Source organism: Lelliottia sp. WB101, from assembly GCF_003051885.1.
GTDB lineage: Bacteria > Pseudomonadota > Gammaproteobacteria > Enterobacterales > Enterobacteriaceae > Enterobacter > Enterobacter nimipressuralis.
Genome location: NZ_CP028520.1, coordinates 805609 through 1036294, shown reverse-complemented (window position 1 = coordinate 1036294; position 230686 = coordinate 805609). Strand labels below are relative to the sequence as shown.

Sequence of the window (230686 nt, the reverse complement as noted above, 5' to 3'; positions counted from 1 at the left end):
GCCGCTGAACACCAGCCAAAATGCAGATGAGGCAAAGCCGCCGAATATGACGTCCGGTGGCGCGATTTTGGCGGTCATCGCCGCCGTGAAGAACAGCAGCGCGGTGATAAATTCCGGCAGGAGCGAGGTGGCCCACAGCACGATGGTGACGCCAACGATAGCCGAGGGCAGAAACAAAGGGTGAGCAAACCAGAGCGACATACCTGTCTCCTGTAGATTTTTTCAGCAAGTCTACGGCGACAGGCAGCGCGAGTAAACGCTATTTATGGTGGGGTCACTGGAGGATATGACATTGATGATCCTGCAATTCCTCAGCGGAAGCGCGGTTAAGCGTCAGCAGATTGCGCTCCGTTGCCAGCAGCACAAATGACCCGTCGGACTGCTGGGCCATCGCCAGCGCAAAGCGGCCCATGTGCTCGCGCGCTTGCGGCAATTCGTCGGCCAGCATCATAAACGGGCTGCGTTGCACCAGCTCATTTTCTGTCACCCGTCGCGCCAGATATTCATGCCCTTCCAGCCCACCCGGGAAAGGCAGCCATTGAGTGCTGATTTCCCCCTGATGCGCATTGAGCTTTTCGCGCACATCGGGACGCAGGCAGGAGATATGGATGTGGAAATGATTTTGCGTGCGCCCGGTCGGGGAGTTGATGGTCAGGGAGACGGCGCTGTCAGGCACATCCGCGCCGCGCTTCATGCTCATAAAATTGCGCGACTGCCACGCCAGCCAGAAGAAATTCGGCGTTTTCGCCTCAGTGAGCAGCGGGCTTTCGGTGCCGTTGATGCGGTAGGTGGGCATCAGGAGATACTGTAGCGGCCCGTTGCGGTCTTTGAAGACCACATAACCGGCGTCCGGTTTCACCTGCGCACAGGGCGCTGGCTGGCGGTTATTCAGCTGATTTGGCAGGCACTGGTCGAGAACGATATGGCGTAACGCGTCCGGATTGCCGGATTTTACCCAGAGCCAGCCGCCTGCGGCGAGGAGAATGGCGACCGCCATCAAGACCATCAGTTTTTTCATTACGCGTTCCCTGTTGTCGTCAGAGGCGAAAGAGTAACGCAAAAACATGACCAAATAAAAAAGCCCGGCGGATTTCTCGCGCCGGGCCACCGTGTCATGCGTTGATTAGCGTTTGCTGATCTGGTCGAAAGTGCCGCCGTTAGAGAAGTGTTCTTTCTGCGCTTTCGCCCAGCCGCCAAACTCCTCGTCGATGGTGAACAGCTTCAGTTTCGGGAACGCGCTGTCATATTTCTTCGCCACAGCCTCATCGCGTGGACGATAGAAGTTCTTCGCGGCGATCTCCTGGCCTTCCGGGGAGTAGAGATACTTCAGGTAAGCTTCTGCCACCGCTTTGGTATCTTTTTTCTCGACCACTTTGTCGACGATGGAAACCGTCGGTTCAGCCAGAATCGATTCGCTCGGGGTTACGATTTCAAACTTGTCTTTGCCCAGCTCGTTAGTCGCCAGCAGCGCTTCGTTTTCCCACGCAATCAGCACGTCGCCAATGCCGCGCTCAACGAAGGTATTGGTCGAACCGCGCGCTCCGGAGTCCAGCACTTCGACGTTTTTAAACAGGGATTTGACGAAATCCTGCGCTTTAGCCTGATCGCCGTTGTTGTGATGCAGAGCGTAGCCCCACGCTGCCAGGTAGTTCCAGCGTGCGCCGCCTGAGCTTTTCGGGTTCGGGGTGATGACCGACACGCCCGGTTTGATCAAATCATTCCAGTCATGAATCTGTTTCGGGTTGCCTTTACGCACCAGGAACACGATGGTGGAGGTATACGGCGCAGAGTTGTCCGGCAGGCGTTTGATCCAGTTTTTATCAATACGACCACGTTCAGCAATGGCATCGACGTCATAGGCCAGCGCCAGAGTGACCACGTCCGCTTCAATGCCGTTGATGACAGAAGTCGCCTGTTTGCCTGAGCCGCCGTGAGACTGGCGAATCACCACGTTATCGCCGGTTTCTTGTTTGTAGTGTGCCGCAAAGGCTTTGTTGTATTGATCGTAAAGCTCACGCGTCGGATCGTACGACACGTTCAGTAACTGGATATCCTTTGCCAGAACGCTGGACGATGCCAGCAATAAAGTTAACCCCACGCCCCATTTATTCATCTTCCAACTCTCATTATGTTGTGTTTGATGAATGCAGCGTGCCAGAAAGCGAACCAATGATTAAAGAATAAAAAAAGATTGGCTATAACTGAGTGGAATAAAAAACGTTCAGCAGTCGGGAAAAGCAAAACGGTAATCCGAAGATTACCGTTTTTCGTTCTTTCACCTTCTCCCTGTTTAGGAGAGGGCTGGCGTGAGGATATCAGGCCGAATCAGTACAGTTTTTTCGCGCAGTCCAGCCAGTCACCTTTGAACGGACGCTTCATGTTTTCAATCGCGTCGATGATGTCATGGTGAACCAGTTTCTCGTTCTGAATACCGACGCAACGGCCGCCGTGGCCCTGCAGCAGCAGATCGATCGCATATGCGCCCATACGGGAAGCCAGGATACGGTCGTATGGACCTGGGGAGCCACCGCGCTGGATGTGGCCCAGAACCGTAGCGCGGGTTTCGCGTTTGGTTTCGGTTTCGATGTATTTCGCCAGCTCGTCAACGTCACAGATGTGCTCGGTGATAGCAACGATCGCGTGTTTCTTCCCTTTCGCGATGCCTGCTTTGATTTCGTTAACCAGGTCTTCGCGGCTGAATTCTACTTCCGGCACCACGATGAACTCGCAGCCGCCCGCAATCGCTGCCGCCAGTGTCAGGTCGCCACAGTAGCGGCCCATCACTTCCACGATAGAGATACGCTGGTGAGATGAAGAGGTGTCACGCAGACGGTCAATTGCTTCAACGACAGTACCCAGGGCAGTAAAGAAGCCGATGGTGTAGTCGGTGCCTTTGATGTCGTTGTCGATGGTGCCCGGCAGACCGATGCAAGGGAAGCCCATTTCAGTCAGACGTTTTGCACCCATATACGAGCCGTCACCGCCGATAACAACCAGCGCGTCCAGGCCGCGTTTTTTCATGTTCTCGATAGCCACTTCACGGATGTGCTCTTCACGGAACTCCGGGAAACGCGCAGAACCGAGGAAAGTACCGCCACGGTTAATCATGTCGGATACGCTATAGCGATCCAGCTGAACCATGCGGTCTTCGTACAGACCCAGGTAACCGTCATATACGCCAAAAATTTCCAGACCTTCCGTCAACGCCGCGCGAACAACCCCACGAATGGCTGCGTTCATGCCAGGCGCATCACCGCCGCTTGTCAACACACCGATTTTCTTAATCATGACTACCTCTGAACTTAGGAATGCAAAAATGAAATCTGTTGCCGGAAGACGTCTATTCGACCAACCAATACTGCAAATAGTATATCAATCACTTCCAGCTGAATTGATTCAGGTCAGACCCAATGGCGGTAATTTATCCACAAAATGCTGGCCTGGCTCACTTTTTTACAACGAATTACGAAAGCTCAAAATGTCCTTTGCCTTCCCTGGGGACGACTGAGCAGGGGTCCTGGTGAATAATCACGTCCGAACCCGGGAAACGCTGCAAAATCGCCTGCTCTACCTGCTCAGCCACTAAATGCGCTTGAACGAGCGGTAAATTGTCTTCCATTTCTAAATGAATCTGAATAAAGCGGGTCGGCCCTGACTGCCGCGTACGAAGATCGTGAGCACCACTGACGCCGGGCCAGGAGGTCACGATTTCAAAGATCTCTGCGCGTTCGGCATCGGGCAGCGCGCGGTCCAGAAGCGATTGCACTGCTTCATAACCCATGCGTAAGGCGCTGTATAAAATATAAACCCCAATTCCTAACGCGAACAATGCGTCGGCACGATGCCATCCGTACCACGCCAGTCCGAGCGCAATAAGAATCGCGCCATTCATCATAACATCAGACTGATAATGAAGCATATCTGCCCGTACTGCCTGACTTTGCGTTCGGCGAACCACCCAGCGCTGGAAAGTTACCAGAACAATTGTGCTAATAAGTGCGATAACGGTAACGATCACCCCAACGCCCGGATCGTTCATCGGCGTCGGTGACGCCAGATGCTGGATACCGGTCAAAAACAGGAACAGCGCCGAGCCGGAAATAAACATACTTTGCGCCAGCGCCGCCAGCGATTCCGCTTTTCCATGGCCAAACGTGTGCTCTTCATCCGCCGGTTGCAGGGAATAGCGCACCACCAGCAGATTGGTAAGGGATGCCGCGATATCCACCAGCGAATCCACGAGCGCGGCCAGAATACTGACCGAGCCGGTATACCACCACGCAAAGATTTTGATGATCAGCAAACACGACGCCATAACCGTCGCGGCGATTGCGGCGCGGCTCACCAGCCGGCCATAGGATTGATTCATAAACACTCCTGTCATGCCATGCCGCTAGTATAACGGATGGAAAAGGAGTCAAAGGATGAATAAACGGTTAACAAACTTGAATGAAGGGCAAAAAAAACCCCCTCATCATGAGGGGGAAGACAGGGATGGTGTCTATGGCAAGGAAAACAGGGTCTACTGGTTACTACGGGTATTGCTACTAAAAAGCTTTATCTCAGAGCTTTGTTGCATCCGGGCAACCTCACGCAACTGATCCATACGTTGCTGATGTTTGTCGTTCAAAACCGCTTGCTGCTCGGGCGATAGCAGGTGGAACATCTGGTTGCGGACCCTGGCCATTTCGACCTGGCGGGCAACTTGTTCCTGCGCCATCTTTTCTGCCTGAGCGCGCACAGCGCTTTCGTCAAAATTTTCTGCGGTGACAAGGCGATGCATTGTCTCCATTTCGCTAACATTAACAGGGAGTCGATCGTGTCGTGCCCTGTGCATCAGATCTCGCATCTGTTGACGCTGATGTTCGGTTAAACTTATGCCGTCAAACATATTGCTTTGGCCACTGTGCTGCGTAATACCCTCTGCCGAGGGACCGTTATCGCCGGTGATGACTCCAGCAGCCTGGCTAAGAGCACTAAACGCCAGTGTTGAGGCCATGACGGCAGCGGTAACTTTGCGCATCACTTGCTCCCAAAATCTTTCGTGTCGCGATTCAACGAGAGCTAGTTTACGATTCGGGCTGCAAACATGCGTCAGGGGGTGTAAAACAACGTAAAGTCATGGATTAGATAGCCTTGATGTCGTAATTTCTGCCTCGGAGGTATTTAAACAATGAATAAAATCCTGTTAGTTGATGATGACCGAGAGCTCACATCCCTGTTAAAAGAGTTGCTCGACATGGAAGGCTTTAACGTGCTGGTTGCCCACGATGGGGAACAGGCGCTGAGCCTGCTTGATGACAGCATCGACTTGCTTTTGCTTGACGTGATGATGCCGAAGAAAAACGGTATTGATACGCTGAAAGAATTACGCCAGACACACCAGACACCTGTAATCATGCTGACCGCGCGCGGCAGCGAACTGGATCGCGTTCTCGGCCTTGAGCTGGGCGCGGATGACTATTTACCCAAGCCGTTTAACGACCGCGAGCTGGTTGCTCGTATTCGCGCAATCCTGCGCCGTTCCCACTGGAGCGAACAGCAGCAGAATACTGACAACAGTTCTCCAACGTTAGAAGTGGACTCTCTGAGCCTGAACCCGGGCCGCCAGGAAGCGAGCTTTGACGGCCAGACGCTGGAACTGACCGGCACCGAGTTCACCCTGCTGTACCTGCTGGCCCAGCATCTCGGCCAGGTGGTCTCGCGTGAACATCTAAGCCAGGAAGTGCTCGGCAAGCGCCTCACGCCGTTTGACCGCGCCATCGACATGCACATCTCTAACCTGCGCCGTAAGCTGCCGGAGCGCAAAGACGGTCACCCATGGTTTAAAACCCTGCGTGGTCGCGGTTATCTGATGGTTTCCGCTTCATGATAGGCAGTTTAACCGCCCGCATCTTCGCCATTTTCTGGCTGACGCTGGCACTGGTTTTAATGCTGGTTTTGATGTTGCCAAAACTCGACTCACGCCAGATGACGGAGCTTCTCGACAGCGAGCAACGTCAGGGCGTGATGATCGAGCAACACGTAGAAGCCGAGCTGGCAAACGACCCGCCTAACGATTTGATGTGGTGGCGCAGGCTGTTTCGCGCTATCGACAAGTGGGCGCCGCCCGGACAACGCCTGCTGCTGGTTACCAGCGAAGGCCGCGTGATTGGCGCGGAACGCAATGAAATGCAGATCATCCGTAACTTCATTGGCCAGGCGGATAACGCCGATCACCCGCAGAAAAAGAAATACGGTCGGGTAGAAATGGTAGGGCCATTTTCCATCAAGGATGGGGAGGATAATTACCAACTCTATCTGATTCGACCGGCGAGCAGCTCCCAGACCGACTTTATCAACCTGCTGTTTGACCGACCGCTGCTGCTGCTGATTGTGACCATGCTGCTGAGTTCACCGCTGCTGTTATGGCTGGCGTGGAGCCTGGCAAAACCCGCGCGTAAGCTGAAAAATGCCGCTGATGAAGTGGCGCAGGGCAACCTGCGACAGCACCCGGAACTGGAAGCCGGGCCGCAAGAATTCCTCGCCGCGGGAGCCAGTTTTAACCAGATGGTGACAGCACTTGAACGGATGATGACCAGCCAGCAACGCCTGCTGTCGGACATCTCCCACGAGCTGCGCACGCCGCTGACGCGCTTACAGCTGGGCACCGCCCTGCTGCGTCGTCGCAGCGGTGAGAGCAAGGAGCTGGAGCGTATTGAGATGGAAGCGCATCGTCTGGACAGCATGATCAACGATCTGCTGGTGATGTCGCGCAATCAGCAGAAAAACGCGCTGGTCAGCGAAACAGTGAAAGCCAATCACCTGTGGCACGAGGTGCTGGATAACGCAGCGTTCGAAGCCGAGCAGATGGGCAAATCGTTCACCGTCAACTTCCCGCCAGGCCCGTGGCCGCTGTACGGTAACCCCAACACGCTTGAGAGCGCACTGGAGAATATCGTGCGTAACGCCCTGCGCTATTCGCATACGAAGATTGAGGTGGCGTTCTCGGTCGATAAAGACGGCATCACCATCAACGTGGATGATGACGGTCCAGGCGTCAGCCCGGAAGACCGCGAGCAGATTTTCCGTCCGTTCTATCGCACCGATGAAGCGCGCGATCGCGAATCCGGTGGGACAGGGCTTGGGCTGGCGATTGTTGAGACCGCCATTCAACAGCATCGCGGCTGGGTGAAAGCCGACGATAGCCCGCTGGGTGGATTACGTTTGACGCTATGGTTGCCGCTGTATAAGCGTTCCTAGTGACTGTGGTGCCGGGCGGCGGCGACGCCTCACCCGGCCTACGGTTTTCCTCCCCTCGCCCTGTGGGAAGAGGATCGGCGTGGGGATTATTTGCCCCACAATCTCCGCGAATTATCTTCGATCTGCCCATTGATGCGGCGCTTCTGCATCGTTCTCGTCCAACTTGTCGACAAACCTGCTGCTGACAACAAACGCCGATACTGCTCATCATCAAAGGGCATATGCCAGGCGATCGCACAGGCGTCATAAACCGACACCTCGCTGAGGCGTGACGCGAGTTCCAGCGGCGCATCCGCCGATACCTGCCCGCCCTGAATCACCCGATACAGCCAGCCAGTTTTGCCTGCCGTTTGCAGCTGTGCAGACATATCGCTGATACCAAAATGGTAGTTGAGCTTAAAACACGGCGAGCGCGGCTGTGTGACCTGAATCAGCGCTTCGCCCCAACGGAAAATATCGCCAATAAAGACGTTCTGTTCGGTCAGCCCGTCCGTCGACAGATTCTCGCCAAATGCCGGGGCAACGAACAGATCCGCCTGTTCAGGAAACTCCCGCGCCCAGTGCAGATAGTGTTCGCGCGGATAGTGGCACAGCGCGCGCTCCGGCCCGCCGTGGATTTTTTTCTCGGCCTGCTCATCCCCCGCCAGCCCGAGTTCGGTCAGCGTCAGTTCACCGTCGACCTGCACTTTGGCAATCGCGCTCGGACGGCTGCCGTCGTACTCCCTGATCTTGCCTGTAAACACATTCACCGGATGTTGCATGTATCATGGCTCCTTTCTGCAGATACAAAAAAAGCGAGTCATCAGACTCGCTTCTCACAGGCTATCGTGCAACCTTATTTTTTAGCTGCGAAACGTGCCGCTGCTTCGTCCCAGTTCACCACGTCCCAGAACGCTTTGATGTAGTCCGGGCGACGGTTCTGGAATTTCAGGTAGTAAGCGTGTTCCCACACATCCAGGCCCACGATTGGGAAACCAGACGCGCCAGAAATCGCTTCACCCATCAGCGGGGAATCCTGGTTCGCGGTAGAAACCACAGCCAGTTTGTCACCTTTCAGTACCAGCCATGCCCAGCCAGAACCGAAACGGGTCGCTGCTGCTTTTTCAAACTCAGCTTTGAAGTTGTCCACGGAACCGAAATCGCGCTCGATAGCGGCTTTCAGATCGCCCTGCAGGGTGGTGCCGGTTTTCAGGCCTTTCCAGAACAGGCTGTGGTTTGCGTGACCGCCAGCGTTGTTACGCAGAACGGTTTTCTTGTCTGCTGGCAGTTGATCCAGTTTGGTGATCAGCTCTTCAGCAGACAGGTTGGCGAATTCTGGCAGGCTTTCCAGCGCCGCATTCGCGTTGTTCACGTAAGTCTGGTGGTGTTTAGTGTGATGGATTTCCATCGTCTGCTTGTCAAAATGCGGTTCCAGTGCGTCATAGGCATACGGCAGGGATGGCAGTGTATAACTCATAATCCTCTCCATTATTGTCGGGCGGCACAGCTGTTAATGCCGCGTAAGCAGTTGGTTCATTATAGTTAATTAAATGATATTGAAAATGATTATCAATGCCGTACTTTTTATAAGGTTATCCATTTTTGTGCCAATGCCGAATTTGTGAGTCTGCTCACGTGGTTAACGCGCTGATTGCCATGGACAAGAAAAGTGCGGCAACCTTCTGAAGGTTCGCTCGCCGCTTAATTTTTACACTCATCGGGTCGGAGGGAAGCCACCGGCCTATAAAAACGATGAGGACGTAAAAATGAATCATGCGATTACGATGGGTATTTTCTGGCATTTGATAGGCGCAGCCAGTGCAGCCTGTTTCTATGCCCCGTTTAAAAAGGTCAAACATTGGTCATGGGAAACCATGTGGTCCGTGGGCGGTACGGTTTCCTGGCTGATCCTGCCATGGACCATCAGCGCCATGCTGTTGCCAGATTTCTGGGGGTACTTCTCCTCCTTTAGCGCCTCCACGCTGCTGCCGGTCTTTCTGTTCGGCGCGATGTGGGGCATCGGCAATATCAACTACGGCCTGACTATGCGTTATCTCGGGATGTCGATGGGCATCGGGATCGCCATTGGTATCACCTTGATTGTCGGCACGCTGATGACGCCAATCCTGAACGGTAATTTCGACGTGCTGATCAACACCAAAGGCGGCCAGATGACGCTGCTGGGTGTGCTGGTAGCGGTGATTGGCGTGGGGATAGTCACCCGCGCAGGACAACTGAAAGAGCGTAAAATGGGCATCCGCGCCGAAGAGTTCAACCTGAAGAAAGGGCTGATTCTGGCGCTGATGTGCGGCATTTTCTCCGCCGGGATGTCTTTCGCCATGAACGCCGCCAAGCCGATGCACGAAGCCGCAGCAGCGCTGGGCGTGGACCCGCTCTATGTCGCGTTGCCAAGCTACGTGGTGATTATGGGCGGCGGTGCGCTGGTGAACCTCGGCTTCTGCTTCATTCGTCTGGCAAAAGTGAAGAACCTGTCGGTAAAAGCCGACTTCTCACTGGCAAAACACCTGATCATCACCAATGTGCTGCTGTCGGCACTGGGCGGCCTGATGTGGTATCTGCAGTTCTTCTTCTACGCCTGGGGCCACGCCAGCATTCCACCGCAGTATGACTACATGAGCTGGATGCTGCACATGAGCTTCTACGTGCTGTGCGGCGGGATTGTGGGGCTGGTGCTGAAAGAGTGGAACAACGCCGGACGGCGTCCGGTGAGTGTGCTGAGCCTGGGCTGCGTGGTGATTATTATTGCCGCCAACATTGTTGGCCTCGGCATGGCGAACTGATCACGCCGCTTTTCGACTGTGATGACGCCACTGAACCGGCGTCATCCCCACCTCGCGGTTAAACACCACGGAAAAGTAGTTACTGTCCTCAAAGCCACAGCGCGTCGAGACTTCACTCACCATCAGTTCCGTATGTTGCAGCAGATACTGCGCGTGGCAGATGCGCAGCTGGCGCAGATAGTGGTTCACCGTCATCCCCGTCTGGGTGCGGAACTGCTGGCGCAAGGTGCGCTCACTGCACTGCTCCTGCTCGCAAAATTTCTCTAGCACAAAGCTGCGATTCAGGCTGCCCGCAAGCGTGGTAATCAGCTTATCAAGCAGCGCTTCCTGCGCCGTGGCAGAAGGGTTATCCGTTGCGTAACGATAGCGTTTGAGGGTCATCACCAGCTGGGCAAACAGCAGCTCGGCCATCTCGTTCGCGCCCGGCTCGGCCTTCAGGCTCTCCTGTTCAAGCTGGGTGATGACGTGGCGTACCTGAGTCATGCCGTTGCTGCTCAATCGCCAGTGCGGCGCGGTGTGCGCCTCGTTAAACCCGGGAATATGCCCCGCCCAGTCGACGTTGAGCTTTAGCCTGTCCGGGCAGTAAATCACGTTCTGCAAAACCAGGTCGTTGACCGAAGCGTAGGAGTGTTTATCTTCCGCGCGGATATAAAACAGATCGCCGCGGGTGATGCGGTAGGGGCGGTCATTGAGGACGTGCAAACCGTTGCCGCGCCACACCAGCACCAGCTCGCAAAACTCGTGCGTGTGCTCAGCGAAGACGTTTTGCGGATAGCGATCGGCCACCGCGACAGCCTGCCCGGCACTGGCAAAAAAATCGGATTTGCGAAGGATTAACGGAGCGCCCACAACTCACCTCAACGGCTAATAACCTGACATTATTAGCTGTTTTACGGCAAAAAAACGGTGATTCTCCTCGCGTTACTGAAGTGACGCATCCCGGCCCTGACGAATTTCGCGTGGCGACCAGCTGAATTCACGACGGAACAGCGTCGAAAAGTGGTTACTGTCGCCAAATCCGCAGCGATAAGCGATATCCGTCACGCTATCGTCCGTATGACGCAGCAGGTGCCGCGCTTTGATCAGGCGCAGCCGGTTGAGATAGCGCTGCGGCGTCAGGCCCGTGTGCTGCTTGAGCTGGCGATGCAGCGTGCGCAGGGAAAGGGAAAAATTATCGGCCACTGTCTCCCAGCACACCTCTTCCGCGAAGTGTTCTTCGAGCCAGGCCATCATCAGATTAAGGCGCGCATCATTGTTTTCGGCCCCTTCCACCAGGCTGCTGCGACGCAGCAGAACCAGCAGTTGCATGAACAACAGTTCACGGCTGGCGCGCGTATGCGTTTCCGCATTTTCCTCTACCGTTTCCATCTGCCCCACCAGCTGGCGCACCTGCTGCAGGGTGGACTGATTCACCCGCCAGTGCGACGGATAGTGCCCATCCTGCTCCTGCGGCAAAAGCTGATTCAGCCCGGAGAGAAACTGGAACGCATCCGGTGAACGGTAGAGCACGTTGGTCAGACACAGGTTATCCGTATGTTCATACAAGTGCCGATCGTGGTCGCGCACAAAGCACACGGTTCCACCGCTGATGGTGTAGGGTTGGCCGTTAAACACGTGAATGCCCGTACCGTGCTCAACAATCACAATCTCATGAAAATCATGATGATGTTCAGGAAAAGCCGCCTGAGGAAGCCGTGGTTCGATCGCCACTGGCGAACTTCCGTGAGGGAAAAAATCCACGCTGTGCAGTACGGTCATATCGGCCACCACCAATGAGAAATGTTCTCAAAATAGTAATTAAGGGCCGGGTTTCTCACCTTCAATTTTCGACACCAAAGCGTGCAAAGCCTGTCAGTTTTTCAAGAAACAGCGGGAAAGATCCGGAAATGCGGCAACGGTCACATGGGCTGCAATCCCCGCCATAACAGGAAACTGTGAACTTCCTCACGTTCATCTTTGCTTTCTTGCCAGCGCGCGATTTTGCCTGTCAGTGGCAAGAAGGTGCGTTTTTCTTCCCTTTCTTAGACTGTTTCGCAATGACTCCAAGAAGGACCGAATTATGACCTCTCGCCATTGTGTGGCTGTCGATTTAGGTGCATCCAGCGGGCGCGTGATGCTTGCCAGCTATACGCCTGCACAGCGCGCACTTTCGCTTCGTGAAATCCATCGCTTCGGTAACTGCCTGCAAAAGCAGGACGGCGTCGAGACCTGGGACATTGACAGCCTGGAGGCGGAAATCCGCACTGGCCTGAACAAAGTCTGCGACGACGGCATTCTGATCGACAGCATCGGGATTGATACCTGGGGCGTCGATTTTGTGCTGCTCGACCGCCACGGCGAGCGCATCGGCCTGCCCGTCTCCTATCGCGACAGCCGGACCGATGGCGTGATGGCTCGCGCCATTGATCAGCTCGGTAAAGCCGATATTTACGGGCGCAGCGGCATCCAGTTCTTACCCTTTAACACCCTCTACCAGCTGCGCGCTCTGGTGGAACAACAGCCCGAACTGGTAGCAAACGTCGCCCACGCGCTGCTGATCCCGGATTACTTCAGCTATCGCCTGACGGGCAAGATGAACTGGGAATACACCAACGCCACCACCACCCAGTTGGTGAATATCAACTCCGATAACTGGGATGAAAACCTGCTCAACTGGACAGGCGCTTCCGCCAGCTGGTTTGGCACCCCGACTCACCCCGGCAATGTGATCGGTCACTGGATTTGCCCGCAGAAGAATGAAATCCCGGTCGTCGCCGTCGCCAGTCACGATACCGCCAGCGCGGTGATTGCCTCTCCGCTGGCAGACCACGACGCGGCCTATCTTTCATCCGGCACCTGGTCGCTGATGGGCTTTGAGAGCAAAACGCCGTACACCTGCGAAAAGTCGCTGGCGGCAAACATCACCAACGAAGGCGGCGCGGAAGGCCGCTACCGGGTGCTAAAAAATATCATGGGGCTGTGGCTGCTCCAGCGCGTGCTGAAAGAGCAGAACGTTACCGACCTGGCGCGCCTTATCGCCGAGACAGAAAAACTGCCGGCCTGCCGCTTCGTGATCAATCCGAACGACGACCGCTTTATCAATCCGCACAACATGAGCGATGAAATCCAGGCCGCCTGCCGTGAGAGCGCACAGCCCATGCCGCACAGCCCGGCGGAACTGGCGCGCTGCATTTTTGACAGCCTCGCCCTGCTCTACGCCGACGTGCTGAACGAGCTGGCGGCTCTGCGCGGTAAACCGTTCAGCCAGCTGCACATTGTCGGCGGCGGTTGCCAGAACCAGCTGCTGAACCAGCTTTGCGCCGACGCCTGCGGCATCACCGTGGTCGCCGGCCCTGTTGAGGCCTCGACGCTCGGCAATATCGGCATCCAGCTGATGACCCTGGACGAGCTTTCGAACGTTGACGATTTCCGAACGCTGGTGACGAACAACTACCCGCTCACCACGTTTACCCCTAATCCCTGCCATGAAATTGCCCGCTATCAGGCGCAGTTTCAGCAAAAACGACTGACAAAGGAGCTTTGCGCATGACCACTCAACTTGAACAAGCCTGGGAACTGGCTAAACAGCGTTTCGCCGCCGTGGGCGTGGATGTCGAAGAGGCGCTGCGTCAGCTCGACCGTCTGCCGGTCTCCATGCACTGCTGGCAAGGCGACGACGTCGCGGGTTTTGAAAATACCGGCGGCGCACTGACGGGCGGCATCCAGGCGACAGGCAACTATCCGGGCAAAGCGCGTAATGCCACCGAACTGCGTGCCGATCTGGAACTGGCGCTCAGTTTAATTCCGGGACCAAAACGCCTGAACCTGCACGCGATTTATCTCGAATCCAGCGAGCCGGTCGCGCGTAACGAAATCAAACCGGAACACTTTAAGAACTGGGTGGAGTGGGCAAAAGCCAACAAACTGGGTCTGGATTTTAACCCGTCCTGCTTCTCGCACCCGCTGAGCGCCGACGGTTTTACCCTCTCCCATTCCGACGACGAGATTCGCCAGTTCTGGATCGACCACGTCAAAGCCAGCCGTCGCGTTTCAGCATATTTCGGTGAACAGCTCGGCACGCCGTCGGTGATGAACATCTGGATCCCGGACGGCATGAAAGATATCACCGTTGACCGCCTGGCTCCGCGCCAGCGCCTGCTGGAGGCTCTCGACGAGGTGATCAGCGAAAAACTGAACCCGGCGCATCACATTGATGCGGTGGAGAGCAAGCTGTTCGGCATCGGCGCCGAGAGCTACACCGTTGGCTCCAACGAGTTCTACATGGGTTACGCCACCAGCCGCCAGACGGCGCTGTGTCTGGATGCGGGCCACTTCCATCCGACTGAGGTGATCTCCGACAAAATCTCCGCCGCCATTCTGTACATCCCGCGCCTGCTGCTGCACGTGAGCCGCCCGGTGCGCTGGGACAGCGACCACGTGGTCCTGCTGGATGACGAGACTCAGGCCATCGCCAGCGAAATTATTCGTCACGATCTGTTCGACCGCGTGCATATCGGTCTCGACTTCTTCGACGCCTCGATCAACCGCATTGCGGCGTGGGTGATCGGTACCCGCAACATGAAGAAAGCCCTGCTGCGCGCGCTGCTGGAGCCGACGGCGGCCCTGCGCGCGCTGGAAGAGCAAGGCGACTACACGGCGCGTCTGGCGCTGCTGGAAGAGCAGAAATCCCTGCCGTGGCAGGCCGTGTGGGAAATGTACTGTCAGCGCAACGATGCGCCAGCGGGCAGCCAATGGCTGGACAACGTGCGGGCGTATGAGAAAGAGGTGTTAGCGACTCGCAGCTAAAACAGCGCCCGGCGGCGCTTCGCCTGCCGGGCTTACGAACACTTGTCAGCGGGGATCGCTACGCGTCGCCCGACATTTTCAAAGGAATCACAAGACTATGCACACCATCACCAACGCCTGGTTCGTCCAGGGCATGATCAAAGCCACCACCGACGCCTGGCTAAAAGGCTGGGACGAGCGCAACGGCGGCAACCTGACCTTGCGCCTGGACGACGCCGACATTGCGCCGTTCGAAGCGGATTTCCACCCGAAACCGCGCTATATCGCCCTGAGCCAGCCGATGCCGCTGCTCGCCAATACGCCGTTTATCGTCACCGGTTCCGGCAAGTTCTTCCGCAATGTGCAGCTCGATCCGGCGGCGAATTTAGGCGTGGTAAAAGTGGACAGCGACGGCGCGGGCTACCACATTCTTTGGGGGCTGACGAACGAAGCGGTGCCGACCTCTGAACTCCCGGCGCACTTCCTTTCCCACTGCGAGCGTATCAAAGCGACGGACGGCAAAGACCGCGTGATCATGCACTGCCACGCGACCAACCTGATCGCCCTGACCTACGTGCTGGAAAACACCACGGATTTCATCACCCGCAAACTGTGGGAAGGAAGCACCGAATGTCTGGTGGTCTTCCCGGACGGCGTGGGCATTCTGCCGTGGATGGTGCCAGGCACCGATGAAATCGGCGAAGCCACCGCGCAAGAGATGCAAAAACATTCCCTGGTACTGTGGCCATTCCACGGTGTCTTCGGCAGTGGCCCGACGCTTGATGAAGCCTTTGGCCTGATCGACACCGCTGAGAAGTCGGCTGAAGTGCTGGTTAAGGTCTATTCCATGGGCGGAATGAAACAGACCATCACTCAGGAAGAGCTGATTGCGCTGGGTAAACGCTTTGGCGTCACCCCGCTGAAATCGGCGCTAGAGCTGTACAAATAAAAACATCGCGCCCCGCTCATTGAGACGGGGCGAAAAAACACCTGCAAACCCTACACAACACTCAATTCAGTGGAGTAAAAGCAATGAAAATAAAGACAAGCTTAATCCTCACCGTTGCCGCTCTGGCGTTGTCCGGTTCCGCTTTAGCAGAAGTAAAAATCGCCCTGGTGGCGAAATCTCTCGGAAATGGATTCTTCGAGGCAGCGAACGTGGGCGCGCAGGAGGCCGCCAAAGAATTGGGTGATGTGAAAGTCATTTATACCGGCCCGACCACCACCACCGCCGAAGCGCAGATCGAAGTGCTGAACGGTTTGATCGCGCAGGGGGTGGATGCGATCGCCATCTCCGCCAACGATCCCGATGCGCTGGTGCCGGTGCTGAAAAAGGCGATGCAGCGTGGGATCAAAGTGGTTTCATGGGATTCCGGCGTGGCAAAAGCCGGGCGTCAGATCCACCTGAATCCGTCTAATAACGCCCTGATCGGTGAAACCAACGTTAAGCTGGCCGCCGATGCGCTGAAAGCCCTGAACGTCGAAAAAGGCGACGTGGCGGTGTTGAGCGCCACCCCAACCTCCACAAACCAGAACACCTGGATTGCCGAGATGAAAAAGGTTCTGCCGCAGTATCCGTCCGTCAATCTGGTGACCGTAGCCTATGGCGACGATCTGTCGGATAAGAGCTACCGCGAAGCGGTTGGCCTGCTGAAAACCTATCCCGATCTGAAAGTGATCGTCTCCCCGTCATCGGTCGGGATCGTGGCTGCCGCGCAGGCGGTGAAAGACCAGGGCAAAATCGGCAAAGTGTATGTGACGGGGTTAGGCCTGCCGTCTGAAATGGCCGGCGCGGTGAAATCCGGGGCGAGCAAAAGCTTCGCGATCTGGAACCCGATCGATCTGGGTTACGCCGCCACCTATTTAGCCGACGACCTGGTGAAAGGCACCGCCACCAAAGATGAAGCCAGCATGGGCAAACTGGGCAAAGTGAAGCTCGATGCCGACGGTAGCGGCGCGATGGCTGAGCCGTTCGTCTACGATGCGAGCAATATTGATAAGTTCTCAAAAATCTTCTGATGCGTTTTGTAGGCCGGAGAAGCGTCGCGCCATCCGGCCAACAAGATCCCCTTTGATGGAGAACTCTCATGAACGCATCCACACCGCTGCTGGAGCTTAAGGGCATCACCAAGGTTTTCCCTGGTGTGCGCGCCCTTGAGAACGTACAGCTTGAGCTTTGGCCCGGTAAAGTCACCGCTCTTATCGGTGAAAACGGCGCGGGCAAATCGACGCTGGTCAAAGTGATGACCGGGATTTATCAGCCCGAAGAGGGCGAAATCCTCTATAAAGCCATCCCCATTCATCTCCCGACGCCGGAATCGGCACACAAAGTCGGGATTACCGCTATTCATCAGGAAACCGTGCTTTTTGATGAGCTGTCGGTGACCGAAAATATTTTTGTCGGCCAGTATCTGCATAAAGGCTTTTTCAGAAAGCTCGACTGGCCGGAGATGCACCGCCGGGCTCAGGAGATCCTCACCCGCCTGGAGGTGCAAATCGACCCGCGCGCAACGCTTAAAACGCTGAGTATCGCCCAGCGCCATATGGTGGCCATCGCCCGCGCCCTGTCGTTTGAGGCGCAGGTGGTGATCCTCGACGAACCCACCGCCGCCCTGTCGCAGCACGAAATCCTAGAGTTTTATCAGATCGTTGAGCGCCTGAAACAGGAAGGCAAAGCGATCCTGTTTATCTCGCACAAGTTCGACGAAATTTTTGAGCTGGCGGATCACTACACCATTTTGCGCGACGGCGTGTTCGTCGGCGCAGGGGCGATCAACGACATCACCGAAGAGCGGATGGTGGCGATGATGGTAGGCCGCGCTATCACCCAGACCTTCCCGAAAGTGGCGTGCGAAAAAGGGGCGACGGTGCTGGAGGTCAAAGACCTCTGCCATCCGACCGAATTCGCGCACATCTCATTCTCCCTGCGCAAAGGCGAAATCCTTGGCTTTTACGGGCTGGTCGGCGCCGGGCGTACCGAGCTGATGCAGGCGCTCTCCGGCGTCACGCGTCCCTCCTCCGGCGAGATCGTGCTGAACGGTCAGGCGCAGAATTTCCGCCAGCCAGCCGATGCCATCCGCGCGGGGATTGTCTGCGTGCCGGAAGAGCGGCAGAAGCAGGGAGCGATTATCGAACTGTCGATTGCGCAGAACATCAGCCTGCCGCAGCTCAGCAGGCTCAATCCCGGTGGGGTGTTAAATCAGGACCGCGAATGGGCGCTGGCCGATGAATACGCCAGACGGCTGCAGGTGAAGGCGTTTAGCTGGAAACAGCCGGTCGAAACCCTCTCCGGCGGCAATCAGCAAAAAGTGGTGATCGGCAAATGGCTGGCGACGCATCCTGAGGTGATCATCCTCGATGAGCCGACAAAAGGTATCGATATTGGCTCGAAAGCGGCCGTTCATCAGTTTATGTCCGAGCTGGTTGGACAGGGGCTGGCGGTGATTATGGTGTCGTCGGAACTGCCGGAAGTGATGGGCATGGCCGACCGTATCATCGTGATGCACGAAGGGCTGATGGTGGCAGAATACCCGGCGGGCGGGGCAACGGCGGAAACCATCGTCAGCGCGGCCAGCGGTGCAAAACAGGAGGCCGCGTAATGGTGAAGCAACTCCTGAAACACCGCGAAGCCCTGCTGGGGGCGGTGATTGTACTGATGATCATTGCCATCGGCAGCCGCGTGCCGTCGTTTATCGCACCGGGAAACCTGGTGGAGATGTTTAACGACACCTCGATTCTCATCATTCTCGCCCTCGGCCAGATGATGGTCCTGCTGACCAAAGGCATCGACCTGTCGATGGCGGCCAATCTGGCGCTGACGGGGATGATTGTCGCCCTGATCAACTTCCATTATCCCGCCGTGCCCGTCTGGGCGCTGCTGATTCTGGCAACGGCGCTCGGCCTGTTGATGGGCGTCATCAACGGCCTGCTGGTGTGGAAACTGGGTATTCCGGCGATTGTGGTAACGCTCGGCACCATGAGCATCTATCGCGGGATTATCTTCCTGCTCACCGGCGGTGGCTGGGTGAACTCCAACCAGATGGGCGCGGATTTCCTCGCCCTGCCGCGCGCGTCACTGCTCGGTCTGCCCGTTTTGAGCTGGTGCGCGATTGCGGCCCTGCTGCTGGTCGGCTATTTCCTGCGCTACAGCCGCACCGGGCGCGCCCTTTACACCGCAGGCGGCAACGCCACGGCGGCGTATTACACGGGGATCAACGCAGGCAAAATGCAGTTCGTCAGCTTCTGCCTGTCAGGCGCGCTGGCCGGATTCTGCGGCTATCTGTGGATTTCACGTTTCGCTGTCGCCTACGTTGATGTCGCCAACGGTTTTGAGCTGCAGGTGGTCGCCGCGTGCGTCATCGGCGGCATCAGCACCATGGGCGGCACGGGCCGGGTGTTGGGCTGTCTGTTTGGCGCGCTGTTCCTTGGCGTGATCAATAACGCGCTGCCGGTGATTGGTGTCTCTCCGTTCTGGCAGATGGCGATTTCCGGGACGGTGATCGTGATTGCGGTGCTGCTCAATGAACGCGGCAACAAACGCAAAGGACGGCTGATCCTGCGCGATGCGGCGCTGGCGCGTCAGAAACAGGCGGTGAACTCATGAGCAAAATGATGACTACGGAAGAGATCAAAAATCGTCCGGCCGCGACGGGGATTTTCCAGCGTCTGCTGTGCTGGGAGGGCTTCCTGCTGGCGGTAACGCTGGCGGTGTTTATCGTCAACGCCCTCGCCTCGCCCTATTTTCTCGATATCTGGAATCTTTCTGACGCTACGTTCAACTTCACCGAAAAAGCGATCATTGTGCTGCCGATGGCGATGCTGATCATCGCCCGTGAAATCGACCTGTCGGTGGCATCGACCATCGCGCTCAGCTCGACAGCGATGGGCTTTTGCGCGGCGGCGGGTGTAGATACGCCGCTGCTGGTCTGCGTGGGATTAGGCGTCGGGTTGCTGTGCGGGCTGTTCAACGGCTTTCTGGTCACGCGCTTTAACCTGTCGTCCATCGTGATCACCATCGGCACCATGAGTCTGTATCGCGGCATTACCTACATTTTGCTCGGCGATCAGGCGCTGAACACCTGGCCCGAGAGCTTCGCCTGGTTCGGGCAGGGCTACGTGTGGGGCGCGCTGTCGTTTGAATTCGCGCTGTTTATCCTGCTGGCGGCGGTGTTTGCCTTCGTGCTGCATCGCACCAATTTTGGTCGCCGGACGTACGCCATCGGCAATAACCCGACCGGGGCGTGGTTTTCAGGCATCAACGTGAAGCGCCACAACCTGCTGCTGTTCGCGCTGGTCGGGCTGATGGCGGGGCTGGCCTCGGTGCTGCTCACCTCGCGCCTTGGCAGTACGCGCCCGACGATTGCGATGGGTTGGGAGCTGGCGGTGGTGACGATGGCGGTGCTCGGCGGCGTCAATATTCTCGGCGGCTCCGGCAGCATGGTGGGCGTGATTATCGCCGCCTTCCTCATGGGCCTGGTGACCTTTGGCCTGAGCCTGCTCAACGTGCCCGGCATTGTGATGTCGGTGATTATCGGCGCGATGCTGATAGTGGTGATTTCGCTGCCAATTATCACCCGCCGGATTATGCAGCGAAGACGGATCTAATGCCGGGTGGCGCTTCGCTTATCTGGCCTGCCTGACCGCAGGCCCCGCAAGCGTCGTGCCGCCGGGCATAAAAATCACAGTAATTAAGGAGAATTATCATGAGTTTTATGTTGGCACTTCCCAAAATCAGCCTGCACGGCGCGGGCGCGATCGGTGACATGGTCAATCTGGTGGCGAGCAAACAGTGGGGCAAGGCGCTGATCGTCACTGACGGACAGCTGGTGAAAATGGGGCTGCTCGACAGTCTGTTTACCGCCCTGGACGCCCATCAGATGTCGTATCACCTCTTTGACGAGGTGTTCCCGAATCCGACGGAAGCGCTGGTACAGAAAGGGTTTGCGGCCTATCAGAGCGCCAGTTGCGATTACGTTATCGCCTTCGGCGGCGGCAGCCCGATTGATACGGCGAAAGCGATTAAAATCCTCACCGCCAACCCTGGCCCGTCGACCGCCTATTCCGGCGTCGGCAAAGTCAAAAACGCCGGTGTGCCGCTGGTGGCCATTAACACTACAGCAGGCACCGCGGCGGAGATGACCAGCAATGCGGTGATCATCGACAGCGAGCGCCAGGTGAAAGAGGTGATTATCGACCCCAATATTATCCCGGATATCGCCGTGGATGATGCCAGCGTGATGCTCGACATCCCCGCCTCCGTCACCGCCGCAACGGGGATGGACGCCCTGACGCACGCCATCGAAGCCTATGTTTCCGTCGGCGCTCACCCGCTCACCGATGCCAACGCCCTCGAAGCGATTCGCCTGATCAGCCTCTGGCTGCCGAAAGCCGTCGACGACGGGCACAACCTCGAAGCTCGCGAACAGATGGCATTCGGCCAGTATCTGGCAGGCATGGCGTTTAACAGCGCCGGGTTAGGGCTGGTTCACGCACTGGCACATCAGCCGGGGGCGACGCACAATCTGCCGCACGGCGTCTGCAACGCCATCCTGCTGCCGATCATCGAAAACTTTAACCGCCCGAACGCGGTGGCGCGTTTCGCCCGTGTGGCGCAGGCGATGGGCGTGGAGACGCGCGGGATGAGCGATGAAGCGGCCAGCATGGAGGCGATCAACGCCATTCGCGCCCTGAGTACGCGCGTCGGTATTCCTTCTGGCTTCAGCCAGCTTGGCGTGACCAAAGCGGATATCGAAGGCTGGCTGGATAAAGCCCTCGCCGATCCGTGTGCGCCCTGTAACCCACGCACTGCCAGCCGCGACGATGTGCGCGAGCTGTATCTGGAGGCCCTATGATCCGCAAAGCCTTTGTGATGCAGGTGAATCCTGACGCTCACGAGGAGTATCAGCGCCGCCACACCCCGATCTGGCCGGAGCTGGAATCGGTGCTGAAAGACCACGGTGCGCACCATTACGCCATTTATCTCGACAAGGAGCGCAACCTGCTGTTTGCCAGCGTTGAGATTGAATCGGAAGAGCGCTGGAACGCAGTGGCGAATACCGACGTGTGCCAGCGCTGGTGGAAACACATGCGCGATGTGATGCTCGCAAACCCGGACAACAGCCCGGTGAGCGCGGAGCTGAAAGAGGTGTTTTTCCTTGAGTAACCATTCACGCTGCCGCACTCGCGGCAGCGTTTTCCTTTATTTAGCTATTTAGCCTGCCTCCAGCGTGCCGCGTCCTGCCGCGATTTGCTGCCTGCTGCTCAGCGTAAACGCCGAGATCATCGTCACCGCCAGCACAAAGCATCCGAGCATCAGATAGGTGTCCTGGAAGCCGATCCGGTCATACATATTCCCCGCAAACGCCGACAGGAAAATGGCCGCCGACTGTTTGGCAAAGTTAAAGCCAATCAGATAGATGGTCGCTGACAGGCGGGTATCAAACACGCCAGTGATGTATTTAAACGCCCCCACCAGCAGGAAGGGCACTTCCAGCGCGTGAAGCATTTTCAGGGCGATGACTTCCGTCACGGTAGTGGCGAAGGACGAGCCGATAATGCGCGTGGCCATAATCAGCCCGGCAATCAGCAGGGTGTTTTTCGCGCCGATGCGGTTAATGATCCACGGCGAGCAGAACATAATGATCGCGTTACAAATTTCTCCGGCCGTGGTCGCAAAACCAAAGGCGCGCGTCCCCTGTTCCGGCGTCGCAAAGAACGATTTAAAGAAGGTGGCAAACTGCTGATCAAACACGTCATACACGCAGGCCACGCCAACCACATACAGAATAAACATCCACATTTTGCGCTGGCGGAACAGGGTGAAGACGGTTTTGGCGGTGATTTGCGGCTGATTGGCGCCCAGCGCGTTCATCACTTCGGCGGTCTGGTTTGGCTTCGGTTTGGCGACCACCAGCAGGAGCATCAGCAATAGCGCCGCGCCTGAGCCCATCCAGAAAACAAACGACGGATCGATACTGAACAGCACGCCGCCCGTGGAGGCGCACAGCCCCCAGCCCAGGCAGCCGAACATCCGCGCTTTACCGTATTCGAAGAAGCTGTTGCGACTCACTCGCTCGATATAGGCCTCAATCGCCCCGGAGCCCGCCGAGAAGACAAAGCCGATATACAGCCCGCCGCTCAGCGCCCCGAGCCAGATATTTATTTTCAGCAGCGGCGCGAAGACGTAAAGGAAGAAGGGGGCGAACAAGAACAGCAAAATGGCGATGATCCATAACAGGTGCTTTTTCAGCCCCAGCTTGTCAGAGATCACCCCCAGCACCGGCTGGAACGCAATCGCCGAGAGCGAAATGCAGGAGAAAACAATCCCCGTATGGGTTTTATTCAGGCCGATGATATCCGACAGCCATATCGGCAGGAACGGAAAGCAGGTGGCCATAATGAAGAAGTAGAGAAAGAAGAACGCCCCGAAAATCCAGAAATTGGGGTTGTCTTTGTGGGTACAGGCAGTCGTGTTCATTATTTTTATCCTCAACTCAGGGCCGGTCGCCCGGCCCATCACCCTTACACGCGTTCAACGCCAATCAGAATGGCGGTTTCCGGGTCCAGAATCGGCAGTACCAGTCCCGCCTGCATCAGCCATTCTCCACTCACCGTTTGTGGCGCTTCCATCCATGCCGGGAGTTTGCGCATGGTGTGGCCCCCTTCGCCGGTGAGGCGGATATTTGGATGATCGAGCAGGGTGATGCGGTACTGCGCGTTCGCTGCAAGCCCCGGCATGCGCAGCGGCATCATCAGGGTGTAATCCGGCATCGCCAGTTGGCTGACAATAAACAGCCCCTGCCGTTGGTCTTCGCTCACTATACCCTGCACCTGGGTGGTGGCGTCCGGCATATCCACACGCCACTGGGTACCGTGGTGAATCACGTCGCGCCATTGCTTATGCAGCGCGGCGTAACGGCGGTAGCCTTCACGCTCGTGCTCATCGACGGTGAGCGGGTCCAGCTCAAGCCCCATGTGCCCAAACAGCGCGGTCAGCCCGCGAAACTCGATGCTGTGCTGGCGGAACGTGGCGTGGCATTTATGATGACCGATATGTGCGCCCATCACCTCCGGCGGGAAGAAGTAGCTCATGCCTCGCTGGATGGTGTTGCGCTCCAGCGCATCGTTGTTATCAGATGCCCAGAAGCGGTGGCAACGGGTCAGGACTTCGTAATCAATGCGTCCGCCGCCGGACGAGCAGGATTCAAATTCCACGTGCGGGAAGCGCTGGCCGAGTGTCTCAAGCAGGCGATAATACTGGCGCGTTTGCGCGTCGGCAGCGGCTTTACCGAGATGGCCAGGCTGCACCAGCTCGCGGTTCATGTCCCACTTCACGTAGTCCACCGGATGTTCGCCCAGCAGCCAGCTCATGCGTTCCAGCAAATACTCAAAGGCTTCAGGAATATTCAGATTCAGCACCAGCTGGTGTCGCCCCGTCGCCTGCGGGTAGCCCGGCAGCGCCAGCACCCAATCGGGATGCGCGCGGTAGAGATCGGAATCCGGGTTAATCATTTCCGGCTCCACCCAAATGCCAAATTCCATGCCGCGATTTTTGACGTGATTGATCACCGGCATCAGGCCGTCAGGGTATTTTTTCTCGTCGAGAGTCCAGTCACCCAGGGCGGCGTGGTCGTCGTTGCGCCCCTTAAACCAGCCGTCATCGATGATGAAGCGTTCCACGCCCAGCGCCGCCGCTTCGTCGGCCATCCGCATGATGTAGTCCGGGTCGTGGTTGAAATAGATCCCTTCCCAGGTATTGAGGTGCACCGGGCGCGGCTTGTTTTCCGGGAAGCGAATGATGTTCTCGCGCAGATAGCGGTGGAACTGCTGACTCATCCCGTTCAACCCCTGCGCGGAGTAGCTGGCGTACAATTTCGGCGTCCAGAGGGTTTCGCCTTCGGCAATCGCCATTTCGCCCGGCAGATAGAGCGCTTCGGCCTGCACGTAGCGGCGGCCATCGGTTTTCACTTCAGCACGCAGGCGGTGGTTGCCGCTCCAGCCGAGGTGCATGCCCCACACATCGCCCTGCATTTCACTGAACGCAGGTGTGCCGGTCATCAGCGCCGGGAAGTGTTCGTGGGAGGTGCGCCCGCGCCGGTTTTCAATCACAAAACTGTCGTGCTCAAGGGTCAGGCGATGCGGCTGGAATTCGCGTATCCAGCGACCATGGAAAGCCATCACCTCTTTCGCGCGCTCCGAAACCGGCAGCGTCACGGCCAGCCGATCCACCTGCCACGGCTGCGCCCGCAGATTGGTCAGACCGTGTCGTACCACCAGCACGCCGCTCTCATCGAGGACGAGTTCACTGGTCAGCCGCAGCCCGGCGTGCGCATCTTCTGCGGTAATCGTCAGGCTGTGACGCTGCTGTTCGACGGCAACAGTCCTGAACACCGGAGACCCATCCAGCCCCTGGCGGTGGCCTTCAATGCCCGGCGCACCAAACAGACCGTGGCCCAGCTCGGCCATCAGCGTCACCGGGATATCCACGTCCAGCCTGCCGTTAGCCACCGGGCGAACCAGACTTTGCGCATCCTGCGGCGAAAAGTGGTGAAGGTGTGGCCCCCAGTAGACAATTTCGGCGAACGGGTGCGTTTTGATCACCACGTCTGCCGTCGTGCTTTCGAGTCGTAAAATGGAATCTTGCATCGGACATCTCCTGTCATCGGATGTCCTGAGTGTTGATCCGAAACGTTTCGGATACCAACCAAAACGTTTCGGATCTGTGATCAACTTTAGAGTTTTGCGGTGATTTAGGCCGTCTGGCCTGGTGAAAATTCAGGCTGCCAGAGCACCTGAAGATGGGAGAGATCATCGCCATTGATGAGCTGGCGCACCATGTCAGCGATCTGCTTGCCCACGCCCTCGCGGGTGGACTGAATCACCGCCGCTACGTCGGCGTCGACAATGCTGTCCTGCGGCAGGCCGTCATACACCACCAGCGAAACCGGGTCGCTGCCGGTCAGCCGCCCCTGCTGCGCCAGCGCCATAGCCGCGCCGTCGCCGTGGGTGTTGCAGTCAGTCACAATCGCCGTCGGCGGATTCGGCAGTGCAAGAAGCTCAAGCGTCGTGGTATAGCCCGCGCGGCGTGACGGCGGCATCGCGCGCAGCCATTCGCTGGATAACCCAGCTTCGCGGAGGGCGTCGAGATACCCGAGACGGCGCTGGGTGATAAACGCCTGATTATTACTTTCGCCCAGCAGGGCGATGCGCTGATGGCCCTTGTCGATCAGCCAGCGCGTGGCACGATAGGTCCCGGCATAGTTATCAAAATCAAACCATGCGTAAGGTTTTGGCAACTGGCTGCGGCCCAGGGCGAGGAACGGAAAACCGGCGTCCTGAAGCTGCGCAAGGCGCGGGTCCTGATCGAGGGTATGCGCGACAATCAGGGCATCCACACGGCGGCTTTGCACCATGCGCATGTAGCTGTGTTTATCGGCAAGGTCATCGTCGGCGATCAGCAGTAAATCAATCTCATGTCGCGCCAGTTCGTGGCTAATTTCGCCGACCATGTCCATAAAAACGCTGTTATTGAGCGGAACCGGATGCACGGGAAAAACCAGCCCGACGGCGTCGATTTTGCCCATCTTCAGGCGGCGGGCAAAGGTGTTTGGCCGATAGCCACGGCGCTGCGCTTCGGCTTCCACCCGCGCCCGGGTTTCGCGAGAAACGTCGTCATATCCGTTGAGGGCGCGGCTGACCGTCGTAACAGACAGCCCCAGTTCTTTGGCAATGGCTTTGAGCGACATGATTTTCCGTGTCCGAGAGGTTAGTTTTGTTCCGCCACTAAAAGCGCGTGGGTATCCGGTTCCAGCGCCTTGAAGATATGCGGTTGATCGGCGGGATAGCAAATGTAATCGCCCTCGCCCAGATCTTCCGGAGCGTCAGTCAGGCCGATCAGCGCCCGTCCCTGGGTGACGATAATGTGCTCTACGGAACCCGGCGGATGCGGCTGCGAAATGCGGTCTGCACCCGGCTGGGTCATCAGCAGATAGACATCGCGGCGTGCGCCCGGCGGACAGGCGGCTAGTAAAATCGCCTGATAGTTCGCCTGCTCGGCAATCACTTTGGTCCCTTCACCCCGGCGGATCACCTGAGTGGTGGGCTGCTGCGGCTCTAACAGGCGCGCAAACGGGATCCCCAGCGCCACGCACAGCGACCAGAGCGTTTCCAGACTGGGATTGCCATTCCCGGATTCCAGCTGCGAAAGGGTGGATTTAGCAATCCCGGCGCGGCGTGCGATTTCTGCCAGCGACAGCCCGGTTCGCAGGCGCTCCCGCACCAGGCTTTTCGCGATCACGCTGATTGGCTGCGTCATAAAACGGCCTCTTGTTCTATAAATCGAACGAATCGTTCATCTTGAAAAACGATATTGATGCGTTCATTATAATGGATACTCGTTCGATATGGCTAAAAATGTATGAAGAACTCTCTCTCCTGTCTGAAAGGCGACACGGTCAAAGCGATCGTTCTGGTGTGTCTCGCCGTGGGCGTCGTCGGCATGTCCTACGGCTCGCTGGCGATGGCTTACGGCTTCCCGGTGTGGGTGCCGTTTGTGCTCTCCATTACCGTGCTCGCGGGCGCGTCGGAATTCATGTTTATCGGCATCGTGGCCAGCGGCGGTAATCCGCTTGCGGCGGCGGCGGCGGGTTTGCTGGTGAATGCCCGCCACGTTCCGTTTGGCGTTACGGTGCGCGAACTGGTGGGTAAGCGCGGCCTGAGCTTCCTCGGCTGCCACATTATGAACGACGAAAGCGTGGTGTTTGGTTTGTCGCAAAAAACCCCCGAGCAGCGCAAAGCCGCCTACTGGCTATGCGGGCTAGGCGTGGCAATCATCTGGCCGCTGGGGACACTGCTGGGGGCGATGGTCGGCAAGCTGCTGCCTGCGCCTGAAACCATCGGTCTCGACGCCGTATTCCCGGCGATTTTGCTGGCGTTAGTCGTCCCGGCCTTTAAAAACCGCACCACGCTGATCCGCGCCTGCAGCGGCGCAGCGCTGTCGCTGGCCGCAGTGCCATTCGCGCCGGTCGGTTTGCCGGTGCTGCTGTCGTTACTGGGTCTGGCGGCGAGGAAAAAATAATGGAACACATGACCTTCTTTATTCTCGGCATTGCGATTTTATCGGCGGGAACCTATCTGATGCGCCTTGGTGGTGCAAAGCTTGGCAATCGCCTGGCGCTGTCCGAGCGCTCGCAAGCGCTGCTGTCGGATGCGGCAACGGTGCTGCTCTTTTCCGTGGCGCTGGCAACCACCTTCTACGAAGGCGAACATTTTGCCGGCATGGCGCGAGTCTTAGGCGTGGCCTTCGCCGTGTTCCTGGCGTGGCGTAAAGTGCCGCTGATCGTCGTGATTATCTCTGCTGCAGTCGTGACGGCGCTGTTGCGCGTGGCCGGTTTGCATTGATGAAAGAGATTCGCTCTCATGGCGCGCGAGTCGACAAGACCGCGTCATTTTTAGCGTTCTGTTGAGCGGAAAGATGGGCTACGAGGGGGGATGGCGTTACTGCGGAGAGGGGAAAACCTGTCCCTGCCCGAATGAGCAGGGGACAGTGGCTATGGTCTTATTTGTTCAGTTCAGCGGTCATGTGAACACGGTTACCTGAGAAAGCCTGGGTGATGGTGTAAGAAGCAGCACCGGCCTGTTCTGCCTGAGCGGCAATTTTCGCTTCTGCGCCGTCAATGGTCGAGGCGGTTGCGGTTACGGTCTGAGCAGCGAAAGAACCGAAAGAAGCGGCAAGAGCGATAACTGCAACAAAAGTTTTGATGTTTTTCATGATGTAAATCCTTCAGTAAGTTGTTTGGATAAGGCGTTTTGCCTTGATGTGATAATAATAGGCCTCATCATCAACAACTAAAAGCGGAAGGATTTGCTAAAGTCTTTCAAATTTACTGATCAATAATTAAACGCTTCGGATGCGTATAAATGGTGACGCGACCCGGTTTGCAGAACCCCACCAGCGTCAGGTTGCAGCGCTGTGCCACCTCCACCGCCAGGGTGGTCGCCGCCGAGACGGCAAACAGAATTTCGACGCCACACATGGCCGCCTTTTGCACCATCTCATAGCTCGCCCGGCTCGAAACCAGCGCCGCACCCTGCAGCCAGGTTTCGCTTTCTCCGGCACGACGTCCCAGCAGTTTATCCAGCGCGACGTGACGCCCAACATCCTCATGACCGCCTGCAATATTCCCCGACGGAAGAACCCATGCGGCCGCGTGCGTACAGCCGCTCAGTTGCCCTATCGGCTGGACGTCGTTGAGATGCTCCAGGGCGTGATCGAGATGTTTAAGATTGAAGGTCTGGGTAAACGGCAGCGGGACAATCGGCTTACCGATATCGTTCAGTTGCTCGACGCCGCATACGCCGCAGCCTGTGCGCCCGGCCAGCGCGCGTCGGCGCTCTTTCAGCCCCATAAAACGACGGCTGGAGAGTTCGATTTGCACTTCCAGGCCGTTACAGACCTGAACGACATCCATGCCGAAGATCTCCTGCGGGTGTTCGATAATGCCTTCCGAAAGCGAAAAACCAATCGCGAACAGCTCAAGATCTTTGGGCGAGGCCATCATCACGACGTGGGAGATACCGTTGTAGACCAGGGCAACAGGCACTTCTTCCGCCAGAAAATCGGGGATTCCGTGGGTAATGTGAGGGGGTCTGTGTACCACTTGCTCCACCACGCCCGCAGGCAAGGGAGACGAATGGGTATCACGATTCTGTTTTGACACAACGGTATTCCTGAGCAACCACAAAGGTGAGCCTGCTATTGCATCATAAACCGCAGGCCGTGCGCATAGTATGGATCAACTTTTCGGCAGCCATACCCCACAAGTTTACCTACTCATTTGGGAGTGGCACAACAGACGCGCTGATACACGCCTTTAACAAGCCAGGGTCACAATGTGATCAATGTCACACTTTATAATCATCAGAGTGATAATACGTTCACTTTGTATTAACCGCACCGGAACAGGCTTACCGACATTGTGGTATTCTGAAATCATATCCCTCGTGGAATTGAGGGAATACATCAAATTTTAAGCGTTATGGTTGTTTTGCAATCATGCGCAAAAACAATAACCTCCCTAAATAGTTCGTGTTGCTGGAAGGCGGCAATTGAGCGAATCCCCAGACGCTTACCTACGTAAGCGGCTGAGTAAGAGAACGCAGCCAACGCACCTGCAGCGCGAAATATGAAGAGGGAGCAATGTCGTAAACAAGGAGTGACCCATGCAGGTCAGCAGAAGGCAGTTCTTTAAGATCTGCGCTGGCGGTATGGCAGGCACGACGGCAGCGGCGCTGGGCTTTGCCCCTGGTGTAGCGCTGGCGGAAACGCGGCAGTACAAACTGCTGCGCACCCGTGAAACCCGTAATACCTGTACGTACTGCTCTGTCGGTTGTGGGCTGTTAATGTATAGCCTCGGCGACGGCGCGAAAAACGCTAAAGCATCCATCTTCCATATCGAAGGTGACCCGGATCATCCGGTCAACCGTGGTGCGCTGTGCCCGAAAGGTGCCGGTCTGGTGGACTTTATCCACTCCGAAAGCCGCCTCAAATTCCCGGAATATCGCGCCCCTGGCTCCGATAAATGGCAGCAAATCAGCTGGGAAACGGCATTTGACCGTATCGCCAAACTGATGAAAGAAGACCGTGATGCGAACTTTATCGCGCAGAATGCCGATGGCGTCACCGTTAACCGCTGGCTCTCCACGGGCATGCTTTGTGCCTCCGCATCCAGCAATGAAACCGGGTATTTAACCCAGAAATTTACGCGCGCACTCGGTATGCTCGCGGTCGACAACCAGGCGCGTGTCTGACACGGACCAACGGTAGCAAGTCTTGCTCCAACATTTGGTCGCGGTGCGATGACCAACCACTGGGTCGACATCAAAAACGCTAACCTCATCATTGTGATGGGTGGAAACGCGGCAGAAGCGCATCCGGTGGGATTCCGCTGGGCGATGGAAGCCAAAATCCACAATGGCGCGAAACTGATTGTGATCGATCCCCGCTTTACGCGTACAGCGTCAGTGGCGGATTTCTACACCCCTATTCGCTCAGGTACTGACATTACTTTCCTGTCAGGCGTATTGCTGTACCTGATGACTAACGAAAAATATAACCGTGAATATACCGAGGCTTACACCAACGCCAGCCTGATCGTGCGTGAGGACTATAGCTTTGAAGACGGTCTGTTCAGCGGTTACGACGCCGAAAAACGCAAATACGACAAAACCAGCTGGAACTACGAGCTGGACGAAAACGGCTTTGCGAAACGCGATACCACCCTTACCCACCCGCGCTGCGTGTGGAACCTGCTGAAAACGCACGTTTCCCGCTATACGCCGGACGTGGTCGAAAACATCTGCGGCACGCCGAAAGCCGACTTCCTGAAAGTCTGCGAGTACATCGCCGAAACCAGTGCTCACGATAAAACCGCGTCGTTCCTTTACGCGCTGGGCTGGACGCAGCACTCCATCGGGGCGCAGAACATCCGCACCATGGCGATGGTTCAGCTGCTGCTCGGCAATATGGGGATGGCAGGCGGCGGCGTGAACGCCCTGCGCGGTCACTCCAACATTCAGGGGCTGACGGACCTGGGCCTGCTGTCGCAGAGCCTGCCGGGCTACATGACGCTGCCAAGCGAAAAACAGACCGACCTCCAGACCTATCTGACCGCCAACACGCCGAAACCGCTGCTGGAAGGCCAGGTGAACTACTGGGGCAACTACCCGAAATTCTTCGTCTCGATGATGAAAGCCTTCTACGGCGATAAAGCGACAGCAGAAAACAGCTGGGGCTTTGACTGGCTGCCGAAGTGGGACAAGGGTTACGACGTTCTGCAGTATTTCGACATGATGCACCAGGGCAAAGTGAACGGCTATCTGTGCCAGGGCTTTAACCCGGTCGCCTCGTTCCCGAACAAGAACAAGGTGGTAGAGTCGCTATCGAAACTGAAATTCCTGGTAACGATTGATCCGCTCAATACCGAAACCTCGACCTTCTGGCAGAACCACGGTGAATCGAACGACGTCGATCCAGCGAAAATTCAGACGGAAGTGTTCCGCCTGCCATCCACCTGCTTCGCCGAAGAGAACGGTTCTATCGTTAACTCTGGTCGCTGGCTGCAGTGGCACTGGAAAGGTGCGGACGCCCCGGGCATCGCCATGAACGACGGCGAGATTCTGGCCGGTATCTTCCTGCGCATGCGCAAGATGTACGAAGCCGAAGGCGGCGCGACTCCAGAGCAGGTTCTGAACATGACCTGGAACTATTCAACGCCTGAAAACCCTGCCCCTGAAGAGGTGGCGATGGAGAGTAACGGTAAAGCGCTGGCGGATGTGGTTGATCCGGCCACTGGCACCGTCCTGGCGAAGAAAGGCGATCAGCTGAGCACCTTTGCGCATCTGCGCGACGACGGCTCAACCGCCAGTGGCTGCTGGATCTTCGCCGGAAGCTGGACGCCGAAGGGCAACCAGATGGCGAACCGCGACAACGCCGATCCGTCGGGCCTCGGCAATACGCTGGGCTGGGCGTGGGCGTGGCCGCTGAACCGCCGCATTCTGTATAACCGTGCTTCCGCAGACCCGCAGGGTAAACCGTGGGATCCGAAACGCCAGCTCCTGAAGTGGGACGGCGTGAAATGGGGCGGCGTGGATATTCCGGACTACAGCGCCGCCGCACCGGGCAGTGATGTCGGGCCGTTTATCATGCAGCCAGAAGGCATGGGCCGCCTGTTTGCCATCGATAAAATGGCTGAAGGTCCCTTCCCGGAACACTACGAGCCGTTTGAAACGCCGCTGGGAACCAACCCGCTGCACCCGAACGTGATCTCAAACCCGGCCGCCCGTATCTTCAAAGGCGATTTTGAAGCGCTGGGTAAAAAAGATAAGTTCCCGTACGTCGGCACCACGTACCGTCTGACCGAGCACTTCCACTACTGGACCAAACACGCGCTGCTTAACGCCATCGCGCAGCCGGAACAGTTCGTGGAGATCGGTGAGAAGCTGGCGAATAAGCTCGGCATCGCGCACGGCGATACGGTGAAAGTCTCCTCTAACCGTGGCTACATCAAAGCCAAGGCGGTGGTGACCAAACGTATTCGCACGCTGAATGTTCATGGGCAACAGGTGGATACCATCGGCATCCCGATTCACTGGGGTTACGAGGGCGTGGCGAAGAAAGGCTTTATTGCCAACACCCTGACACCGTTCGTCGGTGATGCGAACACGCAGACGCCGGAGTTCAAAGCCTTCCTGGTAAACGTGGAAAAGGTGTAACGGAGACGACTTATGGCTTATCAATCGCAAGACATCATTCGTCGTTCCGCGACTAACGGCTTCACGCCCGCGCCTCAGGCGCGGGACCACCAGCAGGAAGTGGCGAAGCTCATTGACGTCACCACCTGTATCGGCTGCAAAGCCTGTCAGGTGGCGTGTTCCGAGTGGAACGATATCCGTGACGAAGTGGGTCATAACGTCGGGGTGTACGACAACCCCGCCGATTTGACCGCCAAGTCCTGGACGGTGATGCGTTTCTCAGAAGTGGAACAGGACGACAAACTGGAGTGGCTAATCCGCAAGGATGGCTGTATGCACTGCGCCGATCCGGGCTGCCTGAAGGCGTGTCCGTCCGAAGGGGCTATCATTCAGTATGCCAATGGCATCGTCGACTTCCAGTCTGAACAGTGTATCGGCTGCGGCTACTGCATTGCGGGCTGCCCGTTCAACGTGCCGCGACTGAACCCGGAAGACAACCGCGTCTATAAATGTACGCTGTGCGTCGACCGCGTGAATGTCGGCCAGGAGCCGGCCTGCGTGAAAACCTGTCCGACGGGGGCCATTCACTTTGGCTCCAAAGAGGATATGAAAACCCTGGCGGGCGAGCGCGTCGCCGAGCTGAAAACCCGTGGTTACGACAACGCCGGTCTGTACGATCCGGCGGGCGTTGGCGGTACGCACGTCATGTATGTGCTGCACCATGCCGACAAGCCGAATCTGTATCACGGCCTGCCGGAGAACCCGGAAATCAGCGCGACCGTTAAATTCTGGAAAGGCATCTGGAAACCGCTGGCCGCCGTTGGCTTCGCTGCAACCTTTGCCGCCAGCATCTTCCACTATGTCGGTGTCGGCCCGAACCGCGCGGAAGAGGAAGACGACAATCTGCATGAAGAGAAAGACGAGGTGCGCAAATGAAAAGACGTGACACCATCGTGCGCTACACAGCGCCGGAACGTATCAACCACTGGGTCACCGCCTTCTGCTTCATGCTGGCGGCGATAAGCGGGCTGGGATTTTTCTTCCCGTCCTTTAACTGGCTGATGCAAATCATGGGCACACCGCAGCTGGCGCGTATTCTGCACCCGTTTGTCGGCGTGATTATGTTTGCCTCGTTTATCATCATGTTTTTCCGCTACTGGCACCATAACCTAATCAATCGGGATGATATCTTTTGGGCGAAGAATATTCGTAAGATCGTCGTCAACGAGGAAGTGGGTGATACCGGGCGTTATAACTTCGGCCAGAAATGCGTATTCTGGGCGGCGATTATCTTCCTGGTCCTGTTGCTGGTGAGCGGCGTGATTATCTGGCGTCCGTATTTTGCGCCCGCTTTCTCAATCCCGGTGATCCGATTTGCGCTGATGCTGCATTCATTTGCCGCAGTCGCGTTAATTGTGGTTATCATGGTGCATATCTACGCCGCCCTATGGGTGAAAGGCACTATTACCGCGATGGTGGAAGGATGGGTTACCAGTACGTGGGCGAAGAAACATCACCCGCGCTGGTACCGTGAGGTCCGCAAGACAACGGAAAAGAAAACTGAATGAGTATTCGCATAATCCCGCAAGATGAGCTGGGTTCGAGCGAGAAACGCACGGCGGAGTACATTCCGCCGTTGTTATTCCCCAGACTCAAGAACCTCTACAACCGCCGCGCAGAGCGTCTGCGCGAGCTGGCAGAGAACAATCCGCTCGGTGAATTTCTGCGCTTTGCCGCGCTGATCGCCCACGCGCAGGAAGTGGTGCTGTACGACCACCCGCTGCAAATGGACCTCACCGCGCGCATCAAAGAAGCCAACGAGCAGGGCAAACCGCCGCTGGATATTCACGTTCTGCCGCGCGACAAGCACTGGCAAAAGCTGCTGCACTCGCTGATTGCCGAGCTGAAGCCTGAGATGAGCGGCCCTGCGCTGGCGGTGATCGAGAATCTGGAAAAAGCCTCCGATCTGGAGCTGGAAGAGATGGCGAGCGCGCTGTTTGCCTCCGATTTTTCCCTGGTCAGTAGCGATAAAGCGCCCTTTATCTGGGCCGCCCTGTCGCTCTACTGGGCGCAAATGGCGAGCCTGATTCCGGGTAAAGCGCGTGCAGAATACGGTGAAGCCCGTCAGTTCTGCCCGGTGTGTGGCTCGATGCCCGTGACCAGCATGGTGCAAATCGGCACCACGCAAGGCTTGCGTTATCTGCACTGCAACCTGTGTGAAACCGAGTGGCACGTGGTGCGCATCAAATGCAGCAACTGCGAACAGACCCGCGATCTGAACTACTGGTCGCTGGAAAACGAGAATGCGGCCGTTAAAGCCGAAAGCTGCGGTGACTGCGGGACCTACCTGAAAATTCTCTATCAGGAAAAAGACCCGAAAGTGGAAGCTGTCGCAGACGACCTCGCCACGCTGGTACTCGACGCGCGGATGGAGCAAGAGGGCTTCGCCCGCAGCTCAATCAACCCGTTCTTGTTCCCGGGTGAAGGGGAGTAGTTTTCTGTAACAGTGCCGGGCGACGCAAGGTTGCCCGGCCTGCATCTGCCTTCATGCTCCATTTTGCGAGCCGCGTTCGAGATTCCAACCCCCACCAAAATCCCCGTTTTCTTTTGCAACAAACCAGGCTATAACGCTGTATATCCATACAGATAACCGGAAAGAATTATGGCACTGGAAAAAGGGATTGCTGAACTGGTTCAGGGGTTTATCGCGGCCGGGCGCCCCTCTGCACGAGAGCAGAATATTGATGACCGGCGCGCAGGGTATGTCGCGAGCACGGTGCTGGCAGGCGAAACGGAAACGCGCGTTCACGTCGAGTCTGTCGAACTTGAAGGGATGCGGTTTAGGGTTTATTCGCCGCTCAATGCCCCTGAGATTTTACCGACGGTTGTCTATTATCACGGCGGGTGCTTTATCAGCGGCGGCTTTGAGACTCATGATGGCCAGTTACGTCAGCTGGCTTACTACAGCCGCTGTCGGATCGTTGCCGTGCAGTATCGTCTGGCACCGGAATACACCTTCCCCGCCGCCCATAACGATGCTGAAAAAGCCGCGTGTCTGGTCTGGCACTATGCCGATCGGTTTGGCATCGATAAAAATCAAATTACCCTCGCCGGTGATAGCGCGGGGGGCATCTGGCGCTGGTGACTGCGCTGCGACTCAAGGCGGCAAGGGAATGGCAGCCGGCACAGTTAATTCTGATCTATCCCATGCTCGACTCGACGGCGTATTTTGAAAGCTATATCCGCAACGGTGCGGACTATGTCATTACTCGCGATACGCTTCTCAGCGGTTACGAGTTATATCTTTCAGGAACCGACCGTCTTCATCCTGAAGCCAGTCCGCTATGGCGTGACGACCTTAACGGGCTGCCCCAGACGCATATCATCACCGCCGAGTTTGATCCGCTTTGTGATGAAGGCGAAGCACTCTTTCAGCGAATGACGGAACAGGGCGTCACCTGTACGTGTCAGCGCTGGTCGGGTGTCATACATGGTTTCTTTCAGTTAGGCGGAGTTAGCCAGTCAGCGCGAGACGTGATGCGGGATGTGGCCTGGCGAGTCAGCTCACCAGGCCGGGAGAGGTCGCAAGAATGAGGGTTATTCCTCCTCGTTCCCGCCCTCTTCGTAAGGGCCAAACGGCTTCGCTGGCAGCACGAGATAGGTGCCTTCGAAAATGGCGCCTGGCGCTTCATCGCCAAACAGCTCGACCTGCATCTGCACGCGGGCTTTACGCCCACGCGCCAGACGGTCCAGGTCACCGCTGAGGGAGCCTAAGTCCGCGACTGCGCTCGGTTTACCGCTGATAGGGCTGCTGTAGCGGATATGCGCATCGGCGAGAATAATGGTGCCGCCAAGGTGTCTTTCGCGCAGCATCAGCCAGATCAGCCCCCAGCCGGTCAAGGTGGCCAGCGAGAACAGGCTGCCTGCGAACAGGGTATGGTGCGGGTTCTGATTGCCGATTTCCGGCATGGTGGTAATGAATTTTTGCCCGGTGTATTGCTGGATGCGCACGCCCATCTTTTCGCTCAGCGGAATATGCTGATACCAGGCCTGCTGCAGCTGCCCGCACCAGTCGGCGCGGTGGAGAATGTCATCAAGGGTGGCGATGGGTTTGATCATCAAAAAATGACGAATCGGGGTGGTTTGCGGCGCGGTAATTTCGCCTTCATTGACGAAACCCAGCTTGGAGAAAAACTCCACGGCGTCTTCGCGGGCGCTACAGGTGACGCGTTTAACGCCCTCCTGACGGGCAACGGACTCAAGAGTCATCGCCATCAGGGTGCCAAGCCCTTTGTCCTGTACGGACGGATGCACAGCCATAAAACGGATTGAGGCTTCATTGTCGGCATTGATATATAAACGCCCGACGGCAACAAGGTTGCCCTCTTCGTCGACCACCATCTGATGATGCGCCATCGCATCCCAGGCATCGCGCTCGGAGCCTTTCGGCTGATGTAACGGCTTACGCAGCATTTCCCAGCGAAAATGGTAGTAAACCTCTAATTCTTCTTCTGTTTGCGGTACTCGAAGGTGATACATAGCTGTACTCTCTCTTGTTACCCGCGGCCATGCCGCCAGCTGGCTCATACCTGGAGCCAGAATGTGACGGGGCCATCGTTCACCAGCGACACCTGCATATCTGCAGCAAATCGTCCGGTTTGCGTATTCATTTCCTGTTGACGACACCGTTCAACAAAGTATTCGTAAAGTGCTTCAGCACGGTCGGGCGCGGCACCTTTGGAGAAGCCCGGACGCATGCCGCGTTCCGTGTCGGCGGCCAGGGTAAACTGAGACACCACCAGCACGCTACCCCCCGCCTGCTGAACGTTCAGGTTCATCTTCCCGTCGGCATCGCCAAAAATGCGATACCCAAGCACGCGCTCACACAGACGATTCGCTTTTTGTTCGTCGTCATCCTTTTCGACACCTAACAACACCAAAAGTCCTGGGCCAATTTCACCCGTCACCTCATCCTCCACGGTGACGCTGGCACGGGTTACGCGCTGAATCAATGCAATCATGGTTGGTCTGCTTCTTCTTGTTCTGCGGCTTGTTTGAGTTTGCGGTATTCACCGAGAGTGACAGTTATTTCGGCACCTAGCAAGACGATACACCAGGTCCAGTATACCCAGACAAACAAAATCGGGATCACCGCCAGCACGCCATAAATCAGCTGATACGACGGGAACATGGTGATGTAGAGTGCAAACCCTTTTTTGCCCAGCTCGAACAGGATTGCCGCCACCAGCGCCCCAACAATAGCGTCCCGGTTAGGCACCTGTGTGGTCGGCACCACGCTGTAAAGCAGCCAGAATGAGAGCCAGGAGAGGATCAGCGGGAAGATGCGTAACACGTTGTCGATGACGCTGTTTAAATCGCTCGCCCAGCGTAATGACAGAAGATAAGAGCTGATCGCCAGACTGGCCCCGGCCAGCAGCGGCCCCAGCGTCAGAATCATCCAGTAAACGGCAAACGAGTAAACTTTTGGCCGCACGCGCTTGCTGTGCCAGATGGTATTCAGCGCACTATCGATGGCATACATCAGCAGCAGAGCGGTCACGATCAGCCCGCAGGCGCCCACGGCGGTCATCTTGCTGGAGTTGGCAACGAACTGCTCGATATACCCCTGAATTACGTCCCCAGTGGCGGGAATAAAGTTAGCAAACACAAAGTGGCGCAGCTGCAGACTCACATCGGCAAACATCGGAAACGCAGAGAACAACGCGAAAATCACCGCCACCAGCGGAACCAATGAGAGCAACGACACGTAAGCGAGATTGCCCGCCAGCGTGGTCATGTTGTCCTCATCAATCCTCTGCCAGAGCAGTTTGATCCACGCCCGAAACGGACGCGTATGGTGTGTGGCTTTTTGATGAACGGTTTTTAACATAACTGCTTCGCAAAGTAGTTCGGTATCGTCTCTTTCCCTGTGACCAGGATCGACGTGATACCCAACTGGTTAGCTCCCTCTATATTATCGGCGTTATCGTCAAAAAAGACCGTATCGGCGGCAGAGAATCCTTCTGCCTGCAAGACGGCCTGATAAATTCGCGCCTCAGGTTTGCGCATGCCCATCTCCTGAGACAGGTAAATTTTATCTGCAGCGTGCTGGATTTGTGGATACTCACCAGGCCAGAACGTGGTGTGCAGACGATTGGTATTGGACAGCACGACCACGCGATGCCCCTGTTCGCGAAGCTTGTTCATGGTGTCGATGACCTCCGGGCGAAGTGCCACAAATACCGCCTGCCAGCCGTGAGCAAACTGCTCGTAGCTCAAGGGCAGATCCATCTCGTGACACATGGCTTCAGCGAAGGCTTCATCGCTGATTTCCCCCCGCTCATGCTGGTGAAATGCCTCTCCCATGGTGAAATTCTGTTTCAGGGTCGCCAGCGGCACACGGCTAAAATCGCTCCATGCACCCAGCACTCGATTAAAATCGATATCGACGATGACATTTCCTAAGTCAAAGATATAAAGCATGTTTATCTCCTTCGCGCCGTGGAGAAATAACTGTAGCGGGAAAGATAGGCTTTGGCTATGCGTCAGATTCAGCTTAGCGCATGAGAGCGTTAGGGAATTCACTCCAATAAAAAAGCCGCTGATATTCAGCGGCTTTTCGCACGACATACCTCAGAGAGGAGTCGTATTAGTCTTTGCTGCCACGGCCCGCACGTTTACGGTCGTTCTCAGTCAGGTGACGTTTACGGATACGTACGGAGGTAGGAGTAACTTCTACCAGTTCGTCGTCATCGATAAATTCCAGAGCCTGCTCAAGAGACATTTTCTGTGCTGGAACCAGCGTGGTGGCTTCGTCAGTACCGGAAGCACGCATGTTGGTCAGTTTCTTACCGGTCAGGCAGTTTACAGTCAGGTCGTTAGAACGACTGTGAATACCGATGATCTGGCCTTCGTAAACTTCTGCACCGTGACCCAGGAACAGCTTACCGCGGTCCTGCAGGCTGAACAGTGCGAACGCAACTGCTTTACCCTGGCCGTTAGAGATCAGCACGCCGTTCTGGCGCTGGCCGATTTCACCCGGTTTAACGTCATCGTAGTGGCTGAAGGTGGAGTACAGCAGACCGGTACCGGAGGTCATGGTCATGAACTCGGTACGGAAGCCGATCAGGCCACGTGCCGGGATCAGGTAATCCAGACGAATACGGCCTTTGCCGTCAGGGATCATGTCTTTGACATCGCCCTTACGCTCACCCATTGCCTGCATCACAGAACCCTGGTGCTGTTCTTCGATATCCAGCGTCACGTTCTCGAACGGCTCTTGCATACGGCCATCGATCATACGGTTGATAACTTTCGGACGGGACACAGCCAGTTCGAAGCCTTCACGACGCATGTTTTCGATAAGAACGGACAGGTGCAGCTCACCACGACCGGATACACGGAACGCGTCCGCATCTTCGGTTTCTTCAACGCGCAGCGCAACGTTGTGCACCAGCTCTTTGTTCAGGCGGTCAAGGATCTGACGAGAGGTAACGTATTTACCTTCTTTGCCACAGAACGGAGAGGTGTTGACGTTGAAGAACATGGTTACAGTCGGTTCATCAACAGACAGCGCTGGCAGTGCTTCAACATTTTGCGGATCGCAAAGGGTGTCGGAGATGTTCAGCTCGCCCAGACCGGTGATCGCGATGATGTCGCCTGCTTCGGCTTCGGTGGATTCAATACGCTCCAGACCGAGGTGAGTCAGAACTTTGCCGACTTTACCGTTGCGGGTTTTACCTTCGCTGTCGATGACAGTGACTTGCTGGTTAGGCTTCACTTTACCGCGCTTGATGCGACCGATACCGATTACGCCAACGTAGTTGTTGTAATCCAGCTGGGAGATCTGCATCTGGAACGGACCATCGAGGTCAACGCTTGGTGCTTTAACGTGGTCAACAATCGCCTGGTACAGCGGGGTCATGTCTTCCGCCATATCAGTGTGGTCGTTGCCCGCGATACCCATCAGTGCTGATGCATAGATGATTGGGAAATCGAGTTGCTCGTCGCTTGCGTCGAGGTTAACGAACAGGTCAAACACCTGATCCACAACCCAGTCAGGACGCGCGCCAGGACGGTCAACTTTGTTGATAACCACGATTGGCTTCAAACCATGGGCGAATGCCTTTTTGGTTACGAAGCGCGTCTGCGGCATTGGGCCATCCATTGCGTCAACGACCAGCAGAACGGAGTCTACCATGGACATTACACGTTCAACTTCACCACCGAAGTCGGCGTGGCCTGGGGTATCAACGATGTTGATACGGTAGTCATTCCATTTGATAGCGGTGTTTTTAGCGAGGATGGTAATCCCACGCTCTTTCTCCAAATCGTTGGAGTCCATCACGCGTTCGGTGGCTTCAGCACGTTCATTACTGAAGGTACCGGATTGCTGCAGCAGCTTGTCAACCAGGGTAGTTTTACCATGGTCAACGTGCGCGATGATGGCGATATTACGCAGATTTTCGATCACAACTTTGCCTCAGGCATTTAGAAATAGCGCGTTATTGTACACGGATTAATCGCAGGACTAAACAGGATCACAAACATCCTCCGCAAACAAGTATCGCAGAGTTGCTTTGTGATCGCTTTCACGCAGCGTAAAAAGTGCACTTTAACGGAAATTGCACCAATATGGTGCTCAATGTTCACACTGAAGCACTATACTGGTGCAAGATGACTATCGTGGTGCAGCTCATTTGCACTATGACGTGCATGATAACGCCTTTTTGGGGTGATTTAAAAGTTGGCACAGATTTCGCTTTATAAAAATACGGCAAAAACATGGCGACCACGCCAGCCTTACACAGAATTGAAGACCTCGTTACCACGACGACAATGACCAATCCGGGAGAGTTACGTATGTCCGCTGAACACGTTTTGACGATGCTGAACGAACACGAAGTGAAGTTTGTTGATCTGCGCTTCACTGATACCAAAGGTAAAGAACAGCACGTCACAATTCCTGCTCATCAGGTAAATGCCGAATTCTTTGAAGAAGGCAAAATGTTTGACGGCTCCTCAATCGGCGGCTGGAAAGGTATCAACGAATCCGACATGGTTCTGATGCCAGACGCAACCACTGCGCTCATTGACCCGTTCTACGAAGAGTCTACCCTGATTATTCGTTGCGACATCCTCGAGCCAGGCACGCTGCAGGGCTACGACCGCGACCCACGCTCCATCGCTAAACGCGCTGAAGAGTACCTGCGTTCTACCGGTATCGCGGACACCGTGCTGTTCGGGCCAGAACCAGAATTCTTCCTGTTTGACGATATTCGCTTTGGTGCGTCTATCTCCGGTTCCCACGTTGCTATCGACGATATCGAAGGCGCATGGAACTCCTCCACCAAATATGAAGGTGGTAACAAAGGTCACCGTCCAGGCGTGAAAGGCGGTTACTTCCCGGTTCCTCCGGTCGACTCTTCTCAGGACATCCGTTCTACCATGTGTCTGATCATGGAAGAGATGGGCCTGGTTGTTGAAGCGCATCACCACGAAGTGGCGACTGCGGGTCAGAACGAAATCGCAACCCGCTTTAACACCATGACCAAAAAAGCGGATGAGATTCAGATCTACAAATATGTGGTTCACAACGTTGCACACCGCTTCGGTAAAACTGCGACCTTTATGCCAAAACCTATGTTCGGCGATAACGGTTCCGGTATGCACTGCCACATGTCTCTCTCCAAGAACGGGACTAATCTGTTCTCTGGTGACAAATATGCGGGTCTGTCCGAGCAGGCGCTGTTCTACATCGGTGGCGTCATCAAGCACGCTAAAGCGATCAACGCCCTGGCGAACCCAACCACCAACTCCTATAAGCGTCTGGTCCCAGGCTACGAAGCGCCAGTAATGCTGGCTTACTCTGCCCGTAACCGTTCTGCTTCTATCCGTATTCCAGTGGTTGCGTCTCCAAAAGCGCGTCGTATCGAAGTGCGCTTCCCGGACCCAGCGGCTAACCCATACCTGTGCTTCGCAGCGCTGCTGATGGCTGGTCTTGATGGTATCAAGAACAAGATCCACCCAGGCGAAGCGATGGACAAAAACCTGTACGACCTGCCTCCAGAAGAAGCGAAAGAGATCCCACAGGTTGCCGGTTCTCTGGAAGAAGCACTGAACGCGCTGGACGCTGACCGTGAGTTCCTGACTGCTGGCGGCGTGTTCACTGACGACGCTATCGATGCTTACATCGCACTGCGTATTGAAGAGAACGACCGCGTTCGCATGACGCCACACCCGGTTGAGTTCGAACTGTACTACAGCGTTTAATTTTCATCTGATTCACCGTCTTTCTTGTCGCTGCGGTGACAGGAAAGACGCAGAAGATTTTTTTGTTGCCGTGGAAACTTTTAGCCCATCTTCGGATGGGCTTTTTTCTCCACCAACAACCTGATCTCACGCGCTTTTTACCACTAAAACGCTATACTGCACTAAATTAGTGCACCCAACTCCAGGAGACTGCTTAATGGCAACTGGCACGCTGCCCGATGCTGGGCAGATCCTCAATTCTTTAATCAACAGTATCTTACTGGTCGACGACGAGCTGGCGGTCCATTACGCCAACCCTGCGGCGCAGCAGCTGCTCGCCCAAAGCTCGCGTAAATTATTCGGTACCCCACTCCCGGAACTGTTGAGCTATTTTTCGCTGAATATTGCGTTGATGCAGGAAAGTTTATCGGCAGGCCAGGGCTTTACCGATAACGAAGTGACCCTGGTGATCGACGGGCGCTCGCACATTCTCTCCCTCACGGCGCAACGTCTGCCGGAAGGATTAATTCTGCTGGAAATGGCGCCGATGGATAATCTGCGCCGTTTGAGCCAGGAGCAGCTCCAGCACGCACAGCAAATCGCCGCGCGCGATCTGGTGCGGGGGCTTGCCCATGAGATTAAAAACCCGCTGGGAGGCCTCCGAGGCGCTGCACAGCTGTTAACCAAAGCACTGCCGGACCCGGCGCTGGCGGAATACACCAACGTCATCATTGAACAGGCCGATCGTCTGCGCAATCTGGTGGACCGTCTGCTTGGGCCGCAGCAGCCAGGCATGCACGTTACCGAGAGCATCCACAAAGTGGCTGAGCGGGTGGTGAAGCTGGTGTCGATGGAGTTGCCTGCCAACGTCACGCTGGTGCGCGATTACGATCCGAGTCTGCCGGAGTTGCCGCACGATCCCGACCAGATTGAACAGGTTCTGCTGAATGTGGTGCGTAACGCGCTGCAAGCCTTAGGCGCGGATGGCGGGCAAATCATTCTGCGTACGCGTACCGCGTTCCAGCTGACGCTGCATGGCGTGCGCTATCGCCTCGCCGCCCGAATCGACGTAGAAGACAACGGGCCAGGAATTCCGTCGCATCTGCAGGACACGCTGTTCTACCCGATGGTGAGCGGCCGCGAGGGCGGAACCGGGCTGGGATTGTCCATCGCCCGTAATTTGATTGACCAACACTCCGGCAAAATTGAATTTACCAGTTGGCCGGGTCATACCGAGTTTTCGGTTTACCTGCCAATAAAAAAATAAAGGTGACGACGATGCAACGAGGGATAGTCTGGGTAGTCGATGATGATAGCTCCATCCGCTGGGTGCTTGAACGCGCGCTTACCGGAGCAGGATTAAACTGCACCACCTTTGAAAGCGGTAGCGAAGTGCTTGATGCGCTCATCACTAAAACCCCGGACGTGCTGCTTTCGGATATCCGGATGCCGGGGATGGATGGGCTTGCGCTGTTAAAGCAGATTAAGCAACGTCATCCGATGCTTCCGGTCATCATAATGACTGCTCACTCCGATCTGGATGCCGCCGTTAGCGCCTATCAGCAGGGCGCATTTGATTACCTGCCAAAACCCTTTGATATCGATGAAGCCGTCGCCCTGGTGGAACGCGCCATCAGCCACTATCAGGAGCAACAGCAGCCGCGAAACGCGCCTGTCTTTGGCCCGACGACCGATATCATTGGCGAAGCGCCCGCGATGCAGGATGTGTTTCGCATCATTGGCCGCCTGTCGCGTTCATCCATCAGTGTGCTGATTAACGGCGAATCCGGGACCGGTAAAGAGCTGGTTGCGCACGCCCTGCATCGCCACAGCCCGCGCGCGAAGGCCCCGTTTATCGCCCTGAATATGGCCGCCATTCCGAAGGATTTGATCGAGTCGGAACTGTTTGGCCATGAGAAAGGCGCATTTACCGGCGCAAATACCATTCGTCAGGGCCGCTTTGAACAGGCGGACGGCGGGACGCTTTTCCTCGATGAAATCGGCGATATGCCGCTGGACGTGCAAACACGTCTGCTGCGCGTGCTGGCCGATGGGCAGTTTTATCGCGTCGGCGGCTACGCCCCCGTTAAAGTCGACGTGCGCATTATCGCCGCCACGCACCAGAACCTTGAACAGCGCGTGCAGGAAGGCAAATTCCGTGAAGACTTGTTCCACCGTCTGAACGTGATTCGCGTCCATCTCCCGCCGCTACGCGAACGCCGGGAAGATATTCCGCGTCTGGCGCGCCATTTCCTGCAGGTGGCGGCTCGCGAACTGGGCGTGGAAGCCAAACTGCTGCACCCGGAAACCGATGCCGCGTTGACGCGACTGGCGTGGCCGGGCAACGTGCGTCAACTGGAAAACACCTGCCGCTGGCTCACCGTTATGGCTGCCGGGCAGGAAGTGCTGATTCAGGATTTACCGGGTGAACTGTTTGAATCTACCGCGCCCGAAAGCAGCACCGGACAGTCGTTACCTGACAGCTGGGCGACGCTGCTGGCGCAGTGGGCGGATCGCGCGCTGCGTTCCGGTCATCAAAACCTGCTTTCCGAAGCGCAGCCTGAAATGGAGCGTACGTTACTGACAACCGCGCTTCGCCATACTCAGGGGCATAAACAGGAAGCGGCACGTCTGCTGGGTTGGGGGCGAAATACCCTGACGCGGAAGCTAAAAGAGCTGGGAATGGAATAGCACTTCTACGCCTGTTGGCGCAGTGCTGATGAGAACTACGCCTGGTAGTCCCGGTCAGCGCTGCACCACAGGGGCTTTTAGATTACGCGTGAAAATTGCTGCAAGCGGGCTTTCTGGCGCAGGTAGGCGTCAAAGCACATGCAGATATTACGGATCAACAAGCGTCCTTTTGGCGTCACCTGAATCGCTTTATCGCTTACATCCACCAGCCCATCCTTCGCCAGCGGCGCGAGCAGCTTCAGATCTTCAGCAAAGTAGTCGGCAAAGTCGAGTTCCCACTGGGATTCGATGTCGGCAAAATCGAGGCGGAAGTTGCAGATTAACGCCTTAATCACATCCCGACGGATGCAGTCATCGCGCGTAAGCGCAATGCCGCGCCACAGAGCGTTTCCGCTTTCATCCACCTGCTGATAATACTGTTTCAATTCTTTCTGATTCTGCGCATAGCAGTCGCCAATCATGCTGATCGCCGAGACTCCCATCCCCAGTAAATCGGTGTCGCCCTGGGTGGTGTAGCCCTGGAAATTGCGGTGCAGCACACCTTCGCGCTGGGCAATGGCCAGCTCGTCATCAGGACGGGCGAAGTGATCCATGCCGATAAACTGGTAGCCGGTTTCCGTCAGAGACGTAATGGTTTCCTGCAGGATATCCAGCTTCTGCTGAGCAGAGGGCAAATCGGCATCTTTTATTTTGCGCTGAGCGGCAAAAAGCGTCGGCAGGTGCGCATAGTTAAAGACGCTCAGACGATCGGGATTCAGCTCTGCCACGCGTTTCAGCGTGAAGGCGAAGCTTTCCGGCGTCTGTTTCGGCAGGCCGTAGATCAGGTCGATGTTGGTCGAGGTAAAACCGATTTCGCGTGCGTGATTCAGCAGCGCAAAAATAAATTCCTCATCCTGCTCGCGATTGACCAGGCGCTGAACCTCTTTGTTAAAGTCCTGCACGCCCATGCTCAGGCGATTAAAGCCCTCGGCTCGCAGGTGATCGAGTACATCCAGCTCGATTTCACGCGGATCGACTTCAATAGAAATTTCAGCATCGGCCTCAAAACGGAAGTTGGCCCGCAGAAGATCCATCAGACGGCTGATTTGCGCTTTATTGAGATAGGTTGGCGTACCGCCGCCCCAGTGGAGCTGGCTTACGTTTCGCCCGGCAAACAGCGGCGCACGGTGCAGGATTTCCTGCTCGAGGGCGTCCAGATACTGATCGGCTTTGTGCTGCTGGCGGGTGACGATTTTATTGCACCCGCAGAAATAGCAGAGCTTGTGGCAGAAAGGAATGTGAACATAGAGCGACAGCGGGCGTTCAGGATATCGCGCAACTGCCTGCAAAAAATCGGCCTCGCCGAAAGTTTCAGCAAACTCCAGCGCGGTCGGGTATGAGGTATAACGCGGCCCGGAATAGTTATATTTCTGGATCAGGGCCAGATCCCAGTCGATGTTTGGTACAGACATGCTCACTCCTTCCGTTGGTGTCGCGTTCGTATACGGCGGCCCGTTTTGACCCCATTGCGGGTCAATATTCGGGTGCGCAGCCACCTCTGTCGCCGCGACAACCGCCGTAGTTTAACGAATAACCACACCAGATAACATATAACCGGAAGGGTTATAAGAAGGACTATAGAGCCCGCTGGGTGCAAATGTTAGTTTCCACCTTTCAGCAGACGCATCATGTCGTCCTGCTTTTCTTCTTCTTCGTCTTCTTCATCGTCGTAAGAGAGACCGAGCTGCTGCATCAGTTCATCGATACGATCCAGTTTGGCATCGACCCATTTCTGCTCTTCAGCGTTCAGGGCTTCACCGCCCTCAAGACGTTCCAGCAGCGCGTCCAGGCGCTCATCGTTCTCCAGCATATCCAGCTCAGCCTGCGGTGAAAGCATAGGTTTCTCGCTCTTTTTAGGTTTTTGCTGCTTGATAACCGGGGCGTCCGTCACGCCCAGGGGAATTGGCGTTTTGCTCCCGATGCGCGGATCTTTCTGTTTGGATTGTTGCGCGGCGGAACCTGAAGCACTGCTGCCGTTCGCACGGCTACCCGAAGCATGACCACTATGCTTTTTCGCACGTTTGCGATCGCGAGCTTCCTGATTCAGTTCTTCACGGGTTTTGCGGTGCGCTTTTGCCGGGCGTTTAGCGCCCGCTGTGGATGTCGGTTTTTTCATGATGCCTTGTCTTTAAGCCATTTTCTTCAGTATAGAATTGCGGCGAAATCTAGCAGAAAGCAAGCAAAGAAAAAAGGCGACAGAGCAATCTGTCGCCTTTTTTCCTGACTCTCAACCCTTAACGGGTTATTCAATCCCTGTTTGCTAACAACTCACCCTGTTTATCCCTTAGCGAATATCATCCTTAATAGGGTCCATTTCCTTTTTTGAACGCCTCCTGGCGCTAACCATCCTGGTCGTCTTCCTGAGTCTTCGCCTCCTGGCGCTCCTGACCCTTATCCCTAAGTCATTATCCTGTTGGCATCCTCGCCTTGGGTGCTACTTTACCTTTTTCAGTGCTTCTGACAAGCCATCAAACTGGCCAAAATGGTATTTTCAGATAATTCCAAATCCTCAACATTATGATTTTAAATGATATGTTATTTTTACCGCATGAGGATTCTCTTAAATGTCCCATAGAGATTATGGGCAATGTCTCACAAACCCAATGGGTTTAATCTACATCCCGGAAGCGAAGTGAAAAGCCTTTTGCCTGCATTCAGGTATACTCCCCTTCAGATTAAGATTTTTGGAGACGACCACGTGACTACCTGGAACTACCAACAGACGCATTTTGTCACCAGTGCGCCTGATATTCGCCACTTACCGCCTGATACAGGTATCGAAGTGGCATTTGCTGGCCGCTCCAACGCGGGCAAATCCAGCGCCCTGAATACACTGACGAACCAGAAAAGCCTGGCGCGTACCTCTAAAACACCAGGTCGTACCCAGCTGATTAACCTGTTTGAAGTCGCTGATGGTAAGCGCCTGGTGGATTTACCCGGTTACGGCTACGCAGAAGTGCCAGAAGAGATCAAAATCAAATGGCAGCGCGCGCTGGGTGAATACTTGGAAAAACGCCAGTGCCTGAAAGGGCTGGTTGTGCTGATGGATATCCGCCATCCGCTTAAAGATCTCGATCAGCAGATGATCCACTGGGGTGTCGCCAGCGAAATTCCTGTTCTGGTGCTGCTGACCAAAGCCGATAAACTGGCGAGCGGTGCGCGTAAAGCACAGTTAAAACTGGTGCGCGAAGCCGCGGTAGAATTTGGCGGTGACGTGCAAATTGAGACGTTTTCATCGCTGAAAAAGCAGGGTGTGGACGTTTTACGTCATAAGCTTGATAGCTGGTTTAACGATCTGGAACCCGCGACAGAAGCGGAAGAGTGATAAAAAAGCGCGGCGATGTCCGCGTTTTTTTTGGTCCAATTATTTTCTTTGCCGCAATAAAAAACGCCCCAGTCATTACTGACTGGGGCGGCTAAAATATTCAGCCAAATCCGATTACGTGAAGTAAAAGGTCTGAAAGATAGAACATCTTACCTCTGTACCCTACGTCGTTAACTCTACTCTTTTTTTATCGCTGGACAAAGCACTTTTTGTAGTTTTTTTTCACTCTTTACATAGGTAAATCTAATGATCGTCACAAAAAGCACGCTGTTATGTTGCTTACTTACATAAACAGCGTCTTAGTCATTGGACCCTTAGTGAGCCTGATCCCAGTTGTCTCCGCTTCCTACTTCCACCAGCAGTGGCACATCTAATTTCATGCTGCTTTCCATCAGTTCGTGGATCTTTTTCGAGACTGCTTCCAGATCATCCTTGTGCACTTCGAACACCAGTTCATCGTGTACCTGCATGATCATTTTCACGCGTGGTTTGTCCTTTTCCAGCCAGGCATCAACCGCAATCATCGCGCGTTTGATGATGTCAGCTGCAGTCCCCTGCATCGGTGCGTTGATTGCCGCACGTTCAGCGCCGGCGCGGCGCGCAGCGTTACTGGAGGTGATATCCGGCAGATAGAGACGACGGCCATCGAGAGTTTCCACATAGCCTTTTTCCTTCGCCTGAGCGCGAGTTCGCTCCATGTATTCCAGCACGCCCGGATAGCGCTCAAAGTAGAGATCCATGTACTTCTGCGACTCTTTGCGTGGAATATTGAGCTGGCGAGAGAGGCCAAAAGCGCTCATACCGTAGATCAGGCCGAAGTTAATCGCCTTCGCGCTGCGGCGCTGCTCGCCGGTCACGCTGTCCAGTGGCAGACCGAACACTTCTGCCGCCGTGGCGCGGTGGATATCTTTGCCTTCCGCAAACGCCGTCAGCAAACCTTTATCACGCGACAGGTGCGCCATGATGCGCAGTTCAATTTGCGAGTAGTCGGCAGAGACGATCAGATAATCTTCCGGGGCAATAAATGCCTGACGGATGCGTCGCCCTTCTTCGTTACGAACTGGAATGTTTTGCAGGTTAGGATCGGTCGATGATAAACGCCCGGTCGCCGCAACCGCCTGGTGGTAGGAAGTATGAACGCGACCGGTTTTTGGATTGATCATCAGCGGGAGCTTATCGGTGTAAGTCGATTTAAGCTTCGCGAGGCCGCGGTATTCCAGAATCACTTTCGGCAGTGGGTAATCCAGCGCCAGCTCTTCCAGCACCTCTTCCGAGGTGGACGGCGCGCCGCCAGGTGTTTTCTTCAGCGGTTTAATGCCCTGTTTTTCAAACAGAATAGTCTGTAGCTGTTTGGTGGACGCGAGGTTAAAAGGCTCGCCGGCAATGTCATGCGCTTTCAGTTCAAGTTCATTCAGACGCAGGCTGATCTCTTCCGAATGTTTGTGCAGTACCGCAGGATCAATTTTAACACCGTTACGCTCAATACGAGACAACACCGGCACCAGCGGCATTTCGACATTTTCGAAAATATTCAGCGGCCCTTCCTGCTTTTGCAATTTCGGGTACATCTTCAGGTGCAGTTGCAGAGTTACATCCGCATCTTCCGCGGCATAGCGGCCCGCCTCTTCCAGGGCGATCTGGTTGAAGGTCAGCTGGTTTTTGCCCTTTCCGGCAATCTCTTCAAAGGTGACGGTTTTATGCTTGAGCCAGCGATCGGAGAGAGAATCCATATCGTGGCGGCCCGCCACGCTGTTCAGGATGTAAGACTCCAGCATGGTGTCGAAGGCAATACCGCGCAGCTCGATGCCGTAGTTCTGCAAAATACCGCGGTCATACTTCAGGTTTTGCCCGACCTTAAGCGCTTTGTCATCTTCCAGCAGCGGTTTGAGTAGCTCAAGCACGCGCTCACGGGAGATTTGATCCGGAGCATCCAGATAATCATGCGCGACCGGGACATAGGCGGCGATGCCTGGCTCGGTGGCAAAGGAGAGGCCGACCATATTGGCGGAGATGTTATCCAGACTGTCGGTTTCGGTGTCAAAGGCAAAGACCGGCGCTTTTTTCAGTTTCTCGATCCAGGCGATAAGCTGCGCTTCTTCCAGCACCGTTTCGTAGTTTTCGAAGGAGAGCGTACTGGCGGCCTCTTTGACGTCCTCATCGGCATCAACAACGATTGTCTCTTTTGGCTTCGCGGCAGGTTTTGCGCCCTTCGCCTGCATCCATTTACCGGCTTCGAGGTCTGTTATCCAGCGTTTGAACTCATAATGCTTAAACAGGCCGAGAAGCTCTTCCGCCACCGGCTGCTGAACTTCGAGCTGCTCACAGGTAAGCTCCAGCTCGACGTCGGTTTTAATGGTGGCCAGCTTATAGGAGAGGTAAGCCACCTCTTTGTTCTGCTCCAGCTTCGCCGCCATGGTTTTTGCACCACGGAATGTCAGGCCGGCGATTTTGTCTGATTCGGCATACAGCGTATCCAGCCCACCCAGGCCTTGCAGCAGCGCCTGCGCGGTTTTTTCGCCGACACCTGGCACACCAGGAATGTTATCCGAGGAGTCGCCCATTAAGGCGAGAAAATCAATGATGAGCTCTGGCGGCACGCCATATTTGGTGACGACTTCTTCCGGCCCAAGAATGGTATTGGTCATGGTATTGATGAGGGTGATCCCAGGCGTAACCAGCTGCGCCATGTCTTTATCACCCGTACTGATCAGCACCGGACGGCCCATTTTCTCTGCTTCACGAGCCAGCGTACCGATGACGTCGTCCGCTTCTACCCCAGAAACTGCCAGCAGCGGCAGCCCCATCGCTTTTACCATCGTGTGCAACGGCTCGATTTGCGCGCGCAGATCATCCGGCATCGGCGGGCGATGGGATTTGTAATCCTCAAAAAGCTCGTCGCGGAAGGTTTTACCCTTCGCATCGAACACCACCGCCGCATGTGACGGCTGGTATTGCAGGATCAGACTGCGCAGCATATTCAGCACGCCATACATCGCGCCGGTTGGCTCCCCTGCGCTATTGGTCAGAGGAGGAAACGCATGATACGCCCGATACAGGTATGAAGAGCCGTCGACGAGAATAAGAGGGTTTTCTGGAATCTGAACCATAATGTCCGTGCCTTTAATCAATTTATGGCTAAAGGATGCCACAGAAGGATGAAAACATCAGTTTTTAGCACCGAATACAGGAAAAGATTTTGCGATCGTCGGGATCGCTCGCAAAATCAAACTGTGGATAAGTTTGTGCATACTTTTAATTCATATGAAGAATATTGTCATTTCCAGATCGCGTATGATTTTTTTATAGAATATTATCAGTTAGTTATAAATAGATCCGATCGGTATATTTCCATTTGATGACTATTTGCTCTATGTGGATATAAGAAGAGCCTAATAAGGTATGACAGACAAATAATCTGTTAAGGTGCAGATCCTGCGGTATCATGGAGTGAAAGCCCCTGCTTTTATTTGTTTTCTGGTAAAATCAGCGCCCTGCGGCACCGGTTTGGCTGCCAGATTACAGCTAACTACCTGAAAAAGCTCATCATGTCGAGATTACTCGCTGCAGTAACATTACTGTTAAGCATCTTTTTAACGATCCTGGTTACCATCGCCTGTTCTGTGCCGATCATCGTCGCCGGAATCATTAAACTATTACTGCCTGTCCCTGCTGTCTGGCGTGCGGTATCAGCCTTCTGCAATTTTATGATGTACTGCTGGTGTGAAGGGCTGGCATGGCTGCTACGCCTGAACCCGCATCTGCAATGGGATATCGAAGGGCTGGAAGGCCTGAACAAGAAAAACTGGTATTTACTGCTCTGTAATCACCACAGTTGGGCAGATATCGTGGTGTTATGCGTGCTGTTTCGCAAACATATTCCGATGAACAAATACTTTCTCAAGCAGCAACTGGCTTGGGTGCCGTTTATCGGGCTGGCCTGCTGGGCGCTGGATATGCCGTTTATGAAACGTTATTCACGCAGCTATCTTATTCGTCATCCCGAACGCCGAGGGCGTGATGTTGAAACGACACGTCGCTCCTGTGAGAAATTTCGGGCTCACCCGACGACAATCGTTAACTTCGTTGAAGGCTCACGTTTTACGGAACTGAAACGTCAGCAAACTCGATCCCCTTATAAGAATCTACTGCCGCCAAAAGCGGCGGGAATTGCGATGGCCCTTAATGTACTGGGATCGCAGTTCGATAAATTGCTGAATGTGACGCTGTGCTATCCAGAAAATGACGAGACACCTTTTTACGATATGTTAAGCGGTAAACTGACGCGTATTGTGGTGAGGATAAACCTGGTGCCGGTGAATGAAGAGCTGCACGGCGATTACATCAATGATAAGAATTTCAAACGTCGTTTCCAGCTGTGGCTGAACACGCTGTGGAATGATAAAGATGTGCTGATAAACGATCTTAAGTATGCAAACAAAAACGCCGGTCTGTGACCGGCGTTTTCACTTTTATTTCTTCTCAACCAGATATTTCACGGTGTCAGCGTACTGCTGCACGAAGATATCCATATTGCTGGTATCCATACCCTGCGGATTCACCTGGTATTTACCATTGACGAACATTGCCGGAACGCCCTGCAACTGAAGGTCAGCCGCCGCTTTTTCCTGCTGCGCGACCAGAGATTTCACCACAAAGCTGTTCCATGCTGCGTCGTAATCTTCGCCTTTCACGCCCGCATCAACAAAGACTTTACGGATATCAGCAACGGTCTGAACAATTTGAGTTTTCTGTACAGCTTCAAACATAGGTGCTGTGACTTGATCTTCCACGCCCAGCGCCAGCGCAACAGCCCAGGCTTGCGTCAGATCTTTACCCAAAGGACCCAGGAATTCGACATGATACTTGGTCATTTTGGTGCCTTCAGGCAGCTTTTTCTTCACGTTATCAGAAACGTGCAGAACTTCTTCAAACTGGTAGCAGTGCGGGCAGTAGAATGAGAAGAACTCAAGCACCTGCGGCTCACCGGCAACCGGCTTTTCGAGGGTAGTGAACTGCTTGCCATCGCTGAATTGAGCAGCAGATGCGCTAAATGCCAGAATCATACCTGCCAGCGCCAGCCATATTTTTTTCATGATCAACTTTCTCCTGATGTGTCCGATTAATACATTGGCGTTAATTGAAGTGGCGGTTCCTGCAGAACCTTAACTTGCTGAATAAAGGTGGTTGTCTGGCTGCGCCAGTAATCTTCCCCGGTAAGCCACGGGAAGTTTTTAGGAAACGCGGGATCGTCCCAACGCCTGATTAACCATGCGAGATAATATACAAAACGCATGGCACGTAAAGGTTCAATCAGGGCAATTTCGTCTGAATTAAAGGGACTAAATTCTTCGTAGGCTTCGATGATGGTTTCAAGCTGCATCCGCTGTTCGGCTTTATCACCATTCAGCAGCATCCACAGATCCTGAATCGCTGGCCCCATACGGGCATCATCGAGATCAACAAATAGCGGGCCGTCGCGCCAGAGAATATTCCCCGCGTGGCAGTCGCCATGTAAACGCAGAATATCGGTTTGATCATCCCAGCACTCAGTTACGGCAGCAATAAGGGCATCGGTGGCTTTCAGGAAATTCGCTTTCAACGCTTTCGGAATCAGAGTAGACGTTTCGAACACCTGACGCGGCTCCGTTAAATATTCCTCAAGCCCAATAACAGGCCGTGCACTGAATGCTTTTTTGCGCCCCGTCTGATGCATGCGTCCCAGGTAACGAGCGACCCACTCCATTTGATCGATATTATCAGACTCAAACTGGCGGCCACCCAGGCTCGGGAAAACAGCAAAGAAATATCCCTGATGCGTGAGCAGCGACTGGTGATTAAACTGAATGGGTGCGGCGACCGGAACGTCGTCATTCACCAGATCGAGAGCGAACTGGTGCTCTTCCTGAATTTGCTCCGCCGACCAGCGTTGGGGACGGTAGAATTTGACGACAAAGCGCTGGCGATCCTCGTCCTGGAATTGATAGACGCGGTTTTCATAGCTGTTTAAAGGGTTAGCCCGGAATCCACTCGAATGCCCTGTTCAAACAGAGCATCCATAATGGTATCCGGGTTTAATGTCTGGAAAGTAAAAGCCTTGTCGTTCATCCGATCATCCGGAAATTATACGAATGATTCAGGATATCATTTCACAGCGATTTCGGTGGCGCCGCTTACAAGGTTTTACTCTTTAATTACGCCACGGGCGCGCAGCAGCGCGGTTTTGAAATCTTCCTCATAATCTTTCTTAATCCCTGGAATCGCGGCATCTTTATCAGAATCACGCATTTTAAGATGGTAGATCAGGATGTCATCAGAAAGGTCGGCCAGTTCGCCGTCATAACCTGACTCTTTCGCCAGTTTCTGTAAAAATTGCATCAGGTTAAGCTCTGGCTCTTTTTGCCAGGCAGGCTGGAGAAGTTCGATAACTTCGTTCAGACGTTTACATTTCATCGTAGTGCTCCTTTCATTGATAGGAACACGTTAGCAGGGTCAATCCCACAATAAAAGAGGCGACATTCGTGAATCAGTGCCGGGGAGTGCTCGGCGTCGTGCTTGCAGGGGGAAGAGCGACGCGGATGGGCGGAAAAGATAAGGGCTTACAGGAGCTTAATGGAAAGCCATTATGGCAGCACGTCGCCGATGCGCTGAGAGTCCAGGTGGGAGCAATCGCCGTTAGCGCTAATCGTCACATTGATATCTATCATCAACGCGGATATCCCGTCTATCAGGATGCGTTAGCTAACTATCCTGGGCCTCTGGCTGGCATGCTGAGCGTGATGCAGCAGGCAGATGATGAATGGTTTCTTTTCTGCCCGTGTGATACGCCGTTTATCCCCTCTGTGCTTGCTGAGCGCATGATAGAACATCGTAAAGACGCTCCCGTCGTCTGGGTACATGACGGAGAGCGCGATCACCCTGCGATTACGTTGATTAGCAGGAAACTTTGTCCAGATTTACGCGCTTACCTGGCCTCAGGGGAAAGACGCGTTATGGTATTTATGCGCCAGTCAGGCGGCCATTCCGTTGATTTTAGCGATCTGAAAGAGGCTTTTGTTAACGTGAATACCACGGAAGATTTGCAAACACTGCAGGGGAAAGTATGAAGCCTGTTTTAGCGATTGCTGCCTGGAGTGGGACGGGGAAAACATCACTTCTGAAAAAGCTGATCCCGGCCCTGCGCGCGCAGGGTATTCGTCCAGGATTGATTAAGCATACTCACCACAATATGGATATTGATAAGCCCGGCAAAGACAGCTACGAGCTGCGAAAAGCGGGTGCGGCTCAAACCATGGTAGCCAGCGCGCAACGATGGGCATTGATGACGGAGACGCCGGGAGAAGAGGCGTTGGATTTGGATTATCTGGTGAGCCGAATGGATCATTCGACGCTGGATCTGGTGCTGGTTGAGGGATTTAAGCATGAATCGGTAGCGAAGATTTTGCTTTTCAGAAGCGATGCAGGGCATGAAATCGCTGAATTGACCGTAGATCAGCATGTGATTGCTGTCGCCAGTGATATTCCGCTTTCACTTCCGGTGCCGATTCTGGATTTAAATGATGTTGCTGGTGTTGTTGCGTTTATTCAGGACTGGATGGCAGAGCAATAACCGGGCTGTTTTGCCGGTCTGGGACTATTCTGAATAATGACAAAAACGCAAAAAGGCCATCCTTCCGGATGGCCTCTTCACTTAATTGATGCCTGGCAGTTCCCTACTCTCACATGGGGAGACCCCACACTACCATCGGCGCTACGGCGTTTCACTTCTGAGTTCGGCATGGGGTCAGGTGGGACCACCGCGCTAAAGCCGCCAGGCAAATTCTGTATCAACACGCATCTCTGCGCATTAATTAATCTGTATCAGCTGAAAATCGTCTGTCTCTGCTTCGCCAAAACATCTTCGGCGTTGTAAGGTTAAGCCTCACGGTTCATTAGTACTGGTTAGCTCAATACATCGCTGCACTTACACACCCAGCCTATCAACGTCGTAGTCTTCAACGTTCCTTCAGGACTCTCAAGGAGTCAGGGAGAACTCATCTCGGGGCAAGTTTCGTGCTTAGATGCTTTCAGCACTTATCTTTTCCGCATTTAGCTACCGGGCAATGCCATTGGCATGACAACCCGAACACCAGTGATGCGTCCACTCCGGTCCTCTCGTACTAGGAGCAGCCCCCCTCAATTCTCCAGCGCCCACGGCAGATAGGGACCGAACTGTCTCACGACGTTCTAAACCCAGCTCGCGTACCACTTTAAACGGCGAACAGCCGTACCCTTGGGACCTACTTCAGCCCCAGGATGTGATGAGCCGACATCGAGGTGCCAAACACCGCCGTCGATATGAACTCTTGGGCGGTATCAGCCTGTTATCCCCGGAGTACCTTTTATCCGTTGAGCGATGGCCCTTCCATTCAGAACCACCGGATCACTATGACCTGCTTTCGCACCTGCTCGAGCCGTCACTCTCGCAGTCAAGCTAGCTTATGCCATTGCACTAACCTCCTGATGTCCGACCAGGATTAGCTAACCTTCGTGCTCCTCCGTTACTCTTTAGGAGGAGACCGCCCCAGTCAAACTACCCACCAGACACTGTCCGCAACCCGGATCACGGGTCTACGTTAGAACACCAGCCATTAAAGGGTGGTATTTCAAGGTTGGCTCCACGCAGACTGGCGTCCACGCTTCAAAGCCTCCCACCTATCCTACACATCAAGGACCAGTGTTCAGTGTCAAGCTATAGTAAAGGTTCACGGGGTCTTTCCGTCTTGCCGCGGGTACACTGCATCTTCACAGCGAGTTCAATTTCACTGAGTCTCGGGTGGAGACAGCCTGGCCATCATTACGCCATTCGTGCAGGTCGGAACTTACCCGACAAGGAATTTCGCTACCTTAGGACCGTTATAGTTACGGCCGCCGTTTACCGGGGCTTCGATCAAGAGCTTCGCGTTGCCGCTAACCCCATCAATTAACCTTCCGGCACCGGGCAGGCGTCACACCGTATACGTCCACTTTCGTGTTTGCACAGTGCTGTGTTTTTAATAAACAGTTGCAGCCAGCTGGTATCTTCGACTGGTTTCAGCTCCATCCGCAGGGACTTCACCTACACACCAGCGTGCCTTCTCCCGAAGTTACGGCACCATTTTGCCTAGTTCCTTCACCCGAGTTCTCTCAAGCGCCTTGGTATTCTCTACCTGACCACCTGTGTCGGTTTGGGGTACGATTTGATGTTACCTGATGCTTAGAGGCTTTTCCTGGAAGCAGGGCATTTGTTACTTCAGCACCGTAGTGCCTCGTCATCACACCTCAGCGTTAAAAAGGTACCGGATTTACCTGGAACCTCCGCCTACATGCTTAAACCGGGACAACCGTCGCCCGGCTAACATAGCCTTCTCCGTCCCCCCTTCGCAGTAACACCAAGTACAGGAATATTAACCTGTTTCCCATCGACTACGCCTTTCGGCCTCGCCTTAGGGGTCGACTCACCCTGCCCCGATTAACGTTGGACAGGAACCCTTGGTCTTCCGGCGAGCGGGCTTTTCACCCGCTTTATCGTTACTTATGTCAGCATTCGCACTTCTGATACCTCCAGCATGCCTCACAGCACACCTTCAACGGCTTACAGAACGCTCCCCTACCCAACAACGCATAAGCGTTGCTGCCGCAGCTTCGGTGCATGGTTTAGCCCCGTTACATCTTCCGCGCAGGCCGACTCGACCAGTGAGCTATTACGCTTTCTTTAAATGATGGCTGCTTCTAAGCCAACATCCTGGCTGTCTGTGCCTTCCCACATCGTTTCCCACTTAACCATGACTTTGGGACCTTAGCTGGCGGTCTGGGTTGTTTCCCTCTTCACGACGGACGTTAGCACCCGCCGTGTGTCTCCCGTGATAACATTCTTCGGTATTCGTAGTTTGCATCGGGTTGGTAAGCCGGGATGGCCCCCTAGCCGAAACAGTGCTCTACCCCCGAAGATGAGTTCACGAGGCGCTACCTAAATAGCTTTCGGGGAGAACCAGCTATCTCCCGGTTTGATTGGCCTTTCACCCCCAGCCACAAGTCATCCGCTAATTTTTCAACATTAGTCGGTTCGGTCCTCCAGTTAGTGTTACCCAACCTTCAACCTGCCCATGGCTAGATCACCGGGTTTCGGGTCTATACCCTGCAACTTAACGCCCAGTTAAGACTCGGTTTCCCTTCGGCTCCCCTATACGGTTAACCTTGCTACAGAATATAAGTCGCTGACCCATTATACAAAAGGTACGCAGTCACCCCATAAAGAGGCTCCCACTGCTTGTACGTACACGGTTTCAGGTTCTTTTTCACTCCCCTCGCCGGGGTTCTTTTCGCCTTTCCCTCACGGTACTGGTTCACTATCGGTCAGTCAGGAGTATTTAGCCTTGGAGGATGGTCCCCCCATATTCAGACAGGATACCACGTGTCCCGCCCTACTCTTCGAGTTCACAACGTGTGCATTTTTGTGTACGGGACTTTCACCCTGTATCGTGCGACTTTCCAGACGCTTCCACTAACACACGCGCTGATTCAGACTCTGGGCTCCTCCCCGTTCGCTCGCCGCTACTGGGGGAATCTCGGTTGATTTCTTTTCCTCGGGGTACTTAGATGTTTCAGTTCCCCCGGTTCGCCTCATGCCACTATGTATTCATGACATGATAGTGTGTCGGAACACACTGGGTTTCCCCATTCGGGTATCGCCGGGTCAAAGGTTCATATCACCTCGCCGACGCTTATCGCAGATTAGCACGCCCTTCATCGCCTCTGACTGCCAGGGCATCCACCGTGTACGCTTAGTCGCTTAACCTCACAACCCGAAGATGTTTCGTAAAACATCGTCGTGTCGCGAAAATTTGAGAGACTCGAACACACCGTCATCCTGTTCTTATTACGGAGAACAGACGCAGCGTGTCGTTTCAATTTTCAGCTTGATCCAGATTTTTAAAGAGCAAATATCTCAAACATGATTCCTGAGAATCAGTTTTGAGATATTAAGGCAGGTGACTTTCACTCACAAACCAGCAAGTGGCGTCCCCTAGGGGATTCGAACCCCTGTTACCGCCGTGAAAGGGCGGTGTCCTGGGCCTCTAGACGAAGGGGACACTGAAGTCTCAATCGCAAGACGCCTTGCTATTTACTTTTCATCAGACAATCTGTGTGGACACTACAAAGGCAGGTTCTTTCAGGTAAGGAGGTGATCCAACCGCAGGTTCCCCTACGGTTACCTTGTTACGACTTCACCCCAGTCATGAATCACAAAGTGGTAAGCGCCCTCCCGAAGGTTAAGCTACCTACTTCTTTTGCAACCCACTCCCATGGTGTGACGGGCGGTGTGTACAAGGCCCGGGAACGTATTCACCGTAGCATTCTGATCTACGATTACTAGCGATTCCGACTTCATGGAGTCGAGTTGCAGACTCCAATCCGGACTACGACGTACTTTATGAGGTCCGCTTGCTCTCGCGAGGTCGCTTCTCTTTGTATACGCCATTGTAGCACGTGTGTAGCCCTACTCGTAAGGGCCATGATGACTTGACGTCATCCCCACCTTCCTCCAGTTTATCACTGGCAGTCTCCTTTGAGTTCCCGGCCGGACCGCTGGCAACAAAGGATAAGGGTTGCGCTCGTTGCGGGACTTAACCCAACATTTCACAACACGAGCTGACGACAGCCATGCAGCACCTGTCTCACGGTTCCCGAAGGCACTAAAGCATCTCTGCTAAATTCCGTGGATGTCAAGAGTAGGTAAGGTTCTTCGCGTTGCATCGAATTAAACCACATGCTCCACCGCTTGTGCGGGCCCCCGTCAATTCATTTGAGTTTTAACCTTGCGGCCGTACTCCCCAGGCGGTCGACTTAACGCGTTAGCTCCGGAAGCCACTCCTCAAGGGAACAACCTCCAAGTCGACATCGTTTACGGCGTGGACTACCAGGGTATCTAATCCTGTTTGCTCCCCACGCTTTCGCACCTGAGCGTCAGTCTTTGTCCAGGGGGCCGCCTTCGCCACCGGTATTCCTCCAGATCTCTACGCATTTCACCGCTACACCTGGAATTCTACCCCCTCTACAAGACTCTAGCCTGCCAGTTTCGAATGCAGTTCCCAGGTTGAGCCCGGGGATTTCACATCCGACTTGACAGACCGCCTGCGTGCGCTTTACGCCCAGTAATTCCGATTAACGCTTGCACCCTCCGTATTACCGCGGCTGCTGGCACGGAGTTAGCCGGTGCTTCTTCTGCGAGTAACGTCAATCACTGTGGTTATTAACCACAATGCCTTCCTCCTCGCTGAAAGTACTTTACAACCCGAAGGCCTTCTTCATACACGCGGCATGGCTGCATCAGGCTTGCGCCCATTGTGCAATATTCCCCACTGCTGCCTCCCGTAGGAGTCTGGACCGTGTCTCAGTTCCAGTGTGGCTGGTCATCCTCTCAGACCAGCTAGGGATCGTCGCCTAGGTGAGCCGTTACCCCACCTACTAGCTAATCCCATCTGGGCACATCTGATGGCAAGAGGCCCGAAGGTCCCCCTCTTTGGTCTTGCGACGTTATGCGGTATTAGCTACCGTTTCCAGTAGTTATCCCCCTCCATCAGGCAGTTTCCCAGACATTACTCACCCGTCCGCCGCTCGTCACCCGAGAGCAAGCTCTCTGTGCTACCGCTCGACTTGCATGTGTTAGGCCTGCCGCCAGCGTTCAATCTGAGCCATGATCAAACTCTTCAATTTAAGTTTGATGCTCGTGAATTAAACTTCGTAATGAATTACGTATGTTCACTCAGAGACTTTGGTATTCATTTAGCGTCTTTCGACGTTTAGAATCCATGTCACTTTGAGTGCCCACACAGATTGTCTGATAAATTGTTAAAGAGCAGTGCCGCTTCGTTTTTCTCAACGGCGCGGGGTGTGCATATTACGCTTTCCCGCTTTAGAGTCAAGCTTTATTTTCGCTTTTCTCTGTTGGTGTTCATCTCTGAACCCCGCTAACCCGGCGGCGTGTATGCCGTTGTTCCGTGTCAGTGGAGGCGCATTATAGGGAGTTATTCTGAGGTGACAAGAGGAAATGTAAAAAAACTTTCTGACCGTATCTTTTTTCGCCAAAACGCTGGTTAACAAGCCACAAACTGTCCTATTTGCTGTTTTTGCAGTCACAAACACACGCCTGATGGCATACTTAACAGCATGTACTATTAAGGAATAAGAGCGATGCCCTTAAGCGCGCAACAGCTGGCCGCCCAAAAAAACCTCTCTTACGTGCTGGCAGAGAAACTGGCCCAACGCATTCTGGCAGGAAAATATATGCCCGGAAGCATTCTTCCCGGTGAAATGGAGCTGGGTGAACAGTTTGGCGTGAGCCGTACCGCCGTGCGTGAAGCGGTAAAAACCTTAACCGCGAAAGGCATGGTGCTTCCGCGCCCACGCATCGGAACTCGCGTGATGCCTCAGAGCAACTGGAACTTCCTCGACCAGGAGCTACTCTCGTGGTGGATGACCGAAGAGAACTTCCATCAGGTTGTGGAGCATTTCCTGGTTATGCGTGGCAGCCTCGAACCTCAGGCATGTCTGCTCGCCGCCGTGCAAGGCAGCGCCGAGCAAAAAGCACAGCTTAATACGTTGATGGACGAAATGACCTTCCTGAAGCAGCATTTCAACCGCCAGCGCTGGATTGAAGTGGATATGTCCTGGCACGAGCAAATTTACGCGATGAGCGGAAACCCTTTCCTGACCTCCTTTGCCTCCCTGTTCCATTCGGTGTATCACACCTACTTTGCTTCTATTACTCAGAATGACGTAGTGAAGCTGGACCAGCACCAGGCCATTGTCGATGCCATTCAGGAGAGCGACGGACAGCGCGCTTTACTCGCCTGCCAGGTTTTATTAGCAACACCACACCAACAACCGGACAATCAATGACTGAGAAAAAAGCACGCAGCATGGCGGGATTGCCATGGATTGCGGCAATGGCTTTCTTTATGCAGGCGCTGGATGCCACCATTCTTAACACGGCCCTCCCGGCCATTGCCGAAAGTCTCAACCGCTCCCCGTTGGCGATGCAATCCGCCATCATCAGCTATACGCTGACCGTCGCGATGCTGATCCCGGTCAGCGGCTGGCTGGCGGACCGCTTCGGTACACGTCGAATCTTTATGCTCGCCGTCACTCTGTTTACGCTCGGTTCGCTGGCCTGCGCACTTTCGACATCCCTGGCGGAGCTGGTTGTCTTCCGTATCCTGCAGGGCATCGGCGGCGCAATGATGATGCCGGTCGCACGCCTGGCGCTGTTACGTGCTTACCCGCGCAGCGAGCTTTTACCGGTACTGAACTTTGTGACCATGCCCGGTCTGGTCGGCCCCATTCTCGGGCCGGTTCTTGGCGGCGTGCTGGTCACCTGGGCGAGCTGGCACTGGATATTCCTGATCAATATTCCGATTGGCGTGGCTGGTCTTTGCTACGCCCGCAAATATATGCCGAACTTCACCACGCCAAAACGCAGCTTTGATATGGTCGGCTTTTTCCTGTTCGGCCTGAGCCTGGTGTTGTTCTCCACCGGCATGGAGTTATTTGGCGAGAAAATCGTCGCCACCTGGATCGCCCTTTCTATCATTCTGAGCGGCATCCTGCTTTTCCTTCTCTATATACGTCACGCGCGTCGTCACCCGACGCCGCTGATTTCATTGCTGCTGTTCAAAACCCGAACTTTCTCGGTGGGGATTGCCGGAAACATCGCCTCGCGTCTGGGAACCGGCTGCGTGCCCTTCCTGATGCCGCTGATGCTGCAGGTAGGGTTTGGCTATCCGGCGCTGATAGCCGGGTGCATGATGGCCCCGACCGCCGTCGGATCAATTCTGGCGAAATCGATGGTGACGCAGATTCTGCGTCGGCTGGGCTATCGTAAAACGCTGGTGGGCGTCACGGTCTTTATCGGTCTGATGATTGCGCAGTTTTCGCTTCAGTCCGCCGCCTTCCCGGCGTGGATGCTGCTGCTCCCCCTCTTTATCCTGGGCATGGCGATGTCTATCCAGTTTACGTCGATGAATACCATCAGCCTCGCGGATCTCACCGACGAAAATGCCAGTGGCGGCAACAGCGTGCTGGCTGTGACGCAGCAGCTGTCGATCAGTTTAGGTGTGGCAGTGAGCGCAGCGGTGCTGCGCGTCTATGAAGGGATGGAAGGGACGAACACGGTTGAGCAGTTCCATTACACCTTTATCACGATGGGCGCACTGACGGTGGTCTCGGCGCTGGTGTTCATGCTGCTCAAACCCAAAGATGGCCGCAATCTGATTAAAGATCGCCACCAGCCGAAACAGAACCGCGTTCCATCAGAACAGGAGTAAGCTGCAAACGTTGCTGCTGAAGTGCGGGCTGAGCCATACGATGAATCAACACATCGATCGCCAGCTCGCCCAGCTCATCTTTCGGCTGATGAATGGTGGTCAGCGGCGGCGTCATAAACTGAGCCAGCTCGATATCATCGTAACCAATCACCGCCATATCCTGGGGAACGCGTAATCCCGCCTGATACAACGCCTGATACGCACCAAAAGCCATCGCATCGTTACCGATAAATACCGCCTGCGGACGCACGTCTTGCGCCAGCAGTTTTTGCATCGCCTCAAAACCACCGTTAAATTCAAAATCGCCGGTGATGCGATATCCGTCCGGAACGGGCAGCCCCGCGCGTTCCATGGCAGCGAGAAATCCCTCGAGGCGTAAACGCGCCGGAGTTTTATCCAGCGGCCCGGTAATGCAGGCGATGCGGCTGTAGCCTTTATCAATCAAATGCTGCGTCGCCATATCCCCGCCCAGCAGCGAGTTATCCTGAATCAGATCGCTGGTCCCGTCGAAGGGCGCCCAGTCCATCATCACCGTTGGAACCGAAGGATAGCGCTGCATGATCTCTTTGGAGGGCTGGTGCGTTTCGGTGCACAGCAGCAATAATCCATCGACGCGTTTTTGCATCAGCGTTTCCAGATTACGGTTCATACGCTGTTCGTCGCCCTCGGTGTTACACAGCACCAGGCTGTAACCCCGCTCAAAGCAGCTACGCTCAACGCCGCGCACCAGCTCAGAATAAAACGGGTTTGTACTGGCGGTGATCAGCATGCCGATGGTGTGCGTCTGATTAAGCTTAAGACTGCGCGCGAGCGCCGAAGGAGCGTAGTTGAGGTCTTTAATGGCTGCGTCGACTTTTTCCCGTATCGCCTCGCTGACAAAGCGATCGTTATTGATGACGTGGGAAACCGTCGAAGTAGAAACGCCCGCCATGCGGGCGACATCTTTCATTGTGGCCAAGCGTTACCTCTGCTGACTCAAAAATTCATCAATCTCTTTGCGCCATGGAACGGAAGGCTGTGCCCCTTTGCGTGTCACCGCAATCGCGGCAGCGGCATGAGCGAAGCGGATGGCATTGTCCAGCGAGCCACCTTCCAGCAGCGCCGTAACCAGCGCACCGTTAAAAGTATCTCCCGCCGCGATCGTATCAATCGCTTTGACCTTAAAGCCGGGAACGCGACGACCTTCGCCGTTGACGCTCGCCCATACGCCACGGCTTCCGAGCGTAATGATGACCGTACCGATACCTTTATCGTGCAGCGCCTGAGCGGCACGCGCCGCGTCGTCATCATTTTCCACGCGAATGCCCGTCAGCTTTTCGGCTTCCGTTTCGTTCGGGGTGATGATGTCCACCAGCGCCAGCAACTCGTCTGATAATAGACGCGCTGGAGCAGGGTTAAGTACGACAGTGGTATGATTTTCATGTGCAATTTTCGCGGCCGTCAGCACGCTTTCGACCGGCGATTCGAGCTGCATCAGCAGCGCTTCGGCGCTGGAGATCAATCCTCGCTGCGCTTCCACGCGTTCGATGGTCAGCGCCGCATTGGCACCCGCATGAATACCGATGACATTCTCACCTTCTGCGTTGACAAAAATCAGCGCCACGCCCGTCGATTCCCCGCCCACCACACTTACGGGTGAGATATCGATATGGTCGCTCTCCAGCTGTTTACGCACGCGCTCGCCCGTATCGTCATCGCCGGTACAGGCGATAAATGCAATATTAGCGCCGCTGCGACCGGCGGCCACCGCCTGGTTTGCGCCTTTACCGCCGAAAGCCACCTGATACTGATTACCGGTGACGGTTTCGCCAGGTGTGGGAAAAGCATCAAGGTTAAGAATGTGATCGGCATTAATACTGCCAAGGACGACGAGATTAACTGCGGTTTTCATGTTTGAGCTGTCCAGTAAAGATCGCCACCGGTTTTACCCGGTGGCGTATGCCACACTTTTCTTTATTTGTAGTCCCTCAGGCCGTCAGACGACCGCCTGAATCGCCTATTACTGCTTGACGACCAGCTTCAGGTCAACCGGATATTTCGCCTGGACTTTCTCGCCCTTCAGCACTTTATCCGCAGTCTGAACGCCCGTAGCACCAATCTGCTCAGGCAGCTGCGCGATGGTTGCCGCCAGTTTGCCATCATTTACGGCTTTCTCACCGTCTGGCGTGCCGTCAAAGCCAACCACCATCACATCAGATTTACCGGCAGTCTGCAGCGCACGCAGCGCGCCGAGTGCCATTTCATCGTTCTGTGCGAAGACAGCCTGCACTTCAGGGTGCGCCGTCAGCAGGTTCTGCATAACGTTCAGGCCTTTAGTACGGTCGAAGTCAGCAGGCTGGCTGGCCAGTACGTTAAATTTGTGGGCTGCCACGGCTTGCTGGAAACCTTCGCCACGCTCACGCGCTGCGGATGTCCCTGCGATACCCTGCAGTTCGATAACTTTGGCGCCTTCGCCTGCTTTCTTCGCGATGTAATCACCCGCGATTTTACCGCCCAGCACGTTATCAGACGCGATATGGCTAACGACGTCACCTTTTGTCGCCACACGGTCAAGAGTGATCACCGGGATTTTCGCCTGGTTGGCCATCTTCACGGCGTTACCGACCGCATCAGAGTCGGTTGGGTTGATCAGCAGGATTTTGGTGCCACGAACAGTTAAGTCCTGAACGTTAGCCAGCTCTTTCGCCGGGTTGTTCTGAGAGTCGAGAACCACCAGGTTATAACCCAGTTTGTCGGCTTCTTTCTGCGCACCATCCTTCAGGGAAACGAAGAACGGGTTATTCAGGGTCGAGATGACCAGCGCGATGGTGTCTTTCGCCATTGCGTTCGCACTAACGGTAGCGCTCAGTGCCACAGCAGAAACCAGGGTAGCCAGTTTTTTCATGTTCATATCAGAGATGTCCTGTAGTGTCGTCAGTTACTGTTTTTTGTTGTCTACCAGAACCGCCAGCAAAATCACCACTGCTTTAACGATCATCTGGTAATAGGAGGAAACACCTAACAAATTCAAACCATTATTCAGGAAGCCAAGAATCAGTGCGCCGATCAATGTCCCAACAATGCGACCTTTACCCCCCGCCAGGCTCGTACCACCCAGTACCACGGCGGCAATCGCATCCAGCTCATATCCCGTTCCCGCTGTCGGCTGCGCAGAAGAGAGGCGCGCCACTTCGATAATACCCGCCAGCGATGCCAGCAAGCCGCACAGGGAATAGACGATAATTTTGACTTTATTGACGCTAATACCGGAGAGACGCGTCGCCGCTTCGTTACCGCCCAGCGCATAGATATAGCGACCGAGGCGCGTGTGGTGCAGCATGTACCAGGCCGCCAGGAAGACGATACCCATAATCCACACCGGCGTCGGGATACCCAGCGGACGACCGATACCGAACCAGCCAAACAGATCGGCGTTATCGGTAAAGCCGGTATTCACGGGGCTGCCATTGGTGTATACCATCGTGACACCGCGAAGCAGCAGCATCATCACCAGCGTGGCGATAAACGCCTGCACGCGGCCTTTAGCCACAATCATCCCGGTGACTGCTCCCACTGCGGCGCCTAACGCCAGGGCAGCGGCGATAGCCACCAGCGCGTTAACCTCAAACCCTACGATTGAAGCCGCTACCGCGCCGGTGAGCGCCAGAAGGGAACCGACGGACAGGTCGATCCCCGACGTCAGAATAACCAGCGTCATGCCGACCGCCATAATGGCGTTCACGGACGTCTGCTGGAGAATATTGAACAGGTTATTGACGGTAAAAAAGTTCGGGCTCATGGTCGACACAATCGCGATCAGCACCAGCAGCGCAATCAGTGATTTTTGTTCCAACAGCCATGCCTTGGTGAAATAGCGGCGACCAGAAACAGCCTGGGTAGTCATCTTCTTACTCCTGATTCACGCGATTAAGCTTGCCCACAGCGGCAGCCATCAGAACTTCCTGGGTGGCCTGCTCGCGAGTGAATTCACCGCCGAGATGCCCTTCATGCATGACGATAATGCGATCGCTCATGCCTAATACTTCTGGCATCTCGGAAGAGACCAGAATGATGCTCAAACCGTCAGCCTTGAACTGGTTGATCAGCTGATAAATCTCTTTCTTGGCACCCACGTCAACGCCACGGGTTGGTTCGTCGAGGATCAACACTTTTGGACGCGTCATCAGACCGCGGGCAATCGCCACTTTCTGCTGATTACCACCCGAGAGCAGGCCAATTGCCTGTTCCATCGACGGCGTTTTCACGTTAAACAGGCGAATGAAATCACTGACCGCCTGCTGTTCGTCTTTGTGCTTCAAGCTGCCGCCGCTGCGGCTGAAGTAGCCCAGCGCCGTCAGGGACATATTCTCTTTCACCGACATCCCGAGCACTAAGCCATCGCGCTTACGGTCTTCGGAGATATAGACGATGCCGTTCGCCAGCCCATCTTGTGGAGAGCGGGTGACAACTTCATGGCCGTCGAGGGTGACGTAACCACTGGTGCGCGGCAGCGCGCCGTACAGCACTTTCATCAGCTCGGTACGCCCGGCCCCCATCAGCCCGGCCACGCCAAGGATTTCGCCCTGACGCAGCGTGAAGGAGACATCGTTTACGCCCGGCCCACACAGATTGTCGACTTTCAGGCGGACAGCGCCCGGCGTTTTGTCGAGACGCGGATACTGTTCTTCGAGCTTGCGCCCCACCATCATCTCAATCAGCGTATCTTCGGTCAGCGAGGAGACCTCGCGCTCGGCAATAAATTGCCCGTCGCGGAATACCGTCACGTCATCGCAAATTTCGAAGATCTCTTTCATACGGTGGGATATATAGACGATCCCGCGCCCCTGAGATTTCAGCTCGCGGATCACGCGGAACAGGGATTCGGTTTCTGTATCGGTCAGGGCGTCGGTCGGTTCATCCATAACGATGACTTTCGACTCGAAGCTCAGCACTTTGGCGATTTCCACCATCTGCTGATCGCCAATAGACAAGTCGCCTACCAGACGGTCGCTTTTAAAGCGCAGATTCAGCTTCGCCAGTAGAATGTCGGCTTCGGCGTACATCTTTTTCCAGTCGATTTTGCCAAAGCGATTAACGAATTCACGGCCCAGAAAGATGTTTTCCGCAATGGTGAGCTGCGGGATCAGGTTCAGCTCCTGGTGGATAATACCAATCCCGGCTTCCTGAGAGGATTTAGGTCCGGTGAAGGTCGTCTCTTTCCCCAGCCACAGCAGCGTTCCGGCGTCGCGGGCATAAATGCCGGTGAGCACTTTCATCATTGTGGATTTGCCAGCGCCGTTTTCACCCACCAGCGCCATGACGCGCCCGGAGTAAACGTTTAACGCGGCGCCAGAGAGGGCTTTTACGCCCGGGAACGATTTATCGATCCCTTTGAGTTGCAATAATGCGTCCATGATGGCCTCAGAACGTGACGCCAGCACAGAGAATGATATTCGCATACGGGGAACACTCCCCGCTGCGAATCACCGCCTGACTGTCTGCGGTTTGTTGTTTGAATTGCTCGTGCGTTGTGTAACGAATTTCTATGGTGTTTCCCTGGTGTTGTTGCAGTTGCTCAATATGGCTGAGCAACGTTTCGTGGAGTTGCGGATTATGTTGTTTGATCTCCGTCGCGAGAATGGCTGCCTCAACCTGCATCTCCGACGTCACCACGCCCAGTACCTGCATAAACGAGGGCACGCCCTGCGTTAACGCCATATCAATACGGGTTGTGCTGCGCGGAACCGGTAAGCCTGCATCGCAAACCACCAGCGTATCGGTATGTCCAAGACGGGAAATAACCGATGAGATTTCAGAATTGAGTACCGTGCCTTTCTTCATTTTCTTGCTCCACTAGCGAAACGTTTCGCTAAAAGAAGTGTAGCCGCAAGAGTGTTCAGAAAACCATCATGACGTAACAGAATTGTGATCAACGTCGAAACGTTTCGCTAAGTGAAATGTGGGGGCATTTTAAGGAGTGTTTTACCTGGTGACGCCTCGCTTATCCGGCCTACGGTTTCGTAGGGCCGTGCAAGCGAAGCGTCACCGGGAGAAGGTGTTGCGGAGGTTAAATCTCGACCTGCGTCCCTAACTCAATCACGCGGTTAGGCGGGATTTCAAACTGGTCAGGTGCGCGCAGGGCGTTACGCTGCAGGATGAGGTACAGCTTGCCGCGCAGACGCAAATACCACGGACGTTTGCCGACAATCAGCGACTCGTGCGACATAAAGAACGAGGTTTCCATCATTCGACAGCTCAGCCCTTCCAGTCCGCAGCGGTGGAACACCTCTTCCACGTTCGGCGTTTCGCGCCAGCCGTAACTCGCCACCACGCGCCAGAAGGTCGGAGAAAGCTGTTCGATCTGCACACGGCGCACGTTGTGGACGTATGGCGCATCTTCGGTTCTCAGCGTCAGCAGGATCACGCGCTCGTGCAGCACTTTGTTGTGCTTGAGGTTGTGCATCAGGGCAAACGGAATCACGTTCAGCGCGCGTGACATATAAACTGCGGTGCCAGGCACGCGTACCGGCGGTGATTTCTCCAGAGAGGCAATCATCGCTTCCAGAGAGTTACCATGCTCGTGCATACGGCGCAGCAGGCGGAAGCGCTCGCTCTTCCAGGTGGTCATCACCAGGAACATCACCAGCCCCAGGGTCAACGGCAGCCAGCCGCCGGAGACGATTTTGTCGAGGTTTGCTGAGAACAGCGGTACATCGATGCAGAGGAAGCCCACCAGAATCAGCGCAACCAGGAATTTATTCCAGTGCCAGTTCCGGTACGCCACGGTGGTCGAGAGAATCGAAGTCAGCACCATCGTACCCGTCACCGCAATACCGTACGCCGCAGCCAGGTTGCTGGAGTGCTCGAAGCTGACAATCACGATCACCACGGCAAAGTAGAGCAGCCAGTTGATGAACGGAATGTAGATCTGGCCGGACTCCATTTCCGAGGTATGAATGATGCGCATCGGCGACAAATAGCCCAGACGAACCGCCTGGCGCGTCAGGGAGAAGACGCCGGAAATTACCGCCTGAGAGGCAATGACCGTCGCCAGAGTGGCAAGGATAAGCATCGGCACCAGCGCCCAGTCAGGCGCCAGCAGGAAGAACGGGTTCTTGATCGCTTCCGGATGTTTGAGCAGCAGCGCGCCCTGACCGAAATAGTTCAGCACCAGAGACGGCAGAACCACGGTGAACCAGGCCAGGCGAATCGGCAGCTTACCGAAGTGACCCATATCCGCATACAGCGCTTCCACACCGGTGATCGACAGCACCACGGCGCCCAGCGCGACGAACGAAACCGTTTTGTACTCCAGGAAGAAGTGGACCGCCCACATTGGGTTCAGCGCCTGCAGCACTTCTGGGTTGGCGATAATACTGCGCAGACCGAGTGCCGCCAGAATCAGGAACCATGCCAGCATAATGGGTGCAAAGAGTTTACCCACCAGCCCCGTACCGTGCTTCTGAATAGCGAACAACAGCGTCAGCACAATGATGGCGAGCGGAACGACCCACGTATCCAGCTGCGGCGCAATAATCTCCAGCCCCTCAATTGCTGAGAGCACCGAAATCGCCGGGGTAATCACCACTTCTCCATAGAAGAAGCTGCCACCGATCAGGCCGATAATCACCAGGAACGAGGTCATTTTTGCCGATGTATTACGCCCGGCAAGAGACATGAGGGTCAGGATCCCGCCTTCACCGGCGTTATCCGCGCGCATGACAAAGGAGAGATACTTAACAGAAACCACCAGGATCAGCAGCCAAAAGATGAGTGACAAAAAGCCAAAAACGGCGTCACGTTCAACACCAAAACCAAACTGACCGGACAGACATTCGCGAAGCGTATAGAGCGGGCTGGTACCGATATCACCGTACACAACCCCAATGGCCGCAAGCGTTATAGCGCTTAATGATTGCTTATTATCAGTGCTCATAGACTAGTCTTTTCGTTGTATAACAAATGTGTGCTTAGTCCCTTGGCCCACAAAAAGGCGCACAGTATGCACGATTAATCGCAAGATCGTACCCCTAAATGCAACCCTATTAATGTAGCGCAAAGAAAATAACGCCGCACTTCAGTCTATTACCAGCCCATGCTGAAACGTCTATACTCGCATCAATTAGCTGCGACGACGCCGAAAGGACGCAACACAATTATGGCTCACTCACATTTATTAGCAGAAAGAATTTCCCGTCTCAGCGGTGCGCTGGAGAAAGGCCTTTTCGAACGCAGCCATGCGATCAGGCTCTGTTTGCTGGCAGCGCTCAGTGGCGAAAGTGTGTTCCTGCTCGGCCCGCCCGGCATCGCCAAAAGCCTGATTGCGCGTCGACTGAAATTTGCCTTCCAGAATGCGCGCGCCTTTGAATATCTGATGACCCGATTCTCCACCCCGGAAGAGGTTTTTGGTCCGCTTTCCATTCAGGCCCTGAAAGATGAAGGTCGCTATCAACGATTAACGGCAGGGTATCTGCCCGAGGCTGAAATTGTCTTTCTGGATGAGATCTGGAAAGCCGGCCCGGCGATCCTGAACACCCTGCTTACCGCCATCAACGAACGTCGCTTTCGTAACGGCGCTTATGAAGAAAAAATCCCGATGCGCCTGCTGGTGGCAGCGTCCAACGAACTGCCTGAAGCCGACAGCAGCCTTGAAGCGCTGTATGACCGCATGCTGATTCGCCTGTGGCTGGATAAAGTGCAGGACAAGTCGAATTTCCGCTCGATGCTGGTGAGCCAGCAGGACGAAAATGAAAACCCGGTGGCGCCATCATTGCAGGTGACTGACGACGAGTACCAGCAGTGGCAGCAGGATATCGGCAAAATCAAACTGCCGGACGCCGTTTTTGAACTGATCTTTATGCTGCGCCAGCAGCTGGATTTATTACCGGCCGCGCCGTATGTCTCGGATCGGCGCTGGAAAAAGGCGATCCGCCTGTTGCAGTCCAGTGCTTTGTTCAGCGGCCGGGACTCCGTCGCCCCCATCGATCTGATCCTGCTGAAAGATTGCCTGTGGCACGATGCGGAAGGGATGCACCTGATGGAACAGCAGCTGGATGTTTTGATGACCGGACACGCGTGGGGGCAGCAGGCGATGCTCACCCAGCTGGGCGCCATCACCCAGCGACGCATCCAGCTTCAGCAGAAGCAAAGCGACAAAACGGCACTGAAGGTGAGCCGTCTCGGCGGGATGTTCTCACGTAAACCGCACTACGAGTTGCCCACAGAGCTGACGGACACGACCCTGACGCTCTTACTCCAGCAGCCGTTAAAACTGCACGATATGCAGGTGGTTCACATCACCATTGAGCGCGAAGCGCTGTCGCAGTGGCTGGATAAAAATGGCGAAATCCGTGGAAAACTCAACGGCATCGGCTTTGCCCAGGTGCTGAACCTGGAAGTGGATACCAGCATGCATCTGGTGATCCGCGATGTGAGCCTGCAGGGTTCACGCCTCGCCCTGCCGGGAAATGCCTCGGATAACGTGCCGGAAGAGATCAAACAGCAGCTTGACGCGCTGGATACGGAGTGGCATCAGCAGCACACGCGCTTCAGCGAACAGCAAAAGTGTCTCTTTATACATAGCGACTGGTTGGGTCGCATCGAAGCCAGCCTGCAGGATGTCAGCGCGCAGATCAAACAGGCGCGTCAATGCTAACGCTGGATACGCTCAATGTGATGCTGGCGGTTGGTGAAGAGGGGCTGATTGAAGAGGTCGTCCTGACCTTACTCGCCTCTCCCCAGCTGGCTGCATTCTTTGAAAAGTTTCCGCGCATTAAAAAAGCCGTCACCGACGATATTCCGCGCTGGCGAGATAGCCTGCGCCAGCGGCTAAAAGAGACCGAAGTCCCGCCTGAGCTAACGGAAGAAGTGGCCTGCTACCAGCAATGCCAGCGGTTATCCACACCGCAGTTTATCGTTCAGCTCCCCCAGATCCTGACGCTGCTCGATAAAGTGCATTCCCCGTACGCCGCACAGGCCCGCAAGCTGGTCTCCGACAACGCCACCTTTACTCCGGCGCTGCATACGCTTTTCCTGCAGCGATGGCGGCTCAGCCTGGTGGTGCAGACCACGTCGCTCAACCAGCAGTTGCTGGAGGAGGAGCGGGATCAGCTGCTCAGTGAAGTTCAGGAGCGGATGACGCTGAGCGGGCAGCTGGAGCAAGTGCTGGTGGAGAACGAAAACGCCGCCGGAAGACTTTGGGATATGAGCGCCGGGCAGATCCGGCGCGGCGACTATCAGCTGATCGTTAAATACGGCGATTTTCTGGCGCAACAGCCCGAACTGATGCAGCTCGTGGAGCAGCTTGGCCGTTCGCGGGAGGCAAAGTCGGTGCCGAAAAAAGACGCGCCAATGGAAACCTTCCGCACGCTGGTTCGCGAACCGGCAACCGTGCCGGAACAGGTCGACGGCTTACAGCAGAGCGATGACATCCTGCGCCTGCTGCCGACAGAGCTGGCGACGCTTGGGATCACCGAGCTGGAGTATGAGTTCTACCGGCGGCTGGTGGAGAAACAGCTGCTTACCTATCGCCTGCACGGCGAATCCTGGCGCGAAAAAATCAGCCAGCGTCCGGTCGTTCATCAGGATTTTGACGAACAGCCGCGCGGCCCCTTCATTGTCTGCGTAGATACTTCCGGTTCGATGGGCGGCTTTAACGAACAGTGTGCCAAAGCGTTTTGCCTGGCACTGATGCGCGTCGCCCTCGCCGACCGGCGTCGCTGTTATATCATGCTGTTTTCCAGCGAAGTGGTGGGATACGAACTGACGAGTGAGCAGGGCATCGAACAGGCGATCCGCTTTTTGAGCCAGCGTTTTCGCGGCGGAACCGATATTGCCAGCTGTTTTCGCGCTATCGCAGAACGCATGCAGGGCGGGGACTGGTATGACGCGGATGCGGTGGTCATTTCCGATTTTATTGCGCAGCGACTGCCGGACGACGTGGTCACAAAGGTGAAATCATTACAGCGGGATCACCAGCACCGCTTTCATGCGGTGGCGATGTCGCAACATGGAAAGCCCGGCATCATGCGCATTTTCGATCATATCTGGCGCTTTGATACCGGGTTACGCAGCCGCCTGGTCAGGCGCTGGCGGCGTTAATTAAAGCAGAGAGCCGATGCTTTCACGCACCTGATGCGGCCACACCCCACACTGAACCTGCCCGATATGGGACAACTGCAGCAACAGCATTGTCAGGCGTGACTGGCCGATACCGCCGCCGATAGTTTGCGGCATTTCGCCACGCAGCAGGGCCTGGTGCCACTCAAGTTTCAGGCGATCTTCATCTCCCGTCACCGCCAGCTGGCGCTTCAGAGCATCGGCATCCACGCGGATCCCCATGGAAGAAAGCTCAAACGCATCTTCCAGAATCGGGTTCCACACCAGAATATCGCCGTTCAGACCGGCTAATTCTCGCTCGTCGCGGGTGCTCCAGTCATCGTAATCCGGGGCACGCACGTCATGGCGCTGTCCGTCAGAAAGTTTGCCACCGATACCGATCAGGAATACCGCGCCCAGCTCTTTAGCGATCGCGCGCTCACGGCCTTTGGCATCGAGATCCGGGAAACGGCTCAGCAGATCCTGGCTGTGAACAAAGTGGATCGAGTCTGGCAGGAACGGTGCCAGTCCGAACTCTTTGCTCACCGCCGCTTCGGTTGCTTTGATCCCCGCGTAGATGGCCTCTACGGTGGATTTCAACGTTCCTAAGTGACGTTCACCATCACCCATTACACGTTCCCAGTCCCACTGGTCAACGTAAACGGAGTGGATGGCCGTCAGGCGGTCTTCATCGGGGCGAAGGGCTTTCATGTGCGTGTAAAGCCCTTCGCCCGCGCTGAAGTCGTGTTGTCCCAGTGTCTGACGCTTCCATTTCGCGAGTGAATGAACCACTTCGAACTGGGCGTCTGGCAAGGTTTTCACTTTTACCTGTACCGCTTTTTCGCAACCAGACAGGTTGTCCTGCGTCCCATCACCGACGCGGCTCAGAATCGGAGCCTGGACTTCAATGAGGCCAAGTTTCTCTTCAAGCTGACGTGAAAAATGGGATTTAACGAAACTGATCTGGCGTTGTTTTGCGATGTAAGCGGTTTTCATTTTTATACTCCTGCGTCCTGTTGATATTGATTAAGCAACAAAAACGGCACCCAATACAATAATCCAACAACAAAAAGCCTACTTCACTTTTGAATCGTTAAAATATGGCGTTAGAATAGAGTGATTACTCAATCTTCATAAGAAAATACTATGGAAAATTATCAGATCGATAATCTGGACCGCGGCATCCTCGAGGCGTTAATGGCCAATGCGCGCACGGCGTATGCCGAACTGGCTAAACAATTTGGCGTCAGCCCAGGGACGATTCACGTTCGCGTGGAGAAGATGAAGCAGGCGGGGATTATCACCGGGGCGCGGATTGACGTCAGTCCAAAACAGCTGGGGTATGACGTCTGCTGCTTTATTGGCATCATTCTGAAAAGCGCAAAAGATTACCCGTCTGCGCTGGCCCGGCTCGAAAGTCTGGAAGAGGTGACCGAAGCCTATTACACCACCGGCCACTACAGCATCTTTATTAAGGTCATGTGTAAATCGATCGATGCCCTGCAGCAGGTACTTATCAACAAGATCCAAACAATTGATGAAATTCAGTCCACCGAGACGCTGATCTCCCTGCAGAACCCGATTATGCGCACCATCCGGCCCTAGCGGCGCCATTTAATTACCACATTTTCCACAGGTAGATCCCAGCTCGCTCACAGCGTACAATGCTCCCCTCTTTATATGAGCGAGCGATCATGGCAGATATTACTCTTATCAGTGGCAGTACTCTTGGCGGCGCGGAATATGTTGCAGAACATCTCGCGGAAAAGCTGGAAGACGCAGGTTTCTCGACCGAAACCCTGCATGGACCGTTACTGGAAGATCTCCCTGCTGATGGGATCTGGCTGCTGATCACCTCCACGCATGGTGCGGGCGATATCCCTGATAACCTGCAACCTTTCTATGATGAGCTTCTCGAGCAACGTCCCGATCTGTCAGCCGTGCGTTTTGGCGCGATTGGGATAGGTAGCCGCGAATACGACACCTTTTGTGGTGCAGTAGAGAAAGTAGAAGCGGCGATCGCGTCGTGTGGAGCAAAACAGATCGGCGAAACGCTGAAGATCAACATCCTCGATCACGATATTCCGGAGGATCCAGCCGAAGAATGGCTGGGTGAATGGAAAAATTTACTCAATAACGCTTAAAGATCGTGCGATCAGATGTGGATAAGTCTGGTTAAAACCTTGGATCAACCGGTAGTTATCCAAGGTATAACCGTTGGCTGGTTTTTGACCTGTGCATAAGTACCGGATCTAACCCCAGCTTATACGGTCCAGGATCACCGATCATTCACAGCAAACGATCCTTTCTATCCTTATGATCTTTATGACCGGATCCGACTTATCCACACGAGAAGGCGATCCTAATAAGAGATCATAGTAAAACAGATCTCTAAATAAGAAGATCTTCTTTTTAATAGCCAAGATCCCAATGCTTTCTCGAAAGACTAAACTTGAGTAGAATCCACGGCCCGGGCTTAAATCCATTTTCAAACCGCTTTACGCAAGGCAGGAAAGCATGTTTTATCAGGATCCTTTTGACGTCATCATCATTGGCGGGGGTCATGCAGGCACTGAGGCCGCAATGGCCGCAGCGCGTATGGGTCAACAGACCCTGCTTTTGACACACAATATCGACACGCTCGGACAAATGTCCTGTAATCCGGCGATTGGCGGCATTGGGAAAGGACACCTGGTAAAAGAATTGGATGCTCTGGGCGGCTTGATGGCGAAAGCGATCGATCAGGCAGGCATCCAGTTTAGGATACTAAACGCGAGCAAAGGACCTGCCGTTCGCGCCACACGTGCTCAGGCAGACCGTGTGCTTTACCGCCAGGCCGTTCGTACGGCGCTGGAGAACCAGCCGAACCTGATGATCTTCCAGCAGGCGGTTGAAGATCTTATCGTTGAGAACGATCGTGTCGTCGGTGCCGTCACCCAGATGGGACTGAAGTTCCGTGCCAAAGCCGTGGTGCTGACGGTCGGGACTTTCCTCGATGGAAAAATTCATATTGGTCTGGATAACTACAGCGGTGGCCGTGCAGGCGATCCGCCGTCCATCCCACTTTCCCGTCGTCTTCGCGAGCTGCCGCTGCGCGTCAGCCGCCTGAAAACCGGGACACCGCCACGTATTGATGCCCGCACCATCGATTTTAGCGTGCTGGCACAGCAGCACGGCGACAACCCGATGCCGGTCTTCTCCTTCATGGGTTCTGCGGCGCAACATCCGCAGCAAGTGCCGTGTTACATCACGCACACCAATGAGAAAACCCATGACGTGATCCGCAATAACCTCGATCGCAGCCCGATGTACGCAGGCGTGATCGAAGGGATCGGTCCACGTTACTGCCCGTCGATCGAAGACAAAGTCATGCGCTTTGCCGATCGTAACCAGCACCAGATCTTCCTGGAGCCGGAAGGACTCACCTCCAACGAAATTTACCCGAATGGCATCTCCACCAGCCTGCCGTTCGACGTGCAGATGCAAATTGTTCGCTCGATGCAGGGCATGGAGAACGCAAAAATCGTTCGTCCAGGTTACGCTATTGAGTACGATTTCTTCGACCCGCGCGATCTGAAACCAACGCTGGAGAGCAAATTTATCCAGGGCCTGTTCTTCGCGGGACAAATTAACGGCACCACCGGTTATGAAGAAGCTGCAGCCCAGGGCCTACTGGCCGGTCTGAACGCCGCCCGCTTCTCTGCGGAAAAAGAGGGCTGGTCACCGCGTCGCGATCAGGCCTACCTTGGCGTGCTGGTGGACGATCTCAGCACGCTCGGTACCAAAGAGCCGTACCGTATGTTCACCTCTCGCGCGGAATATCGTCTGATGCTGCGTGAAGATAACGCCGATCTGCGCCTGACCGAAATGGGCCGCGAGCTGGGCCTGGTGGATGACGAACGCTGGGCGCGTTTCAACCAGAAGCTGGAGCGCATTGAGACCGAGCGTCAGCGCCTGAAAACCTCTTGGGTGAATCCTCTGGCGGAATCCGCAGCCGAAGTGAACGCTCACTTGACCGCGCCGCTCTCACGCGAAGCCAGCGGGGAAGATCTTCTTCGTCGTCCGGAGATGACTTACGAGCAACTGGTGCAGATGACGCCGTTCGCGCCGGGTCTCGACGATGCCGAAGCGGCCGAGCAGGTCGAAATCCAGGTCAAATACGAAGGTTACATCGCGCGTCAGCAGGATGAGATCGAAAAGCAGCAGCGTAACGAGAACACCTTGTTGCCTGCGATGCTGGATTACCGTCAGGTAACAGGGCTGTCAAACGAGGTGATCGCGAAACTGAACGATCACAAACCGGTGTCGATCGGCCAGGCATCTCGCATCTCCGGCGTGACGCCAGCAGCCATCTCTATTCTGCTGGTATGGCTGAAAAAACAAGGTATGCTGCGCCGCAGCGCTTAACATCAGGCGATTTTTGCCATTTTGGCGGGTGGTGCTTCGCTGACCCGCTACAGTTCGTATCGTAGGCCCGGTAAGCGTTAACGCCACCGGGCTCATTATTTCAGACAGGTATTCACCGTGCTCAACAAACTCTCTCGTCTGCTGGATGAAGCAGGTATTTCGCTCACCGATCACCAGAAAAACCAGCTGGTGGCCTATGTCGATATGCTGAACAAATGGAACAAAGCGTACAACCTCACGTCGGTACGCGATCCCAACGAGATGCTGATTCGCCATATTCTCGACAGCATTGTGGTTGCGCCTTACCTGCAGGGTGAGCGTTTTATCGATGTGGGGACCGGCCCTGGTCTGCCAGGCATTCCGCTCTCTATCGTGCGGCCTGAGTGCCAGTTCACGCTGCTGGACAGCCTGGGCAAGCGCGTGCGCTTCCTGCGTCAGGTGCAGCATGAGCTGAAAATCAACAATATCGAGCCGGTTCAGAGCAGGGTAGAGGCGTTTCCGTCCGAGCCGCCGTTTGACGGCGTGATTAGCCGTGCGTTTGCGTCACTCAACGATATGGTCAGCTGGTGTAAGCATCTGCCAGCGCAGGAAGGGCGTTTTTACGCGCTCAAAGGCCTGGTGCCTGAGGATGAAATCGCCCAGCTCCCGGTTGGCTATGTGGTCGAGTCGATTGTGAAGTTACAGGTTCCACAGCTCGATGGCGAACGCCATTTGGTGATAATTAAGGCAAACTAATTTTAAAAATTAAATAAAAAATGTGGAATTCGTGCGGTTCTTAAAGTGTTAAAAAACGGCCCTAAGGAAGGAACCTCACCGCACTGCATTTAACCTTGTTGTTACCGAGGTTTTTCTTGGTGTTAACCTGATTTATCTCGTTAACACCAAATATAGTCAACATTGAAAATATCAGTCTGCTAAAAGTGGAATTCAGTGATGAGTTGGTGATGTTAATTATTTATTAAAAATGTCAATGAAAGGTTTTTGTTGTGTACGGGGCTGTTTTGAAAATAGTTGCTGTCATTTGTCTTTAATATCATAAAGATGAATTAAACCAAATTATTGATTTGATAAATAAGACCTTATCGTAAATGTGCATTTTGTGATCTCGTGCACGCTTTATCATCAATGTTTCTGCGCAGTTTGCAGTTTTATCGGATGGGTCGTGGTTTGGCGAAAAGTTAAAAAATAGCGGTGGGGAAAATTATTTAAACATTTATTCACCTTTTCGCTACTTAATGTTTGAAATCACGGGGGCGCACCGTATAATTTGACCGCTTTTTGATGCTTGACTCTGAGCCTTAAAGGACGTTTTATACGACACGCGACATACCTCGAAGGGAGCAGGAGTAAAAACGTGATGTCTGTGTCGCTCTTGAGTCGAAACGTTGCTCGTAAGCTTCTGTTCATTCAGTTTCTGGCGGTGATAGCAAGTGGACTGCTGTTCTGCCTCAAAGACCCCTTCTGGGGCATCTCCGCAGTGTGTGGAGGTTTGGCAGTGGTTTTGCCAAACATGTTGTTTATGATTTTTGCCTGGCGTCATCAGGCGCATACACCTGCCAAAGGCCGCGTGGCCTGGTCCTTCGCTCTTGGCGAAGTGTGTAAGGTGTTGCTAACCTTTGCCTTTCTGGTGTTGGCGCTGGCTGTTTTCAAAGTGGTATTTTTGCCGCTGATCGCGACGTGGGTTTTGGTGCTGGTGGTACAAGTTCTGGCGCCAGCTGTAATCAACAACAAAGGGTAAAAGGCATCATGGCTTCAGAAAATATGACGCCGCAGGATTACATAGGTCACCATCTGACGAACCTTCAGATGGACCTGCGTACATTCTCGCTGGTGGATCCGCATAACCCCCGGCCACCTTCTGGACGCTCAACATTGACTCCATGTTCTTCTCGGTGGTGTTGGGTCTGTTGTTCCTGGCCATGTTCCGTAGCGTTGCTAAAAAGGCGACCAGCGGTGTTCCAGGGAAATTCCAGACGGCTATCGAATTAGTCATCGGCTTCGTTCATGGCAGCGTCAAAGACATGTACCACGGTAAGAGCAAGCTGATTGCTCCGCTGGCGCTGACTGTCTTCGTCTGGGTCTTCCTGATGAACCTGATGGACCTTCTGCCTATCGACCTGCTGCCGTACATCGGTGAGCATGTTCTCGGCCTGCCGGCACTGCGTGTGGTTCCGTCTGCTGACGTGAACATCACCCTGTCCATGGCGCTGGGCGTATTCATCCTGATTCTTTTCTACAGCATCAAAATGAAAGGCGTAAGCGGCTTTGTGAAAGAGCTTACCTTGCAGCCGTTCAACCACTGGGCGTTCATTCCGGTCAACCTGATCCTGGAAGGCGTAAGCCTGCTGTCCAAACCGGTTTCACTTGGTCTGCGACTGTTCGGTAACATGTATGCGGGTGAGCTGATTTTCATTCTGATCGCGGGTCTTCTGCCGTGGTGGTCACAGTGGGTTCTGAATGTGCCATGGGCCATTTTCCACATCCTGATCATTACGCTGCAAGCCTTTATCTTCATGGTTCTGACGATCGTCTATCTGTCGATGGCGTCTGAAGAGCACTGATTTTTTAACCACCACTACTACGTTTTTATTGAAACAAACTGGAGACTGTCATGGAAAACCTGAATATGGATCTGCTGTACATGGCTGCCGCTGTGATGATGGGTCTGGCGGCTATCGGTGCTGCGATCGGTATCGGCATCCTCGGGGGCAAATTCCTGGAAGGCGCTGCGCGTCAACCGGATCTGATTCCTCTGCTGCGTACTCAGTTCTTTATCGTTATGGGTCTGGTGGATGCAATCCCGATGATCGCTGTAGGTCTGGGTCTGTACGTGATGTTTGCTGTCGCGTAAGTCGTTTTTAAAAACCCAAGCCACAGAAATTTAAGAGGTATTGTGCTGTGAACATGAACGCAACAATCCTCGGCCAGGCCATCGCGTTTATTCTCTTTGTCTGGTTCTGCATGAAGTATGTATGGCCGCCTTTAATGGCAGCCATCGAGAAACGTCAGAAAGAAATTGCTGACGGTCTGGCTTCCGCAGAGCGCGCTAAGAAAGATTTGGACCTTGCACAGGCCAACGCGACAGACCAGCTGAAAAAAGCGAAAGCTGAAGCTCAGGTAATCATTGAACAGGCTAACAAGCGCCGTTCTCAGATCCTGGACGAAGCCAAAGCTGAAGCAGAACAGGAACGTACTAAGATCGTTGCACAAGCTCAGGCTGAAATTGATGCTGAGCGTAAACGTGCTCGTGAAGAACTGCGTAAGCAGGTTGCGATTCTGGCTGTTGCTGGCGCCGAGAAGATCATCGAACGTTCCGTGGATGAAGCTGCTAACAGCGACATCGTGGACAAACTTGTCGCTGAACTGTAAGGAGGGAGGGGCTGATGTCTGAATTTGTTACGGTAGCTCGCCCCTACGCCAAAGCAGCTTTTGACTTTGCTGTCGAACACCAAAATGTCGATCGCTGGCAGGATATGCTGGCGTTTGCCGCTGAGGTAACGAAAAACGAGCAAGTGGCTGAGATGCTTTCCGGTGCCTTAGCACCTGAAACCCTTGCTGCATCGTTTATCGCCATTTGTGGTGAGCAATTGGATGACAATGGCCAGAACCTGATTAAGGTCATGGCTGAGAATGGTCGTCTGCGAGTGCTCCCGGATGTTCTCGAGCAGTTTGAGCACTTACGTGCCCTCAGTGAAGCTACCGCCGAAGTTGAAGTAACCTCTGCGAATGAACTGAGCCAAGAACAGCTTGCGAAGATCACCGCCGCGATGGAAAAACGTCTGTCACGCAAAGTTAAGCTGAATTGCAAAATCGATAAGTCTGTAATGGCAGGCGTAATCATCCGAGCGGGTGATATGGTCATTGATGGCAGCGTACGCGGCCGTCTTGAACGCCTTGCAGACGTCTTGCAGTCTTAAGGGGACTGGAGCATGCAACTGAATTCCACCGAAATCAGCGAACTGATCAAGCAGCGCATTGCTCAGTTCAGTGTTGTGAGTGAAGCTCACAACGAAGGTACTATTGTTTCTGTAAGTGACGGTGTTATCCGCATCCACGGCCTTGCCGATTGTATGCAGGGTGAGATGATTTCCCTGCCGGGTAACCGTTACGCTATCGCACTGAACCTGGAGCGCGACTCCGTAGGTGCTGTAGTTATGGGCCCGTACGCTGACCTTGCCGAAGGCATGAAAGTCAAATGTACTGGTCGTATTCTTGAAGTTCCAGTTGGCCGTGGCCTGCTGGGTCGCGTGGTGAACACCCTGGGTGCACCAATCGACGGTAAAGGTCCTGTTGATAACGATGGCTTCTCGCCAATCGAAGTTATCGCACCGGGCGTTATCGAACGTCAGTCCGTTGATCAGCCAGTGCAGACGGGTTACAAATCCGTTGATGCCATGATCCCAATCGGTCGTGGTCAGCGTGAACTGATCATCGGTGACCGTCAGACCGGTAAAACCGCGATGGCAATCGATGCGATCATCAACCAGCGCGATTCCGGCATTAAATGTGTGTACGTGGCTATCGGCCAGAAAGCGTCCACCATTTCTAACGTGGTTCGTAAACTGGAAGAGCACGGCGCGCTGTCAAACACCATCGTTGTGGTTGCAACCGCTTCTGAATCTGCTGCACTGCAATACCTGGCGCCATATGCCGGTTGCGCAATGGGCGAATACTTCCGTGACCGCGGTGAAGATGCGCTGATCGTATACGATGACCTGTCTAAACAGGCTGTTGCTTACCGTCAGGTTTCCCTGCTGCTCCGTCGTCCACCAGGACGTGAAGCATTCCCGGGCGACGTATTTTACCTCCACTCCCGTCTGCTGGAGCGCGCATCCCGCGTTAACGCGGAATACGTTGAGAAATTCACCAATGGTGAAGTTAAAGGTAAAACCGGCTCTCTGACTGCTCTGCCGATTATCGAAACCCAGGCGGGTGACGTTTCTGCGTTCGTTCCGACCAACGTAATTTCCATTACCGATGGTCAGATCTTCCTCGAAACCAACCTGTTCAACTCCGGTATTCGTCCTGCGGTTAACCCAGGGATCTCCGTATCCCGTGTGGGTGGTGCTGCTCAGACTAAGATCATCAAGAAACTGTCCGGTGGTATTCGTACCGCTCTGGCACAGTATCGTGAACTGGCTGCGTTCTCTCAGTTCGCTTCCGATCTGGATGAAGCGACCCGTAAGCAGTTAAGCCATGGTCAGAAAGTGACCGAGCTGCTGAAACAGAAACAGTATGCCCCTATGTCTGTTGCACAACAGGGCCTGGTGCTGTTCGCGGCTGAACGCGGTTACCTCGAAGATGTGGAACTGGCGAAAATCGGTAGCTTCGAAGCCGCACTGCTGGCTTACGTTGACCGTGATCACGCTCCGCTGATGCAAGAGATCAACCAGTCCGGTGGCTATAACGACGAAATCGAAGGCAAGCTGAAAGCTATCCTCGATTCCTTCAAAGCAACCCAGTCCTGGTAACGTCCGGCGGCTTGTCTTAGGACAGGCCGCAAGGCATTGAGGAGAAGCTCATGGCCGGCGCAAAAGAGATACGTAGTAAGATCGCAAGCGTCCAGAACACGCAGAAGATCACTAAAGCGATGGAAATGGTCGCCGCTTCCAAAATGCGTAAATCGCAGGATCGCATGGCGGCCAGCCGTCCTTATGCAGATACCATGCGCAAAGTGATTGGTCACCTTGCGAACGGTAATCTGGAATATAAGCATCCTTACCTGGAAGAACGCGACGTTAAACGCGTGGGCTACCTGGTGGTGTCTACCGACCGTGGTCTGTGCGGTGGCTTGAACATTAACCTGTTCAAAAAGCTGCTGGCGGATATGAAAGTCTGGTCCGACAAAGGCGTTCAGAGCGATATCGCGATGATCGGCTCTAAGGGCGTTTCTTTCTTTAATTCAGTGGGTGGCAATATTGTCGCTCAGGTGACCGGCATGGGTGATAACCCGTCCCTGTCCGAACTGATCGGCCCGGTTAAAGTGATGTTGCAGGCCTATGATGAAGGCCGTCTGGACAGGCTGTACGTTGTCAGCAACAAATTTATTAATACCATGTCTCAGGTTCCGACACTCACTCAGCTGCTGCCTTTGCCGGCATCAGAAGATGAAGAGTTAAAACATAAAGCCTGGGATTATCTGTATGAACCTGATCCGAAACCGCTGCTGGATACCCTGCTGCGTCGTTACGTTGAATCTCAGGTTTATCAGGGCGTGGTAGAAAACCTGGCCAGCGAGCAGGCCGCACGTATGGTGGCGATGAAAGCCGCGACCGACAATGGCGGCAGCCTGATTAAAGAGCTGCAGTTGGTATACAACAAAGCTCGTCAGGCCAGCATTACTCAGGAACTCACCGAAATCGTCGGTGGTGCATCCGCGGTATAACCAGGTTAATTCGTAGAGGATTCAAGATGGCTACTGGAAAAATTGTCCAGGTAATCGGCGCCGTGGTTGACGTCGAATTCCCTCAGGATGCCGTACCGCGCGTGTACGATGCTCTTGAGGTTATGAATGGTAATGAGAGCCTGGTGCTGGAAGTTCAGCAGCAGCTCGGTGGTGGTATCGTGCGTACCATCGCCATGGGTTCTTCCGACGGTCTGCGTCGTGGTCTGGAAGTAAAAGACCTCGAGCACCCGATCGAAGTCCCGGTTGGTAAAGCAACGCTGGGTCGTATCATGAACGTGCTGGGTCAGCCGATCGATATGAAAGGCGACATCGGTGAAGAAGACCGTTGGGCAATCCACCGTGCAGCACCTTCCTACGAAGAGCTGTCAAGCTCTCAGGAACTGCTGGAAACCGGCATCAAAGTTATCGACCTGATGTGTCCGTTTGCTAAGGGCGGTAAAGTCGGTCTGTTCGGTGGTGCGGGTGTAGGTAAAACCGTAAACATGATGGAGCTGATCCGTAACATCGCGATCGAGCACTCCGGTTACTCCGTGTTTGCAGGCGTGGGTGAGCGTACTCGTGAGGGTAACGACTTCTACCACGAAATGACCGATTCCAACGTTCTGGATAAAGTATCCCTGGTTTACGGCCAGATGAACGAGCCACCAGGAAACCGTCTGCGTGTGGCACTGACCGGCCTGACTATGGCTGAGAAGTTCCGTGACGAAGGTCGTGACGTACTGCTGTTCGTCGATAACATCTACCGTTACACCCTGGCCGGTACTGAAGTATCTGCACTGCTGGGTCGTATGCCTTCAGCGGTAGGTTATCAGCCGACTCTGGCGGAAGAGATGGGCGTTCTGCAGGAACGTATCACTTCAACCAAAACCGGTTCTATCACCTCCGTACAGGCGGTATACGTACCTGCGGATGACTTGACTGACCCATCACCAGCCACCACCTTTGCTCACTTAGATGCAACCGTGGTACTGAGCCGTCAGATCGCGTCTCTGGGTATCTACCCGGCCGTTGACCCGCTGGACTCCACCAGCCGTCAGCTGGATCCACTGGTTGTTGGTCAGGAACACTACGACACCGCGCGTGGCGTACAGTCCCTGCTGCAGCGTTACCAGGAACTGAAAGACATCATCGCCATCCTGGGTATGGATGAGCTGTCTGAAGAAGACAAACTGGTGGTAGCTCGCGCGCGTAAGATTCAGCGCTTCCTGTCCCAGCCGTTCTTCGTTGCGGAAGTATTCACCGGTTCACCGGGTAAATATGTTTCCCTGAAAGACACCATCCGTGGCTTTAAAGGCATCATGGAAGGCGAATACGATCACCTGCCAGAGCAGGCGTTCTACATGGTTGGTTCCATCGACGAAGCCGTGGAAAAAGCCAAAAAACTTTAACGCCTTAATCGGAGGGTGATATGGCAATGACTTACCACCTGGACGTCGTCAGCGCAGAGCAACAGCTGTTCTCTGGTTTGGTCGAAAAAATCCAGGTAACGGGTAGTGAAGGTGAACTGGGTATTTTCCCAGGGCACGCACCGCTGCTCACCGCCATTAAGCCTGGTATGATCCGCATCGTGAAACAGTTCGGTCACGAAGAGTTTATCTATCTGTCCGGCGGCATGATTGAAGTGCAGCCTGGTAGTGTGACCGTTCTTGCTGATACCGCTATTCGTGGCCAGGATCTCGACGAAGCGCGAGCTCTGGAAGCGAAGCGTAAAGCGGAAGAGCACATTAATAGCTCTCACGGCGACGTGGATTACGCACAGGCCTCAGCTGAGCTGGCCAAAGCGATCGCGAAACTGCGCGTTATCGAGTTGACCAAAAAAGCGATGTAACACCGGCTTGAAAAGCACAAAAGCCAGTCTGGTTTCAGACTGGCTTTTTTTATGGCTGCGTTTCAGATTTTATGGAACTGAAAAGGCGTTTTAATTTTTTGTGATTTTCATCACAAAAATATTGATCGGTTAAATATTGAGGAGTAGACTTCTTTTTGTGATGTGTGTCACATAATTAACGCCAACAACATTGGGATACCAACATGAAACTGATCAATAAAGTCATCGCTCTCTTCAGCAATATGAACGTCTCTTTCGGTACGTTCAATCTGTAATCTGTAATCTGCTGTATGCCGAGTGGCGCCACGCTTACCGTTGTGTGATAAGCGAAGCGCCATCTGGCAGCACTTCCCCGTTGTTATTCACGCTTTTCCCGTCCGCGATAAAATAATTCGTCTCATCAATATTGCCGACCACGGCATCGTCATAGCGGCCCGGTTTCGTCCGCACGGATTTGTTCCCGCTGAAAATACCCTGCGTTGAGGCATCTCCATACGGACTCGGACGGAAGATAAAGTTAAAGCGCTGATTGTCCACCGCCAGATTGTTCGTCACCACCAGTTTCCCAGGATTGAAGTTGTCGGTAAACCCGTCCAACTGATTCCCTTCCGCTTTGCTGTTACGCACTTCATGCGCCACTGGCTGCCCCTCTCCCCCAGTTTAAAGCCGTTGCTGGTGTTATTGCGGGCGATAGAGTTCTCGATCACCACAACCCCATTTGCGCCGTCTTCTATCTTATTGAACAGGTCAAAGCCATCGTCGATATTGTCGTGGGAATAGCAATTCTCCAGACGATTGCCCTCACCCACGCGCATCTTCACCGCAAACCCATCGGCATTGATTTTGCCGGGATCAACGTTGGCGTAAGACTCCGAGTTGATCACCCGGTTATCGCTTGCCCACAGCGGTCGGCCCACGTTATCCGGGGACGATATCTGAATGCCCGTATCGTCATTACGGTATGCAGTCACATTTTCAATCAGGTTATGGCTGCCCTGGATGCGCAGACTTTTGTCCGTAATATCGACGCCTTTAATGTTCCAGTAGCTGGCGTCCACCAGCAGACCATGGATCACGGCTTTGCCTTCTGCCAGCAGCGTTTTACGCAGTTCGGCATGACCGCTGGCCGCCAGTGGGATATCGCTGCGCGGATACTCTCCGGCTTTCAGGATAAGGGTGCCGCCCGGTGCGAGCAGGTTAATTGCACTCGCCAAATCCAGCGGCGAGGCGATCGTTCCCTGTCCGTCGGCCGTGCCGTCAGGTGCGGCGTAGAGTGTCGTTGCCGTAAAACCATCGACCTTCTCGACAGTGAACTGCTGATGAACCGTATCTCCCTGCGCGGGCGTAAAGCTCAGGTTAAAGGCATTGGTCTCTGTCAGCGTGGTCGGCAGGGAGTACATCTCTCCGGCTTTGACCGCTTTATCATTACCGATCACCACTTCGTTCTGACGCACGCTGAAAACGCCGTCGCTATTCGCCCGGGCCTGGACCCAATACTTCTCTGATGTGCTTTTCGCTGCGGAATTCAGCTGCACCACCACCGGCAGCGCTTTTGCCTGCCAGGGTTTTGAGGTGACCGTTTCTGCCGCTGAAGTCGTGAGAGAGGCATCTGACACCGTTATTTTTGCATTACGTGAGGCGAAGAAGCCGACGTAATAATGGTCCCTTTTCTGCACTGAAATAAGGTCCGCGCGTGGCACGCTTTGGCTCACCCAGACATCGCTGCCGACGGGCGACCAGGCTGTAATAAATCCGTCGTTGGTTCGTTGCAGTTTCAGACGGAATTCCGGCGTCTGGCTCAGGTCGATCTCCTCTTTGTAGCTTTGCTTTTTGATTCCTGCACCCGCATTGCCCCAGGGTTGAGAAATCCCCTCGCGGGTGATCGCCTGCATTTTTACCCGCACATTGTCCTTTTTATCCTGCGTCATGATGGCGTTCATCACCTGGTTGGAGGCGGCAGGAAACTCTTCATAGCCCTCCCTGAGCGGCTGCTGGCGCGGCACACCGATCACATCACGCACCAGCAGGCCAGCCCCCTCCTGCGCGGCGGGTTTTGCGCCATTCTCCGGCCCAAACTGCTCAACCCGAACGGTAGCCTGTAGCTCGAAATTTTCGCTGGTGGGCAGTTCGGTATAGAAAAAGGTTAATCCATCGTGAGAGTTGGCGATCTTACCGCCCCGGCTTTCAAGGGTGACGGGTTTCGTGAGATCTGCGCTGTCCTGCGGCGTGAGTTTTTTGCCATCAATGGTGACATCGTTGACGCCGATTTTTTCCGGCAGGACGTTCGAGGAAAAATTCAGATCCGTAGACTGCCCAAAGGCAATGGCTTTCCAGACGTGCTGCTCAGCAGCCGAGACAGCAAAGGAGCTACACATCATTAGGGCCAGAGGTATTTTATAATTCATTTTATTCTCCTGATTGATAATTGAGCGCCATTATCATCAAGATGAAACAGTGTTTCTTTTTTAGATGTCACAATATTGAATAATTAAAACACTGTTTTGCTTTAGAGCGATCTTTATTCTTGAGGCGAAAAAATAGCTAACCTGTTGTGAATGCTTACGACTTGCCGCAAGAAAGCTATTTTCCAGAGAAAAAGTGATTTACTCTGGCCTCAAATCTATCCTCAAATAGCGATAAGCAGCCGATGTTGAGCGTTTTACCAGCAGTCCATTTTATGGCGCAAAATATGTAGAATTTTCAACGTCAAAGGGTTTTACTTCTCACTCAAATTACAGTCAGGACGCGTATGTTGAACAATACGATGAGCGTGGTCATCCTTGCCGCAGGCAAAGGTACCCGCATGTATTCCGATCTTCCTAAGGTGCTTCACACCCTGGCAGGAAAGCCAATGGTGCAGCATGTCATTGATGCCGCAAGCGAATTGGGCGCCAGCAAAGTGCATCTGGTGTACGGCCACGGCGGCGATCTGCTTAAGCAAACGCTGCGCGATGACAAACTCAACTGGGTACTTCAGGCAGAACAGCTGGGAACGGGCCATGCGATGCAGCAGGCCGCGCCGTTCTTTGCCGATGACGAAGACATTCTGATGCTCTACGGTGATGTCCCGCTGATCGCGGTGGAAACCCTGACTCGCCTGCGTGAAGCCAAACCGCAGGGCGGCATCGGTTTACTGACCGTCAAACTGGACGACCCGACAGGCTATGGTCGTATCACGCGTGAAAACGGCAAAGTGACCGGTATCGTTGAGCATAAAGATGCCTCTGACGAACAGCGTCAGATTCAGGAAATCAATACCGGAATCCTGATCGCCAACGGCGCAGACATGAAGCGCTGGCTGGCTAAACTGAACAACAACAATGCCCAGGGTGAATACTACATCACCGATATCATTGCCCTGGCGCACCAGGAAGGTAACGAGATCGTGGCGGTTCATCCCGATCGCCTGAGCGAAGTTGAGGGCGTGAACAACCGTCTGCAGCTCTCCCGTCTTGAGCGCGTTTACCAGGCTGAGCAGGCTGAAAAGCTGCTGCTGGCAGGTGTAATGCTGCGCGATCCGGCGCGTTTTGATCTGCGCGGGGCGTTGATTCACGGGCGTGATGTGGAAATCGACACTAACGTTATTATTGAAGGTCAGGTCACGCTGGGGAATCGCGTCAAAATCGGTACCGGCTGCGTGATCAAAAATAGCGTGATTGGCGATGACTGCGAAATCAGCCCGTATAGCGTGGTGGAAGATGCGCATCTGGAAGCGGCTTGCACTATCGGCCCGTTCGCGCGTCTGCGTCCAGGCGCTGAGCTGCTGGAAGGCGCTCACGTCGGCAACTTCGTCGAGATGAAAAAAGCGCGCCTGGGTAAAGGCTCCAAAGCCGGTCATCTGACCTATCTGGGCGACGCGGAAATTGGCGATAACGTCAATATCGGTGCGGGTACCATCACCTGTAACTACGATGGCGCGAACAAGTTTAAAACCATTATCGGTAACGATGTATTTGTTGGCTCTGATACGCAGCTGGTGGCTCCGGTCACCGTCGGTAACGGTGTGACCATCGCCGCCGGAACGACTGTGACGCGCGATGTGGCGGACAATGAGCTGGTGCTCAGCCGCGTACCGCAGGTTCACAAGCAAGGCTGGCAGCGTCCGGTGAAGAAAAAGTAAAACCAGGGCGGGTGGCACTTCGCTTACTCGCCCGACGAATTTGTCTGTCGGCATTGCCGGTGGACAGGGGATGAGGGGATAACATAATCCCCCGCCCAAAGGCAGTACCTATAAATATAACCCCACTCTCTACAAGGCTCGGGGCGCCCTAACGGGCATTACTCAAAGGATTTCGCGTTGTGGCCCGGCGGAAAACATGCCCGCCAATACAGTCTCAGCGTAAAAGACGAAGAGTAATACAGGTCAGCGACAACGCATGGCAAATCGCCATTATCAGGAAATCTAACTATGTGTGGAATTGTTGGCGCAGTTGCGCAGCGTGATATTGCTGAAATCCTTCTCGAAGGTTTACGCCGTCTGGAATACCGTGGCTATGACTCTGCCGGTCTGGCAGTGGTTGATGCAGAAGGTCACATGACCCGCCTGCGCCGTCTCGGTAAAGTGCAAATGCTGGCGCAAGCCGCGGAAGAAACGCCGCTGCACGGCGGAACAGGCATCGCGCACACCCGCTGGGCAACGCACGGTGAACCGTCTGAAGGTAACGCCCACCCGCATGTGTCTGAACACATTGTGGTGGTGCATAACGGCATTATCGAAAACCACGAACCGCTGCGCGAAGAGTTAAAAGCGCGTGGCTACACTTTTGTCTCTGAAACTGACACCGAAGTTATCGCTCACCTGGTTCACTGGGAGCTGGAGCAGGGCGGTACGCTGCGTGAAGCAGTGCTGCGCGCCATTCCTCAGTTGCGCGGTGCGTACGGTACAGTGATTATGGATTCCCGCGATCCGAGCACCCTGCTGGCGGCACGTTCCGGTAGCCCGATGGTGATCGGCATGGGGATGGGCGAAAACTTCATTGCTTCCGATCAGCTGGCGCTGCTGCCGGTGACCCGTCGCTTCATCTTCCTGGAAGAGGGCGATATCGCGGAAGTGACCCGTCGCAGTGTGACGGTCTTTGATAAATCCGGCGCGCAGGTGAAGCGTCAGGAGATCGAATCCAACCTGCAGTACGACGCGGGCGACAAAGGCGCGTACCGTCACTACATGCAGAAAGAGATCTACGAGCAGCCGAACGCGATCAAGAACACCCTGACCGGGCGTATCAGCCACGGCGAGGTGGATCTCAGCGAGCTGGGCGCTAACGCCAACGAAATGCTGGCCAACGTCGAGCATATTCAGATTGTGGCCTGCGGCACCTCTTACAACTCGGGGATGGTGTCGCGCTACTGGTTTGAAGCGCTGGCGGGCGTACCGTGCGATGTCGAAATCGCCTCGGAATTCCGCTACCGCAAATCAGCGGTGCGCCGTAACAGCCTGATGATCACTCTTTCCCAGTCCGGTGAAACGGCGGATACCCTGGCAGCACTGCGTCTGTCGAAAGAGCTGGGTTATCTCGGTTCGCTGGCGATCTGTAACGTGCCGGGTTCTTCTCTGGTACGTGAATCGGATCTGGCGCTGATGACCAAAGCCGGCACCGAAATCGGCGTGGCATCGACCAAAGCGTTCACCACCCAGCTGACTGTGCTGTTGATGCTGGTGGCGAAACTGGCGCGTCTGAAAGGCCAGGATGCGTCTATCGAGCACGATATCGTTCACGGGCTGCAGACGCTGCCGAGCCGTATCGAGCAGATGCTGTCCCAGGACAAACGCATCGAAGCGCTGGCTGAAGATTTCTCTGACAAACACCACGCGCTGTTCCTCGGTCGTGGCGATCAGTACCCTATCGCGCTGGAAGGCGCGCTGAAGCTGAAAGAGATCTCTTACATTCATGCGGAAGCCTACGCCGCAGGCGAGCTGAAACACGGCCCGCTGGCGCTGATTGACGCAGATATGCCGGTCATCGTCGTTGCACCGAACAACGAACTGCTGGAAAAACTGAAATCGAACATCGAAGAAGTGCGTGCCCGTGGCGGCCAGCTGTACGTCTTCGCCGATCAGGATGCCGGGTTCGTCAGCAACGACAACATGCACATCATTGAGATGCCGCATGTGGAAGAGGTCATTGCCCCGATCTTCTACACCGTTCCGCTGCAGCTGCTGGCGTATCACGTCGCGCTGATCAAAGGCACCGACGTTGACCAGCCGCGTAACCTGGCGAAGTCCGTCACCGTAGAATAATCCCTTCAGGCTCCACCTTCGGGTGGAGCTTTTTTATCCCTTCCCGGTTCGTTTTTCATCCATTCTTATTTTTTTTATTTATGACAATCTGTCATCTTCAGCTACACATTACTGTGTCACAGAAAGAAAATTTTTCTGAAATCCCACTGTCACATAAGTGGCTAACGCGATGATTATTAATACTAATTTTGTGAAATCTTAAGTCAAACTTTCACTGTCATAAAACTGTCATAATTCGTACATTTATCTGTCACCTGTTTGTCCTATTTTGCTCATCGTAGCCACTCAAACAATGATTTACGAAATCTTGCAGGAGACATTATGAAAGTTATGCGTACCACTGTCGCAACTGTTGTCGCCGCGACCTTATCTCTGAGCGCTTTCTCTGTATTCGCAGAAGCAAGCCTGACTGGCGCTGGTGCAACATTCCCTGCGCCGGTGTATGCCAAATGGGCTGATACTTACCAGAAAGAAACCGGCAACAAGGTTAACTATCAGGGTATCGGCTCCTCCGGTGGCGTTAAACAAATTACGGCGAATACCGTTGATTTCGGCGCATCAGACGCTCCGCTGTCTGATGACAAACTGGCTCAGGAAGGTCTGTTCCAGTTCCCGACCGTGATCGGTGGTGTTGTGCTGGCCGTGAATATCCCTGGCCTGAAATCTGGCGAACTGGTGCTGGATGGCAAAACGCTGGGTGATATCTATCTCGGCAAAATCAAAAAATGGGATGACGAAGCCATCACCAAACTGAACCCAGGTGTAAAACTGCCTTCGCAGAACATCGCTGTAGTTCGTCGCGCTGACGGCTCCGGCACCTCCTTCGTCTTCACCAGCTACCTGGCGAAAGTGAACGAAGAGTGGAAATCCAAAGTCGGTTCTGGCTCTACCGTGAACTGGCCGACGGGTCTGGGCGGAAAAGGTAACGACGGTATCGCCGCGTTCGTACAGCGTCTGCCTGGCTCAATCGGCTACGTAGAGTACGCTTATGCTAAGCAGAACAACCTGGCTTACACCAAGCTCATCTCTGCCGACGGCAAACCGGTTAGCCCGACTGAAGAGAACTTTGCGAACGCTGCCAAAGGCGCAGACTGGAGCAAATCCTTCGCGCAGGACCTGACTAACCAGAAAGGTGACGAGGCGTGGCCAATTACCTCCACCACTTTCATTCTGATCCACAAAGACCAGAAGAAACCTGAGCAGGGCGCCGAAGTGCTGAAGTTCTTCGACTGGGCGTACAAAAACGGCGGCAAACAGGCTAATGACCTGGATTACGCCAGCCTGCCAGACAGCGTGGTTGAGCAGATTCGTGCTGCATGGAAAACCAACGTAAAAGATAGCAGCGGTAAAGCATTGTACTGATTCAGCATTCTGACGAAAATGGCGGGTGATTTCACCCGCCCTTATTCGTAAAACGTATTTAACAGAAGAGTGATTTATGGCTGCAACCAAGCCTGCTTTTAGCCCTCCGGGGAAACATGGTGACAAGATTTTCAGCGCGCTGGTCCGACTGGCTGCGCTGATTGTGCTATTGCTGCTGGGCGGCATTATCGTGTCCCTGATTTTCTCCTCCTGGCCGAGCATCCAGAAATTCGGTTTCTCCTTCCTGTGGACCAAAGAGTGGGACGCGCCAAACGATATCTACGGTGCGCTGGTGCCGATTTACGGCACGCTCGTGACCTCGTTTATCGCCCTGCTGATTGCCGTTCCGGTGAGCTTTGGTATCGCCCTGTTCCTGACGGAGCTGGCGCCTGGCTGGCTGCGACGTCCGCTGGGTATTGCGATTGAACTGCTGGCGGCGATCCCGAGTATCGTTTACGGCATGTGGGGCCTGTTCATCTTTGCGCCGCTGTTCGCGACCTACTTCCAGGAGCCGGTGGGGAATATCCTCTCCAACATTCCATTTGTGGGCGCACTGTTCTCAGGCCCGGCTTTCGGGATTGGTATTCTGGCGGCAGGCGTAATTCTCGCCATCATGATTATTCCGTACATTGCGGCGGTCATGCGCGATGTCTTCGAACAAACCCCGGTGATGATGAAAGAGTCGGCCTACGGGATCGGTTGCACCACCTGGGAAGTGATCTGGCGTATCGTCCTGCCGTTCACCAAAAATGGTGTTATCGGCGGTATCATGCTGGGCCTCGGGCGCGCGCTGGGTGAAACCATGGCCGTGACCTTTATCATCGGTAACACCTACCAGCTCGACAGCGTTTCGCTCTATATGCCGGGCAACAGTATCACCTCTGCGCTGGCAAATGAGTTCGCCGAAGCGGAATCTGGGCTGCACGTGGCGGCACTGATGGAGCTGGGCCTGATTCTGTTTGTTATCACCTTTATTGTTCTGGCGATCTCCAAGCTGATGATCATGCGCCTCGCAAAAAGTGAGGGGGCACGCTAATGACGACTCTCGAAATGCAATCCACCGCTGAACTGGCTGAATCTCGCCGCAAAATGCAGGCGCGCCGCCGCATGAAGAACCGTCTGGCGCTGACGCTGTCGATGGCAACGATGGCGTTTGGCCTGTTCTGGCTGGTGTGGATCCTGTTTTCTACCATTACGCGCGGCATCGACGGGATGTCGATTGCCCTGTTCACCGAAATGACGCCGCCGCCGAATACCGCGGGCGGTGGCCTGGCGAACGCCCTGGCGGGCAGCGGGTTGCTGATCCTGTGGGCGACCGCAGTCGGTACGCCGCTCGGGATCATGGCGGGGATTTATCTGGCGGAATATGGCCGTAAATCCTGGGTCGCGGAAGTGATTCGTTTCATTAACGACATCCTGCTCTCTGCGCCGTCTATCGTTGTCGGTCTGTTCGTCTACACCATTGTGGTAGCGCAGATGGAGCACTTCTCCGGCTGGGCGGGCGTGATTGCGCTGGCGCTGCTGCAGGTACCTATCGTAATTCGCACCACCGAGAACATGCTGAAACTGGTGCCGGACAGCCTGCGCGAAGCGGCTTACGCACTCGGCACACCGAAATGGAAAATGATTTCGGCGATCACGCTGAAAGCGTCGGTCTCGGGGATCATGACCGGTATCCTGCTGGCAATTGCGCGTATTGCGGGTGAAACCGCGCCGCTGCTGTTCACCGCGCTCTCCAACCAGTTCTGGAGCACGGACATGATGCAGCCCATCGCCAACCTGCCGGTCACCATCTTTAAATTTGCGATGAGCCCGTTCGCGGAGTGGCAGCAGCTGGCCTGGGCCGGCGTGCTGATTATTACCCTTTGCGTACTGTTGCTGAACATTCTGGCGCGCGTCATCTTCGCGAAGCAGAAACACGGTTAATTTTGACGGCGCGGCATCACGCGGCGCCGAATGAGGAAATGAGTCAATGAGTATGGTTGATACTGCACCGGGTAAGATCAAGGTTCGTGATTTGAACTTCTACTACGGTAAATTCCATGCCCTGAAAAACATCAACCTGGATATCGCCAAGAACCAGGTCACGGCATTTATCGGTCCATCAGGTTGTGGCAAATCCACGCTGCTGCGCACCTTTAACAAGATGTTTGAGCTGTATCCGGAGCAGCGCGCGGAAGGCGAAATTCTGCTGGATGGCGACAACATTCTGACCAATACCCAGGATATCGCCCTGCTGCGTGCCAAAGTGGGGATGGTGTTCCAGAAACCGACGCCGTTCCCGATGTCGATCTACGACAACATCGCGTTTGGCGTGCGTCTGTTCGAAAAACTCTCCCGTGCCGATATGGACGAGCGCGTGCAGTGGGCCTTGACCAAAGCCGCATTATGGAACGAAACCAAAGATAAACTGCACCAGAGCGGATACTCTCTCTCCGGTGGTCAGCAGCAGCGTCTGTGCATTGCGCGCGGTATTGCCATTCGCCCGGAAGTGTTGCTGCTGGATGAGCCGTGCTCAGCCCTGGACCCGATCTCCACCGGTCGTATTGAAGAGCTGATCACCGAGCTGAAACAGGATTACACCGTGGTGATCGTGACCCACAACATGCAGCAGGCTGCGCGTTGTTCCGACCATACGGCATTTATGTATCTGGGCGAGTTGATTGAGTTCAGCAACACGGACGATCTGTTCACCAAGCCCGCGAAGAAACAAACCGAAGATTATATTACTGGCCGCTACGGTTGATTTGCCTTAGTGCATGTGGAGAAACCATGGATAACCTCAATCTAAATAAACACATTTCCGGCCAGTTCAACGCAGAGCTGGAAAGTATCCGCACCCAGGTGATGACGATGGGCGGTATGGTCGAGCAGCAACTGTCTGATGCGATCACCGCCATGCACAACCAGGACAGCGAGCTGGCAAAGCGCGTTGTTGAAGGCGACAAAAACGTCAACATGATGGAAGTGGCGATCGACGAAGCCTGCGTTCGTATCATCGCGAAACGTCAGCCGACGGCGAGCGACCTGCGTCTGGTGATGGCGATCATCAAAACCATCGCCGAGCTGGAACGCATTGGCGACGTGGCGGACAAAATCTGCCGCACCGCGCTCGAGAAGTTCTCCCACCAGCACCAGCCGCTGCTGGTGAGCCTGGAATCGTTGGGTCGTCATACGGTGCAGATGCTGCATGACGTGCTGGATGCGTTCGCGCGTATGGATCTCGATGAAGCGGTGCGTATTTACCGTGAAGACAAGAAGGTCGACCAGGAGTATGAAGGCATCGTGCGTCAGCTGATGACTTACATGATGGAAGATCCGCGCACCATTCCGAGCGTCCTGACCGCCCTGTTCTGCGCACGCTCTATCGAGCGTATCGGCGACCGCTGCCAGAACATTTGTGAATACATCTTCTACTTCGTGAAGGGACAGGATTTCCGTCACGTGGGCGGGGATGAGCTGGACAAGCTGCTGGCGGGGAAAGACCCGAAAGAGTGATCCGCAGTAAAAAGCCCGGTGGCGCGACGCTTAACCGGGCCTGAAAAACCACGGATTTGTAGGCCGGATAAGCGCGAGCGCTGTCCGGCTTTTTTCATTAACGCGTAATATCCCACCCACGCGCTTTCCACAATTCCGGCAACTGCGCCAGATCGGTAAAGGTCGTCACTTTCGGGTGGCTGATCGGTTTGTTATGCGGATCGGCACAGAAGTAAAACACCTCCATCCCTGCATCAATCCCGGACTGCGCGCCTGCGCTGGAATCATCCACCAGAATGCAATTTTCAACGTTCACGTTCATCGCTTTCGCGGCGTGGAACATCAGGGCCGGATCGGGCTTCCAGCGCTGGATATCGTAGCCGCTGAACAGTTTTTCCGGGAAATGGTGCAACATTTCAAGCTTGCCGAGGGAGTGCTGCATTTTGCTGACCGGGCCGTTGGACACCACGCACATCGGCACAGCCATCGAATCCAGCAGGGCGTTTGCCCCAGCGATGACGTCCAGTTCCGAGTCGAAAAGGCGTGCGACCTCGGCGCGGTAAACGGGTTCTAAGTCGGCCTTCGCCAGACTGACACCGTGCTCAGCGTTGATAATGTCGATGATCTCGTAGAGTTTGACGCCTTTGAAGCGCTTGAACGTCTCTTCAAGATCGAGCGTAATGCCGAATTCCTGGAACATGCTGACATACGCACGGGAACAAATGACCTCACTGTCGACCAGCGTACCGTCGCAGTCGAAAAATACCGCTTCAATTCCGGACATGCCTTTCCCTTTTAACAAGTTTAACGTTTACGTAATGCAATTTGCGGGACGCAATCGTTGCCGTATAAGCAAAATCAATGAAAAAAAGTCGCTCGCAAACGCGCCTATTGTCGCATTTTGGTATAGGATAGCGACGGATTTTTCCCTCCTTGTTCGGAAACTGATGATGAGCCAACAACACACTACCCAGACATCTGGTCAGGGTCTGCTTGAGCGCGTGTTTAAACTGCGCGAGCACGGCACAACGGCACGCACTGAAGTGATCGCCGGTTTTACCACCTTCCTGACGATGGTTTATATCGTTTTTGTTAACCCGCAGATTCTGGGCGTGGCTGGCATGGACACCAGCGCGGTCTTCGTGACCACCTGTCTGATCGCTGCACTCGGCAGCATCCTGATGGGCGTGTTCGCTAACCTTCCGGTTGCACTGGCACCGGCAATGGGTCTGAACGCTTTCTTCGCATTCGTGGTTGTGCAGGCGATGGGTCTGCCGTGGCAAGTGGGTATGGGCGCCATCTTCTGGGGCGCGGTAGGTTTGCTGCTGCTGACTATTTTCCGTGTACGTTACTGGATGATTGCCAATATCCCGGTGAGCCTGCGTGTCGGCATCACCAGTGGTATCGGCCTGTTCATCGGCATGATGGGGCTGAAAAACGCGGGTGTGATCGTCGCTAACCCGGAAACCCTGGTGAGCATCGGTAACCTGACCTCACACAGCGTGCTGTTGGGTGTGCTGGGCTTCTTCATCATCGCGATTCTGGCATCCCGTAATATTCACGCCGCGGTGCTGGTCTCTATTATCGTGACCACCCTGTTCGGCTGGATGCTGGGTGACGTGCATTACAACGGCATCGTTTCTGCACCGCCAAGTGTGACAACGGTGATTGGCCACGTCGATCTGGCAGGTTCGTTTAATCTGGGCCTGGCGGGTGTGATTTTCTCCTTCATGCTGGTGAACCTCTTCGACTCCTCCGGTACCCTTATCGGTGTGACCGATAAAGCGGGCCTGGCGGATGAGAAAGGCAAATTCCCGCGCATGAAACAGGCGCTGTATGTGGATAGCATCTCGTCTGTTGCCGGTTCTTTCATCGGGACCTCTTCTGTTACGGCGTACATTGAGTCCTCGTCCGGCGTCTCCGTCGGTGGCCGTACCGGTCTGACCGCCGTCGTCGTGGGCCTGCTGTTCCTGCTGGTGATCTTCCTCTCTCCGCTGGCGGGGATGGTTCCACCGTACGCGGCCGCTGGCGCACTGATTTACGTTGGCGTGCTGATGACGTCGAGCCTGTCGCGCGTGAAGTGGGAAGATTTAACCGAAGCGGTTCCGGCGTTTATTACCGCCGTGATGATGCCGTTTAGCTTCTCCATCACCGAAGGTATCGCTCTGGGCTTCATCTCCTACTGCGTGATGAAAATCGGTACCGGTCGTTTCCGCGAACTCAGCCCATGCGTGATCGTAGTGGCGCTGCTGTTTGTGCTGAAGATTGTGTTTATTGACGCGAAATAAACAAAAAGCCCTTTCCCGCCGGGAAAGGGCTGATTCCCTTACGCTTTAACCCGCTGAATATACTCCCCAAACGCGGTCAACTGACCGGTCAGATGATCCAGCGTGCTCTGATCCACCACTTCGCCCGTCTGCGTATCCACTTTGTTCTGAATCACGCCGCCCATAAACTCCGGCTTGTTCATCACCATCGCATCCAGGAACACCAGAATCTGACGCAGATGATACTGGCAGCGTGCGCCGCCAATCGCGCCCATGGAGCTGGTCTGGATCAGCACCGGCTTGCCGGAAAGCGGCTGCTCAGGTAAACGGGAAAGCCAGTCGATTGCATTCTTCAACCCGCCCGGCACCGAATAGTTGTACTCCGGCGTCACAATGACCACGCCATCGGCCTGGCGAATTTGCTCAGCCAGCGCTTCTACGCTTTGCGGGAATCCTTCTTCCTGCTGAACATCGGCGTCATACAGAGGAATATCGCCGATCGATGGCAGCGCGGAGACCTCCATTCCTGCCGGTGCCAGCTTAGGCAACGTGCGGGCAACCATCCCGTTAAATGAACCTTTGCGCAGGCTTCCCAGTAACGTAACAACTTTCAACGTATCAGACATGATTACTCCTTTTTCATCATGATGGCCCATCAGCGGGTCAGTTAAGGGTAAGTGCTTTTTCTGCCGGTAAACTGGTTAATCTCATCAGGCGCGCGGCGGGTTCGTTGGCGCGCGCGGGAACATCAGGAAGGCTATGCCATCCGTGTCGGCTGTCAAATTCCCAGATCTTCAGGCGCTCAATCGCAGGCGTGACGGCAATCGACCAGATCAGCACGTCTTCGGCGTCGCTGAGGGCTTCCACGCGCGCCGCTTTGGTTGCGCGCAGGCGTCCTGAACCGGGGAGCAGCTGGAGAAGGCTGGCGTCGTCTGCCGCACAGCCGGAGAGCTTTTGAATACTCTGTCGCAAGGTGATGAGCTGCGCTTTGGCTTCGTTGGGGTCGTTTTGATTACGCACCCACAGCTTTTCATTGCTCGATAAAGGATAGGCGTCGTGCGCGTGAGGGCCGTGGAAACCGCGAGTCGCGCGCTGGAGTTCCATATCCAGTCCGCAATCGCCTTCCGTTGTCAGGGCCACGCCAACAATATTTCCCGTGTAGGCGATGGAAAAACGCGGTAGCGCCGGGTCAGCAAAAACGGGGCGGCCTTCTGGCTGGGTGATCATCTCCGGCAGTTCGCTGGTGCCGTAGAGCATAAACAGCAGCTCGGACAGTAACGCCCTGGAGGCCAAAAAGCGCGAGCGTCGGTGATCCGGAAGCTTGCGCGCCTCGTTGTGGCAGGAAGAGGAGAGTCTGACAGACACCAGTCGTCCTTCGGTCAGGATCCCTCTTGCAAAATGCGTTGCCATTTTTCGCTCCATGATAATGGTCAGAGACAGGTTAAACGGTTACATGATTATCGCTTAACTGAGCCTCTCTTTTAATGGGTAAATCCACTAATGAGAAGCCCGGGGACCGAACTTTACATTTTTAGAGGGAAAAATCGGATCTCTGGCGCAGAGAATCGCAGTACAACGCTTTGATCGTCTCTTTCAGCCAGATGATTTTCGGGTTGTGACTGTTGCGTTTATGCCAGATCAGGGTGAAAGGCACGTTGAGCTTTTCGGCCTGCGCGTCGTCGATGGGAATGGGGCGACTCACCAGCTTACGCTGGTGGAGCTGATTGTAGTGATGGCAGTAGTGCGGCGCGGTGGCGATATAGTTGTGGTCGGGTTGTGCCGCCATAAACATCGACTGCTCAAAGCCCGGCAGGCTCAGGGCAATGTTGCGCTCGCGGCCCATCTCTTTCAGCACTTCGTCCAGCGCCCAGGTGTCGCTGCGCTCCCAGAAGATGCTGATGTGGGGATAGCGTAAAAAGGTGTCGAGATTCCACTCTTCCTGCAGCGCCGGATGGTCTTCGCGCAGATAGACGCACGGGCGGTCGCTGAAGAGGATTTCGTGGTCGATAAACCACGGGAGCAGCTTTAACAGTTCGCGCGAGCGAGGATGCGTTTCGCGCCCGGTAAAACCAATATCCACTTCGCCGCGCGTGATGGCATCCAGCGAGTCGTAATCCCAGTGACGCATCCGCACGGTGGCCTGCGGATAACGCTGATTCACTTGCTCTAACAGAGCGTTAAAGCGAATCAGCATCAGCGGCGTTTCCGCCGCCAGCTCGAATTTCAGCCCGCAGGGGGAATCGTGGTGGGGTTTATCCAGGATCTGATTGCCAATCTGCATCCAGTCCGTCAGATCTTGCTCAAGACTCACCGTTAGCGGCGTGGGCAGCAGGCCCAGCGGCGTTTTCACAAACAGCGGATCGTCAAACCAGTCGCGCAGTTTCGCCAGCGATTTACTGACCGCAGACGGCGTGACGTTCATCCGTTTTGCTGCTTTCGTGACGCTGCGTTCCTGCAGCAACAGCTGCAGGCACAGCAGGAGGTTAAGATCGAGACTGCTGATGGGCTTCTTCATAGTGCGCTGCGGGCCGTATCGCCATGATTAACAGAATGCAGACCATGCTACAGCCAATCAGAATCCCGATCAGCATATTCAGCGCATTAAGACCTATCACCGCCGCCAGCCAAATCCACAGGGACGAACCGCACACCTGAGCGATACCGAGCGCAGAGCTGGCCACACCGGCGCGCAGGGAGAACGGCCCCAGCGCCTGACTCATCGCGACGCCAAACCCTACCGAGAAACCGGCGCAGATCAGGGTAATCCCCGCCAACATAATGGCGTGGGAACTTGCGGTCGCCAGCACCACACCGGCCATCAGGAACAGGATCTGCGAGGTCAGCATCAGGCTGCGCTGGCTGAAGACGTTAAGGGCGAACGGTGTCGAGAATGAGACCGCCATGCTGACCATCGCCGTTAAGGCCATTACCGAGGAGTATTCCCGCGATCAAAGCCCATGGTTTCCATCAGTAAAACCGGGGAAACGTTTACATAGGTGAGGATTACCACGACGCTTAAGGTGGTGATCAGCAGACGGCTGATGAAAAAGCGGTTCAGGAGTTTTTCGGCCGGGTGAATCGTCGCGGCATTCCCCGCGTGATGCGAGCCAGGATGCGTCTCTTTCAGTACGGTGATAGAAAGAATGAAGACCAGCATGCCCATCACCGCCATCGTCCAGAACAGGCTCTGCCACGGCAGTTTAAGCATAATCAGATAACCGATCACCGGTGCCAGCACCGGAATAATGCAGGTGATACCGTTAAGCATCGAGAGCACCTTCGCGCGGCGCTGCGCGCTCAGGGTATCGCGCAGAATGGCAAATGCGACCACATAACAGCCGCCCGCCCCAATGCCCTGAATGAAGCGCCCGGTCAGGAACAGCGTGCTGTCCTGCGCCATTGAGCAGAGTACCGAAGCCAGGGCGAAAATCACCGCACCGGTAATCGCCACCGGCTGGCGCCCGGCTTTGTCGGCAATCTTACCGGCAAACACCATCGACGACGCCATCCCTGCCAGATAGGCGGAGAACGCGATGTGCAGTTGCGCTTCACTGGCCCCCAGATCCCGCGCAATGTGCGGCAGACCGACCAGATACATATCAATGCCCGATGGATAAAGCAGAACCAGTGCAAAACTACAAAACAGAAAACGCGCCATAAACCCCCCATGATCGGCAGGCTGGAAGCATAGGGGAGAAGCGGGAAGAAGCGAGTTGCCATTTGGATAAAGGTGATTTCCCAGGAGGAAATCACCTTTGAGGCGGGAGGTTATTTCCCGATACAGAAGCTTGAGAAGATGCGGCCCAGCAAATCGTCGGAAGTAAACTCACCGGTAATTTCACTCAGGCTTTGCTGCGCCAGCCGCAGCTCTTCCGCCAGCAGTTCACCCGCCCAGGCACCTAGCAGCTGTGCTTTGCCCTGATCGAGATGATTAGCCGCTTGTTCCAGCGCCTGGAGGTGGCGGCGACGGGCCAGGAAACCGCCTTCCATGCTCGTATCAAAGCCCATGCTCTGTTTGAGATGGTTACGCAGGTCATCTACGCCTTCGCCGGTACGCGCCGACAGACGGATGAGTGAGTGACCATTCACATCGCTCAGGCCCAGCGTTTCACCTGTTTTATCGGCTTTGTTACGCACCACGGTAATCGGCAGTTTGGCGGGCAGACGGGCGATAAAGTCCGGCCAGATTTCAGCGGGATCAACGGCGTCGGTGGTGGTTCCGTCGACCATAAACAGCACGCGGTCAGCCTGCTCGATCTCCTGCCACGCACGCTCGATGCCGATGCGCTCCACTTCGTCGCTGGCGTCGCGCAGACCGGCGGTGTCGATAATGTGCAGGGGCATACCGTCGATATGAATATGCTCACGCAGTACGTCGCGGGTCGTGCCGGCAATATCCGTCACGATCGCCGCTTCGCGGCCCGCCAGGGCGTTCAGCAGGCTCGATTTCCCTGCGTTAGGGCGACCGGCGATAACCACTTTCATCCCTTCGCGCAGCAGGCTGCCCTGACGCGCTTCGGCGCGCACGGCGTCAAGATCGGACATGACGCTGTTCAGCTGCGCTTCGATTTTACCGTCGGAGAGGAAGTCGATCTCTTCATCGGGGAAGTCGATGGCAGCTTCCACGTAGATTCGCAGGTGAGTGAGTGCTTCCACAAGATGGTTCACGCGTGCGGAAAATGCGCCCTGCAGGGAGTTCAGGGCAGAACGTGCCGCCTGTTCAGAGCTGGCATCGATCAGGTCAGCAATGGCTTCGGCCTGTGCCAGGTCGAGCTTGTCGTTGAGGAACGCACGCTCGGAGAACTCGCCCGGCTTAGCAATACGCAGGCCCGGCAAGGTCAGAATACGTTTTAACAGCAGGTCGAGGATCACCGGACCGCCGTGGCCCTGTAGCTCCAGCACGTCTTCACCGGTAAAGGAGTTCGGACCAGGGAACCAGAGCGCGATGCCCTGATCCAGCGCGGTGCCGTCTGCATCTTTAAACGGCAGGTAGTCGGCGTAACGCGGCTTTGGCAGTTTGCCCAGCACGGCTTCGGCCACCTCGCGCGCCTTGAGGCCGGAGATACGCAGAATGCCTACACCACCGCGTCCCGGTGGGGTTGCCTGGGCGACGATCGTGTCGTTATGGCTCATGGGATGTCTCGTCAAATACAAATAAAAAAGGCGGTCAAATGACCGCCCTTATTTTAGCGTTCTCTTACCGAATCAGGATTTTTTCTTTTCGCGGCTATGCAGGCCACGTTTTTCCAGACCACGGTAGATCAGCTGCTGCTGGATGATGGTCACCAGGTTGCTGACGATATAGTACAGCACCAGACCTGACGGGAACCACAGGAAGAACACGGTGAAGATGACCGGCATGAAGGTCATGATCTTCTGCTGCATCGGGTCGGTCACGGTGGTCGGCGACATCTTCTGAATGAAGAACATCGTCACGCCCATCAGGATCGGCAGGATGTAGTACGGGTCCTGTGCAGACAAGTCATGGATCCACAGAGCAAATGGCGCGTGGCGCAGCTCAACGGAACCCATCAGCATGTAGTACAGCGCAAGGAAGATTGGCATCTGAATCAGCAGCGGGAAGCAACCACCCAGTGGGTTTACTTTCTCTGCTTTATACAGGGCCATCATTTCCTGGCTCTGACGCTGTTTATCATCGCCCAGACGCTCACGCATCGCCGCAATCTTCGGCTGCAGCATACGCATCTTCGCCATGGAGGTGTACTGCGCTTTGGTCAGCGGGTACATGATGCCACGAACGATGAAGGTAATAACGATGATGGAGAAGCCCCAGTTGCCCAGGAAGCTGTGGATCCACTTCAGCAGTTTGAACAGCGGCTGAGAGATGAACCACAACCAACCGTAATCTACGGTCAGATCCAGATGCGGTGCCACGGCTGCCATTTTGTCCTGAATTTCAGGACCGACCCACAGGGTGCTGGCCAGTTGACCTGTTTGACCAGGCTGAACCAGAACCGGCTGCGATTTGTAGCCGATAGCCGCAATGCCATTGCCCAGATTCGCAGTGTAGAAGTTGTTGGTACCGTTGTTATTTGGCACCCACGCTGTCGCGAAATACTGTTGCAGCATCGCAACCCAACCGCCTTTAGCACTGACGTTCAGGTTTTCGTTATCGGCGATGGTGTCGAATTTGTATTTCTCGTACTTGGTATCTGGCGTGGAGTACGCCGCGCCACGGAAGGTGTGCAGCGCAAAGTTGCTGCTTCCGGTGTCACGGTGAGACGGCAGATTGATGGACTGCTTCAGCTGACCAAACGTGGAAACTTCCAGTGGTTTCTCACCGGCGTTCTGCACGTTATAGCCCACATTCACCGCATACTCACCGCGTTTCAGGGTGAAGGTTTTGGTGAAGGTGTTGCCCGCGGCGTCAGTGTAAGTCATCGGGATCGCGAGTTCGTTCTGACCATCAGCCAGTACAAAGGTGTCACTGTCGACGTTATACAGCGGACGAGCGCCATTAGCCGGGTTGTCCGGGCCATCACGACCGGTCAGACCGCTCTGAGCCTGATACAGGAACTCAGGCGTCGTTTCCAGCAGCTGGAACGGCTCGTTTGACTTCAGCTCTTTCGGGTAAGTCAGCAGCAGTGCCTGCTCAATATCGCCACCACGGGTGTTGATAGTCAGCTCAAGCACATCGGTTTTCACCGTAATCTGCTTCCCTTGGCCACTGGCCGGTACGCCCTGGTCGGCGGCGCTACCCGCTACGGTGGTCGTTGTCTGCGTGGTCTGTTGCGGCTGTGGTTGAGGATTTTTATCCTGCTCCCATGCCTGCCAGATCATGAAAGACACGAACAACAAAGCGATGACTAAAAGATTGCGTTGCGAATCCATCGTTAGTGTTCTCTGGTATCAAATGGTCCGGGTGGGACGGGGTCGTCACCACCAGGGTGTAAAGGGTGGCATTTTAATACGCGTTTCACCGTCAACCAACTGCCTTTTATCACTCCAAACCTGCGCAATGCCTCAATTCCGTAGCTGGAACAGGTTGGAGTGAAACGACAATGCGGCCCGAGCAGCGGACTGATCAGGCGCTGATAGACCCGAATACAGGCTATCAGGACCCTTGAGCCAGGCGACAATGGCGGCGCCATAGTTTTTCCAACGCTTCCGAGAGAGCACGGTTATCGAGGTCGGCAACCCCTTTTTTAGCCACCACCACGAAATCCATTGAAGGCAGTTCATGTTGACGTAAACGGAAGCTTTCACGCGTCAGACGTTTAATCCGATTGCGTTCATGCGCACGCTTAACGTTTTTCTTGGCGACAGTTAGACCGATGCGGGGATGCCCCAGCGAATTTTGGCGGCCGAGGATGGTGATTTGCGGCGTGCCAGCCCGTTGTGGCTGCTGGAAGACGAAAGTGAAATGAGTGGGAGTTAACAAACGTAACTCCCTGGGAAATGCTAGCTTAACCACCAGGGGTTAGCTTTTATTACTTAGAAACGGTCAGACGAGAACGGCCTTTAGCACGACGACGTGCCAGAACCTGACGACCATTTTTATTAGCCATACGAGCACGGAAGCCGTGAGAACGGTTGCGCTTCAGTACAGACGGTTGAAAAGTGCGTTTCATGGCGATTTCTACCTAAACTTGAATAAATTCACTGACTTTCGCGTATACCCGAACGATTATCGAACGACTAACGCCTCAGCGTGGGTGATTAAAGAGGCCGGATTGTAATAATTGTACACTCCGGAGTCAATTCTCTTTCCTTATTTCCCGCGTATTTCCGCACGATTTCGTGTGGAAAATGAGCAGCGTCCCGCGCGGAGGACGAGCATCACGCGCCGGGTGGGGGATTATACGACCTCCTAACCAAAGCGCAAGGATCGTCCAGGATCATCATTAGATCTTTTAAGCAAAAAATTGTCTGTGCTCATTAATTTTTCCAATATGCGGGCTAAATCGTGGGGCACTCCCTTCAGGATCGTTTACACTTACCCGGTTTCGGATCTTCCTGTGGATAAATCGGGAAGAATCTGTGAGAAACAGAAGATCTCTGGCTCAGTTTAGGCTATGATCCGCGGTCCTGATCGGGATCCAAAGGGGTCTGGTCAGGTAAAAATTGCAGATAGCAATTCGCACGTCACCCTTTGCACAGGGTCTTGTCGACGTGTGCCAACAATCACGAATATTCAGTATCTTTCTTTTATTGTTCGAGTGGAGTCCGCCGTGTCACTTTCGCTTTGGCAGCAGTGTCTTGCCCGATTGCAGGATGAGTTACCAGCCACAGAATTCAGTATGTGGATCCGCCCGTTGCAGGCGGAACTGAGCGATAACACGCTGGCTTTGTATGCGCCAAACCGTTTCGTGCTCGATTGGGTAAGGGATAAATACCTAAATAATATCAATGGATTGCTCAATGATTTCTGCGGCACTGATGCCCCGCAGCTGCGTTTTGAAGTCGGTACTAAACCGGTCACGCAAACCGTCAGAGAGACGGTAAACGTGGCGGCTCCGGCCCAGATTCACGTCCCGACACCGCGCATTATTCAGCCCGCGCGTTCTGGCTGGGACAACGTTCCGGCTCCGGCTGAACCGACCTACCGCTCCAACGTTAACGTGAAGCACACCTTCGATAACTTCGTTGAGGGTAAATCGAACCAGCTGGCCCGTGCGGCGGCTCGTCAGGTTGCGGACAACCCAGGCGGCGCCTATAACCCGCTGTTCCTGTATGGCGGCACGGGTCTCGGTAAAACTCACCTTTTACACGCGGTGGGCAACGGCATTGTGGCGCGTAAGCCCAATGCGAAAGTGGTGTATATGCACTCCGAGCGCTTCGTTCAGGACATGGTAAAAGCCCTGCAAAACAACGCGATCGAAGAGTTTAAACGCTACTACCGTTCTGTTGATGCGCTGCTGATCGATGACATTCAGTTCTTTGCGAATAAAGAACGATCCCAGGAAGAGTTTTTCCACACCTTCAACGCCCTGCTGGAAGGTAATCAACAGATCATTTTGACCTCGGATCGTTACCCGAAAGAGATCAATGGAGTTGAGGATCGTCTGAAATCCCGCTTCGGCTGGGGCCTGACCGTGGCGATCGAGCCACCGGAGCTGGAAACCCGCGTCGCGATCCTGATGAAAAAAGCCGATGAAAACGACATTCGCCTGCCGGGTGAAGTGGCGTTCTTTATTGCGAAGCGTCTGCGTTCAAACGTGCGTGAACTCGAAGGCGCACTGAACCGCGTGATCGCCAACGCCAACTTTACTGGCCGGGCGATTACCATCGATTTTGTGCGTGAAGCGCTGCGCGATCTGCTGGCGTTACAGGAAAAACTGGTCACTATCGACAATATTCAGAAGACCGTGGCTGAGTACTACAAAATCAAAGTGGCAGATTTGTTGTCTAAACGTCGTTCCCGCTCGGTGGCGAGACCGCGTCAGATGGCGATGGCGCTGGCGAAGGAATTAACCAACCACAGTCTGCCGGAAATCGGCGATGCGTTTGGTGGCCGTGACCATACGACCGTGCTGCACGCTTGTCGCAAGATCGAGCAGTTACGCGAAGAAAGCCACGACATAAAAGAAGATTTCTCCAATTTAATCAGAACATTATCATCGTGATGCTATGAAATTTACCGTTGAACGTGAACATTTATTAAAACCGCTGCAACAGGTGAGTGGCCCATTAGGTGGCCGCCCGACGCTGCCTATTCTTGGAAACCTGCTGCTTCAGGTCGCTGACGGTACGCTGTCGCTGACCGGCACAGACCTCGAAATGGAAATGGTCGCGCGCGTGACACTTTCTCAACCGCATGATGCGGGTGCCACCACCGTTCCGGCGCGTAAATTCTTTGATATCTGCCGTGGGCTGCCGGAAGGCGCTGAAATTGCTGTCCAGCTCGAAGGCGACCGTATTCTGGTTCGCTCTGGCCGCAGCCGTTTCTCACTCTCTACACTGCCTGCCGCGGACTTCCCGAATCTGGACGACTGGCAGAGTGAAGTCGAATTCACCCTGCCGCAGGCGACGATGAAACGTCTGATTGAAGCGACCCAGTTCTCGATGGCGCATCAGGACGTTCGCTACTACTTAAACGGCATGTTGTTCGAAACCGAAGGTGAAGAACTGCGTACCGTGGCAACAGATGGCCACCGTCTGGCAGTCTGTTCCATGCCGATTGGCGTGACACTGCCCAACCATTCGGTGATCGTCCCGCGTAAAGGCGTGATTGAGCTGATGCGTATGCTCGACGGCGGTGATACTCCGCTGCGCGTGCAGATCGGCAGCAATAATATTCGCGCTCACGTGGGTGATTTTATCTTCACGTCGAAGCTGGTTGACGGTCGTTTCCCGGATTATCGCCGCGTATTGCCGAAAAATCCCGACAAAACGCTGGAAGCGGGCTGCGATATCCTCAAACAGGCCTTTGCCCGTGCGGCGATCCTCTCTAACGAGAAATTCCGCGGCGTGCGCCTGTATGTGAGTGAAAACCAGATCAAAATCACTGCCAACAACCCGGAGCAGGAAGAGGCAGAAGAGATTCTGGACGTCACCTACGCCGGTACTGAAATGGAAATCGGCTTTAACGTCAGCTACGTGCTGGATGTGCTCAATGCGCTGAAATGCGAAAATGTGCGCATTCTGCTGACCGATTCGGTTTCAAGCGTACAGATTGAAGATGCTGCCAGCCAAAGCGCGGCTTATGTTGTCATGCCAATGAGACTTTAGTGAAAAATATCGGGCTATCTTACTTGCCATTTTCAACCTGGGCTGTGCTCGCCCCTGTCACGTACTTCGTGTACGCTCCAGGGTCTGCGCGCAGTCCGCGTTGAAACTGGCTGCGCCGATTACGCCCTGGCCCGAAGAAAATCAGATATGTCACTGACGCGCCTTTTAATTAAAGATTTTCGCAACATCGAAAGCGCGGATCTCGCTTTATCCCCCGGCTTTAATTTCCTGGTTGGCGCGAACGGTAGCGGCAAAACCAGCGTGCTGGAAGCCATCTACACGCTTGGCCATGGTCGTGCGTTTCGCAGCCTGCAGATTGGTCGCGTTATTCGTCACGAGCAGGACGCATTCGTGCTGCACGGACGACTTCAGGGCAGCGAGCGTGAAACCTCGATTGGCCTCACGAAAGACAAGCTGGGCGACAGCAAAGTGCGTATCGACGGCACCGACGGCCATAAAGTGGCTGAACTGGCGCTGCTGATGCCCATGCAGCTGATTACGCCAGAGGGGTTTACATTACTCAATGGCGGCCCCAAATACCGAAGAGCCTTCCTCGACTGGGGATGCTTTCACAACGAAGCGGGTTTCTTTACTGCCTGGAGCAACCTGAAACGGCTGCTTAAACAGCGCAACGCCGCGCTGCGTCAGGTGACCCGCTATGCCCAGTTGCGTCCGTGGGATATGGAATTGGTTCCGCTTGCGGAACAAATCAGCCGCTGGCGTGCCGAATACAGCGCAGGTATCGCCGAAGATATGGCTGATACCTGTAAACAGTTTTTGCCCGAGTTTTCTCTGACCTTCTCCTTCCAGCGTGGCTGGGAGAAAGAGACGGATTATGCCGAGGTGCTGGAGAAAGGCTTCGAGCGTGACCGTATGCTGACCTACACCGCACACGGCCCGCACAAAGCGGATTTCCGCATTCGCGCCGACGGTGCGCCGGTGGAAGACACGCTGTCGCGCGGGCAACTCAAGCTTTTGATGTGCGCACTGCGCCTGGCGCAGGGTGAGTTTTTAACTCGCGAGAGTGGGCGACGTTGCCTGTATCTAATAGATGATTTTGCCTCGGAACTCGACGATGCACGGCGCGGGCTGCTTGCCAGCCGCTTAAAAGCCACGCAGTCGCAGGTTTTCGTCAGCGCCATTAGCGCTGAACACGTTATGGACATGTCGGACAAAAATTCGAAGATGTTCACCGTGGAAAAGGGTAAAATAACGGATTAACCCAAGATTAAATGAGCGAGAAACGTTGATGTCGAATTCTTATGACTCCTCCAGTATCAAAGTCCTGAAAGGACTGGATGCGGTGCGTAAGCGCCCAGGTATGTATATCGGCGATACCGATGACGGCACCGGTCTGCACCACATGGTATTCGAGGTTGTGGATAACGCTATCGACGAAGCGCTCGCGGGTCACTGTAAAGATATTATCGTCACCATCCACGGCGATAACTCCGTTTCCGTACAGGATGATGGCCGTGGTATTCCGACCGGCATTCACCCGGAAGAGGGCGTATCCGCTGCGGAAGTGATCATGACCGTCCTGCACGCAGGCGGTAAATTCGATGACAACTCCTATAAAGTGTCCGGCGGCCTGCACGGCGTGGGCGTTTCCGTTGTTAACGCCCTGTCGCAGAAGCTGGAACTGGTTATCTACCGCGAAGGTAAAATCCATCACCAGGTGTATACCCACGGCGTGCCACAGGCACCGCTGGCGGTCACTGGCGAAACGGAAAAAACCGGGACCACCGTGCGTTTCTGGCCGAGCCACGAAACCTTCTCTAATGTGACTGACTTCGAATACGACATTCTGGCAAAACGTCTGCGCGAGCTGTCGTTCCTTAACTCCGGCGTGTCCATCCGTCTGCGCGATAAGCGCGACGGTAAAGAAGATCATTTCCACTACGAAGGCGGCATCAAGGCGTTTGTTGAGTACCTCAACAAGAACAAAACGCCGATCCACCCAAATATCTTCTACTTCTCTACCGAAAAAGACGGTATCGGCGTGGAAGTGGCGCTGCAGTGGAACGACGGTTTCCAGGAAAATATCTACTGCTTCACCAACAACATTCCACAGCGCGACGGTGGTACGCACCTGGTCGGCTTCCGTACCGCCATGACCCGTACCCTGAACGCCTACATGGATAAAGAAGGCTACAGCAAAAAAGCGAAAGTCAGCGCCACCGGTGACGATGCCCGTGAAGGCCTGATTGCTGTGGTTTCCGTGAAAGTGCCAGACCCGAAATTCTCCTCTCAGACCAAAGACAAACTGGTCTCTTCCGAGGTGAAATCTGCGGTTGAACAGCAGATGAACGAACTGCTGAGCGAATACCTGTTGGAAAACCCGTCTGACGCGAAAATCGTTGTCGGCAAAATCATTGATGCGGCGCGTGCCCGTGAAGCGGCGCGTAAAGCCCGTGAAATGACCCGTCGTAAAGGTGCGCTGGATCTGGCCGGTTTGCCGGGCAAACTGGCGGACTGCCAGGAACGCGATCCGGCTCGCTCCGAACTGTACCTGGTGGAAGGGGACTCCGCGGGCGGTTCTGCGAAGCAGGGCCGTAACCGTAAGAACCAGGCGATTCTGCCGCTGAAAGGTAAAATCCTGAACGTTGAGAAGGCGCGCTTTGACAAAATGCTCTCCTCTCAGGAAGTGGCGACGCTGATCACCGCCCTCGGCTGCGGCATCGGTCGCGACGAGTACAACCCGGACAAACTGCGCTATCACAGCATCATCATCATGACCGATGCGGACGTCGATGGTTCACACATTCGTACACTGCTGCTGACCTTCTTCTACCGTCAGATGCCAGAAATCGTTGAACGCGGCCACATCTACATTGCACAGCCACCGCTGTACAAAGTGAAGAAAGGCAAGCAGGAACAGTACATTAAAGACGACGAAGCGATGGATCAGTATCAGATCTCTATCGCTCTGGATGGCGCTACCCTGCATGCGAATGCCCACGCTCCGGCGCTGGCGGGTGAGCCACTGGAGAAACTGGTCTCTGAGTACAATGCGACGCAGAAAATGATTGGTCGTATGGAGCGTCGCTTCCCGCGCACGCTGCTGAAAGAGCTGGTTTATCAGCCGACGCTGGCTGAAGCCGATCTCAGTGACGAGCAGAAAGTGACGCGCTGGGTGAACGCCCTGGTGACTGAGCTGAACGAAAGCGAGCAGCACGGCAGCATGTGGCAGTTTGACGTTCGCGAGAACGCTGAACAGCACCTGTTTGAGCCAATCATCCGCGTACGTACACACGGCGTAGACACCGACTATCCGCTGGATCACGAGTTTGTGACCGGTGGCGAATACCGTCGTCTCTGCACGCTGGGCGAAAAACTGCGTGGTCTGATCGAAGAAGACGCGTTTATCGAACGTGGCGAACGCCGTCAGCCGGTTGCCAGCTTCGAGCAGGCGCTGGAGTGGCTGGTGAAAGAGTCCCGTCGTGGTCTCTCTATTCAGCGTTATAAAGGTCTGGGCGAAATGAACCCGGATCAGCTGTGGGAAACCACCATGGACCCGGAAAGCCGCCGCATGCTGCGCGTGACCGTGAAAGATGCGATCGCCGCTGACCAGCTGTTCACTACCCTGATGGGCGACGCCGTTGAACCGCGCCGCGCCTTCATCGAAGAGAACGCATTGAAAGCCGCGAATATCGACATTTAATTCAGGTCGTCGATTCTGTAAGCCCGGTAGGCGTAGCCTCACCGGGCTTTTCTTTGCCTGCAAAAGAGGAATCTCCTCTTTAAATCCCATCCCCTTTCCCGACGACTCTTTTACTGTTTTCTGTGCGGAATCGCGTTAGCATGAGGACAGACTCATTTAAATCGGGGATCTCATGGCCATCAAACTCATTGCAATCGATATGGACGGCACGCTGCTGCTGCCTGACCACACTATCTCTCCTGCCGTTAAAAATGCGATTGCCGCCGCTCGTGCGAAAGGCGTGAACGTGGTACTGACCACGGGGCGTCCGTATGCCGGTGTTCACAGCTATCTGAAAGAGCTGCACATGGAACAAACGGGCGATTACTGCATCACCTACAACGGTGCGCTGGTGCAGAACGCCAGCGATGGCAGCACGGTCGCGCAAACGGCGTTGAGCTATGACGATTACCTGTACCTGGAAAAACTGTCCCGCGAAGTGGGTTCTCACTTCCACGCGCTCGATCGCAACACGCTGTACACCGCGAACCGCGACATCAGCTACTACACCGTACATGAATCCTTCGTGGCGACCATTCCGCTGGTGTTCTGCGAGCCGGAAAATATGGACCCGGCCACGCAGTTCCTGAAGGTGATGATGATTGATGAGCCTGCGATTCTGGATCAGGCTATCGCCCGCATCCCGGCGGAAGTGAAAGAGAAATACACCGTGCTGAAAAGCGCGCCGTACTTCCTCGAAATCCTGGATAAACGCGTCAATAAAGGCACCGGCGTGAAATCGCTGGCCGATACGCTGGGCATCAAGCCGGAAGAGATCATGACCCTGGGCGATCAGGAAAATGACATCGCGATGATCGAATACGCGGGTATGGGCGTGGCAATGGAAAACGCGATCCCGTCGGTGAAAGAAGTGGCCAACTTCGTCACCAAATCTAACCTCGAAGATGGCGTAGCCTACGCGATCGAGAAGTTCGTGCTGAACTAAACCGTCTCAAAACGCATCAGCCCCGGCGATTAACCGGGGCTTTTTTTTGCCTGTTGATCGATGGGTTGTTCTTTTTGTGATCTGTATTGTAGTACAACACAATGTGATTGTACTACATTACGGCCATGGAATTGACGAACGACCTCACGTTTGTACTGCAAAAGTGAGGTGAAACTCATCGGTCGCGGTAAAGTAGTGATGGACAAAAGAAACAAGGATTCTCCATGACTCTCAACAAAACCGACCGCATCGTCATCGCGCTGGGCAATCAGATTGTCAGCGGTAAGTACGTACCGGGTTCGCCGTTGCCCGCCGAGGCCGAGCTGTGCGAGGAGTTTGAAACCTCGCGCAACATCATCCGCGAAGTCTTTCGCTCGCTAATGGCGAAACGGCTGATCGAAATGAAGCGTTATCGCGGCGCCTTTGTCGCCCCGCGTAAACAGTGGAACTACCTTGATACCGACGTTCTGCAGTGGGTGTTGGCAAACGACGACGACCCGCAGCTCATCGGTGCGATGAGCGAGGTACGAAACCTGGTGGAACCGGCAATTGCCAGGTGGGCAGCCGAGCGGGCGACCTCAGGGGACCTGGCCCAGATCGAAGCGGCGCTCAACGACATGATCGCCAACAACCAGGACAGGGACGCCTTTAACGAAGCGGATATCCGCTATCACGAGGCGGTGCTGGAATCAGTGCATAACCCGGTTTTACAGCAGCTTAGCGTGGCGATCAGCTCGCTACAGCGCGCAGTTTTTGAACGGACCTGGATGGGGGATGAGGCCAACATGCCCAAGACCCTGCAGGAACATAAAGTGCTGTTCGATGCGATACGACATCAGGACAGCAATGCGGCAGAGCAAGCGGCGCTCGCCATGATCGCCAGCTCGACACGAAGGTTAAAGGAAATCACATGACATCTCGCTACATCGCTATTGACTGGGGATCGACCAATCTGCGCGCCTGGCTTTATGAAGGCGATAAATGCCTGGATAACAGGCAATCAGAAGCAGGCGTCACGCGCCTGAACGGTAAATCCCCTCAGGCGGTGTTAGCAGAAGTCACTGAAAACTGGCGCGAAGGCGCGATACCGGTGGTCATGGCAGGGATGGTAGGCAGCAACGTGGGCTGGAAAGTCGCGCCGTACTTGCCTGTTCCTGCCCATTTCTCCGCTATTGATGAGGCGTTAACGTCCGTTGGCGACAATATTTGGATTATTCCCGGACTTTGCGTTTCCCGTGACGATAACCATAACGTGATGCGTGGCGAAGAGACACAGCTGCTCGGCGCGCGCACCCTTTCTCCTTCTTCTGTCTATGTTATGCCCGGCACGCACTGCAAATGGGTGCAAGCCGACGCGGAGCAGATCCACGATTTTCGGACCGTGCTGACCGGCGAATTGCATCACGTGCTGCTGCGCCATTCGCTGGTGGGCGCGGGCCTGCCGGAACAGCAACCCTCTCCTGAGGCTTTTGCTGCCGGGCTTGCACGCGGTCTCGCTTCGCCTGCCGTTCTGCCACAACTTTTTGAAGTTCGCGCTTCACACGTGCTAGGGACTCTCCCGCGTGAACAGGTCAGCGAATTTCTCTCCGGTCTGCTGATTGGCGCAGAAGTCGCCACCCTGGGCGAGCAGTTCGCCGGGCAGCAGGACATCACCGTTGTCGCGGGTTCATCGTTAACCGCTCGTTACCAGCAGGCGTTTCGCGCCTGTGGTCGCGAAGTTTCAACGCTTGAAGGCGACGTGGCATTCCAGGCAGGTATAAGGAGCATCGCTCATGCAGTGGCAAACTAATCTCCCTCTCATCGCGATTTTGCGCGGCATTACGCCGGACGACGCGCTCGCACACGTGGGCGCAGTCATCGACGCCGGATTTGACGCAGTGGAAATCCCGCTCAATTCACCGCAGTGGGAAAAGAGCATTCCGGCAGTGGTGGACGCGTTTGGCGACAGAGCGCTAATTGGCGCGGGTACGGTCTTAAAACCCGAGCAGGTCGAGCAACTTGCCAGTATGGGCTGCAAGCTTATCGTCACGCCCAACATTCAGCCTGAGGTCATCCGACGCGCGGTAGGTTACGGCATGACCGTCTGCCCTGGCTGTGCGACTGCCACCGAAGCCTTTACCGCGCTGGATGCGGGCGCTCAGGCGCTGAAAATTTTCCCGTCGTCGGCCTTCGGCCCGGATTACATCAAAGCGCTGAAAGCGGTACTTCCGGCTGATGTTCCGGTCTTTGCCGTGGGGGGCGTGACGCCGGAAAACCTGACGCAGTGGCTGAATGCTGGTTGTGCAGGGGCAGGGCTTGGCAGCGATCTCTATCGTGCCGGGCAGTCCGTTGAGCGTACCGCAGCGCAGGCAGCCGCGTTTGTTAAGGCGTATCGAGAGGCAGTGAAATGAAAATTACCAACATCACCACGTACCGTTTACCCCCGCGCTGGATGTTTCTAAAAATCGAAACCGACGAAGGCGTCGTCGGCTGGGGCGAGCCGGTAATTGAAGGTCGCGCGCGTACCGTCGAAGCGGCGGTGCATGAGCTGAAAGAGTTCCTGATCGGTCAGGACCCGGCGCGTATTAACGATCTGTGGCAAGTGATGTACCGCGGTGGATTTTATCGCGGCGGCCCGATCCTGATGAGCGCCATCGCCGGTATCGATCAGGCGCTGTGGGATATCAAAGGCAAAGTGCTGAACGCTCCGGTCTGGCAGCTGATGGGCGGTCTGGTGCGCGACAAAATTAAAGCCTACAGCTGGGTCGGCGGTGACCGTCCGGCAGAGGTGATCGACGGCATCAAAACGCTGCGCAAAATTGGCTTTGATATCTTCAAGCTTAACGGCTGCGAAGAGATGGGCGTCATTGACAGCTCCCGCGCGGTGGATAACGCCGTGAATACGGTGGCGCAAATCCGCGAAGCCTTTGGCAATGAGATTGAGTTTGGCCTCGATTTCCACGGTCGCGTCAGCGCGCCGATGGCGAAAGTGCTGATCAAAGAGCTGGAGCCGTACCGCCCGCTGTTTATCGAAGAGCCGGTACTGGCGGAGCAGGCCGAGTACTATCCTAAGCTGGCGGCACAGACCCATATTCCCATCGCGGCGGGCGAACGTATGTTCTCGCGCTTTGAATTCAAACGCGTGCTGGAAGCGGGCGGCCTGGCGATTTTACAGCCGGATCTGTCCCACGCCGGGGGTATCACCGAATGCTACAAAATCGCTGGTATGGCCGAAGCTTACGACGTGGCGCTGGCGCCGCACTGCCCGCTGGGACCGATTGCCCTGGCCGCCTGTCTGCACGTGGACTTCGTCTCGCGTAACGCGGTATTCCAGGAGCAGAGCATGGGCATCCATTACAACAAAGGTGCTGAGCTGCTCGATTTTGTGAAAAACAAAGAAGACTTCAGCATGGAAGGCGGGTTCTTCAAACCGTTAACCAAACCGGGTCTGGGCGTGGACATTGACGAAGCCAAAGTGATTGAGCTGAGTAAAAACGCGTCCGACTGGCGTAACCCGCTGTGGCGATATTCGGATGGTAGCGTAGCGGAGTGGTGATCACCATTTCGTAAGCCCGGTCAGCGCCATATTCCCGGGCAAAAATTCTTACCCACAAAAACATAACCCTCTGTAACTTACAGGGCATGGTGACGTGTATCACTATGCCCAAAATCTGGAGACAGATTAATGGATATTTCTGTGACTACCGCAAAAACAGGCCGTCGTCGTTACCTGACGCTGCTGATGATTTTTATTACCGTGGTGATTTGCTACGTTGACCGCGCCAACCTGGCCGTGGCGTCCGCGCATATTCAGGAAGAGTTTGGCATTTCGAAAACCGAGATGGGCTACATCTTCTCGGCGTTTGCCTGGATGTATACCTTGTGCCAGATCCCAGGCGGACGTGTGCTGGACCGCTTAGGCTCTCGCACCACTTACTGCATCGCGATTTTTGGCTGGTCCGTTGCCACCCTGTTCCAGGGCTTTGCCACCGGACTGCTGTCGCTGATTGGCCTGCGCGCCATCACCGGGATCTTCGAAGCGCCCGCTTTCCCGACCAACAACCGCATGGTGACCAGCTGGTTCCCGGAGCATGAACGCGCCTCGGCGGTGGGGTTCTACACCTCCGGACAGTTTGTAGGCCTGGCGTTCCTCACGCCGCTGCTGATCTGGATCCAGGAGTCGCTGAGCTGGCACTGGGTGTTCATCATCACCGGCTGCGTCGGGATTATCTGGTCGTTTGTCTGGTTTAAGGTCTATCAGTCACCGCGTAAAACCAAAGGCATCACATCCGCAGAACTGAATTACATCGAGCAGGGCGGCGGTCTGGTGGATGGCGATGCGCAGATTGAAAACAAGGGGCGCACCCGCCTGACCAAAAGTGACTGGAAACTGGTTTTCCACCGCAAGCTGGTGGGGGTTTATCTCGGGCAGTTCGCGATTGCGTCTACCCTGTGGTTCTTCCTGACCTGGTTCCCGAACTATCTGACCCAGGAAAAAGGCATCACCGCGCTAAAAGCCGGTTTCATGACCACGGTTCCGTTCCTCGCAGCGTTCGTGGGGGTGCTGTTGTCGGGCTGGATCGCCGATATGTTAGTGCGCAAAGGCTTCTCGATTGGATTCTCGCGCAAGCTGCCCATCATCTTCGGCCTGCTGCTCTCCACCTGCATTATGGGCGCGAACTACACCAATGACCCGGTGTGGATCACCGTGCTGATGGCGGTGGCCTTCTTCGGCAACGGTTTTGCGTCCATCACCTGGTCGCTGGTCTCCTCGCTGGCACCGATGCGTCTGATCGGTCTCACCGGAGGCGTGTTTAACTTTGCCGGCGGGTTAGGCGGTATCACCGTTCCGCTGGTCATTGGCTATCTGGCGCAGGCGCACGGCTTTGCACCTGCTCTGACCTACATCTCCGTCATCACTCTGATTGGCGCGCTCTCCTACATCCTGCTGGTCGGCGATGTTAAACGAGTAGGCTAAATCTTCGCGATGCTTTACCCTGATGCGATAACCGCGCATCAGGGTCTCTCCATGAAACAAATCACCTTCGCTCCCCGTCATCATCAGCTCACGAATACCAATACCTGGACGCCTGACAGCCAATGGCTGGCGTTTGACGTGCGACCGTCCGGCGCGTCCTTTACGGGCGAGACGATCGAGCGAGTCAACGTGAAGACGGGCGAAACCGAGGTGATCTACCGCGCTAAAAATGGCGCGCACGTGGGCGTGGTGACCGTTCATCCTCTTGAGGAACAATACGTCTTTATTCACGGCCCGGAAAACCCGGATGCGGGCTGGCACTACGATTTTCACCATCGTCGCGGCGTGATTGCCCGCAACGGCGAAGTCAGTAATCTCGATGCCATGGACATCACTGCGCCCTATACCCCCGGCGCGCTGCGCGGCGGGAGCCACGTTCACGTCTTTAGCCCCAACGGGCAACGGGTCAGTTTTACCTATAACGACCATGTGATGCACGAACGTGACGTGACGCTGGATCTGCGCAATGTCGGCGTCGCCGCGCCGTTCGGCCCGGTGATGCCGCAGGGCAATCATCCGCGCGAATATGCCGGAACGTTCTGGAGCGTACTGATCAGCCGCACGACGCCTACGCCACGGCCCGGCAGCGATGAGATCAACCGCGCCTATGAAGAGGGCTGGGTGGGTAACCGCCAGCTGGCCTTTATCGGCGACACGCTCTCTGAACGCGGCGAAAAAGTGCCGGAGCTGTTTATCGTCGATCTTCCAGACGATGAGGCAGGCTGGAAACAGGCGGGCGACGAACCGCTGGAAGGGACGGAGCAGACCCTGCCCGCACCGCCTGCTGGTGTGGTGCAGCGGCGTTTAACGTTCACCCATGAAAACCGCTATCCGGGGCTGGTCAACGTGCCGCGCCACTGGGTGCGCAGCCATCCGCAGGGCGGTGAAATCGCGTTTTTGATGCGCGATGAGCGTGGCATTGTGCAGCTATGGCTTATCGCGCCAGAGGGTGGTGAGCCGCGCCAGCTGACGCATAACACCCGCGATATTCAGTCGGCGTTTAACTGGCATCCGTCGGGCGAAGCGCTGGGATTTGTGCTGGACAACCGCATCGCCTGCTGCGATGCGCGAAGCGGTGAAGTGACGTTTTTGACGTCCGATCACGGCAATCCGCCCTCGGGTGATGCGGTGGTATTCTCGCCGGATGGTCGTTATGTGGCGTGGATGGAAGAGACGGCCGGTTTCCGTCAGCTTTGGGTCACGGAAACCGGGAAGTAATCAGGGCGCTGTCATCTCAGCGGGCGGGATAACGCTGTTGGTGGCCATATTCTGCTTTTCGCTTTTTTCCACGCGTGAACGCACCGAGCTATCGGTGCGGAACAGATCCCACGGGACTAACAGCGTATCCAGCACCGCTGTAAACGGCAGATCCAGAATCGCCAGGGATTTGGTGCCCCAGTTCGTCTCATCATCCGAAATCATATTCGCGCTGGCGCGCGTGCCCGGATATGTTCCTTCTTTACCGCCGGTGTGAGACATCACGCTCGAACACCCGCAAAGTAATACCACTACGCTGCATGTTGTCAGCTTTATCAGAACATTATTCATCATCTGTTAATCAATGTTAATGGCGAGACATAACCGCAATATCGAGTTATAGCGAGCCATGTGCGAAAAGAATAGCTGGAAAGCGCCGCTCTGTGGCAGCCATCGCAATTTCACTCTTTGTGCTGTAGTCCCAGTCTATGCGAGACCCAGCAAAGTGCAAAAAAATCTCGCATTTAACCTCTTGAAATGATCGGAATCAGACCCACTTTATCTGTGTAGCCGAAGAACGAACACGCCTGATGGGTGTTTGGTGGCACAACGGCCTGTCCATGGTGGAAGGCAAACATTACTCGCTGATTTCAGGAGCATTGATTTATGCGTAATTTCGATTTTTCCCCGCTGTACCGTTCTGCTATTGGTTTTGATCGCCTGTTCAACCATTTAGAAAATAACCAAAGCCAGGGTAACGGTTACCCTCCATACAACGTTGAGCTGGTTGACGAAAACCACTACCGCATTGCCATTGCTGTCGCCGGTTTCGCAGAGAGCGAACTGGAAATCACCGCGCAGGACAACCTGTTGGTGGTGAAAGGCGCGCATACGGCAGAGCAGAAAGAACGTACCTATCTCTACCAGGGCATTGCTGAGCGCAACTTTGAACGCAAATTCCAGCTCGCCGAAAACATCCACGTTTACGGTGCAAACCTGGTGAACGGTCTGCTGTTTATCGATCTGGAACGTGTGATTCCGGAAGAGAAAAAACCGCGCCGTATCGAGATCAACTAATTTAAGCGGGTCGCTCGCGCGGCCCATCCAGAGTGGCTTGCCGAAACGGGAGCCTGTGCGAATCCATGTGGATTTGCAGGAACAACTGCGCACTAAAAACAGTGCTTAACTCGCTTCTCAGAAGGAGATTAACAATGCGTAACTACGATTTATCCCCCCTGCTGCGTCAGTGGATTGGTTTTGACAAACTGGCTAACGCCCTGCAAAGCACGGCTGAACAACAGAGTTTTCCGCCGTACAACATCGAAAAAAGCGATGACAACCACTACCGCATCACGCTGGCGCTGGCCGGATTCCGTCAGGAGGATCTCGATATCCAGCTCGAAGGCGCGCGCCTGACGGTGAAAGGGACGCCGGAAAAACCACAAACTGAAACCCAGTGGCTGCATCAGGGCCTGGTGACTCAGCCGTTTAGCCTGAGCTTTACCCTGGCTGACCATATGGAAGTCTCCGGTGCGACCTTTACCAACGGGCTGTTGCACATTGATTTGACGCGCAACGTGCCGGAAGCACTGGCACCGCAGAAAATCGCCATCAGCGAACGTCCGGCGCTGAACAGCTAATTTGTGTCGGGAGGCGCTGCGCTTTCCCGACCAACAAAACCCGCAGGCCTGCTCAAGGGCAGTGTCTGCGGGAAAAGCAAACGACTAAGCCCCGCTTTCGCGGGGCTTTTTTGTGCGCCATCGCCCATACAAACCCCATAACCTCTGCGAGAATCCCCTTAATCACTAAGGATATGCGCAGGGAAAAGGTCATGAGTGATATCGCGTTAACGGTTAGCGTGTTGGCCCTGGTTGCAGTGGTTGGGCTGTGGATTGGCAATATCAAAATCCGCGGTGTCGGATTTGGCATTGGCGGAGTGCTTTTCGGCGGTATTTTTGTCGGCCATTTCGCCGATCAGCTTGGGTTAACCCTCAGCGCTGAAATGCTGCACTTCATTCAGGAATTCGGCCTGATCCTCTTCGTCTACACCATCGGCATTCAGGTCGGGCCTGGGTTTTTCGCCTCGCTGCGCGTCTCCGGGCTGCGGCTGAATCTCTTTGCTCTCGGCATTGTCGTCATGGGCGGCCTCGTCACCGCCATTCTGCATAAAATCTTTGATATTCCGCTCCCGGTGGTGCTGGGGATTTTCTCCGGCGCGGTCACCAATACCCCTGCGCTGGGGGCCGGACAGCAAATTCTGCGCGATCTGGGCATTGCGCCCGGCGTAGTGGATCAGATGGGGATGAGCTATGCGATGGCTTACCCGTTTGGCATTTGCGGCATTCTGCTGACCATGTGGCTGGTGCGCGTGCTGTTTCGTATCAACGTGGACGACGAAGCCAAAAAGCATGAATCCACGATCACCAACGGCCACATGCTGATCAAAACCATCAACATTCGCGTCGAAAACCCCAATCTGAACCACATGGCGATTCAGGATGTGCCGATTCTGAACAGCGTCAATATCATCTGCTCGCGCCTGAAGCGGGACGAAATGCTGATGGTCCCATCTCCCGGCACTGTGATTCAGCTCGGGGACTTATTGCACCTGGTCGGCCAGCCCGGCGATCTGCACAGCGCGCAACTGGTGATCGGCCAGGAGGTAGACACCTCCCTCTCGACGCGGGGCACCGACATGCGCGTGGAACGCGTTGTGGTCACCAACGAGCAGGTATTGGGCAAAAAAATCCGCGATCTGCAGGTAAAAGAGCGCTACGACGTCGTGATCTCACGCCTGAATCGCGCGGGCGTTGAATTGGTCGCCAGCCCGGATGCCAGCCTGCAGTTTGGTGATATCCTCAATCTGGTTGGCCGCCCGTCGTCCATCGACGCCGTCGCCGATATGGTCGGCAATGCGCAGCAAAAATTGCAGCAGGTGCAGATGCTGCCGGTGTTTATCGGTATCGGGCTGGGGGTGCTGCTCGGCTCAATTCCCCTCTACGTGCCCGGATTCCCGGTAGCGCTCAAGCTCGGTCTGGCGGGCGGGCCGCTGATCATGGCGCTGATTTTGGGGCGTATCGGCTGTATCGGGAAGCTGTACTGGTTCATGCCGCCAAGCGCCAACCTGGCCCTGCGCGAGCTGGGCATTGTGCTTTTCCTCTCGGTAGTGGGGCTGAAATCTGGCGGCGACTTTATCCACACTCTGACGCAGGGCGAGGGGATAAGCTGGATCGGCTACGGAATTATCATCACGGCGGTTCCGCTGCTGACGGTCGGGATTCTGGCGCGAATCTTCGCGAAGATGAACTACCTGACCCTGTGCGGCATGCTGGCCGGCTCCATGACCGATCCTCCGGCGCTGGCCTTCGCCAACAATCTGCACGCCACCAGCGGCGCGGCGGCACTCTCCTACGCCACCGTTTATCCGCTGGTGATGTTCCTGCGTATCATCACGCCGCAGCTACTGGCCGTGCTGTTCTGGGGGATAGGCTAACAACGCGTCCGGGTGGATGCGCCGCAGATGGTAGTCCACCTGGTAATCGCTGGTATTGCGGAACATCACGGAGTAATTCAGGAACTCGCCGCTGTCGCTGTAGGACAAGGACGTAATGCGCAGCAGCGGCGTCTGTTCCGGTAAGTTCATCAGATTCGCCAGCTGCCGGTCAGCCAGTACCGGCGTCAGGCTCTCGTAGTTCCCGCTGATGGAGATCCCGCACTCCTTCTCGATGTAATCAAACTTCGACCCTTCAAGATGCGCCAGCGACAGGTTGCGGAACAGCTTCACGGGCATAAAGCTGTCTTCCAGCATCAGCGGTTTTCCCTCCACGTAACGCACCCGACGCGAAAAGTAGATCCGCTCGTCAATCTGAATACGCAGCTGGCTGGCGATGGCGGGCGGGGCGGGCATCACTTCAAACTGTAATACCTTGCTCTGCACCTCTTTGCCCTGCTGGCGCAACACCTCCACCAGCCCGGTCAGATTGGTGGTTTCATGGTGAACATCCTTGCGCGCAACAAAGGTGCCGCTGCCGTGACGGCGCACCACCAGCCCCCAGCCGACCAGCAAATCGATGGCCTTGCGAATGGTCATCCGCGCCACGCCAAACTCCTGCGCCAGCGCTTTTTCGCCTGGCAGCGGGCTGCCGACATTGTAATCCGACGAATTGAGCCGCAGACGTAATCTGTCGGCAATGGATTTGTAGATCACCTGTAGACCTCTCTGCGCGTATTCAGTCGTGCATCGCGTCTTAACATGTCCATATTTTGAACTGAAAGTAGACCTGAGTGGGCAAATTAAAACCATGAATGCGATCACGGAACGCAGCGGTGCGCGGTGTGGGCCGCTGAATAAATTTTTATTCTCATTTCAGGCCAGCACAAAACCAATAAGGCCAAACCCCCTACAGGTTGTTACATGAGGATTTAAAGATGCTCAGTCAAATACAACGTTTTGGCGGCGCCATGTTTACCCCGGTGCTGTTGTTCCCTTTCGCAGGCATGGTGGTCGGAATTGCCATCATGCTGCGCAATCCGCTTTTTGTGGGCGAGGCCTTAACGGCACCCGATCATTTATTTGCCCAAATCGTCCACATCATTGAAGAGGGCGGCTGGGCGGTCTTTCGTAATATGCCGCTGATTTTCGCCGTCGGTTTACCGATCGGCCTCGCCAAACAGGCGCAGGGCCGGGCCTGTCTGGCGGTGCTGATTAGCTTCCTGACCTGGAACTACTTTATCAACGCAATGGGCATGACCTGGGGTCAGTTCTTTGGCGTGAACTTTATGGCCGAGCCTACCGCGGGAAGCGGACTGGCGATGATTGCCGGGATCAAAACCCTCGATACCAGCATTATCGGCGCGATTGTGATTTCCGGGCTGGTGACCGCCATCCACAACCGCTATTTCGATAAACAGCTGCCGGTATTTTTAGGCATCTTCCAGGGCACCTCGTTTGTGGTGATCATCGCCTTCTTCGTGATGATTCCGTGCGCCTGGCTGACGCTGCTCGGCTGGCCAAAAGTGCAGATGGGCATTGAGTCGTTGCAGGCGTTTTTACGCTCCGCCGGGGCGCTGGGCGTGTGGGTGTATACATTCCTGGAGCGCATTTTGATCCCAACGGGCCTGCACCACTTCGTCTACGGTCCATTTATTTTCGGCCCGGCGGCGGTCGAGGGCGGTATTCAGGTGTACTGGGCGCAGCATTTGCAGGCGTTCAGCCAGAGCACGTTACCGCTGAAAACCCTGTTCCCCGAAGGCGGCTTTGCGCTGCACGGTAACTCGAAAGTGTTTGGCTCCGTTGGGATTGCGCTGGCGCTCTGGTACACCGCCTCGCCGGAAAATCGCGTCAAAGTGGCGGGGCTGCTGATCCCGGCGACGCTGACCGCAATGCTGGTGGGGATCACCGAACCGCTGGAGTTTACCTTCCTGTTTATCTCGCCACTGCTGTTTGCCGTTCACGCGGTCCTCGCCGCGACCATGGCGACCGTGATGTATATCTTTGGCGTGGTCGGCAATATGGGCGGCGGTCTGCTTGACCAGTTCCTGCCGCAGAACTGGATCCCGATGTTCCACAATCATGCCTCCATGATGTTCACCCAGATTGGCATCGGCTTGTGCTTCACCGCCCTCTATTTCCTGGTCTTTAAGACGCTTATCGAACGCTTCAACCTGAAAACCCCGGGCCGTGAAGAGAGCGAAATCAAACTCTACAGCAAAGCGGATTACCAGGCCGCGCGCGGGCAAACTACCGTTGCGGCGAACACCAGCTCTGGCCAGGCGGCTGCCTATCTGCAGGCGCTGGGCGGCGCAGGCAATATCGAAAGTATCAACAACTGCGCCACCCGGCTGCGTATCGCCCTGTTTGATATGAGCAAAACGCAAAGTGACGACGTTTTCAAAGCCCTTGGCGCCCACGGTGTGGTGCGTCGCGGCAATGGTATTCAGGTGATTGTTGGGCTGCACGTCCCACAGGTGCGCGACCAGCTTGAATCTCTGATGACCCCTTCTTCTACAAACCCATCATCCACCATGACAGAGGCTGTATCATGAAAAAATTCTCAGTTGTTATCGCAGGCGGCGGCAGCACCTTCACTCCTGGTATCGTCCTGATGTTGCTGGCGAATCGCGACCGCTTCCCACTGCGTGCGCTCAAGTTTTATGACAACGACGGCGCACGTCAGGAGACCATCGCCGAGGCGTGCAAAATCATCCTGCAGGAGCAGGCGCCGGATATCGAATTCAGCTATACCACCGACCCTAAAGCCGCGTTTACCGACGTGGACTTTGTGATGGCGCATATCCGTGTCGGCAAATACCCGATGCGTGAGAAGGATGAGAAAATCCCGTTGCGTCACGGCGTGCTGGGTCAGGAAACCTGCGGTCCGGGCGGGATCTCCTACGGCATGCGCTCCATTGGCGGCGTGCTGGAGCTGGTGGATTATATGGAGCAATACTCCCCGAATGCGTGGATGCTCAACTACTCCAACCCGGCGGCGATCGTTGCTGAAGCCACTCGTCGTCTGCGACCTCACGCCAAAATCCTCAACATCTGCGATATGCCGATTGGCATCGAAGGGCGAATGGCGCAGATCGTCGGTCTGAAAGACCGCAAAGAGATGCGCGTGCGCTACTACGGCCTGAACCATTTCGGCTGGTGGACGTCGATTGAAGATCTGAACGGTAACGATCTGATGCCGAAACTGCGCGAATACGTGGCGAAAAACGGTTATGTGCCACCTTCTGACGATGCCCATACGGAAGCCAGCTGGAATGACACGTTCGCGAAAGCAAAAGACGTGCAGGCGCTCGATCCGGACACCATGCCGAACACCTACCTGAAATATTACCTCTTCCCGGATTACGTGGTGGCGCACTCAAACCCGGAGCGCACCCGCGCGAACGAAGTGATGGATCATCGCGAGAAGCATGTTTTCAGCTCCTGCCGCGCCATCATCGAAGCGGGGAAATCTTCCGCCGGTGAGCTGGAAATCGATGAACATGCGTCGTACATCGTCGATCTCGCAACGGCTATTGCGTTCAACACTCAGGAGCGGATGCTGTTGATTGTGCCGAACAACGGGGCGATTCATAACTTCGACGCCGATGCGATGGTCGAAATTCCTTGCCTGGTCGGGAAAAACGGCCCTGAGCCGCTGACCGTGGGCGATATTCCACACTTCCAGAAAGGGCTGATGGGCCAGCAGGTGGCAGTGGAAAAACTGGTGGTCGACGCCTGGGAAGAGCGCTCCTACACCAAACTCTGGCAGGCGATTACCCTGTCTAAAACCGTGCCAAGCGCTTCGGTTGCCAAAGCCATCCTCGATGATCTGATTGAGGCCAACAAAGATTACTGGCCAGAATTGCACTAATCCCGCCGACCGGCATCCCAGATGCCGGTCAATTTACGCTATGCTGAAGCCTGCTTGCGGTACGACAAGGAGCCTTCATGAAAATTTCCCAGCTGGGCGAAGCGCCTGACTATCGGTTTTCCCTCGCCAATGAGCGCACATTTCTCGCATGGATCCGCACCGCGCTGGGGTTTCTCGCCGCAGGCGTCGGGCTGGACCAGCTCGCACCAGATTTTGCCACGCCGCTGATTCGTGAAGTGCTGGCGCTGCTGCTGTGTCTGTTCGCCGGTGTGCTGGCGATCTACGGTTATCTGCGCTGGCTGCGCAATGAAAAGGCGATGCGCCTGAAACAGGATATGCCCTACACGCGCGGCCTGCTGGCGATCAGCGTGATATTGCTGGCCGTCGCGGCAGCGGTCATGGTGCTGGTGTTCTATGGCGGATAGCCGCAAAGCGCGGCGGGAAGCCGACCCCGGCCTGCAGCCCGAGCGCACATCGCTGGCCTGGCTGCGCACGCTGCTGGGCTACGGCGCGCTGATCGCACTGGCGATTAAACACAACTGGCACCGCACCGGTCTGCCGTTCTGGGTCTCGATTGTGGTGCTGGCGCTGGTAGCGGCTCTTCTCTGGCGCTACACCCGCAGCCGCAACCTGATGGACGTGAATCACAACGATTTCGCGCAGCCCAAAGCAGTGCGTGACAAATTCTTGATCTCTCTCGCAGTACTCTCCCTCGCATTACTGTTTGCTGTAACACACTTACAGCAAATACTGATTTTTCTAGGGTCGTGAATGACAGGATGCCACGGAAGTACCCGCGTGGTTGTAGTCGATAACTGCAACGCGCGCGAGCCAGGGAAGGTTTATCAAGCGTTACGCCTCAGCGGTAACAAAAACGTCCATTTTTTGCCACAGACGGCGGGTGAAAAGCCCGTAACGCCGGAGGTGTGGGGCGAGTTCTTAACGCAGATTTTTGCGATGTGGGTCCGGCAGGATATCGGGGAGATCTCGGTGCGCCTGTTCGACGACACACTGGACGGCTGGTGTGGCACCGCGCTGTGCCAGAAGAAAGGGCTGCTGAAATGCCAGACGTGCGCAGGACGGCGGTTATGCACGTCGGCAAATGACGACGTGCTGTGTCAGGGCTATCTGGCGTTCTATGACTACAGCGCACCCTTTATGAAAGTGATGCGCGATTTGAAAAAGCACAACCGCTCGACGCAAGAGCTGATGACGCTGTTACGGCAGACGTGACGGACGGCCTTTCGCCAGATATTTTGCCATCTCCGCTTCTGGCACCATCCCGCCGCCCGTTGCCCAGACGAGGTGGGTCGCATTGGCTGAAGAAGGGACACGCACCGGCCCGGCCATACCTGCCAGCGCCGATGGCTCCAGGCGAATGCCCTCTTCCTGCGCCAGCCAGCCCAGCATGTCGTACATGCTCTGATCGGACAGGGTGTAGAACCCGTCCAGCAGACGCTCCATTGCGCGGCCGACAAACCCGGACGCGCGTCCCACCGCCAGACCGTCTGCGGCCGTTAGGTTATCGATCCCCAAATCCTGCACCGCAATTTCATCGTGCAAACCGGTATAAACACCCAGCAACATGCACGGCGAATGGGTTGGCTCGGCGAAGAAGCAGTGAACATGGTCGCCAAAGGCTAGCTTAAGGCCAAACGCGACGCCGCCAGGGCCACCGCCCACGCCGCACGGCAGATAGACATACAGGGGATGATCCGCATCCACCACGCGCCCTTGTTCAGCAAATTGGGCTTTCAGACGCTCACCCGCCACGGCATAACCCAAAAACAGGGTGCGAGAGTTTTCGTCGTCGATAAAGAAGCAGTTGGGATCGCTCTCGGCAGCCTTGCGTCCCTGCTCCACCGCCACGCCGTAATCTTGTTCGTACTCCACCACTTCAACGCCGTGGCTGCGCAGTTTGGCCTTTTTCCACTCGCGGGCGTCGGCAGACATATGCACCGTCACCTTAAAGCCAACGCGGGCGCTCATGATGCCAATCGACATCCCCAGATTACCCGTTGAGCCAACGGCAATGCTGTACTGGCTGAAAAAGGCTTTGAAGCGCGGCTCCAGCAGGATGCTGTAATCGTCTGTCAGCGACAGCAGCCCCGCTTCCAGCGCCAGTTTTTCGGCGTGGGTCAGCACTTCATAAATCCCGCCGCGCGCTTTGATAGAGCCGGAAATCGGTAAATGGCTGTCTTTTTTCAGCAGTAAATTTCCGTTGATCGGCGTGGCAAACTCCTTCGCCAGGCGCTGCTGCATGGCGGGAATGGCCACCACGTCTGATTCGATAATGCCGTTTTTGGCCGCGGTTTCCGGGAACGCTTTCGCCAGATAAGGCGCAAAGCGGGCCAGGCGGGCGTGGGCATCCTTCACATCCGCCTGCGTCAGCCCGACATACGGCAGCCCTTCGGCAAGCGTGGTGGTGCGCGGGTTAAACCAGGTGGTCTCTTTCAGCGCCATCAGATCCTCTACCAGAGGATATTGGGCGATTAAGGTGGTGATGTTTGCGTTTTCCATAGTACGTCTCTTCGCGCTTAGATAATGAAAGAAAGCAGGAACGTGCAGCCAAGTGCAAGTACCGAGGCGATAAATGTCGCCGTTGTATAGTATTTAAAGGTCTCGTTCAGGGTCGCGCCGCAGTATTGCTTCACCAGCCAGAAGAGAGAATCGGTGACGATCGTGCAGCCAATGGCGCCAGAACCGATGGCAATGGCGATGATCTCCGGGCTGACGTTGGGATAGAGCGGCAGCATCGGCGCGACAATCGCCGTGGCCCCCATCATCGCAACCGTGGCAGACCCGACGGCCGCATGGAGAATTAACGCCACCAGCCAGGCCAGCAGAATCGGGTGCATATGCATGTTCGATAAAATCAGCGCCAGCGTATCGGCCAGGCCGCTGGTTTTGAGGATCGCGTTAAACGCCCCGCCCGCCCCGATGATCAACAGGATGTTGGCAATCGAACCAAAGCCCGTTTCCGTGTGCTTGAGCAGCGCGCTCATCCCGATATGCTGACGAATGCCGAGCAGGTAATAGGCCACAAACACGGCGATAAACATGGCGGTGATCGGGTTGCCGATAAATTCCAGCAGCGTGTAGAGCGAGCCGGTTTTTTCCATGTTCAGCTCGGCGATGGTTTTTACCAGCATCAGGCCAATCGGTAACAGCACCGTGAACAACGTGGCGCCCAGCGTGGGCAGCGTATGTTCCTCTCGCACTTTGAGGTCAGAAAACTCCGCCGGAACCGGCTTAAACGGCAGGCGATCGCCGAGGATTTTCAGGAACAGCGGGCCGCCCACCAGAGAGGCCATCAGCCCGACCAGCAGGCCGTATACAATCACCGTTCCCACATCCGCGCCCAGTTTGTTAGTGACAAACAGCGCCGCCGGATGGGGAGGCACCACGCAGTGAACCGCCATCAGCGCCGTACACAGAGGGATTGCCAGTTTCAGCAGCGAAGTCTGCGTCTTTTTGGCGATTGAGAACGCCAGCGGGATCAGCAACACCACGCCCACTTCAACGAACAGCGTGATACCGCAGATAAGCCCGACCAGGACCATAATCACATCGGCGGAGAGCCAGCGGCAGCGCTGGAGCGTCAGTCCGATGCGTTCCGCCGCGCCAGAAACTTCCATCATCTTGCCGAGAATGGTGCCGAGGCCAATCACCGCCGCCAGGAATCCCAGCGTGCCGCCGATGCCGCTCTCGATGGCATTGACCATATCCAGCGGGCTCATGCCCATCATTGCGCCCACGAAGAAGCTCGCAAGCAGCAGCGCCAGAAACGGGTGAAACTTCAGTTTTACGATGGTTAATACAATCAACACGATGCTTGCCAGCAGCGTCGCCACAACCCACATCTGAGATCCCATATCTCACCCCACCCTTAAGTTATCTGCGGCTATTGGACGAAAAAACGGCACCGGCTGACAAACGATATAAATTGCCTTTCAGGTGAGGCAGATTGGATCAAATGAGTGACATTGCTCTAAAAAGCGCACTTTATTCGTCGTTGCTTCACATTAATTCATTCATAACGGATATTCTGAGGGCAGAAATACGAGGCTGAGGGGATAAAAAAACCGCCATGAACGATGCGAATGAGGTCGGCAATCGCCTGTTGAACGGCTGGCAACTGTCAAAAATGTACACGTTTGAAGTGGCGGCCCGTCATGAGTCCTTCGCGCTGGCGGCGGAAGAGCTGTCGCTCAGCCCGAGCGCCGTCAGCCATCGCATTAACCTGCTGGAAGAGGAGCTGGGGATTCAGCTGTTCGTCCGCTCGCACCGCAAAGTGGAGCTGACGCAGGAGGGAAAACGGGTTTTCTGGACCCTTAAATCGTCGCTGGATACCCTGAACCAGGAGATCCTCGACATCAAGAATCAGGCGCTTTCCGGCACCCTGACCGTCTATTCGCGCCCCAGCATTGCCCAGTGCTGGCTGGTGCCGATGCTTGGGGATTTTTCCCGCCGCTATCCGTCGATCTCCCTGACCATTCTCACCGGCAATGATTACCCGAATATGCAGCGAACGGGTATCGATCTGGCGCTCTACTTCGACGATACGCCGCCCACTCAGCTCGCCCATCATTTTCTGATGAACGAGGCGATCCTGCCGGTGTGCACACCGGAATACGCGCGCGAACATGAGTTAATTAAAAACCCAGACAATCTGCGCCATTGCACGCTGCTGCATGACAGACAGGCGTGGAGTAACGACTCGGGAACCGATGAGTGGTTTAGCTGGGCGCAGCACTTTGCAGTGAATTTGCCGCCATCGTCGGGCATTGGTTTCGATCGTTCCGATTTAGCCGTTATCGCCGCGATGAACCACGTGGGTGTCGCCATGGGGCGTCAGCGGCTGGTGCAAAAACGGCTGGATCGCGGGGAGCTGATTGCGCCCTTCGGTGAGAAAGCCCTGAAATGCCATCAGCACTACTACATATCGACCCTTTCGGGCAGGCAGTGGCCGAAAATTGATGCCTTTATCGACTGGCTGAAAAGTCAGGTGGGTTGAAGAATTATTACGCATAGCCTCTACACCAAACCGCGAAAAGCGTGCTAAATACAGCATATTGCTTTCGATTTCTCGCAAGGTTAACCGTGTTAAAGCCCCTGATCGCCGCTGCGCTGATTATCTCCTCTGGCTGGGTGTCTGCCGCTGAGCCACCGCTGACGGCTGCGCGCTACGCGCAGCAGCTCGGGGTGGGCATCGACGTGGACTGGGCGCGCACCGAGCGCGGCATTCGCGAATTCGATCCGCTGGAAGTGCGTGATTTTAAGGCCAAAGGTTTTACCCACGTGCGTATCCGCGTGGCCGGCGAGCCGACGGAAGCGCGCCTGATTCATCTGCGCAAGCTGGTGGAAGCCTGTGAGCAATACGGCGTGATCCCGGTTATTGCCTATCAGGCGGATGAATACAAAAACGACCCGAAAGCGGATAACGAAAAAGAGGTGGTGAACTGGTGGATTGCCGTGGCGCACTACTTCGAGAAAAGCTCGCCGCTGCTCGGTTTTGACCTGATCTACGAGCCGGCGGACAAGCTCAATCACAATCTCGCATCCCTTAACCGTGTCTACGAAAAAGCGATCAAAGCCATTCATGCCATTGATGCCGAACGCATGATTTTCGTCGCTCCGCGCCTGCGCGCGGCACCGGAAGATCTCGGCAGCCTTAAGCTGCCTGCCCACAGCCAGAATTACGTGCTGGCCGAATGGCACATCTTCCCGTGGGGACCGCTCAAGAACAACGGAAAATACCCGTGGACATCAGGCACGGCGGCGGAGAAATCGATGATTCGCAGCCGGATCACCACCGCGTTGCGCTGGCAGCAAAAAACCGGGCATGTGAGCTGGGTGGGCGGCTGGGGCGTGGGTGAATCCAGCCGCGTTACCCCGACGGCACCGCAGATGGCTTTCGCCAGCTTTATGGCCTGCGAACTGCAAAAAGCCAAAATCCCTTACGCCATTAACGCGGATTTCCAGTTTTATGACGGCGAGGAGGGGGCGTGGCGACCAGGGCCGGAACCGCTGCTGCAGGCGATGCTTGCACCGGTGTGTGAAAAGCCCGACGAGAAGCCGGGCCATCATGTGATTAAATCGTCTGCTCGTGATGCGGCTCGCGCGACGCCAGCGGCAGCCAGCACAGTAAAATCAGCAGCCCCATCAGGGTCATCAACAGGCCAAGGCTAGACTGACCCGTCTGCGGCATCATGGCGGAGAGCCAGGCCAGCGCGCCGGAGCCGATGTTTTGCAGGCCGCCCACCAGCGCACCTGCGGTTCCTGCCAGGAACGGGAACGGCTCCATCGCGCCGCTGGTCGCGAGCGGGAAGAGCATTCCCGCGCCGAAGAAGAACAGGGCGGCCGGGATCAGCAGCGTCCAGACGGTCATCACGCCCAGTAAGCCTGGGACCCACATCATCACCCCTGCCAGCAGGCAGCTCATCACCGACTGCCACATCAGCGTGGAAAAACGCTTGTTCGGGCGACCGGCAAACCATGCGCCGAAGAATGCCGCCGGAATCGGCAGAATGAACAGAATGCTCACCACCATGCTGCTTAACCCCAGACCTGCACCCAGCAACACGCCTGAACAGGCTTCAAACACCGCAATCCCCGCCAGGCCGCCAATCAGCATCAGCAGGTAACAGGTGAACGCGCCGTTGCCGAAAAGCGTTTTGTAGTTGGCAATAAGCCTGGTGCGCGGTGCGCCCGTCGGGCGCGTTTCTGGCATCCAGCGCGCCATACTGAAGGTGACGATAATGCACAGAACCAGCAGGAATGCGTAGCAGGCGCGCCACGACCAGATGCTGTCCAGCACGCCGCCAATCAGCGGTGCCAGCAGCGGGCTTACCAGAATACCCATATTCAGCAGGCTGTTGGCATGACGCAGCTGTGTCCCTTCGTACAGATCGCGCGGCAGCGTACGCGCCATCACCCCGCCGACGCCGGTCCCCATGCCCTGCAGGGCGCTGGCGGCAATCAGGATCGTCAGGCTGTGAGTGGTTATGGCGATCACCGTGGCGATCATGAAAATGGTCATCCCGACCAGGATCACCGGGCGACGCCCGACGCGGTCAGACAGCGGACCGTAGAACAGCTGCGAGACGCCGTAAGTCAGCAGATAGGCGGCCATCACGCTCTGCACCGCACCTTCGCGCACGCTGAGCGCTTTCGCCATGTCTGCAATCGCCGGAATATAAATGGTCTGCGCCATCTGACCGACGGCCACCAGTAACACCAGCATCAACAGTAAATTAACGTTCCTTTGCTTTTTCATGTCGCTGAATACTTTTGCAAAAAGAGAGAAATAAAGAATAAGTGACTGCGCATTCCCATAAATGCGCGAGGAATCTACCACAATGAGATGACAATTTAAGCATCTCTGGGGTGAATGATTGAGCAGAAGCAGGCAGGATTTGTAAACGATATCGGCAACTTATGTTGCCAGTGTGCAGATGTTAAAGAGGGGCGGTTGCCCGCCCCTCTTTGGTGCGACTTGACCCTGAATCACCGGAGGTATTTCAGGACAGCGTCAAGCAGTTGCAGTACCGCAACAATGAGTCTCAGGATAAGAATAACCATATCCACGACGCCCATACGCGCCTCCTTCTGGCAGAAGGAGCACGATGCTGGCGTACCTCTCCGCCGCCTGTTGCCAGCACCTTTGTTGACGTAACACAGTGTGCTCATTTGGGGGTTAAGGCACTGACGGCACCACCCGTTTCAGCCAGGACTTCTTTGCGCCGGTGTACTGCTTGCGGCCCCCAATACGCACTGCGAACAAACTCAGTATAGATAAACACTGGATGCATGAACAGTATTTTATCGACAAATTCGGTAGGCTGATCCATACTCATATTCGTCAAAAAAGAGAGCTAAAATTGCGCGTTCGTGGCCGATCGCGTATACTTCTTGCGTTGACGTAACACAGTGTGTTCGCGGAAACCAACCGCAAACCCTGAAAAAAAACCTCGCTCCGGCGGGGTTTTTTGTTTTTATTTCTCTTACAAACGAAACGTGATCCCTGACGCAAATTTGGGTGGATGAAAATATTTCCATTGTCAGGCACCGAATCCTGTGTTTGTATAAATTCTATCAATGATTCTAAACACAGGTCCTCAATGACAACTTCCATGATGGCGTCGACCCTACTAAAAACTGCGCAACCTGCCGCAGTGGTCGTCGTACGTGTGGTGGTGGTCGTCGGCAATGCGCCGTAGGGACTGGATCAACACACGAATCCAAAACCCCGCCGGCGCAAACCGGCGGGGTTTTTAGTTTAAACCTCCCGGAAAGTCGGCTCAGAACAAAAGGACTGGAGCATGGCAAGTTCGGGCACAACATCAGGCAAGACGCGTTTTACGGGCGCGCAATTAATCGTTCACTTACTGGAACGTCAGGGTATCAGCATCGTTTCGGGGATCCCGGGCGGTACGGTCCTGCCGCTCTATGACGCGTTAAGTCAAAGCACGCAAATCCGCCACGTTCTGGCGCGCCACGAGCAGGGCGCAGGCTTCATCGCGCAGGGCATGGCGCGTACGCAGGGCAAACCTGCGGTCTGTATGGCCTGTAGCGGGCCGGGTGCCACCAACCTGGTCACAGCGATTGCCGACGCGCGCCTCGACTCCATTCCGCTGATCTGTATTACCGGCCAGGTCCCTTCGTCGATGATCGGCACCGACGCGTTTCAGGAAGTCGACACCTACGGTATTTCTATCCCCATCACCAAGCATAACTATTTAGTTCGCGACATCGCCGAGTTACCTCAGGTGATCAGCGATGCGTTCCGCATTGCGCAATCCGGCCGGCCAGGCCCGGTGTGGATAGACATTCCTAAGGACGTACAAACCGCTGAAATCGACATCGAAACCTTCCCGGAACCGGGTGGCCGTGCCCCCGCACCGGAATTCAGCGCCCAGAGCGTGCAGGACGCCGCCGCGATGATCAACGCTGCGAAGCGGCCAGTGCTCTATCTGGGCGGCGGGGCGATCAACGCCGCAGAACAGGTGCGTGAATTTGCCGAAAAAGCCAATCTGCCGACCACCATGACCTTAATGGCCCTGGGAATGCTGCCGAAAGCACACCCGCTGTCGCTGGGCATGCTGGGGATGCACGGCGCGCGCAGCACCAACTTTATTTTGCAAGAGTCTGATTTACTGATCGTTCTCGGCGCACGTTTTGATGACCGGGCGATTGGTAAAACTGAGCAGTTCTGCCCGAACGCGAAAATCATTCACGTGGATATCGATCGCGCTGAGCTTGGCAAAATCAAGCAGCCGCATGTGGCGATTCAGGGCGATGTGGGCGAGGTGCTGGCCCAGTTAATCCCCCAAACCCACGCCACCGACAACGCCGAGTGGTGCGATTTGGTTGCCCAGCTGCAGCAGGAGTTCCCGAGCGCCATCCCGACCGAAGGCGACCCGCTGAGCCACTACGGTCTGATTAACGCCGTCGCCTCCTGCGTGGACGACAGCGCTATTATCACCACCGACGTCGGCCAGCATCAGATGTGGACCGCCCAGGCTTACCCGCTGAACCGTCCGCGTCAGTGGCTGACATCCGGCGGCTTAGGCACCATGGGCTTTGGCCTGCCAGCCGCCGTGGGTGCTGCGCTGGCGAATCCGGATCGGAAGGTGATTTGCTTCTCCGGTGACGGCAGCCTGATGATGAACATTCAGGAGATGGCGACGGCGGCTGAAAACCAGCTGGATGTGAAAATCATTCTGATGAACAACGAAGCGCTGGGACTGGTGCATCAGCAGCAGAGCCTGTTCTACAAGCAGGGCGTGTTTGCGGCGACCTATCCGGGGATGATCAACTTTATGCAGATTGCGGCCGGTTTTGGCCTGCACACCTGCGATCTGAACGCCGCCGAGGACGCGCAAGCCGCCCTGCAGGAGGCGATTTCCCGCCCTGGCCCGGCGCTGATTCACGTGCGCATCGATCCAGAACAAAAAGTGTATCCAATGGTCCCGCCAGGTGCGGCGAATACTGAGATGGTGGGAGAATAAGCCATGCAAAAACAATATGATAACGTCATTCTCGAACTCACCGTCCGCAACCACCCTGGCGTCATGACCCACGTCTGCGGCCTGTTCGCGCGCCGCGCATTTAACGTGGAAGGCATTCTTTGCCTGCCAATTCAGGGCAGCGATCATAGCCGCATCTGGCTCCTCGTGAACGACGATCAGCGCCTCGAGCAGATGATTGCCCAAATCGACAAACTGGAAGATGTCACCCAAGTGGTCCGCAACCAGTCCGATCCGACCATGTTTAATAAAATTGCGGTGTTTTTTGAGTAAATCGCTCAAGGCTTGAACGGCAACGCGCTTATCGTTAAGGTAAGCGCGTTTTTTATCCGCCAGGAATGCCACATGACCACCATTGCCCTTATCGACGATCACCTTATCGTCCGCTCCGGTTTTGCCCAGTTGCTGAGCCTGGAGGCAGATTTTCAGGTCGTGGCTGAATTCGGTTCAGGCCGCGAGGCGCTGGCCGGATTACCGGGGCGTGGCGTGCAGGTCTGCATTTGCGATATCTCGATGCCGGATCTCTCCGGGCTTGAGCTGCTCAGCCAGCTGCCAAAAGGAATGGCGACCATTATGCTCTCTGTTCACGACAGCCCGGCGCTAGTAGAACAGGCGCTCAACGCCGGTGCACGCGGGTTTCTCTCCAAACGTTGTAGCCCCGACGAACTCATTTCCGCCGTGCGCACCGTCGCAACGGGCGGATGTTATCTTACGCCGGATATCGCCATTAAACTGGCCGCCGGACGCCAGGACCCGCTGACAAAACGCGAGCGTCAGGTGGCGGAAAAGCTCGCCCAGGGGATGGCGGTGAAAGAGATCGCCGTCGAGCTGGGCCTGTCGCCCAAAACCGTTCACGTCCATCGCGCCAATCTGATGGAAAAACTCGGCGTCAGTAACGATGTCGAGCTGGCCCGCCGCATGTTTGACGGCTGGCAATGAGCCCGTACTTCTCGCGGCTGGTCTCCGTTGTCGCCAGCTTTTTTATCTTCTCCGCCGCCTGGTTTTGTCTGTGGAGTATCAGCCTGCATCTGGTCGAGCGCCCGGAGCTGGCGGTGCTGCTGTTCCCGTTTGGCCTGCGTCTGGGGCTGATGCTGCAATGTCCGCGCGGCTACTGGCCGGTTTTGCTGGGGGCCGAGTGGATCATGCTGGTCTGGCTGGCGCAGGAAGTTGCACTGGTGCATCTCCCCTTATTGATGATCGGGGGCGTACTGACACTGCTGCCGGTGGCGTTGATTTCCCGCTACCGCCATCAGCGCGACTGGCGCACGCTGCTGCGTCAAGGCGCGGCGCTGATTGCCGCTGCGCTGCTGCAATCCCTGCCGTGGATCGGCAAACCCGACACCCTGACGGCGCTCCTGCTGACGCTGACCGGCGGCCTGACGCTTGCACCCACGTGCCTCGTCATCTGGCATTATCTCACCAGCACTGTCTGGCAGCCGCTCGGCCCGGCGCTGGTCTCCCAGCCGGTAAACTGGCGCGCGCGGCACCTTATCTGGTATCTGCTGCTGTTTGTGGTCAGCCTGTGGCTGCAGCTGGGTCTGCCTGCGGAACTCTCCCGCTTTACGCCGTTTTGTCTGGCGCTGCCGATTATCGCGCTGGCCTGGCATTACGGCTGGCAGGGGGCGCTGATCGCTACCCTGATGAACGCCATCGCGCTGATTGCCAGCCAGACGTGGCACGATCATCCCGTTGATTTACTCCTCTCGCTGCTGGCGCAAAGCCTGACCGGACTGCTGCTGGGCGCGGGTATACAGCGTCTGCGCGAGCTGAACCAGTCGCTGCAAAACGAGCTGGCCCGCAATCGACGCCTGGCGGAGCGGTTACTGGAAACCGAAGAAAATGTGCGGCAGGAAGTGGCGCGCGAACTGCACGATGATATCGGCCAGACCATCACGGCCATCCGCACTCAGGCGGGCATCGTTCAGCGGCTGGCCCCGGAAAATCCCGGCGTCCGGCAGGGCGGCGCGCACATCGAGCAGCTCTCTCTCGGGGTGTACGATTCCGTGCGACGTCTGCTGGGGCGCCTGCGTCCACGCCAGTTAGATGATTTATCCCTTGAGCAGGCGGTGCGTTCCCTGATGCGTGAGATGGAGCTGGAAGATCGCGGGATCGTCAGCCATCTCGACTGGGCTATCGACGAGACACTCCTGAGCGAAAGCCAGCGCGTCACCCTGTTCCGCGTCTGTCAGGAGGGGCTGAACAATATCGTCAAACACGCCAGTGCCAGCGCGGTGACGCTCCAGGGCTGGCAGCAGGACGAGCGCCTGATGCTGGTTCTCGAAGACGACGGCTGCGGTCTGCCGCCTGGCTCCGGGCAGCAGGGGTTTGGCCTGGCCGGAATGCGCGAGCGCGTCACGGCGCTCGGCGGAACGTTGACGATCTCCTGTACCCACGGCACGCGCGTCAGCGTGAATTTGCCGCTGCGTTATACGTAAGGACCGACCATGTTTACCTTTCTGAAAACGCCGGCGAATGCCGCACCCATTGGCGATAAACGCGAAAGAGATGCGCGTTACCGCTACTGGCGACGTCATATTCTGACCACCATCTGGCTGGGCTATGCGCTGTTCTATTTCACCCGCAAAAGTTTTAACGCCGCTGCGCCCGAAATCCTCGCCAGCGGCGTGATGACGCGCACGGACATCGGCCTGCTGGCGACGCTGTTTTACATCACCTACGGTCTGTCGAAATTCTTCTCCGGCATCGTCAGCGACCGCTCTAACGCCCGTTACTTTATGGGGATGGGGCTTATCGCAACCGGAGTGGTCAATATCCTGTTTGGTTTCTCCACCTCCCTGTGGGCCTTCGCCCTGCTGTGGGCGCTGAACGCTTTTTTCCAGGGCTGGGGCGCACCCGTCTGCGCGCGTCTGCTCACCGCCTGGTTCTCCCGCAACGAGCGCGGCGGCTGGTGGGCAATCTGGAACACAGCCCATAACGTCGGCGGGGCGCTGATCCCCATCGTGGTGGGCGCGGCGGCGCTGCACTACGGCTGGCGCGCCGGGATGATGATCGCCGGAACCCTGGCCATTTTCGCCGGGCTGTTTCTCTGCTGGCGTCTGCGCGACCGCCCGCAAACCGTCGGCCTGCCGCCGGTGGGCGACTGGCGGCACGATGAGATGGAGATCGCCCAGCAGCAGGAAGGCGCGGGGCTGACGCGCAAAGAGATCCTCACCAAATATGTGCTGCTGAACCCCTATATCTGGCTGCTGTCCCTGTGCTATGTGCTGGTGTACGTGGTGCGTGCGGCGATCAACGACTGGGGAAATCTGTATATGTCCGAGACACTCGGCGTCGATCTGGTGACCGCCAACTCGGCGGTGACCATGTTTGAGCTGGGCGGATTTATCGGCGCGCTGGTGGCGGGCTGGGGCTCGGACAAACTGTTTAACGGCAACCGTGGCCCGATGAATCTGATTTTCGCCGCCGGGATTTTGCTCTCCGTTGGCTCGCTGTGGCTGATGCCTTTTGCCAGCTACGTGATGCAGGCGGCGTGCTTCTTCACCACCGGATTCTTCGTTTTCGGCCCGCAAATGTTGATCGGCATGGCGGCAGCGGAGTGCTCGCACAAAGAGGCGGCGGGGGCGGCGACCGGTTTTGTCGGCCTGTTTGCCTATCTTGGCGCGTCCCTGTCCGGCTGGCCATTGGCGCGGGTCATCGATATCTGGCACTGGAGCGGCTTTTTCGCGGTGATCGCTATCGCGGCGGGGATTTCCGCCCTGCTGCTGTTGCCGTTTTTGAACGCTCAGGCCCCGCGTGAGGTCAACGAAGCGTGATGCGCCTCACCTTTTTGCCCCGAGTGGGGCAAAACTAGGAAATTTTCCCGGTTTCGCCTGGACGCTGTCTCAGGCCAATGCGACTGCTGATTTTTACAATGCCTGCCATTCGCAGGTATTCATATCAGGAGTTTTTGATGCTGGCCTTTCTAAACCAGGTGCGCAAGCCGACCCTGGATCTGCCGCTCGAGATGCGGCGCAAAATGTGGTTCAAGCCGTTCATGCAGTCCTATCTGGTGGTGTTCATCGGCTACCTGACCATGTACCTGATCCGCAAAAACTTCAACATCGCCCAGAACGACATGATCTCCACCTACGGGCTGAGCATGACGCAGCTGGGGATGATCGGCCTCGGTTTCTCCATCACCTACGGGGTGGGGAAAACCCTGGTTTCGTACTACGCCGACGGTAAAAATACCAAGCAGTTCCTGCCGTTTATGCTGATCCTCTCCGCCATCTGTATGCTCGGCTTTAGCGCCAGCATGGGCGCAGGCTCCGTCAGCCTGTTTATGATGATCGCCTTCTACGCCCTGAGCGGTTTCTTCCAGAGCACCGGCGGGTCGTGCAGCTATTCCACCATCACCAAATGGACGCCACGTCGCAAGCGCGGCACTTATCTTGGTATGTGGAACATCTCCCATAACCTCGGCGGGGCGGGTGCGGCAGGCGTGGCATTGTTCGGGGCAAATGTCCTGTTCGACGGCCATGTGATCGGCATGTTCATCTTCCCGTCCATTATCGCGCTGATTGTTGGCTTTATCGGCCTGCGCTACGGCAGCGACTCCCCGGAATCCTACGGTCTGGGCAAAGCGGAAGAGCTGTTTGGCGAAGAGCTGAGTGAAGAAGACAAAGACGCTGAAGACGAGTCGATGACCAAATGGCAGATCTTCGTTGAGTATGTGCTGAAAAACAAAGTCATCTGGCTGCTCTGCTTCTCCAACATCTTCCTGTACGTGGTGCGCATCGGCATCGACCAGTGGTCTACCGTATACGCCTTCCAGGAGCTGAAACTCTCCAAAGAGGTGGCGATTCAGGGCTTTACCCTGTTTGAAGTGGGCGCGCTGGTGGGAACGCTGCTGTGGGGCTGGCTGTCGGATCTGGCAAACGGTCGTCGGGCGCTGGTGGCCTGCGTTGCGCTGGCATTGATTATCGCTACGCTGGGGGTGTATCAGCACGCCAGCAACCAGTACGTCTATCTCGCCTCCCTGTTTGCGCTCGGTTTCCTGGTGTTTGGCCCGCAGCTGCTGATTGGCGTCGCGGCCGTCGGATTTGTGCCGAAAAAAGCGATCGGCGCTGCCGATGGTATCAAAGGCACCTTCGCCTATCTGATCGGTGACAGCTTCGCCAAACTGGGTCTCGGGATGATCGCCGACGGCACGCCGATCTTCGGCCTGACCGGCTGGGCGGGCACCTTCGCCGCGCTGGACGCCGCAGCTATCGCCTGTATCTGCCTGATGGCGATGGTCGCCGTGATGGAAGAACGCAAAATTCGCCGCGAAAAACGCATTCAACGACTGAAAGCGGCCTAATGGCTTGAGTGATTGTGCAGGTAACTTTTTTGCCCGGCTACGTGCCGGGCTTTTTTCATTCCCGCCCCTGTTTTTTCCGATCCCTTTCAGCATGTTTTACGCTGTCGACAACGGCGCGTTTCCCGATATCATGAGCGGCTATTATTAAGGAGAACGCATGGTCTGGATAATGCTGGCCACCCTGGTTGTGGTGTTTGTTGTCGGGTTTCGCATTCTGACGTCTGATTCGCGTCGGGCGATCAAACGACTGAGCGAACGCTTAGGGATTACGCCCGTTCCGCTGGAGTCGATGATTGACCAGTGCGGTAAAACCGCAGGCAGTGAGTTTATCCGCTATCTGGAGCGCCCGGACGAAGCCCATCTGCAAAATGCCGCGCAGGTGCTGCTGATCTGGCAGGTTTGCATCGTCGACGGCAGCGAAGAGAATCTGCATACCTGGCATCGACTACTGCGAAAAGCGCGTCTTGCCGCGCCGATTACCGACGCGCAGATCCGCCTGGCGCTGGGATTTATGCGCGAAATAGACCCCGATCCGCAGGAGTTCAACGCTTTTCAGCTGCGCTACAACCGCCTGTTCCTGCCTGAAGAGGGCGTTTTTTTCCTGCACTGAGCCCCATGCTGGCTATCTGTCGGTGTAGATCAGATTTCAACAAAAGTTGTCAAAACGTTAAATCCGTCACAGTTTTGATGATAAACTGCGCGACTTTCCCGCAGTTTTATCCTCAGGTGACGCCATGACAGAACAGATCCACTCCACGCCCACAGCCCATACCGGTGAGGTCCTGCGACCAAACTGGTCGGCGGTTTTCTCCGTGGCGTTTTGCGTCGCCTGCCTGATTACCGTGGAGTTTCTGCCGGTCAGCCTGCTGACGCCGATGGCGCAGGATCTGGGGATTTCCGAAGGGGTGGCGGGCCAGTCCGTCACCGTCACGGCGTTTGTCGCCATGTTCTCCAGCCTGTTTATCACCCAGATAATCGGCACCATCGACCGCCGCAAGGTGGTGATTCTGTTTGCGGTTCTGCTCACGCTCTCCTGCGTGCTGGTCTCCTTTGCCGATAACTTTACCCTGCTGCTGCTGGGCCGCGCCTGTCTGGGGCTGGGGCTGGGCGGATTCTGGGCAATGTCGGCCTCGCTGACCATGCGTCTGGTGCCCGCACGCAAAGTGCCGAAAGCGCTCTCGGTGATCTTCGGCGCCGTCTCGATTGCGCTGGTGATCGCTGCACCGCTGGGCAGTTTTTTGGGCGGCATTATCGGCTGGCGTAACGTCTTTAACGGCGCGGCGATCATGGGCATTCTGTGCATTTTCTGGGTGTGGAAGGCGCTGCCGTCCCTGCCGGGCGAAGCGGCGCATCACAAGCAGAATATGTTCAGCCTGCTGAAACGCCCCGGTGTGCTGGCGGGGATGACCGCCATCTTTATGGCGTTCGCCGGGCAGTTTGCCTTTTTCACCTATATCCGCCCGGTATTTATGACCATGGCCGGTTTTGATGTGGATGGCCTGACGCTGGTGCTGCTGAGTTTTGGTATTGCGAGTTTTGTCGGCACATCCCTGTCGGCGCAGTTCCTGAAGCGCTCCCTTAAATTCGCCCTGGCAGGTGCGCCGCTGGTGCTGGCGGTCAGCGCGGTGGTGCTGATTTTGTGGGGAAGTGACAAGTGGGTGGCGTCGGCCATTGCGATTATCTGGGGCTTTGCTTTTGCGCTGGTGCCGGTGGGCTGGTCAACGTGGATCACCCGTTCCCTTGCCGATCAGGCGGAAAAAGCCGGGTCGATTCAGGTGGCGGTGATTCAGCTGGCGAACACCTGCGGCGCGGCGATTGGCGGCTATGCGCTGGATAATCTGGGGCTGCTGTCGCCGCTGGTATTGTCTGGCACGCTGATGCTGCTGACGGCACTGCTGGTGGCGGGGAAGGTCAAGGCGCAGTAAGTCTGGCATATCCTCACCCTTTCGGGTGAGGATATCGGGTTACACCGAAGCCTGAACGCGTCTGCGTGAATCCATCGAAATCAGTACCACCGACGACACAATCAACAACGTCCCCAGCCAGTCCGGCAGCGTAAAGGCCACCCCTAACAGCAGCACCGACAGCAACGCGCTGCTCAGCGGTTCGGCGCAGCTCAGAATGCTCGCTTTCGGCCCGCCAATCATCTGCGCGCCTTTCAGATACAAGCTGAAGGTCAGTGCGGTGCCGATCACCACCAGATAGAAAAAGGCCAGCAGCAGGCTGCCGTCAATCACGAAGGTGGTGCCACGCCCGGCGTAGAACGGCGTCAGCATCAGCCCTGCCAGCAACATACTCCAGCCGACAATCGGCAGCGTGCCGTAGCGGGCGATAAGCGTCGAGGGATAGGTGGTGTAAAACGCGGCGGCGAAGGCCGAGGCGATGCCAAAGAACAGCGCCGCAGGGGAGATCGACAGCGATGTCGGATCGCCGTGCGTCACCAGTAAAAACGTGCCAATCAGGGAGGTCAAAATTGCCGAGAGGACAAATATCCCAGGCCGTTTTTTCCGCGCCAGCGCGAACCACGCCACGATAATGGTCGGGGAGAGAAATTGCAGGACAGTCGCGGTAGCGGCATTGGATTTTTCAATCGTCAGCAGGAACGTGAGCTGGACCGTGAGCGCGCCAACCAGTGAGAAAATCAGCAGGCTGATGGCGTCTTTGCGATGTTTGATGACTGAAAAAATCTTGTCGCCGTGGACGAAAGAGAGCGTCAGTAAAATCACGCCGGTGAACAGCAGACGAATCATGGTCAGATAAGGCGAGGAAATCTGACTCTTCTCCATAATGTACTGCGCGCAAACCCCTGAACTGCCCCATAACACGGCGGCGATCAGGACATTCAGCATCCCTCTTTTTGTGGAACCCATGTTCTCCCCTGCATGCTCGTTTTTTTCTAGCATATCATGGGAGCAATGCCGGGTGGTGCGGTCTGATGCCCTCGCTCCGCCCTCTCCTAAACCGGGAGAGGGGAAACACGAAAACGGCAACGGGCGTTGCCGTTTTGCTTTTACCTTAGAACCAGGCTTCCCACATTGCGCCGACGTTGAAATCGTCGAGCGTCTGGTCATCGGTACCGTTCACGCGAGCGGTACGTTCATTATCCACTTTGCCGCCGGTCACGTAGAAGCGCAGCATCGGGCGGAACTCGGGGCCCATGGCGATAGACATGTTCTGCGACAGGGTCAGCTTCCAGCCTTTGTTATCACCGCCGTTATCGTAGTCAACGTGCTGCCAGCCCGCTTCCAGCCAGGTGGAGTGAACGTCGTTCCACCAGTGCATTGGGCGCACAATCGCGTTGTAGTTTTTGCGATTGTCGGTGCTGTCACGGCTGTTGTCGTAATCGTGGAAGGCGAGGATGTACTCCACCTGCGTCTGCTGGGTGAATTTATGCAGCCCTTCGAAGCTGGCGTAAACCGTGGTCAGATCTTCGGTTTTATTGAACACGCTGTTGTCTGAGTTATCCGAGTAACGGGCGATCACTTTGTTCACGCCGCTGTCGTTGGTGTGGCTCAGCACCACGCCGCCCTGCCAGGCGTTCAGACGATCGTCGCTCTCGATGGCTTTCGAGTCGAAACCGTAGTTGGCGTACAGTTCCAGATCCAGCGGCCCGATTTTCATGCCGTGAATTTTGGAGGTGGCCGCGTAGTTGCCTTTATCGCCGGTGCCGGAGCCGCCGGTACAGGAGATGCGCGACGGGTTAGAGCCGTCATTTTCCACTTCCGGATTACAGGACTCCACCGCCGCGACGGTTGCCACGTCAAACTGCACGCCGCCGATGTCGAAGTTTTTCACCCCGGCGCCCTGGCCATCGTGGTTCATCCAGAAGTAGTCGTTGATGCCCTGCTGTGGACGCTGGTGGAAGTCTCGACCGGCCCAGAAATAGGCGTTCGGGTTAGATGACATAATGTTGGTCACCCCCGCGTAGGCTTTTTTCAGGTTAACTTCGTCGCCCCAGTGGTCGATCATCACGTTGATGTCCCAGATCGCGCCGTTATCGCCTTTAAACGCTTTAGAGAGCTGGAATTCACCGCCGTTGCCTTCGTTACCCAGACGACCAATCGCCGAGCCGCCGTTATACGAGCCATCGACCGCCACATATTTTTGATCGGCGGCCTGGAAGTGTGCGCCGTAGCGGGCGTAGCCGGTAAATTTAATGCCAAAGGGAATCGCCAGATCCGGGGACTGCGCGGCGCTTTGGGGTTCCGTCACCACGTCCGCTTTTTTCGCGACTGCCGCATCCATTTTTGCCTGACGTTCTGTCAGGGCTTTATCCACCGCTTTGGCGACAATGGCGTCAATTTGCTCCTGCGTGAATTCTTGTGCGAGCACAGAAATTGGGCAAAGCGCGGCGATAACCGCCATTGTTAATGGAAGTTTTTTTATGATATTCATTGTCATCTCTATTAATTTAAATTTTATTCAGACAATAACCATCCCATTCCGATCTGACAGAATATGTCGCTATCATCAGAAAAAGTTGATTTATATTTTTATAGGTACAGAGGGTTTAATTTAGCGTAACGATATCTCCCTTTATTATCTCTGGTAGAGATGGATAATCTCTTCGGACAATTCACGGGCCAACAGTGAATTCATTAAATGATCCTGGGCATGCACCATAATTAAAGTCATCGGCTGGCGGGCTTCGCCCGCGTCCTGTTCGATGAGTTTGGTCTGCATATGGTGCGCCTGGCGCGCGTAGCCATCGGCTTCGCGCAGCAGGCTTTTGGCTTCGTCAAGGTTGCCCTGCCGGGCCGCGTGCAGGGCTTCAAAGCACAGGCTACGCGACTGACCGGCGTTGACGATAATTTCCATTACGGCATCTTCTAATGCGATCATCATTCATTACTCTTTATCAAAACTATTATTTAACGAGGTGGCGGCGAACCACTCCCCGCTTTTCTTAATGGTACGTTTCTGCGTGGCTAAATCCAGCTGAATAAATCCGTAGCGGTTTTTATACGCATTACACCATGACCAGTTATCAATAAATGTCCACATATGGTAACCAAGACAATTTGCGCCTTCGCTAATCCCTTTGTGAACCCATTTAAGGTGCTCGGAAATAAAGTCGATACGGTATTGATCGTTAATCTGACCGTTTTCAATAAAACGCTGCTCGTTTTCAACGCCCATGCCGTTTTCAGAGATAAAACAGCGCGGGTTGCCGTAATTCTCACGCAGATTAACGAGAATATCGTAAATACCCGGCTCGTAGATTTCCCAGCCGCGGTACGGGTTCATTTTGCGCCCTGGCATCTCGTAATTATCAAAGAACCACTCCGGCATAAACGGCGCCTGAGGGTTCACCGCGCTGTCGCGACACTTCACGCGGCGCGGCTGATAATAGTTAATGCCAAGCAGGTCGATGGTTCCTTCGGCAATTAGCGCGCTGTCTTCGGGCTGACAGGCAGGCAGCTGATCGTAGGCTTTCAGCAGCGCCACCAGATCCGCCGGATATTCCCCGCGCAGAACCGGATCGAGGAAGCTGCGGTTAAACATCAGATCCGCATAATGCGCGGCTTTCAGATCCTGCGGATTCTGCGAGCGCGGATAGGACGGCGTCAGGTTGAGCACGATGCCGATCTCCCCCGCATGATGCCCGGCGCGGAAGGCGCGCACCGCCTGCGCATGGGCCAGCACCGTGTGGTACGCCACGGTCGCCGCGCGACGGAAATCCACCACGTTGGGATAGTGGAAATCGTACAGATAACCGCCTTCCACTGGGACAATCGGCTCGTTAAAGGTAAACCAGTGCAGTACGCGATCGCCGAACAGCTCAAAGCAGATCTGCGCGTAGCGGGCGTATGCCGCCACGACGTCACGGTTTTCCCAGCCGCCGATCTCCTGCATCGCCATCGGCATGTCGAAGTGGAACAGGGTGATGAACGGCGTAATGCCCTGCTCAAGCAGTTCATCGAACACCTGATTGTAGAATTCCACCGCCTGCGGATTCACTTCACCGACACCGTCGGGGATCAGGCGCGCCCAGCTTATTGAGGTGCGAAAGCTGTTATGGTTCAGCTGTTTCAGCAGCTGAATGTCCGATTTCCAGTTCTGGTAAAAGGCTGAGGTATCCTGCGGCCCCACGCCCTGATGGAAACGGTTTGGCTCATTGGCGAACCAGTGATCCCAGGTGGTCACTCCTTTGCCGCCGCCCAGGCTTTCCCCTTCGATTTGCAGCGCGGAGCTTGCGCTGCCCCACCAAAAGTTATCGGGAAATGAATATTTCATAATGCTTCCTCTTTGACGTTATTAACGTGCAGCTTCAGCAGTACCGACGGTTGCCTGGGCTTTTTGCTCTTCGGTTTTCATCAAAGAGCGCTCATAGGCGCGCAGGAACGGCAGATACATCAGGGCTGACATCACCATACAAATTACGCACATCACCACCGGACTGAACGCCCAGTTTGCTGCCCACGACGCACCGATGGGGGCCGGGGTAGTCCACGGTGTCAGGGATACCACCTGCGCCAGCCAGCCGAGTTTGGTCGCGGCGTAGGCCAGACAGGCGTTTACCAGCGGCACGAACACAAACGGGATAAACAGCATCGGGTTCATGATGATCGGCGCACCGAACAGAATCGGTTCGTTGATGTTAAAGAAGCTCGGCACCACGCCCATTTTGCCGATGGTGCGCAGATGCGTCACGCGGCTGCGCAGCAGCAGGAAGGCCAGCGGTAAGGTCGAGCCAACGCCGCCGATCAGCAGATAGTGATCCCAGAAGCCCTGCAGATAGACGTGCGGAAGCGCTGCGCCCGCCGCCAGTGCCGCCTGGTTTGCCGACAGGTTCGCCATCCAGAACGGGTTCATGATGCCGGTGACAATCAGCGAGCCGTGGATGCCTGCGAACCAGAAGATCTGGCACAGCAGCACGGAGAGCAGAATCGCCGGCAGGGAGTCAGAGGCGGACACCAGCGGCTCCAGCAGATGCATAATCGCCTGCGGGATAATCATCCCGGTTTGCGCTTCGATGAACAGGTTCAGCGGGTGCAGCGTGCCGATCACCACCATCACCGGAATCAGGATCTCAAAGGAGCGCGCCACGCCGGTCGGGACTTCTTTCGGCAGGCGAATGGTGACTTTGTTCTCCTTCAGCCACGCGTAAACGCGGGTAGAGTAGATAGCGGTAATCAGTGCGGTGAAAATCCCCTGGCCGGACAAATACTGCGTGGAGATTTTGCCGTCGGCATAGGGTGCCGCCACCAGCAGAAACGCCATAAACGCCAGCAGGCCGGACATCACCGGATCGAGATTAAACTGGCGACCCAGGCTCGCGCCGATCCCCACCGAGATAAAGAAGGTCATCACGCCCATGCTGAGGTTAAACGGCAGCATCAGCTGTTCGCGGTAGGTCTGGGAGAAATCGAGCCAGCCGCGGGCAAAACTGTTGGTGGTATCCGCCGAGAACGGCGGGAAGATGAACACCAGCATAAACGAGCCGATGATCATAAACGGCAGGGCGGCGGTAAACCCGTCACGGATCGCAATCACGTACTTTTGCTGTCCGAGCTTTGCCGCCAGCGGGGTAATGGACTGCTCAATAACGGCAACCATTGATTGATATAACGAACTCATGAGAACACCTTCTTAGTGTGCCGCTTCGATGAGCGACAGAGCATAGTCCAGTACCTTATCACCACGCTGCATACCGTAGTCCATCATGTCGATGGCTTGTACCGGAATACCCTGCGTAGCGGCCTTGTCTGCCAGTGTCTTTAACATGTATTTCACTTGCGGTCCGAGAAGAACGACCTGGTATTGCGGAAACTGCGTGTCAAATTCGGACACGCCGTACGCATCAATCGTGACCGGGACTCCGCGTTCTTCTGCCACTTCAACCATTTTCCTCACCAGCAGGCTGGTGGACATCCCGGCAGAGCAGCACAGCATAATCTTGAACATCGACAACCATCCTCAAAGTGTAAAAAGTTATTGCGGGGATGATTGGATATCATATGGAAACCGGTTTCCATTTATAAACCACAGAAGTGTGATAACCATCAAGATCCGCAGCTTATGGGGCTTGTTATCACGATGTGGGTCACAGAATTTAGCGTTTTTGACATCAAATTGAGTGGAAACGGAAAATCGGTTTCCATAGAAAACGGAAACGGATATACTCCGGATTGGCTATAATGTGAGCCGAAGCGGTATCAGGAATTACAGGGCTACGTGGGTCCTGACAGGGGAATATGATGTCTACAATCAACGATGTATCACGTCTGGCCGGGGTGTCCAAAGCCACGGTGTCACGGGTGTTGAGCGGGTCGCGCGGCGTGAAGGAAGCCAGCCGTGAGGCCGTACTGAAAGCGGTGGATGAGCTGAACTATCGGCCCAACGTTATAGCGCAATCACTGTTGAGCCAGTCCACCGGCTGTATCGGCGTGATCTGTGCGCAGGATAATATCAACCAGACCACCGGGTATCTTTACGCGCTGGAAAAACAGCTCAGTCAGCACCAAAAACATCTGCTGCTGCGCTTCGCGAACACCAAAAGCGAGGTGCTCAACGCGCTCGATGAACTCTCCTGCGGCCTTTGCGACGACATCCTGATTATCGGGGCGCGTTTCCCGCTGCATATCGATCAGGAAAACGTCATCCTGGTGGACTGCATGGAGTCCGATAACGCCAACAGCATCCAGTTTGACCACGCCTTTGCCGCCGAAACCGCCTGTAACTACCTCACCAGCCAGGGCCGTCGGCAGATTGCCTTAATTCAGCCACAGGGCAGCGGTTTTGCCGATCAGGTGCTGCTCGGGTACAAACACGCGCTGGAGAAAAACTTCCTGCCGTTTAACCGCAATCTGGTGTTTATGGACGCCACTTCGTCGTCCGTGGCGTTGCAGGAATTACTGAATAACGCGACCACGTTGAATTTCAACGCGTTGCTGGTGGCGGATGAGCAGGAAGCGCAGCGCGTGATCCCGCAATTGCAGGCATTTAATAAGTCGGTTCCGGAAGACATCATGGTCTTTAGTCTCGCCGGATCGCTGCATCTTCCGGGAATTCCGACCATTCCGGCCATCGAATACTCCATGGATGCGATGGCGGCGCGGATTGTGGCGTGGCTGAATGAGAAAACGCAAATGCTCGGCTCTTACGTCTTGCGCGGGGATCTGATTATCCCGGATATGCGCAAACGCTAATCAAAAAAAAGCGTGAAGCACGCTTCACGCTTAGTAATCCTCCATGCAGTCCACTTTGCCGACGGCTTCCCAGTAGTTATCCAGGTTATCGCGCTCCATCGCCAGCACGGCGTTTTTCACCAGCAGCTTGTTAGCCTCGGATGACATGATCATCGCCTGCCACTCTTTGTCCGTCTGCTTGCCCTGAGGCGAGCACACTTTCTTGATATCTTTCATCACGGCCTGGCGGATTTTCTCCGTTTTTACCGGGTCCTGCGTCTCCCTGGCGTGGACGAAGGCGGCGAAAAGCAAACAGATGACCAGACAAAACAGGTGAGCAGCTTTCATTGAAACCCCCGGAGTAAAACGCGCGTTGTTCTCTGAAATATATCGTTACATTCATCAAAGCGATTCAAGCCGAAAGTATGATTCTGGACAGACACAGGTATGAGACGTTTTAAGCGTAGCTGGAGTTTTTGCCGGGCATCAGCGCCCGGCAAAAGATTTATTGGATGCCACCGCCGAGCGATTGCCAGAGGGTCACGCGGTTGATGAAGTCCGTCTGTTGCAGGGCGATCAGCGACGTCTGCGCCGACCACAGAGACCGCTGCGCGGTCAGTACGGTCAGATAATCCCCCGCACCCGCCTGATAGCTGCGCGTCGCCACATCCAGCGTTTTCTGCTCCGCCGCGACGTATTCCCGCTGGGCGTCCAGCTGCTCGCTGAGCGTTTCCCGCCGCGCCAGCGCGTCGGCAACGTCTTTGAACGCGCTCTGAATGGTCTTTTCGTAGGTGGCGATCAGCCCCTTTTTCTCCGCTTCGGCATAGCGCAGCTGCGCCAGATTGCTCCCGCCGCTGAACAGCGGCAGGGTGATCGACGGTGCGAACGACCACACTTTGAGGCCGTGGCTGAACAGGGATGACAACGAATCGCTGCCAACACCGGCGCTGGCGGTCAGGGAAATGGTCGGGAAGAAATTCGCACGCGCCGCGCCAATACTGGCGTTGGCGCTCAGCAGATTGTGCTCGGCTTCCTGAATATCCGGGCGGCGCAGCAGCGCGCTGGAGCTGACACCCGCCGGGATCAGGGTGATGGCGTTGTCGCTCAGACTCTCCAGCGTGCCCGGCAGCAGCGCGTCTGGCACCGTATCGCCCGCCAGCAGATTAAGGGCGTTTTTATCCTGCGCGACCAGCGTCTGGTAACTCGCCACGCTGGCGCGCGCCTGCTGATACACCGCCATCGCTTCGCTGGTATCCGTCGCCGCCGCCACGCCCACTTCCTGCTGGCGTTTCACGATTTTCAGCGAATTGGCTGCGCTTTCCATGGTGGATTTCGCCAGCGCCAGATTGCTGTTATCCGCCGCCAGCGTCAGCCATGCGGTGGTCAGCTCGCTAATCATCGTCAGGCGTGTATTTTGCGCCGTGAATTCGCTGGCGAGCCAGGTTTCCCGCGCGGCGCGGGAGAGGCTCTGGTTGCGGCCAAACAGGTCCAGCTCAAAGCTCGACACCGCGCCGTTGGCTTCGTCGCTGGTGGTGACGCCACCGGCCAGCGTCCGGCTGCGGGTATGGCTCAGCTCAGCATCGACCGTCGGGAACAGGGACGAGCGCGTTTCGCCATACTGGGCGCGGGCGGCGTCGATATCGGCAATCGCTTTTTGCACGTCGCGGTTGCTGTTAAGCGCCATCGTCACCACGCTTTTTAACCGCGCATCGTTCACCACCTGCTGCCACTGGCTGACGACCGCGCTGGCCTCGCCGTGGCTGCCCGGCAGCGTCGCCGGGACGGGCGCATCCGGGCGCTGATAGGTCGGGTCCAGCGAGACACAGCCTGCGCTCATCAGCGCCAACACTAAAACAGAAACACGAAACATGATCACCTCCGGTTTGCGTGCTTACCGGAGAACAGACGCTTCACCAGTACAAAGAATAACGGGACAAAGAAAATCGCCAGCAGCGTTGCCGCAAGCGTTCCGCCGATGATACCGGTGCCGATTGCCACGCGGCTGTTAGCGCCCGCGCCGGTCGCGACCGCCAGCGGCGTGACCCCTGCGATAAACGCCAGCGAGGTCATGATGATTGGGCGCAGACGGGTCTGGGCTGCGCGCAGGGCGGCGCGCGTCAGGGAGTACCCTTCCGCCACTTTGGCTTCGGCAAACTCGACAATCAGAATGGCGTTTTTCGACGACAGGCCGATGGTGGTCAGCAGCGCCACCTGGAAGTAAACGTCGTTGTTCAGACCGCGCATCGTCGCGGCCAGCGCCGCACCGAGCACGCCGAGCGGAATGACCATGATCACCGAGATCGGCACCGACCAGCTCTCGTACAGCGCCGCCAGGCAAAGGAACACCACCAGAATCGACAGGGCGTAAAGGCTCATCGCCTGGCCGCTGGCCAGTTTTTCCTGCAACGACAGGCCGCTCCACGCCCAGGTGGTGCCAGCGGGCAGTTTGTTTGCCAGTTGTTCCATGGTGGTCATCGCGCTGCCAGAGCTTGAGCCGCTGGCGTTCTCACCCTGAATTTCATACGCCGCAGAGCCGTTGTAGCGCACCAGGCTTTCCGGGCCGTATTCCCAGCGGGTGGTGGCGAAGGCGGAGAACGGCGTCATGCTGTCATCGCTGCCGCGCACGTACCATTTGTTGAGATCCGACGGTGCGGCGCGGTAATCGCTATCGCCCTGGATATAGACCTTTTTGACGCGGCCACGGTCGATAAAATCGTTCACGTAAGTTCCGCCCCAGGCGCTGGAGAGGGTGCTGGTGACATCGCTCAACGCGAGGCCGAGAGAAACGGCTTTGTTGTTGTCGATATCGACCTGCAGCTGCGGCATCTGTGGCAGATCGTTGGCGCGCACCGCCTGCAGCGAGGCGTTTTTATTCGCCTCACCAATCAGCTGATTACGAAACGCCAGCAAGGTATCGCGATCCGTATTGCCCGTCGCCATCAGCTCAAAGGTAAAGCCGTTGCTCTGGCCGAGCCCGTCCACGGACGGCGGCGTCATGGCAAACACGGTGGCATCACGAATGCCGCCCAGCTCTTTGCTGGCGCGCAGGGCAATCGCCTGTGCAGTGTTTTCGCTGCCCTTACGTTCGGACCAGTTTTTCAGCGACACAAACGCCATACCGGCGTTCTGGCCGCTGCCGCTAAAGCTAAAGCCCTCAACGGTGAAAATCACATTGGTGTTGTCTTTCTCTTCGCTGAGGAACCAGTCGGTGACCTTGCGGCTCACCTCGGCGGTGCGCACGGCGGTCGCGCCTGCGGGGAGGGTGTACTGCACCATGATTTCGCCCTGATCTTCCGTCGGCAGGAAGCTGCCTGGCAGTTTCCACATGGTCAGGGCCATTGCGCCGCACAGGACGGCGAAGATCGCCATCATGCTGCCGGAGCGGCGTAAGACGCGCAGGACACGGTGCTGATAGCCACTTTCAGTCCTGCTGTAAAAGCGGTTAAAGGCGCCAAAAAAGCCTTTCTTGTGCGGCGGTGTGTGGCTGAGAACCGTGCCGCACAGGGCCGGGGTGAGCGTAAGCGCCACCACCACCGAGAGGATCATCGCCGAGATAATGGTCACGGAGAACTGACGATAAATCACCCCCGTTGAGCCGCCAAAGAACGCCATCGGCAGGAACACCGCCGAGAGCACGAGGGCAATCGCCACCAGTGCGCCGGAGATTTCACCCATCGATTTTTCGGTCGCTTCGCGGGCGGGCAAGCCCTCATCACGCATAATGCGCTCGACGTTTTCCACCACCACGATGGCGTCATCTACCAGCAGGCCAATCGCCAGTACCATCGCGAACAGGGTCAATGTGTTGATGGAGTAGCCGAACAGCGCCAGCACGCCGAAGGTGCCGAGTAGTACCACCGGTACCGCCAGCGCCGGGATCAGCGTGGCGCGGACGTTTTGCAGGAACAGATACATCACCACCACCACCAGCACGATGGCTTCGAACAGCGTCTGAATCACATCCTCAACGGAGATTTTGATGAACTCGGTGCTGTCTTTCGGGTAGGCGACGTCATAGCCTTCCGGCATCGCGCGTTTGAACTCGGCGATTTTTTCTTTCACTGCGGTCGCGGTACTTAGGGCGTTAGCCCCAGGCGAGAGCATCACCGCCACGCCAGCCGCCGGGTGGCCGTTTAGCTTCGCAGTAGCGGTGTAATCTTCGCTGCCCATCTCAACGCGGGCGACGTCGCCGATGCGCACCACCGAGCCGTTGGACTGGCTCTTGATGATGATATTTTTAAACTGATCGACGGTTTGCAGGCGCGACTGGGCGCGCACGGTGGCCGTCAATTGCTGTGCATTCGACGACGGCAGCGCGCCAATTTTCCCGGCAGAGACCTGCACGTTTTGCGCTTCAATCGCCGTTTGCACGTCGGAAGGCATCAGCGCGTACGAGGCCAGCTTCGCCGGATCGAGCCAGATGCGCATCGCGTACTCCGCGCCAAACACCTGCAAACTGCCCACGCCTTCCACGCGCGCCAGCGGGTCCTGCACGTTACTCACCAGCCAGTCGGCGATATCTGAACTGCTGGCTTTGTCGGTTTTGTCGTACACGCCCATGATCAGCAGGAAGTTGCTCTGGGATTTCACTACCGTGATGCCCGACTGCTGCACTTCGCTCGGCAGGCGCGATTCGGCCTGCTGAACTTTGTTTTGCACCTGCACCTGCGCGGTATCCGGGTCGGTACCCTGTTCAAAGGTGACGTTGATGCTTACGGAGCCGTCGGAGCTGCTGGTGGAGGTGAAATAGAGCAGGTTATCCAGGCCCGTCAGCTGCTGCTCAATCACCTGGGTGACGCTGTTTTCCAGGGTCTGGGCGGAGGCCCCCGTGTAGGTGGCGGAGATTTTCACCGACGGCGGCGCAACGTCCGGGTACTGCGCGACCGGCAGGGTGCGGATCGCCAGCATCCCGGCGAGCATAATCAGAATGGCGATCACCCACGCAAACACCGGGCGACGCACGAAGAAATGGGAAAACATCAGGCGTCTCCTCCGGCGGTTTTGATCTCTTCGGCTTTCACTTCCTGCCCGGTGGCCACTTTTCCGGTGCCTTCTACGATCAGCTTATCGCCCGCCTTCAGCCCGCTCAGCACCAGCCATTTGTCGCCGTAGGTTTCCCCTGTTTGCAGCGTGCGCTGTTCGACTTTGTTGCTGCCGTTCACAACCAGCGCGGTGGCGTTGCCTTTGGCGTCGCGGGTAATGCCCTGCTGCGGTGCCAGAATCGCGTCATCCATGATGCCCTCGTCCACGTTGGCGCGAACGAACATGCCCGGCAGAAGCTGATGCTTCGGATTGGGGAAAATCGCCCGCAGGGTGACGGAGCCGGTGGATTCATCAACGGCGACTTCCGTCAGGGCCAGACGGCCCTTTTCGCTGTAAGTGCTGCCGTCTTCGAGGATCAGCGAAACGCTCAGGGTATCGCTGTTGGTGGACAGCGTTTGCTTGCGTAATCGCAGCAGATCGGCGCTCGAACGGGTGAGATCGACGTACATGCTGTCCAGCCCGCGAATGGTCGCCAGAGCCGTCTCCTGCTGGGCGGTCACCAGTGCGCCCGGCGTGACGGACGAAATACCGATGCGCCCGCTAATCGGCGCGGTGACGGTGGTCCAGTTCAGGCTGATGCGCGCGCTTTCCAGTGCAGCTTTTTTGGATTCGACGCTGGCCTTGTCCTGCGCACAGGTGGCCTGTGCATCTTCTGCATCCTGGCGCGAAACGCCATCGTCCTTCACCAGCTGCGCATAGCGCCTGGCTTTCTGGCAGTCGGCCTGCACCAGCGACTGGGCCTGTTTCAGCGCGGCGGCGGCTTCGTCGTAGCTCGCCCTGAAACTGGCCGGGTCAATCTGATACAGGGCCTGCCCGGCTTTCACCGTATCGCCTTCATTAAACAGCCGCTTCTGGATGATGCCGCCCACCTGCGGGCGCACCTCCGCGCTCAGGGCGGCGCTGGTCCGCCCGGTAAGCTCACTGACCACCGGGACGGGCTGGCTCATGAGGGTGACGATCCCCACTTGCGGGAGTGCGCCTTCTGGCGCGGATATTTGTGCATTATCGCAACCGGTCAGGAGAAATAATGCCGCGATGGCGGTTGTTAGGGTTTTCATACTTTTTTCCAGAGTGAACGACGCCTGTCCCGTTAATGGCTTAACGAGATGAGGAGGTTTTAAGGCAAAGCGATGCCGCATCTCCGCGATTCGCGGAAATGAAAAAACGGGAAATAGCTATTTCCCGGTGATGAGTTCAGGTTTAATTAATTCACAATGAGAAGCATATTGAGTATTTCCCGATAAATTTTTTCTAATTCTTCTGCTGATACTTTTTGTGGGGTTAATCGACGATAGATGGAGCCTTCCATCATCACGGCGATAATTTCCACGCAGCAGCGAATGCGCTCGTCGCTCAGGTGCGGGCACTGTTTTTTCAGGTGCTCGCAGGCGTTGGCAAACATGCGCGCGTCGGCTTCCACCAGCATTGCCGCAACCAGCGGATTGCGGGTCGCTTCGGCAGACATTTCCAGCATCAGCGCATCGTCGTCTTCGCTCAGAGTCTGGCGCCAGGCAAGGATCTGCGGCATGCGGTCGGTCTGGGTTTTGCCTTCCATCTCGGCGATGCGGTAGTCGATAATGCGGCGGATCATCTCTTCGATAATGGCATCTTTATTGCTGAAATAACGGTAGATTTGCCCGACACTCAGCTTCGCCTCGCTGGCGATTTGCGACATGCTGGCACCGTGAAAGCCGCTCGCGCGAAAGCAGCGCCGCGCCGCGGTGATGATCTCGTCCTGCCGTAGTTTCTGCCGTTCTTCAAGCGTTGTGCTCATCGTTTCCCCGCCGCGCTGAGAGTGAGAATGATCGTTCTCATTTTTGGTTATTATACGTTTCAGAATGGTTCAGGAAAGCGCTTTTTTTATTTTCATATTGAAAGAATATTTCTACTGCGAAATAAAGGAGAGAATAAGGAGTTTTTATGAAGATAAAGGTGTGCGATATTCAGATTGCGCTGAAAATAAGGAGAACAACATGTACTTGAGCCTTACGGATACCATTACTGAAGCCGATAAAGAAGAACTCCTGAATGGATTACGATCCTATAACCGGCAGTATATCGATTTTTCTGCGGTCGGTGGCGATATCGCCGTTTATGCACGCGACGACAGTGGCGTGATGACGGGCGGATTGATCGGCAATCGCAAAGGCGAATGGCTGAATATTCAGTACCTGTGGGTGAGCAATGACGCGCGCGGTAGCGGGCTGGGGAGTCAGCTGATGAATGCCGCCGAAGAAGAAGCCCGCCGCCAGGGTTGCCGCCATGCGCTGGTGGATACGTTCAGCTTTCAGGCGCGTCCGTTTTATGAAAAGCAGGGGTATACATTGCAGATGACGCTGGAGGATTTCCCTTATCAGGGCATGCAGCGGCACTATCTGGCGAAAGATCTGTAACGGCGGATGCCCGGTGGCACGGTGTGACCGGGCCTGCCATTCAGACAGTACCGATATATAACTTTTCCTTCTGGTTGATTCTTTTTCGGTTTTTAGCGTACCGCTTCGTTGTCGATATAGTCGTTCAAACGTTTATCAAAAGGATCTGTCTCGTGAAACTCCCTTTACCTCGATGTGGTGCATTACTTCTGGCGGGCGTTCTGCTTGCGGGCTGTGATCAAAGCGGCAGCGATGCCAAACATATTAAAGTCGGCGTGATTAACGGCGCAGAGCAGGATGTGGCGGAAGTCGCCAAAAAAGTGGCGAAAGAGAAGTACGGGCTGGATGTGGAGCTGGTCGGTTTCAGCGGCTCGCTGCTGCCCAACGATGCGACGAACCACGGCGAACTGGATGCGAACGTCTTCCAGCATCGCCCATTCCTGGCGGAAGATAACAAAGCCCATAACTATAAGCTGGTCGCGGTGGCAAATACGTTTGTCTTCCCGATGGCAGGCTACTCGCGCAAAATCAAATCGGTATCGGAACTGAAGGATGGCGCGACCGTTGCGATTCCAAACGATCCCACCAACCTTGGCCGCGCGCTGTTGCTGCTGCAAAAAGAGAAGCTGATTACGCTTAAACCCGACGTCGGCCTGCTGCCAACGGCTCTTGATATTACCGCTAACCCGAAAAAGCTGAACATCATGGAGCTGGAAGGCGCGCAGCTGCCGCGCGTGCTTGACGACCCAAAAGTGGATGTGGCGATCATCAGCACCACTTACCTCCAGCAAACCGGGCTGTCGCCGGTGCATGACGGCGTGTTTATCGAAGATAAAAACTCGCCTTACGTGAATATTGTGGTAACCCGCGAAGAGAATAAAGACGCGGAAAACGTGAAGGAATTTATTCAGTCGTACCAGTCGCCAGAAGTGGCGAAAGCGGCAGAAAAAATCTTTAACGGCGGCGCGGTTCCGGGCTGGTGATCGGAGGGTGGGAGTGCCCGCCTTTTCATCGTGAACTTATCATGGCTCCCAAAGGATATATTAAATATCCTTTGGGATATAATCCATAATCTTACCGCAGTCACAACTTGAATAAAAACTCACGCCCTATCTAAAATTGAATTTACTCAAAATAAGACTCATCTTATAGTGCGATTAATTCGTCTATTCAGCTATTTCAGGGAAAGAATGAGTAGCCCATTCAAGTGTTTTGAAATAATTTCTCCGGTAAATTATATTATCGCTTTTATCGTTGGAAGTATTTTATCTTTTGCTGTACAGGCTGCACCGCTTTCACCCTCAGACCGTGATGCTATTCAGCAGCAGCAACAGCAATTGTTATTACAAAACCAGCAACAACGTGATGAGCTTGAAAGAAGTATTCCGCTGCCGAAAGCCGTCCCCACGGCCCCTGCTGTCAGCGACGCTGGCCCGTGTTTTACGGTCCATACAATCAACCTCACCGGTGTCACTATTATGCCGGAAAAAACCCGTGTCAAGCTGCTTGCACCGTGGCAGAACCAATGCCTTAATATGGCAAAAATAACTGAATTAACGGCACATATTTCTGACTGGTATATCAGCCGAGGTTACATCACCAGCCGTGCGTTCTTGACCGAGCAGGATCTTTCAAGTGGTCAGCTGAATATTGTGGTGCTGGAAGGAAAACTTGAAGCGATTCGCCTGGAGGGGAAAACGCCGTTGATGCTTAAAATGGCGTTTCCTGGACTGACAGGGCGCATTCTAAATTTGCGTGATATAGAGCAGGGAATGGAGCAAATTAATCGTTTGCGTGCTCAACCCGTTCAGATTGAAATTATTCCTGCATCGCAACCAGGATATTCAGTCGTTAATCTCACCGCTCAGCCTGAATTTCCGTTAAGTGCCAGTCTTAGTCTGGATAATAGCGGGCAGAAGAGTACCGGTGATGAACAACTTAATGGCGCCCTCACGGCGAATAATATGCTGGGCCTGGCGGATAAATGGTTTGTGAGCGGCGGACGCAGCAGCGATTTCGCAACGGCATATGACGCGCAGAATTTCCAGGCGGGTGTCAGCGTTCCGTTCGGCTATGGGTTGTTTGATTACAGCTACGCGTGGAGTAACTACCGCACCACGATAGATAACATTGGGTATCAGTGGGTCTCCACTGGCGATACCAAAACGCACCGGTTCAATGCTTCATGGGTGGTCTATCGCAACGGGGATGTGAAAACGGGGATCGCGGCGGGAGTCGTGCAGCGTTCGAGCCGCAACTGGCTCAATGACGCACCGCTGCAAAGCAGTACCCGCAATCTCTCAAGCCTGATTCTGGGCATCACCCATACGCAAAAAATCGCTGGTGGCGTGGCGACCTTTAACCCCACCTGGAGCCACGGGATGCCCTGGTTTAACGCCGAAACTGACGAAGACAAAACCGGCGATGCCCCACGAGCGGAGTTTCGAAAATGGAGTCTGAATACCAGTTTTCAGCGTCCGATCACCCGTGATGTGTGGTGGCTGACCAGCGCCTACGGGCAGTGGTCGCCCGACCGCCTGTATGGCTCAGAGCGTCTCACGCTCGGTGGGGAAAGCTCGGTGCGTGGTTTTAAAGAACAGTATCTTTCCGGGGATAACGGCGGTTATCTGCGTAACGAACTGGGCTATTCGCTCATTACCTTGCCAGTGGTTGGGCAGATTAGCGCCACCTTCGCCTTCGACGGAGGCTGGCTGGAAAAAGACCGTGAGGATCGGTATGCCTCTGGCACGTTGTGGGGCACGTCCATCGGCCTCACCAGCAGTGGACGCATATACAGCAGCCAAATATCACTCGGGATACCTGTGAAGTATCCCGACTGGCTTGCGCCAGACCACGCCATTGTTAACTGGCGTATTGCCTTCATGTTTTAAGAGAACCCGTGACTATGGAAACCCGCACCCCACCTGTTCGTTTCTCGCAGCGTCTGTTGAGCTGGATCATCTGTGGCTTAATGGTCTGGCAGCCCGTGGCACCAGCGATGGCAGCGGCGATGACGCCGACAGGACCGACCGCGATGGACAAGGCCGGGAACGGGGTGCCCGTCGTCAATATCGCTACCCCCAACGGGGCGGGGATTTCGCATAACCAGTTCAATGACTACAACGTCGGCAAAGAAGGGGTCATTCTCAACAACGCTACCGATCGGTTAACCCAGACGCAGCTTGGCGGCCTGATCCAGAACAACCCAAATTTGCAGGCAGGGCGTGAAGCAAAAGGAATCATCAACGAAGTAACGGGGGGCAGCCGTTCGCAACTGCAGGGGTATACCGAAGTGGCGGGCAAAGCGGCGAACGTGATGGTCGCTAACCCGTACGGGATTACCTGTAACGGCTGCGGATTTATCAACACCCCAGGAGTCACACTGACGACCGGGAAACCGCAGTTTGATGCTAACGGTAATCTGCTGGCGTTGGAGGTCACGCGAGGCGCGATCACGGTTGAAGGGCAAGGGCTGGATGCCAGCAAGAATGATTCGCTCTCCATTATCGCCCGCGCGACCGAGGTAAATGCGGCCATTCATGCTCGCGATTTGTCGATGACCATTGGCGCGAATCGGGTGGGAGCAGATGGCAGCGTCAAAGCGATTGCCGGAGAAGGAGCCTCACCCACGGTAGCAGTCGATACCAGCGCGCTAGGCGGGATGTATGCCAACCGTATTCGTCTGGTATCCAGCGAAGAGGGTGTCGGGGTTAACCTCGGTAATCTCAACGCTCGACAAGGGGATATTCAGCTTGATGCCAATGGCAAGCTGACGGTAACGAATAGCCTCTCAAGCGGCGCGCTGAACGCGAAAGGGGCTGGTGTGACGATGAACGGCAGTCACCAGACCAGCGGCGCACTGAATATTGTCAGCTCGCAAGATATGACCCTCAACAATAGCACGCTTGCCAGTGGCGGCGAGATGCGATTGGACAGTGCAGGCAAACTGCAGATGACGGGCGGCGGGACCAACAGCAAAGGCGCCCTGACGGTGAAAAGCGGTCAGGATATGGCGCTCAACGGAACATCGCTGATAAGCCAGGGGAATGCCACCCTGAACAGCCAGGGAAAATTGAACGCATCCGGCGGGGGTATTTCAGCGCAGGGCGGGGCGTTAGCGGTCACCAGCCAGCAGGATATGACGCTGACCAACACCACGCTGGTCGGTCAGGGGAAAACAACGCTCACGGGCAATGGCGATATTCAGCTTAGCGGCGGTAGCCTGACCAGTCATGGAGACCTGAACGTTACCGGTGGTCAGAACACAACGCTGAAGAATACAAAAGTGGGCAGTGATGCTCGCGCCTCGCTTTCCAGCAGCGGCCAACTGGCCTCATCCGCAACGGCCCTGTCGGCAGGCACTAACCTCGAACTGAACGGGCAAAAACTGACGCTGGATAATCAGAGCCGGGCCGATGCGGCTGGCGCTATCCGCCTGACCGGTGGACAACTGACAAATCAGGGGCAGATAAATGCTGCGGGAGATTTAACGGTCACCGGCGATGCGTTAACTAACGGCGGCCTGATGGCGGCAAAAGGCCATGTGGAGACGCAAACCAGTATTCTGGATAACAGCGGAACGCTTCAGGGTAACGGCGTGACGCTGCAGGGCCAAACCCTCGGCAACAGCGGTACGCTGCAAAGCAGCGGGCAATTGACGTTAAACACCGAAACGCTGAACCAGCAGGGTACGTTTAGCGCCAAAGGCGACGCCACAATTGTCGCCAGCGATAAATTGCATAACAGCGGCAGTCTGCTTGCAGAGGGATCGCTTGCTGTGAACGCGGGCGCACTGGAGCAGAACGCGACGCTTTCCGGTACAAAAGGCGTGAACATTAACGCCGATACCTTCACCAGCGGTCAGAATTCCCGCACCACGAGCCAGGGAGATATCCGGCTCACAGCGGCGCAGCGTGCCGAGCTTCAGGGGCAGACTGATGCAGCGGGCACGCTAACCGTTGGCGCAAAAAATCTCACTACCCTCAGTGGCGCGCATTTACAAAGCGATCGGGATTTGGTGCTGCAGGCGGACACTGCGCAACTGGACGGAATTCAGGCGGCGAAAGGTGCGCTGAACGTCACAGGTAAGACTCTCGCGCATAGCGGAAAATCCACCGGCGCAACGCTCGCATTCACCGCGACTGACGAGATAGCTAACCGGGGTGAACTGACGGCGGAGGCCATCAGACTCAACGCGCAACGCATCACCCAAAGCGGGACGGCGAAAGCCAATCGCATCATCTTCACCGCGCCGCAGTTCATTACCAACAGCGGATCGCTGGTGGCAGATGCACTTACCCTTGGGGGTCAGCACATCACCAACAGTGGTTTGTTGCAGAGCAATTCACTTTTCAGTGTCAACGCTGAAACGCTGGACAACCTTAGCGGCGGTTCGCTCTACAGCGTCCGCGATCTGACGCTCAACCTGCCAGAACTGAACAACAGCGGTCTGATCACCACCGACGGTACCTTGTCGCTGAAAGGCACGACGCTCGTCAACAGCGGCGAAATGAATGGCGTCAATGTGTACAGCGATGACAGCCGTCTCACTAACACCGCTACGGGTCTTTTGCTGGCCGATGAGCAGCTTACGCTCAACGATAACATGCTGTTGAATGACGGGCAGGTGGCGGCAAATCGTTTGCAAATAACTGCCGACAGCCTGCAAAACCAGGGCGTAGTGCAGGGAGACGCGTCACTGAAGCTGAACGTCGCCGAGCTGATTAACCGCGGTACGTTGCACAGCGAAGGCACGCTGGATCTGCAAGGTGCGTCGCTGGATAACCATGGTGAACTCAGCGCCACCGCGCTGCTTTTCAGCCTAACGCACCAACTCAGTAACGCTGCAACCGGACGTCTAATCGCCCAGGATGGCTTAACGTCAACCACGCCAGCGTTTATCAATAACGGGCTGGTGGCGGGAAAGGCGATTCAGCTTAACGGCGCGGCGGTGACGAACAGCGGCACGCTGCAGGGTACTCGTGCGCTATCGGTGACGGGTTCGCAGCTCAGCAACCTTCAGGGCGGGATGCTGCTCTCCGGCGGAGATCTGCATCTGCAAAACGATAAACTCACCAACGGCGGATTGCTGCAGGGGAAAACCCTCAATCTGGCGACTGGCGAGTGGATCAACACCGGTAACGCGCTGGGTGAAGTGGGTGTGACGGCGACGATCGCGAGATCGTTCAGCAACCAGGGAAAAGTGCTGAGCCAGCAAAATCTCGATCTGAACGCCGCCAACACCACAAATCAGGGGCAGTTGCTGGCAAAAGTGCTGACGCTGCGCGGCGATCTGCTCAATAGCGGGCTGTTGCAGGGCAGCAGCGCGCTGGCGTGGACGGGCGATAGTTTTACTAATCAGGCGCAGGGCCAGGCGACGGGCGGCGAGACGCTGGCGCTTTCGGGAACCCGCCTGAACAATCAGGGCCAAATTCAGGCGCGCGACGCGACGCTTACCGCCACTATGCTGACCAATAGCGGCTCAGCGCAGGCGCTGGATCGTCTGAAAATGAACGTCGACGGGCGACTTGATAATCAGGGCGCGATGCTCAGTCAAAATCTGTTTGAACTGACGGCGGCACAACTGTTTAACGACGGGCAACTGGCCGCGAAATCGCTGACGCTCACTTCTCCGCAACTCACCAATACCGGCACCATGCAGGGCAATGACAGCCTGACGCTGACGACCCGCGACCTGACCAATAGCCAGAACGGGCAACTGGTCAGCGGCGGTTCGCTGGATCTGAATATCGACAAACTCGACAACGCCGGTCTGATGCAGGTGAATCAACGCTTCACGGTGAAAGGAAGCGAGCTGCTTAACAGCGGCGATATACAGGCGGATGCGCTGGATTTTGTTCTCAGCAAAACACTGAATAATCAGGGCGGTATTGTTGCCAAAAATGGCACTGCGCTGAACGCGACAACGCTGACCAACAGCGGGACGCTGGCGGGTAAAACGGCGACGCTGGGTGGCACGGATATTCGCAATGGTGGGCTGATTCAGGGTAATGATAAAGCTGACGCCATGGCCAGTCGCATCACCAACGAAGCAGCGGGCAAATGGATTTCCGGCGGGGCGCTAACGCTCAATGGCGGCCAGTTGACGAACGCGGGCGCCGTGCAAGGCGCGACGATTAGCCTTACGGCGGCGTCACTGGAGAACGGCGGCACCCTGAACGGACTCAACGGATTCAGTGGAACGTTCACCGGGAAACTAAATAACAACGGACAAATACAGAGTGGTGGCGCGCTGAATTTCAGCGCCGACAGCATTCTTAACCCTGGCCGTATGATGGGTAAGACCCTGACGCTGAATGCCCGCGATATCAATAACAGCGGGCTCTGGCAAGGCACTGATGGCTTGGTGCTGACGGGGGAAACGCTCGCCACTACGGCAGCCTCGCGCACGCTCACTGGCGGCGCGTTAACGCTGGATGCCGGACAACTCACCACACAGGGCACGCTTCAGGGCCAAAACGTTGATATCACCACTGACGGCTGGACGCACGGCGGCTTGCTCCTGAGCCTAGGCGAAATGACTGCCAATATTGGTGGCACGCTCACCTCAACCGGCTCGCTGATGAGCAAAAGTTCGGCCGAGGTGACAGCGCAAACGCTGGATAACCGTGGGCAGTTGCTGAGCGAAGGTGATGTCACACTGGGCGGCGGCACGCTGAAAAACAGCGGCACGGTCCAGGGGAAAAATCTCGCGCTGCATCAGGCGAGCATAAACAATCAGGGTAACCTGACTGGGCTGGAAAGCCTGACGATTGAAGCCCGACAGCAGCTGATGGCGCGTATCGCCATGGCCGCGCCGCAACGGGAGCTGATCAACGGCACAACGGGCGCGCTGCTCACGCAGGGTACGCTAACTCTCACCTCCGATACGGTGACGAACGCTGGAAGCTGGCAGGCACAAAACATTCTGCTCAACGCCCAGTCGTTGACGAACGGTGGCGCGGTGCAGAGTGCCGATGCGCTGCAGATGACGCTGGCGAATAATCTGACCAGCAGCGCTGGGAGCAAAATTACCGCGCTGGGTATTGCCACGCTTCAGGCGCAGTCCCTCAATAATCAGGGTCAGTGGGCGGCTAAAAATCTGACGCTGAAAGGCGCGACGCTTAGTAACAGCGGCGCAATCAGCGGCGTAAACGGGCTCACGCTGGCACAAACCGGTACGGTGACTCAGCAGCAGAGCGGGACAATGCTCTCTGGAGGAACGCTGAATGTTAACGCCGCGTCTGTTAGCAACAGCGGAAGAATTCAGGGTGCGACGCTCGGTATGACCACCGGCGCATTGACCAATAACGGGCGTTTGCAGGGCGATAATGGCGCGACCCTAAACCTGAGCGGAACGCTGACCAACAACGCAGGCGGGGAAATCGTCAGCCGTCAGGGGTTGACGGTGACGACGCCATCGCTGTTTAACTACGGCCTGATGCAGGGCGGCGGCGAGACGCGCGTGACGGCAAACACCCGGTCCCGCAACGACGGCAAGCTCCTTTCCGGCGGACGTCTGACGCTGACCACGGCGCAGTACACCGGCGCGGGCTGGCTCCAGGCGACGAACCTGATCCTTAACGCTGCGACGGCGACCAACAGTGGCACCTGGGTTGCCGATCAGGCGACGCTGACGGGGAATACGTTTACTAATCAGAGCACCACCCAGGCGGGCACGCTGGCGGTGAATTACAACCAACTGATCAACAGCGGTACGTTGCTTGGCAATACACAGTTGACGATTGATGCCGATCAGGTGAATCAGAGCGCGGTGGGCAAGCTATTCAGCGGCGGCGATCTGTGGCTCGAAAGTCTGGGGCTGGATGCTATCGGACAGGTCGTGTCGCTAGGTAATCTGACCTTAAAACTCACCAACGCGTTTACCAGTAAAACGGCGCTTGCCGCGGGTAAAACGCTGGCGATTAGCAGCAACGGTGCGATCGATAACCGCAGCATAATGCAGGGTCAGGCGGTCAATCTGGCCGCAGGCGGTCAGCTCACCAACAACGGCCAGATCACCACGGGGACCGGGGCGAGCACGCTCTCTGGCAGCACCGTGGCGCTGAATGGTGCGGGTACGATCCAGGGCGGAGGAGATATCACTGTCGCCAGCCGCGGCAACATCACCGTCGACGGTTTTACCGGCACGCGCGGTTCGCTGACGCTCAGTGCGCCGGGTTCGATCATCAATACCGCACTGTTGTATGCGGCGAATAATCTGGCGCTGTACGCCAACAGCATCACTAATCAGCGCGGTGATATCCTCGCCGGGAATAGCCTGTGGATGCAGAAAGACGCAGCGGGGAATGCAAACAGTGAAGTGGTGAATACGTCGGGAAATATTGAGACGATACGTGGTGATATTTTTGTCCGTACAGCACACCTCCTGAATGAGCGTGAAGGATTAAATGTCAGTAGCTATGAGAAGGAATATCCAGACAGCATTCCAGTTGCAAATAAATATCTGAACGGAACTTATAGCGGTAAGAAACAACCTGATTTCGAAATTTCGCTTGAGGAATGGAAACATGCCGCGGATAACGTTGTAGTTGAAGAGTATGAAAGATGTTTGGGCAGTGGTGCCAACGGTAGCGGGCAATGCAGTACTCAATATAGATATCGGTTATCGGGTGAGGATTCGCGGCAATTCCTTTTAAAAGAATCGGTGGTCAGTGTCTCAGCTAGTGGAGGCGCGGCCCGCATTGCGTCAGGGCGAGATGTTGATATCTTTGCAGACAATTTAGAGAATCGCGCGAGTAATATTCTTGCAGAACGCAATGCAACTTTTTCGGGCTCAACATTAAATAATTTGTCCGCGGAAGGAGGTCGTCAGACCGAATATATTGAAGCAGAATACCGATGTGAATGGTTCTATTCTGACTGTGGCAGTACTGACTGGAATCCTCTGACTAAACTCAATGATACGACCTGGTACTGGCGAGATAAGGATCAACTGAAATATCGTAGTTGGGTTCCTTATATTCTGGGTGAACGCAAAACCGAATTCATAGCAGATGGGGAGGCATACCGCTCCGTCATCCAGGCCGGTGGCAACGTCACTGCAAACTTCAGCAATAACATCAGTAACACCACTACCACCTCAAACGCGGGGGGGTGAGCAACACCATTTCTGCGCCATCGCTGAACAGTCTCAGCAACCAGACCATCAGCAGCGGAGCGCAAAAACAGAGCCTGACAAATGCGAGAACGGTGGCGGTGAACTCCCCGCAGTGGGCCGATCAGCTGCAAGACGCTTTGCAACAAATCAACGGCGGTGGAACGCTGGATTCCAGCGGTGCAGCGAATGCCTCGCTCAGTAACATTGCCATCACGCAAAAAGGCAACGCCAGCCTCGGCAAGCTGAACGATTTGGCCGCGGCGGGCGTCACCACGGCAGATCTGAATAACGCGAAAGCCGGTGCTGCCGGGCAGTATCAGGGGAAAACCGTTGATACCAGCGCGTATCCCGTACCGTCGGGCAATAACGGCTATTTTGTCATCTCTGACAACCCCAAAAGCCCGTATCTGATTAACGTCAACCCGAAACTCAACGACCTCGGGAAGCTCGATCCCGCGCTGTTTGCCGACCTGAATAATCTGATGGGGGTCAAGCCTGCGTCGAATGCCCCACAGGAGACGCGTGCGGCGTTTACCGATGAAAAACAGGTGCTTGGATCGTCGTATATGCTGGGGCGTCTGAACCTGAACCCGGATTACGATTATCGCTTCCTGGGCGATGCGGCCTTCGACACCCGCTATGTCAGCAACGTGATCCTTAACCAGACCGGTAATCGCTATCTGAACGGGGTTGGCTCCGATCTTGACCAGATGCGCTATCTGATGGACAGCGCCGCCGCGGCGCAACAGTCGCTGGGCCTGCAGTTTGGCGTCTCCCTGACCGCCGATCAGATTGCTTCGCTTGACCACAGCATTTTGTGGTGGGAGAAAGCCACCATCAACGGTGAAACGGTGATGGTGCCAAAAGTGTATCTGTCGCCGAAGGATGTCACCGTCAACAACGGCAGCGTGATTGCAGGCAATAACGTCACCCTGCAAAGCGGCAATATCACCAACAGCGGCGGCACGCTGCTGGCGAACAATAATCTGACGCTCGACAGTCAGAACAGCATCAGCAACCTCAACGACGGGCTGATGAAAGCGGGCGGCAATCTCAATCTCAGCGCCATCGGTGATATCAATAACATCAGTTCCACGATCGGTGGCAAAACGGTTCAGCTGGAGAGCCTGGACGGTAGCATCAACAACCTGACCCTGGCCGATCAGATTGATATCAATGCGAAAGGCAAATACAGCAATGTGAGCCTTAAGGATACCGTGCTGGGCAGTACCGCCTCCATCACCGCGCAGGATTCGCTGTCGCTGGAGGCGGGCAAAAACATCACCATCACCGGCGCGAATCTGGCGTCCGGCGGCGATATGCTGCTGAATGCGTGGGGCGATATTGCGGTTAACGCGAATCAGGTTAACGATGCCTACAGCTCCAGCCAGGCAAAAACCAGCCGTTCGTCCGTGACTTACCAGGGCAGTACGGTCAGTGCGGGCGGCAATCTTAGCGTCAATGCCGGAAACAATATCGATCTCAGCGCCAGCGATGTAAAAGCGGGCGCTAGCGCCGGGCTGAGCGCGGGTCACGATCTCAATCTGAACGCGGAACAGACCAGCGAAAGCCAACGTAACGGTAAACGCGAATCGCACAGTACCGATCTCGATCGCGCGACGATTTCCGCAGGCGAAAATCTGGTGCTAAAAGCCGGACAGGACATCAATTCGCAGGCGGCGGCGCTGGCGGCCGAGAAGAACGTCGGCCTGCAGGCCGGACGCGACGTGAATCTTGAGGCGCAGGCCACCGGCGAAGGCGACAGCTACAAAGCGAGCAAGAAAACCGTCATCAACGAGTCGGTACGCCAGCAGGGAACCGAAATCGCCAGCGGCGGCGATACGCTGATTATCGCCGGACGCGACGTCACAACCGAAGCGGCGCAGGTGACGGCTCAGGGCGATATTGGCGTGTCGGCGGGACGCGACGTCAACCTCAATACCGCGACCGAAAGCGACTACTACTTCAAAGAGCAAACCAAAACCAAGAGCGGATTCCTCAGCAAAAAAATCACCCATACCATCGAGGAGAGCAGCGCAACGCGTGAAGCCGGAACGCTGTTAAGCGGTGATAACGTGCAGGTCACGGCGGGGAATAATCTGCTGGTAAAAGGTTCCTCCGTTGTGGGAGATGATGCGGTTGGGCTGAAGGCGGGGAACAACGTTGATATCGTTGCCGCCACCAACAGCAACACGGACTGGCGCTTTAAAGAAGAGAAAAAAAGCGGCCTGATGGGCTCGGGCGGGATTGGCTTCACCATCGGCAGCAGCAAAACCACGCACGATCTGCGCGAGAGCGGTACCACTCAAAGCCAGAGCTTCAGCACCGTGGGGTCGACGGGCGGGAATGTGGATATCACCGCCGGAAATCAGCTTCACGTTGGCGGCGCGGATCTGGTGGCAGGCAAAGATATGTCCCTCACCGGCGACAGCGTAATTATCGAACCGGGCCACGATAAACGGACCCGCGATGAGACGTTCGAGCAGAAGAAAAGTGGGCTGACGGTTGCGCTTTCCGGTACGGTCGGTAGTGCGATCAACAACGCGGTGAGTGCGGCGCAGGATGCACATGAAGAGAGTGATGGCCGCCTGGCAGCGTTGCAGGCGACCAAAACTGCCCTCTCCGGTGTGCAGGTCGGGCAGGCGGTTGATATGGCCGCTACTACGGGCGATCCGAACGCGATGGGTGTAGCCCTCTCACTCACCACGCAAAAATCGAAATCAGAGCAGCACGCGCAGAGCGATGCGGTGACCGGCAGCACGCTGAACGCGGGCAATAACCTCTCCATCACCGCAAACGGGAAAGAAAAAGGGCCAAACAGCGGCGACATCGTGATTGCAGGCAGTCAGTTGAAAGCGGGCGGCGACACCACGCTGGATGCACAGAACGACATTCTGCTGAGCGGCGCGGCGAACACTCAACAGTCTAGCGGCAAGAACAGCAGCAGCGGCGGCGGTATTGGCGTGAGTATCGGTGCAGGCGGCAATGGCGCGGGCATCAGCGTGTTTGCCAACGTCAACGCGGCGCATGGGAAAGATAAGGGCAACGGCACCGACTGGACCGAGACCACGATAGACAGTGGCAAAACCGTCACTATCAAAAGCGGGAATGACACGGTGCTCGACGGGGCGCAGGTCAACGGCAATAAAATTGTTGCCGACGTCGGTCACGACCTGCTGATGAGCAGTCAGCAGGACACTAACAAGTACGACAGTAAACAGACCAGCATAGCGGCAGGGGGGAGCTTCACCTTTGGCTCGATGAGTGGCTCAGGCTATATCAGCGCTAGCCAGGACAAAATGAAGAGCCGCTTCGATTCGGTGGCCGAGCAGACCGGGCTGTTTGCCGGTGACGGCGGTTTTGATGTTACCGTCGGCAATCACACCCAGCTCGACGGCGCGGTTATCGCGTCCACAGCCACGGCGGATAAAAACAGCCTCGATACCGGCACGCTTGGGTTTAGCGATCTGCAAAACGAAGCGGATTATAAAGTCAGCCAAGCGGGCATTAGCCTGAGCGGCGGCGGTAGCTTTGGCGGCGATCAGTTCAAAGGCAATATGCCGGGCGGGATGATATCGGCGGTAAGCCATAGCGGGCACGCGGAAGGGACCACGCAGGCGGCGGTGGCGAACGGGTCGATCACCGTGCGCGATCAGGCAAACCAGAAGCAGGACGTGGCAGATCTGAGCCGTGATACCGAACATGCCAACGACAGCATCAGCCCAATCTTCGATAAGGAGAAAGAGCAAAACCGGCTGAAGGCGGTGAGCTTAATCAGCGATATCGGGAGCCAGGCGGCGGATATCGCGCGGACGCAGGGTGATATCTACGGGCTGAAGAAAGCCCAGAGCGAACTGAAAACGACACTGCCAGCTAATGCGACAGAGGAACAACGGCTGGATTATCTTGCGAATCTGCGTAATTCGCAGGCGTACAAAGAGGAAATGCAGCAGTACGGTACAGGGAGCGATATCCAGCGTGGTATCCAGGCGGCAACGGCAGCGCTTCAGGGACTGGCGGGTGGAAATATTGCGGGTGCCCTTGCGGGGGCGAGTGCTCCACAGCTGGCGCATATGCTGAAACCGACCGAAGGTAGTCCCGTTGTCAATACAATTGCACATGCCATTCTCGGCGGAGCAGTGGCGGCATTGCAGGGTAACAATGCGGCGGCAGGAGCCATGGGCGCTGCGGCGGGAGAAGTTATCGCCCGTCAGCTATACCCGGATGTAGCGAAAGATAAATTAACGGAAGAGGAGAAGCAGACGATCAGCGCGCTGGCCTCAATTTCCGCGGGAATTGCAGGAGGGTTAACGGGCGACAGCGCATTGTCCGCAGCAACGGGCGCACAGGCCGGCAAGAATGCGGTTGAGAATAACTATCTGAGTGTCGGTAGTCCTCAGAAGTACGTTGAACAGCTCAAGGCGTGCCGTGGAAATGCGAACTGTGAGCAGACTATCCGCAAGGATATTGCCAAAGAATCATCAGATAACGTTCAGAAGCTGAAAGCCTGCTGGGATGCTGGTGATACTCAATGTGTTGCACAAATGCGCAATCAGATTGAGCTGAGCCAGCAGGCTTATACTGATCTGCGCAAGCAGGATGAGTTGGTTGGACGCACTTATGAGGCTTCTGCAAACTGGTATGCAGATATTATTGATCAGTGTTCTGGAAAATGCGGCTGGCTCGAAGCGGCGCTGGCAAAAACGACGGCTGAAGGACTCACTAACGCTGTTTATGGCACACTGGGTGCGGGGAGCCTGCCAAAGCCAGGACAGACGGTTAAGCCTGTCGATCCAGCAAACAATCCCGTCATTCAGCTTGAACGTCCGACGACGTCAGGGCTTAAGTTGACCTCCGATCCGGATAGAACAACCACTGTACTGGGAACCTATCGGGACGACACAGGGGCTATTATCAAAGAGCTTGGATTGCCCAAATCGACAGATCTTGGCGGTAGAAAAGGCGGGTTTAATTTATTAAATACACCTGATGAATTGTATCAAAACCCAACTCAGTTTTGGAAAGAGTACAATAAGCCATGGCTTGATAACGCTATAGCAAGGAATGATCCGATAGTGCTTGCGACAAAGCCAAGTAATGATAATTTATATCGACTGGATAGTGCCACGGGCAAAAGTGAGTTGACGGGCTTTGGACGAGAGTTTAATTATCTGTTAGACCATGGTTACTCATTCGATAGCAAAACAATGCAGATGATAAAGGGTAAATAGCATGAACCAATATTTATCACCATTTTGCGAAATTTTTGGCGATATTATTAAGCGCTATGGATTTAATGTGACTGCGTGTGATAATGATACTATCATTATGGCCGGGAGAGGCTATCAACTGGTCTTTGTTATATGGCGAGAAGCGGTTGAAATAAGCTACTGTGTGATAAAAAATGATACTGAGGTTGTCACTTATAACGTCAGGGATTTCATTATTACTTATATGACAGATGCTGACCGGACAATATCAGAAATCACGTTTACTGCGGATCAAAATGAAGTGTACAAAAGAAATATCTACAGTCTTAATCACTTCGCAAATGCATTGAAAAACCATTTTCCCGATATGCTCGAAGGGCGTATGGATTGGCTTGAATTATTTGAAAAGTCAGAATGGTATCGTGAACCAAGAGTCGAAAACAGAAAAGCCTGAGGTGTTGGGATGATTTTAATACTCACTCTGGTGTGCGGGAGCGGTGTATTCATTTTTTGAGCCAAAAAAAAGACGACAGTGAGGTTTGTCGTCTAAAACGGGGTGCGTGTAAGGACCCTTTGGGCTAAAGGTCTCTCGTTGTTAAATCAAGCGATCGCCAGCCGCAGGCCTAAGTCTTGCGGGTACGGGTCGAAGTAGTTTTGCGTCATGAGATAGCGGTCCGGGTGCTCAGCCAGATAATGTTTCAACAGCGTGAGCGGGGCGAGGATCGGTAGCTGTCCGGCGCGGTAGTTGAGGATAACTTCACGCAACTCCACACGCTGGCGGGTGTTGAGCTGTTTACGGAAATAGCCCTGAATGTGCATCAGCACGTTGGTGTGGTTTTTGCGCGACGCGGGCTGTTTCAAAATCGCCATCAGTTTCTCACGATAGACCGCAAAAAAGGCATCCAAATCGTCCCATTCGTGGAGCGACGCCACAAAAGGCCCGATCTCGCGATAACCGGCCTGATTATGCGCCAGCAGTTGCAGCTTGTAGCGGCTGTGAAAGGCCAGCAGCGCACCGCGCGTCAGGCCGCTGGCGCGAAGCATGTTTAGCTCGTGCAGGGCAAATACCCGCGCGATAAAGTTCTCCCGCAGTACCGGATCGTGCAACCGCCCGTCTTCCTCCACCGGCAGCCACGGGTATTTTTCCTGCATCGCGGCGGTGAAGAGACCGTTCCCCTCTTTCTGGCCAGGATTACCCGCTTCGTCGTAGATGCGCACGCGCTCCATGCCGCAGCTTGGCGATTTGGCGCAGACGATGAAGCCGGCGTAATCGGCAATACCCGGCAAATAGTGCCCGGCAAACTCGGCCATTTTATGGGTGATATCTTCATTGGGGGCCTGGGTAAAACGCATGTGCATCTCACCGTCGGGCGTTTTGACCAGTCGCAGCGCCGGGCGAGGCACGGGCAAGCCCACCGCCATTTCCGGGCATACGGGTTTAAACGTCACCCATTGCGCCAGTGCATCCATCAAAAAGCTCATGCGTTTATGTCCGCCGTCGAACCGTACGGCTGAGCCGGTCAGACATCCGCTGATACCGAGAATGGGTTTATTGTTCATGGTGTTGTCCCCTTACTGCTCGTTGCGGGTGAAGAAAATCGTCACCGTTCCGACGTTAAAGCCAAACTTCGTCATCGCGGTTTTATTGAAGAGGTGTTTGCCGTCCTGCAAATACATCCAGTCGTCGAAGTGCAGTAGCCAGGTTTTGCCGTCGGCTTTGACGTTCATGCTATAGCGCCAGTTGAAGGCGTTTCCCGCCGCCTGGCCGGTCGCCACGCCCTCGATATCCCCCGCACGACCTTCAAAGCGATCGGCGCTGACGCGCCGGATATGCCATACGCGCTGCTGTTTTTCGCCATCGTCATACACAAACTGCTCGCTGAGCGTCAGCGTATCGCCGCTGACCTCGCCCTTGAGATCGACGTGGAAGCGGCGAATTTGCTTCCCGCTGCGATCCTGCACCATCCCATAGGCTTCGGTCTGGCCCTGAAAATAGTGGAAGATATCGAGCCGCGGCTGCTGATCGCGGTAATCGTTAATGTCGGCGCTACAGCCCGCCAGCAGCGTCATCAGCACCAGGCCGAGAGTCAGAAAACGTTTCATGGTTTACCTCCGAGCAACTGCAGTCGTAGTTCGGGATATTGCGTACGAGGACCGAGCCAGATCGCCAGAAAGCGCTCGCTGAAGGTCGCCGATTGCGGTGGGCCGAGCGGTGTGAATGCCGTACGGGCGGTCGGGGCGCGATACCAGAATTGCCCCTGCCCGTTATTCACGACAAACGCCAGCTGGCTTCCCTGATTCACATCAGGCCAAATTGCCTGCAGCCTGCGCAGCCATTCCGCGCTGTTGGGTTCACTGTCCAGAATGCCCTGCGCCTGCCACTGCTCGCGGGTGGCGTCGACCAGTTCGTCACGGCTGATACTGCGCTGATAGGTAATCAGCAATGCCTGATCCTGTTGCAGGCCGGTGTAACGCCCATCCGGGGTGCTCAGTTGGGAGCGATAAACGTCAAACGGGCCCCAGGTGAGGGTCGCCTCGCCCACTTTGCGCCAGGTGAGCCAGTCGGCGGCGTGCGCCGCAGGCAGCGCGGCAGCCAGGCAGAGCAGAAGCAGCAAAGCGGATCTCATCGTTGCCTCCCCACCAGCAGATGGAAAAAGAGAATCAGTACCAGCCAGCCCATCGCCATCCAGCTCAGGACGATGAATGCCGGTGCCTGAAAGGTGATCGCGCCCAGCCGCTCGCCGAGAAAATAGGCCACCGGACCGCCAGCGGTACCCATCAGAACCAGCAGCCAGCGCGGCAGCGCGGTGGTGGTCGTGAGCTGGGTCCAGACGCAGGCGAACATCAGCCAAAGTGCCATCATCCAGAGAGGCAAAATCCCTTCGCCGTTGAAGCGCAGCAGACCGGTCAGCGACCAGAGGGTGTCCAGGGAACTCCCGGCGACCGCCAGCATCAGGGCGAAGAGTCGCTGGATCGGTTTCAGCATCAGGCAGGCCAGCAGCGCCAGCGCGAGCCACACCATCACTCCCCGCTCACGAAACATCACCACCAGCGTCCAGTAGAGATCGAACGCGATGGCGAGGACGAAGACCTGCACATGGCGGTTCATACGCGCTCTGCCGTCAGTTGCACCACGCTGATGGTGCGGGCGTTGAACCCGGCTTCGCAGTAGCCCAGGTAGTAGAGCCACATGCGGCGAAAACGCTCGTCAAAGCCGAGTTTTTCGATCTCCTGCCAGGCGTGGAGGAAGCGCGTGCGCCAGTGTGTCAGGGTGCGGGCGTAGTCCGGTCCCATGTCGAAAAGGTTGCGTACCACGAAGTCCGTGTGGCGCGTCATCAGTTCGTTCATCGCCGTAATGCTCGGCAAAAAGCCGCCGGGGAAGATGTAGCGCTGAATGAAATCGACGCTTTTGCTGTAGTCGCGGTAGCGCTGGTCCTGAATAGTGATCGCCTGAAGCGCCATTTTGCCGCCGGGGCGCAGGCGGGCCTGGCAGGTGCGGAAAAACTCCGGCAGAAAGGTTTTGCCGACCGCTTCGATCATCTCAACGGACACCAGCTTGTCGTACTCCCCGGTTAAGTCGCGGTAATCGCACAGCAAAACCTGGACTTTATCCTGCAACCCGGCGCGGTTAATCCGTGCCTGCGCCCAGCAAAACTGCTCGTAAGAGAGCGTGGTGGTGGTGACCCGACAGCCGTAGTGGCGCGCGGCGAATTCGGCCATTGCTCCCCAGCCGGTGCCAATCTCCAGCAGATGATCGTCCGGCGTCAGCGCCAGCTGATCGCACAGGCGGGCCATTTTTGCCTTTTGCGCGGCCGTGAGATCCTGATCTGGCGAGGTAAACAGGGCGCTGGAATAGAGCAGCTCTTCGTCGAGAAACTGGGCATAAAAGGTGTTCCCCAGATCGTAATGGGCGGCAATATTTTCCCGCGCCTGCTGGCGATGGTTGCGGCGCATCCAGTGGCGTAGCCGTTCGACGGGCTTGCCCAGCAGTCGGAAACCGCTCTCCAGCCGCCCGAGCGTTTTACCGTTAAGGGCGAGGATGTGCAGCAGCGTGGTGAGCTGATGCGTCTCCCACTCGCCGTCCATCCAGGCTTCGGCGGCGGCCAGACTTCCGCCCGTCAGCAGTCGCCGATAAACGGAGCAGGAGAGAACCTCCACGTCGGCATGCAGGGCCGCACTGGCGTCGCCAAAATGGAACGTCTGGTTGCCTTCGCGTACGGTCAGCGAACCCTGTTGTAAGTCCCCCAGCAGGCGGAACAGCAGCCAGCGCGCCATGCGCGCGTTGCGCGGATAGTCTGGCTCAAGCGCATAAACGGGATCGGTCATGAGCGTTCACTCCTGCTGGTGGGATGGGGATGGATGGGTACGCGTTTGAGCCACAGCCGCAGCGCCTGCCAGTAAATGGCGAGGACGGTTTTGAGCGTCATGAGCGGAATGCGCCACAGCAGCGAACTCAGCGCCGCGCGTGTCAGAGGCTGACGATTGAGCATCAGCGTGGCATCAAACACTTTGGCTTCCTGATGGTTCTCAATGTGCATGAATAAGGTTTTTGCCGGGCGATTGAAGCGCCAGTGGTACACCATATCCATCGGATTAAACGGCGAAACGTGGAAGGCTTTCGCCATCGGGCGCGCCTCCTGCCCGTTCACCGCGTAGTAATGCCGCTCGTTCCAAGGCGTGTTGCGCACTTCGGCGAGCACCCAGCGCAGGACATCCTGCTGGTCAAAGCAGTAATAAAAATTGACCGGATTAAAATGAATACCGAAATAGCGCAGCTGGGTGAGCAGCATCACCCGGCCATCGGTGCGCTCACCGGTCAGCGTCTCCAGCCTGGTGAGCACCTGCTCCTTAAGCGGCTCGCCCAGCGGATAATCGCGATCGTAAAACGACGCGGCGGCAAAGCGGTTACGGCGAATGCCCAGCGACGGCAGGCGCGCCAGCTCGTCGAGATCGAGCCATGCCAAAAAAATGCTGTAGCGGAAATGGTGCGCTCGCGGCAGCAGACGGCGGTGACGAAGCACGCCCTGATAGAGGCAACTGTTCATGTTCCCGCTCCTCCCACTCCTGCGATCCCCGTCACCACGTCGAGCGCGCTGCGCACGCCATCCTCGTGAAATCCGTTGTACCAGTAGGCACCGCAGAACCAGCTTCGCTGCTGGCCGTTGATCTCGGCGCGGCGCGTCTGGGCACGCCAGCTTTTTGGGTTGAACTGCGGATGTTCATACACAAAGCGTTGCCAGACGTAACGCTCGTCAATGGGAGCATCCGGATTCAGGGTCACGCAGAACAGCGGCGCGCCCTCTGGCAGCCCCTGTAAAATGTTCATGTTGTAGGTCACGCAGGCGCTGTTTTGTTCCCGATCGTTCAGACGATAGTTCCAGCTTGCCCAGGCTCGTTCACGCACCGGCAGCCAGCGTTTGTCGCTGTGCAGCACTACCTCATTACGCTGCCAGCCGATGTCACCGAGGATCTGTTTTTCCGCAAGCGAGGGGTTAGCCAGCAGTGCAAGCGCCTGGCGAGAGTGGCAGGCGAAAATGACCTGATCGAAGGTGTGAGTCCCGTCGGCAAGTTCAATGTCAACCTGGTGGGGGTGGCGGATCACCTTCTGCACCGGTGCATCCGTGCGCAGCGTCAGGCGAGTGCCGAGCTGCGTAACGAGTGCGCGGACATATTCGCGCGATCCGCCGGGCACCACATACCACTGGGGACGATGGGTGATGTCCAGCAGCCCGTGATTCTCAAAAAAGCGTAAAAACAGGGCGAGCGGAAAACGGCGCATCTCCTGCAACGAGGAGGACCAGATCGCCGCGCCCATCGGCAGAATGTAGTGCCTGGCGAAGTAAGGGCTGAAGTGGTGCTGTTCCAGGAACGTTTGCAGCGTGTCGTTATTGCTGGTGCCCTTTATCAGCGTCTGTTTCGCCAGTTTGTTAAACCGCACGATGGATTTCAGCAGCCGCCAGAAGGTCGGGTTCAGCAGATTGCGCCGCTGGGCAAACAGGCTGGAGAGCGTGTGGCCGTTGTATTCCAGCCCGCTGGCCGGGTTATGCACAGAAAAGCTCATCTGCGTTTTTTGCCCGCTAATACCCAGCTCGCCCAGCAGGCCCATAAACCGGGGATAGGTGCGGTCGTTGTAAACGATGAAACCGGTGTCGATGGAAAAATCTCCCGACGCCGTGGTGACATCGACCGTGGCGGTATGGCCGCCGACGGTGGGGGCCGCTTCGAACAGCGTCACCTGATGGTGCCCGGCCAGCCGCCAGGCGCAGGTCAGCCCGGCGATCCCGCTGCCGATGATGGCGATGTTCATGAGCGCACCATCCTGCGCAGCAGCGCGTTCTGCACAAACGGCGGCAGGGACGCCAGCAGCCGCAGGATCACACCAAACCCGGCAGGAAACGCGATGTGCGTTTTGCCTTTCGCCACGCCACGGCGGATGGCGGCAACGGCCAGCTCCACGCTGACTTTGCCGGGCATCGGGAAATCATTTTTACGGGTGAGCGGGGTGTCGACAAAGCCTGGGGAGACGACCGTAACGGCCACGCCTTTAGGCTCCCAGTCCAGACGCAGGCTATTGGCAAACCACGTCAGCGCTGCTTTGGATGCGCCGTACGCCTCGGCGCGCGGGAAGTGCAGCCAGTGCGCCATGGAGCTGACCAGTACCACGCGGCTACCAGGCGCGAGTTGATCCTGAAGCGCGGCCAGGCAGTTCACCGGGCCGAGAAAATTGGTGCGCATGACTCGCGAGACGCGATCGATGTCGATCGACCCGTGATCGAGATATTCACAAGTTCCGGCGCACAAAACGGCGAGATCCACGGGGCAATCGGCCAACACGTCGCGGCAGGCCTGCGCGTCGGTCATATCAAACTGACGCAGGGAGATCAGCGGGCTGTACTGGCGCAGGGCCTCAAGGCGGGCAGCATCCCTGCCGCAGGCGATGACGCGGCAGCCGTCATCCGCCCAGGACTTCGCCAGCCCCTCGCCAATCCCTGAGCTTGCGCCGGTGATGAGGACAGTCATCATGGGCGCACCCTCCTTTTCACACCACGAACCGCCCAGCCCAGCACCGGCAGGTGTTCATAAATCATCTCCCCGGCATCGTAATAATCCCGCTGGCGTTTCACTGTGCCGTCCTGCACGTCCACCACGGAACAGCCTGGCAGAGCCAGCGTATTACCCTCCGTTAAACGGGGATGCGACCAGTGCATGGTCCAGGTGAGCGCGAAACGGTCACCGTCGGTAAATGGCTTATCGATGGAGAAATGACACTGGTCCACATTGGCCAGCAGATGGGTGAAGTAACGCTGGATCGCGAACAGCCCCTGATGCTCACCGAAAGGATCAATCAGCACGGCTTCAGGATGATAGAGCGCAGGCAGCGCCGATGGCGGCTGGTTGTCCAGCTCGGCGTAGTAACTCACGAACCGATCGATGACGGTATGCACGGCGCTCATTGACTCACCTTTGCGGTTGACGATCCTGAAAAAACCCAATAATTAAAACTTACACAAACAATGATATTTGTCCAAGTTTGATTTGGATTATTTTTAATTAGTGATTTATTTCAATTGGATAGAAAAGGTGATTTTTGCGGGGATTAATGCGCTCCCGATAGCGGGGCAGGAGCGCAGGACGAATTAGCTGCCCTTGTAGGTGGAGTAGCCGTACTGGCTTAGCAGCAGTGGAATATGCAGTTTTTCGTTGGTGGTGGTGACAGTAAAGAGCACCGGGATCTCAGGGAAAAACGAGGGTAATTTTTGGCTCTGGAAGTATTCACCGGTTTTAAAGGTCACTTTATACACGCCGGGCTGCATATCCTGATCCTGCGGATACAGGGATTTAATACGCCCATCGTGATCGGTTTTGCCGCTCGCCAGCGTGGTCCATTTTCCCTGCTGCTGTTTTTCCAGCGTGACCGTGACATCCGGCGGCGGTGTGCCCGTTTGCTGGTTAAGGATATGGACGCTCAACGTACCCACCGGGGCGCTAAACACGACCGGGGCAAAGGCGAGGGAGGATAAAAGCAGCAGGCCGGAGACTTTATTCATGTTGTTTTCCTGTTGAGTGATGAATACAGGAAAACGTTAGCATTATGGCGGCAGGAAAATATTCAATCTTTTGTGATAACTGGCGCGGGAAATAGCCTTTACAGGGTGATGATTTCCAGCGAAATACCCTGTTCCTGCCACTGCGCGATCTGTTTTTTGCGCGCGACGGTTAATTTGCCGGTGGTCACCAGCAGCCATTTGCGGTCCGGGAAAATTTCCGGTGCCAGGGTTGCGGGCGGTATCGGGAGGACGTCGATGCGGTGGCCTTGCCCCGTACGTTTTAGCGCTTCGAGCCAGATTTCACACGGGTCGTTAAGATGCCAGCCGGTGATCAGACAGTTATCGCCCGGCGCGCGTTTATCCCCTTCGAGGCAGAACGACGTGTAGGCAATGATGATGCCGTCGAGGATTTCCCGCAGGGTCATGATCGCCGGGATATTCGCGGAGACCTGGCTGCGCAGCGGGCGCAGGACTTCGGTCACCAGTTCTGGCCGTGGCGATTCGCGGCCTGAGTCGTAAATCAGCTGGCGCAGGGATTCGATTTTCCCCTCTTTCAGACGCTGCAGCATGCTCTCCTGCAGGGTGAGCCAGTTATTGGTGCGCCGTGCGCCAGGCCGCGCCAGCAGCGGTTTCACCTGGCTGACCGGTACGCCTTTTTTCACCCAGTCGAGAATTTTCAGTGCCTGTTGGACGTCGTCATCGCTGTAAAGACGGTGCCCGCCATCGGTGCGAAGCGGTTTCAGCAAACCATAGCGACGCTGCCACGCGCGCAGCGTGGTCGCGGTGATGCCGCAAAGTCGGGCGAATTCGCCGATGGAGTAAGACATGGAGTGCGCCTGATGACCAAGTTAACTCTCAATATACTACGAATTCCGCTCGTTACGAGCACATGTGATTGAACGGCCCCGGCGGGCAGGGGCGCAATATGGCGTGTACGTGGTCCTCTTTGAGCGTGTACATGCCGCCCGAGAACGGGTCTACGACAAGCCAGCCCGGTACGCCGAAGAAAAGGATATTCCCGAAGGTGTACCAGTGGCTGAAGCGGTACTCGAGCGGCATCATCGTCGAGTAATAGCCCTCCTGTTTCAGCGTCAGGGTGTATTCCCGTTTGCCGAAATAACTGCCGTCGGATTTTTTCAACACCACAGATTGCGGCGTTTTGCCGGTGGCGATCAGTTCGCCGTTGCGATCGATGACCGCGTAATATGCCTCCGTCGGGGTGCTGTCGATATACAGCGTCTCTTCGTTGCTGCCGACAATGCTGGCGCAGCCCGTTAGCATCAACGGCAGCAGCAGCCGCCAAACCTGTTTTTTCATCCCGATCGCTCCTTCATGTATAGCGATTCATAGCGGCACAGGTGAGCTGAAAATTAAGGCATATCGTGCATTTTTCGTAGGGCAATGCCGTACCGTTTGCATAGACTTCCGTTTAGGGTCGAACGGGGGGTTACGAGATGAACTGGCACTCTTTTCGCGGTGATGCACCGGCAAATATGACAATTTACAGCGCATCGTTTACTGATATCAGCGATCAATGGCCGATGAAAGACGATGTCACGCGGGAGATTAACGCCCTCAATCTGGCCATGAAAGCCGACCCTGAGCTGCTGCCCCCGCTACTGGAAGAGGGCGAAAACGGCCTGCCGAGGCTGATCCCGCAGCATGTTCATTCCGAGCGAGCGTTCCGCACACGCCCGGCGATGGCGGCCTGGCGCGCGCGGCTGGTGCCCTCCGCGCTGGCGCTGTTTGTGGTGCAAAACCCGCTGGAGGAACGCCTGCCCGAAGGCACGCGGATGGACAGCGAAAGCCGACAGTGGTTTATCCACGCCAACGACGCCATCGGCGTGCGCTCCCGCGCGCAGGTGCTGGGCGCGCTGGTGGAGAAATACATTCACAATGAGCTGGAAAGCGACTGGATAAGCCTGGCGAGTGGCGCGGCGATCCCGGTGCTGGAGGCACTTCGCACGGCAAAACTGGACGGGCAGAAGGTGCATCTCTCGCTGGTGGACGATGACCCCGTCGCCCTGCGCTGGGCAGAAACCATGGCGGCGCAGGAGGGGCTGGTGGTGGGGGAACAGTTGACGTTGCTCAAGCGCCATCTGATTCATCATTTCATCCGCAGTGACGATTTACTGCTCGAGCTGGGTGAACATCAGGCCGAACTGGTCGACGCGCTGGGGATTTTCGAATATTTCAACGACACCGATGCGGTGATTTTCCTGCAACGCGCCGTACGACTGGTGAAACCCGGCGGGGCAGTGATTGTGTCGAATATGCTCACCACCAGCCCGCAAATCGACTTTATTTTGCGCTGCATCGGCTGGGCGCACATCTACCCGCGCACCTTGCAGCAGTTGCAGGATATCCATCTTGCGGCGGGGATACCTGCGGAGAACGTGACGGTGATTGTGCCGAAAGATGGGGTTTATGCGGTGATGGAGATTAGGATTTGATTTGGTGCTTTCTGCATCGTCGGGTGGCGCTTCGCTTATCCGGCCTACATGCGGTAGCCCATTTGCTCGATCGGTTCCCTCTCCCGTTTGGGAGAGAGTTAGGGTGAGGGGGAATTCGCCGCGCTTAACACAATGTGCCTCGGATTGAGCAAACGCGATTACCTCTCTGCTGAACCTGTAAGTAAGACTTACAGGTTGCATTTAGTTCAAATTCGCCTGCAGGGCTGTAGAGCGAAATCCCGATAAACTCTAAATATGAAATGCCACGCGTTTCCCATTCGGCAGTTCTACATCCAGGCTCAGTTTTCCACCCATCGCTTCGATGTAGCGTTTTAGCGTAGCAATTTTCAGTTCATTACCGCGCTGTTCAAGCTGGGTAACTGCGGGTTGGCTGATTCCCATTATTGTCGCCACCGCCTGTTGAGATAGTTTCAGTTCTTCGCGCATCATCTGTAGCCCGGTTTCGAGAATCATCTCGTCAGCCATCTCTTTGATACGCTGCTGGCTTTCAGGCGAACGGGAAGCAATCACGTCATTTAAGGTTTTCAATTTGCTGTCTCCAGGGCTGCCAGATGAATCGAAAATTCTTTATCTGCAATACGGATTAACCGCTTATAAAACATTTTGTCGTTACTCTTGTCACCCGCACAAAGCACGATCGCCTGGCGGACGGGATCGAAAGCAAAGAACGCACGAATAGGACGGCCAGCATAGTGAATTCGTAGCTCTTTCATATTGTTATACCGCGATCCTTTTACGGTATCGGCCCAGGGTCTTGTAAGATGCGGTCCGTAGTTTTGCAGAGTTAATAATTCTGCTAATACTCTTTCCTGTAGCCCTTCTTCTTGCTCATGCAGCCATTGTTCAAATACCTTCCCTACAAGTACCGTCCACATGCAATCGTCCATGATAAGCTGTAGCTTATACCCAGAAGGATATAAGCTGTAATTTATATTTGCAATGGCTGCCTGTAACGGCCATTGCATCTCCGATGAATGATTATGACAGAGACAGGCAACCCACCTGAGAAGGCAAGGGTGATATTGCGAGCCGTCTTCAGGGATATTTCACGGGTGAGATTAATGTTTTTGTAATAATGCCCCTTCAATCCCTTTCAGCTTCGCCTGCGCCTGTTTTAATTCGTCCAGCAACCGCTGTTCCTGCTCGCTGTACGCCACCAGAACAATGCACCCGTCCATGACTTTAACCGTCACCTGATGCCCGGTATCAAACCCGGCGGCGCGCAGCCACTTGCCCGAAAGAATGATGTTCGGCGTGGTTTTGTCGTGAACGTTCGGGCGATATCCCACAATTATCGAGCGCTCAGTTCCGGTGGCGGTAGTGTCTGGGGTAGAATGCGAATCAGCCATAATCAACTCCTTGATAGTTGGTGAGGTTAGACGCTCCTGTTGTGTTCCTGCACAGCGGGGCGTTGCTTAAAGGAGGTTAGGTGGCCTCCTAATGTGATTCAGATTAAATGGATAGGTGGCCCCATGTCAATCATAGCGCGCGAAAAAAAACCAAAAGGCGGCGGACAATCTCCGCAGTTTAAAATGCGTATTGATCCGGCATTGAAGGAGCAATTAGATGCTGTGGCGGCTGAAGAAGGGGTTAGTCTCGCCAGCTGGTTGAAGGAACTGGCGAGAGAGGCGCTCATTAAACGTGGGGAAAAGCCTCGTGGATAGTGATTATCCAAAATTATTCAATTAATTCTAACCCCCTTTTAAGCCTAAAGTTATTTATTAGTTTTTTTATTTCTTCAGCTAACTCTCGAAATATCTTTCTACGAAATATTTTATGTGCATTCTTAAGTCCCAAATAGACAGAATCATACATAGTAGAGTAAGTTTTAGGATCTAAGTTATCAATGTACTCTTTGAAATAAGCCAAATCAACATCCGAGTATTTTTCTATTTTTGTATTTATTTTTTGGATTTTAAATACGATCTTGATGCTTTCATCTAACATGTTGAAATTAATTGATTTTATGAATTTTGATATTATATTTTTAATTTCTGGTGTAGAAGTTTGATACAACGGTATTAATAGTGAGTGGCAATATCCTACCTTGTCATATTCAGAACTCTTTGAGAACATGTTAATTATTTGTTCGACAGTATTTTTATCATTATATTCAATCTTGTGAATTGAACCAAGCAAGAATATTCTATCCACACCAAACCTAGTAAAGCTTAGTTGCTCCTGATACGATAAATTACCAGTTGAGATTTTATGAACAATATCAAAAATTACTTTTTTTAATGTTTCGCTAAATCTATTGAAGTATTCCCCTTTATATAACTTATTATGAATTTTAGTTAAGATATTTGAAAATTCCTTGTAGAATTCATAGCTAAAAGAGTTGTTATTAATTTTGGTTATGCATAATTCTATTGATAATAAAATGCTATTATCATTTTTATCGAGTAATGAAATCATATGAAGGGTTTTGATTATTATATCTTCAGAAATGAATTTTTTATCATTATATTTATTTTCAGAAAGTAAGTTTGGATAAATTACATTCAAAAGCCAATCTAAAGTTTCTTGTTCAAGATGAAGTAATGGACCAGTTTTTCCATGACTGTTAAAAATAATTTTAAACTTGTCTAAATCAACATATTTAATTATTGAAAATATTTGAATCTTTGTTAGTTTTATTGTTTTTTCATTTTTTTGTTTCTCAAGAAATATAAGTATAAGTTTGTGGACTGTGTTATGGAACTCGTTATAAGCGTCAATCATCATTTTATTTTTGATGACAAAATTAATGAGATTCATAAGCATGAATTCTGGTTTTAATTCATCGAGATGAATAGAAAAAAGTGTTGTTTTTTTCTTTCTTGTTCTCTCTATGTTTTTCTCGAGTAATAAATCTACCTTATAATAATATTTATACAGGTAATTAAATGTCAATAATTCATATACAGACTTGCATGATGTTTTAGCCCGATCAGGTAATAGTGAGTAAAGGTTTTTAATGTCTTTTTCTGGAATATTTAAATATTTTTTATTTGAATTAATACCATACTTTAAACGGGCGAGAAGAAAATTTTCATTGAAGGTTGTAATTAATAAATCTGCATAATTTTTGTTCTTGAGAGCTATCGTTGCTGAATTAATAGTGTTGTGATACGAGTTTTCGTATTTTTTATTTAGATAATTAATGTAAGCAACATCCTGCTGAGATGTAATGGGATTATCGATATTATCGTAGCTAAAATTAAGCACATTATTTATCAATAAGTTATGATTATTATCCTGTTCATTAACTATATCCGCAACGGGGAAATATTTGTCATTTCCCAACATAAGTCCTCGAATATCAGCCTTGTATAATATTAAGAAAAATGGATGTAATTCATTTTTGTATGTGCTTGATAAGTTTTCATTTTTTAAAATGTCAATGAACTTTGAATAAACCTCGTTAGTATCATTGTTACCTATTCTATTAGTGATGTTTAAATTTAAATAGCAAAATCCATCATTATCAAAAACTAGATCACTATGAATAAGTTGTTCTTTTAGTTGCTCGGCTAGTATCCACTCAAGGCTGCTTAAATCAGACAACATTGCGCACATATAGTTAATGACTGATATGTCCGATTTAACATGATAAGACAAATTATTTGTTTTTATTTTTTTTAAGAAGCTTAGAGTCCGATTGCTAAAATTATCTTTGAAATGATTTTCTTCGGATTCAGGTATTAAAATTGTTGTTATACCGTAATTAGATAAATATTTATCATGAGTATCATCTTTTTTGAATACAGCTAAGTACATTGGAGGACGCACTGTGGAGTTATTCTGACACCACTTCGTGATTTGCTTTATGTTAATATCACTGTAAGAGTATCCAATAAATAATATTGTATGGTTAGATATAACACTCCTGATATAATTTTCAATTAATGGGAAATTATTACTATAGTTAATATAATCATCTTCTTTAAAGACTATATTGTGTGTACTGAAGTCGCCATGCATTTTCACTAATTTTTTCCTGAAAGGTGCATGAACTAATTCTTTATCGTTTCTAATGACGCTATATGCATAACCATTCTCTTCAATACATTTTTCTATCAAACAATCCCAGTTTGTTGTAATTAGTATTGCTGGGTTGATTTCAAATAGAAGATTATGTATTTCATTATAACTTATATTTTTAGGGAAAAAAGAAGATAGCTTTTTATAATATGCATGCTCGCCAAAATTTAGAAAATAAAGTTGAGCAATTTTAAGGTAGTCAAATTCGTTTTGAATTAGCAAGTCAGCTTGTAATGCATTAATCAAATCTTTCCAATCTGGCATACGGCTATCTTTATTATTAATACTTTTTGATATACCAGCACCAATAAATATTGCAAGCGACTCTTCTCTATTAGCATTTATTATATTATTGATGAACACATCATTTTCTATCATAAAAGCCTTCAGCTGCATTTTCGGGGAGATGTTACTGTTAATATTCCTAAAATTTAGTATTAAATCAAGATGTATAAGTTTGGAAATCGCAAGAAAGATAGTGTTAGGGCTTCGAGAGAGGAAACATAATTGGCGGAAGATCACAGGAGTCGAACCTGCCCGGGAACGCTGGCGTCCCCAACTGGATTTGAAATCCAGCCACCTCACCGGAGATGACGATCTTCCGCGCCTCGATTGCTACATGGAGGCGGTGCGCATTATAGCTACTTTCAGGCATTTACCACATCATTTCGCAGAGTTTTTTCACCCCTGCTTTGACCTGCATTAACCCCTCTTACTTAAATCTTAAGAAAATCCTGAGGTTAGGTTTTTTCTCCAACTTCTACGGCGATCACAAAAGAGAAGAATCGTAACCAGCTAACCAGAAAACAGAATATCCGCTCTCCCGGCGATGGTTTACAACATCTGAAACCGGTCTCAGCGCCCCTACAGCGTCAAGGATAAAGATAATGAGCGAAATATTGTCTGTGAAGGAAAAGATTGGCTATGGCATGGGAGATGCCGCCAGCCACATCATTTTTGATAACGTCATGTTGTATATGATGTTTTTCTATACCGATATTTTCGGTATCCCCGCCGGATTTGTCGGCACCATGTTCCTGCTGGCGCGTGCGCTGGATGCGATTTCCGACCCGTGCATGGGGCTGCTCGCCGACCGCACCCGCAGCCGCTGGGGGAAATTCCGTCCGTGGATTTTGTTCGGTGCAATCCCGTTTGGCATCGTCTGCGTGCTGGCTTACACCACGCCGGATCTTAGCCTGAACGGTAAAATGGTTTATGCCGCCATCACTTACACGCTGCTGACCCTGCTCTATACCGTGGTGAATATCCCTTACTGCGCCCTCGGCGGCGTCATTACTAACGATCCGACGCAGCGCATCTCCCTGCAGTCCTGGCGCTTTGTGCTGGCGACGGCGGGCGGCATGCTCTCCACGGTGCTGATGATGCCGCTGGTGAATCTGATTGGCGGCGAAGACAAAGCCTTTGGCTTCCAGGGCGGGATCGCCGTGCTGTCGGTGGTCGCGTTCCTGATGCTGGCGTTCTGCTTCTTCACCACCAAAGAGCGCATCCAGGTGCCGCCAAGCACCACCTCCATGCGTGAAGATCTGCGCGATATCTGGCAAAACGACCAGTGGCGCATCGTCGGCGTACTCACCATTCTCAACATCCTCGCCGTCTGCGTGCGCGGCGGCGCGATGATGTACTACTGCACCTGGATCATGGGCACGCCGGAAGTGTTCGTTGCGTTCCTTACCACCTACTGCGTCGGTAACCTGATTGGCTCCGCGCTCGCCAAACCCCTCACCGACTGGAAATGCAAAGTCAGTATCTTCTGGTGGACCAACGCCCTGCTGGCTGTGGCGAGCGTAGCGATGTTCTTCGTGCCGATGCATGCCACGCTAATGATGTTCAGCTTTATCTTCGTGATTGGCGTGCTGCACCAGCTGGTGACGCCAATCCAGTGGGTGATGATGTCCGATACCGTCGATTACGGCGAATGGACCAACGGCAAACGCCTGACGGGGATCAGCTTTGCGGGCACGCTGTTTGTGCTGAAGCTGGGCCTGGCGCTGGGTGGCGCGCTGATCGGCTGGATGCTGGCCGGCGGTGGCTACGATGCCGCAGCCAAAACTCAGAACGGCACCACCATCAACATCATTATTGGCCTGTTCACGCTGGCCCCGGCGGCGTGCTATGTGCTGAGTGCCATCGTCGCCAAACGCTATTACACGCTGAAAACCCCGTTCCTGACCAAAATTATGGGCGAGCTGGCGCAAGGCGCGCGCCGCAACCAGCAGGAGTTTGAAACCCTGCCGGTCAGCAAAGAAATGCAGAACTAAGAGGATAAAAGTATGAAAATCAGTGACGGAAACTGGCTAATTCAACCGGGCCTGAACGTGACGTACCCGGTGCAGGTGTTCGACGTGGAGCAGCAGGGCAACGACCTGGTGGTGTACGTTGCGCCCCGCGACGTGCGTGAACGCACCTGGCAGCTCGACACATTGATGTTTACGGTTCGCCTGTTCTCGCCGCAGGAAGGCATTGTCGGTGTACGCATCGAGCACTTCCAGGGCGCGCTGGACAACGGCCCGCACTATCCGCTGAACGTTCTGAAAGACGTGAAAGTACAGATTGAAAACACGGCGGAATTTGCCGAGCTGAAAAGCGGCAATCTGAGCGTGCGCGTTACCAAAGGGGAGTTCTGGGCGCTGGATTTCCTGCGTGATGGCCAGCGTATCACCGGCAGCCAGCTGAAAAATAACGGCTACGTGCAGGATGGCAATACCGACAGCAACTACATGTTCGAGCGCCTGGATTTAGGCGTCGGCGAAGCGGTGTATGGCCTCGGCGAGCGCTTTACTGCGCTGGTGCGTAACGGCCAGACGGTCGAAACCTGGAACCGTGACGGCGGCACCAGCACCGAGCAGTCCTACAAAAATATTCCGTTCTACCTGACAAACCGTGGTTACGGCGTGCTGGTGAACCATCCGGAAAATGTGTCGTTTGAAGTTGGCTCGGAGAAAGTCTCCAAAGTGCAGTTCAGCGTGGCGGGCGAGTATCTGGAATATTTCGTTATCGACGGCCCGACGCCGAAAGAGGTGCTGAACCGCTATACCCAGTTCACCGGTCGCCCGGCGCTGCCGCCTGCATGGTCGTTCGGCCTGTGGCTCACCACCTCGTTCACCACCAACTACGACGAAGCGACGGTGAACAGCTTTATCGACGGCATGGCCGAGCGCGATCTGCCGTTGCACGTCTTCCACTTCGACTGCTTCTGGATGAAAGCCTTCCAGTGGTGTGATTTCGAATGGGACCCGGTGACTTTCTCGGACCCGGAAGGGATGATCCGCCGCCTGAAGGACAAAGGGCTGAAAGTCTGCGTGTGGATCAACCCGTATATCGGCCAGAAATCGCCGGTGTTCAAGGAGCTGAAAGAGAAAGGTTATCTGCTCAAGCGCGCGGATGGCTCCGTATGGCAGTGGGATAAGTGGCAGCCGGGGCTGGCAATTTATGACTTTACCAATCCGGAAGCCTGCCAGTGGTACGCCGATAAGCTGAAAGGGCTGGTTGATATCGGCGTTGACTGCTTCAAGACCGACTTCGGCGAGCGCATCCCGACCGACGTGGTGTGGCATGACGGGTCCGATCCGCAGAAGATGCACAACCACTACGCCTATATCTATAACGAGCTGGTGTGGGACGTGCTGAAAGAGACCGTTGGCGAAGAGGAGGCGGTGCTGTTTGCGCGCTCCGCATCCGTCGGTGCGCAGAAGTTCCCGGTTCACTGGGGCGGCGACTGTTACGCCAATTACGAATCTATGGCGGAAAGCCTGCGCGGTGGGCTGTCGATTGGTCTGTCGGGCTTTGGATTCTGGAGCCACGATATCGGCGGGTTCGAGAACACCGCGCCTGCCCATGTGTACAAACGCTGGTGCGCGTTCGGGCTGTTCTCTAGCCATAGCCGCCTGCACGGCAGCAAATCCTACCGTGTGCCGTGGGCGTACGATGATGAGTCCTGCGATGTGGTGCGCCACTTCACCCAGCTGAAATGCCGGATGATGCCGTATCTGTATCGCCAGGCGGCGCTGGCCCGCGAGGTCGGCACACCGATGTTGCGCGCGATGATGCTCGAATTCCCGGACGATCCGGCGTGTGATTATCTGGACCGTCAGTACATGCTCGGCGACGCGATGATGGTGGCACCGGTGTTTAGCGAAGCGGGTGACGTGCAGTTCTATCTGCCGGAAGGTCGCTGGACACACCTGTGGCATAACGACGAAGTGCAGGGCAGTCGCTGGCATAAACAGCAGCACGACTTCCAGAGTCTGCCGGTGTATGTGCGCGAGAATACCCTGCTGGCGCTCGGCAATAACAGCCAGAAACCGGATTACGCGTGGAACGCAGGCACGGCATTCCAGCTGTTTAGCCTGGCAGACGGTTGCTCGGCGGTGAGCGAACTCCCGGCGGCGGACGGATCGGTCGTGTTTACGCTGACGGCTTCTCGCCAGGGCGATACGGTGACCTTAAAAGGCGAAGGAAACGCCCAGGACTGGTCGGTCTGTTTGCGCAATGTGCAGCAGATCGCGGGTGTCAAAGGCGGTTCACATGCCGGTAGCGAATGGGGTGTGGTGGTGAAAGCGCAGGGGAGTGAAGTGGTGATTCACCTGAAGTGATGTGCCTGAAATGGCCCGGTGGCGCTACGCTTACCGGGCCTACGGTGTCAGCTTTGATTTGCAGGCCGGGTTAAGCATAGATGCCACCCGGCTTTTTTATGCCATTAACATTTCAGGGCTGGGGTGTTACAGATGGCGCGACCGCAGGGCTTGTCGATACCTGGCCACCCGTCATCGTCTGCTGTACTTGCTGTTTATCCATATTCACCGCGTTCAACTTCCCATTTACCGACGGTTTCAGCGGCGCTTTGTCCTGCACGCTGCCGCTGGCGGTCAGCTGGATATTGCCGTCGCCGTTAATTGGCAGTGCAGGCCAGCCCCACTGTTGCAACACATTCACCGGCACGCCGCGCCCCTTCAGGCTAACCGTGGTCTGGCGCTGCGGTAACTGTGATACGGTCGCCGTGGCTTCAAGAATGCCCTTCTCGGTGAAGGCGCTCAGTTCCGTGATATTCACCGTCGACGCGTTGGCCGCCAGCGCCAGTGACGGACGGCGCACGTCCACGCGATTAAAGGTGGCAGCGGCACCGTTCAGGGTCGCATTGCCGCCCCACACGCCCCACTGACGATCTTTCGCCAGCTGGAGGTTGGCACCATATCCGTCGAGAGAGGTGATCTGCCACGGGAAGGCGGGATCGATATCGATCACCAGGTTGCGACTCAGGCCGAATTTTTTCAGGGTTACGCCGTGAAGCCATTCCGGGAGCTGCTCCATCCACAGGGTTTTCCAGTTCGGTGGCAGGGTGTATTCCAGACCGGCCACCGCGACATCGTCCAGTACCAGCGCTTTACCGTTGCGTAGCCAGTTGCCGGAGGTGCGCACCATACCGTCTTCCCAGCGGGAGGTGAACTGGCGCAGCGCCACGCCCTGCGGTGCAAACTCTGCATTCAGAATAGGATCAAAGAGATGCAGCGAGCCGTAGATAAATTCGCTGGCATTCATCGACAAACGTCCGTCCTGACTTTGCCAGTCACCCTGGCTGAGGGTCAGATTGCGCAGGCTTAAATCGAGATCGGTTACGGCCCAGTCCGGCCCTTGCAGGCGGGCATCCGTGACCTCCAGGCGGCCAATCTGCAGCGACGGCAGGGTGGTGATCGGCGCAAAGAAATCCATCAATGATTTGTCGCTTTGCAGGCGAATGTCGTTCAGGCGCAGAGTGTCAATGACCCAGCCGCCGTCGGCATTGCGCCGCGCGGTACCGGTCAGCGAGCCGCGCGCCATATCTGCGCCGATGGTGCTCAGCACCACTTCTTTACCGTTCAGCTCGCCCTGAATCAGCACATTGCTGGTGGGCACGCCGTTGAGCGTCAGCGATCCGGCGCTCATCTGAATTTGCGCTTTTTTGCCCAGCACGCTGCCTGCTTCCGGCTGCCAGGGGCTTACGCCGCCTGTCACTTTTTGCGCGCTCAGATCCCATTCCATATTCGGGCTGTTGAACGCCATGTTGTTCAGCTGCAGGCGGTCGGCCTGGAACGGAAGCGGCGCGGTTTGCGGGGAGAGGTTAAGCGTCCCGTCGTGCAGGGTGATGGTATCCATGTGCAGCGGATCGGTGAGCTGTCGGCTGCTCAGACCAATATCCACTTTTTTCGCGACCAGGGTGGCGGGTTTGCCATCGCGGCCAAAGGTGACATTTTCCAGAATGATGTGCGAAGGGGAAGAAAAACGGTGATCCATCAGGTCGAAATTGAGTTCGTAGTCGGTGTTAACCGTAATCCAGCTGCTCACCTGAGCCGCGCCCCAGCGGGTCTGCACGAGGATATAAAGTGCCAGGATTGCGAGCAGCACCGCAATCAAAATCCAGATCAGCAGCTTTCCAATAAATTTCATGGTCTTCCATCCCATCAAACGCACATAAGGGAGTTATGCACGATTTATGCGCAATCCTCAAGGCAGGAATGGTGTAATTCGGTTTCACGGCAGGCGTGATGCCTGCCGTGACGGGGGATCAGTTCTTTTCTGGCGGGAAGACGAGGTTCAGCACAATCGCCGTGATACCCCTGCGGCGATGCCGGAGGAGAGCAGGTTTTTCACCCAGTCAGGGGCGAACTGCAGGATCAGCGGCTGCTGGGAAACGCCCAGACCGACGGCCAGGGACAGCGCGATAATCATGATGGCACGACGGTTCAGCGGCTCACGCGATACGATGCGCACGCCAGAGGCCGCAATCGTACCGAACATCACAAGCGTTGCGCCGCCCAGCACCGGTTCCGGAATGTGCTGCACAAAGCCACTCACCGCCGGGAACAGGCCGAGCACGATCAGCATCAGCGCCACGACAAAGCCCACGTAGCGGCTGGCGACGCCGGTCAGCTGGATCACGCCATTGTTCTGGCCAAAGCAGGAGTTCGGGAAGGTATTGAATACGGCAGAGACAAACGAGTTCAGACCATTCGCCAGTACGCCGCCTTTCAGGCGTTTCATGTACAGCGGACCAGAGACCGGCTGTTCGGAGACGTCAGACGTCGCGGTGATGTCGCCGATGGTTTCCAGCGAGGTGATCATGAATACCAGCATCAGCGGCAGGAGCAGGCTCCAGTCAATGCCGAGGCCGTAATAGAGCGGTGTCGGCACCATAATCAGCGCGCTATTGGTCGGCGCGGTGTTTTCCGGCAGCATGCCCATCGCCCACGCCACCAGATAACCGGTCGCCATGGCAATCACCAGCGAGGCGACGCGCAGGTACGGGTTACGCTGACGGTTGAGCAAAATAATAATCGCCAGTACTACGCCCGCCAGCAGCAGGTTTTTCGGTGCGCCGAAAGTGTGGTCACTCATCGCCGCATACCCGCCGCCGATAGAGGTCAGGCCCACCTGAATCAGCGACAGACCGATAATCATCACCACCACGCCGGAAACCAGCGGGGTAATGACGCGGCGCGCCAGGTGCAGCACGCGGGAGATGACCATTTCCGTACAACTGGCCAGCATCAGAGTGCCGAAAAGCGCAGCCATCATCGTCGGGACATCGGCCCCGCCGGTTTTCAGCGCTGTGCCACCCATGATCAGCGGGGCAACAAAGTTAAAGCTGGTACCCTGAATCGACAGCAACCCTGAACCGACCGGACCCCAGGCTTTAATCTGGATAATAGACGCCACGCCGGATGCAAACAGCGACATGCTGATGATGTGCTGCGTGTCCTGGGCCGGTAAGCCGAGCGCCTGGCAAATCAGCAGGGCAGGCGTGATAACGGCCACGAACATCGCCAGCAGGTGCTGACACGCGGCGAACAGCGTTTGCGCCAGCGGTGGGCGATCTTCAAGACGGTAGATTAATTCACTATTATGCTGAGCGTGCGCAATCGGTTGCGCATCTTGAGACTCTACGGCGTTAACGGACATCGGCGGCAATCCCACGGGTGAAAAGCGGGCATTTTAGCTGACCGGATGGTAAAAGCAAACGATTGCATTTATAAATTTATTAAATCAGGGCTGAGCATAGTGATCAGGCGTTGGAATAGCGCTCGGTTTCTGGCATCCACCGTTGAATAAGCCCGGCGGCCTGGGCCGGATAACGCTCGTGAATGTGACGGGCAAGGCGCTGGACTTCCGGAATCATCGACTGGTCACGAAGCAGATCGGCCACTTTGAATTCGGCGTTACCGGTCTGGCGTGTGCCCAGCAGTTCGCCGGGGCCGCGGATCTCGAGATCCTTTTGCGCAATCACAAAGCCGTCATTGCTGTCGCGCAGCACCTGGAGTCGCATTTGTGCCGTTTTAGAAAGCGGGGATTTGAAGAGCAGGACGCAGTGGGAAGCCACCGCACCACGGCCAACGCGGCCCCGCAGCTGGTGAAGTTGCGCAAGGCCCAGCCGCTCCGGGTTTTCGATAATCATCAGGCTGGCATTCGGCACATCCACGCCCACTTCGATAACCGTTGTGGCAATCAGTAAATGCAACTCACCCTGTTTGAATGAGTGCATTACGGCCTGTTTTTCAGCGGGTTTCATGCGGCCATGCACCAGCCCAATATTCAGCTCGGGCAGCGCCAGTTTTAGCTCTTCCCACGTTGCTTCTGCGGCCTGTGCTTCCAGCAGGTCGGACTCTTCAATCAATGTACAAACCCAGTACGCCTGACGGCCTTCGTGAGTGCAGGCGTTGCGCACGCGATCGATGATCTCGCTGCGGCGCGTATCCGGAATGGCCACGGTGGTGACCGGCGTTCGGCCGGGTGGCAATTCATCGATCGTCGAGGTATCCAGATCGGCATAGGCGGTCATCGCCAGGGTACGCGGGATAGGCGTGGCGGTCATGATCAACTGATGCGGGTGGAAGCCCTGCTGCAGCCCTTTTTCCCACAAGGCCAGCCGCTGATGTACGCCAAAGCGATGTTGCTCATCGATGATCACCAGCGCAAGGCCGTTAAACTGCACCTGCTCCTGAAAAATGGCGTGGGTACCGACAATCATCTGTACCTGACCGCTGGCGATGGCTTCCTGTTGCGCGAGACGTGCTTTGCCTTTTTGCTTGCCGGCAAGCCAGCCCACTTCCACACCCAACGGCGCAAACCAGCTGCGGAAGTTATTGGCGTGCTGCTCGGCGAGCAGTTCGGTAGGGGCCATCAGCGCCACCTGTTTGCCGTGCGCGATAGCGCGCAGGGCCGCGAGGGCGGCGACCAGCGTTTTACCGGATCCTACGTCACCTTGTACCAGACGCATCATCGGAATATCGAGCGCCATATCGCGTTCGATCTCGGCAGTCACGCGTGCCTGGGCAGTCGTCGGTTTAAAGGGCAGTGAGGCCAGCAGCTTATCTTTTAAATCATCACGGGCAGGCAGAGGTTGTGCGTGAAAACGCTGTGCACCCGCGCGAAGCGCCAGCATGCTCAGGTTATGTGCCAGTAATTCTTCAAGGATAAGCCGCCGCTGCGCCGGGTGTTGTCCATTTTCTAACTCGCTCAGCTGTAAAGACGGCGGTGGACGGTGCAGGGTGCGAATGGCTTCCGGCAGGCTCATCATGCCCTGTGCCAGCTCAGGCGGCAGCAGTTCGGCGATGGCGCAGGTATCAAGCAACTCCAGCGCCTGATCCGTCAGTTTTCGCAGCGTCGCCTGCTTGATACCTTCGGTAGTGGGGTACACCGGCGTCAGCGTCTCCTGCAGTTCAGGCGTACTCAGATCGCCCTGCACACGGTACTCCGGGTGGATCATCTCCGCGCCATATTTCCCGCGCTTGGCTTCGCCATACGCCAGCACCCGTCGTCCGGCGGCCAGGCTGTTTTTCATCGCAGCACTGAAATTGAAAAAACGCATGGTGAGAATGCCGGAGCCGTCGCTGATCTGACAGGTCATCATGCGACGGCCGCCAAAGGTAATAGTGCAGTTCAGGACTTCGCCTTCCACGGTGGCGTAGATGCCGGGCAGCAGATCGCCAATCGCGTAAAGCTGGGTGCGATCTTCGTAACGCAGAGGAAGGTGCAGGAGTAAATCTTGTACAGTGTGCAGGCCAATTTTAGCCAGCTTGTTGCTTTGCGCCGCACCTACGCCCGTTAATGAGCTGAGCGGAACGGCATCAAGCAGGTGGCCGTTCATGGTTTAGCCTGCAAACTGCATGGTGGACCACCATGCGGCATCGGCTTCGATTTCGCCCTGCGCATTGACGTGGGGATAAGGTAATTGCTTCTGTTTAGCCACGCGAGCCAGTACCGGATAGCCGCCTTCAAACAGCAGACGCTGCTGTTCAACTTCAGGTAGCATGCTGTTTTCGCGCTCGTACATCCCGGCGTTCTGACGCTGGCGCTGGGCTTCATACAGAATCAGCGCAGAGGCGACAGAGACATTCAGCGACTGCACCATGCCAATCATCGGGATGATGATGTCCTGATCCGCCAGATCTAACGCTTCTTGCGTGATCCCGGTTTTCTCCTGACCCATCAGAATGCAGGTCGGTCGGGTGTAATCAATGTCGCGAAAATCGACGGCTTTATCGGAAAGGTGGGTCGCCAGGATTTGCATCCCGCTGCTTTTCAGTTGCGTGACAGCATCCGCAATCGTGGGGTGAGTTTTTACCGTCACCCAGCTGTTGCTGCCTGCCGCGCTGGAGGCTATGGTGCGCATATTTTTACCCGGCCAGACTGCGTGAACTTCATGCACGCCAACGGCGTCCGCGGTGCGGACGATGGCGGAGACGTTATGAGGTTTATGGACCTGCTCCATGCAGACCGTCAGATCGGGCTGGCGTCTGGCGAGCATCTCACAGATACGTGCATAACGTTCTGAATTCATTAGCCTAGTTTCGGTTACGGGTGACTTTAATGACGTCCGGCATCACGCGGATTTTGCGCATGATATTCGCCAGATGCACACGATCGCGCGCGGTCAGACGAATAAAGGCGCTGTAAACGCGGCCATCTTTTTCTTCCGTATTCAGGCTCTGAATGTTGGAAGATGCCGTGTTGATCGCCGCCGTCAGGTTTGCCAGCGCGCCCTGGTGGTTGAACATATCGACCTTAATTTCGGTGATAAATTCCTGCTCGGTCTCTTTATCCCACTCAACGGCCATGAACTTCTCTGGCTCTTTTTGATAGCCACGGATGTTACGGCAGGACTCGTGATGGATAACCAGACCTTTACCTGGGCTGACGTGGGCGATGATTGGGTCGCCAGGAATCGGTCGGCAGCATTTAGCGAAGGTGATAAGCACCCCATCCGCACCTTTGATCGGCAGATGACCGTGCCCCTGCGTGGTCGGCTGCACAGCGGAGGCTTCGCCCTGCTGGAGGTTCTTCGCCACGACAACGCTCATTGCATTACCCAGGCCGATTTCTGCCAGCAGATCGTCAAGCGAGGCGAGCTTCATGCGCTCCAGCTCTCGCTGAATGTTCTCTGGCGGAATTTCGGCCAGCTTGCGGCTGCCACCCAACGCATGGTTGAGCAGGCGACGGCCCAGGCTAACGGAGTCGTCACGTTTCAAGTTTTTCAGCAGCTGACGGATCTTCGCGCGTGCTTTCGAACTGACGACGAAGTTAAGCCAGGCGGCATTTGGGCGAGCGCCCGGTGCAGTAATAATTTCGACGGTCTGACCGCTGGTAAGCGGCTGAGACAGCGGATACGGCTGTCTGTCGACACGTGCGCCCACGCAGGCATGACCGATATCGGTATGTACCGCATAAGCGAAGTCGACCGGCGTTGCGCCAGCAGGCAGCTCCACAATGCGCCCTTCTGGCGTGAAAACGTAAATCTCATCCGGGAAGAGATCGGATTTAACGCTCTCGATAAATTCAAACGAACTACCGGCGCTCTGCTGAAGTTCCAGCAGGCTTTGCATCCAGCGCTGGGCGCGGATTTGCGCGGTGGTACTCGTTTCACCGTGCTCTTTATAAGCCCAGTGCGCAGCAACACCCATTTCCGCCATCTGGTCCATGTCTTCGGTACGGATTTGTACCTCAACAGGTACGCCGTGCGGCCCGATCATCGAGGTGTGCAAAGATTGATAGCCGTTCGCTTTTGGAATAGCAATATAGTCTTTAACGCGCCCCGGACGCGGTTTGTAGAGGCTGTGCATCTGACCAAGTACGCGGTAGCAAGTGTCAGAATCATGGACGATGACGCGGAACGCGTAGATGTCCATGATCGAGTGAAAACGCTGCTCTTTCAGCACCATTTTGCAGTAGATGGAGTACAAATGCTTTTCGCGGCCGCTGACGCGACACGGAATTCCCGCTTCCTGCAAACGCCCTTCGATTTCAGAGAGGATCTTCTGAATCATCTCTTTACGGTTGCCGCGCGCGGCTTTTACCACCTCTTTAATCACGCGATAGCGGTTTGGGTACAACGCTTCAAAACCCAGCTCTTCAAGCTCAGTTTTAATGTGATGGATACCTAAACGGTGCGCCAGCGGGCTATAAATTTCGAGGGTTTCACGGGCGATGCGGCGACGTTTATCGGGGCGTAATGAGCCCAGCGTGCGCATATTGTGAGTACGGTCAGCGAGTTTGATGAGAATGACGCGGATATCCTGCACCATCGCCATAATCATCTTGCGAAAGTTTTCGGCTTGCGCCTCTTTCTTATCGCGGAATTTCAGCTTATCAAGCTTAGAGACCCCTTCCACCAGTTCGGCAACGCTTTTACCAAACAGCTGTTCCATATCCTGGTAGGTGGCGGGGGTATCTTCGATCACGTCATGCAGCAGCGCGGCCATCAGCGTTTCATAGTCGAGTTTCATCTCGGCCAGAATACAGGCCACCGCTACCGGGTGCGTGATATAGGGTTCACCGCTTGAACGTGTTTGGCCCTCGTGAGCGTCACGTGCAACGAGATACGCCTGCTGAAGACGCTTAATCTGGTCTTCAGGCAGGTAGGTTTGAATCAGTTGATTCAGGCTTTCAAACAGATACAAGGGCGACCCGCAGGTTTAATTAACGACGGCCTTCAGCAATGGCGGTTACGGCCTGCAGTTCTGCGGCTTCCTGCTCTTGCTGCTCCTGGCGCTCACGTACGTCGAGGATCTGGTTGTTGATCAGACCTTCTTCGATTTCGCGCAGTGCGATCACGGTGGTTTTATCGTTTTCTTCTGGTACCAGTGGATCTTTGCCGCCGGACTGCATCTGACGAGCGCGACGCGCGGCGACCAGTACCAGGTCAAAACGGTTACCAATTTTCTCTACAGCGTCCTGAACAGTTACGCGTGCCATACTTAAAATGCTCCACAGATGAAGAAATGACTGGGCATGATACTGAATGTGGGTTCAGTCTGCCAACAGTTTGGTGATTAATGCGTCATGTCGCTGCTTCTGGCGGCTCATACGCAGACGTTCTGCGCGAATAATGGTTTTCAGATCGCCCAGGGCAGTATCAAAATCATCGTTCACAATAAGGTAATCATATTCGGCGTAATGGCTCATTTCTGCAACTGCCTGCGCCATACGTTTTGCGATAACTTCTTCGCTGTCCTGGCCGCGGCCACGCAGGCGACGGTCAAGCTCATCTTTCGACGGCGGCAGAATAAAGATGCTCCGCGCTTGCGGCATCTTCGCACGAATTTGCTGTGCGCCCTGCCAGTCGATATCCAGGAACACATTGACGCCGGTTGCCAGGACCTGCTCGATGGTTTCACGGGATGTCCCGTAGAAATTTCCGAATACTTCAGCGTGTTCAAGGAACGCGTCTCTGCCAATCATCGTTCTGAATTCATCGTGATTCACAAAGAAATAGTGTTCACCGTGCACTTCACCCGGACGCGGTGCCCGCGTGGTGTGAGAAACCGAAACTTGCGTATCGTACAACGGTTGGGTTTTTAACAGCGCCTGAATCAGGCTGGATTTACCCGCGCCACTAGGGGCAGAAACAATATAAAGCGTGCCTTGAGCCATGAGAGTCTTTTGTATGTGTTAGCGAAGAAGTCCTACATACGGGCTTATTATACACGTCACTGCTCTGTGACGTAGTCTTTGTCACACTTTTTCCTCGTGATTGTTGATTTTTGCGTACCGTTTTCCGGTTTTACCCGCCGTTTGCTGCAACCAGAACATAACGCGGAAGCGGGCTCGTAAATCGTGGTTTTGCCGCTAGCCAGGTTAAAACAGCAGGGTTATACCTTGCGCAAAACAGGGAGGTATCGCGATGTGGAAATGGGCTGGAATGGTGTTGATGCTGTGGAATAGCTGGGTGATGGCGGTTTGTCCCGCCTGGTCGCATGCAAAAGCAGATCAGGAACTGGCAAAACTGAGTGCGCAGATCGCCCGCTGGAGTGAGGCGTACTGGCAGGAGGGGAAAAGCGAGGTCAGCGATGAGGTTTACGATCAGCTTAGTGCGCGGCTCGCGCAATGGCGCTTTTGCTTCAACAACGAACCCACTTCCGATGATATCCCACCTGCCAGTGGGACGGTGAAACATCCTATTGCGCATACGGGTGTGCATAAGGTTGTGGGCATAAATGAGTTACGCCAGTGGATGAAAGCGCACCACGATTTGTGGGTGCAGCCGAAAGTGGATGGTGTGGCGGTGACGCTGGTCTATCGCAAGGGCAAGTTAGTGCAGGCCATTAGTCGTGGCGACGGAATGAAAGGAGAGGACTGGACGGCGCAGGTGCAAAAAATACCGTCGATTCCGTTAACTCTGCAGGGAGCGTTGGCGGACAGTGTTTTGCAGGGCGAACTGTTTTTACGCAGCGAAGGGCATATCCAGCAGCAAAAAGGGGGAATGAATGCGCGCGCTAAAGTCGCTGGCATGATGATGCGCCAGAATGGCAAGCCGGCGCTGGATAATATCGGCGTTTTTATCTGGGCCTGGCCCGATGGCCCCTCTTCAATGCCGCAGCGTGTCGCTGAACTGGCGAAAGCGGGTTTTCCCCTGACCTGGCGTTATACGCGCGCAGTTCGAACCGTGGAAGAAGTGGAGCAAAACAAAACCGAATGGCTGACATCCGTTTTGCCCTTTGCCACGGACGGCATTGTGGTGCGCTCCGCAATTGAACCTGCGGGTGAGCACTGGCAGCCTGGAGCAGGAGACTGGGTCGTCGCATGGAAGTATTCGCCGGTCTCACAGCTTGCCGAGGTTAAAGCCATTCAGTTTGCCGTTGGGCGAACGGGCAAGATCTCTGTTGTCGCCTCTCTTGAGCCTGTGCAGCTGGATGACAAACGGGTACAGCGAGTGAGTCTCGGTTCCGTAGGGCGCTGGCGGACGCTTGATATCGCGCCTGGCGATCAGGTACTGGTGAGTCTGGCGGGGCAGGGCATACCCCGGCTGGATAAGGTTGTGTGGCGGGGTGTGGACCGCGTGAAACCGACGCCACCGTCCCCGCATTTTAGCCCCCTGACCTGCTTTTATGCGTCGCCAGAATGTCTGGAACAGTTTTTTGCCCGTTTAGTCTGGCTGAGTTCGAAGCAAATGCTCGATATCGAAGGACTGGGTGAGTCAGGCTGGCGGCTATTACATCAGGCTCATCATTTCGAACATATTTTCTCCTGGCTGTCGCTGACTCAGGAGCAGCTCCAGAATACGCCAGGCTTAAATGCTTCGCGAGGATTGCAGCTATGGCATCGTTTTGAGCGGGTACGTCATCAGCCTTTTATGCGATGGATTGGTGCGCTAAGTGTGCCGCTGCCGCAAGCTGCAGCAAAAGCGCTGACAGAACATTCATGGCAGCAATTACGCGACAAAGAGGCGGTGAGCTGGCGCCTGCTTCCCGGTATCGGCCCCGAGAAAGCGCGAAAGCTGGTCGAGCTTTTTCACGATCCAGCTATCGCGACTATGGCAGTCTGGTTGCGAACGCAAGGCATCCAGGGGTTTTAGAGCGAACCTGTTATAGAGATATGCAGCGATTTTACCATTCGTTGCCCATTGCAAAGAACTCAATGCGCATCGTGCTTGTAATGAAAAACAGGAAGCCCCAATTTTAAGCGCAGCGCCAGCATACGTGCGGTAAAACCGAATAGGAGGGTGGCGATAACGACGACATCATGGCTCGACACGTAATGCTGCAGGGCGATATACAAGACGGCGGAAGCAAACGAAATACCCGCGTAAAGCTCTTTCTGGAACACCAGGGGAATGCGTTTACAGAACATATCGCGTAAAACACCGCCAAACACACCCGTCACAACGGCAGCGATGGTAGCGATAATTGGCCCCTCGCCCATATCCAGCGCAATTTGCGCACCGATAATGGAAAACACAATCAGCCCTAAAGCATCCAGGACCAAAAACAGACGTCGCAGGTGTGGCATTACGGGAGCGACAATTGTGGTCAGCACCGCGGCGACGGCAACGATAACGACATATTCAGGATGTTTAACCCAGCCGAGCGGATAGTGTCCTAGCAGGATATCGCGGACAGAACCTCCGCCCAGAGCCGTTGCGGTGGCAATAATGATTACCCCAAAGGTATCCATACGTCGGCGCCCTGCCGCGAGAGCGCCGGTCATGGCTTCAGCGGTGATGCCGATCAGATAAAGAATGTGTAGCAGCATGAGTCCCCCAAAAATGAGGGAATCAGGGTAGCGTTTTGTGGCGCTGCTCACGATTTAGTTTTTCTTGTCTGAATGGTGCAGCGATACTTTTTCTAATTAATGAATCCTTATAAGGATGGTTCTCTGGCGAAAATCTCGATTTTTATCATTAGTTTTATTCATGGGTGTTACGGCTAAACATCGACTCAAACATAGGGACCAGGTTTTTATTGCCCGTTTCGCTGAGGTGGTTGTCATCGAAGTACCATGGCACCAGATTTTTACTTCCCATGCATCGTCCCTCGGTACACATATAGGGGCTAGGATCCAGTAATTTGACACCGCACTGTGCCGCTGCCTGATTTTGAGCCTGAATCATAATTTGGCTGTGGTGCTGGTATGATGAAAGCGATACTGAAATATCATTCGCATCACCACGGGTCATCAGATTATGTGAAAGTGTTCGTGGAACATTCGTATCCATATCAGGGATTGGTTTCACAAGATAGACGGGATGCTGACGATTAAGGGAGCACGCCATATCGATAATCGACTTAGTGTACTGACGAATAAAAGCATCATCAGTGTCAGTTTTCACTGTAAATTTCACGAGTCGACTTTCAGCATAATGGGTCAAACGGTTGACGATGACCACTGGGACATTTGCAGGATATGTCTGTAGTCGTTTTTCAAGATCCCGGTTAAATTTACCGCATCCGTCATATTCCACCCGTTCAGCATTTGCGAGCGTCGGGCATCCTGAGTAGGTGATCCCAATAACCGAGCCTCGGTTTTGGGCTGCTGCGGCAAGGGCCGTTGCAGTAGCCTCTGCATGGCTGTCACCCACGATGATGGCAGCCAGATTCCCGGAACCATACACACTTAGGTGTGTTTTTCGATCAGGAGCAAAGTTTTTGTTATTTGCTTCGAGTGCAATGCGATTCACCAGTGGATCGGGCTGGCTCACCACGATATCGTTTTTAACCAGATAACTGAACTGCCATACTGCGCCAATACAGGCGAACAGCGTTAACCAAAATGCTTTCGGAGATTGCTTGCTGAGTGCATTTTTGCTGGGTTTTTCAATTAATATCCAGGATAACCATCCTGCGACAAAGGAAAGTGCAATGGCACTTATTATCCATACACTATTATGTTGCTGACCCGCATAAACTAAATACACTGCAATTGGCCAATGCCATAAATAGATGGAATAGGAACTTAACCCAAGCCAGCGAAAGTTTTGATCAATTGGGCGGACTAATTGCGAGTGGTTACTATAAATTACTAGCATTGTCCCTACGACTGGGAACAATGTCTCTCCACTTGGCCATGCATGTTCAGCACCGATAATCCAAATGGACAGGAGAATAGTTACATAGCCTGTTATCGCAGTAGCAGAACGCAGAGACTGTGGTAGCGTATAACGTTTTGCAGCATACCAAACTAGGCCGCCGCAAAGCATCTCCCAGGCACGATAGGGCATGAGGTAAAAGCGGGTAGCTGAATTGACTGAAGGGCTGAATATTCCAACAAAAAACGAGCATAACGCGAGCAGTAAAAGGCATATCCCGGGATCGACCTTCTTTCTGAGCGGGTATAGAGCCATCATAATAAATGGAAGTACCAGATAAAACTGCCACTCGACCGACAATGACCAGGTATGTAAGAACCAATTTTCGTGTGAGTCCGTAGCGAAGTAATCACCAGACTCTTTTTTTAATTTTAAATTTGAAATTAATAATGCCGTATAGCCGACATAATTACCCAGCTTTTGATATTCATTTGTGGGTAGCCAGAAAAATGTTGCTAAAGATAATATAACGCACAAAACTAATAGTGCGGGAATGATTCTTTTGAAGCGTGCAGCATAAAATTGAATAATATTAAAGGATTGTCGCTCCAGACCTGTGGCGATAATCTTTGTCATCAGAAAACCAGATATTACAAAAAAGATATCTACACCAGCAAAGCCGCCAGGAAGCAGGTCTGGCGCAAAGTGATAAAACACGACAGAGAGTATGGCAATTCCGCGGAGCAGGTTGATATCCTGGCGGAAATCGAGGTCAACTGTGAGGGGTCTTGTTTCCTCAATTGATAAGTTGATGTTTGCCATGCTCTTTCCTTGATTTCGCGATAGGTGCTATTGAATGCGGCGACGAGTGTATCAAAAGAAGTAAAGAAATTCTTGTATTCCGCTGCTCAGGGAGATATCCGATTTCGACCAGAATGGTATCCAGAAAGAAGTGGTCCCTTTGGGGACCACTAATTAGTAAATATACTTTATAAACATTTATTCAATGTTCTGAATCTGCTCGCGCATTTGCTCAATCAGCACTTTAAGCTCAATCGCAGATGTGGTCACTTCGGCGTTGATTGATTTGGACGCCAACGTGTTCGACTCGCGGTTGAATTCCTGCATCATGAAATCGAGACGACGACCCACGGCTTCTTTTTTCTTCAGAATGTTGTAGGTCTCTTTGACGTGCGCTTCCAGACGATCCAGCTCTTCGGCCACGTCAACACGCTGGGCCATCAGGACCAGTTCCTGCTCCAGACGGGTATTTTCCAGCTGAACTTCTGCATCTTCGAGCCGGGCAAGCAGGCGCTCGCGCTGCCACTGGAGGACTTCAGGCATGTGTGCGCGTACTTTCAGAACTTCTGCGCTGACACCTTCCAGACGCTGCTCAATCATCGCTTTCAGCGCCTGACCTTCGGTTTCACGGGCGACGATAAAATCATCTAATGCGCCATCAAGCGCACCCAGAATTTCAGTGGTAATTGCATCCAGATCCTGCTCTCCTGCGGCCATCACGCCTGGCCAGCGAAGGATATCAACAGGATTGATTTCGCCTTCGTCGCTCTGCATCTTGACCCAGTTCGCGGCATTCACCAGCTGTTTGGCCAGTTTTTCATTGAGGATCAGCTCCCCTTGCGCGCTCGCGTCGGGTTCAAAACGCAGGTTGCATTCCACTTTACCGCGCGTCAGGCGAGCACGAATGCGTTCGCGAACAACCGGCTCAAGGCTGCGAAACTGCTCCGGCATACGGAAATACGTTTCCAGATAGCGCTGGTTTACCGAGCGCATTTCCCAGGTAGCGCTACCCCAGCTACCCTTGATTTCACGCCGGGCGTAGGCGGTCATACTGCGAATCATAAACATGTCCGTTTTTAGAGGAGAGATGGGGGATTATAGCTTTCGGGGCTTTCTCAGGATAGGAATAAGCGCGTTTAATCCGTATAATGCGCAGCCACATTCGTTTCAAGCCGGAGATATCATCATGCGTCCAGCAGGCCGTAGCGCCAATCAGGTGCGCCCCGTCACCCTGACCCGTAACTATACAATACACGCTGAAGGCTCCGTGCTTGTTGAATTCGGTAACACCAAAGTGCTGTGCACCGCCTCTATCGATGAAGGCGTTCCGCGTTTTCTGAAAGGTCAGGGCCAAGGCTGGATCACTGCCGAATATGGCATGCTTCCTCGTGCGACCCACACCCGTAACGCTCGCGAAGCGGCAAAAGGGAAGCAGGGTGGCCGCACGATGGAAATTCAGCGTCTGATTGCTCGCGCACTGCGTGCGGCGGTGGATCTGAAAACATTGGGCGAATTCACCATCACGCTGGACTGCGACGTGATTCAGGCTGATGGCGGCACGCGTACCGCGTCCATCACCGGCGCTTGCGTGGCGCTTGCCGATGCGCTGAACAAACTGGTTGCCGCCGGTAAACTGAAAACCAACCCAATGAAAGGGATGGTGGCCGCTGTCTCCGTTGGGATTGTAAAAGGCGAAGCCCTTTGCGATCTTGAGTACGTTGAAGACTCCGCCGCAGAAACCGACATGAACGTCGTGATGACCGAAGATGGTCGCATTATTGAGGTGCAGGGCACGGCAGAGGGCGAGCCGTTCACCCACGAAGAGCTTCTTACCTTGCTGGCGTTAGCCCGAGGGGGAATCGAATCCATTGTCGCGGCGCAGAAAGCGGCGTTAGAAAATTGATGTAAGGGCGACGTTGTCGCCCTTTTTTTTATGCTTCATCCTGAGCGCCGTCTCTTTGTCGGCTGCCGATAGGGCGTGAATGATGTTGCGTAAACCAAAATGATGATAAGTAAGATGAGGAGCAAATCCATGAAACCCTATCAGCGCCAGTTTATTGAGTTTGCGCTTAACAAGCAGGTTCTTAAGTTCGGCGAATTTACGCTGAAATCCGGGCGCAAAAGCCCCTATTTCTTCAATGCCGGCCTGTTTAATACCGGGCGCGATCTGGCTTTGTTAGGCCGTTTCTACGCCGAAGCGCTGGTGGATTCCGGGATTGATTTCGATCTGCTGTTTGGTCCGGCTTACAAAGGGATTCCGATTGCGACCACGACGGCGGTGGCGTTAGCGGAACACCACGATCGTGACCTGCCGTACTGCTTCAACCGTAAAGAAGCCAAAACGCACGGTGAAGGCGGCAACCTGGTCGGCAGCCCGTTGCAGGGTCGGGTGATGTTGGTGGACGACGTGATCACCGCAGGAACCGCGATCCGTGAATCCATGGAGATCATTCAGGCTAACGGCGCAACGCTTGCTGGCGTGCTGATCTCTCTGGATCGTCAGGAGCGTGGCCGTGGCGAGATCTCGGCGATTCAGGAAGTCGAGCGCGACTACCACTGTAAAGTGACGTCGATCATCACGCTGAAAGACCTGATTGCCTATCTGGAAGAGAAGCCTGAAATGGCGGATCACCTGGCATCGGTGCAGGCGTATCGTGAAGCGTTTGGCGTTTGAGTGAATTGCCCGGTGGCACTGTGCTTACCGGGCCTACGCATCACATAGGCCGGATAAGATTTACTGGAGTTGAGCAGCCACTAACGGCCAGCGAGTGTCGAAATCGTCCGTCGGGCGATATTTGAACTCGCTGCGCACAAAGCGGGAAAGCATCCCCTCGCAGAAAGCCAGAAGTTGCCCGGCCAGCAAGGTTTCGTCAGTAACGTAACCTTCGCCTTCACGCATTTTCTTTTCACGCAAAACCTGCCGCAGCTGCGCTTCAATGCGCTCGAACAGCTGGTTGATGCGCCCCTGAAGTTTGTCCTGCTCAAACATGAGGGCATGACCGGTCAGAATGCGGGTTAAACCCGGATTGCGCTCACCAAAACCCAAAATCAGCAGCACAATCAGACGCAGGCGCGCGGTCGTGTCTTTTTCGTCTTTTAAAATCAGATTGATGCGGGTGATTAGGCTGTCTTCGATAAATTCGATCAGACTGTCAAACATCCGCGTTTTGCTGGGGAAATGACGATAGAGCGCCGCTTCTGATACGCCAACAGAGGCGGCCAGTTTCGCGGTGGTGATGCGTTGGCTGCCATCGCTGGATTCAAGCATCAGAGCCAGAGATTGAAGTATTTCTTCGCGACGATTCCTTTTCGCGGTTTGTTTTTCTGCCATGTTACAAAATACCCCTGAAAATACGCGCTTTTACGGCTGGCATCCACACAGCGACCGCAAACTGTTGTTTGCGGTGTGTTATCGCGTTATTACGCTGTGAGATGCGTACTGTTAGGCTTATTTGCGCCCTGAGTGGCCGAAGCCGCCTTCGCCGCGATCGGTGGCATCAAAATCTTCCACCAGGTTAAATTCTGCCTGAACCACTGGCACAAAGACCATCTGTGCGATACGTTCGCCCGGCTCAATGGTGAAGCTATCCTGGCCACGGTTCCAGACAGAGACCATCAGCTGACCCTGGTAGTCAGAATCGATAAGCCCAACCAGATTGCCCAGCACGATACCATGCTTATGACCAAGACCTGAGCGAGGGAGGATCACCGCCGCCAGTGACGAGTCGGCAATGTGAATCGCCAGACCAGTTGGGATAAGCGTAGTGGCACCCGGTGCCAGCTCTACGGCGTCATCGAGACAGGCACGCAGGTCAAGACCAGCAGAGCCGGTGGTGGCGTAAGTTGGCAGCGGAAATTGCTGGCCAACGCGCGGGTCCAGAATCTTAACGTCGATTTTTTTCATCATAACGGGTAACGATCTCGTCCAGTAATTGTTGGCCCAGGAGTTCCTTGCGCTCAAGCGGTAAGACTTTCTCTCCATCCTGCCAGAAAAGGTACAGTGCATTGCTGTCGCTATTAAATCCTTGTGTCGCCAGCGATACATCATTCGCACAAATCAAATCGAGATTTTTGCGGGTACGTTTTTGCCGGGCGTATTCTTCCACATTATTCGTTTCTGCGGCAAATCCAACGACGTAAGGTCGATGCATTTTTAATGCAGCAACGCCCGCGACGATATCCGGGTTTTTCACCATTTTTATCGTTAATTCATCGCCTTGCTTTTTAATTTTTGCGTCAGCAATGGTTTCTGCGCGGTAATCCGCAACGGCGGCGCAGCCGATAAATATGTGCTGTTTTTGCGCGTGCGCCTGGACAGCGGCTTCCATTTCCAGCGCTGTGGTTACGTCGATTCGCTGCACAGACGATGGCGTGGGCAACGAGACCGGCCCGCTCACCAGCGTGACCGTCGCCCCGCGTTTTGCCGCCGCTGCGGCGATAGCGAAGCCCATCTTACCGGAGCTGTGATTGGTGATATAACGCACCGGGTCCAGGGGTTCACGCGTGGGGCCCGCCGTAATCATGATGTTGAGATGTTGCAGGTCGTTGACAGGGGCAAAATGGGCCGCAGCCATATCGACAATGGCAAGAGGGTCTAGCATACGGCCTGGGCCGATATCACCGCAGGCCTGACTGCCGCTGTCCGGGCCCCAAATCAGCAGGCCGCGAGAGGCCAACACGTCAAGATTATGCTGGGTAGCGGCGTTACGATACATCTGCTGGTTCATGGCCGGAACCACGGCGACCGGAGCGGGTGTGGCCAGGCAAATGGTAGAGACCAGATCGTTTGCCATACCGGCAGCGACGCGGGCGATTAAATCAGCCGTCGCGGGGGCGAGGATCACCAGGTCTGCCCATTTGCCAAGCTCAATATGGCCCATGGCGGCTTCTGCCGCAGGGTCCAGCAGGCTGTCAGAGACCGGGTATCCAGAAACTGCCTGCAAACTCAGGGGCGTGATAAAGGCTTTGCCGCCTTCGGTTATCGCGACCCGCACATCGGCCCCGCGCTCGCGCAAACGGCGCACCAGTTCTGGCGCTTTATAGGCGGCAATGCCGCCGCTCACGCCAAGAACGATTTTTTTACCGGCCAGGCTCATCATGATTCTTTCCTGTTGGGTTTCACCAGAGAACGGGCATTTTATCACAATCCCAAAAGTGGCGTGATTTTGTGCGTGCCTCCCTTTGCGAGGCGCTACGCAAGAACGAAAAGAGCCTGTCGAGCGGCCACGAATCCTGTGTCAGGATGAAAGAAAAAAGGAGAAGGGATATGGATTTCACATTGCCGCTCTTGCCGCGAGAAAAAATGCTGCACTCCGGCATTACGTCTCTGACGGATACCGAACTGCTGGCACTCTTTTTGCGCACCGGCACGTCCGGGAAGAGTGTTTTTGTACTGGCGCAGCAGCTGCTTGAGCATTTTGGCTCGCTCTACGGCCTACTCAACGCCGAGCTTGCAGAATTTAAGCATGTCGAAGGGATAGGCGTGGCTAAATTTGCCCAGCTAAAAGGGATTGCCGAGCTGTCGAGGCGCTATCACAGCGTGCGGATGCTTGAGGATAATCCCCTGATAAGCCCTGAAATGACGCGGGATTTTTTGCAGAGCCAGCTTTCTGATGTTGAGCGCGAGATCTTTATGGTGATCTTCCTCGATAACCAAAACCGGGTGCTAAAACATTGCCGTTTATTCTCGGGTACCTTGAGTCATGTGGAGGTGCATCCGCGAGAAATTGTGCGTGAAGCGATAAAAGTGAATGCAGCCGCCGTGATCCTCGCGCATAATCACCCCTCGGGTTGCGCTAAACCAAGTCAAGCCGACAAAGAGATCACTGAGCGTATCATCAAATGCTGTCAATTCATGGACATTCGTGTGCTTGACCATTTAGTTATCGGTCGGGGAGAGTATGTTTCTTTTGCCGAATATGGTTGGATTTAGACCATTTCGCGCGATCCATCGGGATCTTTGTCTGTTCGGGACTTGAGCACATCGTCGAGTCAGCGTATACTACGCCACCTTTGAGAATCTCGGGTTTGGCATTTGGGCCTGGCAATCGAGAGTTCGCTTAGAACCGCGATGACCGGGCTGTAAAGCCTGACGAGGCGCCGATACCCCATACGAAGCTCGAGCTAATTTGATTTTTGGAGAATAGACATGTCCCGAGTCTGCCAAGTTACTGGCAAGCGTCCGGTGACCGGTAACAACCGTTCCCACGCACTGAACGCGACTAAACGCCGTTTCCTGCCGAACCTGCACTCTCACCGTTTTTGGGTTGAGAGCGAGAAGCGTTTTGTCACCCTGCGTGTATCTGCTAAAGGTATGCGTGTTATTGATAAGAAAGGCATCGATACAGTTCTGTCCGAACTGCGTGCCCGTGGCGAAAAGTACTAAGTACTTAACGAGGAAATAAATCATGGCTAAAGGTATTCGTGAGAAAATCAAGCTGGTTTCTTCTGCTGGTACAGGTCACTTCTACACCACCACGAAGAACAAGCGTACTAAGCCGGAAAAACTGGAACTGAAAAAGTTCGATCCAGTTGTCCGTCAGCACGTGCTGTACAAAGAAGCTAAAATCAAATAATTTTAGTTTTCTTTGAAGAAAAACCCCGCAATCGCGGGGTTTTTTGCATTCTGTGTATCTCAATGGAGGAAACATGCCTGAATTACCTGAGGTAGAGACCAGCCGCCGTGGAATTGAGCCTCATCTGGTGGGTGCAACCATTCTTCACGCTGTCGTCCGTAATGGCCGCCTGCGCTGGCCCGTTTCCGATGAGATCCACGCTCTCAGTGATAAGCCTGTGCTCAGCGTGCAGCGTCGCGCCAAGTATCTGCTGCTGGAATTACCCGATGGCTGGATCATTATCCATCTGGGGATGTCCGGGAGCCTGCGAATTCTCACTGAAGAGTTACCCGCCGAAAAACACGACCACGTCGATCTGGTGATGAGCAACGGCAAAGTGTTGCGTTACACCGATCCTCGCCGCTTTGGCGCATGGCTATGGACCAAAGAGCTGGAAGGGCACAACGTGCTGGCCCATCTTGGCCCTGAGCCGCTCAGTTCGGATTTCAACGCCGACTATTTGAAGGCGAAGTGCGCGAAGAAGAAAACCCCGATTAAACCCTGGCTGATGGATAACAAGCTGGTGGTGGGTGTCGGTAACATTTATGCCAGTGAATCCCTGTTTGCTGCCGGGATCCATCCCGATCGGCTCGCCTCTTCGCTTTCCGATCAAGAATGCAAATTGCTGGTGAAGGTGATTAAAGCGGTCCTGCTGCGCTCGATCGAGCAAGGAGGAACCACGCTGAAGGATTTCCTGCAAAGCGACGGTAAACCGGGCTATTTTGCGCAGGAGCTGCAGGTGTATGGCCGAAAAGGGGAGCCGTGCAGAGTGTGTGGCACGCCGATAGCGGCGTCGAAACATGCGCAGCGGGCGACGTTTTACTGCCGCCAGTGCCAGAAGTGAATTATTTGAGCTTATCCATCAACGCCTGATGGACGTTCGCTGGCAGGAAGTGCGTCACATCGCCCCCGTGGCGCGCCACCTCTTTTACCAGGGACGATGAGATAAACGACCACTCTTTTGACGGCATCAGGAACACGCTTTCGAGTTCCGGCATCAGATGACGGTTCATGTGCGCCAGCTGCATTTCATATTCAAAATCGGCCACGGCGCGAAGCCCGCGAATCAGGATAGTAGCCTGCTGTGCGCGGGCGAAATTCGCCATCAGATCGCTAAAACCCACCACTTCCACATTTGGCAGATGCGCAATCGCAGCGGTCGCCAGCGAGACGCGTTCATCCAGATCGAACATCGGCTTTTTACTTGGGCTGGCGGCAATGGCCAGAATCACCCGATCGAACATGCTCGCTGCGCGGGTGATGATATCAAGATGACCGTTAGTGATCGGATCGAAGGTACCCGGATAAATCGCTTTTGTGCTCATGGCTCACGCTTTCTCTGAGTAGCCGCGGTTCAAAGCCCACAGCTCGGTGTATTTGTTGAAAGTATACTGCGCATTCACCACTGCCAGTAGCCAGCCCTGTTTACCATCCAGCACGCCTGCTCGCAGTATCAGCGTTTTGAGAAACGCCCCCAGCGTGTGGGCGAAGATTCCGGCAATCGAGGCTTTCTTGCCGCGCTGATGACGCTCCTGCGCCCATGCGGTTGCGTAGCTGAGCTGTTTGCGCTGGAAGCTGGCAAAGTCCCGGCAGGTGAGATGGCGTAAATCGCCTGACAGCGGGATGACCTTTGCGCTCGCGCACTCCAGCGACTCGTGCACCAGATTGCTGTTGTACTGGTAGCGCTCGCGCTCATACAGGCGCATCACGCGGTCTGGATACCAGCCGCTGTGGCGCATGAAACGACCAAGGAAATAGTTTTGGCGGGCGATACTGTAAACGGCGCCAGGCTGGGGCGCAGCCAGAACAGACAATAGGGATTGCTGAAGTTCCGGTGTGACGCGCTCGTCGGTATCGATCATCAGCACGTAGTCACCGGTGGCAAAAGATTGCGCGCGCTGGCGCTGAATGCCGTAACCCTGCCAGTCCGTATCGACAAAGACTTTCGCTCCCGCAGCGCGGGCGATTTCCGTGGTGTTGTCCTCGCTGCCTGAATCAAGGAGGACAATCTCGTCGGCCCAGGCGACAGACGCCAGGCAGTCCGGAAGCAGGTCAGCGGCGTTTTTGGCGATCATTACGACCGACAGACGCGTCGACATTAGTGGCTCCGCTGAGGCAGATAAGGTTGCAGAAGTTGCAGCAGACGGGTCAAGGCGCCCTGATTCTGATGCAGCACTTCGACGGCATGGCGGCCATACCACAGGCGGTAATCTTCGTCGGTGAGCAGAGTAGAAACCTCTTTCACGACTGAATCCACATCCGTTACGGTAATTAAGCCGTCGGCTTGCTGCAATTTAGCGCAGATATCTTTGAAGTTAAAAATATGCGGGCCCATGAGCACCGGAATCGCGTGTGCGGCCGGCTCCAGCGGGTTGTGACCGCCGCGCTCAACCAGGCTTCCGCCGACGAAGGCCAGATCGGCAATTCCGTACAGCAGCATCAGTTCGCCCATCGTATCGCCAATCACCACCTGAGTGCTGCCAGACGGGATCTCACCGCTGCTGCGCAAGGTGAAGCTAAATCCGGCTTTCTGCACCATTTCACGGGCATCTTTGAAGCGCTCCGGATGGCGAGGGACCAGAATCAGCAGGAGGTCCGGGAATTTCGCCAGCAGCTGGCGATGGGCCTGCAGGATAATCTCTTCTTCGCCGTCGTGAGTACTGGTGGCAATCCACACCTGACGACGCGGCGCCCACTGGCGACGTAACGTGACTGCGCGGGCGGCGAGTTCCGGTGTGACGGAAATATCAAATTTCAGGCTGCCGGTGACAGCGAGCTGATTGCGCTTCAGCCCAAGGGAGATAAAGCGTGCGCCATCTTCTTCGTTTTGCGCGGCGATCAGCGTGATTTTTGACAGCAGGCGGCGCATAAAGCTGCCCAGCTTGCCGTAGCCCTTCGCCGAACGCTCCGACAGACGGGCGTTCGCGACGACCAGTGGAATTTTACGGGCATGCAGGGCGGAAATCATATTTGGCCACAGTTCGGTTTCCATCACGATCACCAGCTTTGGACGCACGGTGTTGAGGAAGCGGTTCATGGCGCAGGGTAAATCATACGGCAGATAGACGTGATGCACGTCTTTGCCGAAGGCCGACATGGCGCGTTCGGAGCCGGTCGGGGTCATCGTGGTGACGGTGATAGGCAATGACGGATAGCGGTGGCGCAGGGCGCGCACCAGCGGGATTGCCGCCAGCGTCTCACCGACGGATACGGAGTGCAGTAAAATACCGTCCGGGGCGACTTTATTGCGGCAATAGCCATAACGTTCAGCCCAGCGTTTTCGATACGCAGGCGCCTTACGGCTACGAAGCAGCAGTCGCAGCCACACCAGTGGCTGAATGATGTAAAGCAGGGCGGTATACAACAATTCCAAGCGATTATCCGTTTTTTAGTTTCGGCGGGCAAATTCTAAGCATTTAGTTCATGTAAAGCTATCTCTTATGCCAGATACCTTTTCAATCGGAAGTATCGACGGCCTAATCGCCAGCGCTGGCGCAGCCCACGGGCGTTTTTCCAGATCAGTGACCAAATTCCGCGATCAAACAGCTCCCTGATAATTTCACGTTTTTTCGTCAGATCCGTAATGTTATTAATGGCGTGAAGAATACCTAGCCCTTCTTTTGCGATTTGCCACTGACTGGCTGGTACTTTTCGCACCAATTCTGGATAGCGTTGGTTGATCGCATCCAGCATTTCGAGAATTTTCATATAATGATGCGCGTTACGTATCCGGGTGTCATCCGTACCCGGTGTATGTGATACGGAAGCTGAGTGGATGAGGTAATCGTAAAATACTTCGTCCGTATATTGAACGCGTTCCGCAGTCAGTAGCACTTCAGTGGTCCACGGAATATCTTGATGTCGTAGACCATGCTCGAATGTAAATCCCTGTTTCTTAATAAATTCATGACGGTAAATATTTAACCACGTAACGTGCAAAAATTTTCGCGAAGAGAGCGCGCGTTGAAGCCAGGTAGGTCCGTCCAGCACCTCAGTTGATTGAAGTTTATCCGACGGGAATATTTTTTTATTGGGTCTGCCGTCATCATAGACATATGTGCCATTACAGGTAGCAACATCCAGGTTGTTAAGCGTAGCCATCTCAAGGAGGCGCGAATACATGCCAGGGTAGATGACATCATCAATATCTGGAAAAGCGACATACTCACCCGTTGCGGCAGCGAGACCTGTATTTCGGGCCGCCGATACACCCTGATTAGCCTGATCGATCACCCGGTAACGGTCAAATTCGCTGCTATATTGCGCAAGTATCTCTGCCGATTTATCGCCAGAGCCATCATTCACAACGATGAGTTCCAGACTGTCCAGTTTTTGAGCTTTGATACTTTCGAAAAATGCACTCAGAAATTTTTCACCATTATAAACGGCGACTACAAGGCTCAATAAAGGTTTGTCGAACATACTGTCTCCGATGGGCTCAAAGCAGGCCACCTGTGTTGGTGAAGCCATTCGTGCTGTATTATATCGGGTAGAGACTAAAAACATATGCCTACAGGACAAAGATCCTCCCGGGCTATCAATTAGAGTTATTCAGGTGAGATTCTTAACAGGAAATGTATGCATATTGTTCACACTGAAGCAGATGGTGGCAAAGGCGGGCAGCCGCTGCGCATTATCAATGAATCATTAGGGCTTATTCATCGCGGCCATCAGGTGACCATTCTCTGCCCGGAAACGGCGCCGCTGCACGCCTTGGCCCGTGAAGCTGGGCTGACGGTAGTGACGATGCCGCTGAAGCGCAAAAATTTCAAAAATCTGCAGTTGCTGCGTCGTTGGTTAAAAGACAACCGAAAATCTATAGATGTCATCAATAGTCACAATTCTGCGGATACCTGGCTGGTGGCGCTCGCCAACCTGACTCTCTCGAATCCCGTCCCGCTGGTACGTACTCGCCATGCGTCGGGCGTTCCACGTAACAACTGGACGACCCGCTGGCTGTTTCGCAAAGCCTGCGCCCATATTGTGACCACGGGCGAGGCGCTTCGCCATCAGGTGGCTGATATTGGTGTGCCGATGGCACAGAGCACCTCGGTGCCTAGTGGGGTAGATACTCAGCGTTTTCATCCTGCTGATAAACAGCAGGCCCGTGAGCACTGCGGTTTGACGCAGGATGATTTCTGGCTCGGCGTGGTCTCGCATCTGCGCCCGAACAAAGGCCACAGCGTGCTGCTGCGCGCTCTGGCGAAGATCGATAACCCGCGTATTAAACTGGCGATCGTCGGTGAGGGGCCACACAAGGCGACGCTAGAGCAGGAGATCACCGCGTTGGGGTTGCAGCAGCGCGTGCTCATGGCCGGGCATCGCAGCGATCCGGAGCGCTGGTTCCCGGCGTTTGATATCGCCCTTAGCCCATCGCACGATATGGAAGGGGTTCCGCAGGGGGTATTGCAGTCGCTGGCCTCACGTATCGCGACCATAGCCACCGATGCGGGTGGTACAGCGGATGCGGTGATCGACGGCAAAACGGGATTGCTGATTGCTCAGCGTGATGAGTCTGCGCTGCAAGGGGCGATTGAGAAACTGTATAACGACGCGAATCTTCGCGAGACGCTGGCGCAGCAGGGATATGACTACCTGTGCGCCCATTTTACGCGCGAATGCATGCTAGATGCGATGGAGAAAGTTTTCTCTGATGCCGCTCAGCGCAGCAAATCGTGATAGAGCGACTGTAGCTCTTTCGCCATTCTCTCAAGAGTGTAGGGTTCAGCAGTGGCGCGCGCCGCTGCTGAATAGTCCCGCCCGAGTTCTCGCCCTTTAAGCCATTCGCCGACGACCTGCTGATAGCCGTTACTGTCGAGGGCATCACGTACCCAACCGTTAACGCCCTCTTCGATCCACTCCGCCGCACCGCAGCCGTGGCTGGTCATCAGCGGTAGACCGCAGGCCAGCGCTTCGACGCAGACATTCGGGAACGGATCGTAAAGAGTCGGCAGGATCAGCGCATCGGCGGTGCCGTACACCTGGCGAACATCGGCAACCGGTCCCAGAAAACGTACGCGGGATGCCACACCGAGGGTCTGAGCCAGCTTTTCGAATTTACGGGCATGTTTATCGCGCCCGGCGATCACCAGCCAGACGTCAGGATGCGGCGCAATGGCCCGCAGGGCAATAGCCACCCCTTTGCGACTGAAGCCGGACCCGACATACGCCAGCACCGGTGCATGGCGCGGAATGCCCCACGCATCACGCTGGGACAGCGCGCGCACGTCGGGCGAGAAATGTTGGGTATCGACGCCGTTATAAATCACCGTTAATTTATCGTCCGGCAGCGCAAAGCGGCGGGCAATATCGTCGCGCACCATCTTCGAGTTGCAGATCACCTTGCGCAGCTGCGGATGGGTAAACATCCGCGTTTCTGCCTGCAAAATATAGCGATGATAGCGGCTCAGGGACTGCGCCCAGCGCGACAGCGGCGACAAAATTCGACTGTATTGCTCAAGCCAGGTGGCGTGAACACCATCGCCCGCGCGGAAAATCGTCGCGCCCGGAATGCGCTCATGGCTTTGCACGATATCGAACTGCGCAAACTTCGCGGCGGCGGCGTCAGCAAAGCCGGATTCGCGGGTCAGACGGTTACGGAACGGCGGATTCACCGTCAGCGTGTTCCAGCCGGCAGCGTCTTCCCACTGGCGGGCAATCAGCGTCACATCCAGCGCCGTATCCTGCGCCAGTACGTTCAGCGCGCGGGAGACAAAACGCTCCGCGCCGCCGTTGGGGTTATAGGTTTGTCGGACGATCGCCAGTTTCATGCCGGAGAGTCCAGCAGCAGCGTATCAATGGCGCTCAGAACCTGCTGAGGCGTAATCGCCGTAATGCAGTCCGACACGCCGCCATCGCCACAGCCTGCTTTGCCACACGGCTGGCAGGTCATTCCGGCGGTGATGACGCGATAGTTCACGCCCCACGGCGCCCATTTGATCGCCCCCGTCGGGCCGAAAATCGCCACGGTTGGCGTGCCGACGGCGCTCGCGAGGTGCATCGGCATCGAATCGACGCCGAAGTAGATCCGCGCGTGTTTCATTAGGGCGCCCAGCTCTTTCAGGTTCAGCTGCCCGCTTAAATCAAACACCGGTTGTCTGAGCGCAGCCCGCAGCTCATCCATATAGGCCGACTCCTCTTTCGACGGTGCAGCCGAGAGGATAATCGGCAGCCCGCGCGAGGCGAGGTTGTCGATGGTGGCCGCCAGCTTTTTGATATCCCAGGCTTTGAACATCCAGCGGGAGGTCGGGTGCACCAGAATATAGGATTTACTCGCAAGGCCAAAACCGGCCAGTTTTTCCGCGATTGAGGCTTCCGCCGCGTCGCCTGGCACAAACAGCGTATGTTTATCGTCATCGTTTTGCGGGTGAATCCCGATCCGACGCAGGGCGTCAAGGTTCACCTCCACCATGTGACGACTGTTATCCTGAATCGCCGGATACAGCGTGGTGAAGGATTTCACCCAGCGACGACGCGCCAGCCCGCTGCGTTTCTCCGGCTTAAAGCCCACGGAGACGCGCGGTTTCAGACGACGCGCCAGACGCGCGCCGTGCCAGTGTTCGGTGAGGTTAATCAGCACGTCGTAGTGGCGCGCTTTCAGCGTTTTGAGCAGCGCACGGTACAGGCGGAGCTGGGCAAACCACCCCTGCTTGCGCCAGTTGCGGCCAATGGTATGCACCTGGTCAATATACGGATGGCTGGTGAGCATCGCCTGGGTATCGTCATACACCAGGGCATCGACTTCCACGTCCGGCCAGTTTTTTTTCAATACGGTAAAGACCGGGGAGGTCAGCAGGACGTCACCGTGGTGACGCAGCTTAATGATCAGCACGCGTTTTGGCGGACGCTCCGCTGAGAAAAAATCAGACATAGGCTCTCTCTGCTGCCAGCAAAGGCTCTAATTGCGCAAAAACCGCAGCGGCGCTGAGGTCGCTCAGCTGCAATGAATGTTCCGGGCGGCAGATAGTTTGATTTTTTCCGTAGCCGCCGATAAGGCCCGGATCGGTTGGGCCGTAAAGCGTAATATTAGGTCGATCGAGGGCCGCCGTCAGGTGACTTAGCCCTGTATCCACGGAAACCACCGCGGTCGCCCCCGCCAGCTGTTGTGCGACGCCATCGAGTTGCATGCGTGGTAGAACCTCGACGTAATCAAACCCTTCCGCCAGCCGTTTGGCCCGTGCCTCTTCGTGTGGCGCGCCCCACGGGAGTTTTATGCGCAAGCCTGTGTGGCCGAGCAGCGCGATCAGTTCCCGCCAGTGAGATTCTGGCCAGTGCTTGTCGTCGCGCGTTGTGGCGTGGAGGAAGATCAGGTAAGGCTGAGCGTCATGGGGCGATCCCGTTAAGAAGTGCTGCGAGATAGCGTAATCGCCCTGGATTTCAGGCTTGGCGTAGCCGAGGCTTTTAGCGAACAGCTCGCGCGTGCGCTCAACGGCGTGCTGCTGTTTAGCGATGGCGTGGCGGCGGTTGTAAAACAGGCTCGCCAACGGTTCGCGGGCGCTGTGCCAGTCCATACCGTGTTTGACGCCATGCGCCAGGCGCGTCACCAGTGCGGCGCTTTTAACCAGGCCCTGGGCGTCGATGATTGCATCGTAGCGCTGGGCCTGCACCGCCTCGCGAAAGGCTTTGCGTTCAGCTTTAATCGGTGCGGAGAACCAGGCTTTGCGCCAGCGGCGAATCGCCACCGGGATAACGCGGTCTACCGCCTCGTGCCAGGTGGGGATTTGCGCGAAGCCCTCTTCCACCACCCAGTCAAAACGAATACCGGGGATGGCGCGCATCGCGTCCGTCAGAGACGGCAGCGTGTGCAGGACATCGCCCATAGAAGAAGTTTTCACGATCAAGACCCGCATTCGTTATCCTTCATCGTTCAACAGCAGATCGTTGAGTTCATCGAGGACACGCTGGGGCGTAATATCGATCAGACTCTGGTGATAGCCTTCTGCCGCATCGCCTTTGCGGACCTTGTGATACCCGGTGATCAGGCGAATCACACGCGCTTTATGGGACAGAGGCGGCGTGAAATCCGGGCTGCTTGGGCCGTACAGCGCGACCAGCGGGCGGTTTAGCGCGGCGGCGACGTGCATCAGCCCCGAATCGTTGGTGACGACCGCTTTACAGGCCGCCAACAGGATAACTGCCTGCTCCAGCTGAGTTTCCCCTGCCAGATTGCGGCACCAGGCCTGCTGTTCGTTACTCAGGGTGGCGAGGATTTCGTTGCCCGCTTCGTGGTCTTTCGCCGAACCGAACAGCACGATCTGATAGCCTTCGTCGATCAGCTGTTTTGCCAGCTCGGCGTAGTGATAGTGCGGCCAGCGCTTTGCCGGGCCGAATTCTGCCCCAGGGCAGAAGCCGATCATCGGGCGTTCCGCCGAAAGGTCAAACGCATTACACGTTTGCGATTTTTCGCCGTCGTGCACCTGCAACTGCGGCCACAGGAGCGGCTGAGGCAGATCCTTCGCTGTGCGCATCACGCCTTTGTCATACGCCAGCGCCACGTAACGCTCGACCATTAACGGCCATGCCTCTTTATCCAGCACACGGGCATCGTTGAGCAGACCGTAGCGCATCTCGCCGCGCCAGCCGGTGCGGTGTGGGACGCCCGCAAAGAAAGGCACGAGGGCAGATTTGAAAGAGTTCGGCAGAACAAACGCGCGGTCGTAGCGTTTCTCGCGCAGGCTATGCCCGATCTTGCGACGCTCGCCAATTTCCAGCGCCCCGTGTCCGAGCGGCATGGGGATCGCTTCGTTCACTTCCGGCATCCGCGACAATAACGGACGGCACCACGCGGGTGCCATCACGTCGATTATCGCCTGGGGATAGCGCGCCTTGAGCGTGCGATAGAGACTTTGCGACATCATCATGTCGCCCACCCATGACGGGCCAATCACCAGTATTTTCATTCACTTCATCCTTCAAACGGTCTCAGCGTTGGCTGCCTTCTTCACCTCAGTCACATAGTTATCCTATGTTCCTGGGGATGCACTCAGATGCAGCCTTGTTACCGCTTAATGAGTTTGTGAATCGCGGTTTAACCAGGCCATATATTCCGTTACGCCTTCGGCAACGGTCTTGAACGGCTTATCGTAGCCCGCAGCACGCAGGTTGGTCAGATCGGCCTGAGTGAACGCCTGGTAACGGCCTTTCAGTTTTTCCGGGAACGGAATGTACTCGAGGCTGCCTTTTTTATGGTAGGCCAGCGCCGCGTCAGCTACCGCCTGGAAGGATTCCGCACGGCCGGTACCGAGGTTGAAGATGCCGGAGACACCGTTTTCCCAGAACCACAGATTCACTGCCGCCACGTCGCCCACATAGACGAAATCGCGTTTGAAGCCGTCGCTGCCTTCGAACAGTTTCGGGCTTTCGCCGTTGTTCAGTTGCGTGTTCAAGTGGAACGCCACGCTCGCCATGCTGCCTTTATGGCCTTCACGCGGTCCGTAGACGTTGAAATAGCGGAAGCCCACGATCTGGGAATTAGCTTCCGGCAGAACCTGACGCACGTATTCGTCGAACAGGAATTTGGAGTAACCGTAGACGTTCAGCGGCTGTTCGTATTCGCGTGATTCAATAAAGTCGGAGGTACGGCCGCCGTAGGTCGCCGCAGAAGAGGCGTACAGGAACGGAATTTCACGCTCCAGGCAGTAGTGCAGAACCTCTTTGGAGTACTGATAGTTGTTATCCATCATGTACTTGCCGTCCCACTCGGTGGTGGAAGAGCAGGCACCTTCATGGAAGATGGCTTCGATCTCGCCAAACTCTTCACCTGCCATAATCTGGATCAGGAAATCTTCTTTATCCATGTAGTCGGCGATGTTCAGATCGACCAGGTTCACGAACTTGGTGCCGTCTTTCAGGTTGTCCACGACCAGAATGTCGGTGATGCCTTTGTCATTGAGGGCCTTGATAATATTGCTGCCAATAAAGCCCGCGCCGCCGGTAACGATGATCATAACGGTAACCTTTGTAGTGTGGAGTTCGGGGCCAGTCCCGAACACTAATATTCATATCATATCATTAGTATGGCGCCCCTTCAGCCATTCACCGATATGCAGCAGGGGTACACGTGATTTATGCTGCAAAAACGATAACTGATGATGCGTCATCTCGTATCGACGTATAGGTTTGGGTAATATGTGCCGAAATTTGCCGAGTCTGGAGAATTGCAATGCGTGGTGATTTTTACAAACAGTTAAACAACGACCTGGAGACCGCCCGCGCGGAAGGGTTGTTCAAAGAAGAACGTATTATCACTTCTGCGCAGCAGGCGGATATCACCGTCGCTGACGGCAGCAAGGTGATCAACTTTTGCGCGAACAACTACTTAGGTCTTGCGAATCACCCTGAGCTGATTGCCGCTGCCAAAAACGGCATGGACACCCACGGTTTTGGTATGGCCTCCGTGCGCTTTATCTGTGGCACGCAGGACAGCCACAAACAGCTTGAGAGCAAGCTGGCGGCGTTCCTCGGGATGGAAGATGCAATTCTCTACTCTTCCTGCTTCGACGCCAACGGCGGTCTGTTCGAGACCCTGCTGGGTGCGGAAGATGCGATTATTTCTGATGCCCTGAACCATGCTTCGATTATCGACGGCGTGCGTCTGTGTAAAGCGAAGCGTTTCCGCTATGCCAACAACGACATGCAGGAGCTGGAAGCGCGTCTGAAAGAGGCGCGTGAAGCCGGTGCGCGTCACGTGCTGATCGCCACCGACGGCGTGTTCTCCATGGACGGCGTGATTGCCAACCTGAAAGGCGTGTGCGACCTGGCAGACAAATACGATGCGCTGGTGATGGTCGATGACTCTCACGCGGTCGGTTTTGTCGGTGAAAACGGTCGCGGTTCCCACGAATATTGTGACGTGATGGGTCGCGTGGACATCATCACCGGTACGCTGGGCAAAGCGCTCGGCGGCGCGTCCGGCGGCTATACCGCAGCGCGCAAGGAAGTGGTCGAATGGTTGCGCCAGCGCTCCCGTCCGTATCTGTTCTCTAACTCTCTGGCACCGGCGATTGTCTCTGCCTCTATTAAAGTGCTGGAGATGGTGGAATCGGGCGCTGAGTTGCGCGATCGCCTGTGGTCTAATGCGCGTCTGTTCCGCGAAAAAATGACCGCTGCAGGCTTTACGCTGGCAGGTGCCGACCACGCGATTATCCCGGTGATGTTAGGTGACGCGGTTGTGGCGCAAAACTTTGCCCGCGAGCTGCAAAAAGAGGGGATTTACGTCACTGGGTTCTTCTTCCCGGTGGTGCCAAAAGGTCAGGCGCGTATCCGCACCCAGATGTCTGCGGCGCACTCACCTGAGCAAATCGAGCGTGCGGTAGCAGCCTTTACCCGCATCGGCAAACAACTGGGCGTGATTGCCTGAGGACGTGTGATGAAAGCGTTATCCAAACTGAAAGCGGAAGAAGGGATTTGGATGACCGACGTGCCGGAGCCGGAAGTCGGTCATAACGATCTGCTGATCAAAATTCGTAAAACCGCCATTTGCGGTACCGACGTTCACATCTACAACTGGGATCAGTGGTCGCAAAAAACTATCCCGGTTCCGATGGTGGTTGGTCATGAATACGTCGGCGAAGTAGTGGGTATCGGCCAGGAAGTGAAGGGGTTCAAAATCGGCGATCGCGTCTCAGGTGAAGGCCATATCACCTGCGGTCACTGCCGTAACTGTCGCGGTGGACGCACCCATCTGTGCCGTAACACCGTGGGCGTAGGCGTTAACCGTCCGGGCTGTTTCGCTGAGTATTTGGTGATCCCGGCGTTTAATGCTTTCAAAATTCCGGACAACATCTCTGATGACCTGGCTTCGATCTTCGACCCGTTCGGCAACGCGGTTCACACAGCGCTGTCGTTTGATTTAGTGGGCGAGGATGTGCTGGTCTCAGGCGCAGGCCCGATCGGCATTATGGCCGCAGCGGTGGCGAAACATGTGGGTGCGCGTAACGTTGTGATCACCGATGTGAACGAATACCGCCTGTCTCTGGCGCGCAAAATGGGCGTGACTCGCGCAGTGGATGTCTCGAAAGAGAACCTGAGCGACGTGATGGCCGAGCTTTGCATGACCGAAG

General features: G+C 55.2%; 194 protein-coding genes, 2 tRNA genes, 3 rRNA genes, 8 pseudogenes and 1 other annotated feature (2 of these 208 running past the window's edge). Of the genes and pseudogenes, 101 read left to right on the top strand and 106 right to left on the bottom strand.

Going from position 1 to position 230686, the window contains the following annotated elements:
* From DAI21_RS04865 to cpxP, 6 genes are all read right to left on the bottom strand, one after another.
* Window positions 1-201 carry the 5' portion of an SLC13 family permease gene (locus DAI21_RS04865; RefSeq protein WP_107702615.1) on the bottom strand. Its footprint begins 1104 nt before the window's first position, so the window shows 201 of its 1305 coding nt (coding positions 1-201); it begins with the start codon at window positions 199-201; the stop codon falls past the left edge of the window.
* 73 nt (window positions 202-274) lie between these two features.
* The gene (locus DAI21_RS04860) at window positions 275-1018 is read right to left on the bottom strand and encodes a CDP-diacylglycerol diphosphatase (RefSeq protein WP_107702614.1); all 744 of its coding nucleotides are present in this window, start codon (window positions 1016-1018) and stop codon (window positions 275-277) included.
* Window positions 1019-1123: 105 nt separating this feature from the next.
* Entirely contained in the window at window positions 1124-2113 is a 990-nt protein-coding gene (locus DAI21_RS04855; RefSeq protein WP_102105682.1) for a sulfate ABC transporter substrate-binding protein, read from the bottom strand.
* 212 nt (window positions 2114-2325) lie between these two features.
* Window positions 2326-3288, bottom strand: a complete 963-nt coding sequence (gene pfkA / locus DAI21_RS04850; protein WP_100778363.1) for a 6-phosphofructokinase — start codon at window positions 3286-3288, stop codon at window positions 2326-2328.
* 175 nt (window positions 3289-3463) lie between these two features.
* Window positions 3464-4369 carry a CDF family cation-efflux transporter FieF gene (fieF, locus tag DAI21_RS04845; RefSeq protein ID WP_102105683.1) on the bottom strand — a complete coding sequence of 302 codons (906 nt, stop codon included), beginning with the start codon at window positions 4367-4369 and terminating at the stop codon, window positions 3464-3466.
* Between the two features lie 153 nt (window positions 4370-4522).
* A complete protein-coding gene (gene cpxP / locus DAI21_RS04840) occupies window positions 4523-5023 on the bottom strand; it encodes a cell-envelope stress modulator CpxP (RefSeq protein WP_100778361.1) in 501 nt (166 codons plus the stop codon).
* A gap of 150 nt (window positions 5024-5173) precedes the next feature.
* On the opposite strand from cpxP, the gene cpxR reads away from it, so the two are divergent.
* Together cpxR and cpxA are read left to right on the top strand one after the other, a co-directional pair.
* Window positions 5174-5872 carry an envelope stress response regulator transcription factor CpxR gene (gene cpxR / locus DAI21_RS04835; protein WP_006179159.1) on the top strand — a complete coding sequence of 233 codons (699 nt, stop codon included), beginning with the start codon at window positions 5174-5176 and terminating at the stop codon, window positions 5870-5872.
* The gene (cpxA, locus tag DAI21_RS04830; protein ID WP_100778360.1) at window positions 5869-7242 is read left to right on the top strand and encodes an envelope stress sensor histidine kinase CpxA; all 1374 of its coding nucleotides are present in this window, start codon (window positions 5869-5871) and stop codon (window positions 7240-7242) included. Before cpxR ends, cpxA begins: the two co-directional genes overlap by 4 nt.
* A gap of 86 nt (window positions 7243-7328) precedes the next feature.
* Here the strand turns inward: cpxA and yiiM are convergent, their stop codons facing one another.
* Together yiiM and sodA are read right to left on the bottom strand one after the other, a co-directional pair.
* Window positions 7329-8003, bottom strand: coding sequence for a 6-hydroxyaminopurine reductase (gene yiiM / locus DAI21_RS04825; protein WP_107702613.1), 675 nt, complete (start codon window positions 8001-8003; stop codon window positions 7329-7331).
* Window positions 8004-8077: 74 nt separating this feature from the next.
* Window positions 8078-8698: a superoxide dismutase [Mn] gene (sodA, locus tag DAI21_RS04820; RefSeq protein ID WP_010436906.1), complete on the bottom strand. Its 621-nt coding sequence runs from the start codon at window positions 8696-8698 to the stop codon at window positions 8078-8080.
* A gap of 289 nt (window positions 8699-8987) precedes the next feature.
* On the opposite strand from sodA, the gene rhaT reads away from it, so the two are divergent.
* Entirely contained in the window at window positions 8988-10022 is a 1035-nt protein-coding gene (rhaT, locus tag DAI21_RS04815; protein WP_107702612.1) for an L-rhamnose/proton symporter RhaT, read from the top strand.
* Here the strand turns inward: rhaT and rhaR are convergent, their stop codons facing one another.
* Both rhaR and rhaS (DAI21_RS04805) read right to left on the bottom strand, forming a co-directional pair.
* Window positions 10023-10871 (bottom strand): HTH-type transcriptional activator RhaR, encoded by an 849-nt coding sequence (gene rhaR / locus DAI21_RS04810; protein ID WP_100778357.1) that lies wholly within the window; start codon window positions 10869-10871, stop codon window positions 10023-10025.
* 72 nt (window positions 10872-10943) lie between these two features.
* The gene (gene rhaS / locus DAI21_RS04805; protein ID WP_107702611.1) at window positions 10944-11780 is read right to left on the bottom strand and encodes an HTH-type transcriptional activator RhaS; all 837 of its coding nucleotides are present in this window, start codon (window positions 11778-11780) and stop codon (window positions 10944-10946) included.
* 301 nt (window positions 11781-12081) lie between these two features.
* Between rhaS (DAI21_RS04805) and rhaB the strand changes: the two genes are divergently transcribed.
* The 9 genes from rhaB (at window position 12082) to rhaM (ending at window position 21948) form a co-directional block, all read left to right on the top strand.
* Window positions 12082-13551 (top strand): rhamnulokinase, encoded by a 1470-nt coding sequence (rhaB, locus tag DAI21_RS04800; protein ID WP_107702610.1) that lies wholly within the window; start codon window positions 12082-12084, stop codon window positions 13549-13551.
* The gene (gene rhaA, locus DAI21_RS04795; protein ID WP_107702609.1) at window positions 13548-14807 is read left to right on the top strand and encodes an L-rhamnose isomerase; all 1260 of its coding nucleotides are present in this window, start codon (window positions 13548-13550) and stop codon (window positions 14805-14807) included. Before rhaB ends, rhaA begins: the two co-directional genes overlap by 4 nt.
* 97 nt (window positions 14808-14904) lie before the next feature.
* On the top strand, window positions 14905-15735 hold the full coding sequence (rhaD, locus tag DAI21_RS04790; protein WP_100778353.1) for a rhamnulose-1-phosphate aldolase: 831 nt from the start codon (window positions 14905-14907) through the stop codon (window positions 15733-15735).
* Between the two features lie 83 nt (window positions 15736-15818).
* Window positions 15819-16805, top strand: a complete 987-nt coding sequence (gene rhaS, locus DAI21_RS04785) for a rhamnose ABC transporter substrate-binding protein (RefSeq protein ID WP_100778352.1) — start codon at window positions 15819-15821, stop codon at window positions 16803-16805.
* Window positions 16806-16873: 68 nt separating this feature from the next.
* On the top strand, window positions 16874-18385 hold the full coding sequence (locus DAI21_RS04780; RefSeq protein WP_100778351.1) for a sugar ABC transporter ATP-binding protein: 1512 nt from the start codon (window positions 16874-16876) through the stop codon (window positions 18383-18385).
* A complete protein-coding gene (locus DAI21_RS04775) occupies window positions 18385-19389 on the top strand; it encodes an ABC transporter permease (protein WP_102105689.1) in 1005 nt (334 codons plus the stop codon). Before DAI21_RS04780 ends, DAI21_RS04775 begins: the two co-directional genes overlap by 1 nt.
* Window positions 19386-20390 carry an ABC transporter permease gene (locus DAI21_RS04770; protein ID WP_107702608.1) on the top strand — a complete coding sequence of 335 codons (1005 nt, stop codon included), beginning with the start codon at window positions 19386-19388 and terminating at the stop codon, window positions 20388-20390. The genes DAI21_RS04775 and DAI21_RS04770 overlap by 4 nt, the downstream gene beginning before the upstream one ends.
* A gap of 98 nt (window positions 20391-20488) precedes the next feature.
* The gene (gene fucO / locus DAI21_RS04765) at window positions 20489-21637 is read left to right on the top strand and encodes a lactaldehyde reductase (protein ID WP_107702607.1); all 1149 of its coding nucleotides are present in this window, start codon (window positions 20489-20491) and stop codon (window positions 21635-21637) included.
* Window positions 21634-21948 (top strand): L-rhamnose mutarotase, encoded by a 315-nt coding sequence (gene rhaM, locus DAI21_RS04760; protein WP_107702606.1) that lies wholly within the window; start codon window positions 21634-21636, stop codon window positions 21946-21948. Before fucO ends, rhaM begins: the two co-directional genes overlap by 4 nt.
* A 48-nt stretch (window positions 21949-21996) precedes the next feature.
* On the opposite strand, the gene DAI21_RS04755 is transcribed toward rhaM, so the two are convergent.
* The 4 genes from DAI21_RS04755 to DAI21_RS04740 all read right to left on the bottom strand — a co-directional run bounded on the left by DAI21_RS04755 (window position 21997) and on the right by DAI21_RS04740 (window position 27099).
* Complete coding sequence (locus DAI21_RS04755) at window positions 21997-23262, bottom strand: MFS transporter (protein ID WP_107702605.1); 1266 nt, start codon at window positions 23260-23262, stop codon at window positions 21997-21999.
* 44 nt (window positions 23263-23306) lie between these two features.
* Window positions 23307-25430 carry an alpha-galactosidase gene (locus DAI21_RS04750; protein ID WP_107702604.1) on the bottom strand — a complete coding sequence of 708 codons (2124 nt, stop codon included), beginning with the start codon at window positions 25428-25430 and terminating at the stop codon, window positions 23307-23309.
* A gap of 104 nt (window positions 25431-25534) precedes the next feature.
* Complete coding sequence (locus DAI21_RS04745) at window positions 25535-26530, bottom strand: LacI family DNA-binding transcriptional regulator (RefSeq protein WP_107702603.1); 996 nt, start codon at window positions 26528-26530, stop codon at window positions 25535-25537.
* Window positions 26531-26550: 20 nt separating this feature from the next.
* Entirely contained in the window at window positions 26551-27099 is a 549-nt protein-coding gene (locus tag DAI21_RS04740) for a helix-turn-helix domain-containing protein (RefSeq protein WP_107702602.1), read from the bottom strand.
* Between the two features lie 102 nt (window positions 27100-27201).
* On the opposite strand from DAI21_RS04740, the gene DAI21_RS04735 reads away from it, so the two are divergent.
* Both DAI21_RS04735 and DAI21_RS04730 read left to right on the top strand, forming a co-directional pair.
* Window positions 27202-27861: an AzlC family ABC transporter permease gene (locus DAI21_RS04735; RefSeq protein ID WP_107702601.1), complete on the top strand. Its 660-nt coding sequence runs from the start codon at window positions 27202-27204 to the stop codon at window positions 27859-27861.
* On the top strand, window positions 27861-28184 hold the full coding sequence (locus DAI21_RS04730; protein WP_107702600.1) for an AzlD domain-containing protein: 324 nt from the start codon (window positions 27861-27863) through the stop codon (window positions 28182-28184). Before DAI21_RS04735 ends, DAI21_RS04730 begins: the two co-directional genes overlap by 1 nt.
* A 157-nt stretch (window positions 28185-28341) precedes the next feature.
* Here DAI21_RS04730 and DAI21_RS04725 read toward each other — a convergent pair whose 3' ends face one another.
* Both DAI21_RS04725 and fdhD read right to left on the bottom strand, forming a co-directional pair.
* Window positions 28342-28554 (bottom strand): YdgH/BhsA/McbA-like domain containing protein, encoded by a 213-nt coding sequence (locus tag DAI21_RS04725; protein WP_100778340.1) that lies wholly within the window; start codon window positions 28552-28554, stop codon window positions 28342-28344.
* 112 nt (window positions 28555-28666) lie between these two features.
* A complete protein-coding gene (gene fdhD / locus DAI21_RS04720; protein WP_107702599.1) occupies window positions 28667-29503 on the bottom strand; it encodes a formate dehydrogenase accessory sulfurtransferase FdhD in 837 nt (278 codons plus the stop codon).
* A 502-nt stretch (window positions 29504-30005) separates the two neighbouring features.
* Here fdhD and fdnG point away from each other — a divergent pair.
* From fdnG to DAI21_RS04695, 5 genes and pseudogenes are all read left to right on the top strand, one after another.
* Complete coding sequence (fdnG, locus tag DAI21_RS04715) at window positions 30006-33056, top strand: formate dehydrogenase-N subunit alpha (protein ID WP_107702598.1); 3051 nt, start codon at window positions 30006-30008, stop codon at window positions 33054-33056.
* Between the two features lie 12 nt (window positions 33057-33068).
* Window positions 33069-33971, top strand: coding sequence for a formate dehydrogenase subunit beta (gene fdxH, locus DAI21_RS04710; RefSeq protein ID WP_100778337.1), 903 nt, complete (start codon window positions 33069-33071; stop codon window positions 33969-33971).
* Window positions 33968-34603: a formate dehydrogenase cytochrome b556 subunit gene (fdoI, locus tag DAI21_RS04705; RefSeq protein ID WP_100778336.1), complete on the top strand. Its 636-nt coding sequence runs from the start codon at window positions 33968-33970 to the stop codon at window positions 34601-34603. The genes fdxH and fdoI overlap by 4 nt, the downstream gene beginning before the upstream one ends.
* Window positions 34600-35529 carry a formate dehydrogenase accessory protein FdhE gene (gene fdhE, locus DAI21_RS04700; RefSeq protein ID WP_100778335.1) on the top strand — a complete coding sequence of 310 codons (930 nt, stop codon included), beginning with the start codon at window positions 34600-34602 and terminating at the stop codon, window positions 35527-35529. The genes fdoI and fdhE overlap by 4 nt, the downstream gene beginning before the upstream one ends.
* A 168-nt stretch (window positions 35530-35697) precedes the next feature.
* Window positions 35698-36629, top strand: a pseudogene (locus DAI21_RS04695) (alpha/beta hydrolase).
* Window positions 36630-36632: 3 nt separating this feature from the next.
* Here the strand turns inward: DAI21_RS04695 and fabY are convergent.
* From fabY to typA, 5 genes are all read right to left on the bottom strand, one after another.
* Window positions 36633-37574: a fatty acid biosynthesis protein FabY gene (gene fabY / locus DAI21_RS04690; RefSeq protein WP_157809219.1), complete on the bottom strand. Its 942-nt coding sequence runs from the start codon at window positions 37572-37574 to the stop codon at window positions 36633-36635.
* 44 nt (window positions 37575-37618) lie between these two features.
* Window positions 37619-38056 carry a D-aminoacyl-tRNA deacylase gene (gene dtd / locus DAI21_RS04685; protein WP_107702597.1) on the bottom strand — a complete coding sequence of 146 codons (438 nt, stop codon included), beginning with the start codon at window positions 38054-38056 and terminating at the stop codon, window positions 37619-37621.
* Complete coding sequence (locus DAI21_RS04680; RefSeq protein ID WP_100778331.1) at window positions 38053-38925, bottom strand: virulence factor BrkB family protein; 873 nt, start codon at window positions 38923-38925, stop codon at window positions 38053-38055. The genes dtd and DAI21_RS04680 overlap by 4 nt, the downstream gene beginning before the upstream one ends.
* Window positions 38919-39518 carry a glucose-1-phosphatase gene (gene yihX / locus DAI21_RS04675; protein WP_100778330.1) on the bottom strand — a complete coding sequence of 200 codons (600 nt, stop codon included), beginning with the start codon at window positions 39516-39518 and terminating at the stop codon, window positions 38919-38921. The genes DAI21_RS04680 and yihX overlap by 7 nt, the downstream gene beginning before the upstream one ends.
* A 166-nt stretch (window positions 39519-39684) precedes the next feature.
* Window positions 39685-41508 carry a ribosome-dependent GTPase TypA gene (gene typA / locus DAI21_RS04670; RefSeq protein ID WP_100778329.1) on the bottom strand — a complete coding sequence of 608 codons (1824 nt, stop codon included), beginning with the start codon at window positions 41506-41508 and terminating at the stop codon, window positions 39685-39687.
* Window positions 41509-41897: 389 nt separating this feature from the next.
* On the opposite strand from typA, the gene glnA reads away from it, so the two are divergent.
* The 3 genes from glnA (at window position 41898) to glnG (ending at window position 45977) form a co-directional block, all read left to right on the top strand.
* On the top strand, window positions 41898-43307 hold the full coding sequence (gene glnA, locus DAI21_RS04665) for a glutamate--ammonia ligase (RefSeq protein ID WP_095284040.1): 1410 nt from the start codon (window positions 41898-41900) through the stop codon (window positions 43305-43307).
* A gap of 196 nt (window positions 43308-43503) precedes the next feature.
* Window positions 43504-44553 carry a nitrogen regulation protein NR(II) gene (gene glnL / locus DAI21_RS04660; RefSeq protein WP_100778328.1) on the top strand — a complete coding sequence of 350 codons (1050 nt, stop codon included), beginning with the start codon at window positions 43504-43506 and terminating at the stop codon, window positions 44551-44553.
* 11 nt (window positions 44554-44564) lie between these two features.
* A complete protein-coding gene (glnG, locus tag DAI21_RS04655) occupies window positions 44565-45977 on the top strand; it encodes a nitrogen regulation protein NR(I) (protein WP_102105701.1) in 1413 nt (470 codons plus the stop codon).
* Window positions 45978-46054: 77 nt separating this feature from the next.
* Here glnG and hemN read toward each other — a convergent pair whose 3' ends face one another.
* Both hemN and yihI read right to left on the bottom strand, forming a co-directional pair.
* Entirely contained in the window at window positions 46055-47428 is a 1374-nt protein-coding gene (hemN, locus tag DAI21_RS04650; RefSeq protein ID WP_107702596.1) for an oxygen-independent coproporphyrinogen III oxidase, read from the bottom strand.
* A 188-nt stretch (window positions 47429-47616) separates the two neighbouring features.
* A complete protein-coding gene (gene yihI, locus DAI21_RS04640) occupies window positions 47617-48132 on the bottom strand; it encodes a Der GTPase-activating protein YihI (RefSeq protein WP_100778324.1) in 516 nt (171 codons plus the stop codon).
* Window positions 48133-48714: 582 nt separating this feature from the next.
* On the opposite strand from yihI, the gene yihA reads away from it, so the two are divergent.
* Entirely contained in the window at window positions 48715-49341 is a 627-nt protein-coding gene (gene yihA / locus DAI21_RS04635) for a ribosome biogenesis GTP-binding protein YihA/YsxC (protein WP_102105704.1), read from the top strand.
* A gap of 314 nt (window positions 49342-49655) precedes the next feature.
* On the opposite strand, the gene polA is transcribed toward yihA, so the two are convergent.
* A complete protein-coding gene (gene polA, locus DAI21_RS04630; RefSeq protein WP_107702595.1) occupies window positions 49656-52448 on the bottom strand; it encodes a DNA polymerase I in 2793 nt (930 codons plus the stop codon).
* 438 nt (window positions 52449-52886) lie between these two features.
* Between polA and DAI21_RS04625 the strand changes: the two genes are divergently transcribed.
* Window positions 52887-53795: an acyltransferase gene (locus DAI21_RS04625; RefSeq protein WP_100780791.1), complete on the top strand. Its 909-nt coding sequence runs from the start codon at window positions 52887-52889 to the stop codon at window positions 53793-53795.
* Between the two features lie 15 nt (window positions 53796-53810).
* On the opposite strand, the gene dsbA is transcribed toward DAI21_RS04625, so the two are convergent.
* The 3 genes and pseudogenes from dsbA to DAI21_RS04610 form a co-directional block, all read right to left on the bottom strand.
* Entirely contained in the window at window positions 53811-54434 is a 624-nt protein-coding gene (gene dsbA / locus DAI21_RS04620; protein WP_107702594.1) for a thiol:disulfide interchange protein DsbA, read from the bottom strand.
* Window positions 54435-54460: 26 nt separating this feature from the next.
* Window positions 54461-55446, bottom strand: a pseudogene (locus DAI21_RS04615) (serine/threonine protein kinase).
* Window positions 55447-55521: 75 nt separating this feature from the next.
* Window positions 55522-55791, bottom strand: coding sequence for a YihD family protein (locus DAI21_RS04610; RefSeq protein WP_102105708.1), 270 nt, complete (start codon window positions 55789-55791; stop codon window positions 55522-55524).
* A gap of 68 nt (window positions 55792-55859) precedes the next feature.
* Here DAI21_RS04610 and mobA point away from each other — a divergent pair, with 68 nt between their 5' ends.
* Both mobA and mobB read left to right on the top strand, forming a co-directional pair.
* Window positions 55860-56444, top strand: coding sequence for a molybdenum cofactor guanylyltransferase MobA (gene mobA / locus DAI21_RS04605; RefSeq protein ID WP_107702593.1), 585 nt, complete (start codon window positions 55860-55862; stop codon window positions 56442-56444).
* On the top strand, window positions 56441-56947 hold the full coding sequence (mobB, locus tag DAI21_RS04600; protein ID WP_107702592.1) for a molybdopterin-guanine dinucleotide biosynthesis protein MobB: 507 nt from the start codon (window positions 56441-56443) through the stop codon (window positions 56945-56947). Before mobA ends, mobB begins: the two co-directional genes overlap by 4 nt.
* 90 nt (window positions 56948-57037) lie before the next feature.
* Here the strand turns inward: mobB and rrf are convergent.
* The 4 genes from rrf to DAI21_RS04580 form a co-directional block, all read right to left on the bottom strand.
* Window positions 57038-57153 (bottom strand): 5S ribosomal RNA (gene rrf, locus DAI21_RS04595).
* A 95-nt stretch (window positions 57154-57248) separates the two neighbouring features.
* Window positions 57249-60154: ribosomal RNA gene (locus DAI21_RS04590) — 23S ribosomal RNA — on the bottom strand.
* A gap of 219 nt (window positions 60155-60373) precedes the next feature.
* Window positions 60374-60449, bottom strand: a tRNA-Glu gene (locus tag DAI21_RS04585).
* Between the two features lie 85 nt (window positions 60450-60534).
* Window positions 60535-62073: ribosomal RNA gene (locus tag DAI21_RS04580) — 16S ribosomal RNA — on the bottom strand.
* Together the 16S, 23S and 5S rRNA genes with 1 tRNA gene alongside form the textbook arrangement of a ribosomal RNA operon.
* A gap of 477 nt (window positions 62074-62550) precedes the next feature.
* Between DAI21_RS04580 and DAI21_RS04575 the strand changes: the two genes are divergently transcribed.
* Both DAI21_RS04575 and mdtD read left to right on the top strand, forming a co-directional pair.
* Window positions 62551-63258, top strand: coding sequence for a FadR/GntR family transcriptional regulator (locus DAI21_RS04575; protein WP_107702591.1), 708 nt, complete (start codon window positions 62551-62553; stop codon window positions 63256-63258).
* Window positions 63255-64682, top strand: coding sequence for a multidrug transporter subunit MdtD (gene mdtD / locus DAI21_RS04570; RefSeq protein WP_107702590.1), 1428 nt, complete (start codon window positions 63255-63257; stop codon window positions 64680-64682). The genes DAI21_RS04575 and mdtD overlap by 4 nt, the downstream gene beginning before the upstream one ends.
* On the opposite strand, the gene rbsR is transcribed toward mdtD, so the two are convergent.
* The 7 genes from rbsR to kup all read right to left on the bottom strand — a co-directional run bounded on the left by rbsR (window position 64630) and on the right by kup (window position 72597).
* On the bottom strand, window positions 64630-65640 hold the full coding sequence (gene rbsR / locus DAI21_RS04565; RefSeq protein WP_100778314.1) for a ribose operon transcriptional repressor RbsR: 1011 nt from the start codon (window positions 65638-65640) through the stop codon (window positions 64630-64632). The genes mdtD and rbsR overlap by 53 nt on opposite strands.
* Before the next feature lie 3 nt (window positions 65641-65643).
* Complete coding sequence (gene rbsK / locus DAI21_RS04560; protein ID WP_107702589.1) at window positions 65644-66573, bottom strand: ribokinase; 930 nt, start codon at window positions 66571-66573, stop codon at window positions 65644-65646.
* A 108-nt stretch (window positions 66574-66681) separates the two neighbouring features.
* Window positions 66682-67572 carry a ribose ABC transporter substrate-binding protein RbsB gene (gene rbsB, locus DAI21_RS04555; protein WP_100778312.1) on the bottom strand — a complete coding sequence of 297 codons (891 nt, stop codon included), beginning with the start codon at window positions 67570-67572 and terminating at the stop codon, window positions 66682-66684.
* Window positions 67573-67599: 27 nt separating this feature from the next.
* On the bottom strand, window positions 67600-68565 hold the full coding sequence (gene rbsC, locus DAI21_RS04550) for a ribose ABC transporter permease (protein ID WP_107702588.1): 966 nt from the start codon (window positions 68563-68565) through the stop codon (window positions 67600-67602).
* A gap of 4 nt (window positions 68566-68569) precedes the next feature.
* Window positions 68570-70075, bottom strand: a complete 1506-nt coding sequence (gene rbsA, locus DAI21_RS04545; RefSeq protein ID WP_107702587.1) for a ribose ABC transporter ATP-binding protein RbsA — start codon at window positions 70073-70075, stop codon at window positions 68570-68572.
* 7 nt (window positions 70076-70082) lie between these two features.
* The gene (gene rbsD, locus DAI21_RS04540; RefSeq protein ID WP_102105134.1) at window positions 70083-70502 is read right to left on the bottom strand and encodes a D-ribose pyranase; all 420 of its coding nucleotides are present in this window, start codon (window positions 70500-70502) and stop codon (window positions 70083-70085) included.
* 226 nt (window positions 70503-70728) lie between these two features.
* A complete protein-coding gene (gene kup, locus DAI21_RS04535) occupies window positions 70729-72597 on the bottom strand; it encodes a low affinity potassium transporter Kup (protein WP_100778308.1) in 1869 nt (622 codons plus the stop codon).
* 222 nt (window positions 72598-72819) lie between these two features.
* Here kup and ravA point away from each other — a divergent pair, with 222 nt between their 5' ends.
* Window positions 72820-74316 (top strand): ATPase RavA, encoded by a 1497-nt coding sequence (ravA, locus tag DAI21_RS04530; RefSeq protein WP_107702586.1) that lies wholly within the window; start codon window positions 72820-72822, stop codon window positions 74314-74316.
* Window positions 74310-75761, top strand: coding sequence for an ATPase RavA stimulator ViaA (viaA, locus tag DAI21_RS04525; protein ID WP_107702585.1), 1452 nt, complete (start codon window positions 74310-74312; stop codon window positions 75759-75761). The genes ravA and viaA overlap by 7 nt, the downstream gene beginning before the upstream one ends.
* On the opposite strand, the gene asnA is transcribed toward viaA, so the two are convergent.
* Complete coding sequence (asnA, locus tag DAI21_RS04520) at window positions 75762-76754, bottom strand: aspartate--ammonia ligase (RefSeq protein WP_102105131.1); 993 nt, start codon at window positions 76752-76754, stop codon at window positions 75762-75764.
* A 150-nt stretch (window positions 76755-76904) separates the two neighbouring features.
* On the opposite strand from asnA, the gene asnC reads away from it, so the two are divergent.
* The 13 genes and pseudogenes from asnC (at window position 76905) to DAI21_RS04455 (ending at window position 88399) form a co-directional block, all read left to right on the top strand.
* Complete coding sequence (gene asnC / locus DAI21_RS04515) at window positions 76905-77363, top strand: transcriptional regulator AsnC (protein ID WP_088221282.1); 459 nt, start codon at window positions 76905-76907, stop codon at window positions 77361-77363.
* A gap of 89 nt (window positions 77364-77452) precedes the next feature.
* On the top strand, window positions 77453-77902 hold the full coding sequence (mioC, locus tag DAI21_RS04510; protein WP_107702584.1) for an FMN-binding protein MioC: 450 nt from the start codon (window positions 77453-77455) through the stop codon (window positions 77900-77902).
* A gap of 373 nt (window positions 77903-78275) precedes the next feature.
* Window positions 78276-80165: a tRNA uridine-5-carboxymethylaminomethyl(34) synthesis enzyme MnmG gene (mnmG, locus tag DAI21_RS04505; RefSeq protein WP_107702583.1), complete on the top strand. Its 1890-nt coding sequence runs from the start codon at window positions 78276-78278 to the stop codon at window positions 80163-80165.
* Between the two features lie 117 nt (window positions 80166-80282).
* Window positions 80283-80900 carry a 16S rRNA (guanine(527)-N(7))-methyltransferase RsmG gene (rsmG, locus tag DAI21_RS04500; RefSeq protein WP_100778302.1) on the top strand — a complete coding sequence of 206 codons (618 nt, stop codon included), beginning with the start codon at window positions 80283-80285 and terminating at the stop codon, window positions 80898-80900.
* Between the two features lie 622 nt (window positions 80901-81522).
* Window positions 81523-81903, top strand: a complete 381-nt coding sequence (atpI, locus tag DAI21_RS04495) for a F0F1 ATP synthase subunit I (RefSeq protein WP_100778301.1) — start codon at window positions 81523-81525, stop codon at window positions 81901-81903.
* 8 nt (window positions 81904-81911) lie between these two features.
* A pseudogene (gene atpB / locus DAI21_RS04490) lies at window positions 81912-82726 on the top strand (F0F1 ATP synthase subunit A).
* Window positions 82727-82776: 50 nt separating this feature from the next.
* Window positions 82777-83016, top strand: a complete 240-nt coding sequence (gene atpE, locus DAI21_RS04485) for a F0F1 ATP synthase subunit C (RefSeq protein WP_000429386.1) — start codon at window positions 82777-82779, stop codon at window positions 83014-83016.
* A gap of 47 nt (window positions 83017-83063) precedes the next feature.
* Window positions 83064-83534, top strand: a complete 471-nt coding sequence (atpF, locus tag DAI21_RS04480; RefSeq protein WP_015961084.1) for a F0F1 ATP synthase subunit B — start codon at window positions 83064-83066, stop codon at window positions 83532-83534.
* A 14-nt stretch (window positions 83535-83548) separates the two neighbouring features.
* Window positions 83549-84082 (top strand): F0F1 ATP synthase subunit delta, encoded by a 534-nt coding sequence (gene atpH / locus DAI21_RS04475; protein ID WP_100778299.1) that lies wholly within the window; start codon window positions 83549-83551, stop codon window positions 84080-84082.
* 12 nt (window positions 84083-84094) lie between these two features.
* Window positions 84095-85636 (top strand): F0F1 ATP synthase subunit alpha, encoded by a 1542-nt coding sequence (gene atpA, locus DAI21_RS04470; RefSeq protein ID WP_100778298.1) that lies wholly within the window; start codon window positions 84095-84097, stop codon window positions 85634-85636.
* A 50-nt stretch (window positions 85637-85686) separates the two neighbouring features.
* Window positions 85687-86550, top strand: coding sequence for a F0F1 ATP synthase subunit gamma (gene atpG / locus DAI21_RS04465; protein ID WP_100778297.1), 864 nt, complete (start codon window positions 85687-85689; stop codon window positions 86548-86550).
* A 26-nt stretch (window positions 86551-86576) separates the two neighbouring features.
* Entirely contained in the window at window positions 86577-87959 is a 1383-nt protein-coding gene (gene atpD, locus DAI21_RS04460; RefSeq protein ID WP_100778296.1) for a F0F1 ATP synthase subunit beta, read from the top strand.
* Window positions 87960-87979: 20 nt separating this feature from the next.
* The gene (locus DAI21_RS04455) at window positions 87980-88399 is read left to right on the top strand and encodes a F0F1 ATP synthase subunit epsilon (RefSeq protein ID WP_107702582.1); all 420 of its coding nucleotides are present in this window, start codon (window positions 87980-87982) and stop codon (window positions 88397-88399) included.
* Window positions 88400-88708: 309 nt separating this feature from the next.
* On the opposite strand, the pseudogene DAI21_RS04450 reads toward DAI21_RS04455, so the two are convergent.
* Window positions 88709-90804 (bottom strand): annotated as a pseudogene (locus DAI21_RS04450) (right-handed parallel beta-helix repeat-containing protein).
* Between the two features lie 344 nt (window positions 90805-91148).
* Here DAI21_RS04450 and glmU point away from each other — a divergent pair.
* The 7 genes from glmU (at window position 91149) to phoU (ending at window position 99497) form a co-directional block, all read left to right on the top strand.
* Complete coding sequence (glmU, locus tag DAI21_RS04445; RefSeq protein WP_107702581.1) at window positions 91149-92519, top strand: bifunctional UDP-N-acetylglucosamine diphosphorylase/glucosamine-1-phosphate N-acetyltransferase GlmU; 1371 nt, start codon at window positions 91149-91151, stop codon at window positions 92517-92519.
* Window positions 92520-92807: 288 nt separating this feature from the next.
* Window positions 92808-94637 carry a glutamine--fructose-6-phosphate transaminase (isomerizing) gene (gene glmS / locus DAI21_RS04440; RefSeq protein WP_100778292.1) on the top strand — a complete coding sequence of 610 codons (1830 nt, stop codon included), beginning with the start codon at window positions 92808-92810 and terminating at the stop codon, window positions 94635-94637.
* A gap of 321 nt (window positions 94638-94958) precedes the next feature.
* Window positions 94959-95999 carry a phosphate ABC transporter substrate-binding protein PstS gene (gene pstS, locus DAI21_RS04435; RefSeq protein ID WP_102105125.1) on the top strand — a complete coding sequence of 347 codons (1041 nt, stop codon included), beginning with the start codon at window positions 94959-94961 and terminating at the stop codon, window positions 95997-95999.
* A gap of 76 nt (window positions 96000-96075) precedes the next feature.
* Complete coding sequence (gene pstC / locus DAI21_RS04430; protein WP_100778290.1) at window positions 96076-97035, top strand: phosphate ABC transporter permease PstC; 960 nt, start codon at window positions 96076-96078, stop codon at window positions 97033-97035.
* Complete coding sequence (pstA, locus tag DAI21_RS04425; protein ID WP_100778289.1) at window positions 97035-97925, top strand: phosphate ABC transporter permease PstA; 891 nt, start codon at window positions 97035-97037, stop codon at window positions 97923-97925. Before pstC ends, pstA begins: the two co-directional genes overlap by 1 nt.
* A 46-nt stretch (window positions 97926-97971) precedes the next feature.
* A complete protein-coding gene (gene pstB, locus DAI21_RS04420; protein ID WP_100778288.1) occupies window positions 97972-98745 on the top strand; it encodes a phosphate ABC transporter ATP-binding protein PstB in 774 nt (257 codons plus the stop codon).
* 26 nt (window positions 98746-98771) lie between these two features.
* Entirely contained in the window at window positions 98772-99497 is a 726-nt protein-coding gene (phoU, locus tag DAI21_RS04415; RefSeq protein WP_095284109.1) for a phosphate signaling complex protein PhoU, read from the top strand.
* 97 nt (window positions 99498-99594) lie between these two features.
* Here the strand turns inward: phoU and yieH are convergent, their stop codons facing one another.
* Window positions 99595-100260, bottom strand: coding sequence for a 6-phosphogluconate phosphatase (yieH, locus tag DAI21_RS04410; RefSeq protein ID WP_107702580.1), 666 nt, complete (start codon window positions 100258-100260; stop codon window positions 99595-99597).
* Between the two features lie 166 nt (window positions 100261-100426).
* Here yieH and adeP point away from each other — a divergent pair, with 166 nt between their 5' ends.
* Window positions 100427-101764 carry an adenine permease AdeP gene (gene adeP / locus DAI21_RS04405; RefSeq protein WP_142503673.1) on the top strand — a complete coding sequence of 446 codons (1338 nt, stop codon included), beginning with the start codon at window positions 100427-100429 and terminating at the stop codon, window positions 101762-101764.
* A 38-nt stretch (window positions 101765-101802) separates the two neighbouring features.
* Here the strand turns inward: adeP and DAI21_RS04400 are convergent, their stop codons facing one another.
* The 9 genes and pseudogenes from DAI21_RS04400 to rpmH form a co-directional block, all read right to left on the bottom strand.
* Window positions 101803-102369: an NADPH-dependent FMN reductase gene (locus DAI21_RS04400; RefSeq protein ID WP_102105123.1), complete on the bottom strand. Its 567-nt coding sequence runs from the start codon at window positions 102367-102369 to the stop codon at window positions 101803-101805.
* 37 nt (window positions 102370-102406) lie between these two features.
* On the bottom strand, window positions 102407-103153 hold the full coding sequence (locus tag DAI21_RS04395; protein WP_100778285.1) for a 4'-phosphopantetheinyl transferase superfamily protein: 747 nt from the start codon (window positions 103151-103153) through the stop codon (window positions 102407-102409).
* Window positions 103154-103274: 121 nt separating this feature from the next.
* The gene (gene yidZ, locus DAI21_RS04390) at window positions 103275-104258 is read right to left on the bottom strand and encodes an HTH-type transcriptional regulator YidZ (protein WP_100778284.1); all 984 of its coding nucleotides are present in this window, start codon (window positions 104256-104258) and stop codon (window positions 103275-103277) included.
* Window positions 104227-105401, bottom strand: a pseudogene (locus tag DAI21_RS04385) (MFS transporter). Before DAI21_RS04385 ends, yidZ begins: the two are co-directional and overlap by 32 nt.
* Window positions 105402-105511: 110 nt before the next feature.
* Window positions 105512-106876: a tRNA uridine-5-carboxymethylaminomethyl(34) synthesis GTPase MnmE gene (mnmE, locus tag DAI21_RS04380; RefSeq protein WP_095284122.1), complete on the bottom strand. Its 1365-nt coding sequence runs from the start codon at window positions 106874-106876 to the stop codon at window positions 105512-105514.
* 72 nt (window positions 106877-106948) lie between these two features.
* Window positions 106949-108595 carry a membrane protein insertase YidC gene (gene yidC / locus DAI21_RS04375; RefSeq protein ID WP_102105120.1) on the bottom strand — a complete coding sequence of 549 codons (1647 nt, stop codon included), beginning with the start codon at window positions 108593-108595 and terminating at the stop codon, window positions 106949-106951.
* Between the two features lie 2 nt (window positions 108596-108597).
* Window positions 108598-108855: a membrane protein insertion efficiency factor YidD gene (gene yidD / locus DAI21_RS04370; protein WP_100778281.1), complete on the bottom strand. Its 258-nt coding sequence runs from the start codon at window positions 108853-108855 to the stop codon at window positions 108598-108600.
* Window positions 108819-109178: a ribonuclease P protein component gene (gene rnpA / locus DAI21_RS04365; RefSeq protein ID WP_095284128.1), complete on the bottom strand. Its 360-nt coding sequence runs from the start codon at window positions 109176-109178 to the stop codon at window positions 108819-108821. The genes yidD and rnpA overlap by 37 nt, the downstream gene beginning before the upstream one ends.
* A 16-nt stretch (window positions 109179-109194) precedes the next feature.
* On the bottom strand, window positions 109195-109335 hold the full coding sequence (rpmH, locus tag DAI21_RS04360; RefSeq protein WP_003023858.1) for a 50S ribosomal protein L34: 141 nt from the start codon (window positions 109333-109335) through the stop codon (window positions 109195-109197).
* Window positions 109336-109935: 600 nt separating this feature from the next.
* On the opposite strand from rpmH, the gene dnaA reads away from it, so the two are divergent.
* From dnaA to DAI21_RS04300, 11 genes and pseudogenes are all read left to right on the top strand, one after another.
* Window positions 109936-111330, top strand: a complete 1395-nt coding sequence (dnaA, locus tag DAI21_RS04350) for a chromosomal replication initiator protein DnaA (protein WP_100778280.1) — start codon at window positions 109936-109938, stop codon at window positions 111328-111330.
* 4 nt (window positions 111331-111334) lie between these two features.
* Window positions 111335-112435: a DNA polymerase III subunit beta gene (dnaN, locus tag DAI21_RS04345; protein ID WP_100778279.1), complete on the top strand. Its 1101-nt coding sequence runs from the start codon at window positions 111335-111337 to the stop codon at window positions 112433-112435.
* 147 nt (window positions 112436-112582) lie between these two features.
* Window positions 112583-113656 (top strand): DNA replication/repair protein RecF, encoded by a 1074-nt coding sequence (gene recF / locus DAI21_RS04340; protein ID WP_107702579.1) that lies wholly within the window; start codon window positions 112583-112585, stop codon window positions 113654-113656.
* Between the two features lie 28 nt (window positions 113657-113684).
* Window positions 113685-116099, top strand: a complete 2415-nt coding sequence (gene gyrB, locus DAI21_RS04335; RefSeq protein ID WP_100778277.1) for a DNA topoisomerase (ATP-hydrolyzing) subunit B — start codon at window positions 113685-113687, stop codon at window positions 116097-116099.
* Between the two features lie 172 nt (window positions 116100-116271).
* Complete coding sequence (gene yidA, locus DAI21_RS04330) at window positions 116272-117084, top strand: sugar-phosphatase (RefSeq protein ID WP_107702578.1); 813 nt, start codon at window positions 116272-116274, stop codon at window positions 117082-117084.
* Between the two features lie 224 nt (window positions 117085-117308).
* A complete protein-coding gene (dgoR, locus tag DAI21_RS04325) occupies window positions 117309-117998 on the top strand; it encodes a D-galactonate utilization transcriptional regulator DgoR (protein ID WP_100778275.1) in 690 nt (229 codons plus the stop codon).
* Window positions 117995-118873, top strand: coding sequence for a 2-dehydro-3-deoxygalactonokinase (locus DAI21_RS04320; protein WP_107702577.1), 879 nt, complete (start codon window positions 117995-117997; stop codon window positions 118871-118873). The genes dgoR and DAI21_RS04320 overlap by 4 nt, the downstream gene beginning before the upstream one ends.
* On the top strand, window positions 118857-119474 hold the full coding sequence (locus DAI21_RS04315; protein ID WP_100778273.1) for a 2-dehydro-3-deoxy-6-phosphogalactonate aldolase: 618 nt from the start codon (window positions 118857-118859) through the stop codon (window positions 119472-119474). The genes DAI21_RS04320 and DAI21_RS04315 overlap by 17 nt, the downstream gene beginning before the upstream one ends.
* The gene (gene dgoD / locus DAI21_RS04310; RefSeq protein WP_107702576.1) at window positions 119471-120619 is read left to right on the top strand and encodes a galactonate dehydratase; all 1149 of its coding nucleotides are present in this window, start codon (window positions 119471-119473) and stop codon (window positions 120617-120619) included. The genes DAI21_RS04315 and dgoD overlap by 4 nt, the downstream gene beginning before the upstream one ends.
* Window positions 120620-120705: 86 nt before the next feature.
* Window positions 120706-122041 (top strand): annotated as a pseudogene (locus DAI21_RS04305) (MFS transporter).
* A 51-nt stretch (window positions 122042-122092) separates the two neighbouring features.
* Window positions 122093-123319 (top strand): DUF3748 domain-containing protein, encoded by a 1227-nt coding sequence (locus DAI21_RS04300; RefSeq protein WP_199908235.1) that lies wholly within the window; start codon window positions 122093-122095, stop codon window positions 123317-123319.
* Here DAI21_RS04300 and DAI21_RS04295 read toward each other — a convergent pair whose 3' ends face one another.
* Entirely contained in the window at window positions 123320-123652 is a 333-nt protein-coding gene (locus DAI21_RS04295) for a YceK/YidQ family lipoprotein (RefSeq protein ID WP_100778269.1), read from the bottom strand.
* A 246-nt stretch (window positions 123653-123898) separates the two neighbouring features.
* Window positions 123899-123971: a sequence feature (ROSE (Repression Of Heat Shock gene Expression) occurs in the 5'-region of heat shock genes and acts as an RNA thermometer to modulate expression.), on the top strand.
* Here DAI21_RS04295 and ibpA point away from each other — a divergent pair.
* The 3 genes from ibpA (at window position 123965) to DAI21_RS04280 (ending at window position 126791) form a co-directional block, all read left to right on the top strand.
* Entirely contained in the window at window positions 123965-124375 is a 411-nt protein-coding gene (ibpA, locus tag DAI21_RS04290; protein ID WP_100778268.1) for a small heat shock chaperone IbpA, read from the top strand. Its footprint overlaps the feature before it by 7 nt.
* Window positions 124376-124509: 134 nt before the next feature.
* Window positions 124510-124938, top strand: a complete 429-nt coding sequence (gene ibpB, locus DAI21_RS04285) for a small heat shock chaperone IbpB (RefSeq protein ID WP_100778267.1) — start codon at window positions 124510-124512, stop codon at window positions 124936-124938.
* 191 nt (window positions 124939-125129) lie between these two features.
* Complete coding sequence (locus tag DAI21_RS04280; protein ID WP_102105113.1) at window positions 125130-126791, top strand: putative transporter; 1662 nt, start codon at window positions 125130-125132, stop codon at window positions 126789-126791.
* On the opposite strand, the gene DAI21_RS04275 is transcribed toward DAI21_RS04280, so the two are convergent.
* The gene (locus DAI21_RS04275) at window positions 126759-127505 is read right to left on the bottom strand and encodes a GntR family transcriptional regulator (RefSeq protein WP_107702573.1); all 747 of its coding nucleotides are present in this window, start codon (window positions 127503-127505) and stop codon (window positions 126759-126761) included. The genes DAI21_RS04280 and DAI21_RS04275 overlap by 33 nt on opposite strands.
* A gap of 221 nt (window positions 127506-127726) precedes the next feature.
* On the opposite strand from DAI21_RS04275, the gene DAI21_RS04270 reads away from it, so the two are divergent.
* The 5 genes from DAI21_RS04270 to DAI21_RS04250 all read left to right on the top strand — a co-directional run bounded on the left by DAI21_RS04270 (window position 127727) and on the right by DAI21_RS04250 (window position 131895).
* A complete protein-coding gene (locus DAI21_RS04270) occupies window positions 127727-129343 on the top strand; it encodes an alpha-glucoside-specific PTS transporter subunit IIBC (RefSeq protein ID WP_149044997.1) in 1617 nt (538 codons plus the stop codon).
* Window positions 129340-130662: a 6-phospho-alpha-glucosidase gene (locus tag DAI21_RS04265; protein WP_100778264.1), complete on the top strand. Its 1323-nt coding sequence runs from the start codon at window positions 129340-129342 to the stop codon at window positions 130660-130662. Before DAI21_RS04270 ends, DAI21_RS04265 begins: the two co-directional genes overlap by 4 nt.
* A gap of 77 nt (window positions 130663-130739) precedes the next feature.
* Entirely contained in the window at window positions 130740-131087 is a 348-nt protein-coding gene (locus tag DAI21_RS04260; RefSeq protein ID WP_100778263.1) for a YidH family protein, read from the top strand.
* Window positions 131077-131433 (top strand): DUF202 domain-containing protein, encoded by a 357-nt coding sequence (locus tag DAI21_RS04255; RefSeq protein ID WP_107702572.1) that lies wholly within the window; start codon window positions 131077-131079, stop codon window positions 131431-131433. The genes DAI21_RS04260 and DAI21_RS04255 overlap by 11 nt, the downstream gene beginning before the upstream one ends.
* Window positions 131434-131895: a regulator gene (locus tag DAI21_RS04250; protein WP_129035795.1), complete on the top strand. Its 462-nt coding sequence runs from the start codon at window positions 131434-131436 to the stop codon at window positions 131893-131895.
* Here the strand turns inward: DAI21_RS04250 and dsdA are convergent.
* Window positions 131881-133182 (bottom strand): D-serine ammonia-lyase, encoded by a 1302-nt coding sequence (gene dsdA / locus DAI21_RS04245; protein ID WP_107702571.1) that lies wholly within the window; start codon window positions 133180-133182, stop codon window positions 131881-131883. The two genes, DAI21_RS04250 and dsdA, sit on opposite strands and share 15 nt — an antisense overlap.
* Before the next feature lie 17 nt (window positions 133183-133199).
* Window positions 133200-134537: a D-serine transporter DsdX gene (dsdX, locus tag DAI21_RS04240; RefSeq protein WP_102105110.1), complete on the bottom strand. Its 1338-nt coding sequence runs from the start codon at window positions 134535-134537 to the stop codon at window positions 133200-133202.
* Between the two features lie 215 nt (window positions 134538-134752).
* On the opposite strand from dsdX, the gene dsdC reads away from it, so the two are divergent.
* Window positions 134753-135679 carry a DNA-binding transcriptional regulator DsdC gene (gene dsdC, locus DAI21_RS04235; protein ID WP_100778258.1) on the top strand — a complete coding sequence of 309 codons (927 nt, stop codon included), beginning with the start codon at window positions 134753-134755 and terminating at the stop codon, window positions 135677-135679.
* A gap of 86 nt (window positions 135680-135765) precedes the next feature.
* Window positions 135766-136854, top strand: a complete 1089-nt coding sequence (locus DAI21_RS04230; RefSeq protein ID WP_100778257.1) for a glycoside hydrolase family 5 protein — start codon at window positions 135766-135768, stop codon at window positions 136852-136854.
* Here the strand turns inward: DAI21_RS04230 and emrD are convergent.
* Both emrD and tisB read right to left on the bottom strand, forming a co-directional pair.
* Window positions 136757-137941 (bottom strand): multidrug efflux MFS transporter EmrD, encoded by a 1185-nt coding sequence (gene emrD, locus DAI21_RS04225; protein ID WP_107704216.1) that lies wholly within the window; start codon window positions 137939-137941, stop codon window positions 136757-136759. The genes DAI21_RS04230 and emrD overlap by 98 nt on opposite strands.
* A gap of 230 nt (window positions 137942-138171) precedes the next feature.
* The gene (gene tisB, locus DAI21_RS04220) at window positions 138172-138261 is read right to left on the bottom strand and encodes a type I toxin-antitoxin system toxin TisB (RefSeq protein WP_100778256.1); all 90 of its coding nucleotides are present in this window, start codon (window positions 138259-138261) and stop codon (window positions 138172-138174) included.
* Window positions 138262-138785: 524 nt separating this feature from the next.
* On the opposite strand from tisB, the gene ivbL reads away from it, so the two are divergent.
* From ivbL to nepI, 9 genes are all read left to right on the top strand, one after another.
* Window positions 138786-138884: an ilvB operon leader peptide IvbL gene (gene ivbL / locus DAI21_RS04215; protein WP_100778255.1), complete on the top strand. Its 99-nt coding sequence runs from the start codon at window positions 138786-138788 to the stop codon at window positions 138882-138884.
* Between the two features lie 102 nt (window positions 138885-138986).
* Window positions 138987-140675 (top strand): acetolactate synthase large subunit, encoded by a 1689-nt coding sequence (gene ilvB / locus DAI21_RS04210; protein ID WP_100778254.1) that lies wholly within the window; start codon window positions 138987-138989, stop codon window positions 140673-140675.
* 3 nt (window positions 140676-140678) lie between these two features.
* Window positions 140679-140966: an acetolactate synthase small subunit gene (ilvN, locus tag DAI21_RS04205; protein WP_100778253.1), complete on the top strand. Its 288-nt coding sequence runs from the start codon at window positions 140679-140681 to the stop codon at window positions 140964-140966.
* A gap of 72 nt (window positions 140967-141038) precedes the next feature.
* Window positions 141039-141632, top strand: a complete 594-nt coding sequence (uhpA, locus tag DAI21_RS04200; RefSeq protein ID WP_095280027.1) for a transcriptional regulator UhpA — start codon at window positions 141039-141041, stop codon at window positions 141630-141632.
* The gene (gene uhpB / locus DAI21_RS04195) at window positions 141629-143128 is read left to right on the top strand and encodes a signal transduction histidine-protein kinase/phosphatase UhpB (protein WP_107702570.1); all 1500 of its coding nucleotides are present in this window, start codon (window positions 141629-141631) and stop codon (window positions 143126-143128) included. The genes uhpA and uhpB overlap by 4 nt, the downstream gene beginning before the upstream one ends.
* A 9-nt stretch (window positions 143129-143137) precedes the next feature.
* Window positions 143138-144466: an MFS transporter gene (locus DAI21_RS04190; protein WP_102105108.1), complete on the top strand. Its 1329-nt coding sequence runs from the start codon at window positions 143138-143140 to the stop codon at window positions 144464-144466.
* A gap of 137 nt (window positions 144467-144603) precedes the next feature.
* The gene (gene uhpT / locus DAI21_RS04185; RefSeq protein ID WP_100778250.1) at window positions 144604-145995 is read left to right on the top strand and encodes a hexose-6-phosphate:phosphate antiporter; all 1392 of its coding nucleotides are present in this window, start codon (window positions 144604-144606) and stop codon (window positions 145993-145995) included.
* A 157-nt stretch (window positions 145996-146152) separates the two neighbouring features.
* A complete protein-coding gene (locus tag DAI21_RS04180; protein WP_107702569.1) occupies window positions 146153-146605 on the top strand; it encodes a DUF1198 domain-containing protein in 453 nt (150 codons plus the stop codon).
* 124 nt (window positions 146606-146729) lie between these two features.
* Window positions 146730-147920: a purine ribonucleoside efflux pump NepI gene (nepI, locus tag DAI21_RS04175; RefSeq protein WP_100778248.1), complete on the top strand. Its 1191-nt coding sequence runs from the start codon at window positions 146730-146732 to the stop codon at window positions 147918-147920.
* 39 nt (window positions 147921-147959) lie between these two features.
* Here the strand turns inward: nepI and DAI21_RS04170 are convergent, their stop codons facing one another.
* The 6 genes from DAI21_RS04170 to DAI21_RS04145 form a co-directional block, all read right to left on the bottom strand.
* A complete protein-coding gene (locus tag DAI21_RS04170; RefSeq protein ID WP_100778247.1) occupies window positions 147960-148865 on the bottom strand; it encodes an EamA family transporter in 906 nt (301 codons plus the stop codon).
* 145 nt (window positions 148866-149010) lie between these two features.
* On the bottom strand, window positions 149011-150390 hold the full coding sequence (locus tag DAI21_RS04165; RefSeq protein WP_100778246.1) for a carbohydrate porin: 1380 nt from the start codon (window positions 150388-150390) through the stop codon (window positions 149011-149013).
* 144 nt (window positions 150391-150534) lie between these two features.
* Entirely contained in the window at window positions 150535-150837 is a 303-nt protein-coding gene (locus tag DAI21_RS04160; RefSeq protein WP_142503674.1) for a PTS lactose/cellobiose transporter subunit IIA, read from the bottom strand.
* 6 nt (window positions 150838-150843) lie between these two features.
* Window positions 150844-152232 (bottom strand): glycoside hydrolase family 1 protein, encoded by a 1389-nt coding sequence (locus tag DAI21_RS04155; RefSeq protein WP_107702568.1) that lies wholly within the window; start codon window positions 152230-152232, stop codon window positions 150844-150846.
* A gap of 21 nt (window positions 152233-152253) precedes the next feature.
* Window positions 152254-153576, bottom strand: coding sequence for a PTS sugar transporter subunit IIC (locus tag DAI21_RS04150; RefSeq protein ID WP_100778244.1), 1323 nt, complete (start codon window positions 153574-153576; stop codon window positions 152254-152256).
* Window positions 153577-153588: 12 nt separating this feature from the next.
* Window positions 153589-153903, bottom strand: coding sequence for a PTS sugar transporter subunit IIB (locus DAI21_RS04145; RefSeq protein ID WP_102105105.1), 315 nt, complete (start codon window positions 153901-153903; stop codon window positions 153589-153591).
* 293 nt (window positions 153904-154196) lie between these two features.
* On the opposite strand from DAI21_RS04145, the gene DAI21_RS04140 reads away from it, so the two are divergent.
* Entirely contained in the window at window positions 154197-155147 is a 951-nt protein-coding gene (locus DAI21_RS04140) for a LacI family DNA-binding transcriptional regulator (protein WP_107702567.1), read from the top strand.
* A gap of 30 nt (window positions 155148-155177) precedes the next feature.
* Here the strand turns inward: DAI21_RS04140 and DAI21_RS04135 are convergent, their stop codons facing one another.
* From DAI21_RS04135 to DAI21_RS04115, 5 genes are all read right to left on the bottom strand, one after another.
* The gene (locus DAI21_RS04135; RefSeq protein WP_100778241.1) at window positions 155178-155474 is read right to left on the bottom strand and encodes a YicS family protein; all 297 of its coding nucleotides are present in this window, start codon (window positions 155472-155474) and stop codon (window positions 155178-155180) included.
* A 157-nt stretch (window positions 155475-155631) separates the two neighbouring features.
* Window positions 155632-156996, bottom strand: coding sequence for an efflux transporter outer membrane subunit (locus DAI21_RS04130; protein ID WP_107702566.1), 1365 nt, complete (start codon window positions 156994-156996; stop codon window positions 155632-155634).
* A gap of 2 nt (window positions 156997-156998) precedes the next feature.
* Complete coding sequence (locus DAI21_RS04125; RefSeq protein WP_107702565.1) at window positions 156999-160106, bottom strand: efflux RND transporter permease subunit; 3108 nt, start codon at window positions 160104-160106, stop codon at window positions 156999-157001.
* Complete coding sequence (locus tag DAI21_RS04120) at window positions 160106-161227, bottom strand: efflux RND transporter periplasmic adaptor subunit (RefSeq protein WP_107702564.1); 1122 nt, start codon at window positions 161225-161227, stop codon at window positions 160106-160108. The genes DAI21_RS04125 and DAI21_RS04120 overlap by 1 nt, the downstream gene beginning before the upstream one ends.
* 146 nt (window positions 161228-161373) lie before the next feature.
* Window positions 161374-161943 carry a TetR/AcrR family transcriptional regulator gene (locus DAI21_RS04115; RefSeq protein ID WP_102105101.1) on the bottom strand — a complete coding sequence of 190 codons (570 nt, stop codon included), beginning with the start codon at window positions 161941-161943 and terminating at the stop codon, window positions 161374-161376.
* A 199-nt stretch (window positions 161944-162142) separates the two neighbouring features.
* On the opposite strand from DAI21_RS04115, the gene DAI21_RS04110 reads away from it, so the two are divergent.
* The 5 genes and pseudogenes from DAI21_RS04110 to DAI21_RS04085 all read left to right on the top strand — a co-directional run bounded on the left by DAI21_RS04110 (window position 162143) and on the right by DAI21_RS04085 (window position 178325).
* Window positions 162143-162562 carry a GNAT family N-acetyltransferase gene (locus DAI21_RS04110; protein WP_107702563.1) on the top strand — a complete coding sequence of 140 codons (420 nt, stop codon included), beginning with the start codon at window positions 162143-162145 and terminating at the stop codon, window positions 162560-162562.
* Window positions 162563-162714: 152 nt separating this feature from the next.
* Window positions 162715-163524: a lipoprotein NlpA gene (gene nlpA / locus DAI21_RS04105; protein ID WP_107702562.1), complete on the top strand. Its 810-nt coding sequence runs from the start codon at window positions 162715-162717 to the stop codon at window positions 163522-163524.
* A gap of 207 nt (window positions 163525-163731) precedes the next feature.
* Window positions 163732-165432: a ShlB/FhaC/HecB family hemolysin secretion/activation protein gene (locus DAI21_RS04100; RefSeq protein ID WP_107702561.1), complete on the top strand. Its 1701-nt coding sequence runs from the start codon at window positions 163732-163734 to the stop codon at window positions 165430-165432.
* A 35-nt stretch (window positions 165433-165467) separates the two neighbouring features.
* A pseudogene (locus tag DAI21_RS23460) lies at window positions 165468-177892 on the top strand (hemagglutinin repeat-containing protein); the annotation flags it as partial.
* 1 nt (window position 177893) lies between these two features.
* Window positions 177894-178325: a hypothetical protein gene (locus tag DAI21_RS04085; RefSeq protein ID WP_107702558.1), complete on the top strand. Its 432-nt coding sequence runs from the start codon at window positions 177894-177896 to the stop codon at window positions 178323-178325.
* Window positions 178326-178471: 146 nt separating this feature from the next.
* On the opposite strand, the gene DAI21_RS04080 is transcribed toward DAI21_RS04085, so the two are convergent.
* The 12 genes from DAI21_RS04080 to DAI21_RS04025 form a co-directional block, all read right to left on the bottom strand.
* A complete protein-coding gene (locus DAI21_RS04080) occupies window positions 178472-179431 on the bottom strand; it encodes a DUF523 and DUF1722 domain-containing protein (RefSeq protein WP_107702557.1) in 960 nt (319 codons plus the stop codon).
* Between the two features lie 12 nt (window positions 179432-179443).
* Window positions 179444-179974 carry a DUF3833 domain-containing protein gene (locus DAI21_RS04075; RefSeq protein ID WP_107702556.1) on the bottom strand — a complete coding sequence of 177 codons (531 nt, stop codon included), beginning with the start codon at window positions 179972-179974 and terminating at the stop codon, window positions 179444-179446.
* Window positions 179971-180498, bottom strand: a complete 528-nt coding sequence (locus DAI21_RS04070; RefSeq protein ID WP_107702555.1) for a hypothetical protein — start codon at window positions 180496-180498, stop codon at window positions 179971-179973. The genes DAI21_RS04075 and DAI21_RS04070 overlap by 4 nt, the downstream gene beginning before the upstream one ends.
* Window positions 180495-180980, bottom strand: coding sequence for a DUF2878 domain-containing protein (locus tag DAI21_RS04065; protein WP_107702554.1), 486 nt, complete (start codon window positions 180978-180980; stop codon window positions 180495-180497). Before DAI21_RS04065 ends, DAI21_RS04070 begins: the two co-directional genes overlap by 4 nt.
* Complete coding sequence (locus tag DAI21_RS04060; RefSeq protein ID WP_107702553.1) at window positions 180977-182197, bottom strand: cyclopropane-fatty-acyl-phospholipid synthase family protein; 1221 nt, start codon at window positions 182195-182197, stop codon at window positions 180977-180979. Before DAI21_RS04060 ends, DAI21_RS04065 begins: the two co-directional genes overlap by 4 nt.
* A complete protein-coding gene (locus tag DAI21_RS04055; RefSeq protein WP_107702552.1) occupies window positions 182194-182916 on the bottom strand; it encodes a DUF1365 domain-containing protein in 723 nt (240 codons plus the stop codon). Before DAI21_RS04055 ends, DAI21_RS04060 begins: the two co-directional genes overlap by 4 nt.
* On the bottom strand, window positions 182913-184178 hold the full coding sequence (locus tag DAI21_RS04050) for an NAD(P)/FAD-dependent oxidoreductase (protein WP_107702551.1): 1266 nt from the start codon (window positions 184176-184178) through the stop codon (window positions 182913-182915). The genes DAI21_RS04055 and DAI21_RS04050 overlap by 4 nt, the downstream gene beginning before the upstream one ends.
* Window positions 184175-184894: an SDR family NAD(P)-dependent oxidoreductase gene (locus DAI21_RS04045; RefSeq protein WP_107702550.1), complete on the bottom strand. Its 720-nt coding sequence runs from the start codon at window positions 184892-184894 to the stop codon at window positions 184175-184177. Before DAI21_RS04045 ends, DAI21_RS04050 begins: the two co-directional genes overlap by 4 nt.
* Window positions 184891-185325 carry a nuclear transport factor 2 family protein gene (locus DAI21_RS04040; protein ID WP_100778225.1) on the bottom strand — a complete coding sequence of 145 codons (435 nt, stop codon included), beginning with the start codon at window positions 185323-185325 and terminating at the stop codon, window positions 184891-184893. Before DAI21_RS04040 ends, DAI21_RS04045 begins: the two co-directional genes overlap by 4 nt.
* Before the next feature lie 183 nt (window positions 185326-185508).
* Window positions 185509-185919, bottom strand: coding sequence for a hydroxyisourate hydrolase (uraH, locus tag DAI21_RS04035; RefSeq protein WP_107702549.1), 411 nt, complete (start codon window positions 185917-185919; stop codon window positions 185509-185511).
* A gap of 98 nt (window positions 185920-186017) precedes the next feature.
* Window positions 186018-186746, bottom strand: coding sequence for a MerR family transcriptional regulator (locus DAI21_RS04030; protein ID WP_100778223.1), 729 nt, complete (start codon window positions 186744-186746; stop codon window positions 186018-186020).
* Window positions 186747-186798: 52 nt separating this feature from the next.
* Window positions 186799-187236, bottom strand: coding sequence for a hypothetical protein (locus DAI21_RS04025; RefSeq protein WP_107702548.1), 438 nt, complete (start codon window positions 187234-187236; stop codon window positions 186799-186801).
* A gap of 137 nt (window positions 187237-187373) precedes the next feature.
* On the opposite strand from DAI21_RS04025, the gene DAI21_RS04020 reads away from it, so the two are divergent.
* The gene (locus DAI21_RS04020) at window positions 187374-188372 is read left to right on the top strand and encodes a class I SAM-dependent methyltransferase (RefSeq protein ID WP_107702547.1); all 999 of its coding nucleotides are present in this window, start codon (window positions 187374-187376) and stop codon (window positions 188370-188372) included.
* Between the two features lie 249 nt (window positions 188373-188621).
* Here DAI21_RS04020 and DAI21_RS04015 read toward each other — a convergent pair whose 3' ends face one another.
* The 3 genes from DAI21_RS04015 to DAI21_RS04005 all read right to left on the bottom strand — a co-directional run bounded on the left by DAI21_RS04015 (window position 188622) and on the right by DAI21_RS04005 (window position 189742).
* Window positions 188622-188921 (bottom strand): helix-turn-helix domain-containing protein, encoded by a 300-nt coding sequence (locus DAI21_RS04015; RefSeq protein WP_100778220.1) that lies wholly within the window; start codon window positions 188919-188921, stop codon window positions 188622-188624.
* A complete protein-coding gene (locus DAI21_RS04010; RefSeq protein ID WP_107704215.1) occupies window positions 188918-189268 on the bottom strand; it encodes a type II toxin-antitoxin system RelE/ParE family toxin in 351 nt (116 codons plus the stop codon). Before DAI21_RS04010 ends, DAI21_RS04015 begins: the two co-directional genes overlap by 4 nt.
* A 183-nt stretch (window positions 189269-189451) precedes the next feature.
* Window positions 189452-189742 (bottom strand): SymE family type I addiction module toxin, encoded by a 291-nt coding sequence (locus tag DAI21_RS04005; RefSeq protein ID WP_107702546.1) that lies wholly within the window; start codon window positions 189740-189742, stop codon window positions 189452-189454.
* Window positions 189743-189865: 123 nt separating this feature from the next.
* Here DAI21_RS04005 and DAI21_RS04000 point away from each other — a divergent pair, with 123 nt between their 5' ends.
* On the top strand, window positions 189866-190057 hold the full coding sequence (locus DAI21_RS04000; RefSeq protein WP_107704214.1) for a toxin-antitoxin system HicB family antitoxin: 192 nt from the start codon (window positions 189866-189868) through the stop codon (window positions 190055-190057).
* A gap of 13 nt (window positions 190058-190070) precedes the next feature.
* Here the strand turns inward: DAI21_RS04000 and DAI21_RS03995 are convergent, their stop codons facing one another.
* The gene (locus tag DAI21_RS03995; RefSeq protein ID WP_159075404.1) at window positions 190071-192797 is read right to left on the bottom strand and encodes an SIR2 family protein; all 2727 of its coding nucleotides are present in this window, start codon (window positions 192795-192797) and stop codon (window positions 190071-190073) included.
* 130 nt (window positions 192798-192927) lie between these two features.
* Window positions 192928-193022 (bottom strand) — tRNA-Sec (locus DAI21_RS03990).
* A 281-nt stretch (window positions 193023-193303) separates the two neighbouring features.
* Between DAI21_RS03990 and DAI21_RS03985 the strand changes: the two genes are divergently transcribed.
* Entirely contained in the window at window positions 193304-194698 is a 1395-nt protein-coding gene (locus DAI21_RS03985; protein ID WP_164971811.1) for a glycoside-pentoside-hexuronide family transporter, read from the top strand.
* Window positions 194699-194710: 12 nt separating this feature from the next.
* The gene (yicI, locus tag DAI21_RS03980; RefSeq protein WP_107702544.1) at window positions 194711-197032 is read left to right on the top strand and encodes an alpha-xylosidase; all 2322 of its coding nucleotides are present in this window, start codon (window positions 194711-194713) and stop codon (window positions 197030-197032) included.
* Window positions 197033-197144: 112 nt separating this feature from the next.
* Here yicI and DAI21_RS03975 read toward each other — a convergent pair whose 3' ends face one another.
* The 7 genes and pseudogenes from DAI21_RS03975 to gmk form a co-directional block, all read right to left on the bottom strand.
* On the bottom strand, window positions 197145-198860 hold the full coding sequence (locus tag DAI21_RS03975; RefSeq protein WP_107702543.1) for an AsmA family protein: 1716 nt from the start codon (window positions 198858-198860) through the stop codon (window positions 197145-197147).
* A gap of 118 nt (window positions 198861-198978) precedes the next feature.
* Window positions 198979-200372: pseudogene (locus tag DAI21_RS03970) on the bottom strand (NCS2 family protein).
* A 103-nt stretch (window positions 200373-200475) separates the two neighbouring features.
* Window positions 200476-202557, bottom strand: a complete 2082-nt coding sequence (recG, locus tag DAI21_RS03965) for an ATP-dependent DNA helicase RecG (protein WP_107702542.1) — start codon at window positions 202555-202557, stop codon at window positions 200476-200478.
* Window positions 202558-202560: 3 nt separating this feature from the next.
* Entirely contained in the window at window positions 202561-203250 is a 690-nt protein-coding gene (gene trmH, locus DAI21_RS03960) for a tRNA (guanosine(18)-2'-O)-methyltransferase TrmH (RefSeq protein ID WP_107702541.1), read from the bottom strand.
* A 4-nt stretch (window positions 203251-203254) separates the two neighbouring features.
* Window positions 203255-205366: a bifunctional GTP diphosphokinase/guanosine-3',5'-bis pyrophosphate 3'-pyrophosphohydrolase gene (gene spoT / locus DAI21_RS03955; protein ID WP_107702540.1), complete on the bottom strand. Its 2112-nt coding sequence runs from the start codon at window positions 205364-205366 to the stop codon at window positions 203255-203257.
* Between the two features lie 19 nt (window positions 205367-205385).
* A complete protein-coding gene (gene rpoZ / locus DAI21_RS03950) occupies window positions 205386-205661 on the bottom strand; it encodes a DNA-directed RNA polymerase subunit omega (protein WP_032615688.1) in 276 nt (91 codons plus the stop codon).
* A 54-nt stretch (window positions 205662-205715) separates the two neighbouring features.
* Window positions 205716-206339, bottom strand: a complete 624-nt coding sequence (gene gmk, locus DAI21_RS03945; protein WP_100778209.1) for a guanylate kinase — start codon at window positions 206337-206339, stop codon at window positions 205716-205718.
* 250 nt (window positions 206340-206589) lie between these two features.
* On the opposite strand from gmk, the gene ligB reads away from it, so the two are divergent.
* Complete coding sequence (gene ligB, locus DAI21_RS03940) at window positions 206590-208260, top strand: NAD-dependent DNA ligase LigB (RefSeq protein WP_107702539.1); 1671 nt, start codon at window positions 206590-206592, stop codon at window positions 208258-208260.
* Window positions 208261-208319: 59 nt separating this feature from the next.
* Here the strand turns inward: ligB and DAI21_RS03935 are convergent, their stop codons facing one another.
* The 3 genes from DAI21_RS03935 to DAI21_RS03925 all read right to left on the bottom strand — a co-directional run bounded on the left by DAI21_RS03935 (window position 208320) and on the right by DAI21_RS03925 (window position 212073).
* Window positions 208320-208937, bottom strand: a complete 618-nt coding sequence (locus DAI21_RS03935) for a trimeric intracellular cation channel family protein (RefSeq protein WP_100778207.1) — start codon at window positions 208935-208937, stop codon at window positions 208320-208322.
* A 154-nt stretch (window positions 208938-209091) separates the two neighbouring features.
* Window positions 209092-211032 (bottom strand): acyltransferase family protein, encoded by a 1941-nt coding sequence (locus DAI21_RS03930; RefSeq protein ID WP_107702538.1) that lies wholly within the window; start codon window positions 211030-211032, stop codon window positions 209092-209094.
* A 177-nt stretch (window positions 211033-211209) separates the two neighbouring features.
* A complete protein-coding gene (locus DAI21_RS03925; protein ID WP_102105075.1) occupies window positions 211210-212073 on the bottom strand; it encodes a YicC/YloC family endoribonuclease in 864 nt (287 codons plus the stop codon).
* A 124-nt stretch (window positions 212074-212197) separates the two neighbouring features.
* Between DAI21_RS03925 and rph the strand changes: the two genes are divergently transcribed.
* Together rph and pyrE are read left to right on the top strand one after the other, a co-directional pair.
* On the top strand, window positions 212198-212914 hold the full coding sequence (rph, locus tag DAI21_RS03915) for a ribonuclease PH (RefSeq protein WP_100778203.1): 717 nt from the start codon (window positions 212198-212200) through the stop codon (window positions 212912-212914).
* A gap of 129 nt (window positions 212915-213043) precedes the next feature.
* On the top strand, window positions 213044-213685 hold the full coding sequence (pyrE, locus tag DAI21_RS03910; protein ID WP_102105074.1) for an orotate phosphoribosyltransferase: 642 nt from the start codon (window positions 213044-213046) through the stop codon (window positions 213683-213685).
* A gap of 60 nt (window positions 213686-213745) precedes the next feature.
* Here pyrE and slmA read toward each other — a convergent pair whose 3' ends face one another.
* The 3 genes from slmA to coaBC all read right to left on the bottom strand — a co-directional run bounded on the left by slmA (window position 213746) and on the right by coaBC (window position 216107).
* On the bottom strand, window positions 213746-214342 hold the full coding sequence (gene slmA / locus DAI21_RS03905; RefSeq protein WP_100778201.1) for a nucleoid occlusion factor SlmA: 597 nt from the start codon (window positions 214340-214342) through the stop codon (window positions 213746-213748).
* Window positions 214343-214459: 117 nt separating this feature from the next.
* Window positions 214460-214918, bottom strand: a complete 459-nt coding sequence (dut, locus tag DAI21_RS03900; RefSeq protein WP_164971809.1) for a dUTP diphosphatase — start codon at window positions 214916-214918, stop codon at window positions 214460-214462.
* Window positions 214896-216107, bottom strand: coding sequence for a bifunctional phosphopantothenoylcysteine decarboxylase/phosphopantothenate--cysteine ligase CoaBC (gene coaBC / locus DAI21_RS03895; RefSeq protein WP_199908244.1), 1212 nt, complete (start codon window positions 216105-216107; stop codon window positions 214896-214898). The genes dut and coaBC overlap by 23 nt, the downstream gene beginning before the upstream one ends.
* A 170-nt stretch (window positions 216108-216277) precedes the next feature.
* On the opposite strand from coaBC, the gene radC reads away from it, so the two are divergent.
* The 4 genes from radC to mutM all read left to right on the top strand — a co-directional run bounded on the left by radC (window position 216278) and on the right by mutM (window position 218469).
* On the top strand, window positions 216278-216943 hold the full coding sequence (gene radC, locus DAI21_RS03890) for a DNA repair protein RadC (protein WP_102105072.1): 666 nt from the start codon (window positions 216278-216280) through the stop codon (window positions 216941-216943).
* Between the two features lie 216 nt (window positions 216944-217159).
* Window positions 217160-217396, top strand: a complete 237-nt coding sequence (gene rpmB / locus DAI21_RS03885; RefSeq protein WP_002436699.1) for a 50S ribosomal protein L28 — start codon at window positions 217160-217162, stop codon at window positions 217394-217396.
* 22 nt (window positions 217397-217418) lie between these two features.
* The gene (gene rpmG, locus DAI21_RS03880; RefSeq protein ID WP_003024094.1) at window positions 217419-217586 is read left to right on the top strand and encodes a 50S ribosomal protein L33; all 168 of its coding nucleotides are present in this window, start codon (window positions 217419-217421) and stop codon (window positions 217584-217586) included.
* Between the two features lie 73 nt (window positions 217587-217659).
* Window positions 217660-218469, top strand: a complete 810-nt coding sequence (mutM, locus tag DAI21_RS03875; protein ID WP_107702535.1) for a bifunctional DNA-formamidopyrimidine glycosylase/DNA-(apurinic or apyrimidinic site) lyase — start codon at window positions 217660-217662, stop codon at window positions 218467-218469.
* 1 nt (window position 218470) lies between these two features.
* Here the strand turns inward: mutM and coaD are convergent, their stop codons facing one another.
* From coaD to DAI21_RS03855, 4 genes are all read right to left on the bottom strand, one after another.
* Entirely contained in the window at window positions 218471-218950 is a 480-nt protein-coding gene (gene coaD, locus DAI21_RS03870; protein ID WP_107702534.1) for a pantetheine-phosphate adenylyltransferase, read from the bottom strand.
* A 3-nt stretch (window positions 218951-218953) separates the two neighbouring features.
* A complete protein-coding gene (locus DAI21_RS03865; protein WP_107702533.1) occupies window positions 218954-219724 on the bottom strand; it encodes a glycosyltransferase family 2 protein in 771 nt (256 codons plus the stop codon).
* On the bottom strand, window positions 219724-220998 hold the full coding sequence (waaA, locus tag DAI21_RS03860; protein ID WP_107702532.1) for a lipid IV(A) 3-deoxy-D-manno-octulosonic acid transferase: 1275 nt from the start codon (window positions 220996-220998) through the stop codon (window positions 219724-219726). Before waaA ends, DAI21_RS03865 begins: the two co-directional genes overlap by 1 nt.
* A gap of 65 nt (window positions 220999-221063) precedes the next feature.
* Window positions 221064-222047 carry a glycosyltransferase gene (locus DAI21_RS03855; protein WP_107702531.1) on the bottom strand — a complete coding sequence of 328 codons (984 nt, stop codon included), beginning with the start codon at window positions 222045-222047 and terminating at the stop codon, window positions 221064-221066.
* Between the two features lie 156 nt (window positions 222048-222203).
* Between DAI21_RS03855 and DAI21_RS03850 the strand changes: the two genes are divergently transcribed.
* A complete protein-coding gene (locus tag DAI21_RS03850; RefSeq protein ID WP_107702530.1) occupies window positions 222204-223304 on the top strand; it encodes a glycosyltransferase family 4 protein in 1101 nt (366 codons plus the stop codon).
* Here DAI21_RS03850 and DAI21_RS03845 read toward each other — a convergent pair.
* The 5 genes from DAI21_RS03845 to rfaD form a co-directional block, all read right to left on the bottom strand.
* A complete protein-coding gene (locus tag DAI21_RS03845) occupies window positions 223286-224395 on the bottom strand; it encodes a glycosyltransferase family 4 protein (RefSeq protein WP_107702529.1) in 1110 nt (369 codons plus the stop codon). The two genes, DAI21_RS03850 and DAI21_RS03845, sit on opposite strands and share 19 nt — an antisense overlap.
* A complete protein-coding gene (gene rfaQ, locus DAI21_RS03840) occupies window positions 224392-225495 on the bottom strand; it encodes a putative lipopolysaccharide heptosyltransferase III (protein ID WP_100778189.1) in 1104 nt (367 codons plus the stop codon). The genes DAI21_RS03845 and rfaQ overlap by 4 nt, the downstream gene beginning before the upstream one ends.
* Complete coding sequence (rfaC, locus tag DAI21_RS03835; RefSeq protein ID WP_107702528.1) at window positions 225488-226474, bottom strand: lipopolysaccharide heptosyltransferase RfaC; 987 nt, start codon at window positions 226472-226474, stop codon at window positions 225488-225490. The genes rfaQ and rfaC overlap by 8 nt, the downstream gene beginning before the upstream one ends.
* Before the next feature lie 3 nt (window positions 226475-226477).
* Entirely contained in the window at window positions 226478-227524 is a 1047-nt protein-coding gene (rfaF, locus tag DAI21_RS03830) for an ADP-heptose--LPS heptosyltransferase RfaF (RefSeq protein WP_107702527.1), read from the bottom strand.
* A gap of 105 nt (window positions 227525-227629) precedes the next feature.
* Window positions 227630-228571: an ADP-glyceromanno-heptose 6-epimerase gene (rfaD, locus tag DAI21_RS03825; RefSeq protein WP_102105062.1), complete on the bottom strand. Its 942-nt coding sequence runs from the start codon at window positions 228569-228571 to the stop codon at window positions 227630-227632.
* Window positions 228572-228786: 215 nt separating this feature from the next.
* On the opposite strand from rfaD, the gene kbl reads away from it, so the two are divergent.
* Together kbl and tdh are read left to right on the top strand one after the other, a co-directional pair.
* On the top strand, window positions 228787-229983 hold the full coding sequence (gene kbl, locus DAI21_RS03820; RefSeq protein WP_107702526.1) for a glycine C-acetyltransferase: 1197 nt from the start codon (window positions 228787-228789) through the stop codon (window positions 229981-229983).
* A 9-nt stretch (window positions 229984-229992) separates the two neighbouring features.
* Window positions 229993-230686: the 5' portion of an L-threonine 3-dehydrogenase gene (gene tdh, locus DAI21_RS03815; protein ID WP_107702525.1), read on the top strand. The gene runs 332 nt beyond the window's last position; only the first 694 of its 1026 coding nucleotides appear in the window; it begins with the start codon at window positions 229993-229995; its stop codon lies beyond the right edge, outside the window.

Excerpts from the sequence above, each read along its gene's own strand:
- DAI21_RS04860 (WP_107702614.1), bottom strand. The coding sequence starts at position 1,018 with ATGAAAAAACTGATGGTCTTGATGGCGGTCGCCATTCTCCTCGCCGCA.
- DAI21_RS04855 (WP_102105682.1), bottom strand. The coding sequence starts at position 2,113 with ATGAATAAATGGGGCGTGGGGTTAACTTTATTGCTGGCATCGTCCAGC.
- pfkA (WP_100778363.1), bottom strand. The coding sequence starts at position 3,288 with ATGATTAAGAAAATCGGTGTGTTGACAAGCGGCGGTGATGCGCCTGGC.
- fieF (WP_102105683.1), bottom strand. The coding sequence starts at position 4,369 with ATGAATCAATCCTATGGCCGGCTGGTGAGCCGCGCCGCAATCGCCGCG.
- cpxP (WP_100778361.1), bottom strand. The coding sequence starts at position 5,023 with ATGCGCAAAGTTACCGCTGCCGTCATGGCCTCAACACTGGCGTTTAGT.
- cpxR (WP_006179159.1), top strand. The coding sequence starts at position 5,174 with ATGAATAAAATCCTGTTAGTTGATGATGACCGAGAGCTCACATCCCTG.
- cpxA (WP_100778360.1), top strand. The coding sequence starts at position 5,869 with ATGATAGGCAGTTTAACCGCCCGCATCTTCGCCATTTTCTGGCTGACG.
- yiiM (WP_107702613.1), bottom strand. The coding sequence starts at position 8,003 with ATGCAACATCCGGTGAATGTGTTTACAGGCAAGATCAGGGAGTACGAC.
- sodA (WP_010436906.1), bottom strand. The coding sequence starts at position 8,698 with ATGAGTTATACACTGCCATCCCTGCCGTATGCCTATGACGCACTGGAA.
- rhaT (WP_107702612.1), top strand. The coding sequence starts at position 8,988 with ATGAATCATGCGATTACGATGGGTATTTTCTGGCATTTGATAGGCGCA.
- rhaS (WP_107702611.1), bottom strand. The coding sequence starts at position 11,780 with ATGACCGTACTGCACAGCGTGGATTTTTTCCCTCACGGAAGTTCGCCA.
- rhaB (WP_107702610.1), top strand. The coding sequence starts at position 12,082 with ATGACCTCTCGCCATTGTGTGGCTGTCGATTTAGGTGCATCCAGCGGG.
- rhaA (WP_107702609.1), top strand. The coding sequence starts at position 13,548 with ATGACCACTCAACTTGAACAAGCCTGGGAACTGGCTAAACAGCGTTTC.
- rhaD (WP_100778353.1), top strand. The coding sequence starts at position 14,905 with ATGCACACCATCACCAACGCCTGGTTCGTCCAGGGCATGATCAAAGCC.
- rhaS (WP_100778352.1), top strand. The coding sequence starts at position 15,819 with ATGAAAATAAAGACAAGCTTAATCCTCACCGTTGCCGCTCTGGCGTTG.
- DAI21_RS04780 (WP_100778351.1), top strand. The coding sequence starts at position 16,874 with ATGAACGCATCCACACCGCTGCTGGAGCTTAAGGGCATCACCAAGGTT.
- DAI21_RS04775 (WP_102105689.1), top strand. The coding sequence starts at position 18,385 with ATGGTGAAGCAACTCCTGAAACACCGCGAAGCCCTGCTGGGGGCGGTG.
- DAI21_RS04770 (WP_107702608.1), top strand. The coding sequence starts at position 19,386 with ATGAGCAAAATGATGACTACGGAAGAGATCAAAAATCGTCCGGCCGCG.
- fucO (WP_107702607.1), top strand. The coding sequence starts at position 20,489 with ATGAGTTTTATGTTGGCACTTCCCAAAATCAGCCTGCACGGCGCGGGC.
- rhaM (WP_107702606.1), top strand. The coding sequence starts at position 21,634 with ATGATCCGCAAAGCCTTTGTGATGCAGGTGAATCCTGACGCTCACGAG.
- DAI21_RS04755 (WP_107702605.1), bottom strand. The coding sequence starts at position 23,262 with ATGAACACGACTGCCTGTACCCACAAAGACAACCCCAATTTCTGGATT.
- DAI21_RS04750 (WP_107702604.1), bottom strand. The coding sequence starts at position 25,430 with ATGCAAGATTCCATTTTACGACTCGAAAGCACGACGGCAGACGTGGTG.
- DAI21_RS04745 (WP_107702603.1), bottom strand. The coding sequence starts at position 26,530 with ATGTCGCTCAAAGCCATTGCCAAAGAACTGGGGCTGTCTGTTACGACG.
- DAI21_RS04740 (WP_107702602.1), bottom strand. The coding sequence starts at position 27,099 with ATGACGCAGCCAATCAGCGTGATCGCGAAAAGCCTGGTGCGGGAGCGC.
- DAI21_RS04735 (WP_107702601.1), top strand. The coding sequence starts at position 27,202 with ATGAAGAACTCTCTCTCCTGTCTGAAAGGCGACACGGTCAAAGCGATC.
- DAI21_RS04730 (WP_107702600.1), top strand. The coding sequence starts at position 27,861 with ATGGAACACATGACCTTCTTTATTCTCGGCATTGCGATTTTATCGGCG.
- DAI21_RS04725 (WP_100778340.1), bottom strand. The coding sequence starts at position 28,554 with ATGAAAAACATCAAAACTTTTGTTGCAGTTATCGCTCTTGCCGCTTCT.
- fdxH (WP_100778337.1), top strand. The coding sequence starts at position 33,069 with ATGGCTTATCAATCGCAAGACATCATTCGTCGTTCCGCGACTAACGGC.
- fdoI (WP_100778336.1), top strand. The coding sequence starts at position 33,968 with ATGAAAAGACGTGACACCATCGTGCGCTACACAGCGCCGGAACGTATC.
- fdhE (WP_100778335.1), top strand. The coding sequence starts at position 34,600 with ATGAGTATTCGCATAATCCCGCAAGATGAGCTGGGTTCGAGCGAGAAA.
- fabY (WP_157809219.1), bottom strand. The coding sequence starts at position 37,574 with ATGTATCACCTTCGAGTACCGCAAACAGAAGAAGAATTAGAGGTTTAC.
- dtd (WP_107702597.1), bottom strand. The coding sequence starts at position 38,056 with ATGATTGCATTGATTCAGCGCGTAACCCGTGCCAGCGTCACCGTGGAG.
- DAI21_RS04680 (WP_100778331.1), bottom strand. The coding sequence starts at position 38,925 with ATGTTAAAAACCGTTCATCAAAAAGCCACACACCATACGCGTCCGTTT.
- yihX (WP_100778330.1), bottom strand. The coding sequence starts at position 39,518 with ATGCTTTATATCTTTGACTTAGGAAATGTCATCGTCGATATCGATTTT.
- glnA (WP_095284040.1), top strand. The coding sequence starts at position 41,898 with ATGTCCGCTGAACACGTTTTGACGATGCTGAACGAACACGAAGTGAAG.
- glnL (WP_100778328.1), top strand. The coding sequence starts at position 43,504 with ATGGCAACTGGCACGCTGCCCGATGCTGGGCAGATCCTCAATTCTTTA.
- glnG (WP_102105701.1), top strand. The coding sequence starts at position 44,565 with ATGCAACGAGGGATAGTCTGGGTAGTCGATGATGATAGCTCCATCCGC.
- hemN (WP_107702596.1), bottom strand. The coding sequence starts at position 47,428 with ATGTCTGTACCAAACATCGACTGGGATCTGGCCCTGATCCAGAAATAT.
- yihI (WP_100778324.1), bottom strand. The coding sequence starts at position 48,132 with ATGAAAAAACCGACATCCACAGCGGGCGCTAAACGCCCGGCAAAAGCG.
- polA (WP_107702595.1), bottom strand. The coding sequence starts at position 52,448 with ATGGTTCAGATTCCAGAAAACCCTCTTATTCTCGTCGACGGCTCTTCA.
- DAI21_RS04625 (WP_100780791.1), top strand. The coding sequence starts at position 52,887 with ATGTCGAGATTACTCGCTGCAGTAACATTACTGTTAAGCATCTTTTTA.
- dsbA (WP_107702594.1), bottom strand. The coding sequence starts at position 54,434 with ATGAAAAAAATATGGCTGGCGCTGGCAGGTATGATTCTGGCATTTAGC.
- DAI21_RS04610 (WP_102105708.1), bottom strand. The coding sequence starts at position 55,791 with ATGAAATGTAAACGTCTGAACGAAGTTATCGAACTTCTCCAGCCTGCC.
- mobB (WP_107702592.1), top strand. The coding sequence starts at position 56,441 with ATGAAGCCTGTTTTAGCGATTGCTGCCTGGAGTGGGACGGGGAAAACA.
- DAI21_RS04575 (WP_107702591.1), top strand. The coding sequence starts at position 62,551 with ATGCCCTTAAGCGCGCAACAGCTGGCCGCCCAAAAAAACCTCTCTTAC.
- mdtD (WP_107702590.1), top strand. The coding sequence starts at position 63,255 with ATGACTGAGAAAAAAGCACGCAGCATGGCGGGATTGCCATGGATTGCG.
- rbsK (WP_107702589.1), bottom strand. The coding sequence starts at position 66,573 with ATGAAAACCGCAGTTAATCTCGTCGTCCTTGGCAGTATTAATGCCGAT.
- rbsB (WP_100778312.1), bottom strand. The coding sequence starts at position 67,572 with ATGAACATGAAAAAACTGGCTACCCTGGTTTCTGCTGTGGCACTGAGC.
- rbsC (WP_107702588.1), bottom strand. The coding sequence starts at position 68,565 with ATGACTACCCAGGCTGTTTCTGGTCGCCGCTATTTCACCAAGGCATGG.
- rbsA (WP_107702587.1), bottom strand. The coding sequence starts at position 70,075 with ATGGACGCATTATTGCAACTCAAAGGGATCGATAAATCGTTCCCGGGC.
- rbsD (WP_102105134.1), bottom strand. The coding sequence starts at position 70,502 with ATGAAGAAAGGCACGGTACTCAATTCTGAAATCTCATCGGTTATTTCC.
- kup (WP_100778308.1), bottom strand. The coding sequence starts at position 72,597 with ATGAGCACTGATAATAAGCAATCATTAAGCGCTATAACGCTTGCGGCC.
- ravA (WP_107702586.1), top strand. The coding sequence starts at position 72,820 with ATGGCTCACTCACATTTATTAGCAGAAAGAATTTCCCGTCTCAGCGGT.
- viaA (WP_107702585.1), top strand. The coding sequence starts at position 74,310 with ATGCTAACGCTGGATACGCTCAATGTGATGCTGGCGGTTGGTGAAGAG.
- asnA (WP_102105131.1), bottom strand. The coding sequence starts at position 76,754 with ATGAAAACCGCTTACATCGCAAAACAACGCCAGATCAGTTTCGTTAAA.
- asnC (WP_088221282.1), top strand. The coding sequence starts at position 76,905 with ATGGAAAATTATCAGATCGATAATCTGGACCGCGGCATCCTCGAGGCG.
- mioC (WP_107702584.1), top strand. The coding sequence starts at position 77,453 with ATGGCAGATATTACTCTTATCAGTGGCAGTACTCTTGGCGGCGCGGAA.
- mnmG (WP_107702583.1), top strand. The coding sequence starts at position 78,276 with ATGTTTTATCAGGATCCTTTTGACGTCATCATCATTGGCGGGGGTCAT.
- atpI (WP_100778301.1), top strand. The coding sequence starts at position 81,523 with ATGTCTGTGTCGCTCTTGAGTCGAAACGTTGCTCGTAAGCTTCTGTTC.
- atpE (WP_000429386.1), top strand. The coding sequence starts at position 82,777 with ATGGAAAACCTGAATATGGATCTGCTGTACATGGCTGCCGCTGTGATG.
- atpH (WP_100778299.1), top strand. The coding sequence starts at position 83,549 with ATGTCTGAATTTGTTACGGTAGCTCGCCCCTACGCCAAAGCAGCTTTT.
- atpA (WP_100778298.1), top strand. The coding sequence starts at position 84,095 with ATGCAACTGAATTCCACCGAAATCAGCGAACTGATCAAGCAGCGCATT.
- atpG (WP_100778297.1), top strand. The coding sequence starts at position 85,687 with ATGGCCGGCGCAAAAGAGATACGTAGTAAGATCGCAAGCGTCCAGAAC.
- atpD (WP_100778296.1), top strand. The coding sequence starts at position 86,577 with ATGGCTACTGGAAAAATTGTCCAGGTAATCGGCGCCGTGGTTGACGTC.
- DAI21_RS04455 (WP_107702582.1), top strand. The coding sequence starts at position 87,980 with ATGGCAATGACTTACCACCTGGACGTCGTCAGCGCAGAGCAACAGCTG.
- glmU (WP_107702581.1), top strand. The coding sequence starts at position 91,149 with ATGTTGAACAATACGATGAGCGTGGTCATCCTTGCCGCAGGCAAAGGT.
- glmS (WP_100778292.1), top strand. The coding sequence starts at position 92,808 with ATGTGTGGAATTGTTGGCGCAGTTGCGCAGCGTGATATTGCTGAAATC.
- pstS (WP_102105125.1), top strand. The coding sequence starts at position 94,959 with ATGAAAGTTATGCGTACCACTGTCGCAACTGTTGTCGCCGCGACCTTA.
- pstC (WP_100778290.1), top strand. The coding sequence starts at position 96,076 with ATGGCTGCAACCAAGCCTGCTTTTAGCCCTCCGGGGAAACATGGTGAC.
- pstA (WP_100778289.1), top strand. The coding sequence starts at position 97,035 with ATGACGACTCTCGAAATGCAATCCACCGCTGAACTGGCTGAATCTCGC.
- pstB (WP_100778288.1), top strand. The coding sequence starts at position 97,972 with ATGAGTATGGTTGATACTGCACCGGGTAAGATCAAGGTTCGTGATTTG.
- phoU (WP_095284109.1), top strand. The coding sequence starts at position 98,772 with ATGGATAACCTCAATCTAAATAAACACATTTCCGGCCAGTTCAACGCA.
- yieH (WP_107702580.1), bottom strand. The coding sequence starts at position 100,260 with ATGTCCGGAATTGAAGCGGTATTTTTCGACTGCGACGGTACGCTGGTC.
- adeP (WP_142503673.1), top strand. The coding sequence starts at position 100,427 with ATGAGCCAACAACACACTACCCAGACATCTGGTCAGGGTCTGCTTGAG.
- DAI21_RS04400 (WP_102105123.1), bottom strand. The coding sequence starts at position 102,369 with ATGTCTGATACGTTGAAAGTTGTTACGTTACTGGGAAGCCTGCGCAAA.
- DAI21_RS04395 (WP_100778285.1), bottom strand. The coding sequence starts at position 103,153 with ATGGCAACGCATTTTGCAAGAGGGATCCTGACCGAAGGACGACTGGTG.
- yidZ (WP_100778284.1), bottom strand. The coding sequence starts at position 104,258 with ATGAAGAAGCCCATCAGCAGTCTCGATCTTAACCTCCTGCTGTGCCTG.
- mnmE (WP_095284122.1), bottom strand. The coding sequence starts at position 106,876 with ATGAGCCATAACGACACGATCGTCGCCCAGGCAACCCCACCGGGACGC.
- yidC (WP_102105120.1), bottom strand. The coding sequence starts at position 108,595 with ATGGATTCGCAACGCAATCTTTTAGTCATCGCTTTGTTGTTCGTGTCT.
- yidD (WP_100778281.1), bottom strand. The coding sequence starts at position 108,855 with ATGGCGCCGCCATTGTCGCCTGGCTCAAGGGTCCTGATAGCCTGTATT.
- rpmH (WP_003023858.1), bottom strand. The coding sequence starts at position 109,335 with ATGAAACGCACTTTTCAACCGTCTGTACTGAAGCGCAACCGTTCTCAC.
- dnaN (WP_100778279.1), top strand. The coding sequence starts at position 111,335 with ATGAAATTTACCGTTGAACGTGAACATTTATTAAAACCGCTGCAACAG.
- recF (WP_107702579.1), top strand. The coding sequence starts at position 112,583 with ATGTCACTGACGCGCCTTTTAATTAAAGATTTTCGCAACATCGAAAGC.
- gyrB (WP_100778277.1), top strand. The coding sequence starts at position 113,685 with ATGTCGAATTCTTATGACTCCTCCAGTATCAAAGTCCTGAAAGGACTG.
- yidA (WP_107702578.1), top strand. The coding sequence starts at position 116,272 with ATGGCCATCAAACTCATTGCAATCGATATGGACGGCACGCTGCTGCTG.
- dgoR (WP_100778275.1), top strand. The coding sequence starts at position 117,309 with ATGACTCTCAACAAAACCGACCGCATCGTCATCGCGCTGGGCAATCAG.
- DAI21_RS04320 (WP_107702577.1), top strand. The coding sequence starts at position 117,995 with ATGACATCTCGCTACATCGCTATTGACTGGGGATCGACCAATCTGCGC.
- DAI21_RS04315 (WP_100778273.1), top strand. The coding sequence starts at position 118,857 with ATGCAGTGGCAAACTAATCTCCCTCTCATCGCGATTTTGCGCGGCATT.
- dgoD (WP_107702576.1), top strand. The coding sequence starts at position 119,471 with ATGAAAATTACCAACATCACCACGTACCGTTTACCCCCGCGCTGGATG.
- DAI21_RS04300 (WP_199908235.1), top strand. The coding sequence starts at position 122,093 with ATGAAACAAATCACCTTCGCTCCCCGTCATCATCAGCTCACGAATACC.
- DAI21_RS04295 (WP_100778269.1), bottom strand. The coding sequence starts at position 123,652 with ATGATGAATAATGTTCTGATAAAGCTGACAACATGCAGCGTAGTGGTA.
- ibpA (WP_100778268.1), top strand. The coding sequence starts at position 123,965 with ATGCGTAATTTCGATTTTTCCCCGCTGTACCGTTCTGCTATTGGTTTT.
- ibpB (WP_100778267.1), top strand. The coding sequence starts at position 124,510 with ATGCGTAACTACGATTTATCCCCCCTGCTGCGTCAGTGGATTGGTTTT.
- DAI21_RS04280 (WP_102105113.1), top strand. The coding sequence starts at position 125,130 with ATGAGTGATATCGCGTTAACGGTTAGCGTGTTGGCCCTGGTTGCAGTG.
- DAI21_RS04270 (WP_149044997.1), top strand. The coding sequence starts at position 127,727 with ATGCTCAGTCAAATACAACGTTTTGGCGGCGCCATGTTTACCCCGGTG.
- DAI21_RS04265 (WP_100778264.1), top strand. The coding sequence starts at position 129,340 with ATGAAAAAATTCTCAGTTGTTATCGCAGGCGGCGGCAGCACCTTCACT.
- DAI21_RS04260 (WP_100778263.1), top strand. The coding sequence starts at position 130,740 with ATGAAAATTTCCCAGCTGGGCGAAGCGCCTGACTATCGGTTTTCCCTC.
- DAI21_RS04255 (WP_107702572.1), top strand. The coding sequence starts at position 131,077 with ATGGCGGATAGCCGCAAAGCGCGGCGGGAAGCCGACCCCGGCCTGCAG.
- DAI21_RS04250 (WP_129035795.1), top strand. The coding sequence starts at position 131,434 with ATGACAGGATGCCACGGAAGTACCCGCGTGGTTGTAGTCGATAACTGC.
- dsdA (WP_107702571.1), bottom strand. The coding sequence starts at position 133,182 with ATGGAAAACGCAAACATCACCACCTTAATCGCCCAATATCCTCTGGTA.
- dsdX (WP_102105110.1), bottom strand. The coding sequence starts at position 134,537 with ATGGGATCTCAGATGTGGGTTGTGGCGACGCTGCTGGCAAGCATCGTG.
- dsdC (WP_100778258.1), top strand. The coding sequence starts at position 134,753 with ATGAACGATGCGAATGAGGTCGGCAATCGCCTGTTGAACGGCTGGCAA.
- emrD (WP_107704216.1), bottom strand. The coding sequence starts at position 137,941 with ATGAAAAAGCAAAGGAACGTTAATTTACTGTTGATGCTGGTGTTACTG.
- tisB (WP_100778256.1), bottom strand. The coding sequence starts at position 138,261 with ATGGGCGTCGTGGATATGGTTATTCTTATCCTGAGACTCATTGTTGCG.
- ivbL (WP_100778255.1), top strand. The coding sequence starts at position 138,786 with ATGACAACTTCCATGATGGCGTCGACCCTACTAAAAACTGCGCAACCT.
- ilvB (WP_100778254.1), top strand. The coding sequence starts at position 138,987 with ATGGCAAGTTCGGGCACAACATCAGGCAAGACGCGTTTTACGGGCGCG.
- ilvN (WP_100778253.1), top strand. The coding sequence starts at position 140,679 with ATGCAAAAACAATATGATAACGTCATTCTCGAACTCACCGTCCGCAAC.
- uhpA (WP_095280027.1), top strand. The coding sequence starts at position 141,039 with ATGACCACCATTGCCCTTATCGACGATCACCTTATCGTCCGCTCCGGT.
- uhpB (WP_107702570.1), top strand. The coding sequence starts at position 141,629 with ATGAGCCCGTACTTCTCGCGGCTGGTCTCCGTTGTCGCCAGCTTTTTT.
- DAI21_RS04190 (WP_102105108.1), top strand. The coding sequence starts at position 143,138 with ATGTTTACCTTTCTGAAAACGCCGGCGAATGCCGCACCCATTGGCGAT.
- uhpT (WP_100778250.1), top strand. The coding sequence starts at position 144,604 with ATGCTGGCCTTTCTAAACCAGGTGCGCAAGCCGACCCTGGATCTGCCG.
- DAI21_RS04180 (WP_107702569.1), top strand. The coding sequence starts at position 146,153 with ATGGTCTGGATAATGCTGGCCACCCTGGTTGTGGTGTTTGTTGTCGGG.
- nepI (WP_100778248.1), top strand. The coding sequence starts at position 146,730 with ATGACAGAACAGATCCACTCCACGCCCACAGCCCATACCGGTGAGGTC.
- DAI21_RS04170 (WP_100778247.1), bottom strand. The coding sequence starts at position 148,865 with ATGGGTTCCACAAAAAGAGGGATGCTGAATGTCCTGATCGCCGCCGTG.
- DAI21_RS04165 (WP_100778246.1), bottom strand. The coding sequence starts at position 150,390 with ATGAATATCATAAAAAAACTTCCATTAACAATGGCGGTTATCGCCGCG.
- DAI21_RS04160 (WP_142503674.1), bottom strand. The coding sequence starts at position 150,837 with ATGATCGCATTAGAAGATGCCGTAATGGAAATTATCGTCAACGCCGGT.
- DAI21_RS04155 (WP_107702568.1), bottom strand. The coding sequence starts at position 152,232 with ATGAAATATTCATTTCCCGATAACTTTTGGTGGGGCAGCGCAAGCTCC.
- DAI21_RS04150 (WP_100778244.1), bottom strand. The coding sequence starts at position 153,576 with ATGAGTTCGTTATATCAATCAATGGTTGCCGTTATTGAGCAGTCCATT.
- DAI21_RS04145 (WP_102105105.1), bottom strand. The coding sequence starts at position 153,903 with ATGTTCAAGATTATGCTGTGCTGCTCTGCCGGGATGTCCACCAGCCTG.
- DAI21_RS04140 (WP_107702567.1), top strand. The coding sequence starts at position 154,197 with ATGTCTACAATCAACGATGTATCACGTCTGGCCGGGGTGTCCAAAGCC.
- DAI21_RS04135 (WP_100778241.1), bottom strand. The coding sequence starts at position 155,474 with ATGAAAGCTGCTCACCTGTTTTGTCTGGTCATCTGTTTGCTTTTCGCC.
- DAI21_RS04130 (WP_107702566.1), bottom strand. The coding sequence starts at position 156,996 with ATGTTTCGTGTTTCTGTTTTAGTGTTGGCGCTGATGAGCGCAGGCTGT.
- DAI21_RS04125 (WP_107702565.1), bottom strand. The coding sequence starts at position 160,106 with ATGTTTTCCCATTTCTTCGTGCGTCGCCCGGTGTTTGCGTGGGTGATC.
- DAI21_RS04120 (WP_107702564.1), bottom strand. The coding sequence starts at position 161,227 with ATGAAAACCCTAACAACCGCCATCGCGGCATTATTTCTCCTGACCGGT.
- DAI21_RS04115 (WP_102105101.1), bottom strand. The coding sequence starts at position 161,943 with ATGAGCACAACGCTTGAAGAACGGCAGAAACTACGGCAGGACGAGATC.
- DAI21_RS04110 (WP_107702563.1), top strand. The coding sequence starts at position 162,143 with ATGTACTTGAGCCTTACGGATACCATTACTGAAGCCGATAAAGAAGAA.
- DAI21_RS04100 (WP_107702561.1), top strand. The coding sequence starts at position 163,732 with ATGAGTAGCCCATTCAAGTGTTTTGAAATAATTTCTCCGGTAAATTAT.
- DAI21_RS04085 (WP_107702558.1), top strand. The coding sequence starts at position 177,894 with ATGAACCAATATTTATCACCATTTTGCGAAATTTTTGGCGATATTATT.
- DAI21_RS04080 (WP_107702557.1), bottom strand. The coding sequence starts at position 179,431 with ATGAACAATAAACCCATTCTCGGTATCAGCGGATGTCTGACCGGCTCA.
- DAI21_RS04075 (WP_107702556.1), bottom strand. The coding sequence starts at position 179,974 with ATGAAACGTTTTCTGACTCTCGGCCTGGTGCTGATGACGCTGCTGGCG.
- DAI21_RS04070 (WP_107702555.1), bottom strand. The coding sequence starts at position 180,498 with ATGAGATCCGCTTTGCTGCTTCTGCTCTGCCTGGCTGCCGCGCTGCCT.
- DAI21_RS04065 (WP_107702554.1), bottom strand. The coding sequence starts at position 180,980 with ATGAACCGCCATGTGCAGGTCTTCGTCCTCGCCATCGCGTTCGATCTC.
- DAI21_RS04060 (WP_107702553.1), bottom strand. The coding sequence starts at position 182,197 with ATGACCGATCCCGTTTATGCGCTTGAGCCAGACTATCCGCGCAACGCG.
- DAI21_RS04055 (WP_107702552.1), bottom strand. The coding sequence starts at position 182,916 with ATGAACAGTTGCCTCTATCAGGGCGTGCTTCGTCACCGCCGTCTGCTG.
- DAI21_RS04050 (WP_107702551.1), bottom strand. The coding sequence starts at position 184,178 with ATGAACATCGCCATCATCGGCAGCGGGATCGCCGGGCTGACCTGCGCC.
- DAI21_RS04045 (WP_107702550.1), bottom strand. The coding sequence starts at position 184,894 with ATGATGACTGTCCTCATCACCGGCGCAAGCTCAGGGATTGGCGAGGGG.
- DAI21_RS04040 (WP_100778225.1), bottom strand. The coding sequence starts at position 185,325 with ATGAGCGCCGTGCATACCGTCATCGATCGGTTCGTGAGTTACTACGCC.
- uraH (WP_107702549.1), bottom strand. The coding sequence starts at position 185,919 with ATGAATAAAGTCTCCGGCCTGCTGCTTTTATCCTCCCTCGCCTTTGCC.
- DAI21_RS04030 (WP_100778223.1), bottom strand. The coding sequence starts at position 186,746 with ATGTCTTACTCCATCGGCGAATTCGCCCGACTTTGCGGCATCACCGCG.
- DAI21_RS04025 (WP_107702548.1), bottom strand. The coding sequence starts at position 187,236 with ATGAAAAAACAGGTTTGGCGGCTGCTGCTGCCGTTGATGCTAACGGGC.
- DAI21_RS04020 (WP_107702547.1), top strand. The coding sequence starts at position 187,374 with ATGAACTGGCACTCTTTTCGCGGTGATGCACCGGCAAATATGACAATT.
- DAI21_RS04010 (WP_107704215.1), bottom strand. The coding sequence starts at position 189,268 with ATGTGGACGGTACTTGTAGGGAAGGTATTTGAACAATGGCTGCATGAG.
- DAI21_RS04005 (WP_107702546.1), bottom strand. The coding sequence starts at position 189,742 with ATGGCTGATTCGCATTCTACCCCAGACACTACCGCCACCGGAACTGAG.
- DAI21_RS04000 (WP_107704214.1), top strand. The coding sequence starts at position 189,866 with ATGTCAATCATAGCGCGCGAAAAAAAACCAAAAGGCGGCGGACAATCT.
- DAI21_RS03995 (WP_159075404.1), bottom strand. The coding sequence starts at position 192,797 with ATGATAGAAAATGATGTGTTCATCAATAATATAATAAATGCTAATAGA.
- yicI (WP_107702544.1), top strand. The coding sequence starts at position 194,711 with ATGAAAATCAGTGACGGAAACTGGCTAATTCAACCGGGCCTGAACGTG.
- DAI21_RS03975 (WP_107702543.1), bottom strand. The coding sequence starts at position 198,860 with ATGAAATTTATTGGAAAGCTGCTGATCTGGATTTTGATTGCGGTGCTG.
- recG (WP_107702542.1), bottom strand. The coding sequence starts at position 202,557 with ATGAACGGCCACCTGCTTGATGCCGTTCCGCTCAGCTCATTAACGGGC.
- trmH (WP_107702541.1), bottom strand. The coding sequence starts at position 203,250 with ATGAATTCAGAACGTTATGCACGTATCTGTGAGATGCTCGCCAGACGC.
- rpoZ (WP_032615688.1), bottom strand. The coding sequence starts at position 205,661 with ATGGCACGCGTAACTGTTCAGGACGCTGTAGAGAAAATTGGTAACCGT.
- gmk (WP_100778209.1), bottom strand. The coding sequence starts at position 206,339 with ATGGCTCAAGGCACGCTTTATATTGTTTCTGCCCCTAGTGGCGCGGGT.
- ligB (WP_107702539.1), top strand. The coding sequence starts at position 206,590 with ATGTGGAAATGGGCTGGAATGGTGTTGATGCTGTGGAATAGCTGGGTG.
- DAI21_RS03935 (WP_100778207.1), bottom strand. The coding sequence starts at position 208,937 with ATGCTGCTACACATTCTTTATCTGATCGGCATCACCGCTGAAGCCATG.
- DAI21_RS03930 (WP_107702538.1), bottom strand. The coding sequence starts at position 211,032 with ATGGCAAACATCAACTTATCAATTGAGGAAACAAGACCCCTCACAGTT.
- DAI21_RS03925 (WP_102105075.1), bottom strand. The coding sequence starts at position 212,073 with ATGATTCGCAGTATGACCGCCTACGCCCGGCGTGAAATCAAGGGTAGC.
- rph (WP_100778203.1), top strand. The coding sequence starts at position 212,198 with ATGCGTCCAGCAGGCCGTAGCGCCAATCAGGTGCGCCCCGTCACCCTG.
- pyrE (WP_102105074.1), top strand. The coding sequence starts at position 213,044 with ATGAAACCCTATCAGCGCCAGTTTATTGAGTTTGCGCTTAACAAGCAG.
- slmA (WP_100778201.1), bottom strand. The coding sequence starts at position 214,342 with ATGGCAGAAAAACAAACCGCGAAAAGGAATCGTCGCGAAGAAATACTT.
- dut (WP_164971809.1), bottom strand. The coding sequence starts at position 214,918 with ATGATGAAAAAAATCGACGTTAAGATTCTGGACCCGCGCGTTGGCCAG.
- coaBC (WP_199908244.1), bottom strand. The coding sequence starts at position 216,107 with ATGAGCCTGGCCGGTAAAAAAATCGTTCTTGGCGTGAGCGGCGGCATT.
- radC (WP_102105072.1), top strand. The coding sequence starts at position 216,278 with ATGGATTTCACATTGCCGCTCTTGCCGCGAGAAAAAATGCTGCACTCC.
- rpmB (WP_002436699.1), top strand. The coding sequence starts at position 217,160 with ATGTCCCGAGTCTGCCAAGTTACTGGCAAGCGTCCGGTGACCGGTAAC.
- rpmG (WP_003024094.1), top strand. The coding sequence starts at position 217,419 with ATGGCTAAAGGTATTCGTGAGAAAATCAAGCTGGTTTCTTCTGCTGGT.
- mutM (WP_107702535.1), top strand. The coding sequence starts at position 217,660 with ATGCCTGAATTACCTGAGGTAGAGACCAGCCGCCGTGGAATTGAGCCT.
- coaD (WP_107702534.1), bottom strand. The coding sequence starts at position 218,950 with ATGAGCACAAAAGCGATTTATCCGGGTACCTTCGATCCGATCACTAAC.
- DAI21_RS03865 (WP_107702533.1), bottom strand. The coding sequence starts at position 219,724 with ATGTCGACGCGTCTGTCGGTCGTAATGATCGCCAAAAACGCCGCTGAC.
- DAI21_RS03855 (WP_107702531.1), bottom strand. The coding sequence starts at position 222,047 with ATGTTCGACAAACCTTTATTGAGCCTTGTAGTCGCCGTTTATAATGGT.
- DAI21_RS03850 (WP_107702530.1), top strand. The coding sequence starts at position 222,204 with ATGCATATTGTTCACACTGAAGCAGATGGTGGCAAAGGCGGGCAGCCG.
- DAI21_RS03845 (WP_107702529.1), bottom strand. The coding sequence starts at position 224,395 with ATGAAACTGGCGATCGTCCGACAAACCTATAACCCCAACGGCGGCGCG.
- rfaQ (WP_100778189.1), bottom strand. The coding sequence starts at position 225,495 with ATGTCTGATTTTTTCTCAGCGGAGCGTCCGCCAAAACGCGTGCTGATC.
- rfaC (WP_107702528.1), bottom strand. The coding sequence starts at position 226,474 with ATGCGGGTCTTGATCGTGAAAACTTCTTCTATGGGCGATGTCCTGCAC.
- rfaF (WP_107702527.1), bottom strand. The coding sequence starts at position 227,524 with ATGAAAATACTGGTGATTGGCCCGTCATGGGTGGGCGACATGATGATG.
- rfaD (WP_102105062.1), bottom strand. The coding sequence starts at position 228,571 with ATGATCATCGTTACCGGCGGCGCGGGCTTTATTGGCAGCAATATTATC.
- kbl (WP_107702526.1), top strand. The coding sequence starts at position 228,787 with ATGCGTGGTGATTTTTACAAACAGTTAAACAACGACCTGGAGACCGCC.